Source organism: Curtobacterium sp. MCBD17_035 (assembly GCF_003234815.2).
In the GTDB taxonomy this organism is placed as follows: domain Bacteria; phylum Actinomycetota; class Actinomycetes; order Actinomycetales; family Microbacteriaceae; genus Curtobacterium.
Genome location: NZ_CP126279.1, coordinates 1,193,987 through 1,424,672 on the forward strand (window position 1 = coordinate 1,193,987; position 230,686 = coordinate 1,424,672).

General features: G+C 72.6%; 208 protein-coding genes, 3 tRNA genes and 1 riboswitch (2 of these 212 cut by a window edge). Of the genes, 138 read left to right on the plus strand and 73 right to left on the minus strand.

The genetic code is table 11. The features are described from left to right. The 5 genes from DEI93_RS05700 to DEI93_RS05720 form a co-directional block, all read right to left on the minus strand. Positions 1-169: the 5' portion of a hypothetical protein gene (locus DEI93_RS05700; protein WP_111008555.1), read on the minus strand. The gene continues 86 nt to the left of window position 1, outside the view; 169 of the gene's 255 nt are visible here — the first part of the coding sequence; it begins with the start codon at positions 167-169; its stop codon lies beyond the left edge, outside the window. 19 nt (positions 170-188) lie between these two features. Next, the gene (locus DEI93_RS05705) at positions 189-1,157 is read right to left on the minus strand and encodes an NAD-dependent epimerase/dehydratase family protein (protein ID WP_111119447.1); all 969 of its coding nucleotides are present in this window, start codon (positions 1,155-1,157) and stop codon (positions 189-191) included. Further along, positions 1,154-4,108 (minus strand): alpha/beta fold hydrolase, encoded by a 2,955-nt coding sequence (locus DEI93_RS05710; RefSeq protein ID WP_111119446.1) that lies wholly within the window; start codon positions 4,106-4,108, stop codon positions 1,154-1,156. Before DEI93_RS05710 ends, DEI93_RS05705 begins: the two co-directional genes overlap by 4 nt. Further along, positions 4,102-5,091: a 3-oxoacyl-ACP synthase III gene (locus DEI93_RS05715; protein WP_258372209.1), complete on the minus strand. Its 990-nt coding sequence runs from the start codon at positions 5,089-5,091 to the stop codon at positions 4,102-4,104. The genes DEI93_RS05710 and DEI93_RS05715 overlap by 7 nt, the downstream gene beginning before the upstream one ends. A gap of 149 nt (positions 5,092-5,240) precedes the next feature. Next, a complete protein-coding gene (locus DEI93_RS05720; protein ID WP_111026830.1) occupies positions 5,241-6,209 on the minus strand; it encodes a TIGR03557 family F420-dependent LLM class oxidoreductase in 969 nt (322 codons plus the stop codon). Between the two features lie 178 nt (positions 6,210-6,387). Here DEI93_RS05720 and DEI93_RS05725 point away from each other — a divergent pair, with 178 nt between their 5' ends. From DEI93_RS05725 to DEI93_RS05735, 3 genes are all read left to right on the plus strand, one after another. Then, positions 6,388-8,925 carry a carboxylate--amine ligase/circularly permuted type 2 ATP-grasp protein gene (locus tag DEI93_RS05725; protein WP_111008558.1) on the plus strand — a complete coding sequence of 846 codons (2,538 nt, stop codon included), beginning with the start codon at positions 6,388-6,390 and terminating at the stop codon, positions 8,923-8,925. A gap of 1 nt (position 8,926) precedes the next feature. Further along, positions 8,927-9,115, plus strand: coding sequence for a hypothetical protein (locus DEI93_RS05730; protein ID WP_111008559.1), 189 nt, complete (start codon positions 8,927-8,929; stop codon positions 9,113-9,115). Between the two features lie 112 nt (positions 9,116-9,227). Further along, entirely contained in the window at positions 9,228-10,211 is a 984-nt protein-coding gene (locus DEI93_RS05735; protein ID WP_258368386.1) for an XdhC family protein, read from the plus strand. Positions 10,212-10,222: 11 nt separating this feature from the next. Here the strand turns inward: DEI93_RS05735 and DEI93_RS05740 are convergent, their stop codons facing one another. From DEI93_RS05740 to DEI93_RS05750, 3 genes are read right to left on the minus strand one after another with little or no spacing between them, the layout of a single operon-like run. Then, the gene (locus DEI93_RS05740) at positions 10,223-12,316 is read right to left on the minus strand and encodes a xanthine dehydrogenase family protein molybdopterin-binding subunit (protein WP_111008560.1); all 2,094 of its coding nucleotides are present in this window, start codon (positions 12,314-12,316) and stop codon (positions 10,223-10,225) included. Next, entirely contained in the window at positions 12,313-13,353 is a 1,041-nt protein-coding gene (locus DEI93_RS05745; RefSeq protein ID WP_111008561.1) for an FAD binding domain-containing protein, read from the minus strand. Before DEI93_RS05745 ends, DEI93_RS05740 begins: the two co-directional genes overlap by 4 nt. Then, the gene (locus DEI93_RS05750) at positions 13,350-13,964 is read right to left on the minus strand and encodes a 2Fe-2S iron-sulfur cluster-binding protein (RefSeq protein WP_111119445.1); all 615 of its coding nucleotides are present in this window, start codon (positions 13,962-13,964) and stop codon (positions 13,350-13,352) included. The genes DEI93_RS05745 and DEI93_RS05750 overlap by 4 nt, the downstream gene beginning before the upstream one ends. Positions 13,965-14,056: 92 nt before the next feature. Between DEI93_RS05750 and DEI93_RS05755 the strand changes: the two genes are divergently transcribed. From DEI93_RS05755 to DEI93_RS05765, 3 genes are all read left to right on the plus strand, one after another. Beyond that, positions 14,057-15,193, plus strand: a complete 1,137-nt coding sequence (locus tag DEI93_RS05755) for an acyl-CoA dehydrogenase family protein (protein ID WP_111119444.1) — start codon at positions 14,057-14,059, stop codon at positions 15,191-15,193. 143 nt (positions 15,194-15,336) lie between these two features. Further along, on the plus strand, positions 15,337-15,765 hold the full coding sequence (locus DEI93_RS05760) for a hypothetical protein (protein ID WP_111012686.1): 429 nt from the start codon (positions 15,337-15,339) through the stop codon (positions 15,763-15,765). Between the two features lie 128 nt (positions 15,766-15,893). Further along, positions 15,894-16,406, plus strand: coding sequence for a DUF427 domain-containing protein (locus DEI93_RS05765; protein ID WP_181436002.1), 513 nt, complete (start codon positions 15,894-15,896; stop codon positions 16,404-16,406). Between the two features lie 10 nt (positions 16,407-16,416). Here the strand turns inward: DEI93_RS05765 and DEI93_RS05770 are convergent, their stop codons facing one another. Then, on the minus strand, positions 16,417-17,025 hold the full coding sequence (locus DEI93_RS05770) for a hypothetical protein (protein WP_146244367.1): 609 nt from the start codon (positions 17,023-17,025) through the stop codon (positions 16,417-16,419). A gap of 388 nt (positions 17,026-17,413) precedes the next feature. Here DEI93_RS05770 and DEI93_RS05775 point away from each other — a divergent pair, with 388 nt between their 5' ends. The 4 genes from DEI93_RS05775 to DEI93_RS05790 all read left to right on the plus strand — a co-directional run bounded on the left by DEI93_RS05775 (position 17,414) and on the right by DEI93_RS05790 (position 22,596). Beyond that, positions 17,414-18,352: an ADP-ribosylglycohydrolase family protein gene (locus DEI93_RS05775; RefSeq protein WP_111119442.1), complete on the plus strand. Its 939-nt coding sequence runs from the start codon at positions 17,414-17,416 to the stop codon at positions 18,350-18,352. A 293-nt stretch (positions 18,353-18,645) separates the two neighbouring features. Further along, positions 18,646-21,456, plus strand: coding sequence for an AMP-binding protein (locus DEI93_RS05780; protein WP_181436001.1), 2,811 nt, complete (start codon positions 18,646-18,648; stop codon positions 21,454-21,456). A 42-nt stretch (positions 21,457-21,498) separates the two neighbouring features. Beyond that, a complete protein-coding gene (locus DEI93_RS05785) occupies positions 21,499-21,918 on the plus strand; it encodes a DUF6892 domain-containing protein (RefSeq protein ID WP_111008569.1) in 420 nt (139 codons plus the stop codon). A 36-nt stretch (positions 21,919-21,954) separates the two neighbouring features. Further along, complete coding sequence (locus tag DEI93_RS05790; protein WP_111119440.1) at positions 21,955-22,596, plus strand: hypothetical protein; 642 nt, start codon at positions 21,955-21,957, stop codon at positions 22,594-22,596. Positions 22,597-22,607: 11 nt separating this feature from the next. Here the strand turns inward: DEI93_RS05790 and DEI93_RS05795 are convergent, their stop codons facing one another. After that, complete coding sequence (locus DEI93_RS05795; RefSeq protein WP_111119439.1) at positions 22,608-23,246, minus strand: uracil-DNA glycosylase; 639 nt, start codon at positions 23,244-23,246, stop codon at positions 22,608-22,610. Positions 23,247-23,396: 150 nt separating this feature from the next. Here DEI93_RS05795 and DEI93_RS05800 point away from each other — a divergent pair, with 150 nt between their 5' ends. Continuing rightward, entirely contained in the window at positions 23,397-23,888 is a 492-nt protein-coding gene (locus DEI93_RS05800) for an SRPBCC domain-containing protein (RefSeq protein ID WP_111119438.1), read from the plus strand. Between the two features lie 16 nt (positions 23,889-23,904). On the opposite strand, the gene DEI93_RS05805 is transcribed toward DEI93_RS05800, so the two are convergent. The 4 genes from DEI93_RS05805 to DEI93_RS05820 form a co-directional block, all read right to left on the minus strand. After that, complete coding sequence (locus DEI93_RS05805) at positions 23,905-24,945, minus strand: GmrSD restriction endonuclease domain-containing protein (protein WP_258372197.1); 1,041 nt, start codon at positions 24,943-24,945, stop codon at positions 23,905-23,907. Further along, on the minus strand, positions 24,942-26,183 hold the full coding sequence (locus DEI93_RS05810) for a glycosyltransferase (RefSeq protein WP_258372196.1): 1,242 nt from the start codon (positions 26,181-26,183) through the stop codon (positions 24,942-24,944). The genes DEI93_RS05805 and DEI93_RS05810 overlap by 4 nt, the downstream gene beginning before the upstream one ends. 244 nt (positions 26,184-26,427) lie before the next feature. Continuing rightward, on the minus strand, positions 26,428-27,132 hold the full coding sequence (locus DEI93_RS05815) for a hypothetical protein (RefSeq protein ID WP_111119436.1): 705 nt from the start codon (positions 27,130-27,132) through the stop codon (positions 26,428-26,430). After that, on the minus strand, positions 27,129-27,308 hold the full coding sequence (locus DEI93_RS05820; RefSeq protein ID WP_111008575.1) for a ribbon-helix-helix domain-containing protein: 180 nt from the start codon (positions 27,306-27,308) through the stop codon (positions 27,129-27,131). The genes DEI93_RS05815 and DEI93_RS05820 overlap by 4 nt, the downstream gene beginning before the upstream one ends. A 194-nt stretch (positions 27,309-27,502) precedes the next feature. Between DEI93_RS05820 and ligD the strand changes: the two genes are divergently transcribed. Next, positions 27,503-28,528, plus strand: a complete 1,026-nt coding sequence (ligD, locus tag DEI93_RS05825) for a non-homologous end-joining DNA ligase (RefSeq protein WP_111008576.1) — start codon at positions 27,503-27,505, stop codon at positions 28,526-28,528. A 119-nt stretch (positions 28,529-28,647) separates the two neighbouring features. Here the strand turns inward: ligD and DEI93_RS05830 are convergent, their stop codons facing one another. From DEI93_RS05830 to DEI93_RS05855, 6 genes are all read right to left on the minus strand, one after another. Beyond that, positions 28,648-28,797, minus strand: coding sequence for a hypothetical protein (locus DEI93_RS05830; protein ID WP_181435283.1), 150 nt, complete (start codon positions 28,795-28,797; stop codon positions 28,648-28,650). Further along, entirely contained in the window at positions 28,794-29,060 is a 267-nt protein-coding gene (locus DEI93_RS05835; protein ID WP_111008577.1) for a hypothetical protein, read from the minus strand. The genes DEI93_RS05830 and DEI93_RS05835 overlap by 4 nt, the downstream gene beginning before the upstream one ends. Next, positions 29,057-29,224, minus strand: a complete 168-nt coding sequence (locus tag DEI93_RS05840; RefSeq protein ID WP_181434666.1) for a hypothetical protein — start codon at positions 29,222-29,224, stop codon at positions 29,057-29,059. Before DEI93_RS05840 ends, DEI93_RS05835 begins: the two co-directional genes overlap by 4 nt. A 275-nt stretch (positions 29,225-29,499) precedes the next feature. After that, a complete protein-coding gene (locus tag DEI93_RS05845; protein WP_111119435.1) occupies positions 29,500-30,738 on the minus strand; it encodes a putative hexosyltransferase in 1,239 nt (412 codons plus the stop codon). A gap of 4 nt (positions 30,739-30,742) precedes the next feature. Next, entirely contained in the window at positions 30,743-31,798 is a 1,056-nt protein-coding gene (locus DEI93_RS05850; protein WP_111012673.1) for an ATP-dependent DNA ligase, read from the minus strand. 101 nt (positions 31,799-31,899) lie between these two features. Further along, positions 31,900-33,585, minus strand: coding sequence for an AMP-binding protein (locus tag DEI93_RS05855; RefSeq protein ID WP_111119434.1), 1,686 nt, complete (start codon positions 33,583-33,585; stop codon positions 31,900-31,902). Between the two features lie 153 nt (positions 33,586-33,738). Then, positions 33,739-33,836: riboswitch (TPP riboswitch) on the plus strand. Here DEI93_RS05855 and thiM point away from each other — a divergent pair. The 4 genes from thiM to DEI93_RS05875 all read left to right on the plus strand — a co-directional run bounded on the left by thiM (position 33,828) and on the right by DEI93_RS05875 (position 36,734). Then, positions 33,828-34,637: a hydroxyethylthiazole kinase gene (gene thiM / locus DEI93_RS05860; RefSeq protein WP_111119433.1), complete on the plus strand. Its 810-nt coding sequence runs from the start codon at positions 33,828-33,830 to the stop codon at positions 34,635-34,637. It overlaps the preceding riboswitch by 9 nt. Further along, on the plus strand, positions 34,634-35,284 hold the full coding sequence (gene thiE, locus DEI93_RS05865; protein ID WP_111119432.1) for a thiamine phosphate synthase: 651 nt from the start codon (positions 34,634-34,636) through the stop codon (positions 35,282-35,284). Before thiM ends, thiE begins: the two co-directional genes overlap by 4 nt. Then, positions 35,281-36,090 (plus strand): bifunctional hydroxymethylpyrimidine kinase/phosphomethylpyrimidine kinase, encoded by an 810-nt coding sequence (gene thiD / locus DEI93_RS05870; protein WP_111119431.1) that lies wholly within the window; start codon positions 35,281-35,283, stop codon positions 36,088-36,090. The genes thiE and thiD overlap by 4 nt, the downstream gene beginning before the upstream one ends. Beyond that, positions 36,087-36,734: a TenA family protein gene (locus DEI93_RS05875; RefSeq protein WP_111119430.1), complete on the plus strand. Its 648-nt coding sequence runs from the start codon at positions 36,087-36,089 to the stop codon at positions 36,732-36,734. The genes thiD and DEI93_RS05875 overlap by 4 nt, the downstream gene beginning before the upstream one ends. A 78-nt stretch (positions 36,735-36,812) precedes the next feature. On the opposite strand, the gene DEI93_RS05880 is transcribed toward DEI93_RS05875, so the two are convergent. From DEI93_RS05880 to DEI93_RS05895, 4 genes are read right to left on the minus strand one after another with little or no spacing between them, the layout of a single operon-like run. Then, positions 36,813-37,883, minus strand: coding sequence for a phosphotransferase family protein (locus tag DEI93_RS05880; protein WP_111119429.1), 1,071 nt, complete (start codon positions 37,881-37,883; stop codon positions 36,813-36,815). Beyond that, entirely contained in the window at positions 37,880-38,827 is a 948-nt protein-coding gene (locus DEI93_RS05885; RefSeq protein WP_111119428.1) for a DUF7064 domain-containing protein, read from the minus strand. The genes DEI93_RS05880 and DEI93_RS05885 overlap by 4 nt, the downstream gene beginning before the upstream one ends. Continuing rightward, positions 38,824-39,684 (minus strand): enoyl-CoA hydratase/isomerase family protein, encoded by an 861-nt coding sequence (locus DEI93_RS05890; protein WP_111119427.1) that lies wholly within the window; start codon positions 39,682-39,684, stop codon positions 38,824-38,826. The genes DEI93_RS05885 and DEI93_RS05890 overlap by 4 nt, the downstream gene beginning before the upstream one ends. Then, positions 39,681-40,487, minus strand: a complete 807-nt coding sequence (locus tag DEI93_RS05895) for an enoyl-CoA hydratase/isomerase family protein (protein WP_111119426.1) — start codon at positions 40,485-40,487, stop codon at positions 39,681-39,683. The genes DEI93_RS05890 and DEI93_RS05895 overlap by 4 nt, the downstream gene beginning before the upstream one ends. 77 nt (positions 40,488-40,564) lie before the next feature. Here DEI93_RS05895 and DEI93_RS05900 point away from each other — a divergent pair, with 77 nt between their 5' ends. After that, the gene (locus tag DEI93_RS05900; protein WP_111119425.1) at positions 40,565-41,227 is read left to right on the plus strand and encodes a hypothetical protein; all 663 of its coding nucleotides are present in this window, start codon (positions 40,565-40,567) and stop codon (positions 41,225-41,227) included. Between the two features lie 42 nt (positions 41,228-41,269). Here DEI93_RS05900 and DEI93_RS05905 read toward each other — a convergent pair whose 3' ends face one another. The 3 genes from DEI93_RS05905 to DEI93_RS05915 are packed head-to-tail and all read right to left on the minus strand — an operon-like array spanning position 41,270 to position 43,648. Beyond that, positions 41,270-42,292, minus strand: coding sequence for an MBL fold metallo-hydrolase (locus DEI93_RS05905; protein ID WP_111119424.1), 1,023 nt, complete (start codon positions 42,290-42,292; stop codon positions 41,270-41,272). A gap of 41 nt (positions 42,293-42,333) precedes the next feature. Beyond that, a complete protein-coding gene (locus DEI93_RS05910) occupies positions 42,334-42,975 on the minus strand; it encodes an FMN-dependent NADH-azoreductase (RefSeq protein ID WP_111119515.1) in 642 nt (213 codons plus the stop codon). 10 nt (positions 42,976-42,985) lie between these two features. After that, a complete protein-coding gene (locus DEI93_RS05915; protein WP_181436013.1) occupies positions 42,986-43,648 on the minus strand; it encodes a QsdR family transcriptional regulator in 663 nt (220 codons plus the stop codon). Positions 43,649-43,711: 63 nt separating this feature from the next. On the opposite strand from DEI93_RS05915, the gene DEI93_RS05920 reads away from it, so the two are divergent. Further along, positions 43,712-44,941, plus strand: coding sequence for an acyl-CoA dehydrogenase family protein (locus tag DEI93_RS05920; RefSeq protein WP_111071764.1), 1,230 nt, complete (start codon positions 43,712-43,714; stop codon positions 44,939-44,941). A 19-nt stretch (positions 44,942-44,960) separates the two neighbouring features. On the opposite strand, the gene DEI93_RS05925 is transcribed toward DEI93_RS05920, so the two are convergent. Together DEI93_RS05925 and DEI93_RS05930 are read right to left on the minus strand one after the other, a co-directional pair. After that, complete coding sequence (locus DEI93_RS05925; RefSeq protein ID WP_111119423.1) at positions 44,961-47,090, minus strand: S9 family peptidase; 2,130 nt, start codon at positions 47,088-47,090, stop codon at positions 44,961-44,963. A gap of 75 nt (positions 47,091-47,165) precedes the next feature. Then, positions 47,166-48,047, minus strand: a complete 882-nt coding sequence (locus tag DEI93_RS05930) for a patatin-like phospholipase family protein (protein ID WP_258372195.1) — start codon at positions 48,045-48,047, stop codon at positions 47,166-47,168. Between the two features lie 130 nt (positions 48,048-48,177). Between DEI93_RS05930 and DEI93_RS05935 the strand changes: the two genes are divergently transcribed. Further along, on the plus strand, positions 48,178-48,768 hold the full coding sequence (locus DEI93_RS05935; protein WP_111119422.1) for a DoxX family protein: 591 nt from the start codon (positions 48,178-48,180) through the stop codon (positions 48,766-48,768). Positions 48,769-48,780: 12 nt separating this feature from the next. Here the strand turns inward: DEI93_RS05935 and DEI93_RS05940 are convergent, their stop codons facing one another. From DEI93_RS05940 to DEI93_RS05950, 3 genes are all read right to left on the minus strand, one after another. Continuing rightward, positions 48,781-49,809, minus strand: a complete 1,029-nt coding sequence (locus tag DEI93_RS05940) for an NADPH:quinone reductase (RefSeq protein WP_111119421.1) — start codon at positions 49,807-49,809, stop codon at positions 48,781-48,783. A 56-nt stretch (positions 49,810-49,865) separates the two neighbouring features. Next, positions 49,866-50,246, minus strand: a complete 381-nt coding sequence (locus tag DEI93_RS05945; protein ID WP_111008594.1) for a winged helix-turn-helix transcriptional regulator — start codon at positions 50,244-50,246, stop codon at positions 49,866-49,868. Between the two features lie 142 nt (positions 50,247-50,388). Then, positions 50,389-51,720: an MFS transporter gene (locus DEI93_RS05950; RefSeq protein ID WP_111008595.1), complete on the minus strand. Its 1,332-nt coding sequence runs from the start codon at positions 51,718-51,720 to the stop codon at positions 50,389-50,391. A 138-nt stretch (positions 51,721-51,858) separates the two neighbouring features. On the opposite strand from DEI93_RS05950, the gene DEI93_RS05955 reads away from it, so the two are divergent. Beyond that, positions 51,859-52,716 carry a LysR family transcriptional regulator gene (locus tag DEI93_RS05955; protein WP_111008596.1) on the plus strand — a complete coding sequence of 286 codons (858 nt, stop codon included), beginning with the start codon at positions 51,859-51,861 and terminating at the stop codon, positions 52,714-52,716. A 36-nt stretch (positions 52,717-52,752) separates the two neighbouring features. Here the strand turns inward: DEI93_RS05955 and DEI93_RS05960 are convergent, their stop codons facing one another. After that, positions 52,753-54,630, minus strand: coding sequence for a hypothetical protein (locus DEI93_RS05960; RefSeq protein ID WP_146244366.1), 1,878 nt, complete (start codon positions 54,628-54,630; stop codon positions 52,753-52,755). A gap of 166 nt (positions 54,631-54,796) precedes the next feature. Between DEI93_RS05960 and DEI93_RS05965 the strand changes: the two genes are divergently transcribed. Together DEI93_RS05965 and DEI93_RS05970 are read left to right on the plus strand one after the other, a co-directional pair. Further along, positions 54,797-55,768, plus strand: coding sequence for an aldo/keto reductase (locus tag DEI93_RS05965; protein WP_111026858.1), 972 nt, complete (start codon positions 54,797-54,799; stop codon positions 55,766-55,768). A 61-nt stretch (positions 55,769-55,829) separates the two neighbouring features. Then, positions 55,830-56,402 (plus strand): hypothetical protein, encoded by a 573-nt coding sequence (locus DEI93_RS05970; RefSeq protein ID WP_111008599.1) that lies wholly within the window; start codon positions 55,830-55,832, stop codon positions 56,400-56,402. Positions 56,403-56,579: 177 nt separating this feature from the next. On the opposite strand, the gene DEI93_RS05975 is transcribed toward DEI93_RS05970, so the two are convergent. Beyond that, on the minus strand, positions 56,580-57,227 hold the full coding sequence (locus tag DEI93_RS05975) for an NADPH-dependent F420 reductase (RefSeq protein ID WP_111008600.1): 648 nt from the start codon (positions 57,225-57,227) through the stop codon (positions 56,580-56,582). Between the two features lie 81 nt (positions 57,228-57,308). On the opposite strand from DEI93_RS05975, the gene DEI93_RS05980 reads away from it, so the two are divergent. After that, a complete protein-coding gene (locus DEI93_RS05980) occupies positions 57,309-57,593 on the plus strand; it encodes a GNAT family N-acetyltransferase (RefSeq protein ID WP_111119419.1) in 285 nt (94 codons plus the stop codon). 97 nt (positions 57,594-57,690) lie between these two features. Then, positions 57,691-58,185 (plus strand): VOC family protein, encoded by a 495-nt coding sequence (locus tag DEI93_RS05985; protein ID WP_111008602.1) that lies wholly within the window; start codon positions 57,691-57,693, stop codon positions 58,183-58,185. Positions 58,186-58,208: 23 nt separating this feature from the next. Here the strand turns inward: DEI93_RS05985 and DEI93_RS05990 are convergent, their stop codons facing one another. Beyond that, entirely contained in the window at positions 58,209-59,354 is a 1,146-nt protein-coding gene (locus DEI93_RS05990; protein ID WP_146244365.1) for an ABC-2 transporter permease, read from the minus strand. 127 nt (positions 59,355-59,481) lie between these two features. Here DEI93_RS05990 and DEI93_RS05995 point away from each other — a divergent pair, with 127 nt between their 5' ends. From DEI93_RS05995 to DEI93_RS06005, 3 genes are read left to right on the plus strand one after another with little or no spacing between them, the layout of a single operon-like run. Next, complete coding sequence (locus DEI93_RS05995; RefSeq protein WP_111119417.1) at positions 59,482-59,988, plus strand: MarR family winged helix-turn-helix transcriptional regulator; 507 nt, start codon at positions 59,482-59,484, stop codon at positions 59,986-59,988. Positions 59,989-59,990: 2 nt separating this feature from the next. Next, positions 59,991-60,509, plus strand: a complete 519-nt coding sequence (locus tag DEI93_RS06000; protein ID WP_111026136.1) for a metallophosphoesterase family protein — start codon at positions 59,991-59,993, stop codon at positions 60,507-60,509. 55 nt (positions 60,510-60,564) lie between these two features. Then, a complete protein-coding gene (locus DEI93_RS06005) occupies positions 60,565-61,503 on the plus strand; it encodes an NUDIX hydrolase (protein ID WP_111119416.1) in 939 nt (312 codons plus the stop codon). Here DEI93_RS06005 and pcp read toward each other — a convergent pair. Genes pcp through DEI93_RS06020 form a run of 3 tightly spaced genes read right to left on the minus strand, consistent with a single transcriptional unit; the run spans position 61,496 to position 64,084 of the window. Further along, positions 61,496-62,137 (minus strand): pyroglutamyl-peptidase I, encoded by a 642-nt coding sequence (pcp, locus tag DEI93_RS06010; RefSeq protein ID WP_111119415.1) that lies wholly within the window; start codon positions 62,135-62,137, stop codon positions 61,496-61,498. The two genes, DEI93_RS06005 and pcp, sit on opposite strands and share 8 nt — an antisense overlap. A gap of 10 nt (positions 62,138-62,147) precedes the next feature. After that, positions 62,148-63,461 carry an MFS transporter gene (locus DEI93_RS06015; protein WP_220037857.1) on the minus strand — a complete coding sequence of 438 codons (1,314 nt, stop codon included), beginning with the start codon at positions 63,459-63,461 and terminating at the stop codon, positions 62,148-62,150. A gap of 2 nt (positions 63,462-63,463) precedes the next feature. Beyond that, positions 63,464-64,084: a GntR family transcriptional regulator gene (locus tag DEI93_RS06020; protein ID WP_181436000.1), complete on the minus strand. Its 621-nt coding sequence runs from the start codon at positions 64,082-64,084 to the stop codon at positions 63,464-63,466. A 147-nt stretch (positions 64,085-64,231) separates the two neighbouring features. Here DEI93_RS06020 and DEI93_RS06025 point away from each other — a divergent pair, with 147 nt between their 5' ends. After that, complete coding sequence (locus DEI93_RS06025; protein WP_111119412.1) at positions 64,232-64,966, plus strand: phosphotransferase; 735 nt, start codon at positions 64,232-64,234, stop codon at positions 64,964-64,966. 119 nt (positions 64,967-65,085) lie between these two features. After that, positions 65,086-66,030, plus strand: coding sequence for a J domain-containing protein (locus DEI93_RS06030; protein ID WP_111119411.1), 945 nt, complete (start codon positions 65,086-65,088; stop codon positions 66,028-66,030). 51 nt (positions 66,031-66,081) lie between these two features. On the opposite strand, the gene DEI93_RS06035 is transcribed toward DEI93_RS06030, so the two are convergent. Further along, positions 66,082-66,444 (minus strand): RNA-binding S4 domain-containing protein, encoded by a 363-nt coding sequence (locus DEI93_RS06035; protein WP_111008612.1) that lies wholly within the window; start codon positions 66,442-66,444, stop codon positions 66,082-66,084. Positions 66,445-66,488: 44 nt separating this feature from the next. Here DEI93_RS06035 and DEI93_RS06040 point away from each other — a divergent pair, with 44 nt between their 5' ends. After that, positions 66,489-66,809 (plus strand): hypothetical protein, encoded by a 321-nt coding sequence (locus tag DEI93_RS06040; protein WP_258370079.1) that lies wholly within the window; start codon positions 66,489-66,491, stop codon positions 66,807-66,809. 57 nt (positions 66,810-66,866) lie between these two features. Next, the gene (locus DEI93_RS06045; protein ID WP_146244364.1) at positions 66,867-68,297 is read left to right on the plus strand and encodes a hypothetical protein; all 1,431 of its coding nucleotides are present in this window, start codon (positions 66,867-66,869) and stop codon (positions 68,295-68,297) included. Positions 68,298-68,322: 25 nt separating this feature from the next. Here the strand turns inward: DEI93_RS06045 and DEI93_RS06050 are convergent, their stop codons facing one another. Beyond that, positions 68,323-69,777 (minus strand): S1C family serine protease, encoded by a 1,455-nt coding sequence (locus DEI93_RS06050; RefSeq protein WP_258372194.1) that lies wholly within the window; start codon positions 69,775-69,777, stop codon positions 68,323-68,325. Positions 69,778-69,967: 190 nt separating this feature from the next. Here DEI93_RS06050 and DEI93_RS06055 point away from each other — a divergent pair, with 190 nt between their 5' ends. The 5 genes from DEI93_RS06055 (at position 69,968) to DEI93_RS06075 (ending at position 74,140) form a co-directional block, all read left to right on the plus strand. Beyond that, positions 69,968-70,987 carry a FecCD family ABC transporter permease gene (locus DEI93_RS06055; protein WP_111008614.1) on the plus strand — a complete coding sequence of 340 codons (1,020 nt, stop codon included), beginning with the start codon at positions 69,968-69,970 and terminating at the stop codon, positions 70,985-70,987. Beyond that, positions 70,984-72,006: a FecCD family ABC transporter permease gene (locus DEI93_RS06060; protein ID WP_258372193.1), complete on the plus strand. Its 1,023-nt coding sequence runs from the start codon at positions 70,984-70,986 to the stop codon at positions 72,004-72,006. The genes DEI93_RS06055 and DEI93_RS06060 overlap by 4 nt, the downstream gene beginning before the upstream one ends. Positions 72,007-72,172: 166 nt before the next feature. Then, positions 72,173-72,655, plus strand: a complete 483-nt coding sequence (locus tag DEI93_RS06065) for an FHA domain-containing protein (RefSeq protein WP_111008615.1) — start codon at positions 72,173-72,175, stop codon at positions 72,653-72,655. Beyond that, positions 72,655-73,362: a transcriptional regulator FtsR gene (gene ftsR / locus DEI93_RS06070; protein ID WP_111008616.1), complete on the plus strand. Its 708-nt coding sequence runs from the start codon at positions 72,655-72,657 to the stop codon at positions 73,360-73,362. The genes DEI93_RS06065 and ftsR overlap by 1 nt, the downstream gene beginning before the upstream one ends. Positions 73,363-73,654: 292 nt before the next feature. Further along, a complete protein-coding gene (locus tag DEI93_RS06075) occupies positions 73,655-74,140 on the plus strand; it encodes a MerR family transcriptional regulator (RefSeq protein WP_258368453.1) in 486 nt (161 codons plus the stop codon). Positions 74,141-74,264: 124 nt separating this feature from the next. On the opposite strand, the gene DEI93_RS06080 is transcribed toward DEI93_RS06075, so the two are convergent. After that, positions 74,265-75,080 (minus strand): ParA family protein, encoded by an 816-nt coding sequence (locus tag DEI93_RS06080; protein ID WP_111008618.1) that lies wholly within the window; start codon positions 75,078-75,080, stop codon positions 74,265-74,267. A gap of 121 nt (positions 75,081-75,201) precedes the next feature. On the opposite strand from DEI93_RS06080, the gene DEI93_RS06085 reads away from it, so the two are divergent. The 3 genes from DEI93_RS06085 to DEI93_RS06095 all read left to right on the plus strand — a co-directional run bounded on the left by DEI93_RS06085 (position 75,202) and on the right by DEI93_RS06095 (position 81,119). Then, a complete protein-coding gene (locus DEI93_RS06085) occupies positions 75,202-78,609 on the plus strand; it encodes a pyruvate carboxylase (protein WP_111119409.1) in 3,408 nt (1,135 codons plus the stop codon). Continuing rightward, on the plus strand, positions 78,609-79,100 hold the full coding sequence (locus tag DEI93_RS06090) for a peptide deformylase (protein WP_111008620.1): 492 nt from the start codon (positions 78,609-78,611) through the stop codon (positions 79,098-79,100). The genes DEI93_RS06085 and DEI93_RS06090 overlap by 1 nt, the downstream gene beginning before the upstream one ends. A gap of 123 nt (positions 79,101-79,223) precedes the next feature. Then, a complete protein-coding gene (locus DEI93_RS06095; protein ID WP_146243977.1) occupies positions 79,224-81,119 on the plus strand; it encodes a hypothetical protein in 1,896 nt (631 codons plus the stop codon). 61 nt (positions 81,120-81,180) lie between these two features. Here the strand turns inward: DEI93_RS06095 and DEI93_RS06100 are convergent, their stop codons facing one another. Beyond that, a complete protein-coding gene (locus DEI93_RS06100) occupies positions 81,181-83,040 on the minus strand; it encodes an AMP-dependent synthetase/ligase (protein ID WP_111119408.1) in 1,860 nt (619 codons plus the stop codon). A 118-nt stretch (positions 83,041-83,158) separates the two neighbouring features. Between DEI93_RS06100 and DEI93_RS06105 the strand changes: the two genes are divergently transcribed. From DEI93_RS06105 to DEI93_RS06115, 3 genes are all read left to right on the plus strand, one after another. Next, entirely contained in the window at positions 83,159-84,112 is a 954-nt protein-coding gene (locus DEI93_RS06105; RefSeq protein ID WP_111008926.1) for an ROK family glucokinase, read from the plus strand. A gap of 27 nt (positions 84,113-84,139) precedes the next feature. Continuing rightward, positions 84,140-84,886: a lysophospholipid acyltransferase family protein gene (locus tag DEI93_RS06110; protein WP_111008623.1), complete on the plus strand. Its 747-nt coding sequence runs from the start codon at positions 84,140-84,142 to the stop codon at positions 84,884-84,886. 124 nt (positions 84,887-85,010) lie between these two features. Next, on the plus strand, positions 85,011-86,348 hold the full coding sequence (locus tag DEI93_RS06115; RefSeq protein WP_111008927.1) for a class II 3-deoxy-7-phosphoheptulonate synthase: 1,338 nt from the start codon (positions 85,011-85,013) through the stop codon (positions 86,346-86,348). A gap of 103 nt (positions 86,349-86,451) precedes the next feature. Here the strand turns inward: DEI93_RS06115 and pknB are convergent, their stop codons facing one another. Together pknB and DEI93_RS06125 are read right to left on the minus strand one after the other, a co-directional pair. Beyond that, entirely contained in the window at positions 86,452-88,464 is a 2,013-nt protein-coding gene (gene pknB / locus DEI93_RS06120; protein ID WP_220037860.1) for a Stk1 family PASTA domain-containing Ser/Thr kinase, read from the minus strand. A gap of 139 nt (positions 88,465-88,603) precedes the next feature. Next, entirely contained in the window at positions 88,604-89,830 is a 1,227-nt protein-coding gene (locus DEI93_RS06125) for a LysM peptidoglycan-binding domain-containing protein (protein ID WP_146244363.1), read from the minus strand. 212 nt (positions 89,831-90,042) lie between these two features. Between DEI93_RS06125 and DEI93_RS06130 the strand changes: the two genes are divergently transcribed. Further along, positions 90,043-90,396 carry an Rv2175c family DNA-binding protein gene (locus tag DEI93_RS06130; RefSeq protein ID WP_258368399.1) on the plus strand — a complete coding sequence of 118 codons (354 nt, stop codon included), beginning with the start codon at positions 90,043-90,045 and terminating at the stop codon, positions 90,394-90,396. A gap of 110 nt (positions 90,397-90,506) precedes the next feature. Here the strand turns inward: DEI93_RS06130 and DEI93_RS06135 are convergent, their stop codons facing one another. Then, entirely contained in the window at positions 90,507-91,625 is a 1,119-nt protein-coding gene (locus DEI93_RS06135; protein WP_111119406.1) for a polyprenyl synthetase family protein, read from the minus strand. Between the two features lie 79 nt (positions 91,626-91,704). On the opposite strand from DEI93_RS06135, the gene DEI93_RS06140 reads away from it, so the two are divergent. The 24 genes from DEI93_RS06140 to DEI93_RS06255 all read left to right on the plus strand — a co-directional run bounded on the left by DEI93_RS06140 (position 91,705) and on the right by DEI93_RS06255 (position 119,250). Continuing rightward, positions 91,705-92,073, plus strand: a complete 369-nt coding sequence (locus DEI93_RS06140) for an SCO2097 family morphological protein (RefSeq protein WP_111008626.1) — start codon at positions 91,705-91,707, stop codon at positions 92,071-92,073. A gap of 357 nt (positions 92,074-92,430) precedes the next feature. Then, positions 92,431-92,862, plus strand: coding sequence for a division/cell wall cluster transcriptional repressor MraZ (gene mraZ, locus DEI93_RS06145; RefSeq protein WP_111008627.1), 432 nt, complete (start codon positions 92,431-92,433; stop codon positions 92,860-92,862). 103 nt (positions 92,863-92,965) lie between these two features. Further along, a complete protein-coding gene (gene rsmH, locus DEI93_RS06150) occupies positions 92,966-93,925 on the plus strand; it encodes a 16S rRNA (cytosine(1402)-N(4))-methyltransferase RsmH (protein ID WP_111119185.1) in 960 nt (319 codons plus the stop codon). A 1-nt stretch (position 93,926) separates the two neighbouring features. Beyond that, entirely contained in the window at positions 93,927-94,595 is a 669-nt protein-coding gene (ftsL, locus tag DEI93_RS06155; protein WP_111026129.1) for a cell division protein FtsL, read from the plus strand. 29 nt (positions 94,596-94,624) lie between these two features. After that, positions 94,625-96,406, plus strand: coding sequence for a peptidoglycan D,D-transpeptidase FtsI family protein (locus DEI93_RS06160; protein ID WP_258372167.1), 1,782 nt, complete (start codon positions 94,625-94,627; stop codon positions 96,404-96,406). 14 nt (positions 96,407-96,420) lie between these two features. Further along, the gene (locus DEI93_RS06165) at positions 96,421-98,001 is read left to right on the plus strand and encodes a Mur ligase family protein (protein WP_111008931.1); all 1,581 of its coding nucleotides are present in this window, start codon (positions 96,421-96,423) and stop codon (positions 97,999-98,001) included. Continuing rightward, positions 97,998-99,464, plus strand: a complete 1,467-nt coding sequence (locus DEI93_RS06170; protein WP_111119184.1) for a UDP-N-acetylmuramoyl-tripeptide--D-alanyl-D-alanine ligase — start codon at positions 97,998-98,000, stop codon at positions 99,462-99,464. Before DEI93_RS06165 ends, DEI93_RS06170 begins: the two co-directional genes overlap by 4 nt. Beyond that, a complete protein-coding gene (mraY, locus tag DEI93_RS06175; RefSeq protein ID WP_111008631.1) occupies positions 99,461-100,567 on the plus strand; it encodes a phospho-N-acetylmuramoyl-pentapeptide-transferase in 1,107 nt (368 codons plus the stop codon). Before DEI93_RS06170 ends, mraY begins: the two co-directional genes overlap by 4 nt. After that, positions 100,564-102,126 carry a UDP-N-acetylmuramoyl-L-alanine--D-glutamate ligase gene (gene murD, locus DEI93_RS06180; RefSeq protein ID WP_111119183.1) on the plus strand — a complete coding sequence of 521 codons (1,563 nt, stop codon included), beginning with the start codon at positions 100,564-100,566 and terminating at the stop codon, positions 102,124-102,126. The genes mraY and murD overlap by 4 nt, the downstream gene beginning before the upstream one ends. Continuing rightward, positions 102,071-103,402: a putative lipid II flippase FtsW gene (ftsW, locus tag DEI93_RS06185; RefSeq protein WP_111119182.1), complete on the plus strand. Its 1,332-nt coding sequence runs from the start codon at positions 102,071-102,073 to the stop codon at positions 103,400-103,402. The genes murD and ftsW overlap by 56 nt, the downstream gene beginning before the upstream one ends. After that, on the plus strand, positions 103,399-104,499 hold the full coding sequence (locus DEI93_RS06190) for a UDP-N-acetylglucosamine--N-acetylmuramyl-(pentapeptide) pyrophosphoryl-undecaprenol N-acetylglucosamine transferase (protein WP_111071705.1): 1,101 nt from the start codon (positions 103,399-103,401) through the stop codon (positions 104,497-104,499). Before ftsW ends, DEI93_RS06190 begins: the two co-directional genes overlap by 4 nt. Then, positions 104,496-105,929: a UDP-N-acetylmuramate--L-alanine ligase gene (gene murC, locus DEI93_RS06195; RefSeq protein ID WP_111119181.1), complete on the plus strand. Its 1,434-nt coding sequence runs from the start codon at positions 104,496-104,498 to the stop codon at positions 105,927-105,929. The genes DEI93_RS06190 and murC overlap by 4 nt, the downstream gene beginning before the upstream one ends. Continuing rightward, positions 105,926-107,104: a cell division protein FtsQ/DivIB gene (locus DEI93_RS06200; RefSeq protein ID WP_111119180.1), complete on the plus strand. Its 1,179-nt coding sequence runs from the start codon at positions 105,926-105,928 to the stop codon at positions 107,102-107,104. Before murC ends, DEI93_RS06200 begins: the two co-directional genes overlap by 4 nt. Positions 107,105-107,276: 172 nt before the next feature. After that, on the plus strand, positions 107,277-108,431 hold the full coding sequence (gene ftsZ, locus DEI93_RS06205; protein ID WP_111008637.1) for a cell division protein FtsZ: 1,155 nt from the start codon (positions 107,277-107,279) through the stop codon (positions 108,429-108,431). Beyond that, entirely contained in the window at positions 108,428-109,156 is a 729-nt protein-coding gene (locus DEI93_RS06210) for a YggS family pyridoxal phosphate-dependent enzyme (RefSeq protein WP_258377961.1), read from the plus strand. The genes ftsZ and DEI93_RS06210 overlap by 4 nt, the downstream gene beginning before the upstream one ends. A gap of 43 nt (positions 109,157-109,199) precedes the next feature. Then, positions 109,200-109,733: a cell division protein SepF gene (locus DEI93_RS06215; protein ID WP_111008639.1), complete on the plus strand. Its 534-nt coding sequence runs from the start codon at positions 109,200-109,202 to the stop codon at positions 109,731-109,733. A 79-nt stretch (positions 109,734-109,812) separates the two neighbouring features. Further along, complete coding sequence (locus DEI93_RS06220; RefSeq protein WP_111008640.1) at positions 109,813-110,109, plus strand: YggT family protein; 297 nt, start codon at positions 109,813-109,815, stop codon at positions 110,107-110,109. Between the two features lie 177 nt (positions 110,110-110,286). After that, positions 110,287-110,979, plus strand: a complete 693-nt coding sequence (locus tag DEI93_RS06225; RefSeq protein ID WP_111008641.1) for a DivIVA domain-containing protein — start codon at positions 110,287-110,289, stop codon at positions 110,977-110,979. A 2-nt stretch (positions 110,980-110,981) separates the two neighbouring features. Next, complete coding sequence (gene lspA / locus DEI93_RS06230) at positions 110,982-111,743, plus strand: signal peptidase II (protein WP_258372166.1); 762 nt, start codon at positions 110,982-110,984, stop codon at positions 111,741-111,743. Next, complete coding sequence (locus DEI93_RS06235) at positions 111,740-112,663, plus strand: RluA family pseudouridine synthase (protein WP_111119179.1); 924 nt, start codon at positions 111,740-111,742, stop codon at positions 112,661-112,663. The genes lspA and DEI93_RS06235 overlap by 4 nt, the downstream gene beginning before the upstream one ends. Positions 112,664-112,797: 134 nt before the next feature. Beyond that, on the plus strand, positions 112,798-116,271 hold the full coding sequence (gene dnaE, locus DEI93_RS06240) for a DNA polymerase III subunit alpha (RefSeq protein ID WP_375342161.1): 3,474 nt from the start codon (positions 112,798-112,800) through the stop codon (positions 116,269-116,271). Positions 116,272-116,317: 46 nt separating this feature from the next. Then, the gene (gene hisD, locus DEI93_RS06245; RefSeq protein ID WP_111119178.1) at positions 116,318-117,628 is read left to right on the plus strand and encodes a histidinol dehydrogenase; all 1,311 of its coding nucleotides are present in this window, start codon (positions 116,318-116,320) and stop codon (positions 117,626-117,628) included. 24 nt (positions 117,629-117,652) lie between these two features. Further along, positions 117,653-118,153, plus strand: coding sequence for a transcriptional regulator NrdR (gene nrdR, locus DEI93_RS06250; RefSeq protein WP_111119177.1), 501 nt, complete (start codon positions 117,653-117,655; stop codon positions 118,151-118,153). Next, positions 118,150-119,250 carry a quinone-dependent dihydroorotate dehydrogenase gene (locus DEI93_RS06255; protein ID WP_111119176.1) on the plus strand — a complete coding sequence of 367 codons (1,101 nt, stop codon included), beginning with the start codon at positions 118,150-118,152 and terminating at the stop codon, positions 119,248-119,250. Before nrdR ends, DEI93_RS06255 begins: the two co-directional genes overlap by 4 nt. Before the next feature lie 64 nt (positions 119,251-119,314). Here the strand turns inward: DEI93_RS06255 and DEI93_RS06260 are convergent, their stop codons facing one another. Continuing rightward, a complete protein-coding gene (locus tag DEI93_RS06260) occupies positions 119,315-119,932 on the minus strand; it encodes a DUF3043 domain-containing protein (RefSeq protein WP_258368406.1) in 618 nt (205 codons plus the stop codon). 10 nt (positions 119,933-119,942) lie between these two features. Between DEI93_RS06260 and DEI93_RS06265 the strand changes: the two genes are divergently transcribed. The 6 genes from DEI93_RS06265 to DEI93_RS06290 all read left to right on the plus strand — a co-directional run bounded on the left by DEI93_RS06265 (position 119,943) and on the right by DEI93_RS06290 (position 126,774). Then, complete coding sequence (locus DEI93_RS06265; protein WP_111071714.1) at positions 119,943-121,406, plus strand: dipeptidase; 1,464 nt, start codon at positions 119,943-119,945, stop codon at positions 121,404-121,406. Positions 121,407-121,535: 129 nt separating this feature from the next. Continuing rightward, positions 121,536-121,907: a HesB/IscA family protein gene (locus DEI93_RS06270; protein WP_111008933.1), complete on the plus strand. Its 372-nt coding sequence runs from the start codon at positions 121,536-121,538 to the stop codon at positions 121,905-121,907. 264 nt (positions 121,908-122,171) lie between these two features. Then, positions 122,172-123,074, plus strand: coding sequence for an aa3-type cytochrome oxidase subunit II (gene ctaC, locus DEI93_RS06275; protein WP_111008649.1), 903 nt, complete (start codon positions 122,172-122,174; stop codon positions 123,072-123,074). Between the two features lie 10 nt (positions 123,075-123,084). Beyond that, the gene (ctaD, locus tag DEI93_RS06280) at positions 123,085-124,851 is read left to right on the plus strand and encodes an aa3-type cytochrome oxidase subunit I (protein ID WP_111008650.1); all 1,767 of its coding nucleotides are present in this window, start codon (positions 123,085-123,087) and stop codon (positions 124,849-124,851) included. Positions 124,852-124,857: 6 nt separating this feature from the next. Continuing rightward, the gene (locus tag DEI93_RS06285; RefSeq protein WP_111008651.1) at positions 124,858-125,274 is read left to right on the plus strand and encodes a cytochrome c oxidase subunit 4; all 417 of its coding nucleotides are present in this window, start codon (positions 124,858-124,860) and stop codon (positions 125,272-125,274) included. Between the two features lie 123 nt (positions 125,275-125,397). Further along, the gene (locus DEI93_RS06290) at positions 125,398-126,774 is read left to right on the plus strand and encodes a glucose-6-phosphate dehydrogenase (RefSeq protein WP_111012859.1); all 1,377 of its coding nucleotides are present in this window, start codon (positions 125,398-125,400) and stop codon (positions 126,772-126,774) included. A gap of 87 nt (positions 126,775-126,861) precedes the next feature. Here DEI93_RS06290 and DEI93_RS06295 read toward each other — a convergent pair whose 3' ends face one another. Both DEI93_RS06295 and DEI93_RS06300 read right to left on the minus strand, forming a co-directional pair. Then, a complete protein-coding gene (locus DEI93_RS06295; RefSeq protein ID WP_111119175.1) occupies positions 126,862-128,736 on the minus strand; it encodes a glycoside hydrolase family 15 protein in 1,875 nt (624 codons plus the stop codon). A gap of 108 nt (positions 128,737-128,844) precedes the next feature. Then, positions 128,845-129,891: an App1 family protein phosphatidate phosphatase gene (locus tag DEI93_RS06300; protein WP_111119174.1), complete on the minus strand. Its 1,047-nt coding sequence runs from the start codon at positions 129,889-129,891 to the stop codon at positions 128,845-128,847. A gap of 379 nt (positions 129,892-130,270) precedes the next feature. Here DEI93_RS06300 and DEI93_RS06305 point away from each other — a divergent pair, with 379 nt between their 5' ends. From DEI93_RS06305 to holA, 9 genes are all read left to right on the plus strand, one after another. Beyond that, complete coding sequence (locus DEI93_RS06305) at positions 130,271-130,915, plus strand: TetR/AcrR family transcriptional regulator (protein ID WP_181434655.1); 645 nt, start codon at positions 130,271-130,273, stop codon at positions 130,913-130,915. A gap of 330 nt (positions 130,916-131,245) precedes the next feature. Beyond that, a complete protein-coding gene (locus DEI93_RS06310; RefSeq protein WP_111119173.1) occupies positions 131,246-132,130 on the plus strand; it encodes an ABC transporter ATP-binding protein in 885 nt (294 codons plus the stop codon). Then, a complete protein-coding gene (locus DEI93_RS06315; RefSeq protein WP_111119172.1) occupies positions 132,127-132,864 on the plus strand; it encodes an ABC transporter permease in 738 nt (245 codons plus the stop codon). Before DEI93_RS06310 ends, DEI93_RS06315 begins: the two co-directional genes overlap by 4 nt. Next, positions 132,861-133,589 (plus strand): ABC transporter permease, encoded by a 729-nt coding sequence (locus tag DEI93_RS06320; protein ID WP_111008935.1) that lies wholly within the window; start codon positions 132,861-132,863, stop codon positions 133,587-133,589. The genes DEI93_RS06315 and DEI93_RS06320 overlap by 4 nt, the downstream gene beginning before the upstream one ends. After that, the gene (locus DEI93_RS06325; RefSeq protein WP_111008657.1) at positions 133,586-134,512 is read left to right on the plus strand and encodes an ABC transporter substrate-binding protein; all 927 of its coding nucleotides are present in this window, start codon (positions 133,586-133,588) and stop codon (positions 134,510-134,512) included. Before DEI93_RS06320 ends, DEI93_RS06325 begins: the two co-directional genes overlap by 4 nt. 159 nt (positions 134,513-134,671) lie before the next feature. Beyond that, positions 134,672-137,227: a leucine--tRNA ligase gene (gene leuS / locus DEI93_RS06330; protein WP_111119171.1), complete on the plus strand. Its 2,556-nt coding sequence runs from the start codon at positions 134,672-134,674 to the stop codon at positions 137,225-137,227. Positions 137,228-137,331: 104 nt separating this feature from the next. Continuing rightward, complete coding sequence (locus tag DEI93_RS06335; protein WP_111119170.1) at positions 137,332-138,006, plus strand: ComEA family DNA-binding protein; 675 nt, start codon at positions 137,332-137,334, stop codon at positions 138,004-138,006. Beyond that, the gene (locus DEI93_RS06340) at positions 138,003-140,618 is read left to right on the plus strand and encodes a ComEC/Rec2 family competence protein (protein WP_111119169.1); all 2,616 of its coding nucleotides are present in this window, start codon (positions 138,003-138,005) and stop codon (positions 140,616-140,618) included. Before DEI93_RS06335 ends, DEI93_RS06340 begins: the two co-directional genes overlap by 4 nt. Next, complete coding sequence (holA, locus tag DEI93_RS06345; RefSeq protein WP_111119168.1) at positions 140,531-141,550, plus strand: DNA polymerase III subunit delta; 1,020 nt, start codon at positions 140,531-140,533, stop codon at positions 141,548-141,550. The genes DEI93_RS06340 and holA overlap by 88 nt, the downstream gene beginning before the upstream one ends. A 241-nt stretch (positions 141,551-141,791) precedes the next feature. Here the strand turns inward: holA and rpsT are convergent, their stop codons facing one another. Next, the gene (gene rpsT, locus DEI93_RS06350) at positions 141,792-142,052 is read right to left on the minus strand and encodes a 30S ribosomal protein S20 (RefSeq protein WP_111026110.1); all 261 of its coding nucleotides are present in this window, start codon (positions 142,050-142,052) and stop codon (positions 141,792-141,794) included. A gap of 169 nt (positions 142,053-142,221) precedes the next feature. On the opposite strand from rpsT, the gene DEI93_RS06355 reads away from it, so the two are divergent. The 4 genes from DEI93_RS06355 to DEI93_RS06370 all read left to right on the plus strand — a co-directional run bounded on the left by DEI93_RS06355 (position 142,222) and on the right by DEI93_RS06370 (position 146,726). Continuing rightward, positions 142,222-143,364, plus strand: coding sequence for a pyridoxal phosphate-dependent aminotransferase (locus tag DEI93_RS06355; protein WP_111012608.1), 1,143 nt, complete (start codon positions 142,222-142,224; stop codon positions 143,362-143,364). 118 nt (positions 143,365-143,482) lie between these two features. Next, positions 143,483-145,339 (plus strand): translation elongation factor 4, encoded by a 1,857-nt coding sequence (gene lepA / locus DEI93_RS06360; RefSeq protein ID WP_111026109.1) that lies wholly within the window; start codon positions 143,483-143,485, stop codon positions 145,337-145,339. Beyond that, positions 145,336-146,076 carry a DUF1990 domain-containing protein gene (locus DEI93_RS06365; protein ID WP_181435973.1) on the plus strand — a complete coding sequence of 247 codons (741 nt, stop codon included), beginning with the start codon at positions 145,336-145,338 and terminating at the stop codon, positions 146,074-146,076. The genes lepA and DEI93_RS06365 overlap by 4 nt, the downstream gene beginning before the upstream one ends. Continuing rightward, a complete protein-coding gene (locus DEI93_RS06370) occupies positions 146,073-146,726 on the plus strand; it encodes a DUF1990 domain-containing protein (RefSeq protein ID WP_111036758.1) in 654 nt (217 codons plus the stop codon). The genes DEI93_RS06365 and DEI93_RS06370 overlap by 4 nt, the downstream gene beginning before the upstream one ends. 19 nt (positions 146,727-146,745) lie before the next feature. Here the strand turns inward: DEI93_RS06370 and DEI93_RS06375 are convergent, their stop codons facing one another. Then, complete coding sequence (locus DEI93_RS06375) at positions 146,746-147,480, minus strand: HAD family hydrolase (RefSeq protein ID WP_111048615.1); 735 nt, start codon at positions 147,478-147,480, stop codon at positions 146,746-146,748. Between the two features lie 82 nt (positions 147,481-147,562). On the opposite strand from DEI93_RS06375, the gene hemW reads away from it, so the two are divergent. Next, complete coding sequence (gene hemW / locus DEI93_RS06380; protein WP_181435972.1) at positions 147,563-148,780, plus strand: radical SAM family heme chaperone HemW; 1,218 nt, start codon at positions 147,563-147,565, stop codon at positions 148,778-148,780. A gap of 75 nt (positions 148,781-148,855) precedes the next feature. On the opposite strand, the gene DEI93_RS06385 is transcribed toward hemW, so the two are convergent. Then, on the minus strand, positions 148,856-149,263 hold the full coding sequence (locus DEI93_RS06385) for a DUF4870 domain-containing protein (protein ID WP_111026105.1): 408 nt from the start codon (positions 149,261-149,263) through the stop codon (positions 148,856-148,858). Positions 149,264-149,438: 175 nt separating this feature from the next. Between DEI93_RS06385 and hrcA the strand changes: the two genes are divergently transcribed. The 15 genes from hrcA to DEI93_RS06460 all read left to right on the plus strand — a co-directional run bounded on the left by hrcA (position 149,439) and on the right by DEI93_RS06460 (position 164,635). Beyond that, positions 149,439-150,476: a heat-inducible transcriptional repressor HrcA gene (hrcA, locus tag DEI93_RS06390; protein WP_111119166.1), complete on the plus strand. Its 1,038-nt coding sequence runs from the start codon at positions 149,439-149,441 to the stop codon at positions 150,474-150,476. Between the two features lie 80 nt (positions 150,477-150,556). Beyond that, entirely contained in the window at positions 150,557-151,672 is a 1,116-nt protein-coding gene (gene dnaJ / locus DEI93_RS06395; protein ID WP_111026104.1) for a molecular chaperone DnaJ, read from the plus strand. Positions 151,673-151,675: 3 nt separating this feature from the next. Next, positions 151,676-152,419, plus strand: a complete 744-nt coding sequence (locus DEI93_RS06400) for a 16S rRNA (uracil(1498)-N(3))-methyltransferase (protein ID WP_111008672.1) — start codon at positions 151,676-151,678, stop codon at positions 152,417-152,419. 88 nt (positions 152,420-152,507) lie between these two features. Continuing rightward, entirely contained in the window at positions 152,508-152,858 is a 351-nt protein-coding gene (locus DEI93_RS06405; RefSeq protein ID WP_111008673.1) for a histidine triad nucleotide-binding protein, read from the plus strand. Between the two features lie 73 nt (positions 152,859-152,931). Beyond that, positions 152,932-153,990 (plus strand): PhoH family protein, encoded by a 1,059-nt coding sequence (locus DEI93_RS06410; RefSeq protein WP_111119211.1) that lies wholly within the window; start codon positions 152,932-152,934, stop codon positions 153,988-153,990. Beyond that, on the plus strand, positions 153,987-154,448 hold the full coding sequence (gene ybeY, locus DEI93_RS06415; RefSeq protein ID WP_111008674.1) for an rRNA maturation RNase YbeY: 462 nt from the start codon (positions 153,987-153,989) through the stop codon (positions 154,446-154,448). Before DEI93_RS06410 ends, ybeY begins: the two co-directional genes overlap by 4 nt. Further along, complete coding sequence (locus tag DEI93_RS06420; protein WP_258372164.1) at positions 154,445-155,773, plus strand: hemolysin family protein; 1,329 nt, start codon at positions 154,445-154,447, stop codon at positions 155,771-155,773. Before ybeY ends, DEI93_RS06420 begins: the two co-directional genes overlap by 4 nt. After that, positions 155,770-156,699, plus strand: coding sequence for a GTPase Era (gene era / locus DEI93_RS06425; protein ID WP_111119165.1), 930 nt, complete (start codon positions 155,770-155,772; stop codon positions 156,697-156,699). The genes DEI93_RS06420 and era overlap by 4 nt, the downstream gene beginning before the upstream one ends. A 104-nt stretch (positions 156,700-156,803) precedes the next feature. Next, positions 156,804-158,039, plus strand: a complete 1,236-nt coding sequence (locus DEI93_RS06430; RefSeq protein ID WP_220035605.1) for a sensor histidine kinase — start codon at positions 156,804-156,806, stop codon at positions 158,037-158,039. Further along, positions 158,036-158,725, plus strand: coding sequence for a response regulator (locus DEI93_RS06435; RefSeq protein WP_111008676.1), 690 nt, complete (start codon positions 158,036-158,038; stop codon positions 158,723-158,725). Before DEI93_RS06430 ends, DEI93_RS06435 begins: the two co-directional genes overlap by 4 nt. A 58-nt stretch (positions 158,726-158,783) precedes the next feature. Beyond that, the gene (locus DEI93_RS06440; RefSeq protein ID WP_111008677.1) at positions 158,784-159,527 is read left to right on the plus strand and encodes an ABC transporter ATP-binding protein; all 744 of its coding nucleotides are present in this window, start codon (positions 158,784-158,786) and stop codon (positions 159,525-159,527) included. Further along, entirely contained in the window at positions 159,524-161,017 is a 1,494-nt protein-coding gene (locus DEI93_RS06445) for an ABC transporter permease (RefSeq protein ID WP_111119164.1), read from the plus strand. Before DEI93_RS06440 ends, DEI93_RS06445 begins: the two co-directional genes overlap by 4 nt. 190 nt (positions 161,018-161,207) lie before the next feature. Continuing rightward, positions 161,208-162,977, plus strand: a complete 1,770-nt coding sequence (leuA, locus tag DEI93_RS06450) for a 2-isopropylmalate synthase (protein WP_111119209.1) — start codon at positions 161,208-161,210, stop codon at positions 162,975-162,977. 69 nt (positions 162,978-163,046) lie between these two features. Further along, positions 163,047-163,835, plus strand: a complete 789-nt coding sequence (recO, locus tag DEI93_RS06455; protein WP_111071725.1) for a DNA repair protein RecO — start codon at positions 163,047-163,049, stop codon at positions 163,833-163,835. Further along, on the plus strand, positions 163,832-164,635 hold the full coding sequence (locus tag DEI93_RS06460; protein ID WP_111026102.1) for an isoprenyl transferase: 804 nt from the start codon (positions 163,832-163,834) through the stop codon (positions 164,633-164,635). Before recO ends, DEI93_RS06460 begins: the two co-directional genes overlap by 4 nt. A 168-nt stretch (positions 164,636-164,803) precedes the next feature. On the opposite strand, the gene DEI93_RS06465 is transcribed toward DEI93_RS06460, so the two are convergent. Next, entirely contained in the window at positions 164,804-165,577 is a 774-nt protein-coding gene (locus DEI93_RS06465) for a hypothetical protein (protein WP_146244351.1), read from the minus strand. A gap of 214 nt (positions 165,578-165,791) precedes the next feature. On the opposite strand from DEI93_RS06465, the gene DEI93_RS06470 reads away from it, so the two are divergent. The 3 genes from DEI93_RS06470 (at position 165,792) to DEI93_RS06480 (ending at position 168,157) form a co-directional block, all read left to right on the plus strand. Continuing rightward, the gene (locus tag DEI93_RS06470) at positions 165,792-167,177 is read left to right on the plus strand and encodes a glycine--tRNA ligase (RefSeq protein ID WP_111119162.1); all 1,386 of its coding nucleotides are present in this window, start codon (positions 165,792-165,794) and stop codon (positions 167,175-167,177) included. 66 nt (positions 167,178-167,243) lie between these two features. After that, entirely contained in the window at positions 167,244-167,987 is a 744-nt protein-coding gene (locus tag DEI93_RS06475) for a DsbA family oxidoreductase (protein ID WP_111071726.1), read from the plus strand. Further along, positions 167,984-168,157, plus strand: coding sequence for a hypothetical protein (locus DEI93_RS06480; protein ID WP_181435971.1), 174 nt, complete (start codon positions 167,984-167,986; stop codon positions 168,155-168,157). The genes DEI93_RS06475 and DEI93_RS06480 overlap by 4 nt, the downstream gene beginning before the upstream one ends. A gap of 140 nt (positions 168,158-168,297) precedes the next feature. Here the strand turns inward: DEI93_RS06480 and DEI93_RS06485 are convergent, their stop codons facing one another. After that, entirely contained in the window at positions 168,298-168,789 is a 492-nt protein-coding gene (locus tag DEI93_RS06485; RefSeq protein WP_111119161.1) for an aminoacyl-tRNA deacylase, read from the minus strand. 68 nt (positions 168,790-168,857) lie between these two features. Here DEI93_RS06485 and dusB point away from each other — a divergent pair, with 68 nt between their 5' ends. From dusB to DEI93_RS06530, 9 genes are all read left to right on the plus strand, one after another. After that, on the plus strand, positions 168,858-170,012 hold the full coding sequence (dusB, locus tag DEI93_RS06490) for a tRNA dihydrouridine synthase DusB (protein WP_111026100.1): 1,155 nt from the start codon (positions 168,858-168,860) through the stop codon (positions 170,010-170,012). Beyond that, a complete protein-coding gene (locus tag DEI93_RS06495; protein WP_111026099.1) occupies positions 170,012-171,310 on the plus strand; it encodes a deoxyguanosinetriphosphate triphosphohydrolase in 1,299 nt (432 codons plus the stop codon). The genes dusB and DEI93_RS06495 overlap by 1 nt, the downstream gene beginning before the upstream one ends. An 83-nt stretch (positions 171,311-171,393) precedes the next feature. Beyond that, positions 171,394-173,406 (plus strand): DNA primase, encoded by a 2,013-nt coding sequence (dnaG, locus tag DEI93_RS06500; protein WP_111119160.1) that lies wholly within the window; start codon positions 171,394-171,396, stop codon positions 173,404-173,406. Between the two features lie 187 nt (positions 173,407-173,593). Continuing rightward, complete coding sequence (locus DEI93_RS06505; protein WP_111119159.1) at positions 173,594-175,207, plus strand: ABC transporter substrate-binding protein; 1,614 nt, start codon at positions 173,594-173,596, stop codon at positions 175,205-175,207. A 156-nt stretch (positions 175,208-175,363) separates the two neighbouring features. After that, a complete protein-coding gene (locus DEI93_RS06510) occupies positions 175,364-176,458 on the plus strand; it encodes an ABC transporter permease (protein ID WP_502868538.1) in 1,095 nt (364 codons plus the stop codon). 1 nt (position 176,459) lies between these two features. Beyond that, positions 176,460-177,461 carry an ABC transporter permease gene (locus DEI93_RS06515; RefSeq protein ID WP_111008689.1) on the plus strand — a complete coding sequence of 334 codons (1,002 nt, stop codon included), beginning with the start codon at positions 176,460-176,462 and terminating at the stop codon, positions 177,459-177,461. Next, complete coding sequence (locus tag DEI93_RS06520) at positions 177,458-179,170, plus strand: dipeptide ABC transporter ATP-binding protein (protein ID WP_111119158.1); 1,713 nt, start codon at positions 177,458-177,460, stop codon at positions 179,168-179,170. Before DEI93_RS06515 ends, DEI93_RS06520 begins: the two co-directional genes overlap by 4 nt. A 31-nt stretch (positions 179,171-179,201) precedes the next feature. Further along, positions 179,202-180,113 carry an ATP-binding cassette domain-containing protein gene (locus DEI93_RS06525; RefSeq protein WP_111012588.1) on the plus strand — a complete coding sequence of 304 codons (912 nt, stop codon included), beginning with the start codon at positions 179,202-179,204 and terminating at the stop codon, positions 180,111-180,113. Next, on the plus strand, positions 180,110-181,126 hold the full coding sequence (locus DEI93_RS06530; RefSeq protein WP_258372163.1) for a D-isomer specific 2-hydroxyacid dehydrogenase family protein: 1,017 nt from the start codon (positions 180,110-180,112) through the stop codon (positions 181,124-181,126). The genes DEI93_RS06525 and DEI93_RS06530 overlap by 4 nt, the downstream gene beginning before the upstream one ends. 106 nt (positions 181,127-181,232) lie before the next feature. On the opposite strand, the gene DEI93_RS06535 is transcribed toward DEI93_RS06530, so the two are convergent. Together DEI93_RS06535 and DEI93_RS06540 are read right to left on the minus strand one after the other, a co-directional pair. Further along, positions 181,233-181,305: transfer RNA gene (locus tag DEI93_RS06535), tRNA-Asn, on the minus strand. A 146-nt stretch (positions 181,306-181,451) separates the two neighbouring features. Next, entirely contained in the window at positions 181,452-181,865 is a 414-nt protein-coding gene (locus DEI93_RS06540) for an RAD23 family protein (protein ID WP_146244350.1), read from the minus strand. A gap of 22 nt (positions 181,866-181,887) precedes the next feature. On the opposite strand from DEI93_RS06540, the gene DEI93_RS06545 reads away from it, so the two are divergent. Further along, on the plus strand, positions 181,888-182,106 hold the full coding sequence (locus DEI93_RS06545) for a hypothetical protein (RefSeq protein WP_146244349.1): 219 nt from the start codon (positions 181,888-181,890) through the stop codon (positions 182,104-182,106). A gap of 4 nt (positions 182,107-182,110) precedes the next feature. Here DEI93_RS06545 and def read toward each other — a convergent pair whose 3' ends face one another. Next, complete coding sequence (gene def / locus DEI93_RS06550; RefSeq protein ID WP_111119155.1) at positions 182,111-182,686, minus strand: peptide deformylase; 576 nt, start codon at positions 182,684-182,686, stop codon at positions 182,111-182,113. Between the two features lie 41 nt (positions 182,687-182,727). Here def and DEI93_RS06555 point away from each other — a divergent pair, with 41 nt between their 5' ends. The 6 genes from DEI93_RS06555 to DEI93_RS06580 all read left to right on the plus strand — a co-directional run bounded on the left by DEI93_RS06555 (position 182,728) and on the right by DEI93_RS06580 (position 187,818). Next, complete coding sequence (locus DEI93_RS06555; protein ID WP_258372162.1) at positions 182,728-183,642, plus strand: DMT family protein; 915 nt, start codon at positions 182,728-182,730, stop codon at positions 183,640-183,642. 148 nt (positions 183,643-183,790) lie between these two features. Further along, positions 183,791-185,011: a glycosyltransferase gene (locus DEI93_RS06560; protein WP_111008696.1), complete on the plus strand. Its 1,221-nt coding sequence runs from the start codon at positions 183,791-183,793 to the stop codon at positions 185,009-185,011. Next, a tRNA-Ile gene (locus DEI93_RS06565) sits at positions 185,002-185,076 on the plus strand. Before DEI93_RS06560 ends, DEI93_RS06565 begins: the two co-directional genes overlap by 10 nt. A gap of 103 nt (positions 185,077-185,179) precedes the next feature. Beyond that, positions 185,180-186,304: an AI-2E family transporter gene (locus tag DEI93_RS06570; protein ID WP_111008697.1), complete on the plus strand. Its 1,125-nt coding sequence runs from the start codon at positions 185,180-185,182 to the stop codon at positions 186,302-186,304. Further along, positions 186,301-187,116, plus strand: coding sequence for a DUF1684 domain-containing protein (locus DEI93_RS06575; protein ID WP_111026085.1), 816 nt, complete (start codon positions 186,301-186,303; stop codon positions 187,114-187,116). Before DEI93_RS06570 ends, DEI93_RS06575 begins: the two co-directional genes overlap by 4 nt. A 162-nt stretch (positions 187,117-187,278) precedes the next feature. Further along, positions 187,279-187,818: a DUF3145 domain-containing protein gene (locus tag DEI93_RS06580; RefSeq protein WP_258368416.1), complete on the plus strand. Its 540-nt coding sequence runs from the start codon at positions 187,279-187,281 to the stop codon at positions 187,816-187,818. An 80-nt stretch (positions 187,819-187,898) separates the two neighbouring features. Here the strand turns inward: DEI93_RS06580 and DEI93_RS06585 are convergent, their stop codons facing one another. From DEI93_RS06585 to aceE, 6 genes are all read right to left on the minus strand, one after another. After that, on the minus strand, positions 187,899-189,146 hold the full coding sequence (locus tag DEI93_RS06585) for a beta-ketoacyl-[acyl-carrier-protein] synthase family protein (RefSeq protein WP_111119154.1): 1,248 nt from the start codon (positions 189,144-189,146) through the stop codon (positions 187,899-187,901). A gap of 111 nt (positions 189,147-189,257) precedes the next feature. After that, complete coding sequence (locus tag DEI93_RS06590; RefSeq protein ID WP_111008700.1) at positions 189,258-189,506, minus strand: acyl carrier protein; 249 nt, start codon at positions 189,504-189,506, stop codon at positions 189,258-189,260. Positions 189,507-189,607: 101 nt separating this feature from the next. Next, the gene (locus tag DEI93_RS06595) at positions 189,608-190,597 is read right to left on the minus strand and encodes a beta-ketoacyl-ACP synthase III (protein ID WP_111119205.1); all 990 of its coding nucleotides are present in this window, start codon (positions 190,595-190,597) and stop codon (positions 189,608-189,610) included. Between the two features lie 41 nt (positions 190,598-190,638). After that, the gene (locus DEI93_RS06600) at positions 190,639-191,568 is read right to left on the minus strand and encodes an ACP S-malonyltransferase (RefSeq protein ID WP_111119153.1); all 930 of its coding nucleotides are present in this window, start codon (positions 191,566-191,568) and stop codon (positions 190,639-190,641) included. 117 nt (positions 191,569-191,685) lie between these two features. Next, positions 191,686-192,903: a PucR family transcriptional regulator gene (locus tag DEI93_RS06605; RefSeq protein WP_181434699.1), complete on the minus strand. Its 1,218-nt coding sequence runs from the start codon at positions 192,901-192,903 to the stop codon at positions 191,686-191,688. A 16-nt stretch (positions 192,904-192,919) separates the two neighbouring features. Further along, on the minus strand, positions 192,920-195,682 hold the full coding sequence (gene aceE / locus DEI93_RS06610) for a pyruvate dehydrogenase (acetyl-transferring), homodimeric type (RefSeq protein ID WP_502868539.1): 2,763 nt from the start codon (positions 195,680-195,682) through the stop codon (positions 192,920-192,922). 267 nt (positions 195,683-195,949) lie between these two features. Between aceE and DEI93_RS06615 the strand changes: the two genes are divergently transcribed. After that, positions 195,950-196,429, plus strand: a complete 480-nt coding sequence (locus DEI93_RS06615) for a peroxiredoxin (protein ID WP_111119152.1) — start codon at positions 195,950-195,952, stop codon at positions 196,427-196,429. Positions 196,430-196,550: 121 nt separating this feature from the next. Here the strand turns inward: DEI93_RS06615 and DEI93_RS06620 are convergent, their stop codons facing one another. From DEI93_RS06620 to DEI93_RS06655, 8 genes are all read right to left on the minus strand, one after another. Then, positions 196,551-198,221 carry an alpha/beta fold hydrolase gene (locus tag DEI93_RS06620; protein WP_111119151.1) on the minus strand — a complete coding sequence of 557 codons (1,671 nt, stop codon included), beginning with the start codon at positions 198,219-198,221 and terminating at the stop codon, positions 196,551-196,553. Further along, positions 198,221-199,165: an amino acid--[acyl-carrier-protein] ligase gene (locus tag DEI93_RS06625; RefSeq protein ID WP_111119150.1), complete on the minus strand. Its 945-nt coding sequence runs from the start codon at positions 199,163-199,165 to the stop codon at positions 198,221-198,223. The genes DEI93_RS06620 and DEI93_RS06625 overlap by 1 nt, the downstream gene beginning before the upstream one ends. Further along, positions 199,162-200,346: an acyl-CoA dehydrogenase family protein gene (locus DEI93_RS06630; RefSeq protein ID WP_220037846.1), complete on the minus strand. Its 1,185-nt coding sequence runs from the start codon at positions 200,344-200,346 to the stop codon at positions 199,162-199,164. The genes DEI93_RS06625 and DEI93_RS06630 overlap by 4 nt, the downstream gene beginning before the upstream one ends. Next, positions 200,343-200,978 (minus strand): acyl carrier protein, encoded by a 636-nt coding sequence (locus DEI93_RS06635; RefSeq protein ID WP_111008706.1) that lies wholly within the window; start codon positions 200,976-200,978, stop codon positions 200,343-200,345. Before DEI93_RS06635 ends, DEI93_RS06630 begins: the two co-directional genes overlap by 4 nt. Next, positions 200,975-202,114, minus strand: a complete 1,140-nt coding sequence (locus tag DEI93_RS06640) for a glycosyltransferase (RefSeq protein WP_181435287.1) — start codon at positions 202,112-202,114, stop codon at positions 200,975-200,977. The genes DEI93_RS06635 and DEI93_RS06640 overlap by 4 nt, the downstream gene beginning before the upstream one ends. Positions 202,115-202,125: 11 nt before the next feature. Beyond that, a complete protein-coding gene (locus DEI93_RS06645; protein ID WP_111119149.1) occupies positions 202,126-204,531 on the minus strand; it encodes a glycosyltransferase in 2,406 nt (801 codons plus the stop codon). Between the two features lie 16 nt (positions 204,532-204,547). Next, on the minus strand, positions 204,548-206,017 hold the full coding sequence (locus DEI93_RS06650; protein WP_111008709.1) for a sugar transferase: 1,470 nt from the start codon (positions 206,015-206,017) through the stop codon (positions 204,548-204,550). Between the two features lie 279 nt (positions 206,018-206,296). After that, the gene (locus DEI93_RS06655) at positions 206,297-207,271 is read right to left on the minus strand and encodes a glycosyltransferase (protein ID WP_111012565.1); all 975 of its coding nucleotides are present in this window, start codon (positions 207,269-207,271) and stop codon (positions 206,297-206,299) included. A 271-nt stretch (positions 207,272-207,542) separates the two neighbouring features. On the opposite strand from DEI93_RS06655, the gene DEI93_RS06660 reads away from it, so the two are divergent. From DEI93_RS06660 to DEI93_RS06690, 7 genes are all read left to right on the plus strand, one after another. Further along, positions 207,543-208,793, plus strand: coding sequence for a transferase family protein (locus DEI93_RS06660; protein ID WP_111008711.1), 1,251 nt, complete (start codon positions 207,543-207,545; stop codon positions 208,791-208,793). Continuing rightward, complete coding sequence (locus DEI93_RS06665) at positions 208,790-210,193, plus strand: Wzz/FepE/Etk N-terminal domain-containing protein (protein WP_111008712.1); 1,404 nt, start codon at positions 208,790-208,792, stop codon at positions 210,191-210,193. The genes DEI93_RS06660 and DEI93_RS06665 overlap by 4 nt, the downstream gene beginning before the upstream one ends. Continuing rightward, positions 210,190-211,545 carry an O-antigen ligase family protein gene (locus tag DEI93_RS06670; RefSeq protein ID WP_111119148.1) on the plus strand — a complete coding sequence of 452 codons (1,356 nt, stop codon included), beginning with the start codon at positions 210,190-210,192 and terminating at the stop codon, positions 211,543-211,545. The genes DEI93_RS06665 and DEI93_RS06670 overlap by 4 nt, the downstream gene beginning before the upstream one ends. Beyond that, entirely contained in the window at positions 211,542-212,930 is a 1,389-nt protein-coding gene (locus tag DEI93_RS06675; RefSeq protein WP_111008714.1) for a hypothetical protein, read from the plus strand. The genes DEI93_RS06670 and DEI93_RS06675 overlap by 4 nt, the downstream gene beginning before the upstream one ends. Then, positions 212,930-214,183: a hypothetical protein gene (locus tag DEI93_RS06680; protein WP_111119147.1), complete on the plus strand. Its 1,254-nt coding sequence runs from the start codon at positions 212,930-212,932 to the stop codon at positions 214,181-214,183. The genes DEI93_RS06675 and DEI93_RS06680 overlap by 1 nt, the downstream gene beginning before the upstream one ends. 83 nt (positions 214,184-214,266) lie before the next feature. After that, a tRNA-Val gene (locus tag DEI93_RS06685) sits at positions 214,267-214,339 on the plus strand. A gap of 92 nt (positions 214,340-214,431) precedes the next feature. Further along, a complete protein-coding gene (locus DEI93_RS06690) occupies positions 214,432-215,430 on the plus strand; it encodes a lipid II:glycine glycyltransferase FemX (RefSeq protein ID WP_181435970.1) in 999 nt (332 codons plus the stop codon). A gap of 15 nt (positions 215,431-215,445) precedes the next feature. Here the strand turns inward: DEI93_RS06690 and DEI93_RS06695 are convergent, their stop codons facing one another. After that, positions 215,446-216,423 (minus strand): AraC family transcriptional regulator, encoded by a 978-nt coding sequence (locus DEI93_RS06695; protein WP_111119145.1) that lies wholly within the window; start codon positions 216,421-216,423, stop codon positions 215,446-215,448. Between the two features lie 74 nt (positions 216,424-216,497). Here DEI93_RS06695 and DEI93_RS06700 point away from each other — a divergent pair, with 74 nt between their 5' ends. Further along, entirely contained in the window at positions 216,498-217,475 is a 978-nt protein-coding gene (locus DEI93_RS06700) for an SDR family NAD(P)-dependent oxidoreductase (protein WP_111119144.1), read from the plus strand. 86 nt (positions 217,476-217,561) lie between these two features. Here the strand turns inward: DEI93_RS06700 and DEI93_RS06705 are convergent, their stop codons facing one another. After that, the gene (locus tag DEI93_RS06705) at positions 217,562-218,557 is read right to left on the minus strand and encodes a hypothetical protein (protein WP_146244347.1); all 996 of its coding nucleotides are present in this window, start codon (positions 218,555-218,557) and stop codon (positions 217,562-217,564) included. Between the two features lie 1,032 nt (positions 218,558-219,589). On the opposite strand from DEI93_RS06705, the gene DEI93_RS06710 reads away from it, so the two are divergent. The 4 genes from DEI93_RS06710 (at position 219,590) to DEI93_RS06725 (ending at position 224,114) form a co-directional block, all read left to right on the plus strand. Further along, the gene (locus tag DEI93_RS06710; protein ID WP_111119142.1) at positions 219,590-222,115 is read left to right on the plus strand and encodes a hypothetical protein; all 2,526 of its coding nucleotides are present in this window, start codon (positions 219,590-219,592) and stop codon (positions 222,113-222,115) included. Between the two features lie 78 nt (positions 222,116-222,193). After that, complete coding sequence (locus DEI93_RS06715; protein WP_284158688.1) at positions 222,194-222,724, plus strand: heme-degrading domain-containing protein; 531 nt, start codon at positions 222,194-222,196, stop codon at positions 222,722-222,724. After that, entirely contained in the window at positions 222,721-223,365 is a 645-nt protein-coding gene (locus DEI93_RS06720) for a class I SAM-dependent DNA methyltransferase (RefSeq protein ID WP_111119141.1), read from the plus strand. The genes DEI93_RS06715 and DEI93_RS06720 overlap by 4 nt, the downstream gene beginning before the upstream one ends. Positions 223,366-223,571: 206 nt before the next feature. Next, on the plus strand, positions 223,572-224,114 hold the full coding sequence (locus DEI93_RS06725; protein WP_111012556.1) for a hypothetical protein: 543 nt from the start codon (positions 223,572-223,574) through the stop codon (positions 224,112-224,114). Between the two features lie 91 nt (positions 224,115-224,205). Here the strand turns inward: DEI93_RS06725 and DEI93_RS06730 are convergent, their stop codons facing one another. Then, positions 224,206-228,066 carry an ABC transporter ATP-binding protein gene (locus DEI93_RS06730; protein WP_220037845.1) on the minus strand — a complete coding sequence of 1,287 codons (3,861 nt, stop codon included), beginning with the start codon at positions 228,064-228,066 and terminating at the stop codon, positions 224,206-224,208. Between the two features lie 85 nt (positions 228,067-228,151). Here DEI93_RS06730 and DEI93_RS06735 point away from each other — a divergent pair, with 85 nt between their 5' ends. The 4 genes from DEI93_RS06735 to DEI93_RS06750 form a co-directional block, all read left to right on the plus strand. Further along, positions 228,152-228,463 carry a hypothetical protein gene (locus DEI93_RS06735; protein ID WP_111119201.1) on the plus strand — a complete coding sequence of 104 codons (312 nt, stop codon included), beginning with the start codon at positions 228,152-228,154 and terminating at the stop codon, positions 228,461-228,463. A 113-nt stretch (positions 228,464-228,576) separates the two neighbouring features. Beyond that, the gene (locus DEI93_RS06740) at positions 228,577-228,933 is read left to right on the plus strand and encodes a VOC family protein (protein ID WP_111008724.1); all 357 of its coding nucleotides are present in this window, start codon (positions 228,577-228,579) and stop codon (positions 228,931-228,933) included. A gap of 141 nt (positions 228,934-229,074) precedes the next feature. Further along, positions 229,075-229,896 carry an aldo/keto reductase gene (locus DEI93_RS06745; RefSeq protein WP_111119140.1) on the plus strand — a complete coding sequence of 274 codons (822 nt, stop codon included), beginning with the start codon at positions 229,075-229,077 and terminating at the stop codon, positions 229,894-229,896. A 59-nt stretch (positions 229,897-229,955) separates the two neighbouring features. After that, a protein-coding gene (locus tag DEI93_RS06750) for a M20/M25/M40 family metallo-hydrolase (RefSeq protein ID WP_111119139.1) crosses the window boundary here: on the plus strand, positions 229,956-230,686 show its 5' portion. It continues 724 nt past the right edge of the window; only the first 731 of its 1,455 coding nucleotides appear in the window; its start codon is at positions 229,956-229,958; its stop codon lies off the right edge, out of view.

The window sequence follows — 230,686 nt, forward strand, 5'->3', positions numbered from 1 at the left end:
CGTTGTCGACCTGGACCGCATCGACGAGGGGCGGGCGGCTGGTGTACCGGACGGCACCGCCCTCGCGCGACGCATGGACGCGCAGGACGAGGACCGCGGTGCCCGCGAGGACCAGGAGCACCGCCGCCGCCGCGAGGAGACGGGCCAGCGGGCGTCGACGTCGGGACACCCGACGAGTCAACCAGAGGTCAACGCCCGGGCACGGCCGCGAGCCGCCGGAACCCCTCGTCGAGCGACACCGCGGGCGTCCACCCGAGGTCGGCCCGGGTCCGCCGCTGGTCGAACCAGTGCGAGGTCGACAGCTGCTCGGCCAGGAACCGCGTCATCGGCGGCTCGTCGCGCCCGGGCCGGACGCGCCACAGCGCCTCGACGGCGGACCCCGCGACCCGGGCGAGCCCCGCCGGCACGTGCAGCGTCGGCGCCGGCACGCCCGACGCTCGACAGATCCCCGCCAGGAGTTCCGCCACCGGGCGTGGCTCGCCGTTCGTGACGACGTACGCGTTGCCGTGGACGTCCTCGGCCCGGTCGAGTGCGGCCACCATGGCGCTCGCCGCGTTGTCGACGTACGTCGTGTCGATCAGGGCCGCCCCGGCATCGAGCAGCGGCAGCCGCCCCGTCCGGGCGCGCTCGACGATCCGGCCGACGAGCTGGGTGTCGCCCGGACCCCACACCAGGTGCGGGCGGACCGCGACGACGGCGAACCCGGGAGCGTCGGCCGCCAGCGCAGCGAGCTCGGCCTGCGCCTTCGTGCGGGCGTAGTCCCCACGTGCGCGGAACGGATCGGCGGGCGCGGCGTCGTCGCCGACGATCGAGGCGCCGGCGTGCGCCACCGAGGGCGAGGACACGAACACGAACCGGGACGCCCCCGCCGAGCGGGCCGCGGCGAGCAACGTCCGCGTCCCCTCGACGTTGACGCGCGCGAAGTCCGCGGGGTCGCCCGCGAGCGACACCTTCGCGGCGAGGTGCACGACCGCGTCGGTGTCGGCGACGGCCGCCTCGACGTCGGCGGCCGACGTCAGGGAGCCGAGCCGGTCCTCCAGGCCGAGGACGCCGGACGGGCGCCGCTGGAAGGTGTGCACCTTGTGACCGGCGTCGCGGACCGCGGCGGCCACGGCGCGGCCGAGGAACCCGCTCGCGCCCGTCACGAGCACCCTCACGGTCGCACCATCCGGCCCCCCGCGAGCACGCCGGCGGCCCAGCGCGCCACGCGCGTGCGGTCGATCTTCGAGTTGTGTCGGATGTCGGTCGGGAGGCGCGGCACGACCAGCACCGCCGCCACCGGCACGCCGACGGTCGCCCGGACCCGCTCCGCGAGCGCGGGGTCGGCCAGGTGCGGCCGTCGCGCCGCCGGGGTGGTCTCGACGACGGCCACGACCTGCTGCGTCCCGGCGGGGCCGACGCCGACGACGGCCGCGCGGTCGACCTCCGGCACGGACTCGATGCGCTGCTCCGGTCCGACAGGGGTGACGACGCCCGACGCGGTGGGGACGACGTGGGGGAGCCGCCCCTCGACCCAGAGGCGTCCGTCGGCGTCGAGGTGTCCGACGTCGCCGGTGCGGTGCCAGCGACGGTCGGTGCTCACCTGTCGCCGCGCCGCGAGGTCGGTCAGCCACAGCCGGTCGTAGTGGTCCTTGCCGTGCGGCGCAGCGAGGACGATCTCGCCGGTGACCTCCGGTGTCGTGCCGAGGGGACCCGTCGCCGCGCCGAGGTCGTCGAGGGGTGCGATGCGCACGGCGACACCCGCGGCGGGCCTCCCGACGCACACGCCCCCGCCGGTCCCGGCCCCGGCCCCGGTCCCCCTTCCGCGAGATCGCAGTCCTTGCCGTTCTGACCCCTGCGACACCGGCGACAACTGCGATCTCGCCGGGGTGTGGGCGGGGCCCACCGCGGCGGCTCGAATGCCCGCGAGGTCGATGTCCGTCATGAGCAGCCCCTCGGTCATGCCGTACGGCGTGTGGGCGCTCGCGGCGGGCATGAGTCGAGCGGCCTCGGCGAGGAGCGGTTCGGGCACGGGAGCGCCCGCGGACAGGAACAGGCGGACGCGTCCGAGCGCGGCGTGGTCCTCGGCGGTCAGCGCACCGGCCGTGGCGACGACGTTCGCCAGCGCGGCGGGCGACAGGAACACGACGACGCCCTCGCCGCTGGGCTCGGTCCGGCCGGTCCCTTCGGTCCCCCCGGTTCCTTCCGCCGAGATCGCAGTCGTTGCCGTTCCCGACCCGGTCTGAGCGGCAACGACTGCGATCTCGCGGAGGGGAGAGCCGGCGGCGGCGGCGGCGGCCGCAGCGGCGACCGCGCGAGCCGTCAGGGTCCGGGGCGCCGTGACGTCCATGTCGGGCGTCACCGACCGGGCGCCGAGCGCGGGTCCGAGCAGGGCGAACGGCGCGAACCCCGCCACGAGCCCGGTGCCGACGCCGACGCCGTACTGCGTCGCGAGGGCGTCCCGGACGGCGGCGAGCTGCGCGTGCGTGTAGACGACGCCCTTCGCGGGTCCGGTCGATCCCGAGGTGAACAGCACCGCGGCCGTGTCCGTCGGCACGGGTGCCGCGGGCAGCGCGACCCCGGCACGGAGTCGCGCCGCGCCGCGCCTGGCGAGCTCCCCCAGCGTGTGCTCCACGCCGAGGGCGACACGGGCCGCCGGGGGGACCGAGGGCGTGGCGATGCGTCGGCCCGGCCAGCCGAGCGCGCGGGCGGCCGTCAGCCCGGGGAGCGCGCCGACGAGCCAGTCGGGTCGGGCGCCACGCACGGCCCGCGTGAGCCCGCGGACTCCGAGGCCGGCGTCGGCGACGACGACGACCGCCCCGATGCGGACGCAGGCGTAGAGCACGGCGGTCAGGTCGGCGCCCGGCGTCACGAGGAGCGAGACGCGGTCGCCGCGCTGCACCCCGGCGTCGGCCAGACCGGCGGCGATCTCGCGGACGCGACGGCTCAGGAGCCGCCAGCTGACGGAGCGGGGGGGACGGCCGCCGCCGGGCGCCATCTCGACGAGGGCGACGTCGTCGGCGTCGGCGAGTTCGTCGAGGGCCGCCCACACCGGTCGGCTCGCGTCGGCGTCGGCGTCGGCGTCGGGCGGGAGGCCCGCAGTCCCCGCGGCGGGCTCCTGCCCGTCCGGCAGACGGTCGCCGAGCCACGCGAGGACGGCTCCGGCGACGTCGACGTCCTCCGGCAGCAGGTGTCCGGCGCCCTCGAAGCGGTGCACGTCGGCGCGCGGCATCCGCGTCGCCAGGTCGTCGAGGTAGCGCTCGAGGAACACCGGGTCGCGCGGGCCCCACAGCACGAGGGCGGGGACGCCGAGCGCGCGGACGCCCTCGGCGATCCGGTCGAGTTCGACGGCGCTCGGGTGGCGGTCGTCGACGGGGATGTCCGCCACGAACCCGCCGATGCCGCCCCGTCGGTCGGCTCCGCGGTACGGCGAACGGTAGGCGTCGCGCACGGGAGCGGGGAGCGGCGGGTGGGCGATCGCGAGCGTCGTCTCGAGGAACCCGGGTGTCAGGACCGTCGCGCGCCCGAGCACGGACGGCCGCAGGGCGAGCCGGAGCGGCGCGGGGATCGGGGCGTCGGCGGGCTGGTGCACGGCGGTGTTGCACACGACGACGCCGGCGAGCAGCTCCGGGTGGTCCACGGCCCAGCCGAGGGACACGACGCCGCCCCAGTCGTGTCCGAGGGTGACGACGGGACCGGTGAGGCCGAGTTCGTCGGTGAGGGCGCCGAGGTCCGCGACGCGCTGCGCGAGTCCGCGGGGCACACCGCTCCGCTCCGAGTACCCCATGTCGAGCTGGTCGACGGCGACCACGCGCCAGGCCGGACCGCCGGCCCGGGCGGTCTCGGTCGCGGCGGTGAGGACGCTGCGCCAGAGGTACGACCAGGTCGGGTTCCCGTGGACGCAGAGGACGGTGCCGACGGGCTCGACCCCGAGCTCGGCGAGCTGTCCCGCGTTGTCGAGCAGGTGCCAGGTGCGCGTGGCGGGCGACGGGCCTCCTGGCGCGTGCTCGGGCGCGACCGCGGGGGTCACGACGAGGCGCGACCAGGCGGGGTCGAGTCCGGGGAGGTGCGGGGGGAGCGCGGCGGGCGCGGTCGCCGCGGCGGCGCGCGGCAGGCCGGACCTCACCATCCGATCTCCATCATGGCGGTGTTGAGGCCGGAGCCGACGCCGCCGAGCAGGACGCGGTCGCCGCGCCGCACGTTGCCGGCCTGGACCTCTTCGGCCAGGGTGATCGGGATCGACGCCGGACCGACGTTGCCGTACCGCGAGTAGGTCACGGGGACGCGGTCGCGGTCGATGTCGATCGCCTCGACGATCGCCTTCATGTGGATGTCCGACACCTGGTGGAAGATGTAGCGGTCCATGCCGCCCCAACTCCAGTCGCGCTTGGCCTCGTTCCAGGCGGACACGACGAGCTCGACGCCGCCGCGGAGCAGGGCCTTGGCGTCGGTGAACATGCCGTCCACGCTGCCGACGCAGAGGTCGTACCACTGGGTCGCGGCTCGGGTGACGCCGCCGTGGATGCGGTGCCCCTCCGGGTGGACGTCCATCGGGCCGAGCACGGCGGCCGCGGCGCCGGATCCGAGGGTGAGGCTCGCGAACTCGCTCATGAAGTCCTTGCGGTTCCGACCGCCCTCGCTCAGGCGCGCGATCGTGTTGAGCTGGACCTGGTCGGCGTCCTCGCCGTCGATGACGACCGCGTACTGGATCTGACCCGAGTCGATCATGCCCGCGGCGACGCTCATCGCGTTGACGAACCCGAGGCATGCGTTCGCGATGTCGAAGTTGATCGCGGACGTCGGCAGCCCGAGCCCGTGGTGCAGGCGGACCGCCACGCTCGGCTCGAGGTGCGGGCGGGTCACCGACGTGTTGATGAGCAGCCCGACCTGGTCCGGACGGACGCCGGCCTCGGCGAGCGCCCGGCGGGCGGCGTCGATCGCGGCCTCGTCGAAGCTCTGCTCGGGGCCCCAGTTCCGACGCTCCTTGACGCCCGCGACCCGCTCGAGCAGGCCCTTCGGGAGGCGGAGGCGTCGGAGCACGGGGTGGAGGCGCTCCTCGATGTCCGCGGACGTCGTGACGCGATCGGCGATCGTGGTCGCGACGGCGAGCAGACCGACGTTCTCGTGACGGGTGGTGGCGTTGCCGGGGGCGGGGAGGTCGGCCCGGCGCGTCTCTGGGGTGGCTGCGGGGCGGTCTGTGACGGTTGACACCTCATCAATGATGCACCCCTCCCGCTGGGCGGTGTGCGCGTCGACGGTCGTCACAGCGCGCGGAGCTTCTCCAGGAGGGGACCGGCGGCCTCGTCGAGGAACCGGTCCTGACCCTCGTCGCCGACCTGGACGATCGCGATGTCGGTGAAACCGGCGTCGAGGAACGGCCGCACGCTCTCGGCGAGTCGGTCGAGGTCGGGGCCGCACGCGATCGACTCCGCGACGTCCTCGGGACGCACGAACTGGCTGGCGCTGTCGAACGACGCGGGGGTGGGCAGGTCCGCGTTGACGTGCCAGCCGCCGGCGAACCAGCGGAACAGGTCGTGTGCCCGCGCGACCGCGGCGTCCTCGTCGGGGTCCCAGCAGATCGGGATCTGGCCGATCTTGCGTGACGGGGCGCCCTGGTGGTGCTCGTCCCACCCCTGCACGAGCTCGGGCACGGGATCGGTGGTGATCATGTGGTCGCCGAGGGGTGCGAACCGCTCGATGCCCTTCGCGCCGGACACCGCGACGCCGATCGGGACCCCGCCGTCCGGGACGTCCCAGAGCTTCGCCTGGTCGACGCGGAAGTGCGTGCCCTCCCACGTCACGACGTCACCGGACTCGAGCGCGCGGATGATGTGGATGGCCTCCTCGAGCATGTCCTGTCGTTCGCCGACCGCGGGCCAGCGTTCCCCGACGATGTGCTCGTTGAGGTTCTCGCCGGCACCGAGCCCGAGCGTGAACCGGCCCTCGGACAGGATCTGGAGCGTCGCGGCCTTCTGTGCGACCACGGCCGGGTGGTACCGGATCGTCGGGCAGGTCACGTAGGTCATGAGCTCGACCGTGCTCGTCACCTGCGCCACGGCGCCGAGGACGGTCCAGGCATAGGGGGCGTGCCCCATGCTCTCGAGCCAGGGGAAGGCGTGGTCGCTCGACACCTCGAAGTCGTATCCGACGTCCTCGGCCTTCTGCGCGTACCGGACGAGCTCGCGGGGGCCGCTCTGCTCGGTCATCAGGGTGTAGCCGAAGTTCGTCATCAGGGTGCTCCTCGTCAACGGTGTCCGGATTCCTCGTCTACGCCTCGACGGCCACGAGCGCGCATCCTGCCGCCGCGGATCGGGTGCCACGGGTGCTCCGCGGCGGCCCGGGATCGGGGAAACACCGCCGACACGGCCCGGACACCCCGCCGACACGCCGCCCGCGTAGCGTGCAGGGATGAGTGCAGAGCTGACGCTGGGCGCCGAGGAAGAGCTCCACCTCATCGACCTGCGGACAGGGCGGTTGTCCGCCAAGGCCCCCCAGCTCCTCCCGGGCCTGCCGCCCGACCGGTACGGCGCCGAGCTGCAGCGGACGACGATCGAGACGAACGTGCCGGTGGTGCGGGACCTCGCGGACCTCCGGACCGAGATCGTCCGGCTCCGGACGGACCTGACGGCGGCGATCGCCCCGCACGGGCTCGCGATCGGGAGCGTCGGGACGGCGCCGCGCTCGGAGTTCGCCGACTTCGAGCTGACGTCGACCGGCCGGTACGGGCGCATGCAGGAGCAGTACCGGATGCTCGTCGACGAGCAGCTCATCTGCGGGCTGCAGATCCACGTCGGCGTGAGCGACCGCGACCTGGCGGTGCAGATCGCCCAGCGGGTCGCCCCCGCGCTGCCGGTGCTGCTCGCCCTGAGCGCGAGCAGCCCGTACTGGAACGGCCAGGACACCGGGTACGCGAGCATCCGCAGCATCATCTGGCAGCGCTGGCCCACCGCGGGTTCGTTCGGCCGGATGACGAGCGCGGCCGAGTACGACCGGATGCTGCAGGACCTCATCGCGAGCGGGGTGATCGCCGACTCCAAGATGGCGTACTTCGACGTCCGGCCGTCCTCGCACGCCCCGACGCTCGAGCTGCGGGTGTGCGACGCGACGCCGATCGTCGACGATGCCGTGCTCATCGCGGGCCTGTTCCGCGCCGCGGTCCGCCGCGCGGAGCAGGACATCGAGCGCGGTGACGAGTGGCGCCCCCGCCGGGAGCCCCTGCACCGGGCGGCGATGTGGCAGGCGGCCCGTGGCGGCCTCTCGGGCGAGCTCGTCGGGCTCGGCGAACACCCCGAGCGGCTCCCGGCCCACGTGGCGGTGCGGCAGCTCGTCGACCGCCTCCGTCCGCAGCTCGAGGAGCTCGGGGACTGGGGCATGGTCGGGGCGCTCGTCGAGGAGACGCTGGCCCGCGGCAACTCGGCGGACCGGCAGCGCACGGCGTACGCCGAGCGGGGGGAGCTCGACGACGTCGTCGACCTGGTGGTCCGCGAGTCCCGGAGCGATCCCGACGTCGGCGCCGACGAGCGCGCGGTCGCCATCCCCGGGTACCACGTGCGCGCGGGCGACGAGGCGGTCGGGCCGGGTGCCTCCCCGCGCCCGGTCTTCCGTGACCTCGCCGGGTACCTCCGTGGGTGGGACGGCGACGAGGCGCTCGCCCGGTGCGCCGCCCGCGACGCGTGGACGGAGCGGGAGCAGCTCGGGTTCGTCATCGGTGGTGCCCGTCAGCCGTTCCACTGCGACCTCGTCCCGCGCATCGTCAACCCGTACGAGTGGGGCCAGCTGCAGCGCGGGCTGACGCAACGGGCACGCGCGATCGAGGCGTTCCTCCAGGACGCGTACGGCGATCGGCGGATCGTCGCCGACGGTGTGCTGCGTGAGTCCGACGTCGTCGGCGCGGCCGGGTGGCGCGATGAGGCCACGCGGCTGCCGGCGGGCACGGTCCGGGCCGCGGTGCAGGGGTTCGACGTCGTCCGCAACGAGTTCGGCGGATGGCGGGTCCTCGAGGACAACGTCCGCTCACCGAGCGGCGTGGCGTACGCGCTCGCGGTGCGGCGGCTCATCGACGACGTCCTGCCGGACGCGCCTCGCCCGACGGGGCTCCGGGACCCGCGGAGCGTCCTGCCGCTGTTGCGCGCGACCCTGGCCGCCCCGGCACGCGCCCGCGGCGTCGCGGAGCCGACGCTCGCGGTGCTGACGAGCGGTCCGTCGAGCGAGGCCTGGTACGAGCACCACACCTTGGCGGACGAGGCGGGCATGCTGCTGCTCACCCCCGACGACGTCGCCGTCCGGGAGGCCCGGGTCGTCGAGCGATCGACCGGTCGCGTCGTCGACGCCCTTCTGATCCGCATCGACGGCGAGGTGGTCGACATGGCGAACGACGCCGACCCGGACCTCGGCGAGCACGTCCTCGCGGTCGCCGCCGCGGGGGACGTGTTCCTCGCGAACGGCCCGGGCAACGGTCTGGCCGACGACAAGTCGATGTACGTCTCGGTGCAGGACCTCATCTGGTACTACCTCGACGAGCGACCGTTGCTCGAGTCCGTGCCGACGTACCGGACGCGGGACGAGTCGGAGCGTCTCACCGTCCTCGAGCGCGTCGGCGAGCTCGTGACGAAGCCCGTCGACGGCGAGGGCGGCCGCGGTGTGCTCATCGGACCGAGCGCCACCGCGGAGGAGGTCGCCGACCGGCGGACCGCCATCGCCGCCGCTCCCGAGGCGTGGGTGGCGCAGGAGGTCGTCCAGCTGTCCTCGCACCCGACGCTCACGCCCGCCGGGCTCGAACCCCGGCACGTCGACCTCCGCGCGTTCGTGTACCTCACGGGGACCGGAGCGGACGAGGCGCGACTCGCCGACGTCGCGCTGACCCGGGTCGCGCCCGAGGGCAGCATGGTCGTCAACTCGTCCCGGGGCGGCGGAGCGAAGGACACGTGGATCGTGGGAGGGGACTGACATGTGCGGACTCGCGGGGGAGCTCCGCTCCGACGGCCGTCCCGCCGAGGTCGGCGTGCCGATGCGTGTCACTCACGCGGGACCGCATCCGGTTCGCGTCCACGCTGCCGGCGCGGACACCGACACGTCGCGACGGACGCTCGTGGCGACGATGGTCCGGTTCCTGGCCGACGTGCTCGGCGCCGGCTGACGCTGTGGCCGACCGCCGCCACCGGTGGTTGGCTGTGAGGGTCGGGTCGGGAGGCCCGGACCGCCGCACCCGGAGCGGGTGCGGCCGACACGACGACCGGGAGGACCAGCACGTGTTCGAGATCGCCGACCGGATCCTCGCCCGACTCGACGCAGGCGAGGCCGTCGCCGTCGCGACGGCCGTGGGCGTGGACGGGAGCGCGCCCCGCGGCGCCGGGACCTCGATGGCCGTCACCGTCGACGGCACCGTGATCGGGAGCATCTCCGGGGGCTGTGTCGAGGGCGCCGTCTACGAGATGTGCGAGCGGGTCCTCGCGTCCGGCGTCGCGGAACTCGAGTCCTTCGGCCACGACGACCACCCGTTCGCGGTCGGCCTGGCCTGCGGTGGACGGGTCGAGGTCCTCGCGACCCGCCTCACGCGCGACGACCTGGTCGCCGTCGACGCCCTGCGCCGAGCCGCGGCCGGGCGTCCTGCCCGCGTGACGCGGGTCCTCGAGGGTCCCCGGCTCGGAGCGATCGTGGCCCGGCCGGACGAGTGCTCGGACGTCCGGAGCGCCACCGAGCGCAACGAGCCGGCACCGCGCATGGTCGTCGTCGGCGCGGTCGAGTTCGCGGTCGCACTCACCAACGCGGCGTCGACCCTCGGCTACCGGGTGACGGTCTGCGACCCCCGCCCGGTGTTCGCGACCCCGGAACGGTTCCCCGCCGCGGCCGAGGTGGTGGTCGCCTGGCCGCCGACGTGGCTCGCGTGCGCCGGGCTGGACGCCGACACCGCGGTCGTGGTCGTGAGCCACGACGACCGGTTCGACGCCGAGGTCGTCGCGCTCGCCCTCGAGCGGGGCGCCGGGTACGTCGGGGCCATGGGATCGCGGCGCACGCACGAGCGGCGGATGCAGGAACTCGCCGGGCTGGGTGTGACGGACGTCGCACGACTGCGGTCGCCGATCGGCCTGGACCTCGGTGCGGAGACCCCGGAGGAGGTCGCCGTGTCGATCCTCGCCGAGGTGCTCGCAACGAGGAACGCCACCAGTGCGCGGCCGCTCCGGGAGCGCTCAGGGAACATCCACCCGGCGCGGGCGGCGTCCACCGCGTCCTGACCCGGTCGGCGTCAGGCCCGCGAGGGCAGCGCCCCGACGAGCTTGTCCGGCTGCACGGGCAGCGAGCGGATGCGGACACCGGTCGCGTGCCACACGGCGTTGGTGACGGCGGCTGCGGCCCCGACGATCCCGATCTCGCCGATCCCCTTGCCGCCCATCGGCGCGAGGTGGTCGTCGCGTTCGTCGAGCCACTCGACGTGCAGGTCCTCGACGTCGGCGTTCGCCGCCACGTGGTAGGTCGCCAGGTCGTGGTTGCCGTAGTCCCCGAGCACGGGATCGAGCAGGCCGTGCTCGTGCAGGGCCATCGACAGGCCCATGGTCATGCCGCCGACGAACTGCGATCGAGCGGTGCGGGGGTTCATGATCCGTCCCGCCGCGAACACCCCGACCATGCGGGGGACCACGACCTCACCCGAGTCCAGGTCGACCCGCGCCTCGACGAACTGCGCGCCGAACGCCTGACGGACGTACGGGCCCATGGCGGCGACGTCCTCGGTGGTGTCGACCACCACCTCCAGGCCCTCGGGCGGCACCGGCTGACCCTCGTCGAGCAGCGCGGTGAGGTGGCGGCACGCCTTCGTGACGGCCCACCCCCAGGACGCCGTGCCGGACGAGCCGCCCGCGACGGACGCGACGGGCAGGTCGCTGTCCGCGATGCTGATGTCGATCGCCTCGACGGGGACGTCCAGCGCGTCGGCGGCGATCTGCGCCATCACCGTGCGCGCGCCGGTGCCGATGTCCGTCGCGTTGACACCGATCGCGTAGCGTCCGCCGGGCAGCGCCGTCGCCCGGGCACCGCTCTGCTGGGCCATCGCGGGGTACGACGACGCAGCCACACCGGTGCCGACGAGCCATCGGCCTTCGCGTCGAACGCCGGGCCGTGGGTCGCGGCCGTCCCACCCGAACAGCTCGGCGCCCCGGCGCAGGCAGGCGACGAGGTTCCGGCTGCTGAAGGGCTGCCCGGACTCCGGGTCGACCTCCGGGTCGTTGCGCACGCGGAGCTCGACGGGGTCGATCCCCGCGGCGATCGCGAGTTCGTCCATCGCGGACTCGAGTGCGTACATGCCGGGGCACTCGCCCGGGGCCCGCATCCACCGCGGCGTCGGGACGTCGAGGCCTGCGAGGCGGTGCGTGACGAGCATGTTCGGAGCCCCGTACATGTGCCGGGTGACCTCGCCGGTCTGCTCCGCGAACTCCTGGATGCTCGACGTGTGCGAGTACGCCTGGTGCGACACCGCCGTCAGGTGGCCGTCGGTGTCGAGCCCGAGCCGCATGCGCGAGATCGTCGGCGTGCGGTAGCCCGCGATCGCGAACATCATCTGCCGCGTGTAGGCGATCTTGACGGGTCGACCCGTGGCCATCGTCGCCATCACGGCGAGCGGGACGTTCGGCCGTGGGGATCCCTTCGACCCGAACCCGCCGCCGACGTGTTCGGCCCGGACGCGTACGGACGAGGGGTCGAGCCCGAACAGCGAGACGATCGTCGACTGGTCGGGGCTCGTGCCCTGCGACGCGTCGACCACGTCCAACCGGCCGTCGTGCCAGTGCGCGGTGGTCGCGTGGGGTTCCATCGGGTTGTTGAAGAGCGCGGGCGTCCGGTACGTCGCGTCGATGCTCGTGGCCGCCGTGGCGAGGGCGGCGTCGACGTCCCCCTCGCTCGAGTCGGTGGCGAACCCCGCGTTCACCTGCTCGGGCGCGTAGAGCTTCGGGTGGTCCTCGGTGAGGACGACGTCCATGCCCTCCTCGGCGTACTCGGGCACGAACCGGGCTGCCGCCTCGCGGGCGGTCTCGAGGGTCTCGGCCACGACGAGGGCGACCACCTGGCCCCGGTACGCGATCCGGTCGGACTGCAGCACGAGCAACTCGGCGTCGTCCGACTCCTGCAGGCGCGGCGCGTCCTCGTGGGTGAGCACCGTGACCACGCCGGGCATGGCGCGGACCTCGTCGGCGTTCGTGGCGACGATCCGACCCGTCACGACGGAGGCCTGCACCGGCCAGGCGTAGAGGACGTCGTCCTCCGGCCCCTGCTCGAAGGCGTACCGCGCGATGCCGGTGGTCTTCTCCCGCCCCTCGAGGCGGGCGAGGGGAGCCCCGATCGCGGTCACGCCGCGGCCGCGCCGGTGTCCGCGGCGCGACCATTCGTCGGGCCGGCGGCGTCGTCGACGCCCGTGAGTTCGGCGAGGACGCCGACGACGAGCCGCCGCAGCAGCGGGACCTTGAACGCGTTCTGGTCGGTCGGGGTCGCGGCGGCCAGCTCGGCGTCGGCAGCCGCGGCGAACGCCGACAGGGTCACGGGGCCGCCCCGCAACGCGTCCTCGGCGGCGGAGGCGCGCCACGGCTTGTGCGACGCGGCACCGAACGCGATCCGGACGTCGCGGACGACGTCGCCGTCGACGTCGATCGCGGCCGCGACGGAGGCGAGTGCGAAGGCGTAGGACCGGCGGTCGCGGGCCTTGCGGTACGTCGAGTGGGCGGCGAACGGCAGCGCGGGGATCGTCACGGCGGTGATGACCGCGCCGACCGGCAGGTTCGTGTCACGCTCCGGCTCGTCGCCGGGGAGCCGGTAGAAGTCGCCGATCCGGAGCGAGGACGGCCCCTCCGTGGTCGTGAAGTGCACGGTCGCGTCGAGTGCGGTGAGCGCCACGGCCATGTCGCCGGGGTGCGTCGCGATGCACGAGTGGGACGTGCCGAGCACGGCGAGTTCGCGCGACAGGCCCTCGATCGCCGGACAGCCGGTCCCGGGCTCCCGCTTGTTGCACGGCTTGCTCACGTCGTTGAAGTACACGCACCGGGTCCGCTGGAGGAGGTTGCCGGCGGTGGTCGCCCGGTTCCGGAGCTGTCCGGACGCCCCGGCGAGGAGTGCGCGGCTCAACACCGGGAAGCGCGTACGGACGGCCGGATGCGCGGCGAGGTCGGCGTTGAGCACGCCCGCGCCGATGGTGAGCGAGCCGTCGGGCTCCTCCACGACGTCCGTCAGACCGAGGTGGGACACGTCGACCAGGCGATCGGGCCGCTCGACGCCGAGCTTCATGAGGTCGACCAGGTTCGTGCCGCCGGCGAGGGGCTTGGCCGTCGGCTCCGCCGCGAGTCGCCGGACCGCGTCGTCGACGTCCGTCGCGCGCTCGTACTCGAACGTCTTCATCGTGCAGCCCCTGTCGTCTCGTCACGCCGCTGCGTGCCGTCGGTGTCGTCGGTCTCGGTGTGCACGTGGACCGCGTCGGCGGCGTCGGCGTCGTGGACCGCGGCCACGATGTTGACGTACGCACCGCAGCGGCAGATGTTGCCGCTCATCCGTTCCCTGATCTCGGCGTCATCGAGGACGATCTCGTCGGCCGCGAGGTCGGTGGTGACGTGGCTCGGCATCCCCGCACGAGCCTCGCGGAGCGCGCCGATGGTCGAGCAGATCTGGCCCGGCGTGCAGTACCCGCACTGGTACGCGTCGCGCTCGAGGAAGGCCACCTGCACCGGATGGAGATCGTCACCGTCCGCGAGTCCCTCGATCGTCGTCACGGCGCTGCCCTCCGCCGCGACCGCGAGCACGAGACAGCTGTTCACCCGGCGGCCGTCGAGGAGCACCGTGCACGCGCCGCACTGGCCGTGGTCGCAGCCCTTCTTCGAGCCGATGAGGTCGAGCCGCTCGCGGAGCACGTCGAGCAACGACGTGCGGTTGTCCACCACCAGCGGGTGGTCCTCGCCGTTGATCCGCAGCGTCACCGCCGTCGTGGGTACTGCATCCCGCACCGAAGCGTCCATGGGTGGAACGTACCCATGGTCGGCTGGTGTGTCCGGAGGCAGGAGCGTTCCTGTGGACGGAGTACCGTCGGCTCGTCCCTGAGGAGGAGTCCATGCGCCTGACCGAGCAGCAGCGGTCGTACCTCGACGCCGTGCGTGCCGCGTGCGCCGAGCTCGTCCCGGACGAGGAGGCCCGCCGCCGCCTGTCCCGCGACGACACCGCGCTCAACGCACCCGAGGCCTTCGCGCTGTTCGCCGACCGGGGTCTGCTCGGGGTGTCGCTGCCCGTGGCCGACGGTGGCGGCGGACGGACGTTCACCGAGGAGTGCCTGCTCCTGGAGGAGACGGCGCGCGCGGGCGTGCCGCTCACGGCCTACTCGACGGCGTTGACCGCCGCGCAGAGCTACCTCAAGTGGGGCGACGCCGACCAGCGCCGGACCATCGTGACCTCGATCGTCTCCGGGCATGCCGAGTCGGTCACGTTCACCGAGCCCGAGGCGGGGTCGGACCTGGCCGCGGCGACGACCCGCGCCTCCCGGGACGGCGACGACTGGGTGCTCGACGGCCGCAAGACGTGGATCTCGTTCGCGCACCTGGCGCGCCACCTGCTCGTGCTCGCCCGGACGGACGACAGCGGTGTCCGGCACGACGGGCTGACGCTGTTCATGGTCCCCGCCGACGCCCCGGGTGTGACGGTGCGCCCGATCGAGACGATGGGCGCCCACATGGTGAACGACGTGTTCCTGTCGGGCGTGCGCGTGCCGTCGTCCGCGGTGGTGGGGACACGCGGTGAGGCGTGGCGACACATCGGCCGCGGCCTGGCGGTCGAGCGCGTCATCATCGCCGCCATGAGCGTCGGGGCGGCCCAGCGGGCGCTCGACCAGCTCATCGCGCACGTCACGACGCGCGAGCAGTTCGGGGCGCCGCTGTCGCGGAAGCAGGCGGTGCGGCACCGCATCGCCGACCTCGCGTCCGACGTCGCGGTGTGTCGCGCGTACGTGTACGAGATCGCCGACCGTGTCGACGCGGGCGAGGAGGACCGGCTCAACACCGAGGCGTCGATGGCGAAGCTGCGCGCCACCGAGACGTACAAGCACACGACGCTCGAGGCCGTGCAGCTCATGGGTGGATCCGGGTACGGCTCGGCCGCGGGCATGGAGCAGCAGCTGCGGACCGCGGTCGCCACGACGATCTACGGCGGCGCGAACGAGGTGCAGCGCGAGATCATCGGGCGCGGGCTGGGACTCTGACCCGCGTCTCCGCGGCCGGCACGGGCCGTCGACCCGGGATCGGCGCTCGTCCTCGCCGTCCACAGGGCGGGCGTCGGTCGCGCGGTCCACAGGCCCGACCGGGAGGCCCGGAGCGGCTCCGCCACAGGGCCAGGCTCGGTCCCATGACCGATCAGAACGCACTCGAAACGCTCCGTGACCGCCCCGTCCACACCGACGCGGACGTGCTCGCCCTCGTCCGGGCGTTGCTCCTGCCCGTCGTCCGCCGACAGTGCTGGCTGTTGTTCCTGGGCGAGGACGCCGTGCCGGTGCAGGTGCTCGTGCCCATCGACGACCTCCCCGCCGCTCCCGAGCCCGACGGCGTGGCGCAGTTCGCGCAGGCCATGGGCGAGATCGTGCCCGACGTCGGCGCCACCCAGGTGATCGTGGCGTGGGAACGGCCTGGCTCGTCCGCACCCCGCGATCGCGACCGGGCGTGGGCCGAGGCTGTCACGGTCGCCTTCGCTCGAGCCGCGGTGCCGCTGCGCGCGCAGGTGCTCGTGTCCGACGACGGCGTGGCGCTCCTCCCGGCACTCGGCGCGGTCGCGGCATGACACCCCCGGTGGCGGAAGGCTCCCTGCGGCTGGAGGTTCCCTGCGGCTGGAGGATCCCTGCGGCTGCAGGCTGCAGGCTGCCGGGTGGCGGGAGGCGCCTCCCGGGCGGCGCGAGTAGACGGGGGCACATGGCCAGCACCCGCCCGAAGGGCCTGGTCCCGGTGGTCCCGGGACCCGGTCAGGAGTCCGTCTGGGACTACCCGCGCCCACCGCGGGTCGAGTCGACCGCCGAACACGTCGTGGTCCGGCTCGGCGGCGTCGTCGTCGCCGACACGCGGGATGCCGTCCGCGTGCTCGAGACGAGCCATCCACCCGTGTACTACCTCCCGCTGTCCGGGTTCGCCCCCGGCGCCCTCACCCCGGCGGAGGGCGTGAGCATGTGTGAGTTCAAGGGCCGGGCCGGATACCTCGACCTGCACGGGGGCGGCCGGACGGCGCCACGCGCGGCCTGGCGCTACCCGAGTCCCTGGGCCGGGTACGAGGTCCTCGCCGACCGGGTCGCCGTCTACCCGGGGGCCGTGGACGACTGCGAGGTCGACGGGGAACGGGTGGAGCCACAGCCGGGCGACTTCTACGGCGGCTGGGTGACGTCCCGCGTGGTGGGCCCGTTCAAGGGGGCCCCGGGCACGCTCGGGTGGTGACCGCCGTGGGCTACTGCGGTGCGACCTCGGGGACGTCCTCGCCGGTCAGGCGTTCGACGATCTGCACGGCGCCGGGCCAGTACCGGGCGTAGTGGTCCGGGTCGGCGTTCACCTGCACGGCATGTGCGGCCTGGGTCGGGGTCATCGTCTTCCACCCCGGGATGCTCACGAGCTTCCGGAAGAACATCGTCGCTGCCGTGTACGGGTCCATGCGCTGGGCGTACGTCCCCCACGCGCCGTTGTCCCGCTGCTGGAACAGGCCCCTGCTGTCCGGACCGGCCGCGTCCCCGTGGTCGAGGTCCACGAGCCCGGACTCGCCCATTGCCGTCATCACCCCGACGGCCTGGGTGTGCGGGCCGATGCCGAGCGACTGGGCGGCCTCGATGACGTACGCGGCGTTGACGAGGCGGTCCTGACAGTAGCCCGCGACCGGACCCCGGGGGACCACCATGCCGCCGACGGTCTTCGCGGGCACCGCGGGGCACGTGATCGCCGTCGCCGTGGTCCCGGCACCGACGAGCCCGTGCAGGGAGTTCACCGCGATGACGACGAGCACCACGATCCCGATAGCCGCCGCGACGACGCCGGCGCCGAAGACCGAGACGACCCCGACGGCCACGCGACGTCCGAACCGGCCCGGGGCATCGCTGGTGCGCCGCGGTCGTCGGCGCGCCCGGGTCGAGCGGCCCGTGGTCCGGCGACCACCGGTCGCGCCGGCGCGAGCCGTGCTGCCCTGTCCCGTGCTGCGCTGTCCCGTGCTGCGCTGGCCCGTGCTGCGCTGGCCTGTGCGGTCGAGCACGGCGTCGCGGACGGGGCTGGGCGCGGTCGGGATCACGGGGCGGGCGGACCTTCCGGGAGCGGACGCGACGGGGTTCGGTCGCGGGCGGACGGGCATGACAGTAAGTGATCCTCCCGTGCGTCACCCGAAGCGACATGCCCCCGTCCGGGGCGACGTCACGATCGACGGCGGGGCCCACGCGCCCGGTAGCGTTGCCCCGGGAGGCTCGATGGACGACGACGTGCGTGATCGCGCGCTGGGGTCGGTGCTCGCCGCCGCATGCGGTGACGCCCTCGGCGCCGGCTACGAGTTCGGACCGCCGCTCGCCCAGGACGCGCCCGTGCGCATGCGGGGTGGCGGACCCACGGGTACCGCGCCGGGGGAATGGACCGACGACACCGCGATGGGGATCCCCGTGCTCGAGGCCCTCGCGCGCGGCGATCGCCTCGACGACGCCCGGACGCTCGGACGCATCGTGGCGGAGTGGGCCGACTGGGCGCAGGACGCCCCCGACGCCGGTGTCCAGACCCGCGCGGTGTTCGCCGAGCTCGACGCCAACACCGAGGCCGCTGCCCGCGCCGCCGCACTCGCGGTGCACCAGGCGAACGGCCGGTCCGCTGGCAACGGGTCGCTCATGCGGACCGGGCCCGTCGCGCTCGCGTACCTCGGAGACGGCACGAAGCGGGGACTCGCCGCGGCGGCCCGACGGGTCTCGGAACTGACGCACCACGAGGACGACGCCGGTGACGCCTGCGTGCTCTGGACGGCCGCGATCCGCCGCGCGGTCCGGAAGGGCCACGTCGACGTCCGGACGGGGATCCCGCTCCTGCCGCGGGCACGCCGCGCCCGGTGGCTCGCGCTCCTCGATGAGGCCGAGCAGTCGAACCCGGCGGACTTCGCCGACCGGAACGGCTGGGTCGTGGCGGCGCTCCAGAGGGCCGTCTCCGCCGTCACCCGCGGCAGCGACCTCGTCGACGTCCTCGAGCGCGCGGTCCGGGGCGGGAACGACACCGACACCGTCGCGGCGATCGCGGGCAGCCTCGCCGGCGCCCGGTACGGGGCGGGCGCCCTGCCCGATGAGTGGCTCGCGGTGGTGCACGGCTGGCCCGGCAAGCGCATCGACTGGCTCCGGACCCTGACCGCGCGGGCGCTCGCGACCACGCACTGACCGGCTCCCGGGGGACTCGGTGGACCGGTTCCGGTCGTCGTCCGGTGCCCGCTGCCGGGCCCTGCGACGGTGCCGGCGCGCGGGGTACGGGTCTCGTCCGCCGATCGTCCGACCACTGCCGGAACCCCACGCGCTATGGACGAGCTGTGAGCGGCAGGGTAGGGTCGCACCACCCGAACACGACCCCCGACCCGAAACGGGAGGTTCTGCCCATGCACGACGCCCACCCAGGCGCCGCGATGGTTCCGGACCGCGCTGCCCCGACGCGCACCGGAACCGACGAGGACACCACCATGTCCGAGCGCAGAGCGACCACGCTGTCCTCGACGACCGCCGGCGGCGCGCCTCGATCGTCCGTCGGTGCCGCGCCCGACGACCGACACCCCGCCGTCGCGATCGCGCCGCCGGCCGAGTCCTCGCGGCAGGGCGAGCTCATGCCCGAGCATTCCCTGCTCGAACGCTGGGCCCGCACCGCAGCCAGGTGGCCGGACGAGATCGCGCTGTCCGACGAGCACACGACGGTGACCTACCGGCAGGCCGACGAGATCAGCCGCGCCCTCGGCGCACTCCTCGACGAGCGCCTCCGGCCGGACGACCACAGCGCGGCCGGCGTCGGCCCCGTGCCCGGTGACGGGCCGGTGCCGGTCGGGATCATGGCCAGCCAGACGAGCGGCGGCGTGCTCGGCGTCCTCGGTCTCGCGTTCGCCGGCCGGCTGCTCGTCGTCCTCGACGCCCATCTGCCAGAGGCACGGATCCGGCACGTCATCGCGCTCGCGGGCATCACCGAGATCGTCGCGGACGAGGCGCACCGCGCGCTCGCGGCGACGCTCGTGGCGGGCCCGACCGCGGTCCTCCCGCTCGACCCGATGCTCGACGAGGCCCAGTCGATCGCCGCAGCGGGCGGGCCGATCCGGGTCGTGCCCGCCGCCCTCGAGCGCGGCGGCACGGACGGCTTCAACATCGTGTTCACGTCCGGCTCGACGGGCGCGCCGAAGGGCGTCGTGACGAGCCACCGAGCCATGCTCGCGGACGTCACCGGCTACCGCGAGCGCCTCGGGCTCGCTCCCGGCGAGCGCTCCGCCGTCGTGCTGCCCGTCGGGTTCGCCGCGGGGTTCGCCATGGCGTTCGGCACGATCCACTCGGGTGCCGAGGCGCACCTGCTCGACGCGCGTGACGCCGGGGTGCTCGGACTCGTCGACCGCATCGCGGAGCGCGGCATCACCGTGTTGCAGAGCACCCCGCACCTCGCCCGGACGATCGCCGACGCGCTCGGACCCGACGACGACCGGCTCCGCGGGCTCCGGGTGTTCGCCACCGTCGGTGAGGCCGTGACGGGGACCGACGTCGCGGCGGTACGACCGCTGTTCGGCCCGACGACGTCGTTCTTCAACTTCACCGGGTCGAGCGAGACCGCGTCGCTCGCCTTCAACGAGATCGCGCCGGGCGATCCGGTGCCCGAGGGGAGCATCCCGGCGGGCGAGCCGGCGTTCGACAAGGAGATCCGGATCCTCCGCGAGGACGGCACCACCGCGGCGGTCGGCGAGACCGGCCAGTTGCTGTGCGTGTCCGACGCGGTGACCCCGGGGTACTGGGGCGCGTACGAGCAGACGGCACTCCATGCCGGGATCGCCGAGGACGGCCGGGCCACCTGGAAGCAGGGCGACCTCGCGCGGATCGACGAGGACGGCAAACTCACGCTCCTCGGTCGGGCCGACGACGCGGTCAAGGTCCGCGGGTACCTCGTCGAGCCGAGCGAGATCGAGGCCGCCATCCGCCGCATCGACACGGTCCAGGAGGCCGTGGTCACCGCGATCGTGCAACCCGGGGCATCCACGCGCCTCGTCGCCTACGTCGTCGGTCGAGCCGGGCGGCGCACGGCGTCGCCCGCTGCGATCCGACGTGCCCTGCGCGCCGAACTCCCCGCCTACATGGTGCCCGGGACGATCGTGCCGATGGTGGCGCTGCCGCGGAACGAGCGCGGCAAGGTCGACCGCGCCGAGCTCCCGCCGCCCCCGGCCGCCGGGACCGGAGACGACGCCGGTGGGGGCGACGGCGCGGTCGCCACGATGGACGAGACCACCCACGACCAGTGGGAACTCGCCGTCGGGCAGATCTGGGCCGAGGTCCTCGGGCTGCCCGCCGTCGCGCCGGAGGACGACTTCGCGTCGCTCGGCGGGGACTCCCTGGCCGCGGAGGAGATGCTCGCCGCCGTGTCCGACCGGATCGGAGTCGAGGTGCGGTCCGCCGAGATCCTCGAGCATCCGACCCTGGCGGACTTCGCGCGGCGGGTCCGTGCCGGGACCAGAGCCGTGCCGAGCCACCCCGACGTCGTCAAGCTGACGAGTGGCGGCGGCGCGCCCGTGTTCTGCTTCCCCGGTGCCGGCGCCCTCGGCCTGACGTTCGTGCCCCTGGCCCGGCACCTGGCCGACCACGACGTGTACGTGTTCCAGCAGCACGGCCTCGAACGGCGCAGCCTGCCGGACTGGAGCGTCCCCGCGGCGGCGCGTCGGTTCATCGAACTCATGCGCGTGGTCCAGCCGCACGGCCCGTACCGGCTCATCGGGCACTCGCTCGGCGGCCTGATCGCCCTCGAGATCGCGACGACCCTCGCCGAGAACGGGGAGACCGTCGAGCACGTCGTGCTCCTGGACACCTACCTGCCGCGGAGCACGGCGGAGCAGGGCGCGCTCGAGTTCGCCCGACTGCCGGAGCGCGAGCACGGGTCGCGGGTGCTCAACGCGGTGCGCCGCGGCGCGGAACAACAGCTCCGCAGGGTCCTGCCGGGTGGACTCCCGCAGGTCAAGCGGGTGTCCCGCCGGCTCCGCGCCTACACGGCGGGGGTCGTCCGGTACCAGGGGCAGGACCACTTCGACGCGTTCTTCGACCAGGCCTCGGTGATGGTCCGCCGGCACCGGGTGCGCCCGTACGACGGCAGGGTCACGTTCGTGTTCGCCGACGGCAACCCGGACGGGCCGGACTCGTGGCGCCCCTACCTGCGCGGCGAGATGCGGTTCCCCCGGCTCGCGAGCGAACACAGTTCCCTGCTCCGCGAACCCCACGTGACCGAACTCGCGGCGATGCTCCACGACGTCACGGGGATCTGACCGCACGGCCACGGCACCGGCGGCGGGGATACGATCCCGGGCATGGAAACGCCCGAGGAGCCGTACGACTTCGCCGACCAGAACGCCAAGCTCATCGTCCTCGAGGCGCTGTGCTACGACCTCGACGTCCTCGAGCCGTACGCGGGTGCGGCCCACGAGGACGCCGAGGACGAGGACGAGGTCGTCGAGGGCTCCGGGCAGCTCGCCCGCGAGTACTACGAGGACCTCGAGGTCCTGCCCTCGCAGCTCGCGCTGGTGACGCAGCTGACCGTCGACGGGGACCTCCAGATCTACGGCGACGTCGATCCCGACTGGAGCGGGGACGACGACCGCCACGACCCGCTGACGTGGAGCGACATCGTGGAGTTGCCGGCGCTCGAAACCGTGTGGACGTCCGCGCCGTTGCCCGCGCACGTCGACGCCGAGCTCCGGGCCAAGGGCGTGACGATCGAGACCACGTAGGTCGGCGGTGTCGGGGGTGTCCGGCAGGGTGTCGGCATGAGCGGCATCGACACGTGGATCCAGGTCGTCGGGACCGTCGTCGCGCTGCTCGGCGTGGTCGTGTCGTGGGTGTACACCGCGCGGCAGCAGCAGCGTGACGCCCGGACCGCCGAGCGCGCCCGTCGAGCTGCGGAGCAGGACCGGCTCGCCGCCGCCGCGAGCGCCGAACGGGCCGAGCGCACCTCGGCGCTGTCCATCGACACCCTCGAGCGCATCGCCGGCGCGCTCGAACGCCTGGCACGACCAGGCGGGGGTCCGCCGTCCACGCCCGCTCCGTCGGACGCCGGCCGGGAGGCCCGTGCCGCGTCGGTCCCTCCGGCTCCGTCCGTCTCGTGGCGGATCGCGTCGGCGCCGGACGGCGGTGCCGTCCTCCGGAACACCGGCACGGCGAGCGCGTTCGACGTGCGTCTGACGGCGGACCCGACCATGCCGGTCGTCGTGTCCGAGCCGCCGGCGGACCTCGCCGCGGGGGAGTCCCTCGCGTTCCGGGCCGTCCCCGACGCCGCGACGCGGGACCGGACCCTGACGGTGACGTGGCGGGCGACACCGGACGGGCCGACGTCCCGATGGCGGTACCCGTTCCTCCCGGCCGACGGTGCGAGCGGAGGCGACGTGTCCGCGAGCCGTCCCGCGCCCTGATCCGCGCCGGCTCAGCGGACGGCCGCGGAGAACGCGGCGAGCTGGTCCGTGAACTGTCGTGCGCCGCCCTGGGCGGGGTGGCGGACGGCGACCGCGTCGATGCCGGCGGTGGCGAGCGCTCCCTGGGCCTTCCGCCCCACGGCGACGACGTGCTCGATGCGCAGCGCCTCGAGCAGCGCGAGCGTCGCGGGAGCGCCGGCTCGGACCTCGGCCGGTCGGGGCGTCCGGTTCGTGCGTCGGTCGGGCGCGGCGAACGGGTGGTGCGGGTACACCGGCCACGCGACGGGCAACGGCCCCGCCCAGTCCCGGAGCGCGGCCCAGACCACCCGCGAGGAGGCCTCCCACGGCGCGGTCGGCGCCGGCGGTCGCGCGAAGCCGTCACCCTCGGCGGCCCCGGTCACGATCCCCGGGCGCGCGTCGAGTTCCCGCACGCTGACGAACGGCAGGCCCGTGTTCGTCATGCCCCGCCAGCCGGGGGCCTCGGCGACGAGCAGCACGGTCGATCCGGCGTCGGCGAGCAGGCGCAGGTACCGGTCGAGGTTGCCGCGTCGGAGCGTGCCCTCCGCCGACGCGTCGTACAACGCCTCGGCGTCGTCGGGCACCGGGACCGCGTCGAGCGCCGACCAGAACGCGGCGAGGTCGAGGGGCATGTCCCCATCCTGCCGCTCGCACCATCGGCCGAGCACGACCGTCGCGGTCCTTGACGTCCGACCGCGAGCCCGAATACGGTGCTGCCGCGCGCTGACACGAGCACGACGAACCCGGCCGCACCGCCGCGGCCGAATCCGGAAGGACCCCCGATGCCTCAGGACGACCCCCGCGGCCCGGCCGAGACGGAGCACATCCGCGTCGGCGACCAGAGCGTTCGGCACCGTCGCGAGTTCGATGCATCCGCGAGCGCCGTGCAACGCGCCCACACCGATCCCGAGCGCTTCGTCCGGTGGATGGGGCCCCACGGCACCACCGTCCGGCTCGACCGGTTCGACGCGGTGACCGGCGGTGCGTTCCGCTACGTCGTCGAGGCGGCGAACGGCGACGGCTGGGCCTTCCGTGGCTCGTACCACGAGGTCGTGCCGGGTCGCATCGTCCACACGTGGGAGTACGAGGGCGAGAGCGGGGTGACGCTCGAGACCCTGCGGTTCGTGGACCTCGAGGGCGGGCGATCCGCGCTCGAGATCACCTCGACCCACGCCTCGAAGGAGGCCTGCGACGCCGTCCTCGCGAGCGGGATCGACGCCGGGATGGACGAGGACTTCGAGCGGATCGACGAGCTCCTCGCCGGTCAGGGGTAGCACCGGCCGTCCGCGGTCAGTCCTCGCAGGCCGTGCCGTCGCCGTCGCGGTCGAGCTGGCGCGAGTACCCCGGGTCGCCGACGTGGAGCGGTGCCGCACCGGCTGCCCGGACCGCCGCACAGTTCGCGAAGCTCGGTGCCGGCGTCGGACCGGCAGGTGTCGCAGCCGGCGCTCCGGGAGCCGCAGGAGTCGCCGGAGCGGGGGCGACGGCGGCGCCGCCCGACCCGCTTCCGGCGGCCGTGCCTCCCGGTCGGGCCGAGAACGCCGTGCGGACCGCGGGCTGCATCGGGCAGGTCGCCAGGATCCGGGCGATCGCGTCGTGTTCGGCTGGGGTGACCCAGAGTCCGTACGCGGCCTTCACCGCGACCTGCCGGGCCACGTAGGAGCACCGGAACGCGACGACGTGCGGCAGCCATGTGGCGGCATCACCGGACCCCTTCTGCTCGTTCGACGGCCCGTCGACCGCCAGGAGGTTGCCCGGGTCGTTCGCCAGGTCCTCCCGAGCCTCCTGGTCGAGCTGCTGCGCCCCCGTCTGCCAGGCGTCCTCGAGCGCCACGACGTGGTCGATCTGCACGGCGGCCGAGGTCGTCGCGCCGCGCGTGAACCGGATCGCCGCTCCCGTGTAGGGCGACACGAGGGTGCCGGACAGCACCCGGCAGCCTCCCGGGCGCTCGACGTCCGTGAGATCGCGCGCCAGGACGTCGTCGCGGGTGTCACATCCGTCGTGGTCGCGGTCGAGCCAGGCGGTGCCGAAGTCGCCGACGCGGTCGTACCCGGTCGCCGCGGCGCGGCCCTTGACGGGCAGCGTCGCCAGGAGGGCGACGGCGGTGCCTGTCGCCGTGGAGGGGGTGTCGGCGGCACCCGGGGCGGTCGCCGCGCTCGCGGCAGCGCTCACGCTCACCGCGCCGGGGCCGGCAGCAGCGGTGCCCGCCCCGCCGATGCCGCCGGTGCCGGAGCCGGGAGGCACGCTGCCGCTCACCGCCGAGCACCCGGTCAGCAGGCACAGGGTCCCGGCGACGAGCGCCGCCCGGACGACTCGCCGGAGCACGGCGCTCACGCGGACGCGGAGCGCCGGCGCTCCTCGACGCGCGCGATCACCGACCGGTAGGTCTCGACGAGCCCCTCGGCGGACCGCTCCCAGCTGAGCCGCTCCGCGCGCTCCCGCCCCGCCGCGGCGAGCTGGTCCGCGAGCGCCGGATCGGTCAGGACGGTCGCGATGACGCCCGCCCAGACCTCCGGGTCGCGCGACTCCACGACGACGCCGGTCTCACCGTCCACGACCGCCTCGCGCAGGCCACCCGCGGCGGCGGCGACCACCGGCACGCCGGACGCGGAGCCCTCGAGCGCGACGAGACCGTACGTCTCGGAGTGCGACGGCACGAGCACGAGTCCTGCGTTGCGGAACAGCATCGCCAGGTCCGGGCGCGACTGCGGACCGACGAACCGGACCCGGTCCCCGATGCCGAGTCGATCCGCGAGCGCGCGGAGCTCCTCGACGTATCCGGTCGCCTCGCTCGACGCATCGCCCGCGATCACCAGGTCCGGCCGAACGGCCTCGGGAACGGCGGCGACCGCGGCGATCGCCAGGTCGAGGCCCTTGAGGGGCTGCACGCGCGCGGCCGCGACGGCGTAGCGGGGGCGGTCGTGGGCGGCGGCGCGGGTCGCGGCGCTCGCCGGACGGAACACCGAGCCGTCGACGCCGGGTGGCACGATGACCACCCGATCCGCTGCGGCGCCGAGCCGGGAGCGGACGGTGTCGGCCTCGGCCTCGCTGATCGCGACGACGGCGTCCGACTCGCGCGCCAGGAACGCCTCGCCCTCCATCCGGCCCGCCGACTCGGGGCGCTCGCCCTCGGACAGCGGAGTCGCTGCGTCGGCGGCGATCGAGTGGAAGGACTGCACGTGGGGGACCCCGTGCTCCCGAGCCACCGGCAGCGCGGCCATGCCCGAGAACCAGTGGTGGGCGTGGAACACGTCGTACGGACCGAGCTCCGCCAGTCCCGCCCGGAACGGCTCGATGAAGGCGTCGTGTTCGCCCTTCGGGACCGGCTGTGCGGGCCCGGCCGACAGGAATCGGAGGCACACGCCCGCGACGATCTCGACGGAGTCCGGCTGCGTCGGTGACGACCGGCGGGTGACGATCTCGACCCGATGCCCGAGGTCCGCGAGCGCCTCGGCCTGGTGTCGCACGACGACGTTCATCCCACCGACCTCGCCGGAACCGGGCTCGTCCCCGGGGGAGGTGTGCAGCGACACGAGCGCGATCCGGAGCGGGGTGGCGGGGGTGTCGGTCACCGCGTCAGCCTACTGGCGAGCGGGTCGCGCCCCGCCCCGCTTCCCATCTCATCGAGATCGCAGTCGTTGCCGCTTCGATCCCCATTGAAGCGACACCGGCTGCGATCTCGTGACCCTCGTACGGGGGGTGGTTGCGGTCGTTGCCGCTTCGACCGGACCCGGAGCGACACCTTCTGCCATCTCGCGGGAGGACCGAGCGGACGCGGGGCAGGGCGAGCGGGCCGCGGTCGGCCTGGGGCTGGGCTCAGTCCTGACGCGAGTACCCGTGGAGGTCCTCCTGGGCTCCGTTGACCCACAGTCGCCAGCCGTCGGGCGTGGTCACGAGGACGGTCCGGTTGTATGCCTCGTCGACCACGTCCGCCTCGTACCCGCCGGCGCGGAGACGTGCGGCGAGTGCGTCGAGGTCGCCGTGGTGCTCGAACGACAGCTCGGTGCGGCCGTCCTCCCCGTGGTGCAGGGCCGCGAGGCCGCCGTCGTCCGCGGTGAAGGCCGCCCATCCGCCGCCGTCGGCCGCGATCCGGGGTCGGAGACCCACCGCACGGAACACGCGTGCGGCGTCCGCGACCGACGACGCGTACCGGATGGGCATGACGCCGGTCGCGCCGCCGGCGGCTGCACGGTCCGCGGTGGTGATGGTGACGGGAGCACCGGCGACGTCGACGGCGAGCAGCTCCCCGCCGTCGGCGAGCGTGGTGGTCCGGACCGCGACTCCGGTGCCCTCGAGCGAGCGCCGCACTGCCGGGAGGTCCGCCACCAGCACCTGCAGATCGACCCGTCCGTCGTCGACCGCTCCGGCATCGACGCCGCGGATGGCGAGGACCCCGTCGCCGTCGAACTCCGTCCAGTCGTCGTCGGCAGGGGCATCGTGCCGTCGGAGCCCGAGCGCCGTCGCGAGGTCGTGCCACGCGGCGGGGTGGGCGGTGTCCAGGATGCTGCGGATGGTGGTCATGGCCGTTCCCCCTCCGTCGGGGCGGCCTCAGCACCCGACAGGTACGTGGACATCACGTGTTCGACGAGCGACGAGAGCGAGACCCCCTCGTCGATGGCGCGGTGCTTGAGCTCGCGGACGAGTTCGGCCGGCAGGTACACGTTGAACTGCACCTTGCTGCCGTTACTGGCTACCATGCTAGCAATCTAGACCGAGACGACCCGGGTGTCCATGGTGGTGTCCATGGTGCCGGTCGGGCGACGGCGACCGAGGCCCGCCGGGCGCCGGCCCCCCCCGACTCGATGGAAGCGGTCTGGACGGGCGGGACCGGACCGACGCCGGTGTGCGGGGCGGTGCCGCGCCTCCCGGTCGGCCGGCGTAGGTTGCACGGATGGCGAGCAACGCGACGATGCTGACGGTGCCCGGACCGGACGGCGACCGCGAGGTCCGGATCTCGAGCCCCGACCGCGTGCTGTGGCCGCAGCTCGGGCTGACGAAGCTCGACCTCGCGCACTATCTCGTCGCCGTGGGGGACGCGTTCGTGCGCGCGAACGGGGACCGGCCGGTGTCGCTCCAGCGGTTCCCCGAGGGCGTCGACGGCGAGCAGTTCTTCTCGAAGAACCCGCCGAAGGGCGCGCCCGACTACGTGCGCGCCGTGACCGTGACCTACCCGAGCGCCCGCGCACACCCGCAGATGATCATCGACGAGCCCGCCGCGGCGGTGTGGGCGGCGCAGATGAACACCGTCGTGTTCCACCCCTGGGCGTCACGGGCCGAGCGGAGCGACCACCCGGACCAGCTGCGGATCGACCTCGACCCGCAACCGGGCACCGACTTCCACGACGCCGTCCCCGCCGCGCTCGAGCTGCGGAAGGTCCTCGACGAAGCGGGGTTGACCGCGTGGATCAAGACCTCGGGGAACCGCGGCCTGCACGTGTACGCGCCGATCGAGCCCGAATGGGAGTTCCTCGACGTGCGGCACGCGGTGATCGCCGCCGCCCGCGAACTCGAACGTCGGATGCCGGAGCAGGTGACGACCGCGTGGTGGAAGGAAGAGCGCGGCGAGCGGATCTTCGTCGACTTCAACCAGGCGAACCGGGATCGGACGATCGCCGGTGCCTACAGCCCCCGAGCACTCCCGCACGCGTCCGTCTCGACCCCGCTCCGATGGGAGGAACTGTCGGAGACCGACCCGCGGACACACACGGTGCGTACGATCCCGGAGCGACTCCGCGCCGTCGGTGACCCGTGGGAGGACATGCACGCGCAGCCCGCCCGCATCGACGCGTTGCTGGCATGGTGGGAGCGGGACCTCGCTGCCGGTCTGGGCGAGATGCCGTTCCCGCCCGACTACCCGAAGATGCCGGGGGAGCCGCCCCGCGTCCAGCCGTCGCGGGCGCGCAAGCAGCAGGCCTGACGCGCCCCGGCCGAGATCGCAGAACGCGCCGCGTCTCCGCGCCGAGAATGCAGAACGCGCCGCTGCACCCGGAGGTGAGCGGCGCGATGTGCGATCTGGGCTGCGGTGCCGATCGGTTCCTACAGGCCGAGCGTTGCCTCGTCGCGGGCGGTGCGCCCGTCCTCGGTGCGCTTGGTCTGCGTCGGGAGGCCCGCGCTCGCCGTGTGGAGGCGGGTCAAGCGCGACCACGTCCCGCGGTGCGCGTCGCTGATGCCGTCGATGCCGTTCATGCTGCCATTCCTTCCGTGCCGAAGAGCGTGGTCATGTGCTCGATGAGGTGCTGCTTCGCGAGGTCGAGCGTCGAGAAGTCCCCGACGTAGCGCCCGAAGGTGTCCATCGCGTAGTGGTGCGCGCCGTGCTGGTCGATGGTGCCGCCGAAGTACCCGGCGTGCGTCGCGACCCAGAGACCCTCGTCCGCGAGGGCCCAGGTGGTCGTCGGTGCCGGAGCGGCGGCGCGCTCGATGAGCGGCGTGACGATGGCGGGGGCGTTCACGCGCCGAGCCCGAGGGTGACGAGCGCGAGGCTCGCGACGGTGACGCTGACGATGCCGGTCACGGTCGCGCTGGCGACGAGTGCGCGCTGGTGCCGCGCCTCCCGGATCTCCGTGAACGGGCTGCGCTGCGCCGTGTGACGGACGGGGAGGAGATGCGTGCTCATGGTGGTCCTGTTCTCGAAGGGCAGTGCCCAGGAACTCGTTCGGTTCGGAGACTATCTCCGACCTGGAACAACTGTGGCACGGAGTTACTAGTTCGCCTAACTATGGAGGAGAACTGTGCGGAATTCGGACAGTCGGTTTGTTTCCCCGGCGCCGGGCGACACGGAAGGCACTGATCGGCGTCCTCGACCCGCTGATCGTCGCATCGCTGGGTGAACCGTGCCCCTCCTCGGGGGGACGGCCGCGTGAACGGGACAGTCCGATCGGGAACCGCGGGTCAGGGTGGCCAGGCGACCCAGAGCGCCCAGATCGCGATCGGCTGGAACGCGATGCCGACGACCAACGTCGCCGTCGCGCGACGCGGTGAGGCGGACAGCGCAGGGGTCCCGAGCACCGGGGACAGCGGCAGCAACATGCGGAAGGTGCTCTGCTGCGGCAGGAACACCGCGACGAGGTACGCGACGTACGCGACGACGAACGCCCCGATCCCGACGCCGAGTGCACGACTCCGGAACGCCAGACACCAGCCGACGGCGACGAGGAGCAGTGCGACGATCGGCACGCCCCAGCCGCCGACGAGCCGTTCCGCGAACAGGAACCACGGCGTCAGCGGGCGGAACACCGCGGCGGCGTCCCCGATGTAGTCCCGCCACCAGGCGGTCTCCGTGGCCACGTAGCCGTCGCCGCGGCCGGTGACGAGCGTCACGACGACCGGCCACGCGAGTCCTGCCGCCGCGGTCACGAGACCGGACGCGACCACCGCGAGGTGCGTCCGGAGCGGCAGCGGCCGTCGACGCACGAGTGACGCCACCCACACCGCCGCGAGGGCGACCGGCACCGCGAGGGCACCGGGGTGCGTGAACGCCGCGGCCACCCCGAACGGCATCGCCACGAGCGGCCGGCCCCGGAGCACCGCCAGGAGTGCGGCGAACACGAGCGCGAGGAACAGGGACTCGGCGTACGCGACCTGGAACAGGAACCCGAGCGGTCCGAACGCGAAGAACAGCGCGCCCCACATCGCCGGACGGCTGCCGAACCGCTCCGCGAGCAGCCGGTGCAGGACGACCGTGGCCGCGCCGCCCGCCACCACCGACACGGTCACCGCGGCCGGTGCGTATCCGAGCGAGGTCAGCGACATGAGCGCGCGTACCACGGCCGGGTACACCGGGAGGAACGCCCACACGCTCTTCTGCACAGCACCGCCCGTCACGGGCAGGTCCGACGGGTAGCCGTGCAGGGCGATCCGCCGGTACCAGGCGCCGTCCCAGGCCGTGAGGAACCCGCCGAACCCGCCTGGAGCCCGGAGGGTCGCGTGTGCGTCGTGGACGCCGCCGCTCACGATCCAGGCGGTGAGCAGCAGGCCGGTCGCGAGCACCCGCGACACCGCGTAGCCGCCGAGCACGACGAGGGTCGCCACGCCCGGACGCGGGATCGTGAGCCGTCCGGGCGCGCGGTCGGACCACAGGCCGTCGCGGCCACGCGGACGTCCCCGCTCGACGAGGTCCCAGGCACCCACGGGATCAGCGCAGCACGCTGCTGAGGTCGTAGGCGATCGGCTGCTCGAGCTGCTCGAAGGTGCAGGAGCGCGCGTTCCGGTCGGGCCGCCACCGGTCGAACTGCACCGTGTGGCGGAACCGGTCGCCCTCCATCTGGTCGTACCGCACCTCGACGACGCGCTCCGGCTCGAGCTCGACGAACGAGGTGTCGCGCCCCGAGGCGAACCGGCTGCGTTCGGTGGCGCCGGTGACGGGCCTCCCGTCCGCGTCCCGCCGGACCAGTGGGTCCAGTTCGGTGACGAGTTCCCGCCGTCGGGCGTCGGAGAAGGCGGAGACGCCGCCGACCATGCGCAGCTCGCCGTCCGCGTCGTACAGGCCGAGCAGCAGGGACCCCACGCCCTCGCCCGACTTGTGGACGCGGTAGCCGACCACGACGACGTCGGCGGTGCGGTGGTGCTTCGCCTTGAGCATCGTGCGCTTGTTCGGCGCGTACGGCCCGGCGAGGGGCTTCGCGACGACACCGTCGAGTCCCGCCCCCTCGAACTCGACCAGCCAGCGGCGGGCTTCCTCGACGTCGAGCGTGCGCTGGGACACGAACAGCGGGTCCTCGAACGCGCGACCGAGCTCCTCGAGTGCGACGCGGCGCTCGGCGAACGGCAGGTCCCGCAGGTCCCGGTCCTCGAACGCGAGCAGGTCGAACGCCACGAAGGCAGCGGGGGTCTCGACCGAGAGCTTCCGGATCCGGGATGCGGCGGGGTGGATCCGCTGCGTCAGGGCGTCCCAGTCCAGCCGCTCCGCGCCCGGTTCGCCGGTCCGCACGACGATCTCGCCGTCGAGCACGCACGGCCCCGGCAGCTGGTCGCGGAACACCGCCACGAGCTCCGGGAAGTACCGGGTGAGCGTCTTCGACCCGCGGCTGCCGATCTCGACGTCCGTGCCGTCGTGGTAGACGATCCCGCGGAAGCCGTCCCACTTCGGCTCGTAGCTGAGGCCCCCGGGCACGGCGTCCGCGGCGGGGACGTCCGGGACGGCCTTGGCGAGCATCGGGGCGACGGGGTCCGCGGCGGTGGGGAGGGCCATCGACCCATCCAACGCCCCGCGGCCGGGAGGCTGCCGTCAGCGTCGACGGGCGCCGGCGGCGCTGACGGCCGTCGACGGCGCTGACGGCCGCGGCGGCGCCGTCAGTCCTGGGAGGACGTCACACCGCGCTGCTCCTCGGCGAGCATCGACGCGATCCGGTCGCGCAGCACGTTCTTGCGGACCTTGCCGACCGGGGTCATCGGGAGCTCGTCGATCACCACGAGGCGCTCCGGCAGCTTCTGCACGGCGATCTGTTTGCTCCGGAGGAAGTCGGTCAGGTCGGACAACGAGGGCTCGTCGTGACCGGGGGCGACCACCACGAAGGCGCACGAGCGCTCGCCCAGCCGCGGGTCCGGCATCGCGACGACGGCGACGGTGCGGACCGCGGGGTGCTCGCCGAGCAGGTCCTCGACCTCGCGCGACGAGATGTTGATGCCGCCGCGGATGATGATGTCCTTGATGCGGCCGCTCACCCGCACGAAGCCGTCCGCGTCCATCACGCCCAGATCGCCCGAGCGCGAGAACCCGTCAGGCGTGAACAGCGCGGCGGTCTGCTCCGGATCGCGGTAGTACCCGAGCATGTGGGACGGGCCCTGGTACACGATGTCGCCGCTCGTGCCGGCGGGGACCTCGACGCCGTCCTCGTCGACCACCTTCACGACGGAGTCCGCGAGGGCGCGGCCGTCCGAGAGCACGGACTTCTCGGGGGCGTCCTCGGGTGCGCACAACGCGGTCGTCATGTTCTCGCTCCGCCCGTAGAGGCTGAGGATCTGGCACGACGGGAACATCGCGCGCGCGGACTGCACGACGGCACCCGGGATCGGCGCGCCGGCGCACACCCAGTACCGCATCGAGCTGAGGTCGTGGCGCTCCGGGTCGAACGCCTCCATCACGGTCGTCAGGAACGTCGTCGACGTCACGGTGATCGTGCAGCCGTACTCGCGGATGCGCTCGATGCCCTCGTCCGGCGCCCAGACGGGCATGAAGTGGGTGCCGCCCCCCACCATGAGCGGCATGAGGAGGCCCGTGATGAGCCCGGTCGAGTGGCTCACGGGCGACGGGTTGAACATCACGTCGCCCTCGTCGACGTGCAGGCGCTCGTTGAGCAGGCGTGCGGCCGCGTGGATGGTGTTGAAGGTGTGGAAGCAGCCCTTCGGGCGGCTCGTGGTGCCCGAGGTGTAGACGACGAGGCAGCCATCGTCGGGGCCCGCGGTGTCACCGAGCGACGCGTCGAGCTCGTCGAGGTCGCCCTCGGCCGCCAGCGACGCGAGGTCGATCGCGCCGTCGAGCGCGTCCGGGTACTCGGCCCGGGCGACGACGACGTGGTCGAGGGTCGGGATCCGGTCCTTGAGCGCGGTGAACATGGCGAGGTGGTCGAAGCGGTGGAACACGTGCGGGCCGATCACGACCTTCGCCTCGGAGTGCTCGAGGACGTAGCCGACCTCGTCGTGCCGGAAGATCGGCATCGTGGGGATGAGGATCGCGCCGAGCCGCGAGAGCGCGACGACGATCGTGGCGAACTCCGCCCAGTTCGGCATCTGCACGACGACGCGGTCGCCCCGTTCCACGCCGAGGCCGCGCAGGCCGACGGCGAGGCGGATGGCGTCCTCGCGGAGCTGCCCGTACGTCAGCGTGAGCGTGCCGTCGGTGACGAGCGTCCGCTCCGGGTGGGCGTCGGCACGGTCGCGGACGATGTCGATGAGGACCCCGTCCTGCCAGTCACCGTTCGCGTAGTACCGCTCGACCTGGTCTGCCGTGTAGTTCCCGAGGGCGCTGCTCGCTGACATCGTGCTCCTGTTCCAACGTGGTGCCGCTGCTGGTTCGGAGACGGGTCGGGTCCGGATCGGGTTCGCACGGGACGCTCGGTCGTGGTCCGGCTCATCTTCGGCCGCTCGTCAGGCTAACAGCAGGGTGCGCCAATGTCCGACGGCCCTAGACTCGCCTGCGACGCGGGGTGCCTCCATCGAGCGAGGCTGAGAACAGACCCGTCGAACCTGATCTGGTTAGTACTAGCGAAGGGACGTCATCCGTGGCATCTCCATCTGTCCCACTCGACCCGTCGGCGCTCGCAGCGGCGTTGGACGGTCTCCGCGACCGCCCACCACTCGTGCAGTGCCTGACGAACATCGTCGTCGCACAGTGGACGGCGAACGTGCTGCTCGCGGTCGGCGCCGCGCCCGCCATGGTCGACAACCCGCACGAGGCCGGGCCGTTCGCCGGGGCCGCGGGCGGCGTGCTCGTGAACCTCGGCACCCCGCAGGAGCCGACCGTCGAGGCGATGACGGCGGCGGTGCTCAGCGCCGCGGAGCACGGGACGCCGTGGGTCCTCGACCCGGTCGCCGCGGGCGGGCTGGGATGGCGCACGGGCGTCGCCATGGACCTGCTCGAGCACCGGCCCTCCATCGTGCGCGGGAACGCATCGGAGATCATGGCGCTCGCGGGCGGCGCGGGCGGCAAGGGCGTGGACGCGACCGACAGCCCGGAGGCGGCGCTCGGGTCGGCGGAGGAGGTCGCCCGCCGCTTCCAGACGGTCGTCGCGGTGAGCGGACCCACCGACCACCTCACGGACGGCGACCGGACCGTCCGACTCCGTAACGGGCACCCCTGGATGACGCAGGTCACCGGGGTCGGCTGCGCACTGGGGGCGCTGATGGCCGCGTTCGCGGCGACGGGATCCGAACCGCTGCTCGCCGCGTCCGCGGCGACGGCGGTGCTCACCGTGGCCGCGGAGCAGGCCGCCCCGCTCAGCCGCGGGCCGGGCACCTTCGCCGTGCAGTTGCTCGACCAGCTCGCCTCGATCACGTCGGCCGAGGTCGCGGACCGGGTCCGGCTCGTATGAGCGCCTCCCGGTCGTCCGACCTGTCCCTCTACCTCGTCACCGACACGCGGATGTGCGGGGCGAGGGGTGTCGCCGACACCGTCCAGGAGGCCGTGGGCGCCGGCGTCACGGCCGTGCAGCTCCGAGACCACGATGCATCCGACGACGAGTTCGTCGCGATGGGCCGCGCGGTCGTCGCCGCCGTCGGCGGGCGGGTCCCCGTGCTCGTCGACGACCGGGTCGCACTCGTGCGCGCCATCGGAGCCGACGGCGCGCACGTGGGGCAATCCGACCTGCACCCGGTGCTGGCACGACGTCTGCTCGGACCGAGCGCACTCATCGGGCTCTCCGCCCTGACCGTCGCCCACGTGCACGCCGCGGAGGCGATGGGGCCGGGCGTCATCGACTACCTCGGCGTCGGTCCGGTGTGGCCGCAGAGCACCAAGCCGGACGCCGCCGAGCCCTGCGGACTCGACGGATTGCGTGCCGTGGTCGATGCCAGCGCCTGGCCGTGCGTCGCCATCGGCGGTGTCGACGTCGCCCGTGCGCCGTCGGTCCGGGCCAGCGGTGCGGCGGGGATGGCCGTGGTCAGTGCGATCTGCGGCCGGCCCGACGTCGCGGCAGCCACGTCCGCGCTCAGAACTGCCTGGGGGAGTGGTGCCCGATGAGGCCACCGGTCGCCCTGAGCATCGCCGGCAGTGACCCGTCCGGCGGGGCGGGGATCCAGGCGGACCTGAAGACCTTCAGCGCGCTCGGCGCGTACGGAACGACCGTTCTGACCGCCTTGACCGCGCAGAGCACCACCGGCGTGTACGGCGTGCACGAGGTGCCCTCGTCCTTCGTCGCCGAGCAGCTGCGTGTGCTCACCGACGACGTCCGCGTCGACGCGGTGAAGATCGGCATGCTCGCCACCGCCGGGACCATCGACGTGGTCGCCGCGTTCCTCCGGGTGCCACTGTGCGACGTCGTCGTGCTCGACCCCGTGATGGTCGCCACGAGCGGTGACCTCCTGCTCCGTCCCGACGCGGTCCACGCCATGACGGAGCTCCTGCCGCTCGTCTCGCTCGTCACGCCGAACATCCCGGAGGCCGCGGCGCTGCTCGCGACGGCGCCCGCCATGTCCGTCGACGCGATGTGCGACCAGGCACGCGAACTCGTGCGCCGCGGTGCTCGTCGCGTGCTCCTCAAGGGCGGACACCTCGACACCGGAGACGAGGTCGTCGACGTCCTCGCCGATGCGTCGGGGGTCGAGTGCCTCCGGAGCCTGAGGATCCCGACGGAGAACACCCACGGCACGGGGTGCAGCCTGTCCTCGGCGGTCGCGGCACTGCGGCCGCGACGGGGTTCGTGGGCGGAGGCGGTCCGTGACGGCCGGTCCTGGCTGCAGGACGCGCTCGCGGGCGCCGACGTGCTCGACGTCGGACAGGGCCACGGCCCCGTCCACCACTTCGTGCACCTGTGGGACGAGCGATGAGCTTCACGGACGAGGTCTGGGAGACCGTGGCGCCGATCCGCGATGCGGTGGACGCGCTCCCGTTCCTCGTGGCGCTCGAGCGCGGTTCCCTCCCGAGGGCGACGTTCCTCCACTACCTCGAGCAGGACGCGGCGTACCTGGGGGCGTACGCGAGGGTCCTGGCCGCCGCGGCGACTCGAGCCGACGACGCCGCTGACCTCGCCTTCTGGAGCAACGCCGCCGCGAACGCGGTCGCCGTCGAGCGGCAGCTGCACGCCTCGCACGGTGTGGACGGCTCCTCGGTGGCCCCGTCACCGACCTGCGTCGCGTACACGTCGTACCTGCTGTCGCTCACGGCGTCGTCGTCGTACCCGGTGATCGTCGCGGGCGTGCTGCCGTGCTTCTGGCTCTACGACGACGTCGGACGCCGGTTGCGGCACCGCGTGGGCGACCTCGACGGCCATCCGTACGGGGACTGGATCGGGACCTACGGGGATCCGGGCTTCGCCGCGGTCACCGCCGAGGCCCGCGACGTGGTCGACCGTGCCGCGGATGCAGCCTCCGCCCACCAGGTCGAGCAGATGCGACAGGCGTTCACCACGGCGTCGCGCTACGAGTGGATGTTCTGGGACGCCGCGTGGCGGCACGAGGTGTGGCCGGTGTGACGGGCGTCGCGGCGGATGGCTGCAGCCGCCCGGCACCGACGGGGGCGACTCGGGCGGCGCGGCCGCTCGCGCGCCGCGTCAGGTCAACGGCTCGGTGCGCGCGGCGTCCGCGGCCCTCAGGAAGGCACTGACCTTGCCCGTACCCGCGTAGTACGGGTCGCCGTCCCCGCGCTCGTGGCGGCGGCGGCTGTACTCGTAGAGCACCGCGAGTTTCCAGTTCGCGAGCACGACGTACCACCGGAGGTGGTCGAGGGGAGCGCTGGTCGCATCGGCGTACCGCGCCACGAGCGTGCGAGCGTCGGGGAACCCGGGCGCACTGCTCGCCGCGCCGAGTTCCTGCACGGGCGTCGACGGGCCCCCGGGCCCGGACCAGGACGCGACGAGGTACCCGAGGTCCACGAGGGGATCACCGACGGCGGCGAGCTCCCAGTCGAGCACGGCCGCGACCCGCGGGGCGTCCGGCGCGAGCAGCAGGTTCCCGAGTCGGTAGTCGTTGTGCACCAACGCGGCCCCCGACTCGGCCGGCGCGTGCTCGACCAACCACGCGTCGACGTCGGCGAAGGCGTCGGGCGGGGAACCGTCGGGCTCGGCGACGAGTCGTGCGAGGCGGTCCCGCTGCCGGAGGTTCGCGCCGTCGGGTCGGCCGCGGAGTCCGAGCGTGTCCCACGGCAGGCGGTGCAGCGCGGCGAGCCGGTCCACGAGGTCGTCGGCGAGTGCGGCGCGGGCGGCGGGCGTCGACAGCCCCTCGGGCAGGTCCGTCGTGACCACCGGACCCGCCACGTACGACATGGCGAAGCACGGCACGTCGAGCACCGTGCCGGCGTCGGCCGTCGCGAGCACGCGTGGCACGGGTACCGATCCGCCGGCGTGGCTGCCCACCGCCGCGATCACGCGGGCCTCGCGGAGGACGTCGTTCGCGCCGGGGGGCGTCGGCGGTGGGGGTGGGCGTCGGACCACGACGCGCTGCCCGGCGTCGTCCTCGACGAGCCAGGTGACGTTGGCGTGGCCGTCGCCGATCGGCCGCACCGACACCCGGGAGTCGGTCAACCCGGCGTCGGCGAGCCACCGCCCGAGGGCCGCGGTCGTCGTCGCGTCGACGGCGGTCTCGGTTCCCGCGCCGGTGGTCCCGGCGGTCGCACCGTCGCTCACGCGTCGTCCCCGCGCAGGTGGGCGAAGTAGTCCGTCGGCCACTCGACCTCGAACTGCCCGGCGCCCCGCTCGCCGTCGATGCGCGCCACGCACCCACCCTCGAGCACGGTCGTCCCCGTCCGCTCGTCGGGCAGGTGCAGCACGCCGAAGACGTCGAGGTCGAGCGTCGTCGTGCCGCCCTCGACGTCGTGCAGGACCGCGTGGAGTCGGCGTTGCTCGTACCCGGCGCCGTAGCTCGTGTCGTCCTCGATGCGCGAGACGGGCACCGGCCGGCCGTCCCGCAGGACGTACCCGGCGAACCCCCACCGCCCGGCGGCGATCCACGTCCACCCGTTCACCGCGCGCCCGGAGGGCGTGTACGCCACGAGCCACTTCCAGTGCTGGGGCGCACGCCAGTCCCGCAGACCCCACGAGTGGTCGCGGTGCCCGATCGGCCCGAGCTCGAACGCGTGGTCGTCCGCGCGCACGTGGCCACGGACGGCACCGGTCTGCTCGATGCGGTCCTCCGCGAACCAGGACGGCAGGCCGTCGGGGGCGTCGCGGAAGCTGAAGGCCTCGTGCAGGGCCGTGAACGTCAGGTCGAGCTCGATGCGGTCCGTCCGCACGACGACGTCGGCCGTGCACAGCGGATCCCGGTGCCGGACCGTGAGACCGCCGACGGTGAAGTCGTCGAGGTCCATCGCCTCGGCCACGCGCCCGCCGCCGAACTCGCGCACGGTCGGCGCGGCGTCGCCCCACACCACCACGTTGTAACCCGCCGCCCCCGTGCCCGTGACGAACAGGTACACCTGCACCGCCAGTCGTTCCTCGGGCAGCACCGTCTGGTAGAAGACGCTGTCCCGCATGCGCGCCCCGGGTGCCGGTCGGTGCCGCAGGTCATCCGTCGGCAGCAACGCTCGGGAGGCCCGGAGCACGTCCGCCCCGTCGCTCGCCGCAGCGCTCACGCCCGGTCCCCGAACGCCTGCCGGACCGCGACCTCGTACGACGGGGTCTCCCCGGCCCTCCCGAGCGATCGCTTGCCGATGCGCGTGCCACGGCGGTCGGGGCCCGCGTACGCCGTGGCGAGCGCGACGGCCTCGGCCTGCAACGCGGCCACGGCGTCGTCGGCGGTCGTGTCGACGATCCGGTCGAGCAGCCCGATCGCCAGGGCTTCGTCCGAACGGACGACCCGACCGGTGAACGCCAGCTCGGCGGCCATGCCGGGGCCGACGACGCGGGGGAGCATCCACGACGTCCCGAGCTCGCCGATCGAGAAGCCGACCTTGACGAACGCCGCGTTGAAGGAGGCACGCCGCACACCGAGCCGCACGTCGGCCGCGAGCGCCAGGGACAGGCCACCGCCGGAGGCAGCGCCGTTCACCGCGGCGACGACCGGGAACGGCAGGTCGTGGAGCGCCTGGACGGCCTCGCTCGCGGTGTCCTCGATGTCGAGGAACGCCGGGACCGTCGTCGCGCGCAGGGCCGGGAGCGCGGCGAGGTCGTACCCGGCGCAGAACGCGCGGTCGCCGGCGCCCGTGAGCACGAGCGCGCGCGTGCCGTCGCGCCGCAGGTGCCGCGCGGCCTCCCCGATCTCGCGGAAGACGTCGGCGTCCACGGCGTTCATCCGCGTGGGGTTGTCGATGACCAGGCGGCTGACACCGGCGTCGAGGTGCTCGAGACGGATGCCCTGCCAGGGGTGCGCGTGTCCGGAGCCGGTCGCGCCGCTGCCGGGCGTGCCGTTTCCGTCCGGGACCGTCGGCAGGCCCGTGCTGTCACCAGCGACGGTGCTGCCGGTCGTGCGTTCGGTGGAGTTCGGCGTCATCGGTTCGAGAACGACGCCTGGCGCTTCTCGAGGAACGCCTCGAGCGCTTCCGCCATGTCGGAGGTCCGGGTGAGCAGGGTCTGGCCGCGGTTCTCGAGCTCGAGCGCCGCGTCGTACGACGGGACCTCGAGGTTGGCCTGCATCGCGCGCTTCGACAGTCGGACGCCCACGGGGGAGTTCGCGGCGATCGTCCGCGCCAGCTCGAGCGCGGCGGCGTCGACGTCCGGCACGACCCGGTTCACGAGACGCAGGGCGGCGGCCTCGTCGGCGTCGACCGCGCGGGCGGTGAACGCGAGGTCCGCCGCGACCGCGGGGCCCACCAGTCGGGGGAGCAGCCACGACACGCCGTACTCGCCGGCGGAGGTGCCGAGTGCGGTGAACGACGCCTGGAACACCGCATCGGGCCCGGCGAGCCGGATGTCGGCGACGAGCGCGAGTGCCAGGCCCGTCCCGGCGGCCGGTCCGCCCACGGCGGCGACCACGGGCACGCGGAGGGCGCGGATCGCCGCGAGTGCGTCGGCGGTGCGCTCCTGTCGGTCGAGGTCGTCCGGGACGGTCGCGTCCGTGCGGTCCGCGGACTCGGCGACGTCGTAGCCCAGGCTGAACGCGGATCCCGAGGCGCCGATCACCAGGACCCGGACGTCGACGTCGGCACGGACCGCGTCCGCCAGGTCCTCGAGCGCCTGGACCATCGCGACGTCCAGCGCGTTGCCGGCGTCGGGTCGGTCGAGTGTGGCGACGACGACGCCCGGCGCGGGGCGCTCGACGCGGACGGGCGCGGGATCGGATCCAGGGCTGCTCACGGGTCGAGACTAGCCCGGCCACGGGAGGCCCGAACGGGGGCGCGGCGCCCCTGTGGACGGCGGCCTAGGGTGTCCACATGCGCAGACGTCGGGGTGGCATCGTCGGGATCGTGCTCGTGGTGGCGTACGCGGCGCTCCGCTTCGGGTTCCTCGCGTACCGGGAGCACGAGGACGGCATGTCGACCGTCGGGATCGTCGAGAGCCTCCTCGTCATCGCGCTCGGGGTGTTCGTCCTCATCGAGGTGGTCCTCGCCGTGCAGCACGCCCGCACCCGCGCCCGTGAGCGGGTGCTCGCCGAGCGGCACCCCGGTGCGTTCACGGCCTCCGTCCTCGTCAAGCGCGGCACCGCGGCCGAGGTCGACCGCGCCGCGGGCCTCCTCGGCGTGCGACCCGAGCGGCGGGCGCCGCGGAGCGCGGCGGGGACGCTCGTCGCCGACCAGCACGGGATCGGCCTGTACGTCGGTGGCGGGACGCCGACGCTCCTCCTCGGGGTCCCGCGCGCCGCGGTCGGTCAGGTGGGCACGGGGACCACGTCCTCCGCCAACCGCTACGGCGTCGGCACGGTCGAGGCGCTCCGGGTCGTGGTCGACAGCGGCGGACGCTGGACGACCGTGGACCTCCCGGTGTACCGGCGCGTGGTCGGGTTCTCGGTGGCGCTCCACGATGACGCACTGCGCGAGGTCGTCCGCTCGGTCGCCGCGGCGGCGCAGGTGCCGCTCGACGCCCAGGTGCGCGGCTGACCCGTCCTCGAGCCCTGCGTCGAGGCCCGTGTCACGGCGGCGTCAGGCCGGTCGGATCTCGTCCGACCGCCCGAGCAACCGTGCGTGGAACGCGGTCTGGGCGAGCGCGGACGCGAGCAGGTACCCGGTCATCGACGCGATGCCCCCACGGAACGGCACGTGCGCCGCGACCTCGAACAGCGTGGGGCGGTCGAGCGTGTCGAGTGCCGCGGCGACGTGCTCGCCCCGTTCCCGCCGGTGGTCGGCGAGCGTCGCGGCCCGGGCGCGCACGTCGCGGAACCGGTACTCGTGTCCGGGACACACCTCGAGCTCCGCGAGGTCGGCGAGTCGGTCGAGCGACGCCAGGTAGTCCTCGAGCGGGTTCGTGTCCGTCCGACCCCCGAGCCCCAGCCCGGAGTTGATCCGCGGGAGCACGTGGTCGCCGGTGAACAGGAGTCCGTCCGGCGCGTCGACGAAGCACAGGTGTCCGGTCGTGTGGCCCGGCGTCCACAGGGCCCGGAGTTCGCGCCCCGCGACCGGCAGGACGTCCCCGTCCTCCACGAGCAGGTCCGCCTCGACGTCCGGGAGGCGCCGCCCCGTTCCCCAGGCCCGCACCAGGCCGGCGCGCAGCGGCTCCGGCACGCCCCAGCGTGCGATGTCCTCGTCGTCCCGCCGACGGTCCTCGTCCTGGTGGCGGATCGCTCGCGCCTCCGCCGGGTGCATCGCGACCCGCGCGCCGGAGGCGTTCCGGACGGCCGCCGCCGCGCCGAGGTGGTCGACGTGCAGGTGCGTCACGGCGACGAGTCCGACGTCGTCGAGGGTCCGACCGATCGTGGCGAGGCCGTCCCGGAGCACCGCGAGCGTCGGTTCGGTGCCCCAGCCCGGGTCCACGACGACGAGCGACCCGTCGGCGGCCTCGAGCACGTACGTGAGCGTGGAGTCGGGGACGCCCGCGGCGAACGGGATCGCGAGGGTCCAGACGCCGTCCCGGACCTGCTCGACGGGCGGCAGGGTGCCCGCGGCGAACGCCTCGGCCTGCAGGGTGCTGACGGGGGTGGGCGGACTGGTCGGCGCCGGGGTCGTCACGACGGCAGCCTAACGGCGCGTCCTCGGCGCGACCGCGGGTCTCAGCCCAGCGAGCCCCCGAGCCGCGCCAGTTCGCGCTCGGCCTCGGCGAACTCCGCTCGGGCACGCTCCCGGTACGGCGCGAGCGCGGGGACGGTCTCGGCGAGGGTCGTGCTCGCGGTCACGGTGTGGACGTCCATGCCGAGTGCGGTCCCGAGGATCAGCTCGAGCACGGGCGTTCCGTGGTCCCAGCCCTCGGTCGGGGTCCCCGCGTCGTAGGCGCCACCGCGGGTGACGACCACCACCGCGGGACGCCCGGCGAGCGGGCCGGTCGACCCGGCGTCCGGCACGAGCACCCCGGGCAGGTGCACCCGGTCGATCCAGGTCTTCAGGGTCGACGGCAGCGAGTAGTTGTAGAGCGGCGCCCCGACGAGCAGGACGTCCGCGGCGAGCAGCTCGTCGACGACGGACTGCAGGAGCTCCTGCGATCCGGCGGGGACGTCCGCGCCGGGCCGGCGTTCCGCGGCCGGCCAGTGCAACGCCGATGCCTCGAGGTGGGGGAGCGGGTGCACGTGCAGGTCCCGGTACGTGACGGTGTGGTCGGCACCACGAGCCCGCCAGGCGTCCGCGAACACCGCGGTGAGGGCACGGGACCGCGACGCGGCGAGGTCGGCGGACGAGTCGAGGTGCAGGAGCGTGGGCATGGTCGCCACGCTATCCGGCGGCCGGGTCGGACGGGCGCGGGGTGGTCGGCGCGGACGGACGGAGGACGTACTCGAAGGCGGCGCGAGCGCGGTCGGCGTCCGGCGGCTCGCCCGAGATGAGGTCGGCGTACGAGAACGACTCCGAGATCCGGACGAGCAACGATGCCACCTCGCGTGCCGACAGTGGCGCGGGATCGAAGCGCGCCGCGGACGATTCCTCGTCGATCAGGGTGGCGACGACCGCGACGAGCCGGCGCTGCACGTCGCTGTCCGTGGTCGTGAGCAGTCGCAGCGCGCGCGAGGGCTCCCGCGTCAGGAACACGCGGAAGTACGGCGCCTCGATGAGGTCGGCCGTGAACCGGGTCAGCACGCCGACGATCCGGGCGGCACCGGTGGTGGTCACGGCGCGGTCGGCCGCGTCGAGCGTCGGCACGGCCAGGGACCACAGCACCTCGGACAGCAGCTGGTCCCGGTTGCCGACCCAGCGGAACAGGCTCGTGCGGTCGACGCCGAGCTCGGCGGCCAGGCGGCCCATGTCGATCCGCTCGCCGTCCACGAACCGGTGTCGCGCGGAACGGAACGCGCGGAGGGCGTCGGGATGGGCCTCCAGACGGGCGGAGAGGGTGCTCGGGACGAGCGCCGTGCCGTGCTGGCCGAGCCGCGCCTCCCGCATACCGTCCACCACCGGAGCCTACGCGTGTTGCAACGTTCCTCAGAACGATGCACGATGGGGGTCATGTCAACGACGACCCCCGCCGCCGCTGCACCGCTCGACACGACCGAGCGCGTGCAGCGGGCCCACCTCGAGGCCGACTTCTACCGCTTCCAGGACGACCTCACGGACGTCGAGCGCGAACGCGTCCTGGCGCTCCGCGCATTCATGGAGGACCGGGTCGCCCCGATCGCCGACCGCACGTGGGCGGACGCGGAGTTCCCGACGCACCTCATCCGGCCGCTCGCCGAGACCGGGGTACTCGGATCCGGGATCCCGCTCGTCGCCCGGTTCGAGAACTCGGCGGTGTACCGGGGGTGGGCGGCCCTCGAGATGGGCCGCGTCGACGCGGGCATGGCGACCTTCGTCGGCGTGCAGTCCGGCCTCGCCATGAACGCCATCGCCGTCGCGGGCAGCGAGGACCAGCAGCGCGCATGGCTGCCGCGCATGGCCACCGGCGAACTCGTCGGTGCGTTCGGCCTGACGGAACCGCGCTCGGGGTCGGACTCGGCCCGCGGTCTCCGCACCACGGCCCGACGCGAGGGCGACACCTGGGTCCTCGACGGCGAGAAGCGCTGGATCGGCAACGCGACCTTCGCCGACGTCGTCGTGATCTGGGCGAAGGACGTGGCCGACGGGCAGGTCAAGGGATTCCTCGTGACCACGGACTCGCCGGGGTTCACCGCCACGAAGATCGAGGACAAGATCTCGCTCCGGACGGTGCAGAACGCCGACATCGTGCTCCGCGACGTGCGTGTCCCCGAGGAGCGGCGGCTGCAGCGTGCCCGGTCGTTCCGCGACACCGCGGCGGTGCTCCGGCTCACCCGGTGCGAGGTCGCGTGGCAGGCGATCGGCATCGCCGTCGGTGCGTACGAGGCCGCCCTCCGGTACGCGCGGGAGCGCGAGCAGTTCGGCAAGCCGATCGCGCGGCACCAGCTGGTGCAGGACCTCCTGGTCCGCTCGGTCGGCAACATCACCGCCTCGATCGCGCTGTGCACCCAGGCGTCGGCGCTGCAGGACCGCGGCGATCACCGCGACGAGTTCTCCGCGCTGGCCAAGGCGTTCGCGACGGCGCGGATGCGCGAGACCGTCGGCTGGTGTCGCGAGGTCCTCGGCGGCAACGGCATCGTCCTGGGCGCGGGCGTCGCGCGGTCCTTCGCCGACGCCGAGGCGATCTACTCGTACGAGGGCACCCGCGAGATGAACACGCTCATCGTGGGACGTGCGATCACGGGGCACGCCGCGTTCGTGTGACCGCTGCCGCCCGGCGTCCTCACCCGAGCAGTTCCGGCCGCTCCCAGGCCTCGCCGAGCACGTGCTGGGCGAGGAACGCGAACACCGTCTCGTACCAGACCTTCGCGTGCTGCGGCGTGAGGATCCAGTGGTTCTCGTTCGGGAAGTACAGGAACCGGTGCGGCATGGTGCCGTCGGGCTCGGCGTGGTGCTCGGCCAGCTCCGACCAGAGCCGCAGCCCCTCGCCGATCGGCACGCGGTAGTCCTTGTCGCCGTGGATCACGAGCATCGGTGTCGTGATCGCTTCCACGGACCGGTGCGGGTCGTTCTCGGCCATGCCCTCGGCCGTGAAGATGGACTGCCAGTAGTACGACGCGTCGGTGGTGCCGGCGAACTGGTCGAGCGCCCAGAGGCTCGCGTGCGTGACGATCGCGTCGAAGCGGTCGGTGTGCCCGGCGACCCAGTTCGCCATGTAGCCGCCGAAGGAGCCACCCATGGCCGCGGTGCGGGTCTCGTCGACGTCGGGCCGCGCCACGACGGCGTCGGTGATGGCGAGGAGGTCGGTGTAGGGCGCCTGCCCCCAGGCGTTCCAGCCGCGCGCGATGAACTCGAGGCCGTACCCCGTGGACAGCGCCGGGTCCGGCAGCAGGACCGCGTAGCCCCGCGCCGCGGCGACCATGGCACTCCACCGCCAGCTCCAGGCGTTCCAGCTGCTGAGCGGTCCACCGTGGATCCACAGCAGGAACGGCGCGGGCGCGTCGGCCGACGCGCCCGGCGGCAGGACGAGCCAGCCGCGCACGCGCGTGCCGTCCGCGGTCGTCGTCTCGACCTCCTCGACGCGGCCCGGCACCGCGGGCAGCGGCGCGGGGGTCGGCAGGGCGGTCACGGTGCCGTCGGGGTCGATCCGGACCGGGTGCAGCGGCGCCGCCCAGGAGGACCGGAGCGCGACGACGACGCCGGTCGCCCGGTCGACCGCCACCCCGGTGTACGCGTGCTCGTCCGTGGTGCGCTGTTCGACGGCGCTCCCGTCGAGCGGGATCCGGAACACCGGCGCGCGGCCGTCTTGGTCCGCGGTGGCGATGAGGGCGCGGTCGTCGGCGTCGAACACGAACTCGTTCGCCCAGCGGTCCCACTCCGTCGCGATGCGTCGGGCGTGGCCGCCGTCGAGGTCGGCCACCCAGATCTCACGGTCGGCGGGCCCGGCCGGGGTGTCCCGCGGGGCGCGCACCCAAGCGATCGTCGTGCCGTCGTGGCTGACGGCCGGCATCTCGTGGAACACGTCCGGCTCGTCGAACAGCGTGGTGCGCTCGCCGGTCTCGGTGTCGATCGCGACGAGCACGGCCCGGACACCGCGCTGCTCGTGCACCGTGAGGGCCGCCACGAGCGTGCGGCCGTCCGGTGTCAGCGCCTGCCCGGCCGTGTCGGCGGAGCGCCCGGGGAACGGCGTGAGGTCGCGCGGGCGCGGGAGGTCCGCGGGGTACTCGGCGGTGACGGCGACCGGTGCGTCGGCCACCGCGACCTCGTCCGGGGCTGCGGTGCCCGGTGCGACGGGAGCGTCGAGGGTCTCGTGCAGGTCGCCGAGGTCGAGCGCCAACAGGTGCGGCTCGTCGGGTCCGAGGTCGTGGTCCCAGAAGCGGACCGGGTGGGTCTCGTGCAGGATCGCCGCGACGGCGTGCTCCTTCCGGGCCGCGCGGAGTTCGGCGTCGCGTTCGAGCAGGCGCCCCTCGGCGTCGTTCGCACCCGGGAGCAGCCCCGCGCTGATGACCACGGTGTCGGCCTCCCGCGCGGTCGCCGCGATGCCCGCACCACCGGCGAGTCGCGTGACCGCCCGGGCCTCGCCGCCGGCGGCGGGCAGGAGCCACACCTGACCGGCCTCGGTGTCCTTCGCGGCGTCGGCGTCCGGACGGGCGGAGACGAACAGGACGTCGCCGTTCCGGGTGAACGCGACGCCGCTCTCGCCCTTCGCCGAGCGGGTGAGCCGCACCGGCACGCCCTCGCCCGACGTCGGCACGGACCAGATCGAGCGGGTGTACCCGGTCCGGTCGTGGTCGAGCGTGCTCACCGTGAGCGCCACGCGCGTGCCGTCCGGCGACAGCGCGATGCCGTCGACACGGGGGAGCGCCACGAAGGCGTCGAGGTCGGAGAACGGTGTGGCGTCGTCGTTCGGCATCCACCCACGCTATCGGAGGGCGGCGACACGGCCTCGGAGTCGGCCGATCCGACCGAGCGCCAGCGGACCGATCGCTCAGCCGACCCAGAAGTCGCGGACGCGCGCGGCCACGGCGGCCGCCTGCGCCCGACCGGCGTGCGCGGCGGGGGCCCGGGTCGACAGCGCCAGGACGTTCGTGCCGTAGGCGGCCTGGCTCGTGGCGTCCGCGACGACCACCTCGACGGCCGAACCGTCGTGCCGCAGACCGGCCACCGCGCGGTCGAGCCACGGACCGGTCGGGCTCGGGTCCTCCGCCCTGCAGGCGATGACGAGCACGCGCTCGTACCCCGCCGCGGCGTCCGCGTTCGTCCCCGAGCGGGCGCCGCCGTCGACGTACGGGCGGCCGTCGACGGTCACCGGGGACCACACGAGGGGCACGGAGCAGCTCGCCGCGATCGCGCGGGTCAACGGGACGCCGTCGGCGGCGGTGAGCACCCGGAACGACCCGTCGGTCGCGTCGACGGTGGTGATGCCGAGGGGCGCGTCCGGCCACGTGTCGGCGGGGAACGTCGCGCGGAACGAGGCGATGCGTTCCTCCTGGCTCTGTCCCGACGTCACGGTGCGCGCGAGGCGACCGATGCGGGCGCGAGCGTCCTGGTCGCCCGTGGCGCCCTGGAGCGCGGCCACGAACTGCGCGCCGATCGCGGCCCAGTCGGGCGAGGCCGGTTCCTCGTAGTCCCACGGCACGTCATCGACCTGCTGACCGTAGGCGTCCGCGACGCCACCCGTCCGGAGCAGGGTGCCCACGACGCTGCCGGCGCTCGTCCCGACCACGAGATCGGCGTCGGCGAGCGGGATCCCGGCCTCGAGCAGCCCGCTCAGGAGCCCGAGCTCCCACGCGATGCCGGCGACGCCACCTCCGCCCAGGACGATCGCGGTGTGCTGTGGGCGGTCGGTCAGGTCCGGCAGGTCGGTCACCCCTCTTGCCTACCGCATCGTCCTCGGGGAGTCCGGAGCGTCGACCGGCGGGCGCGTGCCGGAGAGCGTGAGTACGTTCGGCGACACCGGCCCGCGTGGTGCGGGCCCGTCGACACCAGGGAGGAACTCCATGCGTCATCCGGGAACCACGGCGGCGACCACCGCAACGACCCTGCTCCGCGTCGCCCTCGGGGCGGTGCTCGTCGCGCACGGTTCGCAGAAGCTCTTCGGGGCGTTCGGCGGTGGTGGCATCGAGGGCACCGCGCAGGGCATGCACGCGATGGGCTTCCGGCCGGCGAGACCGCACGCCGTGCTCGCGGGGCTCGGTGAGGCGGGGTCGGGAGCGGCGCTCGTGCTGGGGCTCGGGACCCCCGTGGCCGGTGCCGGCGCGGCGACGACCATGGGCACGGCGGCGAGCATCCACGTGCCGAACGGGTTCTTCAACGCCGACGGCGGGTTCGAGTTCCCCGCGTTCCTGGGATTCGCCGCGTCGATGTTCGCGCTCGGTGGGCCGGGAGCGGTCTCCCTCGACCACGCGACCGGGCACGTGTTCGACCGCCCGTGGATGCGCGGCCTGGCCCTGGCGGCCGTCCCGGTCGCGATCGCCGTGCAGGTCACGCGCCGGAAGCGGGCGCTCGCGGCGGACCAGACCGAGCCTCCGGCGGAGAGCACGGCCGAGACGCCGGAGGCGGCGGGGTCCTCGGACCCCGAGGAGGGCTGACCGCGCCCCGCCTCACTCGGGCTGGACGTCGATGAGCACCTTGCCGACCGCGTCGTGCTCGACGGCGTCGTGCGCGTCGGCCGTCCGCTCGAGCGGGAACCGCGTGATCGGGAGGCCGTGCTCCTCGCCGACGGGCAGCGCCCCGTCGCGCAGGGCCGCGGTGACGTCCTCGACCGCCGCGCGGAGCGCCACCTCGCCCATCGTGTAGAGCAGGACGAACTGGTACCGCGCGTTCAGGGCCATGTTCGGCCGGACCTGCAGCGTGGCCTCGTCGCCCCCGTTGTTCGCGTACATCGCGATGACACCGCGGGTGGCGAGCACCTGCGCGTCGAGGTCGGCGTTCTGCGGGATGGCCACCTCCACCACGATGTCGACGCCGTCCGGCGCGAACGCCCGGACCTGGTCCGCGGCGTCGTCGTCGTGGTAGTTGACGGTCGCGTGGGCGCCGGCCGCGGTCGCGAGTGCTGCTTTCGCGGGGCTGCTGATCGTCGAGGCGACACGGGCACCGGACCAGGCGGCGAGCTGGATGGCGGCGTGCCCGACGGCACCCGCGCCACCGGCGACGAGCACGGTCCGTCCCGCGAGCGCCCCGGGACCGAGACGTGTCGGCCCGTCCTCGTGCACGGTGAGCGCGCGGTGCGCGGTCAGTGCGGGGACCCCGAGCGACGCGGCCACGTCCCAGTCGACGCCGTCGGGCAACGCCGCGACACGCTCCCGTGGCAGGACGGTGTACTCCTGCGCGGTGCCCGTCGGACGCTGCTGCGCGGAGAGGAAGGTCCAGACACGGTCACCGACCACCAGGCCGTCGACACCGTCGCCGAGGGCGTCGACCACGCCTGCGCCGTCCTGGTTGGGGGTGACCTCGGGGAACGGCAACCGAGACCCGTCCGTGCCGCCGCGCCGCGACTTCCAGTCGGTCGGGTTCACGCCGGAACGGACCACCCGGACGCGGACCTCGCCCGGACCGGGCTCGGGGACGTCCCGCTCGACGAGCTCGAGGACGGAGGGGTCACCGGTGTGGGTGTAGACGATCGATCGCATACCGGCAGGCAACCACGCGGACGCGCCCGGTGTTCCGGTGGACCCCGGGTCGACCGTCAGCGTTCGTCGTACGCCGCGCGGGCCGCGAGGACGTCGTCCATGTGGCCGGTCGCCCAGTCCTCGAGCCCGGCGAGCACGGTCCGGAGCGACCACCCGGCATCGGTCAGGGCGTACTCGACGTGCGGCGGGATCTCCGGGAACACCGTGCGCGTGACGAGGCCGTCCCGCTCGAGCGCCCGCAGCGTCTGCGTCAGCATCTTCTGTGACACGCCGTCGACCCGCCCCGCGATCGCGGAGTACCGCCGTGGCCCGTCGACGAGCGCCCCGAGCGTGAGGACGGTCCACCGGTCACCGATGCGGTCGAGCAGTTGCCGGGTGGGGCAGTCCCGCGCGTACGGGCTGTACGCCTCGTGCCGTGGTGCGTCCGTCGTGGTCATCGTCCCCGCTCCTCGCCGTGCACCCGCGAGGTGCCCGCTTCCCCGAAGAGAGTAACGCCCTGATGGTGCGGTTCCAGACGGGGTGCACGACGGACGGGAGGGACGGGGCGGCTCCGCCCCGTCCCTCCCGTCCGTCGGCCCCCTAGTGCTGGCCGACGATGGCCGGGAGCGGCAGGTGGTGCCGCAGGCGGACCTCCAGGTGCAGGCCGCCCCGTCGAGCGAGCACGACCGCGATGACCGCGGCGGCGATCGCGGGCACCCCGCCCGCGACGACCATGCCGACGTGTGCACCGAAGCGGTCGACGATCTGCCCCATGACCGGCCCGCCGATCGCCTGGCCGCCGAGCAGGACGAGCACGTACAGCGACATCACACGGCCGCGGATCCCGATGTTCGACGACATCTGGACGAGTGAGTTCGACGCGGTCTGGAACAGCAGCTGCGCCATCCCGACCGCGACGAGGATGAGCGCGAACGGCGCGATCATCGGCGCGGCGCCGGCGAGGACGAGGAGCAGCCCCGTGATGCCGACGCCGCCGACGATGGTCCGCAGTCGTACCACCGCACGCCGCGTCGACAGGAGCGCGCCGGTCAGCGCGCCGATCGCGACCATCGAGTTGAACACGCCGTAGCCGCCGGCCCCGACGTGGTAGACGTCCGAGGCGAACGCGGACAGGAGGACCGGCATGGTCAGCGCGAACACCGAGAAGAACGCGACGAGCACCACGGGCACGATGATCGTCGGCTTCCGGATGGCGTAGCGGAGGCCCTCCTGCAGCTGCCCCTTCGACGGCGGCACGGCCGGCATCCGGTGGAGTTCGGAAACGCGGAGGAACCCCAGGGTCACCACGACCGCCGCGCAGGCGATGCCGTTGATGCCGAACGACCAGCCGGCCCCGACCGCGACGAGCAGGATGCCGGAGAGCGCCGGGCCGATCATGCCGCCGAGCTGGAACACCGACGAGTTGACGCTGATCGCGTTCCGGAGGTGCTCCTGTCCGACGATCTCGGTGACGAACACCTGCCGGGCCGGATTGTCGATCACGGTGACGAGCCCGACGACGAACGCGATCACCCAGATGTGCCAGGCCTGCACGACCCCCGCGAGCGTCAGCGCCGCCAGCACGCCGCTGAGCAGCGCGAACGACGCCTGCGTGAGCATCATCAGCGCGCGCTTCGAGTAGCGGTCCACGATGACGCCGCCGAACAGCCCGAACAGGAGCATCGGGGCGAACTGCATCGCGACGGTGATCCCGACGTCCGCCACGGAGTGCGTGAGCTGGAGCACGAGCCAGTCCTGCGCGACGCGCTGCATCCACCCGGCGGTCATCGCGACCAGGTTCGTCGCCGTGAAGAGCCGGAAGTTCGGTACCGACAGGGCGATGAGGGTGTGTCGCCACGGCGGGCGGGTCGCCAGGACGGGGAGCGGCTCGGTCGGCGGGTAGAGGGTGGACGAGGACGAGGGGGCGCTCACGGTTCTGGGGCTCCGGCGATCGGTGGCGAATGCTGTTCATCTTCGAAACTAATCGCCGGCACCCATTGCCGAGGGCTATCGTCCCTATCAATCCATTGCGTTCCGTGATGACCATCGCCGCGACCACCGGGGGAACTCTTGCTCGATCCGATCCTGCTCCGCACGTTCCTGACGGTCGCGGAGACCCTGAGCTTCACGCAGGCCGCGGGCCGACTCGGCATCAGCCAACCCACGGTCAGCCAGCACGTCCGGAAGCTCGAGACCGCGGTGTCCCGGACCCTCCTCGTCCGGGACACGCGAGGCGTGGCGCTCACGGACAACGGCGACGCCATGGCCGGTTTCGCGCGCACGATCCTCGCCGCACACGGGCAGGCCGACGCGTACTTCTCGGGCCAGGCGAACCGCGGGCGTCTGCGCTTCGGGGCGGCCGACGACCTCGCGATCACCCAGCTGCCCCGCATCCTCCGCGACTTCCGGCGGCTCCACCCGCACATCAACCTCGAGCTCACGGTCAACCAGTCGGGTCCGCTGCTCCGGCGGCTCAAGGCCGGTCAGCTCGACCTCGTGTTCATCAAGCAGACCGCCGGGCAGCCCGCCGAGGGCACGCGCGTCGCGAGCGACCAGATGGTGTGGATGGCCCAGGACGGCATCGCGCTCGAGCCGAACGAACCCGTGCCGCTCATCGCCTACCAGGCGCCGAGCATCAGTCGCCAGATGGCCATCGACGCGCTCGAGGCCGTCGGCCGCACGTGGCGGATCACGTGCAACACGCGCGACGTCAACGGCGTGCTCGCGGCGGTCCGAGCGGGCATCGGGGTGGCGGTGTTCCCGCACTCCCTCATCCCGGCCGACCTCGTCAAGGTGTCCCAGCGGCTGGTGTTGCCGGACCTCCCGGCCGTCGACTACGTCCTCATGGCGAACCCGGCCGCCGGTCGCGGGCCGGTCGACGCGTTGACGAACGCGATCCTCAGCCGCGGCGTGATCCGCGCGGTCTGACCCGCGCGATCCGGTCGTCCGGTCGGGTCCGCGGCGTCACCAGGTGACGGACGTCGCGCTGCCGGTCCCGGTCGTCGTGCCGAGGTCCGGCAGGTGCAGCCCGAGGGTCGGCGCGAGCGCGCTCACGAGGCCGACGAGCAGCACGGCGCTGCCAGCGATGCCGAACACGAGTCCGACGAGCGAGAGCAGACGGGTCCACGACGCAGCTGCCCGTGCCCGCAGCACCATCACGGCCAGACCGATCGCGAGGCCGCCGAGCACGAGGGCCACGACGTGCACCTGACCCGCGGCGAGCAGGAACCATGCACCGACCGCGAGCGTCGCGAGGCCGGCGACCACCGCGAGCGCGGCGGCGGTGCCGAGGCTGACGGCCGGGCGTCCGTCCGGCCCGTCGGTCCGGGAGGCCCGTGCCGCGTCGGTCCGGGAGACCCGCCGCGGGTCGTCGGTCCGGGCCCCGGCCCGGCGGGCCACGCCGGCGTCGGATCCGTGCGGTTCTCGGCTCCCGACGGGGGCTGCGCGGTGGAGGCCGTGCGCTCGCTCGGTCCGGGCGCCGCGGCGACCGGATCGACCACGTCGACCGGCGAGGGACACGGCCGAGGCGGCGGAGCGAGCGAACACGACCGGCTCGTCGTTGCCCTCGCTGCCCCGGTGGTCCGGCGTCTGCGCGGCCGTCGCCGCGGGCTGCTCGGCGGCGCCGACGGCCGGAGCAGGCTGCTCCGGGGCGGTGCGTGCGGCGGCCGTCTGCTTCTGGGCGGCGCGCTCTGCCGTCGCGGTCTGCTTCTGGGCGGCGCGCTCTGCGGCGGCGGTCTGCTTCTGGGCGGCGCGCTCTGCGGCGGCGGTCTGCTTCTGGGCGGCGCGCTCTGCGGCGGCGGTCTGCTTCTGCGCTGCCCGTTCCGCTGCCGCGGCCTGCTTCTCGGCAGCGGCGGCACGACGCCGGTCCCGCGCGGTCGGGGCCGGGGGTGCCGGAACCGGGAACGGCGACGCCGGAGCGGCGGGGTCGACGGTGTCCGGCGTCACGAGGCTCGTCGTCTCGGGCGGGATCGGTGCGGCCTGCGGTGCGGGAGCGCCCGTCGGAGTCGCCCACGCCGGTGCGACCGGCGTCCCCGGGACGGGCCTGGGGGCCCCGACGGGTCGGGGCAGGTCCTCGTCGACGGGGCCTCCGACCACGAGGTACTCGAGCCCGGGCACCGAGAACCGCGGCTGACCCGGCCGGGGTTCGACGGGCCCTTCGGCGGCGTCGGTCGTCCGTCGTTCCGTCGGCTGCGGCGTGACGGGGCGCGGTCCACCCGGGGTCGCCACGATCGGCGACCCGGACGTGGCGGGGCGGACGGCACCCGCGACGCCGACGCCGGGCCTCCCGGGATCCGGGACCGGGACCGGGACCTGGCCCGGGCCGCGACCCGATGCGGTCCGGCCGGTGGGACCGGCGTGCTGCTCGCCGGTGGGGAGCGGGGACGTGACGTGAGCGTCCGCCTCCGACGCGGTCGCGGAGCCGTGCCCGGCAACGGTCGCGGTGAGGGATGCCGCGAGGTCGGGTACGGGCGGCGCGGTCGGGTCCGAGGTGCCCGGACGGACGGTCGCCGCGATCCGCGACGCCGTGCCGGACGCCGCGTGACGGCGGGCCGCCTCGATCGCGCCGGTGTCGACCGTGGGGGAGAGCGGCGCGGGGGGCAGGGGGGCTCGCGCGGTCCGCGGACGACGAAGCGGATCAGCAGGAACCGTGCGTGCGGCGGGAACGGGCGTCGTCGCACCCTCCGTCACGGGGCGTCCGGTCGCCACGGCGGGGTGATCAGCCGCGGCGACGGGCCGTGTGACGCCCGGTTCGGCGAGCGCGGCGGTCTGCGGAGACGGGACGGGTGCCACCGGCGTCGGTGGTGCGGTCACCCACGCGGGGAGGCCGCGGGTCCCGGTCACTGGCGGAGGGGTCGGCACGTCCGGCGTCGACGCCTGGTCCGGCGTCGCGCCCGGCATGCGGTGCTGGCCCACGCGTGCTCCCTCTCGATGGTCCGTCCTACTGTTCTAGTGCGCGGCGCCCGTTCCCGGACGCCCCAGTGCGGGTGACGCCGGTAGCGTCTGCGGCATGGCAGACATCGAACACCGTCCTCTCGGTCCCTCCGGCCTGGTCGTCTCGACCGTCGGGCTCGGCTGCAACAACTTCGGCAGACCAGGCACCGCCACCGAGACGCAGGAGGGCACGGACGCCGTCGTCCACGCTGCGCTCGACGCCGGAGTCACCCTGTTCGACACCGCGGACATCTACGGCGGCGAGCCCGGCCGGAGCGAGTCGATGATGGGCAGGTCCCTCGCCGGTCGCCGCGACGAGGTCGTGCTCGCGACGAAGTTCGGCAGCGACATGCGCGGTGCGAACGGGCCCGACTGGGGTGTCCGTGGCTCCCGTCGGTACGTCCGGCTCGCCGTCGAGGGGTCGCTGCGTCGACTCGGCACGGACTGGATCGACCTGTACCAGATGCACGTCCCCGACCCGATCACGCCGATCGAGGAGACCCTGTCCGTGCTCGACGACCTCGTGCGCGAGGGCAAGATCCGCTACATCGGGCACTCGAACTTCGCCGGGTGGCAGATCGCCGAGGCCGAGCTCACCGCCTCCATCGCCGGCACCACGTCGTTCGTGTCGGCCCAGAACGAGTACAGCCCGCTCGCTCGTGGTGCCGAGGCCGAGGTCCTGCCGGCGGTGCGGGCGTACGCGCTCGGGTTCCTGCCGTACTTCCCGCTCGCCAACGGCCTGCTCACCGGCAAGTACACCCGACGCGGCGGCGGCCCGGCGGACGCCCGGATCACGAACATCAAGCCGCAGCTGCTCGACGACGCCCCGTGGGACGTCATCGAGGAGTACCAGCGCTTCTGCGAGGCCAGGGGCGTGACCATGCTCCAGGCGACGTTCGCGTGGCTGCTGGCCCAGCCCGGACTCACGAGCGTCATCGCGGGTGCGACCAAGCCGGAGCAGATCGCCCAGAACGTCGACGCCGGTTCGGCCTGGACCCCGTCCGAGGACGACCTCGCCGAGATGACGCTGGTGTTCGAGGGGGTCTGACCCGAGCGTCGGCGTACGGCGGCTGGGCGTTCCTGCGCCGTCCGCGCGTAGCGTCCGGGACATGGCAGGCAACCTCCCCGGACGATCCATCCACGACCTGACCGCGGCCGCGTGGTTCGGCGGCTCCCTCATGGGTGCCATCGGGCTCAACGGCGCCGCGGCCCGCGCCAAGGACCCGGAGGAACGGACCCGTCTCACCACCATCGGGTGGCGGCGCTGGGGGCCGATCCAGACGGGCGCCGTCGTGCTGCACCTGCTCGCCGACCTCGACGTGACCGCGCACAACGCGCCGCGGAGCGCGGTCCAGCACGGCATGCACCGCATCAACACCTACAAGGCCGTCGTGACCCTGGTCGGCGCGGGTGTGACGCTGTGGACGGCCGTCGTCGGCAACCGCTACGGCAAGCTCGTCGAGGCGGACGCGCGCAAGGGGCAGCCGGCGGCCGGGGCCACGGAGCCGGCGCCTGGCACGTCACCCGAGCTCGCGCGCGTGCAGCGGAAGCTCCAGCGCCTGCAGTGGCTCCAGGCGATCTTCGGCGGTTGGATCATCGTGGTCGGTGCCAAGGAGGGCGAGATGCAGCGCCCCCACAACGTCGCGAAGGGCGTGGTGCGCAAGGCGCTCCGCCGCCGCTGACCCGCCCGGCCCGGCCCGGCAGGCCGGGCCGCCCGGCCCGGCCGACCCCCGGCCCCTTCGCCGGGATCGCAGAAGATGCCGCTCCGACCCAGGTCAGAGCGGCATCTTCTGCGATCTCGGCGGGTGTGCCGGGGGTGGCGGCCGCGACCGCCAGCGGCCGCGGCCGCCGGCCCGGACTCACATGTCGCGGTAACGCTTCGCGTCCGCGACCGCCAGCTCGAGGTCGATCGCGGCGTACGGCTTGACGTACCCGGGGGTGTCGCGCTGGATGCGCCAGCCCTCGCTCAGACGTCCGATGTCCACGGCGTCGAACCCGAACTCGTCGATCAGGTCGCCCACGGCCTGCTTCGCCTCGTCGTCGTCACCGGCCACGACGAGGGCACGGCGCCCCTCGGTACCGCGCGGGGTCCCCGCGGTGGTCAGGTCGGCCGCGGCGATGTGGTTGAAGGCCTTGACGACGTGCGACTGCGGCAGGTGGTCCTGGAGCAGTTCCGACACCGTGGTCGTCTCCTCGTCGAGGGCCGCGATCTGCCCGTCACGCTGCGGGTAGTAGTTGTTCGTGTCGATCACGACCTTGCCGACGAGGGGCTCGACGGGGATGGTCTCGATCGCGGCGAGCGGCGTGGTCACGACGACGACGTCGCCCTTGGTCGCTGCGTCCTCCGGGGTCCCGGCGGTCGCGTGCGGTCCGAGTTCGTCGACGAGGTCCGACAGGGTCTCGGGGCCGCGCGAGTTGCTCATCACGACGTCGTAGCCGTTCTGCACGGCGAGCCGGGCGAGCTGCGAACCGATGTTCCCTGATCCGATGAATCCGATGGTGGTCATGGATCGAGTGTGCTCCGGTCGGACGCGCGATGGTCAGCGCACGTCCGGGCAGCGCGCGGGGGTGGCGGGCAGGATGGCACGATGGCGCACGAGTTCCGCAACGAGACCGACCGCGACCGCTACGCGCTCTACGTGGACGGGACCCTGGTCAGCGTGCTCGACTACCGGATGAACGGCGACTCGATCGCGTTCCCGCACACGTACACGGTGCCCGCGCATCGGGGTCACGGCTACGCGGGTGAGCTCGTCGAGCAGGCCGTCGCCGACGTCGAGGCCACGAGTACCCGCCGGATCGTCCCGATGTGCTGGTTCGTCGGTCAGTGGTTCGAGGACCACCCGGACAAGGCCGACCTGCTCTCCCGATGACCCCACGATGCGGACCGCCTGGTGATCCCGGCGCCTCGGCAGTAGTGTCCCGCCGAGGCGGTCGTCCGACGTCGTGACCGCCGGAGAGGACACTCCCGTGCAGCGAATCGTCCCGTTCCTCTGGTTCGACGACCAGGCCGAGGAGGCCGTCACCTTCTACACGGGCCTGTTCCCCGACGCCCGCATCGACTCCATCGGCCGATGGCCGGACGGCACGCCCGACGCGGGCAAGGCGCTCGTGGTCGAGTTCACGCTCTTCGGGCAGCGATGGCGAGCGATGAACGGCGGACCGGGGCACCCGCACTCCGATGCGATCTCGTTCCAGGTCGACTGCGACACGCAGGACGAGGTCGACCGGCTCTGGGACGCTTTCACGAGCGACGGCGGCCACGAGGTGGCGTGCGGGTGGTGCACGGACCGGTGGGGCGTCGCGTGGCAGGTCACGCCCGTCCGACTCGCCGAGCTCCTCGCGGACCCCGTTCCCGAACGGCGGACCCGCGCCATGCTCGCCATGCAGGACATGGTGAAGCTCGACATCGCCGCGCTCGAAGCAGCCGCCGACGGACGCGGAGGCGCGGGGACCGCGGGCTGAACCTCGCTCCGAACCGGGGGTGCTCAGGCAGCGACGACCTGCTCCTCCTCCAGTCGGGAGACCTCGCGTTCGCGGGCGATCCGGGTCCGTCGGGCGACGAGTCCGTGCACGACGAGCACCAGGAGCACGGCGGTGGCCAGCCAGAGCGCCAACACGAGAGCGCTGCGGCCGAGGGACGCCGCGGGGAAGTACTGCAGGTCCTGCGCCGCTTGCAGCCAGGCCGCGCCGCTCCAGAAGGTGTGGAGTCCCGCGAACAGCCCGGGCTGGAACGCCGGCTGGAAGATCCCGCCCGACGACGTGAAGTTGAGCATCACGAACAGCATCGTGAGGATCGGCGTGGTCCACCGGCCGAGCATCGGGTGGAGTCCGACACCGAGCGCGATGATGACCAGGTCGTACATCCAGGCGAACAGGAAGATCGGCCACGCATGGTGCGTGATCACGCCGTAGACGGGACCGGCGATGACGACGCCGATCCCCGCGACGACCCCGGCGGTCGCGACGCCGATGACCGCCGTCCAGAGCAGGCGGAGCCGCCCGGAGAACGCGGCGACCGCGATCGCGCTCGAGTACCCGCCGACGCTGAGTGCGACCAGCAGGAAGAAGAGTCCCTGGCCCGTCGCGTCCTCGTCGTGCACGGCGACGACGTCGACCACGTGGAACGGCAGGTGCTGCTGGTAGGCGATGGGCACGAAGATCCGCTCGGCAGCGGTCGCGGTGGTGTCCGACGCGGCGGTGGACACGTAGAGGGTGGCGCTCGTCGACCCCGGCGCGTACACGGCCGCCAGATCACGGTCGCGGATCGCCGCACGCGCATGGGCGGGGTCCTCCACCACGTGGGCGACGAGCGCGCCGTCGGACCGGTCGGTGACGGTCTGTGCGAACACCTGGGTCGCGGCTCCCGTGCCGACGACCCCGACGGGCAGGTCCTTCGGGGCCGGGGCGTGGAATGCGCCGAGGTAGGCCAGGCCCATCCCCGCGGCGAGGAACAGTGGGACGAGGATGTGGGAGGCGAACGACAGCAGGAGCCGACCGAGCCCGGCGGGACGGAGCATGGACGGCTCGTGCGCGGGCGCGCTGCCGGCGTGGCGGTCGGCGGCGTGACCGGGCGTCGGCCGCTCGGTCAGGCGACGGACGGGTAGCAAGTTGTTCTTTGCAACATCGGACACGTGTTGCACTGTACAACTTCGATTCCCGGTCCGCTAGCGTGTCGCGTACACGACGCGGTGCACCGCGCACGCTGGCACGTTCGCGGAGCGGGTCGCGGCGGACGCGACGACAGGGAGGGACTCGTCGATGGAGCAGGGAACCGATCGGCTTCGTGCCGCCGAGATCACCCGGGCCTACCGGGAACTCGCGCGGATCACCCGGCGCGCCGCGGTCCGCGCACGAGGTCCCGAAGCCGCGCTCAGCATCGTCGACCACTCGCTGGTCGACTTCGTCGCCCAGCACTACGGGTGCATGGCGATCGACATCGCCCGGTACCTGCGGCTCAACCGGTCGACGATCTCACGCCAGTTGTCGGGCCTCCTGGCCGCCGGCCTGATCGAGCAGGTCGACGGGGGCACCGGGAACGCGAAGCCGCTCGCGGTGACGGCGGCCGGCGAGGCGGCGCTGGAACGCTCCGTCCGCGTGCACCGCGAGAGCCTGGAGGAACGGCTGGCGTCGTGGTCCGACGACGACGTCGCGCTCCTCGCCGGTCTGCTCGAGCGCCTCAACGACGCGGAGACCGAGGATCCCGTGCCGGTTCCCGACATCGACGACGACGACCTGCCGGGCGCCGCGGCCCCGATGGAGGCCTGACCGTGCCCACCCGCCTCGTGTTCCTGTCCGACACCCACCTGCCCCGGCGCGCGAAGGACCTCCCGCCGGCGCTCTGGGCGGCGATCGAGGACGCCGACCTCGTGGTGCACGCGGGGGACTGGGTGGACCTGGCGACCGTCGACCGGATCGCAGCCCGGGCTCGACGGCTCGTCGCGGTGCGCGGCAACAACGACGTCGAACCGGGGTTCGCGGACCGGCTGCCGCTCGTCGCGCACGAGCAGGTCGAGGGCCTGCGGTTCGCGGTCGTGCACGAGACCGGGGCCGCGGCGGGACGCGACGCCCGGATGGCGCAGCGGTTCCCCGACGTCGACGTCCTCGTGTTCGGGCACTCGCACATCCCCTGGGACTCCACCGCGTCGAGCGGGCTCCGACTGCTCAACCCCGGATCGCCGACGGACCGGCGACGACAGCCCGACCACACGTGGATGACCGCGGTGGTCGACGGTCGCGACCTCGCGGTCGAACTCGTGCGCCTCCCACCGGTCCCGCGGGAGCGCTGAGGCCGCGGCGCGACCCGACTGGCCGTGCGGTGTGCCGACGTGGGACGCTGGGGCGATGACGGACGACCGGCACGACGAGCGCGCGGTGCCCGCGGAGGCCGCGCCGTCCCTCCCGCCGGGTCCGCCGCCCGGCCCCCGGGACCCGGGCGACGCGTGGGCGTACGGGCCGGACGGTCAGAAGGCGTGGGGCCTGTTCGGCGCCGCGGGGCTGCTCGTCGACGACGGTGCGGGCCGCGTCCTGCTGCAGCACCGTGTCGAGTGGAGCCACCACGGCGGGACCTGGGGCATCCCGGGTGGTGCGCGACACCAGGGTGAGGACGCGGTCACCGGAGCGCTCCGCGAGTCCGCGGAAGAAGCCGGTGTCCCCGCCGCCGCGCTCCGGATCCGCCACACCTCCGTGCTCGACCTCGGGTTCTGGACGTACACGACGGTGGTCGCACGCGCCGTCCACCCGTTCCGGGCCGAGGTCGGCGACCGCGAGAGCCTCGCCCTCGACTGGGTGCCGGTCGACGACGTCGAGGGGCTGCCCCTGCACCCGGGGTTCGGCGCGAGCTGGCCGGCCCTCCGCGGTGTGCTCGTGACCGAGCCCGTGGTCGTCGTCGACGCCGCGAACGTCGTCGGCAGCGTGCCGGACGGCTGGTGGCGGGACCGCGCCGGCGCCGCCGAGCGACTCGTGGACGCGATCGGCGCGCTCGCCGCGTCGGGACTGGCCGCTGCGGAACTCGGACTGGGTGCTGGTCGGTGGTGGCCGCGGTGGTCGGTCGTCCTCAAGGGAGATGCGCGAGCCGCCCGGACCGACGGCCCCGAGGTCGAGGTCGTCCGCGCGACCGGCGCGGGTGACGACGCGATCGTCGAGTCCGTGCACCGGGCGATCGCAAGAGCGGCCGGTCCGGTCGTCGTCGTGACGGCCGACCGCGGGCTGCGAGCGCGCGTCGAGGCCCTCGGAGCGTCGGTGACGGGGCCGTCCTGGCTCCGAGCGCTGACCGCTAGCTGATCGCACCGCCCGCGACGGCCAGGTCGGGTGCCGGGTCCACCGCGGCGCGGACCGCTGCGGCGAGTCCGGTGACGAGCACGTCGAGCGACACCGTCGGGACGGCGTCGTCCGCCTCGCGCAGGGTCTCGGGTGTCGCGGGGACGTGGACGAACCCGGAGCGCACCCCGGCCCCGGCCAGCGCCTGCAGCGCGTAGAACACGTGGTTGCACACGTACGCGCCGGCCGTGGCGGACAGCGCGGCCGGTGCGCCCGCCGCGCGTGCGGCGGCGACCATGCGCTTGACCGGGAGCGTCGTGAAGTACGCGGCCGGGCCTCCCGGCAGGACGGGCACGTCCACGGGCTGCGCGCCGTCGGCGTCCGGGATCCGGGCGTCGTCGAGGTTGACGGCGACCCGCTCGGGCGTGATCGCGGTGCGCCCCTCGGCGAGCCCGACCGCGACCACGACGTCCGGCGTCACCCGCTCGACGACGTCACGGAGCGCGTCGACCGAGCGTCCGAACGCGACGGGCAGCAGGGCGGCCTCGACGCGTTCCGGACCCGTCCAGGTCGCGGCGACGCGCTCGACGGCGTCCCAGGACGGGTTGCGGGGCGCGTCCGCGAACGGCTCGAACCCGGTCAGGAGGATCGTGGTCACGCCCGCGACCCTAACCCAGGTGCGCCGTGGGGTCGTCTGGTCCGACGCCCGCGGCCGCGGCGGGCAGGTGGCGGCGCGACGAGACGCCCACGAGCACCCACGCCACGAGACCGAGGCCGACGACCACGAGCAGGATCGCCGTCACGGGCGCGACGGCGGCCACCGCGGCGATCACGGCCGGGGCGAGGAACCCCGCGTACGCGACCGCGTAGAACACGCCGGTGAGGCCTGCGAGGTCCCGACTCGACGCGATCCGCTGCACCTCGAGCAGGCTCGACACCAGGGCGATGCCCATGCCGGCACCGACGACCGCGTTCGCCACGAGCCCGATCCAGACCGAATCGGCCGCGATCGCGAGCGCGACGACCGCGATGCCGACGGTCATCACGAGCACGGCGACGACGAGCCCGCGCGCGCTCGACACGGAGTGCACCCGTCCGGCGATCGGTTGGACCGCACTCGACACCCCGAGCGCGACGACCGTCGCGGCGGTCGCGAAGACGAGCCCCCAGCGTCCGGTCGCGTCGTGCAACTGGGTGGGCAGGTAGCCGTACGCGATCGCGGCGGACGCGAACACGAGCGGGGCCGACACCATGACCACGCGGACGAAGCGCCGGTGTCCGGCCGACGGCACGCGGAGCTGCCGCCACCAGGGCCCGGTGACGCCGCCGGACGTGTGGGTCTCGGGTGCGCGCAGCACGACGACGAGGAACGGGACCGCGACGGCGATGTGCACGAGGAACGGCAGCACCTCGGGGACCGGGCCCCACTGGGCCATGCAGCCGGCGACGAGTGCGCCGCTGCCGGATCCGAGGGTGAACGCGAGCGATGCCCGTCGTGCGCCCGATCCGGCGTCGGCCACCGGGTCGTACCGGCCCTGGGACAGTTCCTTCACCCAGCTGTTCCCGACGGCCATGGCGATGCCCACGGTGATCCCGGAGCAGAGTCGCCCGGCCGCGAGGTACCCCGCGCCGAACGGACCGAGGGCCAGGAGGCCGCTGCCGACGAGCGCCGCCGTGACCCCGACGAGCATGAGGGGGCGGCGTCCGTGCCGGTCGGAGAGCGACCCGGCGACGAGCAGTGCCGGTGCGAGACCGAGGACGTACACGCCGAGGAACGCGTTGACGAGGAGCGTCGAGTAGTGCGCACGCTCCTGGTACATGAGCAGCAGCGGGCTGAACTGGTTGCCGCCCCACGAGCAGACGAAGACGGCGCCCCACACCGCGAGCCACGGCCGCACCCGTGCTGCCCGCCGGCTCGTCACACCGGGCCGGCCGGGAGGCCCGGTCCGCTGCAACGGGACCGCTCCCGTCGACGTGTCCACGCTCACAGCGCGCCCCGGTGCCCGGCGACGTGGTCGCGGAGCACCTCGGCGTAGCGGGCGGCGTCGCCGGCGGCGACGGCCCGGGCCAGTGCGCGGTGCTGGTCGAGCGCCGGGTGGAGCTGTTCGGGACGGACCCGGATGAGCTGGTGCCGGAGGCGTTGCTGGCGGTCGTGGAGGAGGCGGGTGAAGTGCACCGCGACGGGGTTCTCCGCGGCCGCGACGACCGCGGTGTGGAACGCGTCGTCGGCGTCGACGAACCGGTCCACGTCGTGTTCCGCGATCGCGTCGGCCTGGTCGCGCAGGAGGTCGTCGAGCACGGGCACGAGGTCCGGACGCGGGCCACCGCGGAGTGCTCGGGTCGCCGCGGACGCCTCGACCGCTTCCCGCATCTCGAGGACGTCGGCGGACTCGCTCGGGGACATGCGGCGGACGACGGCGCCCTTCCGGGACTCGAGCGTGAGCAGTTGCTCCGCGGCGAGCCGGAGGAACGCCTCGTGCACCGGGGTCCGGCTGATGCCGAGCTCCTGGCAGACGACCCCCTCGCTGAGGAGGGTACCGCCAGGGAGTTCACCGCGGATGATCTGGTGCTTCGTGTGCTCGTAGGCGCGCTCCGCGGACGACATGTGTCGATCGTACGTCTTGCATGCAAGTGTCCGTGCAGCTTGTCCGAGGAGCATGTGAACATCGCGTTTCCGGCCCGGACTCCCGAGGTCCCACCGCGTAGATTGACGGGACGGCGTCGACGGCGACGTCCGACTGGAGGGACCGCCATGGAGAGGATCACGCGAGCCGAGGACCGTGTCCACCGCCCCGCTGGGCCCTGGACACCGACCGTCCACCGGCTGCTCGCACACCTCCACGAGCGCGGGTTCGTGGAGGCGCCGGAGCCGATCGCGCTCGGTGAGGTGCTCGAGACCGTGTCGTTCATCCCCGGTCTCGCGGGTGAGTACCCCTGGACCGACGACGTCGCGTCCGAGGCCGCGCTCGTCACCGCGGCCCGGCTGCTGCGCAACTACCACGACGCCGCTGCCACCTACGCGGTGGCGGCGGACGACGTGTGGTCCCAAGCCGACCGCGCTCCTGTCGAGACGATCTGCCACGGCGACTTCGCCCCGTACAACTGCGTGTTCGACGGCCGGGCCGCGGTCGGGATCATCGACTTCGACACGGCCCACCCCGGGCCGCGGGTGTGGGACGTCGCGTCGGCGGTCTACCGGTTCGCGCCGCTGACGACCGGGGACACCCCGGTGACGCGTCTCGACGACCAGCTCGCCCGTGCGGCCGAGTTCTGCCGCGCCTACGACCTCGACGCGCCCAGCCGAGCCGGGCTCGTCGAGGCCGTGGTCGCGGGCCTCGTCGCCCTCGTGACGACCATCGAGTCCGAGGCCGCCGCCGGGGACCCGAAGTTCGCCCGGGACCTGGCGGCGGGCCACGCCGAGCTCTACCGCGCCGACGTCGCCTACATCGAGCACCACGCCGACGCCATCCGGGCCGCCGTGGCCTGAGCAGGGCTCCACGCGGGCGGCACCGCACCGGCACGCAGCCCGCGCCCAGCGGGAGCACGGCGAGCCCACGGCGAACACGGGGCGTCCTCCGCGCGGCGAGCCGGTAGTGTTCCACCGCCATGAGCGACAGCCCTGCCGACGCCACCCCGTACGAGGTGCTCGGCGTCCCCGCCTCCGCCGACGACGACACCCTCCGGCGCGCCTACCGCCGGGCTGCCCGCGAGACCCATCCGGACCTCGGTGGGGACGCGCGCTCGTTCCGCCTGTTGCAAGAGGCGTGGGAACGCGTCGGCACCCCCGAGGCGCGCCGGGCGTACGACGCCGGAGCCTCCCGTTCGGCGGTCGCCGCGCACGGACCCGCCGGCGACCCCACGGGGCGTCCGGCCTCGGGCCGTGACGCCTACGCGCCGCCCGCCGCGCGCCGCGACTCCCGCCCACGTGCCCGGTCCTTCGGGCACCCCGGCGGACTGTCGCGCGAGGTCTTCCTCGCCGCCGAGCGCGAGTGGGTCGGCCTCGGCGACCCGATCGAGGACCCGTACGACCCGGCACTCGTCCGCTCCGCCCCGCGCCACATCCGCCGTCTCCTGGCCGAGGCGCTCGCCGAGGAGGCGACCGCGGCGATCGTCGCCGACCTCGGGATCGGTGTGACCGTGTGGCACGACCTCGACGCCGGGCCCGAGGGCAAGCTGGACCACGTCGTCCTCACGACGAGCGGACTCTGGGCGCTCGAGTCCATCGACTGGGGTGCTCCCGTCCGCATCGAGCACGGCGAGGTCGTCGGCGCGACCCTCGCGCCGGGGGAGCGCCCGGTGCGCGAACTCGTCCGGGCTGCGCGCACCGTCCAGAAGGCGACCCGCGTCCGGTTCACGGGCCGGCTCCTGGTCGTCCCGGACTCCGCGGTCGACGACGACGTCCGGCTCGTGGGGCCGGCACGCAGACCGACCGCGTTCGTCGTGCGGCGGAGCGCCCTGGCCGGCGTGTTGCTCGGCCCCGGTGCCGAGACGGGATCGGTCGACGTGTTCGAGCTCCGCGCGCGGCTCCAGGAGACGGTCCGCTTCGTCTGACCGTGCTCGTCGTCGGACCGCGAGCGCCGAGCGCCGACCCGAGACGCGGCTTCAGTACCCGCGCAGCTTCTCGAGGTCGCGGCGCTCCCGCCCGGTCGGTCGACCCGCTCCGCGGTCCCGCACCGGCAACCAGGCCGTCTCCTCGCGCGGCGGCGGTGGGGGCGTCCGGTCCTCCAGACACGTGGCGGCCACCGGTGCCCCGACGCGCTTGACGACGATCCCGCGCACGACGACGATCCGTTCGACCCCGTTGGTCCGCAACCGCACCTCGTCGCCGATCCCGACCGACTGCGCTGCCTTGACGCGCTCGCCGTTCACCCGGACGTGCCCGGCACGGCAGGCAGCGGTGGCGGCGGAGCGGGTCTTCGTCAGCCGCACCGCCCACAACCAGCTGTCGACGCGGGCGCGGTCCATGCGCGACAGCCTATGCGGAACGCCCCGGTCCTACCATGAGTGCCGTGGACGACGACCCCGACGGCCAGGCCGACCCTGCCGACCACGCGGGCTCCGCTGCGCGTGACGACGTCCGCCGCGCGGACGCCCACCGCCGCCGGGCGCTCGCCCTCCTCGCCACCGCCCCGATCGGCACGCGCCTGGTGGTGCGCGCCCACCACGGCGACGGTGCGCGGGACGCCCTCGGCACCCTGGTCGCACGCACCGACACGATCTGCACGGTGCGCACCCGCCGCGAGGACGTCGACATCGCCCTCGCCGCCGTCGTCGCCGCCCGTCCGGTGCCACCTCCGCCGCCGCCCCGCGAGCGCCGACGCGCGTCCTGAGCGCGCCGCCCGCGCGCCTCGTCGAGCGGGGGACCCGACGCCCGTACCGTGAACGGCATGGTCCCCGCACCACAGGCACCGAACCCGGCACCGGCCCCGTCATCGGTGGGCCCGTCGTCGGTGGCCCCGTCGTCGCCGGACGTGAGCTCGTCGGCCGGGGTGCCGGCGCCGTCGCCCGGCCGGTCGACGCCGGGTCGCCGCGAGCACGCCGACACCGTGACCGACCGCACCGCCCGCGTCAGCATCGCGCGCCCCGCGTCCTGGGCGACCGTGCACGCCGCAGACGCGGACCTCCGGACCACGGGTGACGGCGTCACCGTGACCGTGCGCTCCCGCCCCAGCGACAACGGCATCGCGGACGAGACCGCCGCGCTGGTCGCTCGGCTGCCCGGCTCGGTCGACGGCGTGCTCGTCGTCGGGTGCGACCCGTGGGGGAGCGCCGGGGCGCCGGCCCGCCTCGTCGAGTACCACCGCCCCGCTCCGCCGCTGGAGGCCGCCGCCGCGACGGACCGTCCCGCGGTCGGCGAGTCGGACGGCACCGAGCACGGACACGAACCGCACCGGCCCGTTCCCGCCGTCGGCCACCGCGCCCCCGACCGCACGGGCGTCTTCGTGTCGCACCTGCTCGTCACCACCGGTCGCCACCGCATCGACGTCGTCGCCGAGCGCCCGCTCGCGGTCCTCGACGCCACCGACGACGTCGTCGCCCGCGTGCTCGAGTCCGTCCGCGTCGTCGGCCCCGCGCCGGCCGCAGCCCAGCCGCCACGCGTGCTCGAGGACGTCCCGGTCCCCGTGCGCCCGACGCTCGCCCCGTTCGGTGTGCCGGTGGATGCCGAGGCGCTCGCCGCGCTGCAGGGCATGGCGGGCCGCCGTTGGAACCCCGCGGTCCTCCGGTCGCCCGGCGGTCGCGCGCTCATCGACCAGGGGCTCGTCGGCCGCTTCGGCACCGTCCCGTCACTGACGAGCGCGGTGCTCGCGCCCTGGGAAGCCGGCGTCGACCCCGTCACGCTCGAGCAGCAGCGGGAGGACGGGCACGCCACCCGGCTCCGCTGGTGGCGTGGCGACGCCGCCGTGACCGTGCTGGACGGGACCGAGGAGGCCGGCTTCCGCATCGGCAGCGTCGACGACGCCACGCTCCTGGCGCTCGCGGCCGGGAGGGTCGGGGTGACCCCGTCGTGGACCTTCGCCTTCGCGACGCCGCGGCTCCCGGCCGCGGTCCTGGACCGCCGGGTCGAGGACCCGACGGCCCGCCCCGACCTGCCCGTGGCGGTCCGCACGGCCGATCCGGTGCTCGCGCGGTTCTGGGACGCCCCGTGGACCGTGTCGCACCTCCGGGTGCCGACGCGGCCGCGTCCCGTCACGGTGGTCCACGCCGCGGGCGTCGGCTTCGCGCGCATCGGACGGGCGACGGCCGAGGGGACCGCGATCCGGGTCGAGGCGTCCGCGAACGTCCACCGTCTGCTCGTCCGCACGGTCCTGGCGGGCTGACCCCGGTCCTCCCGGACGTCCCGCGTCAGGCGGCCGGACCGGCGACGAGCGTCGCGGTGACCGTTCCCGCCGTGCCGTCGGCGGCGGTGTACCCGACGGTGACCGAGTCCCCCACGGCGTGTGCCTGGATGAGCTCGGTGAGCTGATCGGCACCGGTCACGGCGGTGCCGTCGATGCTCGTGATCGTGTCGCCCGCGGCGAGCCCGGCGTTCTCGGCCGGGGACCCGGACACGACGCCCTGCAGCGTGACACCCGAGCCGGTGGTCGGAGTCGTCGACGAGACCTCCGCGCCGAGGAAGGCCGGGGTCCCGATGACGATCGTCGAGGTCGCGGTGCCGGACAGGATCCGTTCGGCGATGCTCTTGGCCGTCGCGATCGGGATCGCGTACCCGGTGACGTCGCTCGTGCCCGACGACGCGGCGGTGGTCATCCCGACCACCTCGCCCTCGGAGTCGAGCAGCGGACCGCCCGAGTCGCCGGACACGACGTCGGCCGCGACCTCGATGAGACCGGTGAGCGACTCCGTGCCGGTGCCGGACTCGCTCTGCACGGTGATGTCCTGGTCGAGCGCGGTCACGGAGCCCGTCGCGGCGACGAGTTCGCCCTGGCCCTCCGCGTTCCCGACGTCGGTCACGGTGTCGCCGACGGCCAGGTCGTCGTCGTCGTCGAGCGTCGCGGTGGTGAGGTCCGACGCCCCGCGCAGCTCGAGCACGGCGACGTCGTCGGTCTTGTCGGTGCCGACGACGTCCGCCGTGTAGGTCTTGCCGGTGGACTCGACGGTCACCTCGATGCTCGTGGCGTCCTCGACGACGTGGTTGTTCGTCAGGATCTCGCCGTCGGAGGAGATGATCATCCCGGTGCCGGCGGCCTGCGACGAGGAGTCGTAGTCGAGCGTCGTGTCGATCGTCACGATCCCGGCCTTCTGCGAGTCGGTGGCCGCGGTCCGGGCGCTGTCGGTGGATCCACTCGACCCCGTCCCGCTCGTCCCGGAACCGCTCGATCCGCTCGACGAGCCGTCGCCCGGGACGGACCAGCCGCCACCGATGCCGCCGCTGTCCGACGATCCGTTGCTCGAGGACCCGCTCGACTGGCTCGAGGTCGTGGTCCCCGTGTCCCGGGAGGCCAGGCCGAAGGCGGTGCCGCCCGCGGCGCTGACGATCGCGAGGGTGGCGACACCCGCCCCGACCATGAGGCCGACGCGGCGGCGCTTCGGCTTCGCTCCCGCGGTCGCGTCGGTGGCGCCCGCCGTGGCCCCGACGAGGTAGGGGCCGTGGCCGTCGTGCGTGTACGTGTAGGGGCCGGAGCCGTCCGGCGCGTAGAGGTAGGGGCCCGATCCGTCGAACGCGTAGGCGGACCGTAGCGTGCTCGGGTCGACGTGCGGTGCCGCTGCGGGAACCGGCGTGCCGATGGGCTGCGTGGTGTCGCGCGGGGCGTCCTCGTCGCGCTCGTCGTCGGCGGGGGTGGTGGGGTGCTCGGTCATTGGTCTCTCCGGTGGCTCGTCCGACAGCCGGTGGGGCGTCGATGCGTCCAGTACAGGACCCGATCCGATGAGTGACCTATGAGCGGCGTGGACAGCGGCTCCGCACTCCCTCGGGAACGGCTGCGGCGCCGTCCCCGTCGCCACCGCGCCCGCCGTTCGACCGCGGGGGAGCCGGACTAGGCTTGCGCCGATGTCCCCGACCGCTCGTCCGCGCCGAGCGCGCCTCGTCGGGACGACCGCCGTGTCCCTGGTGGTGCTCGTCGCGGCGTGCGTGCTCAGCGTCATGGTCGGCGCGCGTCCGATCGATCCGCTGACGGTCGTCACGGTGCTCCTGCACCCCGGCCGGACGGACGAGATCACGCTCATCGTCGTCGGCGAGCGGGTGCCCCGGACGGCGCTCGGACTCGTCGCCGGAGCCGCGCTCGGGGTGGCGGGCGCGGTGATGCAGGGCGTCACCCGCAACCCGCTCGCGGATCCGGGCATCCTCGGCATCAACGCCGGCGCCGCACTCGCGGTGGTCGTCGGGACGACGGTGTTCGGGATCGCGGGCACGGCGGCGACGCTGCCGTTCGCCTTCGTCGGCGCCGCCGTCGCGGCCGTCGTGGTGTACGGGATCGCATCGGCCGGGAGGCGCGGGCCGACCCCGGTGGGCCTCGCTCTGTCGGGTGCCGTGGTCGCCGCCGCACTCGGGTCGGTCACGACCGCGGTCCTCCTGACGCACCAGTCGGCACTCGACCGCATCCGCTTCTGGCAGGTGGGTTCGCTGGCGACGGGGGACCTGCACGTCGTCGCTGTCGTCGCCGTGCCGGTCGTCGTCGGCCTGGCCATCGCCATGACCCTCGGCCGGTCACTCGACACGCTCGCCCTCGGGGACGAGCTCGCGGCGTCCCTCGGGCAGCGGGTCGTCGTGGCGCGGGCACTCGGCGCGCTCGCCACGGTCCTCCTCGCGGGCGCGGCGACGGCGGCGATCGGACCCGTCGGGTTCGTCGGGCTCGCGGTGCCGCACGCCGTCCGCCGTGTCACCGGTCCGGCGAACCGGTGGACCCTGCCGTTGTCCGCGATCGTGGCCCCGGCCCTCCTGCTCGTCGCCGACGTCATCGGTCGTGTCGTCGCCTTCCCGGGCGAGGTCCAGGTCGGCATCGTGACGGCGGTGATCGGCGCTCCCGTGTTCATCGCGCTCGTCCGGAGCAGGGCGGTGCGGGACCTGTGAGCGTGTCGACCCGGACCCCTCGGCGACCACGGGGCACCGATGCCGGACTGCGGCGCGAGCTCCTCGTGCTCGCGGGGGCCCTCGTGCTCGTCGTGGTGCTCGCCGTCGCCGCGCTCGGCCTCGGCGAGATCGCGATCTCCCCGGGTGAGGTCCTGGCCGCGCTCGTGGGACGCGCGGACCGCGTGACGGACTTCGTCATCACCGAGCTCCGCGGGCCCCGGCTGCTGGCGGCGGTCCTCGTCGGCGCGAGCCTCGGCACCGCCGGCGGCATCGTGCAGAGCGTCGTGCGGAACCCGATCGCGAGCCCCGACGTCATCGGGATCACCTCGGGAGCGAGCGCGTCGGGCATCACGGCCATCGCGCTGTTCGCCGCCTCGGGGCTCACCCTGTTCTCGGTCGTCGTCGTCGGTGCCGTCCTCGTGACGGTCGTCATCGCCGCGCTGAGCTGGCGCGGCGGGATCGGGGACAACCGGCTCGTCCTCGTCGGCGTCGGCGTCGCGGCGATCGCCGTGAGCGTCACGGGGTGGATGCTCACGCGCGGGAACGTGCAGGACGCCGCCGTCGCGCTCGTGTGGCTCACGGGCAGCCTCAACGCGGTCGACCCCACGGTGCTCGCGGTGCTCGCGGTGGCGTTCGTCGTGCTGTTCGTCCTCGCCCTCCTCCAGTCGCCGCGGCTCGGGGTGCTCACCCTCGGGGACGACGTCGCGGCGTCGTTGGGGCTGCCGCCGGACCGGGCCAAGGTGCTGCTCGTCCTCACCGCGGTCGGCCTGAGCGCCTCGGCGGTGGCGGCTGCGGGCCCGGTGTCGTTCGTCGCGCTCATGGCCGCGCCGATCGCCCGTCGTCTCGTCGGTCGTGGTCGCGTCGCCCTCGCTCCCGCCGCGGCGGTGGGGGCCGTCATCGTGCAGGCGAGCGACCTCGTGGCGCAGTTCGCGATCCCCGGGGTGGCGGTGCCCGTCGGCGTCGTCACGGGCATCGTCGGCGCGCCGTACCTGCTCTGGCTGATCGCGCGCGGGCGCTGACCGCGCCCGCCCGTTCCACGCTGCTCCACGCCGACCGAGCAGGACCTCCCGGCGGTCCCGCCGTGTGCGGGACGTGTGTGGACCGTGCGGTCGCTCCACAGGAGTGAAAGGGCGTTCGCGGTGCCGCGCGTTTCCGATACGCTGGTCCGCCAGAAGGAGGTCCACGATGGCAGGTCCAACGGGTCCGCGCGACGGCGCCGCACGATCCGATGCGCCCGAGCGGCGCGTCGACACCACCCTGACCTTCAGCATGGACATGGGGGCGGCGCTCACGCCGGAGAACGGTGTCTCGACCGAGGAGATCGACGCGATCGGCGCGCTGCCGTCCGGGTCGGCGCTGCTCGTCGTCCGCCGCGGGCCGAACGCCGGGGCTCGGTTCCTGCTCGACTCCGACGTCACGACGGCCGGCCGACACCCCGACGCCGACATCTTCCTCGACGACGTCACGGTGTCGCGCAAGCACGCCGAGTTCCTCCGGCACGGTACGAGCTTCAGCGTCAAGGACCTCGGATCGCTCAACGGCACCTACTTCGACGGCGTCCGCATCGACGAGGCCCTGCTCGCCGACGGCGCCGAGGTGCAGGTCGGCAAGTTCCGCCTCACCTTCTACGCGTCCCGCGTCGACATCGCGCGCCTGGCGACCGCGTAGTGCCGGCGCGGAGCGCTGCGGCCCGGTCGACGGCCGCGGGTCCCGACCTGCTCACGATCGGGCAGGTGCTCGCGCGGTTGAAGCCCGAGTTCCCGGACCTGTCGAACTCCAAACTCCGGTTCCTCGAGGAACGCGAGCTCGTGACGCCGATCCGGACCGAGAGCGGATACCGCAAGTTCTCGCCCGCCGACGTCCAGCGGCTCCGGATCGTCCTGGGCCTGCAGCGAGACCACTATCTGCCGCTCAAGGTCATCAAGGAGTACCTGGCCGACCTCGACGCCGGGCGCGACCCCGTCCTGCCGGGTGGTGCCGACGGCCCGCGGCCCTCGATCCTCGGCACCGAGCGGCGGTACACGCGCGACGAGCTCGTCCGCGCGGCCGGCGCGACCCCGATGCTCGTGTCGGACGCCGTGTCCGCGTCGCTGCTGCCGGCCGTCGAGCACTACGGCGAGGACGCCGTCACCGTCGTCAAGGCGCTCGTGGAGTTGCAGCGCACCGGCATCGAGCCACGGCATCTCCGCACGTTCCGGGCGTCGGCGGAGCGCGAACTCGGTCTCATCGAGTCGGCGCTCATGCCCGTCCGGCGCCGGTCCGACGCCACCTCACGCGCCAAGGCGGCGGAGCTCGCCCGCGAGATCGCAGGGCAACTCGAGGTCGTCCGGTCGAGCCTCATCCGGGCTGCGATCGGGCGGTTCGACGCCTCGTGAGCACGGGGCCCGAACGTGGACAGCCGGTGTCGGTCGGGCTTATCCTCGACACGCCGAACTCCCCGGTGCGGATGTCCCGGGACGACCGGGTCCGACTCGCTAGCGTGGACCTCGGCACAACTCTCAACCGATCGTTGAACGTTCGGTTGCGGGCCGGAACGTCGTGGAAGGCAGTCTGATGAGTGGGAACGAAACGCCCCGGACCCCCGGGGACGCACCGTCCGACGCAGCCGTGGACACGCCCGACGGCGAGCTGACCCGCTACGACCTCGGCCTGCTGTTCACCGACGGCATGCCCGAGCGCGACGAGTCCAACGGCTACCGCGGCACCGTCGCCGCCCGGGCCGCGGGCATCAGCTACCGCCAGCTCGACTACTGGGCGCGGACGGGCCTCGTCGAGCCGACCATCCGTGGCGCTGCGGGGTCCGGTTCGCAGCGGCTCTACGGCTTCCGCGACATCCTCGTGCTCAAACTCGTCAAGCGCCTGCTCGACACCGGCATCTCGCTGCAGCAGATCCGCACCGCGGTGAACCAGCTCCGCGAGTCGGGGGTGAACGACCTGGCACAGACGACCCTGATGTCCGATGGGGCGTCCGTGTACCTCTGCACCTCGAACGACGAGGTCATCGACCTGGTCTCCCGAGGGCAGGGTGTCTTCGGCATCGCGGTCGGCAAGGTCCTGCGCGAGGTCGAGACGAGTCTCGTGGAACTCGACTCGACGCCGGCGGCCGACCCGAGCGACGAACTCGCGGCGCGCCGGGCCTCCCGGGCCTCCTGACCGGCGCGGTCTCCCGGGCCTCCTGACCCGCGCGGTCTCCCAGGCCTCCTGACCCGCGCGTCCGACGCGTCACACGGCGCAGCGCACACGGCAGGCGGCACGGGGACGCCGCGCCTCGGCCGGCTCAGGCCTGCGCGACCCCCTCGGCGTACTCGCCGATCTTGCCCGTCCGCATGATCCGCTCGAGCAGCAGGTCGAAGTTCCGTGCCATCTCCTGCGCGGACTCGCCCGGCCACACGTGCAGCGGCTTCGCGGCACCCTGGGCCTGCTGCAGTGACGTCCGTTCGGGCAGCTGGGGCGACAGCACGAGCGGGCCGAACATGTCGCGGAGCTCCTTGATGCGGAACTGGTGCTCGAGCGACTGCACGCGGGCACGGTTGACGATGATGCCGAGCGGCTGGAGGCGCGGGGAGAGTCCGCGGCGGATCTCCTCGATGGCGCGCAGTGCACGGTCGGCCGCCGCGACGGAGAACAGCCCCGGCTCGGTGACGACGGACACGCGGTCCGAGGCGGCCCACGCCGTGCGGGTCAGGGCGTTGAGCGAGGGAGCGCAGTCGATGAGCACGAGGTCGTAGTCGGCCTCGACGTTGGCGAGGGCCTCCTCGAGCTTCCAGATGTCCCGGATCGAGGGGTGCGGACCGTCGAAGTTGATGGCCGAGGGAGAGCCGACCATGACGTCGATCTTGCCCTGGCGTCCCTTGGTCCACCCGGACGGGGCGATCGCCTGACGGACGATCTTCTCCTTCGGGTTCTCGAGCACGTCGGCGACGTTGAGGTGGCCGGCGAGCGAGATGTCGAGCCCCGTGGAGACGTCCGACTGGGGGTCGAGGTCGACCACGAGGGTGCGGAGTCCCTTGGCGAACGCGGCGGACGTCAGGCCGAGGGTCACGGTCGTCTTGCCGACGCCTCCTTTGAGGGAGCTGACGCTGAGTACATGCACGTCGAGACACGATAGCCCCACTAGGGTTGAACCACCTCAAGATCCGCCGTGCTCGACGGCCGATCGCGCCGTCCGCCCGGGCACCACGACGACGCCCGGGTGCATGCCGAAAGGGCAGCCCGTGTTCCGCAAGATCCTGGTCGCGAACCGAGGCGAGATCGCCATCCGGGCGTTCCGCGCCGCGTACGAGCTCGGTGCCCGGACGGTCGCCGTCTACCCCTACGAGGACCGGAACTCCGAGCACCGGCTCAAGGCGGACGAGGCGTACCAGATCGGCGAGCCCGGTCACCCGGTCCGCGCCTACCTCGACGTCGCCGAGATCGTCCGCGTCGCCCGTGAGTGCGGCGCGGACGCGATCTACCCCGGGTACGGCTTCCTGTCCGAGAACCCGGAGCTGGCGGCCGCTGCGGCAGCGGCCGGCATCACGTTCATCGGCCCGGGCGAACGCGTGCTCGAGATGGCCGGCAACAAGGTCACGGCGAAGGAACACGCCGTCGCGGCGGGGGTGCCCGTCCTCGCCAGCACGCCGGCCTCCCGCGACGTCGACGAGCTCGTGCGCGGCGCCGAGGCCATCGGGTTCCCGGTGTTCGCCAAGGCCGTCGCCGGTGGCGGTGGCCGGGGGATGCGCCGTGTCGCCCGGCCCGAGGCCCTCCGTCCCGCCCTCGAGGAGGCCATGCGCGAGGCCGACAGTGCGTTCGGCGACCCGACGATGTTCCTCGAGCAGGCCGTGCTCCGGCCCCGGCACATCGAGGTCCAGATCCTCGCGGACGCCACCGGCGACGAGGCCGGGACCATCCACCTGTTCGAGCGCGACTGCTCGGTGCAGCGCCGGAACCAGAAGGTCATCGAGATCGCGCCGGCGCCGGACCTCGACCCCGCGGTGGCGGCAGCGCTGCACCGGGACGCCGTCGCCTTCGCCCGGTCGATCGACTACGTGAACGCGGGCACGGTCGAGTTCCTGCTCGACACCGTCGGCGAGCGCGCCGGGCAGCACGTCTTCATCGAGATGAACCCCCGCATCCAGGTCGAGCACACCGTGACCGAGGAGGTCACCGACGTCGACCTCGTCCAGGCGCAGATGCGGATCGCGGCGGGCGAGACGCTGGCGGACCTGGGGCTGTCGCAGGAGGACGTGGCGGTGCACGGCGCTGCCCTGCAGTGCCGCATCACGACCGAGGACCCGTCGCAGGGCTTCCGCCCGGACACCGGCCGGATCACGACCTACCGGAGCCCGGGTGGCGCGGGGGTCCGCCTCGACGGCGGCACGGTGTCGACCGGCGCGCAGATCAGCCCGCACTTCGACTCGATGCTCGCCAAGATGACGTGCCGCGGGCGGTCGTTCCCCGCCGCGGTCGCCCGGGCCCGTCGTGCCCTCGCCGAGTTCCGCATCCGCGGCGTGAGCACGAACATCCCGTTCCTCCAGGCCGTCCTGGAGGACCCGGACTTCGCTCGCGGTGACATCAGCACGTCGTTCATCGAGGAGCGCCCGCAGCTGCTCGGCGGCCACGTCTCGCGGGACCGTGGCACCAAGGTGCTGGCGTGGCTCGCGGACGTCACCGTCAACCAGCCGAACGGGCCGGGCACGGGTGCACTCGACCCGGCGGTGAAGCTCCCGCATGTGGACCTGGGACAGGAGCCGCCGGCCGGGCAGCGGCAGCGCCTCCTCGCCCTCGGTCCGGCGCGCTGGGCGGAGGCCCTGCGCGCGCAGACGGCCCTGGCCGTCACCGAGACGACCATGCGCGACGCCCACCAGTCCCTGCTCGCGACCCGCGTCCGCAGCACGGACCTCGTCGCGGTCGCCCCGTACGTCGCGCGGCTCACCCCGGAACTGCTCAGCATCGAGGCCTGGGGCGGCGCGACGTACGACGTCGCCCTGCGGTTCCTCGGCGAGGACCCGTGGGAACGACTCGCGGCCCTCCGTGCGGCGATGCCGAACATCCCGATCCAGATGCTCCTCCGCGGCCGCAACACGGTCGGCTACACGCCGTACCCGACCGAGGTCACCGCGGGTTTCGTCGCCGAGGCCGCGGCGACGGGCGTCGACGTCTTCCGCGTGTTCGACGCCCTCAACGACGTCGCGCAGATGCGACCCGCCCTGGAGGCCGTGCTCGCGACCGGCACGGCCGTCGCCGAGGCCGCGCTCTGCTACACGGCCGACCTGCTCGACCCGGCGGAGGACCTCTACACGCTCGACTACTACCTGCGCCTGGCGGAGCAGATGGTGGCGGCGGGTGCGCACGTGATCGGGATCAAGGACATGGCGGGCCTCCTCCGTGCCGGTGCTGCCGAGCGCCTCGTGGCGGCCCTGCGGGAGCGGTTCGACCAGCCGGTCCACGTGCACACGCACGACACCGCCGGCGGGCAGCTGGCGACCCTCCTGGCGGCGAGCCGCGCCGGAGCGGACGCCGTCGACGTCGCGGCCGCGCCCATGGCGGGCACCACGAGCCAGCCGAGCATGTCGGCGCTCGTGGCGGCGCTGGCGCACACGGAGCGCGACACCGGGCTCGCACTGCGGGCGGTGAGCGACCTCGAGCCCTACTGGGAGGCCGTCCGCCGCGTCTACCGGCCGTTCGAGTCGGGCCTCCCGGGTCCCACCGGTCGGGTGTACGTGCACGAGATCCCGGGCGGGCAGCTGTCGAACCTCCGGCAGCAGGCGATCGCGCTCGGCCTCGGCGACCGGTTCGAGGAGGTCGAGGACCAGTACGCCGCGGCCAACCGGATCCTGGGACGCCCGACCAAGGTGACCCCGTCCTCCAAGGTGGTGGGCGACCTCGCACTCCAGCTCGCGGCGGTCGGCGCCGACCCCGCCGACTTCGAGCAGCACCCCGAGCGGTACGACGTGCCGGACTCGGTCGTGGGGTTCATGGCGGGCGAGCTCGGGGACCTGCCCGGCGGCTGGCCGGAGCCGTTCCGCAGCAAGGTGCTCGCCGGGCGCGAGGTCCACCTCACGACGACGCCGATCTCGGACGAGGACGCCGCGGTGCTCGCCGAGCCGGGCCGGGCGCGGCAGGCGGCCCTGAACCGGCTCCTGTTCCCGGGTCCGACCGACGAGTTCCACCGTGTCCGGGACCAGTACGGCGACCTCTCGGGCGTGGGGACCGCCGACTACCTGTACGGGCTCAAGCAGGGGCGGGAGCACGTCGTGTCCATCGCCCGGGGCGTCACGCTCCACGTCGGCCTCGAGGCCATCGGCGACGCCGACGAGCGCGGCATGCGCACGGTCATGACCACCCTGAACGGGCAGCTTCGCCCCGTGTATGTCCGTGACCGGTCGGTCGCGGTGGAGTCGAAGGCCGCCGAGAAGGCCGATCGCGACGACCCGGGTCAGGTCGCGGCACCGTTCTCCGGTGTCGTGACGCTCAAGGTGCAGCCCGGCGACCACGTCGAGGCGGGTCAGGCCGTGGCGAGCATCGAGGCGATGAAGATGGAGGCGGCGATCACGACGCCCCGTGCGGGAACGGTGACGCGGCTGGCCGTCCCGGTGACCCAACAGGTCGACGCCGGGGACCTCCTGGTGGTGGTCGCCTGATGACGGTCCGTCCCATCCGGTTGTTCGGCGACCCCGTGCTGCGGTCACCGGCCGACCCGGTCCGGATCGGCGCGGACGGCGTCGCGGACCTCGTGCAGGACCTCCTCGACACGGTGCGGGTGCCGGGCCGTGCCGGCGTGGCCGCGCCGCAGATCGGCGTCGGACTGCGCGCCTTCAGCGTCAACGTCGACGGTTTCGTCGGCTACGTGCTCAACCCGGAGCTCGTCGAGACCCGTGGCGAGCCCGAGCTCATGGACGAGGGATGCCTCTCGGTGCCCGGCCTGGCGTACCCGACCCGACGGTTCCCGTACGCGCGGGTGCGGGGCCTCGACGTCGACGGCGCCGAGGTCGTGCTCGAGGGCGAGGGGCTCATGGCGGAGGCGCTGCAGCACGAGACGGACCACCTCGACGGCACCGTCTACGTCATGACGCTCGATCCGGAGACACGACGACGTGCGCTCCGCGACATCCGCGGGCAGGATTGGTTCTGACCGGGGCGCACATCGCTCCCGACGCGGTCACCCCCGTTCACGGGGTGGACGCGGATCAGGTTCCCTGGTCACCGTGGACCCGGACGCAGAGAGGGCGTCCGCCGACAGGATCAGGGGACAGCGATGTCATCATCAGGAACACGTCTCGTCCGTGCGCGATCGCGCCGCGGACGACTGACCGCCCTCGGGGTGGTCCTCACGGTCGTCGCCGCGCCGCTCGCGGTGGTGACGGTCAGTGGTGCGGCACCGGCCCACGCCGCGACCGAGCCGGTGGTGGGGGAGTCCCCGGACTACGCGTCCGAGACCTTCCAGGACCCGTGGGACTTCAGCGACGCGGCCGACTACAACACCGACCTCAGCGGGCCCGGCACCTACAAGGTGGCCAACGGGCAGCTGTCGATGAACTACGGCACCGGGGGCTTCATCTCGCTCGTCGACACGGTGAGCGGCAGCTTGGCCTACGGGCGGGACGGTGCCGCGGCGCCGATCAACACGTCGCGCTACCAGCGCCTGTCGTTCGAGATGAACACGTCGTCGGCCGGTTCGGGCAAGGGCATCGTCTACTGGTACACCTGCCGCGAGAAGACGAGCAGCTGCCTCGGCGGGACCACCTTCAACGTCACGGCGGGCGACCACGTGTACGACATCCCGCTCAACGGGACGTCGAACCAGGGCAGCAAGATCCCGTGGACGAGCGCGAAGGTGGTCGCACTCCGCGTCCAGCCCATCGTCACGAACGCGGCACACCCCACGGTGTCGGCGACCCTGAACTGGGTGCGCCTGCACGGCGGCACGACGACGCAGGCCGCGATGCCGCCCGGCGACCACGGCACCTACCGGGTCGAGCCGATGCCCGAGCCGGTGGTGGACAGCCCCAGCCCGGCGGACGGCAAGGACCTCGCGACGGTCCAGCGGGGCAAGCCGTGGGAGTTCACCTCGTCGGCGAACGCGTCGGGCGTCACGCTGCAGAACGCGCGGCTCATCCACTACGGCAGCGACGGTCTGACGGCGCAGAACCAGGGGCCGAACCAGGGCGACCCGCAGGTCCACCTGCCCGTCCAGAAGTTCAGCGCGAACCAGTACCACTACCTCACCTTCGACCTGACCTACGACGGCGGGTTCTCACTGGCGAGCGCTGCGGGCGGCGGCAAGATGGCGCGCGTCATCTGGTACGGCGCGAGCACGTCGACGCCGCAGATCGGCAACGACATCCTGACGTTCTCCGGGGCGAACGCCCGTGAGGTCGCGATCGACATGACCGCGGTGAACCCCCTCGACGAGACCGCCCTCAACCCGAAGGTCGGGTGGGCCGGCCAGGTCATCACCGGGTTCCGGTTCGACCCGAACGAGGACAAGGGTGCCGCGGTCTGGCACCTCAAGTCGATCCACCTGCGGAACACGCCGGCCGCGACCGGCAGCACGACGGTCAAGTTCCACGACGCGGCCTGGGTCGCCGGCACGACGGCCGACGTCAAGGTCGGTACGAGCGCGAACGGTTCCGGCTTCACGACGATCGCGTCCGGCGTCCCGGTGCAGCAGGGTACGAACGCCACGACCTTCTCGCTCGGCTCGATGGCCGCGGGGACCTACCACGTCGAGGTCGTGCTCCACCACCCGAACAGCGGGAACGCACTGGCGTTCTCGTCCGCGCCGGTCATCATGTCCAAGGCCGCCGCGTCGGGCTCGACCGCCTCGGCCACCCCGAAGGGCAGCTTCGACACCCTCACGGCGACGAGCGGCGGGGCCACGGCACGCGGGTGGGCATGGGACCCGGACCAGACCTCGAGCACGGAGGTCCGGCTGTACGACCAAACCTCCGGGTCGAAGTACCTGGGAAGCGTGACGACCTCCATCGCCCGGTCCGACGTGGCGCGTGCGGTGGCGGGAGCCCCGGCGAACACCGGGTGGAGCACGACGGTCTCGCTGGCGAAGGGCACCCACAAGGTGTGCGCGTACGCGATCAACCAGGGCGGTGGGTCGAACCCGACGCTCGGATGCAAGTCCGTGACGGTCGGCTGAACCGCGGCCACACACGAACGCCCCGCCGGTGCTCCGGCGGGGCGTTCGTCGTCGGGTCGGGTCAGTACCCGCGGTGCCGGTGCTCGACGACCGGCACCGCGGTGGTCTGCACCTCGGAGCCCGAGTAGATGTGCTCGACGTCGGCGGCGTGGTCGAAGAGCACCCGGTCCCGCTTGACGGTGAGCTTCGGCGTGAGGTGCCCGGACGCCTCCGTGAACTCGGCGTCCAGGATCGTGAACGAGCGGATCGACTCGGCGCGGGACACGCGCTGGTTCGCGGCGTCGATCGCGTGCTGCACGGCCGTGTGGACGCGTGCGTCGTGGGCGGCGCTCCGGGGGGTGAGCGCGGGGACGATCCCGTTGGCCGCGCACCAGCCGGCCAGCATCTCGGAGTCCAGGGTGACGAGCGCCGCGACGAACGGCTTGCCCTCGCCGACGACGACGACCTGCGCGACGAGCGGGTGCTCGCGCACGGCGTCCTCGAGCGGGGCGGGTGCGACGTTCTTGCCGCTCGCGGTGACGATGAGCTCCTTCGCGCGCCCGGTGACGGTCAGGACGCCGTGCTCGTCGAGCGTCCCGAGGTCACCGGTGCGGAACCAGCCGTCGACGAACGCCTGCTCGGTGGCGTCGGGGCGGTTCCAGTACCGGTCGAACACGTCGACGCCACGGACGAGGATCTCGCCGTCGTCGGCGATCCGCACCTCGACGCCGGGGAGGGCGCGGCCGACGGACCCGATGCGGATCTCCGCCGCCCGGTTGACGGTCGCGGGTGCGGTCGTCTCGGTCAGGCCGTAGCCCTCGAGCACGAGCACCCCGACGGACCGGAAGAAATGGGCCAGGCGGGGCGACAGCGGCGCCGACCCACTGATCGCGTACCGCACCCGACCGCCGAGCGCTTCGCGGAGCTTCGCGTAGACGAGCCGGTCGAACAGCCGGAACCGCAGGCGGAGGCCGAGCGGGACCGTCCCGGTGGCGAGCGCCTCGGAGTGCTCGACCGCGGTGTCGGCCGCCAGCCGGAACACCCGGCCGCGTCCGCCGACGGCCGCCTTCTGCTCGGCCGCGTTGTAGATCTTCTCGAACACGCGCGGGACAGCGAGCAGGAACGTCGGCCGGAACGTGGCGACCGCGTGCATGAGGTCCTTGGTGTCCGGCTCGTGACCGACGAGCACACCGGTCCCGATCGACATGACGGCGATGAACCGCGCGAACACGTGCGCCATGGGGATGAACAGCAGTGTCGACGCGCCGTCCTCGACGACGTCCGCCATCGCCTCCGCCGCACCCTCGACGAGCGTCGTGAAGTTGTCGTGACGGAGGACGCAGCCCTTCGGCCGACCCGTCGTGCCGGAGGTGTAGATGATGGTCGCGTCGTCGTGCGCGGACGCCGCGTCGAGGCGGGCGTCCAGCTCGGCGTCGGTCACCGGTTCGCCGAGTCGCGCCAGGTCGTCGAGCCCGCCGCCGTCGATGGTCCAGTGCTGCGCGAGACGCGGGAGGTCCGGCGCGACGCCCGCCACACGGCGTGCGTGCTCCTCGCTCTCGACGACGATCGCGACGGACTCGGAGTCCTGGAGGATGTACCGGACCTGGTCGGGCGAGCTCGTCTCGTAGACGGGCACCGACACCAGACCCGCGTGCCAGATCGCGAAGTCGACGATGGTCCACTCCGACCGCGTGCGGGACAGCACGGCGATGTGGGCGCCCGGCTCGAGTCCCGCGGCGACGAGCCCCTTGGCGACGGCGCGGACGCGGGCGAGGACGCTCGCAGCGCTCATCGGCACCCACCGTTCCCCGTGCCGCTGGGCGAGGAGTCCGCGATCGGGCGTCGCCGCGGCCCGTTCGACGAGGATCCGGGCGGCGGAACCGTGCCCGGCGTCCGCGTGGGTCTGGTCGGTCCCCTCCGGTGAGGTTCGGTGATCGTGCACGGCAACTCCCTCGTCGACCGTCGATGCTGATCCGCCTCGTCGTCGAGCCGGACGCGCTCAGCATAGGACCCACGCCCCCGCGCGAGTCCAGTGTCCACACCGGGTAGGGTCGATGTTCGTGCATGCCATCGGAATCGACATCGGGGGCACGAAGATCGCGGGCGCGGTCGTCTCCGAACTCGGCGAGATCGTCGCGGAGGACCGGGTCCCCACCAACGCCGCGGACCCCACCGCCATGCTCGACGACGTCGTCTCGATGGTCGAACGCCTCCGCGCGGAGCACGCGATCGAGGCCGTCGGTGTCGCGGCTCCCGGGTTCATCGACGCCTCGCAGTCGATCGTCTACTACACGCCGAACATCCGGTGGCGGAACGAGCCGCTGCGGCAGCGGCTGCAGGAACGCCTCGGCGACGTGCACATCACCGTCGACAACGACGCCAACGCCGCGGGCTGGGCGGAGTTCCGCTTCGGTGCCGGCCGCCTCGTCAGCGACATGACGATGCTCACGATCGGCACCGGTGTCGGCGGGGCGATCGTCACCGAGGACCGCTTGTTCCGCGGCGGCTTCGGCACCGGTGGCGAGATCGGCCACCTCCGCATCGTCCCGAACGGCCTCCCGTGCGGCTGTGGCGCGCGCGGGTGCATCGAGCAGTACGGCTCGGGTCGGGCGCTGCAGCGGATGGCGAACGACGTCGCGGACGCCGGTGGGATCGGTGTCGCCCTCGCCGAGGCCCGCGACGCCAACGGCGGCACGCTGGACGGGCAGATCGTCGGCGACCTCATCCTCGCCGACGACCCGGGGGCCCTCGCGGCGCTCCGTCGACTCGGACGACACCTGGGCGAGGCGTGCGCGTCGCTGTCGGCCGTGCTCGACCCGCAGCTGTTCGTGTTCGGGGGTGGGGTCGCGAGCGCGGGGGACCGCCTGCTCGAACCGATCCGTCAGGCGTACCTGAACAACCTGCCCGCGCGGGGTTACCATCCGGAGCCGGACTTCGTCATCGCGGAGCTCGTGAACGACGCGGGTGTCGTCGGTGCCGCGGACCTGGCGCGGATCCACGCGCGGACCGCCTGACCGCTCGACCGGACCGAGGACGCGACGATGCTCTACTGGGTGCTCAAGAACCTGCTCATCGGACCACTGCTCACGGCGGTGTTCCGCCCGTGGGTCGTCGGGCGTGAGCACGTTCCGGCGACGGGTCCCGTCATCTTCGCCAGCAACCACGTGTCGTTCATCGACTCCGTGATCCTGCCGGTCGTGCTCGACCGCCGGATCTCGTTCCTCGCCAAGAGCGACTACTTCACCGGTCGTGGGATCAAGGGCTGGGCCACGAAGACCGCCTTCGGCGCGCTCGGCCAGCTGCCCATCGATCGATCGGGCGGCAAGGCGAGCGAGGCCTCCCTGCGGACGGGCCTCGGCGTGCTGGCGCGCGGGGAGCAGCTCGGCATCTACCCGGAGGGCACGCGCAGCCCGGACGGGCGCCTCTACCGCGGCCGCACGGGCGTCGCCCGCATGGTGCTCGAGGGGCGCGTCCCGGTCGTCCCGGTCGCCATGGTCGGCACGCGCGAGGTCATGGCGATCGGTCAGCACGTGCCGAAGATCAAGCGCGTCGGGGTCGTCTTCGGCGAGCCCCTCGACTTCTCCCGCTTCACGGGCCTGGAGTCGGACCGCTTCATCCTCCGCAGCGTGACCGACGAGATCATGCACGAGCTCCGACGCCTGAGTCACCAGGAGTACGCCGACGTGTATGCGTCGAGCGTGAAGGAGCGCGGCGCAGCGGCCCTCCGGTCCACGGGGCAGCGCGTCGGTTCCACCGCTGGGGAACAGGGCGCCACGCTTCCACGTTAGGCTCAGTCAGTCCGCACGCCCCGACCGGTGTGGACAGCCCTGCCCGACGTGGCATCGAGCCACCAACCACGAGGGAATCGAAGTGTTCGAGTCGACCGACATCGTCGCCCTGCAGGATCCGGACGTGATCGAGGGGCTCGACTATTGGCGGACGCTCCCGATCAAGCAGCAGCCGGCGTGGCCCGACCCGGTCGCGGCTGAGGCCGCATCGGCCGAGATCGCGACCTTCCCGCCGCTCGTGTTCGCTGGCGAGGTCGACGTGCTGCGCGACCGGCTCGCGGCGGCGGCTCGGGGTCAGGCCTTCCTCCTCCAGGGCGGTGACTGCGCCGAGACGTTCGCCGGTGCGACCGCCGACGCCATCCGCAACCGGGTGAAGACGATCCTGCAGATGGCCGTCGTCCTGACGTACGGCGCCTCCACGCCCGTCATCAAGATGGGACGCATGGCGGGGCAGTTCGCCAAGCCGCGGTCGAGCGACTTCGAGACCCGCGGTGACGTCACCCTGCCCGCCTACCGCGGCGACATCATCAACGGCTACGACTTCACGCCGGAGTCCCGGCAGGCGGATCCCCAGCGTCTCGTGCGGGGGTACCACACCGCGGCGTCGACCCTGAACCTCATCCGCGCCTTCACGCAGGGCGGGTTCGCCGACCTCCGACAGGTGCACAGCTGGAACAAGGGCTTCGCCGAGAACCCGGCGAACGCGCGGTACGAGCACCTGGCCCGCGAGATCGACCGCGCCATCCGGTTCATGGAGGCCGCGGGCGCGGACTTCGACGAACTCAAGCACGTCGAGTTCTACGCGTCCCACGAGGGCCTCCTCATGGACTACGAGCGCCCGATGACGCGTATCGACTCCCGGTCCGGTCTGCCGTACGACACCTCCGGCCACTTCGTGTGGATCGGGGAGCGCACGCGCGACATCGACGGCGCGCACGTCGACTTCCTGTCGCGGGTTCGGAACCCGATCGGCGTGAAGCTCGGGCCGTCGACCTCGGCCTCCGACATGGAGGCGCTCATCGACAAGCTCGACCCCGAGCGCGAGCCGGGCCGCCTGACGTTCATCACGCGCATGGGGGCGGGCCTCGTCCGCGAGAAGCTCCCGCCCCTGCTCGAGGCGATCAAGGGCATGGACGCCAACCCGCTCTGGGTCTCCGACCCGATGCACGGCAACGGCCTGACGACGCCGACCGGCTACAAGACGCGGCGTTTCGACGACGTCGTGGACGAGGTCCGCGGCTTCTTCGAGGCCCACCGCGCGGTCGGGACCTACCCGGGCGGCATCCACGTCGAACTCACGGGCGACGACGTCACCGAGTGCCTCGGTGGGTCCGAGCACATCGACGAGGAGACCCTCGCCACCCGGTACGAGTCGCTCTGTGACCCGCGCCTCAACCACATGCAGTCGCTCGAGCTCGCGTTCCTCGTGGCCGAGGAGCTGAGCGCGGCACCGCGGTCCTGACGGTCCCCGGGACGGACGGGAGGCACGGCACCGGACCGGTGTCGTGCCTCCCGTCCGTCCGGCCCCCGGTCGCGTCAGCCGAGGGCGGGACGGCGCGCACCGGTCACTGCTCGTAGTCGAGCGTGATCGTGTCGCCCTTGTGCACGGTGGAGCCGGGGGCCGGGTCGGTCGCGGACACCGGCAGCGACGACTTCCAGTCGTAGAACGAGCACAGCACGTTCGTGCAGTCCGGGTAGGACACGTGCAGGCCGAGGGCCTGGAGGGTCGACGCGGCCTGGTCGATCGGCTTCTTCCGGACGTCGGGGAGCGTGATCGGGACGGGGCCCTTCGACACCACGAGCTGCACCGTGGAACCCTTGACCACGGGGTCGGCCGGGAGGATCGCCTTGATGACGTCGCCGGTTGGGACGTCGTCGCTGTACTGGCCGGGCGCCTGGCCGGCGTCGAGCCCCACCGCCTCGAGCGCGGCGGTGGCCGCGTCGCTCGACTTGCCGACGACGTCCGGCACGGCGCCGAGCGACACCGTGAGGCGGACGGGCATCCGCTCGCCGTACTGGTGCACGGTGGTCAGGTCGACGTCGTCGCCGGCCTCGGTCGTGCCGGTCGCGGTGAGGACGGTGCCCGCGGCAGCGGATCCGTCGAACCGGTAGCGCAGCTGCTCGAGTGTGAAGTGCGGGGCGAGTTCGCTCCGCACGGTCGCGACCGGCTGTCCGACGATCGCGGGGAGCACGATGGGACGGGGCCCGGACGAGACGAGGATCCGGATCGTCGTCCCGCGGGTCACGATGCGCCGGGCGTCCGGCGCGGTCGCCGAGACGGCGCCCGCGTGGACGACCGCGTCGGGGCGCGCACCGGTGCTCGACGCGGCGTGCAGTCCCCGCTCCTCGATCAGGCGGCGTGCCTGGGAGACGCTCTTGCCGGCGACCTCCGGCACGCGCACGTTGCCGCCGGGCCCGGGTCCGAACCACCACGCGACGACCCCGACGACGAGTGCCACCACGACCACGACGGCGAGGAGGACCCACCCGCGGCGACGGCGCCGGGCGGTCGTGTGCGCGAGGCGTCCCGCGGCGGGAGCGAGAGCGGTCTCGAGCGAGTCGCTCGCCGTCGGTGGGAACCGGGGCGCCGACGTCGTCGAGCGCTGCGGACCGATCGGGCTCCGGGGCGGAGCGAGCGGACCACGCGGACCGAGCATCGTGGTGTCCGCGGGCGCGGCGTCGAGCGGCAGGACGGTGGTGGTGCCGGCGGGGTGGAGCACGGACGTCGCGCGAGGACCGCTCATCCGCTCGTCGATGCCCGCGAGGCCGTCGAGCATCGCGCGGGCGTCGCGCGGCCGCTCATCGGGGTCGCGGGCGGTGGCCCAGCGGACGACGTCGTCGAGTTCGGGCGGCACCGCCGGGTTGCTCGCGCTCGGCGCCGGGACCGTGTCGTTCGCGTGCTGGTACGCGATCTGCATCGGCTGGTCGCCCTTGTACGGCTGCTCGCCCGTGAGCATCTCGTACAGCATGATGCCGACGGCGTAGATGTCGCTCCGGGTGTCCGCCACTCCGCGCGTGACGAGTTCGGGGGAGAGGTACGCGATGGTCCCGAGCAGGGCAGCGCCGGTGGCGGTGTTCGCCGTCGCGGCGCGCGCGAGGCCGAAGTCGCCGAGCTTGATCCGGCCGTCGTCCGCGAGGAGGACGTTCTCGGGCTTGAGGTCACGGTGCACGATGCCCGCCCGGTGCGCGGACGCGAGCCCGGCGAGGACGGCGCGGAGGATGTCGAGCGCCTGGTCGCTCGTGAGTGCCCGGTGCTCCTGCAGGAGGTCACGGAGCGTGATGCCCGGGATGTACTCCATGACGATGTAGGTGCAGTCGGTCTCCTGCCCCTGGTCGAACACCCCCACGACGTTCGGGTGGGACAGACGGGCGGCGGACCGGGCCTCCTGGATGAAGCGTCCGCGGAACGCGGCGTCGTCCGCCAGGTGACCGTGCATGATCTTGATCGCGACGCGGCGCTCCAGACGGACGTCCGTGGCGAGGTACACGGTGGCCATGCCACCGCGGGCAATGCGCGACCGGACGCGGTACCGCTGGTCGATCATCCGACCGATCATCGGATCCGTCGCGGCGTTCATGGTCACGGTCGGCATTCTACGAATCGGGCGTCGGACCACCGCCGCTGACGCACCGACCGTGATGCAATCTCGATCTGGAGGAGGAGGCGGTGCTCACGGACGACCGGTCCCGCCTCCGACCTGGCGGCCGGATCCGGCGTCAGAGGGTGGCGAGCCACGCGGTCGCGGGCTTCTCCCACTGGCCGTACGCCTTCGGGTACGCCGAGTTCTGCACGGCCTGGGCCGCGTCCGTGACCGACATCGACTGCCAGCCGGGGACGTCGAGGAGACCGGCCGTCGTGCCGGCGTTCGGGTTGTGCGGGCCGCCGAAGAACAGCCTCGCCGCGTACGTCGGGTCCATGAGCTCGGACGCGGATCCCCAGCCCTGGCTCGGCCGCTGCTGGAACAGTCCGATCGAATCGCGGTCCCCGTGGTCGAGGTCGCGGAGCCCGGACTCCTGCATCGCGGCCGCGAGCGCGACGACGAGGCCCCGCTCGGGAACCCCCAGGGCGCGGCCGACGCGGACGATGGTCTCGGCGTTGGCCCGCATCTCGTTCGTCAGGCCGACACCGCTCGACGCCGGGACGACGAGGGTGCTCCCGGCGTAGATCGTGCTCGTGTAGGTCAGGCCGTTCGCGGCGAGCAGGTCGGCGACCGAGACGGCGTGCGCCGACGCGATCGTGGCCAGGGTGTCGCCGGCGAGGATGTGCACGGTCGTCGCGCTGCTGACCGCCGGAGCCGCGGTGCTGGTCCCGGCGTTCGTCGTCACCGCGACCGTCGAGGTGGTCGTCGCCGACGGCACCCGGAGCGTCTGCCCCGGGTAGATGACACTCGTGGCCGACAACTGGTTGGCGGCGAGCAGCGCGTTCGTGGAGACACCGAGCCGCGCCGCGATGCCGGTCGCCGTGTCGCCCGACACCACGTGGTAGGTCGAGGTCCCACCGGTCCGGCCGGTCGCGGTCGACCCCGACCGCAGCGTCAGGGTCTGCCCCGGGTGGATGATCGCGTTCCAGCTCAGGCCGTTCGCGCTGAGGACGTCGCGCGGCGAGAGCCCGTACCGGGCCGCGATCGCGCTGACCGTGTCGCCCTGGACCACGGTGTACGAGGCCGGCGCCTCGGTGATGGCGGCGACGGTCGTGACCGTCGGGGTCGAGGTGGCGACCGCGGTGCCGAACACCGGGTGGTCGGTCTCGACGCGGTCGGGCGCGGCTCGTCGCGTGTGGTCGCCCTCGTGCTTCTCCTCGGGGCGGTGGCGCTGGTCCAGGTGTCCGGCGGCCACCGGTCCGGTCAGGCCGGCGGCGACGGCGATCGTGCCGGCGAGGACGATCGGCATCGTCGCGAATCGGGCTGCGCGCGGGCGCCGTGCGGCGGCGTCGTCGGTGTCCACGGTGATCACTCTCCTCGGGGGCCGCGGCGGGGGTGCCGTGCTGCTTCGGCCGGGTGCCGCGCCGCGGGTGCTCCGTCGCGCCGCGGCAAGGTCCGCACCACCGTGGCACGGATCGTCACGTGAGTCAATCAACGAGACGGATGTGACTGGTGTGACTCAAGTGCCCCTCGCCCCCGTTCGAGGACCGCGGGGGATTCTGGCACCATGGCAGCGTGACTGACGCACTGACGGACGACGCCCTGTCCGAGCGCTGGCTGACCGTGCCCGACCTCGTGGAGCTGCTCGGTGTGAGCCCGGGCCGGGTCCACCGGCTGTTCGAGCAGCGCACCCTGCTCCCCGCGCGGGTCGACGGTGTGCTCCGTGTCCCGGTCGAGTTCCTCGACGGTGCGGAGCCGTTGCCGGAGCTCCGCGGCACGCTCATCGTGCTCGGCGACAACGGCTTCAGCGACGACGAGGCCGTGCGCTGGATGCTCACGACCGAGGAGTCGATCGGCGTCCCGCCCATCGCAGCGCTCCGGGCCGGACGCAAGGCCGAGGTGCGCCGGGTCGCGCAGTCCCTGCTCTGACCGGCCGCGACGGTCGGCGAGGCGCGGCGAGGCGGGTCGTCGCGGCGCAGCGGGTCGTCGAGGCGTAGCGGGTCGTCGAGCCGCGACCGGTCGCCGAGTCGGGGTGGTCCTCAGGCGACGCGCTGGGCGACCGTGTCCGCCAGGGCGACGAGCTGCTCCCGCGCCGACGGCGTGAGCGGCGCCGCCGCGAGCGCGGCCTTCGCCCGGGCGACGTGCCGCTCGATCGACCGCTCGACGGCGGCGACGGCGCCGGACTCGGTGAGGGTCGCCCGGAGCATCGTGATCTGGTCCTCGTCGAGCTCGGGATCGCCGAGCAACTCGTCGACGAGCTGCCGGGCGCCCGTGGGCAGGGCCTTCCGTGCGGTCGCGATGAGCACCGTCCGCTTGCCCTCGCGCAGGTCGTCACCGGCGGGCTTGCCCGTGACCTCGGGGTCGCCGAACACGCCGAGCAGGTCGTCGCGCAGCTGGTACGCGACGCCCAGGGGGAGGCCGAAGGCCCGCAACCCCTCGAGCTGGCGGTCGTCCGCGCCGGCGATGAGTCCGCCGATGGCGAGCGGCGCCTCGACCGAGTACTTCGCCGACTTGAACACGATGACCCGCTGGGCGCGGACGAGCAGGTCGGCCTCGTCGACGGTCGGCCACGCGGTCTCCTCGTGGATGTCGAGGTACTGCCCCGCGGTGACGTCGAGTCGCATCGCGTGGAACTCCTGACGGACCAGGCGCGCACGGCCGGGCTCGAGCAGGGCCAGGGCTTCGTCGAACACGCTGTCGGACAGCGAGAGCAGGAGGTCGCCCATGAGCAGCGCGCTGTTCGTGCCGTACGCGGCGCTGTCGCCGATCCATCCGTGCTCTGCGTGCAGGCGCTCGAAGCGACGGTGGGCTGCGGGGCGGCCGCGCCGCGTGTCCGAGCGGTCCATGATGTCGTCGTGCACGAGGGCCGCCACGTGGAACACCTCGAGGGCCGCGGCCGCGGTGACGACGGCCTCCGCGGTGGTCTGACGGGATCCCGCGGCGAGCGGGTCGAACGAGCCCGACCGGCCGGCGACGGACTGCCAGCCCCAGTAGCAGAAGAGGGCACGGAACCGCTTGCCGCCGGCGAGCAGATCGCGCGAGAAGTCGCTGAACGGCGCGAGGTCGGGACTGATCGCCGCGAGCCGCGTGCGCTGCCCCGTGAGCGCGCGTTCGATGCGATCCGAGACGAGATCCACTAACCGCGTACTCTCAGCCACCCTCCTTACCTTAGTGGGTGGCCGAGGCATAGAATCGGCCCACTGAACCAGCGTCGATCCCAGGGATGAGGGACTTGAGATGCCACTCTCGGAGCAAGAGCAGCGACTCCTCGAGGAGATGGAGCGCAGCCTCTACCAGAACGACTCCGACTTCGTGGCCCGCGTCACCAAGCGGCAGGGGCGGCCGACCTACACCTCGATCACGCTCGGTGTCCTCGGGGCACTCGTCGGGGTCGGCGTCGTCGTGCTGGGCCTCGCGCTCCGGCAGCCCGTGATCGGCGTGGTCGGCTTCGTGCTCATGCTCGCGGGCGTCCTCTTCGCACTGCGTCCCGGTGTCGGCTCGCGTGCCGGCCGGCCGGCCGCTCGTCCGACCGCCAAGGGCGGCGCCGGCGGCTCGTTCATGGACCGCATGAACGAGCGCTGGGACAAGCGCAACCAGGAGCAGTAGCCGCTCCCGTCCACCTGCACCACCACAGCGGGGTCGACCTTCGGGTCGGCCCCGCTGTCGCGTTCCCGGGCGACAGCCCTCGATGCTCCGACGACACACCGCGGCCCTCCACCCCCTCCTCCACTCCGCTCCACACGATCCCCCCACTTCCCTCCACCCCCACTCCGACCGGGAGGAACGGCGCCGGATCCGCATGCGCGCGGGCGTTCGGCAGCGCTCCAGCCCGCCGCGACGCCGCCCACTCGCCCCCAGAACGGGGGCTCGGGGGCCTTCCCGGGGCGCCGTTCCGTTGCTCGGTGGTGGGCGGTGGAGTAAAGTGGAGGAACGAGGTGGTCGTTGGAGCAGAGGGGGTCGGCCGTGCTGCTCGGTACGTACGCTCCGAAGCTCGACGAGAAAGGGCGCGTCATCCTCCCCGCCAAGTTCCGTGACGAGCTGTCCGACGGGATCGTCATGACGCGCGGACAAGAACGGTGCGTCGTGGTCTTCAGCCAGCAGGAGTTCGCCGCGCTGCACGACCGCATCCGGCAGGCACCGATGACGAACAAGCGCACTCGCGACTACATGCGCCTGTTCCTCTCCGGGGCGAGCGCGGAACAGCCCGACAAGCAGAACCGCGTGACCATCCCCCAGAACCTCCGCGAGTACGCGGGCCTCGAGCGCGACCTGACCGTGATCGGCGCGGGTGACCGAGCCGAGATCTGGTCCACCCCCGCGTGGGAGGCCTACTACGCCGCGAGCGAGGCCGACTTCGCCGAGAACGACGAGGAGGTGATCCCGGGCGTCTTCTGACCCGCGGACCCGGACTCCCAGCCATGCGCCCTGACACACCTTCCCCGGTGTCAGGTCGGGATGGATGGGGATCCGGATCCACGGTCCAGGAAGCGGGGGCGACATGACAGCATCCGACGGCGGGACCTTCCCGCACACACCGGTCCTCCTCGAGCGCATCGTCGAGCTCTTCACGCCGACGCTCGAGGGGTCCGGCAAGGTCCTCGTGGACGCCACGCTCGGCATGGGCGGTCACTCGGCCGCACTGCTCGCGCGCTTCCCGGAGCTCACCCTCGTCGGCCTCGACCGCGACACGGACGCCCTCGGGATCGCGGGGGAGCGCCTCGCGCCCTTCGGTGACCGTATCCACCTCGTGCACACCGTGTACGACGAGCTGCCCGCGGCCGTCGCGTCCGTCGGGATCGACGCCGTCGACGGCGTGCTGTTCGACCTCGGCGTCTCGTCCCTGCAGCTCGACCGCGCCGAGCGCGGCTTCGCCTACAGCAAGGACGCGCCGCTCGACATGCGCATGGACCGCACCGCCGGCCCCACCGCCGCCGACGTCCTGGCCGAGTACGACGAGCGCGCGCTCCGCCGGATCTTCACGGTGTACGGCGAGGAGAAACTGGCGGCGCGGTACGCCCGGGCCATCGTCGCGCGCCGGACCGAGCGCCCGTTCGAGCGGTCGGCGGACCTGGTCGAGGTGCTCACCGCCGCCACCCCGGTCGCGGTGCAGCGGCAGGGCCACCCCGCGAAACGGGTGTTCCAGGCCCTCCGGATCGAGGTCAACCAGGAACTCGCGGTGCTCGAGCGCGCGATCCCCGCCGCGCTCGACGCCCTGCGCGTCGGCGGTCGGATCGTCGTCGAGGCCTACCAGTCGCTCGAGGACCGCATCGTCAAGCGCGCGCTCGCCGAGCGGACGCGGTCGAGCGCACCCGCGGGCCTCCCGGTCGAGCTGCCCGAGCACCGCCCGACCTTCACCGCCGTCGTCAAGGGCGCCGAGCTGGCCGACGAGGCCGAACGCGCCGCCAACCCCCGAGCCACCCCCGTGCGACTCCGCGCGGCCGAGCGAATCCGGAAGTGACATGACCACGAACCTCGCCCTCGCGGCCGGCATCGCGGCCGAGCCCCGCCCCGACCACCGCCGTGCCCGCCCGGAACTCGTCGAGGTCACGGCGACCAGCGCGCAGCGTCGGGCACGACCGCGGATCGTCGCCGCCTTCGTGGCGGTCGCCGCACTCGCGGCGCTCCTGCTCGCGCAGCTCGGCATCAGCATGGTCCTGAGCAAGGGCGCCTACCAGCTCGACGCGTTGCAGTCGACGCAGACGGACCTGAGCCGGTCGCAGCAGCAGCTCGACGAGCAGCTGTCCGTCCTCCGTTCGCCGCAGAACCTCGCTCGGAACGCCCAGGCGCTCGGGATGATCGCGAACTCGTCGCCCGTGTACCTCGACCCGAAGACGGGCGTGGTGTACGGCACGCCGACGCCGGCAGCGGCGACCGACTCGACCGCGGCCACCACGACGAACCAGGTGCCGAACGCGTTGCTCGACGGCACCGCGGTCGTCGCGAAGCACGGGGACACGGCCACGAGCGCGGAGCAGCCGACGACCCACACCACCACGACCGGCTCGGCGACCGGCGCGTCGGGCTCCGATGCTGGGAAGAGCAGCGGCGCCAGCGCGTCGGGCCAGGGTTCCTCGGACTCGTCCGTATCGTCGGACGCGGCCGAGCTCCAGGCGCCCCAGACGCGCTGACCGTCGCCCTCGGTCCGGAAGGACGCAGTGTGAGGAAGACCCTCCAGAACCGACGCATCCGCTACAGCGTCGCGATGGTGGCGATCATGGCACTCGTCGCGGTGTTCGTCGTCCGCCTCGTCGACATCCAGGTCGTGCAGGCGGCCGAGCTCGACAAGGCCTCCGTCGCCAAGCGGAGCATCCCGGTGACGCTGTACGGCACCCGCGGGTCGATCGTCGACCGCGACGGCACGCCCCTGGCGGACAGCGTCACGCGCTACAACATCACGACGGCGCCCCGCATCGTCGACGCGTTCCAGGGCAAGCTCGGCGGGACCCGGATCAAGCACGTCTCGATCGCGCAGGCGCTCCAGGCGCTCGCGACGGCGTCCGGTGGCGACGTCCCCACCATGAAGCGCGCCATCGCGGCCGCCCCGAACTCCGACTTCGCCTACCTCGTCAAGGGGTTGGACGTCGGGCACTACCGCGCGGTCGAAGCGCTCGGGATCCCCTGGGTCTACCCGGAGAAGCAAGCATCGCGGACCTACCCGAACGGGGCCGCCGCCGGCAACCTCACGGGGTTCATGGGCACGGACGGGGCGCAGGCGGGGCTCGAGCTGGCGTACGACAAGTGCCTCGCGGCGACGAACGGGTCCGAGACCTACGAGCGCGGCGAGGACGGCGTCCAGTTGCCGGGCAGCACGGTCACGACGAAGCAGGCGAAGAACGGCGGGACCGTCGAGACGACCATCGACGAGGACCTGCAGTACATGGCGCAGCAGGACATCGCCCAGCAGGCGCAGGCCCTCGGAGCGCAGTCGGCCACCGCGACGGTCGTCCAGGTCGGGACCGGGGAGATCCGCGCGATCGCGGACTGGCCGAGCGTCGACCCGAACGACGTGGACGCGACGAAGGACACCGGGTCGTTCGGCTCGCGGGCGCTCACCGCGACCTACGAGCCGGGGTCGACGATCAAGGCGGCGATCGCGGCGGCCCTCCTCGACACCGGCAAGGCGACGCCGCTCACCCCGGAGTCGGTCCCGTACTCGCGGACCTTCCCGTGGGGCGGCAGGATCTCGGACGCCGAGTACCACGGCACCGAGAACCTGACCCTGACCGGGATCCTCGCCCAGTCGTCGAACGTCGGCATCACGGAGGCGGGGCAGGTGCTCAGCGCCCAGCAGCGGTACGACTACATGCGCAAGTTCGGCCTGTTCGAGTCGCAGTCCGGGATCGCCTTCCCGGGGCAGCCGACCTGGCCCGACGCCGCGTCGCCCTCGTGGGACCCGCAGACGAACATGAACTCGATGTTCGGCCAGGGGATCTCAACCACCGCGCTGCAGGTCGCGAGCATCTACCAGACGCTCGCGAACGGCGGGGAGCGGATCCCGCTGCACTTCGTCTCGGGGTGCGAGCAGGCCGACGGCACCGTCACCGACAAGCCCGACGTCACGCCGACGCGCGTGGTGTCCACGTCCGCGGCCGACCAGATCGTGCAGATGCTGCAGAGCACCCTGACCGACCACGCGGGCACGCTCGCCGGCATGCAGCCCATCTCGGGCTACAACGTGGCCGCCAAGACCGGGACCGCCGAGGTCGCCGTGGCGAACGGTGGCGGGTACGGCAGCGACCGCATCATCTCGGTGGCCGGAATGGCACCTGCCGAGGACCCCCAGTATGTTGTCACGGTGACGTTCACGAAGCCGGGGCCGGGACATCGGTTCTCCAGCTCCGCCGCTCCGGCGTTCCACACCCTCATGTCCCAGGTGCTCGAGAAGTACCGCGTCACCCCCTCCACGACGGCGGAGAAGACCTACCCGTCCACGTGGTGAGGAAGAAGGAGCACGTGTCCGCTCGGATCCCTCCGGTCCTCCGTCCCGAACACCCGGCCGCACGCCCGCTCGCCGAACTCGTCAACGCGTTCGGCCTGCGCGTCGTCGGTTCGTCGGACGGCATCGAGGTCACCGGCGTGACCCTCAGCGCCGCCGAGGTGCAGCCGGGGGACGTCTTCGTCGGCGTCCACGGAGCGCACCGTCACGGGGCCGAGTTCGCGGCTGACGCTGCCGAGCGTGGTGCCGTCGCGGTGATGACGGACGACGCCGGGGTGGCCCTGGCGGCACCGAGCGGTCTCCCCGTGATCGTCGTCGAGGACCCGCGCGCGGCGCTCGGAGACGTGTCCGCGTGGGTGTACCGCACGACCCAGGACGCCGAGGACCTGCCGCAGCTCTTCGCCGTGACCGGCACGAACGGCAAGACGAGCACCGCCTACCTGCTCGAGGCGGTCCTCGGGCAGCTCGGGCTCGTCACGGGACTCAGCTCGACCGCGGAGCGGCACATCGGGCAGCTCAGCGTGACGAGCCGCCTCACGACGCCGGAGGCGAGCGAGATGCACGCGCTCCTCGCCCGGATGCGTGAGAGCGAGGTGCGCGCGGTCGCCGTCGAGGTGAGCGCCCAGGCCCTCAGCCGACACCGGGTCGACGGCATCGTGTTCGACGTCGTCGCGTTCACGAACCTCAGCCACGACCACCTCGACGACTACGCCGACATGGAGGAGTACTTCCAGGCGAAGCTGCCCCTGTTCCAACCCGAACACGGGCGTCGGGGCGTCGTCTCGCTCGACTCGGAGTGGGGGGCGCGCGTGGTCGCCGAGTCCCGGATCCCGGTCACGACGATCACGGTCCGACCCGAGGTCGAGGCCGAGTGGCGCGTGGAGATCACCGAGGCCGCTGCCGCGTACACCGAGTTCCGGCTCACCGGCCCCGAGGGCCGGTCGTTGACCACCCGCGTCCCGCTCATCGGGTGGCACATGGCCGCGAACGCAGCACTCGCGATCGTCATGCTGGTCGAAGGCGGGTTCGAGCTCGGCGCCATCGAGCAGGCCCTCCGCCACGAGGACGGCACGAGCGGTATCGACGCGTACCTCCCCGGCCGCACCGAGCGGGTCTCCGGCGACGAGGGACCCAGCGTCTACGTCGACTTCGGGCACAGCCCCGACGCCTTCCTCAACACCCTCGCCGCGGTCCGGCAGTTCACGCCCGGCAAGGTGATCATGCTCTTCGGCGCGGACGGCGACCGGGACACGACGAAGCGGGCGGACATGGCCCGTGTGGCCGCGGCGGGCAGCGACGTGCTCGTCGTCACCGACCACCACCCGCGATTCGAGGACCCGGCGTCGATCCGCAAGACGCTCGTCGACGCCGCACGCGAGGCCTACCCGGACCACGAGCTGTACGAGGTCACGCCGCCCGAGGCCGCCATCCGGCACGCCGTGTCGCTCGCCGGCGAGGGCGACTCGATCCTCTGGGCGGGACCGGGACACCAGGACTACCGCGACATCCGCGGGGTCCGGACGGAGTACTCCGCCCGTGACGAAGCACGCGCCGCCCTCCGTGAGGCCGGCTGGACCCCGGGGGAGGCCCGCCGGTGATCGCGCTCACCCTCGCCGAGGTCGCCGCGGCGGTGGACGGCGAACTCGTCGCCGGCGCGCCCGAGCGGGTCATCGAGGGCTCCGTCGAGACGGACTCCCGGCTCGTCGGGCCCGGGTCGGTGTTCTTCGCCCTCGCCGGCGAGACGACCGACGGCCACCTGTTCGTCCCCGCAGCGGTGTCGGCGGGGGCGGCGCTCGTGATCACCGAGCGCGTCACGGCGACCGAGGTGGCGGGCCGGCCGGACGCCGACGTCGCCCAGATCGTCGTCGCGGACGGCTACGCCGCGTTGGCCGCGCTCGCGCACGAGGTCGTCGCCCGGGTCCGCGCCGGCGGCCGCCTGCGGGTGGTGGGCATCACCGGCTCGAACGGCAAGACGAGCACCAAGAACATGCTGCGCACGATCCTGTCCCGGCACGGCGAGACCGTCGCACCCGAGGGCTCGTTCAACAACCACGTCGGCGCGCCGATCTCGATGCTGCGACTCACGCACGACACGCGGTTCCTCGTCGTCGAGATGGGCGCGAGCGGTGTCGGGCACATCGCGAAGCTCGTCCGCATCGCCGAGCCGGACGTCGGGGTCGTCCTCAAGGTCGGACTCGCGCACGCGGGCGAGTTCGGCGGGATCGAGGCGACCCAGCGCGCGAAGTCCGAGATGGTGACCGACCTGCCGTCGACCGCGACCGCCGTGCTCAACATCGACGACGACCGCGTTGCTTCGATGCGCGCGCTGACAGCCGCACGGGTCGTCGGCTTCGGCACCTCCCCGGACGCCGCGTACCGCATCGGGGACCTGACGAGCGACCGGCACGGCACCGCGTTCACGCTGACCTGTCGGAGCACGGACGCGTCGGCGGTGCCGGGAGGCCCGACCCAGGCCGAGGAGACCGTCACCGTCCGCCTCGCCATCCTCGGCGAGCACCACGCCATGAACGCCACGGCCGCGCTCGCGGTCGCCGCCGAGTGGGGTGTCCCGCTCGCCGACGGTGCCGAGGCGCTCGCCACGATGACGCGCGCCGAGCGGTGGCGGATGGAGCTCCTCCACGGCGGCCCGGAGGGCGTCACGGTCGTGAACGACGCGTACAACGCCTCGCCGGACTCGATGGCCGCCGCGCTCCGGACGCTCGCGCAGATCGCCCGTCCGGGCGAGCGCACCGTCGCGGTGCTCGGCGAGATGGCCGAGCTCGGCGAGTACTCCGTCGAGGAGCACGACCGCGTCGGACGGCTCGTCGTCCGCCTCGGCATCGGGCAGCTCCTGGTCGTCGGGCCCGGAGCGCTCCCCATCCACCAGGCCGCCTCCCTCGAGGGATCGTGGGACGGCGAGTCGGTCTACGTCGAGGACGCCGAGGACGCCGTCCGTACCCTGCAGGACATGCTCCGCCCCGGCGACGTCGTCCTGGTCAAGTCCTCGAAGTCCGCCGGTCTCCGACACCTCGGTGACCGCATCGGAGGTGTTCCGGCATGATCGCACTGCTCATCGCCGCGGCGGTGTCGCTCGTGTTCACGTTGCTGCTCACCCCGCTGTTCATCAAGCTCTTCCACCGACTCGGGTGGGGGCAGTTCATCCGCGACGACGGTCCGCAGTCCCACCACACCAAGCGCGGGACGGCCACCATGGGCGGGATCGTCCTGATCCTCGGGTCCGTCATCGGGTACTTCGTGGGGCACCTCGCCGGCCGCGACACCGTGACCCTGTCCGGGATGCTCGTGCTGTTCCTCATGGTGGGGCTCGGCGTGGTCGGGTTCGTGGACGACTTCCTCAAGGTGCGTCGGCAGCGGAGCCTCGGGCTCGGCGGCTGGGCGAAGGTGCTGGGGCAGGTCATCGTGGGCGTGATCTTCGCGACGGTCGCCCTCGTCGTGCCGAACGCGCACGGGCAGTACCCGGCGTCCAAGATGATCTCGGCCGTACGGGACATCCCGTGGCTCGACTTCATGGCCCTCGGCACCGTCATCGGGACCGTGCTCTACCTCGCGTGGATCGTGTTCCTCACGGTGTCCACGTCCAACGGTGTCAACGTCGCCGACGGGCTGGACGGGCTGGCGACCGGGTCGAGCATCCTCGCGATCGCGTCCTACATCTTCATCGGCTTCTGGCAGTACAACCAGGAGTGCGGCGGAGCGCGACTCGACGACAGCGTCGTGCATGCGTGTTACCGGGTGACGAACCCGCTCGACCTGGCGGTCGTGGCCGCGTCGATCTGCGGCGGGCTCATCGGGTTCCTCTGGTACAACACGTCGCCGGCGCAGATCTTCCTCGGTGACACCGGCTCGCTCGGCCTCGGGGGCGCCCTCGCCGCGCTCGCGATCCTCAGCCGGACGGAGCTGCTGCTCGTCCTCATCGGCGGCCTGTTCTTCATCGTCACCGGCTCGGTCATCCTGCAGCGGGCCTACTTCAAGATCACCCACGGCAAGCGCATCTTCCTGATGAGTCCGCTGCACCACCACTTCGAGCTCAAGGGCTGGGCCGAGGTCACGGTCGTGGTGCGGTTCTGGATCATCGCCGGACTCTGTGTCGCCGCCGGCGTCGGGCTGTTCTACCTCGAGTGGATCACGAGAGCCAACGCATGACACGACCCACCCGGGCCTCCCGGCTCGACGGTCTGACCAGCTGGCACGCCACCGGATGGCGTGGGCTCCGCGTGGCGGTGCTCGGGCTCGGCGCCACCGGGTTCTCGGTCGCCGACACCCTCGTCGAACTCGGCAGCGAGGTCACCGTGTGGTCCGAGGACGCCCCGGAGGACCGCGTCGAGCTCCTCGGCGTGATCGGCGCGCGGTTCGTGCGGACCTCCCTGGCGACCGTGCCGGACGAGCTCGTCGTCGCCGCCCCGGACCTCGTCGTCGCGTCACCCGGGTTGCCGCCGTCCAACCCGACGCTCGCCTGGGCCGTCGAGCACAGCACGGTCTGGGGCGACATCGAACTCGCCTGGCGCGTCCGCGACAAGGTGGTGCGTCCGAGCGGACCCGCGCCGTGGGTGCTCATCACCGGGACGAACGGCAAGACGACCACGACGCAGCTCACCCAGGCGATGTACGCGGCCGGCGGCTGGCGTGCCGCGGCCTGCGGCAACATCGGCGTCCCCGTGCTCGACGTCGTCCGCGACCCGGACGGGTACGACGTGCTCGTCGTCGAGCTCTCGAGCCACCAGCTGCACAGCATGCCGACGACCGGACCGGGCGCCGTCGTGCCCCTCGCGTCCACGTGCCTCAACCTCGCCGACGACCACCTCGAGTGGCACGGATCCGCCGCGGCCTACCGGGACGCCAAGGCGAAGGTCTACGCGAACACCGTCGTCGCGTGCGTCTACAACGTCGTCGACGAGGCCACGCGGCGCATGGTCGAGGACGCCGACGTCGTCGAGGGGTGCCGTGCCGTCGGGTTCACCCCGGGCGTCCCGGCGCCGGGCGACGTCGGGGTGGTCGAGGACGTGCTGTGCGACCGTGCGTTCCTCGACGACCGGCGGAACGCCGCGCTCGAACTGGCCGCGCAGGCGGACCTCGAGCTCGCCGGCCTCGCGTCGCCGCACATGACGATGAACGTGCTCGCGGCGGCGGCGCTCGCCCGCGCCGGTGATGTGACGCCCGCCGACATCCGTCAGGCGGTCCGGGGGTTCCGTCCCGACCACCACCGCACGGAGCTCGTGGCGGTCGCCGACGGCGTGCGCTGGGTCGACGACTCCAAGGCGACGAACCCCCACGCTGCAACGGCGTCCCTCGCGGCCTTCGAGGACGTGGTGTGGATCGTCGGCGGCCTGTTCAAGGGCGTCGACGTCGACGACCTCGTGGCCCGGTTCGGACCCGAGGTGCGTGCGGCCGTCGTGATCGGGACGGACCGCGCACCGGTGCTCGCGGCATTCGCACGACACGCGCCCGATGTGCCCCTCGTCGAGGTCCTCGCATCGGACACTGAGCAGGTCATGCCCGAGGCGGTCCGGCATGCCGCCGCGGTCGCACGACCCGGCGACACGGTCCTCCTCGCCCCGGCTGCCGCGTCGTTCGACCAGTTCGGCTCCTACGCGGACCGGGGGCGCCGGTTCGCGGCGGCCGTCCACGAGCACCTGGGAGGAGACGCCGATGGCGAACCCGCCGACGACCGTCCGCACGGGGACGACCCGGACCGGGGGCGGTGACCGGTCTGCCGGTGCGGCCGCTCGACGCGCGAACGGGGCCGTGGTCGCGGTCCGCCAGCTGTTTGTCGCCGAGACGGGCGCGTTCTACACGATCCTCGGGGTGACCCTGTTCCTCGTCGTGTTCGGCGTGGTCATGGTCCTGTCCTCGTCGAGCGTCGAGCAGTACGCGGCCACGAAGGACTTCTTCGGGGCCTTCACGCGACAGGGCATGTACGCCGTGATCGGCGTCCCGCTCATGCTCGTCGCATCGCGGCTGTCGGTGCGCTTCTGGCGGAAGTGGGCGATGCGGATCGTCGTCGCGGGCCTGGTCGTGCAGGCGCTCGTCGTGCTCACACCGCTCGGGTACTCGATCCAGGGCAACCGGAACTGGATCCGGATCGGCTCCTTCACCGCGCAGCCGTCCGAGATCCTCAAGCTCGCCCTCGCGCTCGGCATCGGTGCGATCATCTACGCCAAGCGGGACAAGCTCGACGACTGGCGCGAGGTCTTCATCCCCGTGGGGCTCGCGGCGCTCGGCTCGATCGGGCTCGTCCTCGTCGGCAAGGACCTCGGGACCGCGATCATCATGATGCTGCTCGTGTTCGGTGCGCTGTTCATCGGCGGCGCCCGCCTGCGGCACCTCGGGGTGGGCGTGCTCGCGATCGCGGTGGTCGTCCCGTTCCTCACGATGTCGTCGAGTTCGCGGTCGTCCCGGATCAGCGCCTGGTTGTCGGGCTGCACGAACTCGAACCAGTACCAGGACCTCTGCTGGCAGCCCGTGCACGGCATGTGGGCGCTCGCGTCCGGCGGGGTGTTCGGTGTCGGCCTCGGCAACTCGAAGCTCAAGTGGTCGTGGCTGCCCGAGGCGGACAACGACTTCATCTTCGCGATCATCGGCGAGGAGCTCGGGCTCATCGGCGCGATCGTCGTGCTCGTCCTCTTCGTGGTCCTCGCGATCGGGTTCGTCAAGGTGATCCGGACCTCCCGCGACCCGTTCGTGCGGACGGTGACCGGCGCGGTGATGGTGTGGATCGTCGGGCAGGCACTCGTCAACATCGCCGTGGTGCTCGGCCTCCTACCCGTGCTCGGCGTGCCGTTGCCGTTGATATCCGCGGGTGGCTCGGCGCTCATCATGACGCTCGTCGCGATCGGCGTCGTCCTGTCCTTCGCCCGCGTCGCTCCGGACGCCGACACCGCAGTACCCGTGGACGGGCACCTCGTCGCGGCGCAGCGATCCGCGGCGGCCGCGGCGGCGCGTGCCGGCCGGGCCGCGAACCCCGGACGGGGTGCTCGGTGAGCCGCTTCCTCTTCGCGGGCGGAGGCACGGCGGGGCACGTCAACCCGCTCCTCGCCGTCGCCGACCGGCTGCGCGAGCGTCGTCCGGACGACGACGTGCTCGTGCTCGGCACAGCCGAGGGCCTGGAGGCGCGGCTCGTCCCCCTGCGCGGCTACGAGTTGGCGACCATCCCGCGCCTGCCGTTCCCGCGCCGTCCGAACGCGGCGGCTGTCCGGTTCCCCGGCGCCTTCCGGCGCACCGTGGCCCACACCGAGGCCCTGATCCGGGATCGCGGCATCGACGTCGTGTTCGGCGTCGGCGGGTACGCGGCCGCGCCGGCCTACATCGCCGCACGGCGGACGGGCGTCCCGCTCGTGGTGCACGAGGCGAACGCCCGTGCGGGGCTCGCCAACCGCCTCGCCGCGCGCTTCACCGACCACGTCGGCACCACGTTCTCGAACACGCGCCTCCCGCACGCCCGCCTCGTCGGCATGCCACTCCGGCGCGAGATCGAGACGCTCGACCGACGCGCCGCCCGCGCCGAGGGGCTGGCCGCGTTCGGTCTCGACCCCGCGCGCCCGGTGCTGCTCGTGACCGGAGGCTCTTCCGGCGCGCGACGGATCAACGAGACCGTCCACCGCGCCGCGGCCGCCGTGCTCGGGGTGGGGTGGCAGATCCTGCACATCGTGGGCGCGAAGTCCGACATCGGCCCCTCGTCGCTCGAGGGGTACCACGTCCTGCCGTACTGCGACCGCATGGACCTCGCCATGGCCGCCGCGGACTTCGTGGTCTCCCGATCGGGCGCGGGGATGGTCTGCGAGCTCACCGCCGTCGGCCTGCCGAGCGTGCTCGTGCCGTATCCTGTCGGCAACGGCGAGCAGCGGCTGAACGCCCGCGACGTCGTCGAGGCCGGCGGCGCGGTCCTGGTGGCGGACGAGGCGTTCCTGCCCGAGTGGGTGACGTTCGACCTGCTCGGGATCCTCCAGGACCGGGCGCGGATCGCGGACATGGCGGTGCGCGCGGGCAGCGTCGGACACCGCGACGGCGCCGATCGCATGACGGACCTCGTGATCGACGCGCTCCGCGGGCGCGACGCGGGACGGACGGAGGAACCATGACCATCAAGCCCGACCTGTCGCAACCGATCCCCGACGACTTCGGCACCGTGCACTTCATCGGCATCGGCGGTTCCGGCATGAGCGGCATCGCACGGATGTTCCTCGCCGCCGGGCACCGGGTCACCGGGTCGGACTCCCGGGAGTCCGCGACGACGGGACGCATGCGCGAACTCGGTGCCGACGTCCGCATCGGCCACGACGCCGCGAACGTCGGTGACGCCGACACGGTCGTCGTCACGAGTGCGTTGTGGCCCGACAACCCGGAACTCCTGGAGGCCCGGCGTCGCGGTCTGCCGGTCATGCACCGCTCGCAGGCCCTCGCAGCGCTCATCGCGGGCCGGCGGCTCGTCGCGGTCGCGGGCGCGCACGGCAAGACGACGTCGACCGGCATGATCGTCACGGCCCTGGTGGAGCTCGGCCTCGACCCGAACTTCGTCAACGGCGGCGTCATCCAGTCCCTCGGTGTCAGCTCGGGCAGCGGTGCGAGTGACACCTTCGTCGTCGAGGCGGACGAGTCCGACGGCTCGTTCCTGCTCTACGACACCGCGATCGCCCTCGTCACCAACGTCGACGCCGACCACCTCGACCACTATGGCAGTGAGGACGCGTTCATCGACGCGTTCGTGACGTTCGCCTCGCGCGCGTCCGAGCGGGTGGTGATCTCGAGCGACGACGCCGGAGCGCGACGCGTCACGGCTGGTGTCCGGGCGACCGCGCACGCACCGTCCATCGTCACGTTCGGTGAGGCCGACGACGCCGACGTCCGCGTGACCGATGTCGTCGAGACCGCGGGCGTGCAGGCCGTGGTCCACGTCGCGGGCGTCGCACACCCCCTGGTGCTGCGGGTACCCGGGCGGCACAACGCGATCAACGCGGCGGGGGCCGTGGCCGTGCTCGTCGGCCTCGGGGTCGACGCGGCCGACGCCGTCCGTGGCGTCGAGGCCTTCGGGGGGACGGAGCGGCGGTTCGAACTGCACGGCACCGAGCGCGGCGTCCGCGTCTACGACGACTACGCGCACCACCCGACCGAGGTGGCGGTGGCACTGCGCGCCGCGAGGAGCGTCGTCGGCGAGGGCCGCGTCATCGCGATCCACCAGCCGCACCTGTACTCCCGCACCCGGCTCATGGCCGGGGACTTCGCCCGCGTCTACGAGGAGCTCGCGGACCACACGGTCGTGCTCGACGTGTACGGCGCCCGTGAGGACCCGGAGCCCGGGGTGACCGGAGCGCTCGTGCAGGAGCGGTTCACCGACCAGTCGCGCGTCGACTACCTGCCGGACTGGTCCGAGGCGGCAGCCCGTGCCGCCGACCTCGCCGAGGACGGCGACATCGTCATGACGCTGAGCTGTGGCGACGTCTACCGGATCATCCCGCAGGTGCTCGCCGACCTGCACGGCGGCCGAGTCGCGGCGGAGGCCCCGGCACGGTGAAGCGTCCCGAGGGGTTCGACCCGGGCTCGCTGCCCGTCCCGGAGCGTCCGGCGCCGCCGCGTGAGGACCGTGCCGCGTCGGACACGGACGCGAGCGCTCGCGGTGGTGCGACACCGGGTGGTGCGACGTCGGGTGGTGCGACGCCGGGTGGTGCGACGCCGGGCCGTGCGCCGTCGGATGGTGCGCGGAGCCTCCTGACCGGTGCGACGGGTCAGCGGCTCGGCGCGGGCATCACCGCACTGGCCGGCCGGTTCCGTGCTCTGAGCCCGGACGAGGACTTCGTCGACCCCGTGGCGCAGGAGCGCGCCGCCGCGCGTGCCGCACGGGCCGCCGAGGCCGCCGAGGATCCCGACGTCGACCACGAGCGGCCGCTGGGCGCGGGCGTCCGCGCCGCCGAGACCGCTCACGAGGCCCGCGCGGCCCGCCGCCGTCGTCGTCTGGTGGAGCGCCAGGAGGTCCGTCGGTTCACGCGGCGGAGCCGCCACCGGCGTGCAGCGTGGCTCACATCCGGCGCGGTGCTGCTCGTGCTCGTGCTGTCGGTCGTCGTGGCCGTGTACTCGCCGCTCATGGCGCTCCGGACGATCGAGGTGCGGGGCACCGACCGGGTCGACCGGCAGCAGGTGCTCCACGCGGTGGACGGCCAGCTCGGCACGCCGCTCGCCCGGATCGACTTCGGTGCCATCAAGCGGCAGCTCGCCGGGTTCCCGCTCATCGCGAGCTACGTGACCGAGGAGGCTCCGCCGCACACGCTCGTCATCACGGTGACCGAACGCGAGCCGATCGTGGCGGTGAAGACCGGGTCCGGGTACGACCTCGTCGACCCCGCGGGCATCGTCGTCGAGTCCGACCCGAAACAGCCCGCCGGGATGCCGCTCGCGGCGGTGCAGCCGTCCCAGCTCGGCAGCACGGCCTTCCGGTCGATGACCGAGGTCGTGCTGGCGCTGCCCACCTCGGTGCGCTCGACGGTGACGCAGGTGACCGCGAGCACCTCGGACGACGTGACGCTCACCCTGCACTCCGGTGCGAAGGTCGTCTGGGGGAGTCCCGACGACTCCGCCGCGAAGGCGCGGCTCCTCGCGGCGTTGATGACGTCGCAGGCGCCCTCGGGCAAGGTTGAGTACGACGTCTCGGCGCCCGACAACGGGATCGTGCGGCAGCAGCGATCCGCGGGATGATGGGCGCACACGCCGATTCGCGGGTCGCTCCTGCGACACGCGGCGTGGCGTCGTCCCTCGTTCGGAGGGGCACCCCTAGCGTCGTCAGCAGTACCCATACCAGCAAAATCCCTGAACTTCAACCAGAGGTTGAGGCTTGCTCTCGGAGAGCACTACCGGAGGCCGGACCAACGTGACCACGAACCACAACTACCTCGCCGTCATCAAGGTGGTCGGCGTCGGCGGCGGCGGCGTGAACGCCGTCAACCGCATGATCGAACTGGGTCTCCGCGGTGTCGAGTTCATCGCGATCAACACGGACGCCCAGGCGCTCCTGCTCAGCGACGCCGACGTCAAGCTCGACGTCGGCCGCGAGATCACCCGTGGGCTCGGTGCTGGTGCCGACCCGGAGGTCGGCCGTCGTGCCGCCGAGGACCACGCGGAGGAGATCGAGGAGGCCCTCGCCGGCGCCGACATGGTGTTCGTCACCGCGGGTGAGGGCGGTGGCACCGGGACGGGCGGCGCGCCGGTCGTCGCGCGCATCGCGAAGTCGATCGGTGCGCTCACCATCGGTGTCGTCACGAAGCCGTTCGGGTTCGAGGGCAAGCGCCGTCAGGCGCAGGCCGAGAACGGCGTCGCCACGCTCAAGGACGAGGTCGACACGCTCATCGTCGTGCCGAACGACCGCCTGCTCGAGATCAGCGACCGCGGTATCAGCATGGTCGAGGCGTTCGCGACCGCCGACCAGGTGCTCCTGGCCGGTGTCCAGGGCATCACCGACCTCATCACGACCCCGGGGCTCATCAACCTCGACTTCGCCGACGTCAAGAGCGTCATGCAGGGGGCCGGGTCGGCACTCATGGGCATCGGTTCCTCACGCGGCGCGGACCGTGCGATCAAGGCCGCCGAGCTCGCGGTCGCGTCGCCCCTCCTCGAGGCCTCGATCGACGGCGCGCACGGCGTGCTGCTCTCGATCCAGGGTGGGTCGAACCTCGGCATCTTCGAGATCAACGACGCCGCCCGCCTGGTGCAGGAGGCCGTCCATCCCGAGGCGAACATCATCTTCGGTGCGGTCATCGACGACACCCTCGGCGACGAGGTCCGGGTCACGGTCATCGCCGCGGGCTTCGATGGCGGCGAGCCGTCCGGACAGCAGCAGAAGGACCGCCGGTCGAGCTACGTCGACCCGGACACGACCGCCCCGGTCGCGGCGAGCCACGCGCACGACGAGACCGCTCCGGTCGCCTCCTGGGCGACGCAGGAGCACGAGCCGCCCGTGCAGCGCGCAGCCGACCCGGCGTTCGACGATGACGACGACGAGCTCGACGTCCCCGACTTCCTGAAGTGAGTCGGGTGGACGGGGCCGAGCCGCCCCTCCCGTCCGGGGAACCCGGTCTGGAGGAACGGCTCGGCTCCGTCCGCAGCGGCATCGCCGACGCCGCGCGAGCCGCGGGGCGCGGCGTCGACGAGCTGACGCTCGTCGTCGTCACGAAGTACCACCCGGCTGCACTCGTCCGGTCCCTGGCCGCACTCGGCGTCACCGACGTGGGGGAGAACCGGCACCAGGAGGCGCAGGCCAAGGCGGCCGAGCTCGCCGACCTGTCGCTGCGCTGGCACTTCGTGGGCCAGCTCCAGAGCAAGAAGGCGCGGCAGGTCCGTCGCTACGCGGACGTCGTGCAGTCGCTCGACCGGGCCAGTGTCGTCGACGCGCTCGCACCGACGGAGGGTGAGCCGCACCCGCGGGTGATCGACGGCTTCGTCCAGGTGAACCTGACGACCGATCCCGCACGCGGTGGCGCTCAGCCGTCCGAGGTCGACGCACTCGTCGAGCAGGTGCTGGCATCCGGCGGCGTCCGCCTGCGCGGCGTCATGGCCGTCGCTCCGCTCGACGAGGAGCCCCGTCGGGCGTTCGCCCGGCTCCGCGCGATCTCCGAGCGCGTGCGTGCGGTGGCGCCGTCGGCGACCGCGATCTCCGCCGGCATGAGCGGCGACTACCCCGACGCCGTGCTCGAGGGCGCGACACACCTTCGGATCGGGACGGCAATCACCGGAAACCGCCCGGCTCCTCGTTAATCTCGCACTGGACACGCACGAGCACCCACCACCCGGAGGAACCATGGCCCACCCGCTGCGCAAGACGATGGTGTACCTCGGCCTCGCCGACGAGGACGTCGAGTACGACGAGCCGGCCGCCCAGGCCGCGCCCTCCCAGCCGACCGCGGTCGCGACCCAGCCCGCCGTCCAGGCGGCTCCGCCCGCGCCCACCCAGTCACCCGTCGCGTCCGTCGCGACCCAGAACCAGCAGCGCGCGCAGGTGACCCCGCTCCGACGCGCCCACGCACAGAAGGCGACCCCGGTCCAGGAAATGAACGAGATCCTCACCGTCCACCCCCGCGAGTACAAGGACGCGCAGTCCATCGCCGAGAGCTTCCGCGACGGCATCCCCGTGATCATCAACCTCACCCAGATGACCGAGGGCGACGCGCGTCGCATGATCGACTTCGCGAGTGGCCTGTCGCTCGGCCTCTACGGCAAGATCGAGCGCGTCACGAGCAAGGTGTTCCTCCTGTCGCCGGCGCACGTCGCGGTGAGCGGCGAGCCCGCTGAGGTAGAGTCCGACATCGAGGCGTCCTTCTTCGCCCAGTCCTGAGGACCGCTCCCCGCGCGTCCTCCGCCGGGTCCACACCGGCCCCGGTGCCCGCCCCGACCGAACGAGTTGATCAGCCCCGATGGTGTCCCTCGTCGCGAGCATCCTGCATCTGCTGCTCCTGATCTACTTCTTCATGATGTGGGCGCGGTTCGTGCTCGACCTGCTCCGGACCTTCAACCGGTCCTGGCGGCCCCGGGGTGCCGTGCTCGTCATCGCCGAGGTCGTGTTCGGGGCCACCGACCCGCCGGTCCGCGCCGTCCGACGGGTGCTCCCGCCGATGCGCATGGGTGCGGTCGCGCTCGACTTCGGGTGGAGCATCGTGATGCTCCTCGTGATCATCCTGATGGGCGTCACGGAGCGCTTCGCCATCGCCTGACCGCGCGTCCGACCCCGCGCCACACCGGGCGACGCGGGGGGTGCGGCCGACCGGCGGTGTACGGTGGTCGGGACCCGATGCGCGTCACGCGCGCATCCGCACCGGAGGTCACGGCTGGTAGGTTCGGTCGTGACCGTTCGGTTCCACACGATCAGCAGTTCTATTGAGGTGACGGCAATGGCTTTGACGCCGGAAGACGTAGTCAACAAGCGGTTCCAGCCGACGAAGTTCCGCGAGGGCTACGACCAGGACGAGGTCGACGACTTCCTCGACGAGGTCGTCGTGGAACTGCGTCGTCTCGGGCAGGAGAACGAGGAGCTGCGCCAGCGCCTCAGCGCCGCCGAGGCCCGCGCCGCCGAGACGCCCGCGCCGGCCCCGCAGCCCGAGCCGACCCCGGAGCCGGCGCCCGTCGCCGCCGCACCGGAGCCGACCCCCGCTCCGGCGCCCGTCGCCGCCGCCGCCCCCACGACGACCACGACCGACGACGAGACCGAAGGCACCTCGAGCCTCCTGCAGCTCGCCCGTCGCCTGCACGAGGAGCACGTCCGCGAGGGCGTCGAGAAGCGTGACGCCCTCATCGCCGAGGGTCACGCCACCGCCGCGCGTCTCGTCTCCGAGGCCGAGGCGCAGCAGCGCCAGATCCTCGCCGACGCGGAGCAGCAGCAGCGGCAGCGTGTGTCGACCTACGAGCAGGAGCGCAAGCAGCTCGAGGGTCGCATCGAGGAGCTCCGCACGTTCGAGCGTGAGTACCGCGCGCAGCTCAAGAACTACATCCAGGGCCAGCTGCAGGAACTCGACAGCGCGAGCAACGAGCAGCCCAGCGGGTTCCAGCCCGCGCCGGCGTCGGCGCAGGGCTTCGGGTCCAACTGACGTTGCCCCAGCCCCACCCGGCTGCACCAGCCGAACGTCCGGCGAAGGTCAGTGTCCGCGCGATCGCGGCACTGGCCTTCGCCGCTGTCTGCGTCTACGCACTCGACCAGGTCGTCAAGGCCCTCGTCGTCGCCCACCTGACCTACGGCGCGACCGTGCCGGTGCTCGGCGGGCTCCTGCAGCTGCACTACGTCACGAACCCCGGCGCCGCGTTCTCGTTCGCCACGGGTCAGACCTGGATCTTCTCGATCGTCGCCGCCGCGGTGGTCGTCGCGATCGTGATCACGGCGCGGCGCATCCGCTCCCTCTGGTGGGCCGTGCTCTTCGGCATGTTGCTCGGCGGTGCCCTCGGGAACCTGACGGACCGCCTGACGCGGCCGCCGGGCTTCGGGCGCGGCCAGGTGGTCGACTTCATCTACACCCCGTGGATGATGCCGGCGATCTACAACATCGCCGATTCGTTCATCTGCATCAGCATGGCGATCTTCGTCGTGCTCACGCTGCTCGGCGTGAACCTCGACGGCACGCGGACGCCGTCCAAGCGGACCCAGGCCGCCCGCGCCGGCGCCGACGACCGTGCCGGCACGGACGACCGGGAGGCCCAGGGGCGCGTCCCCGGGGCGGCGCCGGCCACGGACGGGGGAGCCACCGCGGTCACGAGCGAGGCGACGTCCGCCGTGGGGGCCGCACCCGACGCGAGCGCGGGCGGACCGGCGGACGGGGACCGGGCCTCCAGGCCGTCGCTCGGGCACGACGCGACGTGAGCGAGTCGCGCAGCCTGTCCGTGCCCGACGGGCTCGCGGGCGAGCGTGTCGACGCGGCGATCGCCAAACTGCTGGGGTTCAGCCGGTCGTTCGCCGCGGACGTGGTCGCCGCCGGCGGCGTCCGGGTCGACGGGGTCGTCGTCGACAAGTCGGACCGCCTGCACGCCGACAGCTGGCTCGAGGTCGAGTGGTCGCCGAAGGAGTCGCCGCGGGTCGTCCCGATGGCGGTGCCCGGCATGACGATCGTGTACGACGACGAGGACATCGTGGTCGTGGACAAGCCGGTCGGTGTCGCGGCGCACCCGTCGCCGGGCTGGGACGGGCCGACGGTGCCCGGCGGCCTCGCGGCGGCGGGGTTCACGATCGCGACCTCGGGTGCGGCGGAACGCGCGGGCATCGTGCACCGGCTCGACGTCGGGACGAGCGGCCTCATGGTCGTGGCCAAGACGGAGCTGGCGTACACGGCGCTCAAGCGCGCGTTCAAGGAGCGGACGGTCGACAAGGTCTACCACGCGCTCGTGCAGGGGCATCCCGATCCCACCTCCGGCACCATCGACGCCCCCATCGGCCGCCACCCCTCGAGCGACTGGAAGTTCGCGGTCGTCGCGGACGGCAAGCCCAGCGTGACGCACTACGAGACCCTCGAGGCGTTCCGTGCGGCGACACTGCTCGAGGTCCACCTGGAGACCGGCCGGACCCACCAGATCCGCGTCCACATGGCGGCCACCCGGCACCCGTGCGTCGGGGACACGACGTACGGCGCCGATCCGGTGCTCAGCGCGGAACTCGGGCTGACGCGGCAGTGGCTCGACGCCGTCCGGCTCGGCTTCGAGCATCCCCGCACGGGCGTCTGGGTCGAGTTCGAGGCGGCGTACCCGGACGACCTGCGACACGCCCTGGAACTCGTCCGCGAGGGCTGAACCCGCGCGGCCCGACCACGCGATGTCGTCCGTGCCCGTTACGATTCCCGCACCAGGTCAGAGCATCGATCGCCGGAGGTTCCGTGGCGGACAGCGACTCCTTCGTCCACCTGCACGTGCACAGCGAGTACTCCATGCTCGACGGCGCGGCGCGGATCGGACAGCTCGTCGGCGAGACCGCCGCGCAGGGCATGCCGGCGGTCGCCGTGACCGACCACGGCAACATGTTCGGCGCGTTCGACTTCTGGAAGACGGCTCGTGGTGCCGGGGTCAAGCCCATCATCGGGACCGAGGCCTACATCACGCCCGGCACCCACCGGAGCGACAAGACCCGGATCCGATGGGGCGACGGCGGCGGCGACGACGTCTCCGGTGCCGGCGCGTACACGCACATGACGCTGCTCGCCGAGACCACCGAGGGCATGCACAACCTCTTCCGGTTGTCCTCCCGCGCCTCGATCGAGGGCTACTACTTCAAGCCGCGCATGGACCGCGAGCTCCTGTCGACGTACGCCAAGGGCCTCATCGCGACCACCGGGTGCCCCTCGGGCGAGGTCCAGACGCGGCTGCGCCTGGGGCAGTACGACGAGGCCGTCCGGGCCGCGGCCGACTACCGCGACATCTTCGGCGCCGACAACTACTTCTGCGAGATCATGGACCACGGGCTCGGCATCGAGCGTCGGATCATGACGGACCTGATCCGCCTCGCGAAGGACCTCGGCCTCCCGCTCGTCGCCACGAACGACCTGCACTACACGCACGCGGGCGACGCCACCTCGCACGCGGCGCTGCTCTGCGTGCAGTCCGGGTCGACGCTGAACGACCCGAACCGGTTCAAGTTCGACGCGGACGAGTTCTACCTCAAGACCCCGGCACAGATGCGGCACCTGTTCCGCGACCACCCGGACGCCTGCGACAACACCCTGGCGATCGCCGAGCGGTGCGACGTCGAGTTCGACACCTCGGCGAACTACATGCCGCGGTTCCCGACGCCCGAGGGCGAGAACGAGGAGTCCTGGTTCGTCAAGGAGGTCGAGAAGGGGCTGCACTACCGCTACCCGGACGGCATCCCGGACGCCGTGCGGAAGCGGGCGGACTACGAGGTCGGCATCATCACGCAGATGGGGTTCCCGGGGTACTTCCTCGTCGTCGCGGACTTCATCAACTGGTCGAAGGACAACGGCATCCGCGTCGGGCCGGGCCGCGGTTCCGGTGCCGGGTCCATGGCCGCCTACGCCATGCGCATCACCGACCTCGACCCACTGGCGCACGGTCTGATCTTCGAGCGGTTCCTCAACCCGGACCGCGTCTCGATGCCCGACTTCGACGTCGACTTCGACGACCGTCGCCGCGGTGAGGCGATCAAGTACGTCACCGAGAAGTACGGCGACGAACGCGTCGCGCAGATCGTCACGTACGGCACGATCAAGGCGAAGCAGGCCCTCAAGGACTCCTCGCGCGTCCTGGGGTTCCCGTTCGGCATGGGCGAGAAGCTCACGAAGGCGATGCCGCCGCCCGTGATGGGCAAGGACATCCCGCTCACGGGCATCTTCGACCGCGACCACCCGCGCTACAAGGAGGCCGCGGACGTCCGCGCCGTCGTCGAGTCGGACCCCGAGGCGCGGACGGTCTTCGACACCGCCCTTGGGCTCGAGGGCCTGAAGCGACAGTGGGGTGTGCACGCGGCCGGCGTGATCATGTCGAGCGATCCGCTCATCGACATCATCCCGATCATGAAGCGCGAGCAGGACGGCCAGATCGTCACGCAGTTCGACTACCCGGCCGCGGAGTCGCTCGGGCTGATCAAGATGGACTTCCTCGGGCTCCGCAACCTCACGATCATCAGCGACGCCATCGACAACATCAAGATGAACCGGGGGACCGACCTCGACCTCGAGTCGCTCACCCTCGACGACCCCGAGGCCTACGCGCTGCTGCAGCGGGGCGACACGCTCGGCGTGTTCCAGCTCGACGGCGGTCCGATGCGCGGGCTCCTCCGGCTCATGCGCCCCGACAACTTCGAGGACATCTCCGCGCTCATCGCGCTGTACCGGCCGGGGCCGATGGGTGCGAACTCGCACACGAACTACGCCCTGCGCAAGAACGGCGAGCAGGAGATCACGCCCATCCACCCGGAGCTCGCCGAACCGCTCGCCGACATCCTCGACACGACCTACGGCCTGATCATCTACCAGGAGCAGGTCATGGCCATCGCGCAGCGGGTGGCCGGGTTCTCGCTCGGTCAGGCCGACATCCTGCGGCGGGCGATGGGCAAGAAGAAGAAGTCCGAGCTCGACAAGCAGTACGCGGGCTTCGAGCAGGGCATGAAGGACAACGGCTACTCCGACGCGGCCATCAAGACGCTGTGGGACATCCTGTTGCCCTTCTCCGACTACGCGTTCAACAAGGCGCACTCGGCGGCGTACGGGGTGGTGTCCTACTGGACGGCGTACCTCAAGGCGCACTACCCGGCGGAGTACATGGCGGCGCTGCTGACCAGCGTCGGCGACGCCCGCGACAAGCTCGCGCTGTACCTCAACGAGTGTCGGCGCATGGGCATCAAGGTCATGCCGCCCGACGTCAACGAGTCGATCGGGTTCTTCGCCGCCGTCGGCGAGGACATCCGGTTCGGCATGGGCGCCGTGCGCAACGTCGGCTTCAACGTCGTCGACGCGATCGTGGAGGCCCGTGGGCAGAAGGGGCGCTTCGAGTCCTTCCACGACTTCCTCCGCAAGATCCCGATCACCGCCGCGAACAAGCGCACCGTGGAGTCCCTGATCAAGGCCGGTGCGTTCGACTCGCTCGGTGACACCCGGCGTGCGCTCGTCGAGATCCACGAGGGTGCGGTCGAGGCCGCGGTCAAGATCAAGCGCGACGAGGCGAACGGCAACGTCGGGTTCGACTTCGACAGCTTGTTCGCGGAGGTCGCCGAGACCGCCGCGCCCGTGTCACAGGTGCCCGAGCGGCCGGAGTGGTCGAAGCGTGACAAGCTCGCCTTCGAGCGCGACATGCTCGGTCTCTACGTGTCCGACCACCCGCTCGCCGGCCTCGAGGTCGAGCTGGCCAAGCACGCGTCGATGTCGATCGCCGACATCGTCGCGGCCGAGGACCACATCGACGGCGAGACCGTGACGGTCGCCGGGCTCCTGACGAGCGTGCAGCACCGGGTGTCGAAGAACTCGGGCAACCCGTACGGCATCGTCCAGATCGAGGACTTCGCCGGCGAGATCGGCGTCATGTTCCTCGGCAAGACCTACCAGGAGTTCGGCCCGATGCTCCAGGCGGACGCCATCGTCGTCCTGCGGGGTCGGGTGAGCGTGCGCGACGACGGCAAGAGCCTGCACGCGGTGAGCATGTTCGCGCCGAACGTCGGCGACGCCATGGGCTCGGGGCCGCTCACGCTGTCGTTGCCGGAACGGCGTGCGACGACCGAGACCGTCTCCGAGCTGGCGAAGGTGCTCGGCCGTCATCACGGGGACACCGAGGTGCGACTCCGGCTCCTCAAGGAGGACGCCGCGCGCACCTTCGAGATCCCGTTCCCGGTCGCGTTGACGCCGGATCTCTTCGGCGAGCTGAAGAGCCTGCTCGGACCGTCCTGTCTCGTGTGACCTGCGCCGTCGGTGACCGGGTCGGCCTCGGTAGGCTGGGCTGGCCATGATGCGACGAATCGACCTCCGCGGCGGTCTGCCGAACCGCGCCGAACTCCTCCGACTGATGCCGCGGGCCGCGGGTGACGTCGCGAGTGCGACGACCGCGGCGCGTGACCTGGTGGACGACGTCCGTGACCGCGGTGCCGCCGCGCTCCGCGAGCAGGCGGAGCGGTTCGACGGGGGCGCGCCCGGCGCCGTCCGCGTGGGAGCGGCAGCGATCGGCGCAGCAGTGGCCGGACTCGACCCGGTGGTCCGGAACGCGCTCGACGAGGCCATCCGGCGCGTCCGTGCGGCGAGCACCGCCCAGGTGCCCCAGGCCGCGATCACCACGCTCGCCGACGGAGCCGAGGTCCACCAGCGGTGGCGCCCCGTGCGTCGGGTCGGCCTCTACGTACCGGGCGGCAAGGCCGTGTACCCGTCGAGCGTGGTCATGAACGTCGTGCCGGCCCAGGTGGCCGGGGTGCGGTCGATCGCCCTCGTGTCCCCGCCCCAACGCGACCACGGACACGGCGTGCACCCGACGATCCTGGGGGCCGCGGGCCTCCTGGGCATCGACGAGGTCTACGCGATGGGCGGTGCGGGTGCGATCGGGGCACTGGCGCACGGTGTGCCGGAGATCGGGCTCGAGCCGGTCGACCTCGTGACCGGACCCGGCAACAACTACGTCGCGGCGGCGAAGCGGCTCGTCCGCGGCCTCGTCGGCATCGACGCCGAGGCCGGCGCGACCGAGATCCTCGTCATCGCCGACGCCTCCGCCGACGCCGAGTACGTCGCCGCCGACCTGGTGAGCCAGGCCGAGCACGACGAGCAGGCGGGCAGCGTCCTCGTGACGACGTCCGAGGCCCTGGGCGACGCGGTCGACGCCGCGATCCCGGCCCAGCTCGCCCGGCTGGCCACCGCGGATCGCGTGCGCGTGGCGCTCGGCGGCCCGCAGTCGGCCGTCGTGCTCGTCGGCTCGCTGACGGACGCCGCCACGGTCAGCAACGCGTACGGACCGGAACACCTCGAGATCCAGACGGAGGACGACGACGCCGTGCTCGCGGAGATCGACAGCGCCGGTGCGGTGTTCGTCGGGCCGTCCGCTCCGGTCAGTCTCGGCGACTACCTCGCGGGGTCGAACCACGTGCTCCCGACGGGCGGGCAGGCCCGGTTCGGCGCCGGCCTCTCGGCGGCGACGTTCCTGCGCCCGCAGCAGATCGTGCGCTACGACGCGGAGGCCCTCGCCGAGGTCGGTCCGCGCATCGTGGCGTTGGCCGAGGCGGAGCAGCTGCCGGCGCACGGGGCCGCCGTGGCCGCACGCCTCGCCCGCTCCTGACCACCCGGTACGATCGTCTGCGACATGTTCTGCCCCTTCTGCCGCCACCCGGACTCGCGCGTCGTCGACTCCCGGACCAGTGACGACGGCACGTCGATCCGTCGTCGTCGCCAGTGCCCGAACTGCGGGCGCCGGTTCTCGACCACCGAGACCGCGAGCCTCAACGTGGTCAAGCGCAACGGGGTGCTCGAGCCGTTCAGCCGCGAGAAGATCATCTCGGGCGTCCGCAAGGCGTGCCAAGGTCGCCCCGTCACCGACGCCGACCTCGCCGTGCTCGCCCAGCGCGTCGAGGAGATCGTCCGTTCGTCCGGTGCGAGCCAGATCGACGCGAACGACATCGGGCTCGCGATCCTCGATCCGCTCCGCGAGCTCGACGAGGTCGCGTACCTGCGCTTCGCCAGCGTCTACCAGGCGTTCGAGTCGCTCGACGACTTCGACGACGCCATCAAGCAACTGCGCATCGACCACCACGCCGACGCCGACGCCGACGCGGTGGCGGGCCGCAGCGCGACGAGCGCCGGATGAGCGGCGTCGCCGAAGTCCTCCTCCGGGCCGGGTACAAGGTCGTGTTCCGGGTGGTGTTCGCCCGGATGGACCCAGAACGCGCGCACCACCTGGCCTTCGGCGTGATCCGTGTCCTGCCCCGGCTCCCCGTGCTCGCCGGACTGGCCGAGCGCTACGGACGGCCCGGTGCCGCAGACGGCGTCACGACGATGGGCATCCACTTCCCGTCGCGCTTCGGGATGGCGGCGGGGTTCGACAAGGACGCCAAGGGCGTCATCGGGCTCGGGCTCCTGGGGTTCGGGCACGTCGAGGTCGGCACGCTCACCGCCCGACCGCAGCCCGGGAACGAACGGCCCCGGTTGTTCCGGCTCGTCGCCGACCGAGCGCTCGTGAACCGGATGGGGTTCAACAACGGCGGTGCCGCGCGGGCCGCCCGGCGCCTCGAACGCGCGCGTCGCTTCCCGGGCCGCCCCGTCATCGGTGTCAACATCGGCAAGAGCAGGGTCGTCCCGGTGGCCGAAGCCGTCGACGACTACCTCGAGTCGACCCGCATGCTCGCGCCGTTCGCCGACTACCTCGCCGTGAACGTCAGCTCGCCGAACACCCCGGGGCTCCGCGGTCTGCAGGAGATCGACCAGCTCCGGCCGCTGCTCGCGGCCGTGCACGGCGCTGCCCGGGGCGTGCCGACGCTCGTGAAGATCGCACCGGACCTGACTGACGAGCAGATCGACGCGATCGCGGCACTCGCGGTGGAGCTCGGGCTCGCGGGTGTCATCGCGACCAACACGACGGTCGAACGCACGGGGCTGCGCGCCGCCGAGGACGTCGTCGCCGCCCTCGGCGTGGGTGGTCTCTCCGGCGCGCCGCTCGCGGAGCGGTCCCTCGCGGTCCTGCGTCGTGTGCGCGCTGCGGTACCGGACGACTTCTGCGTGATCGCGGTCGGCGGGGTGACGACCGAGGCCGACGTCGAGGCCCGCATCGAGGCCGGCGCGACGCTCGTGCAGGGCTACACGGCGTTCCTCTACGAGGGACCGACGTGGGCCATGCGCATCAACCGACTGCGTCGGCGTCGCCACCGGCGTGCGGCGCGGCGCGCGGCTGCCGCGGCGCGCGCCTGATCGGCCGCAGGAACGACGGGAGGCCCGGTGCGAGCGTGCACCGGGCCTCCCGTCCGTCCGGTCGTCAGACGGGGTACTGACCGCGCTTGACCTGCGGCTTCGGCAGTCGGAGGAACCGCATCTGGAACTGTCGGGTCACCACGTAGAGGAACGTGCCACGCTGCAGCGACCCCGACCCCCACTTCGCGGTGATGCGACGGCGCAGCGCGAGGAACGTGACGACGGCGTCGAGCAGGAACAGCGCGACGAAGAGCCAGATGAGGACGAACGCGATGCCCTCGATCGCCGTCACGGCCAGCGAGACGATGAGGAACACCGCCATGAGGGGGAGCATCACCTCGCCGACGCTCCATCGGGCGTCGACGTAGTCGCGGACGTACCGGCGCTGCTCACCGCGGTCCTTGGCCGGGAGGTAGCGCTCCTCGCCGTTCGCCAGGCCGACGCGAGCACGCTCGCGGTCGTCCGTCAGGCGTGCCCGCGCGGCCTTGCGGTCCGCCGGGGTCGCGCCGACGATCGGGCGCCGGTTCGCGGCCTCACGCTCCCGACGGCTCGGGGTGGGTCGCCCCTTGCCCCGGGCGGGGGCGCCCGCCGCGAGGAGTTCCTCGTCGGACGGGTTGACCGTCGTGTTCGTCTTGGGTTGCGCCTTGGCCACGGTGTCCTCGATCGTTGCTCGGACTGACAAGATTACCCGCATGACCGACTCCGCACAGCACGCGCCCGAGACCGATCCGACCCTGCTCGCCGCGCTGCGCGACGCGGTCCAGGGCGGCCTGCCGACCACCATCGCCGACCTGTCGGCGCTCATCCGGATCCCCTCCGTGTCGTGGTCCGCGTTCGACCCGTCCGCGGTCCAGGCGAGTGCTGAGGCCGTCGCCGACCTCGCGCGCTCCACGGGCGTGTTCGAGGACGTCCGGGTCGTCCGCTCCGCGATCGCGGGCGCCGAGGGCGAGGGCGCCGACGCGACGGCCGGAACCGACGGGGGCGCGGCGCTCGGACAGCCGGCGGTGCTCGCGGTGCGGCGCGCGCGGAACGGCCGACCGACCGTGATGCTGTACGCGCACCACGACGTCCAGCCGCAGGGTGACGAGGCGCTGTGGGAGACGCCGCCGTTCGAGCCGACCCTCCGCGGGGAGCGTCTGCACGGGCGGGGCGCTTCGGACGACAAGGCCGGCGTGATGACGCACATCGCGTCGCTGCGCGCCCTGCGTGCGGTCGTCGACGACGCCGACCTCGACCTCGGCATCGTCCTCTTCGTCGAGGGCGAGGAGGAGTTCGGGTCGCGCTCGTTCACCACGTTCCTCCGCGAGCAGCGCGAGCACCTCGCGGCCGACGTGATCGTCGTCGCGGACAGTGACAACTGGTCCACCGACGTCCCGGCGATCACGGTGAGCCTGCGCGGCAACGTGACCTTCCGCTTGACGGTGACGACGCTCGAGCACGCGTCGCACAGCGGGATGTTCGGCGGTGCCGTGCCGGACGCGATGATGCCCATGGTGCGCCTCCTCGCGTCGCTCCACGACGACGCCGGCACCGTGGCGGTGCCCGGGCTCACGCGGTACGACGGTCCGGTGCCCGAGCGGAGCGAGGAGCAACTCGCGGCCGAGGCGGCGTTCGTCGACGGCGTCCGGCCCGTGGGGGAGGGCCCGCTGCTCGGCCGCATGTGGTCCGGGCCCTCGGTGACCGTCACGGGCATGGACGTGCCGAGCGTGGCGAACGCGTCGAACACGCTCCTGCCGACGGTCTCCGCGCGGGTCTCCATCCGGGTCGCCCCCGGGCAGTCGGCGACCGACGCCTTCGCGGCCGTGGAGGCGCACATCCGCGCCAACACCCCGTTCGGCGCGCGGGTCGACATCACCGACGTCGACACCGGCGACGGGTTCCTCGTCGACACGAGCGGCTGGGCCGTGCGCGAGGCCCGGACGGCCATGACCGAGGGGTGGGGTGCGCAGCCGGTCGAGCAGGGGATCGGCGGCTCGATCCCGTTCGTGTCGGACCTCGCCGCCGAGTTCCCCGCCGCGCAGATCCTCGTCACCGGCGTCGAGGACCCGGACACCCGCGCGCACAGCCCGAACGAGTCGCAGCACCTGGGCGTCCTGCACCGCGCCATCGCCGCCGAGACGATCCTGCTGGCCCGCCTCGGCACTCGCTCCGTCTGAGCGGCCCGCCGTCGGGCCTCCCGTCCGGTCCGCACGACCCGGGAGGCCCGACCCGGTGCACGGCGTCGGTGCGCGCGCCTACAATCGGAACGAGCCGCGGTGACCTGCACCGCGCGGAGGGAGACGGCGATGACCGACACCACCACGACGATCGAGAAGCCGGCCGCGGCACCGTCCCACGGCGTGCTGCTGTCCGACGCGGCTGCGGCGAAGGTCGCGAGCCTGCTCGAGCAAGAGGGCCGCGACGATCTCCGGCTCCGTCTGGCCGTCCAGCCGGGCGGCTGCTCGGGCCTCATCTACCAGCTGTACTTCGACGAGCGCCTGCTCGAGGGTGACGCCACCGCCGAGTTCGACGGGGTCGAGGTGGTGGTGGACCGGATGAGCGTGCCCTACCTCGACGGTGCGACCATCGACTTCGAGGACACCATCCAGAAGCAGGGTTTCACCATCGACAACCCGAACGCGCAGGGCAGCTGCGCGTGCGGCGACAGCTTCCACTGACCAGCACCGATCGCGGCGCACGCAGGGCACCGGCCCTGCCGCGGCACCGCAGCGAGCGAGGGACGACCGGGCGACCGGCGTCCCTCGTGCTGCGTTGGGCGACACCTGTGGGCTTCCGAAGCCGCCCGCGAGCGTGTCGCGTGTGCACGTCGGCACCCTGGCTGCGAGTAAGCTAGGAGTGTTCCACCCAGTCTGGGAACGAGCCCTGCGTCGAGCTGATTCGATGCGGTCACGTCCCGACAACCGTCTTCGCGAGAGGTAACAGTGCGTTCGAATCGCCGTATACGTTGGGCGGCCATCCCGGTGGCCGTCGGTCTGGTCATCGCACTGGCCGGTTGCACGCAGCAGCAGCTGAACGGCTGGCTGCCGGGCACCGAGCACACGCGGGACACGACCAACCACACGAGTGCGACGGTCGGCCTCTGGGTGACGAGCTGGATCGTCCTCCTCGCGGTCGGTCTCATCACCTGGGGCCTGATCATCTGGGCCGCGGTGGTCTACCGCCGCCGCAAGGGCCAGACCGGCCTCCCGGTGCAGCTCCGGTACAACATGCCGATCGAGATCTTCTACACGATCGTGCCGCTCATCCTGGTGCTCGGCTTCTTCGCCTTCACCGCCAAGGACCAGGCCGCGATCGAGAAGCCGTTCGCACACCCCGACGCCACCATCCACGTGTACGCCAAGCGCTGGGCGTGGGACTTCAACTACATCGACCAGAACGACGCCAAGAAGTCGGTCTACTACCAGGGCATCCAGGCCCAGGAAGAAGACAACGGCACCGGCGACATCAAGACCAACCAGCTGCCGACCCTCTACCTGCCCAAGGGCAAGAAGGTCGAGATCGAGCTGTCCTCGCGCGACGTGGACCACTCGTTCTGGGTCGTCGACTTCCTCTACAAGAAGGACACGATCCCCGGCCGGACCAACTACGAGTACTTCATCCCGGAGAAGACCGGCACCTACCAGGGCAAGTGTGCCGAGCTCTGCGGCGAGTACCACTCGCTCATGCTCTTCCAGGTGAAGGTCGTGTCGCCGGCGAAGTACCAGGCGTACCTCGCGTCCCTCCGCGACCAGGGCAAGGTCGGTCTGCTCGGCAACGAGTACAACACCGACTCGAACCAGCCGAACAACGTGGCGCCCGCGCAGGCCGCCGGTACCGAGAAGTAAGGCTCGCTCCATGACCACTTCCGCATTCGTCGGCCAGTCGGCCCCGACCTCGACGCCGGACTTCGCGGCCTCGCGGGTGGGCCGCAAGGGCAACATCATCGTCAACTGGATCACGTCGACGGACCACAAGACGATCGGGTACATGTACCTGATCGCCTCGTTCCTGTACTTCCTGCTGGCAGGAGTGATGGCGCTCGTGATCCGTGCGCAGCTCTTCGAGCCCGGCCTGCACGTCGTGGCGACGAAGGAGCAGTACAACCAGCTGTTCACGATGCACGGCACGATCATGCTGCTGCTGTTCGCGACGCCGCTGTTCTCCGGGTTCGCGAACGCGATCATGCCGCTGCAGATCGGCGCGCCCGACGTCGCCTTCCCGCGCCTCAACGGGTTCGCGTTCTGGCTGTACTTCTTCGGCGGCCTCATCGCGGTCGGCGGGTTCCTCACGCCGCAGGGTGCCGCCTCGTTCGGATGGTTCGCCTACGCGCCGTTGTCGGACACCACGTTCACACCAGGTCTCGGCGGGACGTTGTGGGTCTTCGGCCTGGGCCTGACCGGCTTCTCGACGATCCTCGGTGCCGTGAACTTCATCACGACGATCATCACGATGCGCGCGCCGGGCATGACCATGTTCCGCATGTCGATCTTCACCTGGAACACCCTCATCACCGCGCTGCTCGTGCTGATGGCGTTCCCGGTGCTCGCCGCGGCGCTGTTCGGACTCGGCCTCGACCGTGTGTTCGGTGCGCAGGTGTTCAACCCTGCCAACGGTGGTGCGCTGCTCTGGCAGCACCTGTTCTGGTTCTTCGGCCACCCCGAGGTCTACATCATCGCGCTGCCGTTCTTCGGCATCGTGTCCGAGGTCTTCCCGGTCTTCAGCCGGAAGCCGATCTTCGGCTACAAGACGCTCGTCTACGCCACGATCACCATCGCGGCCCTGTCGGTGACGGTGTGGGCGCACCACATGTACGTCACCGGCGGCGTGCTCCTGCCGTGGTTCTCGCTCATGACGATGCTCATCGCGGTCCCGACCGGCGTGAAGATCTTCAACTGGGTCGGCACGATGTGGCGCGGTTCGGTCACCTTCGAGACGCCCATCCTCTGGGCCATCGGGTTCCTCGTGACGTTCACCTTCGGTGGCCTCACGGGCGTGATCCTCGCCTCGCCGCCGCTCGACTTCCACGTGTCCGACTCGTACTTCGTCGTCGCGCACTTCCACTACGTGGTGTTCGGCACGGTCGTGTTCGCGATGTTCTCGGGCTTCTACTTCTGGTGGCCCAAGTGGACCGGCAAGATGCTCAACGAGCGCCTCGGCAAGATCCACTTCTGGCTGCTGTTCATCGGGTTCCACACGACGTTCCTCATCCAGCACTGGCTCGGCGTCGTCGGTATGCCCCGTCGCTACGCCACGTACCTGCCGCAGGACGGCTTCACCTGGATGAACCAGCTGTCGACCATCGGCGCGATGATCCTCGGCGTCTCGTTCCTGCCGTTCATCTACAACGTCTACGTCACCGCGCGGCACGCGCCCAGCGTCGCCGTGAACGACCCGTGGGGCTACGGCCGCTCGCTCGAGTGGGCGACCTCCTGCCCGCCGCCGCGGCACAACTTCACCTCGATCCCGCGCATCCGGTCGGAGTCGCCGGCGTTCGATCTGAACCACCCCGAGGCGGGGATCCCGATCGGTGTCGGTCCGGCGATGGACGCTCCGGACGCGCAGACGCACGACGCGGCGACAGGCAAGACCCGGAACCCGAACCAGACCGACCAGAAGTTCTGAGGAACCATGCGCGCTAGTACCAACCTGTTCTGGATCCTCGCGATCTTCTTCTTCGTGGCGGACGCGGCGTACACGATCTGGGGCATCCTCGCCACCAACCAGATCGAGTGGGTGGGCACGGTCTCGATCGGTCTCACCGGGATCCTGGGGGTGTTCATCGCCTTCTACCTGGGCCGGACGTTCGCAGCGCAGGACGGCGTACTGCCCGAGGACCGCACCGACGCGAACATCGAGGACGGTGACGCCGAACTCGGTCACTTCAGCCCCTGGTCCTACTGGCCGATCACGCTCGCGGCCGCGGCGGCGATCTGCTTCCTCGGCGTCGCAGCCGGGTGGTGGATCTTCGCCATCGGCGCCTCCATCGGGATCGTGGCGCTCGTCGGCTGGACCTACGAGTACTACCGCGGCAACTTCGGACACTGATCCGCACCTGACGCTCATCGGGCGGCACCCTCACCGGTGCCGCCCGACGTGCGTCCGGGCCGATCCCGACCGGTCCGATCGGACGCGGTCGACACCCGCACATCCATCCGAAAGGAGTCACCCCTGGTGACCGACAAGCGCACTCTCATCGTCTTCGGCGCAACCGGCGACCTCGCCGCCCGGCTGCTGCTCCCCGGTCTCGGGACGTTCCTCCAGAGCGCCCGTTCCGTCCCCGTCAAGCTCATCGGCACGGGCCGGAGCGCCCGCTCGGAGGAAGCCTGGACCAAGGTCGTCAAGGACGCCTTCGATTCGCAGCACGTCTCGGGGCCCGAGGTCGACGCGACGCTCGAGTCGACGGTCTTCATGCAGGGCGACCCGAAGGACCCGGCCCACCTCAAGGCCATGCTCGACGCCGCTGAGGGCGAGCCGGTGTTGTACTTCGCGCTGCCGCCGCAGATCGCGTCGGACATCTGCGACGCCCTCGCGGAGCTCGAACTCCCCGAGGGCACGACCCTGGCGTTCGAGAAGCCGTTCGGCACGGATGTCGAATCGGCTCGGGCGCTGAACGAGACCGTCCTCCAGCTCGTCCCCGAGGAGCGCGTGCACCGCACCGACCACTTCCTCGGCCGGTCGACCGTGCTCAACATCATCGGTCTGCGGTTCGCCAACCGGATGTTCGAGCCGATCTGGAACGCGGACAACATCGAGAAGGTCGAGATCCTCTACGACGAGACCCTCGGCCTCGAGGGCCGCGCGCAGTACTACGACGACGCCGGTGCGCTCGTCGACATGATCCAGAGCCACCTGCTCCAGATCCTCGCGCTCGTCACGATGGACGCGCCCGCTGCGGTTGACGCCGTCGAGCTGCGGTCGTCGCTCGCCCGGGTGCTGCGGTCGACCCACCTCGTCGACGACGACCCGCTCAAGGCGAGCCGGCGTGCGCGCTACGTCGCGGGCACGATCGACGGCAAGGAGCTGCCGTCGTACGCGGACGAGGACGGCGTCGACCCCGAGCGCCAGACCGAGACCCTCGCCGAGATCAACGTCGAGGTCGACACCGCCCGCTGGCAGGGCGTGCCCTTCACGCTTCGTTCGGGCAAGGCGCTCGGTGCGAGCCGTAAGGAGGTCCTCGTCACCTTCAAGCCGGTGCCGCGACTCCCGTCCGGCCTCGAGGGACAGCCGGTGTCGGACACGCTGCGCATCGTCCTCAACCCGGACGAGATCGAGCTGAGCCTGTCGGCGAACGGTGGGGGCAACCCGTTCGAGATGGGGCAGATCGTCCTGTCGTCGTCGTTCGACAGTGGCGAGCTCACGCCCTACGGTGAGGTCCTGAGCGGGATCTTCCACGACGACCCGCTGCTGTCGATCCGCGGCGACGTCGCGGTCCGCTGCTGGGAGATCGTCCAGCCCGTCGTGGACGCCTGGAAGCGTCGCGAGGTCCCGCTCGACGACTACCGTGCCGGCTCGCGTGGCCCCGCCGACTGGGAGTCCTCGTCCTGATCCCCTGACGTCGATCGTCGTCCGACGCGACCGCGGCCCCGTCACCTCGCCGGTGACGGGGCCGCGGTCGTGTCGGCGTGCGGCGCGTCAGTCGGGAGCGCCCGCGGCTTCGCCCACACCGGTGGTGCTGCGGGTGGTGCCGTCGTTCTGGGCCTCCCGGGTGCGGATGCCGGGCCCGGCCTCGCCGCGCGCCCGGCGGATCGCGTCGGCGGCGGTGACGAGGGTCAGGTGCGACAGCGCTTGGGGTGTGTTGCCGATCTGCCGGCCGTGCTCGACGTCGTACTCCTCCGAGAGCATCCCGACGTCGTTCGCGAACCCGACGAGCGTGTCCATGAGGCGTTCGGCGTCCTCGATCCGGCCCGACGCCGCGTACTGCTCGACGAGCCAGAACGAGCAGGCGAGGAACGGGTGCTCCGATCCAGACAGGCCGTCGAAGCCCGCGGTGGTGCGGTACCGGAGCAGCAGTCCGTCGGGTCCGGTGCGGAGGTCGTGCTCGATCGCGGCGACGGTGCCGAGCATGCGGGGGTCGTCGGGCTTGCAGAAACCGATCTGGGGGAGGACGAGCAGCGAGGCGTCCACCTCGTCGGTGTCGTAGTGCTGCCGGAAGGTGTTCCGCACCGGGTCGTAGCCCTGCGTCTCGATCTCCTCGCGGACCCGGTCACGGAACCCGCGCCAGCGCTCGACCGGCCCCTCGAGTCCGAACTCCTCGACGGCGGCGACACCGCGGTCGAACGCGGCCCAGATCATCGCGCGTGAGTGCGTGAAGTGGCGGCGCGGCCCACGCATCTCCCAGATGCCGTTGTCGGGGTCCTGCCAGTGCTCCTCGACGTAGGCCAGGAGTGCGCGCTGCAGCGACCAGCTGTCCGCGTTCTCCTCGACGCCGAGCTCGCGTGCGTCGTGCAGCGCCGCCAGGACCTCGCCGAAGACGTCGCCCTGGTACTGCGTGTAGGCGCCGTTGCCGACGCGGACCGGGCGGGAGTCCTCGTACCCCGCGAGGTGGTCGAGGGTGCGCTCCGGGAGTTCCCGCTCGCCGGCGAGGCCGTACATGATCTGGACGTCGGCGGGGTCACCGGCGATCGCGCGGAGCAACCAGTGCTTCCAGCCGTCCGCCTCGTCGCGGAACCCGTGCGCGAGGAGCGCCGCGAGCGTCAGCGACGCGTCGCGCAGCCACACGTACCGGTAGTCCCAGTTGCGTTCGCCGCCCGGGTCCTCCGGGAGGCTCGTGGTCGCTGCCGCGGCGATACCGCGGGTGTCCTCGTGCGTCAGCGCACGGAGCACGAGCAACGAGCGGTGCACGGCGTCGGCGTAGCGACCATCGGTGGCGTCGCCGGCGGCCCAGTGGCGCCACCAGCCGACGGTCTCGTCGAGGACGGCGTCGACCTGCGGGGGCGTCGGCGGCTCACGATGGGACGGGTACCAGGTCAGCGTGAGGTCGACCGTGCTGCCGGCCTCGACGGTGAACCGGCTCTCGTGACGGTGGCCCTCCGCATGGAGGCGCGGTCCACGGACGACGATCGAGTCCGGCCCCGCGGTGGCGAGCAGGACGTGCGCGTCGTCGTGGCCGATCTGCCGCACCCACGGCACCGTCGCTCCGTAGCCGTACCGGATCCGCAGTTCCTGCCGCATCGCCACCGATCCGCGCACCCCGCGGACCCGTCGCACGAGGTCGGCGCGCCGGTCCCCGGACGGCATGAACTCGGTCACCTCGACGACGCCGGTGGAGGTCGTCCAGGTCGTCACGAGGACGAACGTGTCGTCGAGGTAGCGGCGTGTGGCGGTCGCGGTGTCGTCGTCCGGTCGGAGCAGCCAGCGACCGTCGTCCTCGTCGCCGAGGAGCGCGGCGAACGCGGACGCGCTGTCGAACCGGGGCAGACACAGCCAGTCGATGCTGCCGTCCCGGCCGACGAGCGCGGCGGTGTGGCAGTCGCCGATGAGTGCGTAGTCCTCGATGTGGAGCGCCATCGGTCCAGCCTGTCACCCTGCGGGTCCCGCGTCCGGCGGGAGGGAGTCGGCTGTGCACTCCCGCAGGGGAGCGGTGTCCGGACGTCCGGATCGGCACGCCGACACGGGTCAGCGCCGGGTGATCCCGACGTCGGCGAGTGCCTCCCAGAGCCCGGCGCCGTCCGGGGCGTAGACCCACGGAGCGGCCGAATTGCGGCTGCGTTCCTGAGCCCGGGAGCGTCCGCCGGCGAGCACGGCCTCGCTCGTCGAGAGCTGGCGGATCGCGACCCCGGAGACCTTGCCCTCGTGCTCGGCGATGAACTCGCCGTACAGCTCCTCGTCGTGCTGGCCGTCGTCGCCGACGAGCAGCCAGCGGACGTCGGGGAAGTCGGCGGCGAGCCGTCGGAGGTTCTCCTGCTTGTGGAGCCGTCCGCTGCGGAAGAAGCGGTCGTGCGTCGGACCCCAGTCCGTGAGGAGCAGGGCGCCGGGCGGGTACATGTTGCGAGTGAGGAACCGGTTGAGCGTCGGCGCGACGTTCCAGGCGCCGGTCGACAGGTAGACCACCGGAGCGCCCGGGTGCTGACCCAGGATCCGCTCGTACAGCACGGACATCCCGGGGACGGGGCGGCGGGCGTGCTCCGTGAGGACGAACGAGTTCCATGCCGCCAGGAACGGGCGGGGGAGGCTCGTCACCATGATCGTGTCGTCGACGTCCGAGACGACGCCGAAGCGGGTCGACGGATCCACGACGAACACCGGCGCGTGGACGGGACGCGAACCGCCAGCGGCGAGCGTGACGGTCTGCCAGCCGGGCTCGAGGTCGAGCGGGACACGCGTGTCGACCACGCCGCCCCGGTCGGCCTGCACGCGGTGCGTGGCACCACCGGCGGTGACGGTGACCTCGACGTCGTCGACGGCCACGCTCGTGAAGCTGCGCCAACCGCGGACGCCCTCGTAGCTGGCGTCGGAGGCGAGGCCACGCCGCGTGAGCAGGACCCGACAGAGGACCCGGACCCATCCCGGCGCCCCGTACCCGGTGTACGGGACGACCGTCGGCACGAGACCGCGAGCACGTGCCCGCCGCTCCCGGAACTCCTGGACCGCGTCCTCGACGCGGGCGGCGCGGTGCAGGATCGGGTCGACCAGCGCGGCATCCGGCATCGTCCGATCGGGCATCGCACCATCATTCCACGCCCCGGTGGGCGCCGGTCGGTCGGCCGACCCTCTGCCGAGTCGCCGCCGCCATCGGCCGCGGTCGGGTGATGTCATGACGCCGCGCACGGGGACGCGGGTGATCCGTCGGTCGGTGCGTGCACCGTGCCGGTCGCGTCGCCCCTCCCGTCCTGCCCTGGCCGGACGGGCGTCCCACGACACGCGTTGCCTCCGAGGAGTCGAAACGCAGCGTCGACCCAGGCGCTCGGTGCGACCATTGTGACCGTCACATCAACACGTCGGCGGGTCCGTCGCCCGTCGCGGCGCGGACGCCCGTTCGTCCCGCCGCCATCGGCCGCTCGGGCCGTCGACCAGCATCGCGTTCGCGCGAGGAGGAGAACACGTGCTCGTCACCGAGGTATCGAACGCACTGCCGGGGGGATCATCACTGCTCAGGAACGAGCCGGTCCAAGCCCGCAGTTCGGCGCGCCTCGCCGGGCTCCTCGACGCTGCGGCCGCGGTGATCGACGAGATCGGGCTCGAGCGCCTGACGACCGCCATGGTCGCCGAGCGGGCCGGAGCCTCGATCGGGACGGTCTACCGGTACTTCCCGGATCGCATCGCGGTCGTGGAGGCGCTCGCGATCCGGTGCGCCCAACGGCTCGCCGAGCGGTTCGTCTCGTCGATCGACGCGAGCGGCGCGACGACGTGGGAGCAGGGCGCGGACGCGCTCATCGACATGACGGTCGAGATGTACCGTACGGAGCCGGGGTTCCGTGCGGTCCGCTTCGGTGACGTCACCGAGGGCGACGACGGCACCGAGGACCGGATGTCCCAACTGGGCGGCGCGGTCGCCGTCATCTTCCGCGAGCGCTTCGGGTTCCCGGACTCCGAGCGGATGAGTCGGGCGTGGACCGTCCTGACCGAGGCCGGGCACGCGGTCCTCGCCCGCGCACACCGGGTGCCCGGTGCCGGGGACGCCGCACTCGTCGAGGAGTTCCGGGCGATGTCCCGCGCGTACCTGCGATCGGTCCTCGCCGACGCCTGACCCGGGGCCACCGGACGACGCCCGCTCCCGCTCTCGGGGGCGGGCGTCGTCGTCCGCCACGTCACGATTCGTCATCGTCCCGACGCGAGCGTCGGCGGACCCGGGTACGCTCCTGACCGTCCGTACCCCTCCGGTGCGGTGCGCTCGTACCCCGCTCGATCGGTCGATCCGGCGGAGCAGGGCGTCGGATGTCCGCGTACGCAATCCGTGATTGCCCATCGCGCCGAAGCATGCTTCAGTACGTGGGCGGGACGACCTCCACCCACCGGCGGGAGATCGACGGGCACGCGTCCACCAGACGCACCCAGGAACCGGAAGGGCCAAGCATCCATGATCGAGTTCCGATCGGTGCGCAAGCAGTACCCGGACGGCACCACCGCAGTCGAGCACTTCGACCTGGTGATCCCGTCCCGGACCACGACGGTCTTCGTCGGGTCGAGCGGCTGCGGCAAGACCACCCTGCTCCGGATGATCAACCGCATGGTGGACCCGACCGCGGGCAGTGTCGAGATCGACGGCGAGGACGTCGCGGCGGTCCCGCCGGTCGGACTCCGCCGCCGCATCGGGTACGTGATGCAGAACAGCGGACTCCTGCCGCACCGGAAGGTCGTCGACAACATCGCGACCGTGCCGCTGCTGACCGGCGTCCCGAAGGCCCGCGCACGGGAGCGTGCGCTCGAGCTCATGGACACCGTCGGACTCGATCGCGGCCTCGCCGACCGGTACCCCTCGCAGCTCTCGGGGGGTCAGCAGCAGCGTGTCGGGGTCGCCCGTGGCCTCGCCGTCGACCCGAACGTCCTCCTCATGGACGAGCCGTTCGGCGCGGTCGACCCCCTCGTGCGGACGGATCTGCAGAACGAGCTCATCCGGCTCCAACGAGAACTCGGCAAGACCGTCGTGTTCGTGACCCACGACATCGACGAGGCCTTCCGCTTGGGCGACCAGGTCGTCATCCTCCGCAAGGGCGGGGTGATCGCGCAACAGGGAACGCCGGCCGAGATCATGTCGTCGCCCGCCGACGACTTCGTCGCCGACTTCGTCGGTGCCGGTCGCGGCCGCCGCGCCCTCCGCATCGAGCAGACACCCGGTGGCCCCGTGGTGGTCGACGCCGACGGTCGTGCCGCCGGTGTGCTCACCGGACCCGTCCCATCCGTCTCCGAGGCCGCCGCGCACCCCGCGGCGGGTGCTGCGGCGCAGGGTGGGAGCGCGTCGTGACCTGGGTGTGGTCGAACCTCGACATCATCTGGTCGGACACGCTGGCGCACCTGGCGACCGCATTGCCGGCGATCGTCGTCAGCTTCCTCCTGTCGATCCCCATCGGGTGGCTCGTCGTCAAACTGCGCGGCCCCTCGACGGACGGCGGGGCGCCCCGGAGGCTCGCCCGGGGGACCGGCGGCGGCATCGTCGCCGTCGCCAGCCTGCTCTACGCGATCCCGTCCCTCCCGTTGTTCATCGCGCTGCCGGCGGTGATCGGCACCGACCTGCAGGACCCCGTCAACATCGTCGTCGCGCTGACGCTGTACGGGCTCGCGCTCATGGTGCGGTCGACGGCCGACGCGCTGTCGTCCGTCGACCCGGCCACGCAGGCAGCCGCCGTCGCCATGGGGTACTCACCGGTGCAGCGGTTCTTCCGGGTCGACCTGCCGCTCGCGGGGCCGGTGCTGCTCGCCGGCCTCCGGGTCGTCTCGGTGTCGACGATCTCGCTGACGACGGTCGGCGCGGTGCTCGGGGTGCAGAGCCTCGGGTCGCTGTTCACGGACGGCATCCAGCGCACGATCCCCGAGGAGATCGGCTCCGGGATCGTCATGGTCCTGGTCCTGGCGTTCGTGCTCGACGGCCTGCTCGTGCTGCTCGGACGGTTGGTGCTCCCGTGGACCCGGTCCGTGTCCCGCGCCACACGACGGCGCGCCGCCAGATCCACCGCACCGGTCACGGAGGTGACCTCGTGATCATCGGCCAGGCGTTCGCGTGGGTGTTCGACCCCACCAACTACCCCGGACCCACCGGCATCCCGACGCGCCTCTGGGAACACGTGTGGATCACGCTCCTCGCGGTCGGGATCGCCGCGGTCATCGCGATCCCGATCGGGTTCGCGATCGGACACACCGGTCGCGCGCGGAGCGTGGCGATCGCCCTCTCCGGCGGCATCCGTGCGTTGCCGACGCTCGGCGTGCTGACGCTGCTCGGCATCGCGCTCGGCGTCGGACTGTCCGCCCCGCTCATCGCCCTGGTCGTGCTCGCGATCCCGTCGGTGCTCGCCGGCGCCTACGCGGGCATCGAGGCCGTCGACCCGGTGACCGTGGACGCGGCCCGTGCCATGGGCATGACCGAGTGGCAGATCCTCTGGAAGGTCGAGATCCCGCTCGGCCTGCCGTTGCTCATCGGGGGCATCCGGGCCGCGGTCCTCCAGGTCGTCGCGACGGCGACCCTCGCGGCGTACGTCGGGGCCGGCGGTCTCGGCGGCTACCTGTTCCTCGGCCTCAAGATCCAGGACTACGCGGAGATGCTCGGCTCGTCGATCCTCGTGATCGCACTCGCCATCGTCTTCGAGATCCTCTTCGCCGGGTTCCAGCGGGCGGTGGTGCCCGTGGGCGTCGCCGGCCGTTCGGGCTCGCGTTCCCGGGTGACGCACGCGTCCTCCCACAATCCCCTCCCGGAAGGAAACCCCTCGTGACCACAGCAACCAGACTCCGCCTCGGCATCGCGGCCGCACTGGCCGTCGGCGCCGTCGCGGCGCTCACCGGCTGCTCCTCGAGCAGCCCCATCGCGGGCAGCAGCGCGTCGTCCGCCGCCGGGTCCTCGACCATCGTCGTGGGCTCGCAGCAGTACTACTCGAACGAGATCATCGCCGAGCTGTACTCGCAGGTGCTCGAGCACGACGGCTACGACGTGAAGCGGAACTTCAACATCGGGCAACGTGAGGTCTACCTGCCGCAGATGCAGAAGGGCGCCATCGACGTCATGCCCGAGTACAGCGGCAACCTGCTCCAGTACTACGACAAGAAGTCCACGGCGTCGAGCCCCGCGGAGATCGCCGCGGGTCTCAAGTCCGCCCTGCCGAGCGGGATCCGTGCGCTCCCCGCAGCGGCGGCGACGGACCAGGACAGCTACACGGTCACCAAGCAGTTCTCGCAGCAGAACCACGTGACCAGCCTGGCCGACCTGAAGGACGTCTCGACGAAGCTGACCGTCGGGGGGAACTCCGAGTTCCAGACCCGCCCCTATGGGCCGAACGGCCTCAAGTCCACCTACGGTGCCACCGTCGGGTTCACCGCGATCGAGGACTCGGGCGGCGCGCTCACCGTCAAGGCGCTCAAGGACGGCACGGTGCAGCTCGCCGACATCTACAGCGCCGACCCGAGCATCAAGGCGAACGACTTCGTCACCCTCAAGGACCCGAAGCACCTGATCCTGCCGCAGAACGTGACGCCGGTCGTCTCGAAGAAGGTGACCGGCAAGGCCGCCACCGACATCGAGAAGGTCGACAAGGCCCTGACCACGTCCGCGCTGATCCAGCTCAACACCGAGAGCACCGTGGACAAGGAGAAGTCGGCGCAGATCGCCAAGAAGTTCCTCACCGACAAGGGACTGCTCTGAGCACCGCGGCGCACTGACCACCGACACGGGGACGGACGCCCGGCGAGTGCCCGGCATCCGTCCCCGTGCGGCGTGCGGCCCGGCTCGGTTCGGTACCCTTGATCGTCGGTCACCCGCTCGTGTGCGGTGACCCGTCCCTCCCGACCGAATGAGAGTTCCGTGACCATCGAGCAACACGTCGAGGACCCGCACGCCTACGACCCCCGGCGCATCCAGGACAAGTGGCAGCGCATCTGGTCGGACCTCGGGCTCTTCACGACGGACCCGGAGGACCGCCGCCCGCGCAAGTACATCCTCGAGATGTTCCCGTACCCGTCCGGAGACCTGCACATGGGTCACGCCGAGAACTGGGCACTCGGCGACTTCGTCGCCCGGTACTGGCGGCAGCAGGGCTTCAACGTGCTGCACCCGATCGGGTGGGACTCGTTCGGCCTGCCCGCCGAGAACGCGGCCATCAAGCGCGGGATCGACCCCCGCGCCTGGACGTACGCGAACATCGAACAACAGAAGGCCTCGTTCAAGCGCTACGCCCCGTCCTTCGACTGGACGCGCGAGCTGCACACGTCGGACCCCGAGTACTACAAGTGGAACCAGTGGCTGTTCCTCAAGATGTACGAGAAGGGCCTGGCGTACCGGAAGGACAGCTGGGTCAACTGGGACCCGGTGGACCAGACCGTCCTGGCGAACGAGCAGGTGTTGCCGGACGGCACGTCCGACCGCTCGGGCGCCGTGGTCGTCAAGAAGAAGTTGACGCAGTGGTACTTCCGGATCACGGACTACGCGGACCGGTTGCTCGACGACCTCAACCAGCTCGAGGGCACCTGGCCGGCGAAGGTCATCGCCATGCAGCGCAACTGGATCGGTCGATCCGTCGGCGCCGACGTCGACTACGTGATCGAGGGGCGGGACGAACCCGTCACCGTCTTCACGACGCGACCCGACACGGTCTTCGGCGTCACGTTCCTCGTCGTCGCCCCGGACAGTGACCTCGCCGCCGAACTCGTCGCGTCATCGGACGACGCGACCCGGGCGGCCTTCGCCGAGTACCTGACCGAGACCCAGGCGACGAGCGAGATCGACCGGCAGAACGCCGACCGGCCGAAGACCGGTGTCCCGCTCAACCGGTTCGCCCTGCATCCGGTCACGGGGGAGCGCCTGCCCATCTGGGCGGCCGACTACGTGCTCGCGGACTACGGCCACGGTGCGGTCATGGCGGTGCCGGCCCACGACCAACGCGACCTCGACTTCGCACGCGTGTTCGGCCTCCCGGTCAAGGTGGTCGTCGACACGAACGCGGCCGTCACCGGTGCCATCCCGGTGATCCCCGAGGGCGCGACCCTCGAGGACTTCGACCTGCCGCCGCTCGACCCGGCATCGACCGGTGTCGCGCTGACCGGACAGGGGCGGATGATCGCGTCCGGACCGCTCGACGGCATGAGCAAGCAGCACGCGATCCAGGCTGCGATCCGGCTGCTCTCGGAGAAGGGCACCGGTCGCGCCGCCAAGACGTACCGACTGCGCGACTGGCTCATCTCCCGCCAGCGGTACTGGGGCACGCCGATCCCGATCATCCACGGCGACGACGGCACCGAGTACCCGGTGCCCGAGGACCAGCTGCCCGTGCTGCTCCCGCCGAGCGAGGGACTCGACCTCAAGCCGAAGGGCACGAGCCCGCTCGGCGGCGCCGAGGACTGGGTGAACGTGCCGAACCCGGTGGACGGCACTCCCGCCAAGCGCGACGCCGACACGATGGACACCTTCGTGGACTCGTCCTGGTACTTCCTGCGGTTCCTGAGCCCGAACGACGACAGCCAGGCGTTCGACCCGGCCGAGGCGCGCAAGTGGGCGCCCGTCGACCAGTACATCGGCGGCGTCGAGCACGCGATCCTGCACCTGCTCTACGCGCGGTTCGTCACGAAGGTCCTGTTCGACCTCGGGTACATCGACTTCACGGAGCCCTTCAACGCGCTGCTCAACCAGGGTATGGTGCTGTCCGGCGGGTCGAAGATGTCGAAGTCGAAGGGCGGCGTCAGCCTCGGGGACGAGCTCGACGCGCACGGGGTCGACGCCATCCGTCTGGTGATGGGCTTCGCCGGTCCGCCGGAGGACGACATCAACTGGGAGGACGTCTCGCCCGCCGCGAGCGCGCGCTTCCTCGCTCGCGCCTACCGCCTGGCGGTGGACGTGACGTCGGCTCCGAACGCGGTGTGGGCCGAGGGCGACCGTGCGCTGCGCCGCGTCACCCACCGGTTCCTCGCCGACGCGCCCGGTCTCATGGAGTCCTTCAAGTTCAACGTCGTCATCGCGCGGCTCATGGACCTGGTCAACGTCACGCGCAAGGCCATCGACTCGGGTGTCGGGCCGGCAGACCCCGCGGTGCGCGAGGCCACCGAGACCGTCGCGCTCGGTCTGAGTGTCTTCGCGCCGTACACCGGCGAAGAGATGTGGGAGCGGCTCGGGTACGAGCCGTCGGTGGCGACACACGGTTGGCGGAAGGCCGATCCCACCCTGCTCGTGCAGGAGAGCGTCACGGCGGTCGTGCAGGTCAACGGCAAGGTGCGCGACACGTTCGAGGTGCCGCCGTCGATCGACGCGGACGCCCTGGAGGCGCTGGCCCGGTCCTCCGCATCGGTGCAGCGGTTCATCGGTGAGCGCGAGATCGTCAAGGTGATCGTCCGCGCGCCGAAGCTGGTCAACATCGCGATCCGGGGCTGACTGCCCTCCGCGCCCACTCCTCCACAACGGCCCCGCTGGGGCGTCCCGACACAGGACGCACCGGCGGGGCCGTTCGGCTTCGGGAGCGCCCCTAGCGTCGGAGCATGACGGGAGACGAGTTCGACGACACCGCATCGGTCCGCACGTGGATCCGGCCGCGCGCCCTCGTGGTCGCCGCCATCGCCGTGACGGTCGTGGCACTCGTGCTGTTGGCGGTGGGCGCACTGACCGACCACGCCACGACGGTCCAGCGCTCCGCCGATGCGGTCTCGGTGTCGGCGCCCGCCACGGCGTCCACGGGAGTGGTCCCCCCAGCGGCGACGCCCGCGACCGTCGTCGTCCACGTGCTCGGGGCCGTCGCCACGCCGGGCCTCGTCGAGCTCCCGGTCGGTGCCCGCGTCGACGACGCGGTCACCGAGGCCGGCGGGGCGGCCGACCACGCAGACCTGAGCCGGGTGAACCTCGCCCGGCCACTGGTGGACGGCGAGCAACTGTACGTGCCGCGTGACGGCGAGGACGACGTCCCCGAGGCCCCGGGACCCGTCGTGGGGGGCGGGAGTGCGTCCGTCGATGGTGGGGAGGGCCCGACCCTGGTGGACCTCAACACCGCCGATGCCACCGCCCTGGAGACCCTGCCCGGCATCGGACCGGCGCTCGCCGACCGGATCGTCGCGTGGCGGACCGAGCACGGTCGGTTCTCGAGCGTCGAGGACCTGCTCGACGTCAGCGGGATCGGTGACGCGACCTTCGCGGACCTCCGGGACCGGGTGCGGGTGTGACGTCGCTCGGTGCGCCACGTCCCGATCTCCGGCTCGTCGTGCCGGTGGCCGTGGCCTGGGTGGTCGCGGTGGTCCTGGTCGCCAGTCCCGGGCACGCGGTCCCGGTCGCCATGGCCGCGGGAGTCGCCGCGGCCACAGCGGTCCTGGTCGTCCTCCGGGTGGTCCGTCGCGGGCGGACGGGCCCACCCCGAGCGCACAGCGGACCGCTCGGCGTCGTCGGCCTCGTCGCGCCCACCCTGCTGCTCGTGGCCCTCGTCGCGGTCGCCGTCGACGTGCGTGACGCCGTGCGGCGTCCGGAAGCCATCCGAGCGATCGACGACGGGGCGGCCGTGGTCGCCGAGGTCGTGCTCGAGCGCGACGGCGAACCGGGCGAGCGAACGGTCCCCGGGCGCCTCGTCCGGATGGAGCACCGCGCGGGTGGCGAGACGATCACGACCACCGGCCTCCGCGTCCCTGCCCGCGTGGTCCTCGCGGAGCCGGGCTCGACGGAGCACGACCCCGGTGCCAGCGACGTCGCCGTCCCACTCGTCGCGGGTGCCACGGTGCGTGTGCACGCGGAGCTGGTCGCCGGGACGCCGGGTGCGACCGCGTCCGTCCTGCTCTTCATCCGGGGCGACCCCGAGGTCGTCCACGCTCCCGCGGCGCTGCTCCTCGCCAGCACGACCGCCCGGCGCGCGTTCGCCGAGGTCACCGGGAGACTGCCCGGCCCCGGAGCCGGCCTGCTGCGCGGGCTCGCGATCGGGGACCGGAGCGGTATCGACGACCGGACCGCGGATGCGATGGAGGTGACCGCACTGACGCACCTCACCGCCGTCTCCGGCTCGAACTGCGCGGTGCTCGTCGGACTCGTGATGCTCGTCGGCCGGGCCGCACGCGCCCCGCGGCTGGCGCGTGTCGTGGTTTCGGTCGTCGTGCTCGGCGCATTCGTCCTGCTCGTGCGACCGGATCCGAGCATCGTGCGCGCGACGATCATGGCGGTCGTCGTGCTCGTCGTGCACCTGCGTGGACGACCCGTGCAGGGCGCACCGCTCGTGGCGCTGGCGACCATCGGCATGCTCGTCGTCGACCCGTGGCTCGCCCGGTCCTTCGGGTTCGCGCTCTCCGTCCTGGCCACCGCGGGGGTCGTGGTGGTCGCCCCGGTCCTGGCGTCGCGTCTCGCCGGACGACTCGGACCCGTCGTCGCGGCGTCGCTCGCGGTACCGGTCGCGGCGCAGGCCGCGTGCTGGCCCGTCACCGTGGTGCTCGCACCGTCCATCCCGACGTACGCCGTGCTCACGAACCTGGTCACGGAGCCGTTGGCTCCCGTCGCGACCGTCCTCGGGCTGGCGGCGTGCGCGCTCGCGCCCATCTGGTCGACCGGTGCCTGGTTCCTCGCGGCCGCCGCGTGGGCACCCGCCGCGGTCATCGCCGTCGTCGCGCGGGCGGCCGCGGCACTCCCGTTCGCGGTCGTCCCCTGGCCGGCCGGCCCGTTCGGCGCCGCGACGGCCGCACTGGTGAGCGCGGCGGTCGTGGCGGCCGTGTTCGTGCGCCGTGCTGCACGGGCGGTCCCCGTGGCCGCGGCGGTGGTGGTCGGGGTGATCGGCGTCTCGGTCGTCGTCGTGCCCGACGCCGTCGTCCGGGGGAGCGTCCCCGCCGACTGGTCGCTCGCGGCCTGCGACGTCGGCCAGGGCGACGCGGTCCTGGTGCGGCGGGACGACGCGGTCGCGCTCGTCGACACGGGCGACGAGCCGGAGCGGCTCGAGCGCTGCCTCGACCTGCTGGGGATCGACCGGATCGACCTCTTCGTGGCCTCGCACTACGACCGCGACCACGTGGGTGCGGTCGGGGTGGTAGCCGACCGCGTCGGGACCGCCCTCGTCGGCCCGCTCGGCCGCGCGGCGGACGCCGACGTCGTCGCCACCCTGCGGCGCGCGGGTGCCGACGTGGTCACGGCGGGCGCAGGCACCGCCGGCACGCTCGGGGATCTGCCGTGGCGGGTGGTGTGGCCCCCTCCGTCGACCACCGAGGGCGGGAACGACGCGAGCGTCACGGTCCTGTTCGAGCCGTCCCGGCGTTGCTCCGACTGCCTGTCGTCGCTGTTCCTCGGCGACCTCGGCGAGGCGGCGCAGCGACGGCTGCTCGCCATGGTGACGGCAGCCGGAGGCTGGCCGCCCGTCGACGTCGTCAAGGTCGCGCACCACGGCTCCGCCGACCAGGACCCGGCGCTGTACCGAGCGGTGTCGGCTCGGGTGGGCATCGTGAGCGTGGGTGCCGACAACCCCTACGGGCATCCCACCGACCGCGCGCTCGCGATGTTGGAGGCAGCGGGCACGGCGGCGCTCCGCACCGATCAGAACGGCACGGTCGTGCTCTCGGCGTCGGGCGGCGACCTCCGCGTCTGGCGCGAGCGGCCCGACCGAGGCGATCCCACTGCGGGGGTGTCGCCCGTCGCCCGTACACTGCTGGAGGTCGGTCGGGTCGGAGCCCGGCGTGGACCGGGTCGGGCACGGTCGGGTCCACCAACGTCCCGAGCGGGAGGCACACCATGGCGGCGAAGAGACCAGCGCGCGCAGCCGCGGCGATCGACCAGGTCCCGTGGTCGGCGATCCGGCCGGCACCGGTCGTCCTCGTGACGGGACCCGAGACCTTCCTCGCCGAACGAGCGATCACCTCGCTGCGCGATCTCCTGCTCGCCGAGGACCCCGCACTCGAGGTCCACGATCTCGAGGCCGACCAGTACGCGCCTGGGCTGCTCGCGACCCTCGCCAGCCCCTCGCTGTTCGGCGAACCCCGCCTCCTGCGCGTCGTCCAGGTCGAGAAGTGCACGGACGCGTTCATCACCGAGACCCTCTCCTACCTCCAGGCCCCGGCCGACGACGTCACGCTCGTGCTCCGGCATGGCGGCGGCGTCCGCGGGAAGAAACTGCTCGACGCGATCCGTGGTGGCACTGGCGGCGGGATCGAGGTCCAGTGCGACGAACTGAAGAAGGAGACCGACCGGATCGACTTCGTCCAGGCCGAGTTCCGCGCCGCGCGCCGGAAGATCAGCCTGTCCGCGGTCCGCACCCTCGTCGCGGCGTTCGCGGACGACCTCGCCGAACTCGCTGCCGCCTGTCGTCAGCTGCTCGCCGACGACGACCAGGAGATCACGGACCGGACGGTGGACCGGTACTACGGCGGCCGGGTCGAGACGAACGCCTTCAAGGTGGCCGACATCGCGCTCGCCGGTCGATCGGGGCCGGCCGTCGTGCAGCTCCGGCACGCCCTGGCGACCGGCGAGGCCCCCGTGCCGATCGTCGCGGCGTTCGCGAGCAAGATCCGCACGATGGCGAAGGTCAGTTCCTTCCGCGGGTCGAGCGGGCAGGCGGCATCGGCGCTCGGGCTGGCACCGTGGCAGGTGCAGCGGGCGCAGCGAGACGTCCAGGGCTGGAGCGAGGCCGGCCTCGCGAACGCGATCCTCAGCATCGCGGCCGCCGACACGGCGGTGAAGGGCGGGTCCCGCGACGCCCACTACGCGCTCGAGGTGATGGTCCGCGTCATCGCCCGCCGCGGTGAGGGGACCTGACCGGGCCGGGCATGGTCCGCCGGGTGCTGATCCCGTAGGCCGGATCCGCCGGGTGCCGACCCCTGCGCAGTGCGGCCCCTGCGCAGTGTCGACCCCTGCGCAGTGCGGACCCCTGCGCAGTGCCGACCCCTGCGCCGTGCTGACCCCCAAGCCCGAGCTGCGCCGCGCCGGACACGCGGAACGCCCCCGGCACCGAGGTGTCGGGGGCGTTCTGCGAGGTGCGGCTCGGCCAGCGCTCAGATCAGAGCGCGGCGACCTTCTTCGAGATCGCGGACTTGCGGTTCGCGGCCTGGTTCTTGTGGATGACGCCCTTGCTCACGGCCTTGTCGAGCTTCTTCGTCGCGACGACGAGGGCGGCGGCGGCCTTGTCCTTGTCGCCGGCGGCGATGGCCTCGTTCGTGTGGCGGATGTACGTCTTGAGCTCGCTCTTGTAGGCCTTGTTGCGCTCCTGGGCCTTCAGGTTGGTCTTGATGCGCTTCATCTGCGACTTGATGTTCGCCATGCGGTTCTGCTTTCTGTGTGTCTCGGACGGGTGAACGCGATCACAGGGATAGAGGGTCCGATCGCGGATCGCGCTCCACCTGTGGGAGATGGAACACGCAAGCCAGCGAGCAATGTTACCAGGACCACGAGGAGCGATCAACGCGCCACCCCTCGACTAGCGTTGCGCCATGCCATCGCTCGCGCCGCACATCAGCACCGTGCCCGACTCCGGCATCCGGCGGATCTACGAGCAGGCTCTGCTCCTCGACGACGCCATCATGCTCGTGGTCGGCGAGCCCGACGTGCCCGTGGCCCGGCACATCGGCGACGCGGCGCGGCGCGCGTGGACCGAGGACCGGACCAACTACACGCCGAACGGCGGGATCGCGCCACTGCGGCGGGCCCTCCAGGAGAAGCTGTCCCGCGAGAACCGGATCGACGCCGAGATCGAGCAGGTCTGGGTGACCGTCGGGGCGACCCAGGCCCTGCACCAGGCGATGGCACTGCTGCTCGCACCGGGCGACGAGGTCCTCGTGCCGGACCCCGGCTACACGACCTTCACCATGAACGCCCACATGCTCGGTGCGGTCCCGGTGCCGTACGAGCTTGCACCGGCGCACGGGTTCGAGCCGGACCTCGACGCCCTCGAGGCGAGCGTGACCGACCGCACGCGCGTGCTCCTGCTCAACTCGCCGTCGAACCCGCTCGGGTCGGTGGTCGGCGCGGAGACCGTGCAGCGGCTGCTCGCCTTCGCCCGTCGGCACGACCTCTGGGTCATCAGTGACGAGGTCTACGAGTACTTCACGTTCGGCGCGCGCCACGTCAGTCCCGCGTCCCTCGACGAGGACGACCGGGTGTTCAGCGTGTTCTCCCTGAGCAAGACGTACGCGATGACCGGCGTGCGCGTCGGGTACCTCGTCACGCCGAGGGGCATGGCGGGGACCATGCGGACGGTCCAGGAGGCCACGGTGAGCTGTGTCGCCGAACCCGACCAGTTCGCGGCCCTCGCGGCCATCGTCGGGGACCACTCGGCCGTCCAGGAGGCCCGTGACCACTACCGCGCGAACCTCGAGGTGGCGCGACAGGTCCTCGACGCGAAGGGCATCACGTACAACGACCCCGAGGGCGCGTTCTACCTGTGGATCGACGTCGCGCACGCGACCGACGGGGACGTCGCGGCATGGGCGGAGCGGTTCCTGCTGACGGAGCGCGTCGCGGTGGCGCCGGGTAGCGCGTTCGGGAGGGCCGGTGAGGGGTGGATCCGCGTGTGCCTGGCCGCGGACCCCGCGGTGCTCCGCGAGGGTCTCCGTCGTCTCCCGGACCCGCGCTGACGACCCTGCCGGCAGGGTCGCTCCCGTCCTCGCCGCGGTCGCCGCGGCCGGGTCTGGCCGCATCGGTCGGCTGCGCGTGGAACAATCGACCGATCCACCGCTCGACCTCAGAGGAACCGTGAGCCCACAAGCATCCGCACCACTCGAACCCGCGTCGACGGCGGCCGGGGCGATCCGCAACTTCTGCATCATCGCCCACATCGACCACGGCAAGTCGACGCTGGCCGACCGCATGCTGCAGATCACCGGCGTCGTCGAGGAGCGTGCGATGCGGGCGCAGTACCTCGACCGGATGGACATCGAGCGCGAGCGCGGGATCACCATCAAGTCGCAGGCCGTGCGCATGCCGTGGGAGCGTGACGGCCAGACGTTCGCCCTGAACATGATCGACACTCCGGGCCACGTCGACTTCTCGTACGAGGTGTCGCGGTCGCTCGCCGCGTGCGAGGGCGCGATCCTGCTCGTCGACGCCGCCCAGGGGATCGAGGCGCAGACCCTGGCCAACCTGTACCTCGCGCTCGAGAACGACCTCGAGATCATCCCGGTCCTCAACAAGATCGACCTGCCCGCCGCGGAGCCGGACAAGTACGCCGCCGAGCTGGCGCAGCTCATCGGCGGCGACCCGGCCGACGTCCTGCGCGTGAGCGGCAAGACCGGCGTGGGCGTGGCGGAGCTGCTCGACCGGGTCGTCGAACGCATCCCGGCGCCGGTCGGTCGCCTGGACGCCGAGCCGCGGGCGATGATCTTCGACTCGGTCTACGACAGCTACCGCGGTGTCGTCACCTACGTGCGCATGGTCGACGGGCGGATCAGCCCCCGCGAGAAGATCCAGATGATGTCGACCCGCACCACCCACGAGATCCTCGAGATCGGGGTGTCGAGCCCGGAGCCGGTACCGACGAAGGGCCTGGCGGTCGGCGAGGTCGGGTACCTCATCACCGGCGTCAAGGACGTCCGGCAGTCCAAGGTCGGCGACACCGTCACGAGCGCCGCGAGGCCCGCCACCCAGGCGCTGGCCGGGTACACCGACCCGAAGCCGATGGTGTTCTCGGGGCTGTACCCGATCGACGGCAGCGATTACCCGGACCTGCGCGAGGCACTCGACAAACTGAAGCTGTCCGACGCCGCACTCGTCTACGAACCCGAGACCTCGGTCGCGCTCGGCTTCGGGTTCCGCTGCGGGTTCCTCGGGCTGTTGCACCTCGAGATCATCACGGAGCGGCTGTCCCGCGAGTTCGGACTCGACCTCATCACCACCGCGCCGAGTGTGGTCTACGAGGTCACGACCGAGGACAAGAAGACCGTCGAGGTCACGAACCCGTCGGAGTTCCCGTCGGGCAAGATCGCCAGCGTCAAGGAGCCCGTCGTCCGCGCGGCGATCCTGGCGCCGAAGGACTACGTGGGCGCGATCATGGACCTGTGCCAGTCGCGCCGCGGCACGATGCTCGGCATGGAGTACCTCGGCGAGGACCGCGTCGAGCTCCGGTACTCGATGCCGCTCGGTGAGATCGTGTTCGACTTCTTCGACCAGTTGAAGAGCCGCACGCAGGGGTACGCGAGCCTCGACTACGAGCCCATGGGGGACCAGGAGGCCGACCTCGTCAAGGTGGACATCCTGCTCCAGGGAGACCAGGTCGACGCCTTCAGCGCGATCGTCCACCGGGACAAGGCGTACGCGTACGGCGTGCTCATGACCGGTCGCCTGCGCGAACTCATCCCGCGGCAGCAGTTCGAGGTCCCGATCCAGGCCGCGATCGGTGCGCGCATCATCGCGCGCGAATCGATCCGTGCCATGCGCAAGGACGTCCTGGCGAAGTGCTACGGCGGTGACATCACCCGCAAGCGCAAGCTCCTCGAGAAGCAGAAGGAGGGCAAGAAGCGCATGAAGATGGTGGGTCGCGTCGAGGTCCCGCAAGAGGCGTTCATCGCTGCGCTCTCCGGTGACACCGAGGCCAAGGACGCCAAGAAGAAGTGACCGCCGACGGTCCGGGGAGCGCCCACGCCGCACGTGCCGGTGCTGACCGCGACGCCCTGACCTACGCGCCCGAGGGCGGATCGCTCGCCCCCGACCTGGTGACGGCCCCGTCAGCGGGGTACCGCGCGCGGCAGGACGCCGCGTGGATCGGGCGCGGTCGTGCCTGCCACGACCGCACGGTCGACGCCGTGCTCCGCTGGGAGATCCAGGAGCGCGTCGGGATCCGGGTGGAACCGGAGGTCCGGGAGACCCAGGACCACCGGGAGACCCAGGACCACCGGGAGACCCAGGACCACCGGGAGACCCAGGACCACCGGGAGGCCCGGGACCACCGGGAGGCCCGGGAGGACCCGGACGGTCCGCGCGACCCGTCCCGACCCGGGCGACCGCACCCGCGCCTCCGCGCCGGAGACCGTGCTGTCCTGCACATCCGCGCGTACGGCGTCACCACCCACGCGCCGGTCCGCGCCGTCCGCGTGGTCGACGAGGAGACCCGCGGCGGCTTCGCCTACGGCACCCGTCGCGGGCACCCCGAGTCGGGCGAGGTCGCGTTCCTCGTCGAGCACCGTCCCGATGACACGGTCTGGCTCGTCGTGCGGTCGTTCTCACGACCGGCGAACCGACTGTGGGCGCTGCTCTGGCCGTTCGTGCAGTGGAAGTCGCGGCGCACGACGGCGCGCTACCTGCGGGTCCTCGCCGGGGGGAACGATCCCACGCTCGGTACGATGGGCGGATGAGCACCCGCGGCAGCCACCGCCCCACCGCCCTGACCTACGGCGCCGTCGGGGCGACCCAGGCGCCGGACCTCATGACCTACCCGCCCGAGGGGTTCACGCCGAGCGAGTCCCGCACGCGCATCGGCCACGGCGACCAGCGGTTCGAGACGGCGTGGGTCCAGACCCTGACCTGGCAGATCCAAGAGCGCAGCGGCATCCGGGTCCGTGTGGAGGACGTCCCCGACGACGACGAGGTCGGCTACACCCCCGTCGAGTTCGACGACGAGGGTCGTCCGGTCACACCGGCCTCGATCGGCGGCGGGACGACCGAGCGGTTCGCGCCGGACGGTACGCCGTTGCTGACCGCGGGGACGACCGCGACGCTGACGATCCACGCGTACGGGCGGGTCGTGCACGCCCCGGTCCGCGTCGTCTCGGTGATCGACGAACCGGACCGCAAGGGCTTCGCGTACGGCACGCTCGAGGGGCACCCGGTGTCGGGCGAGGAGTCCTTCGTCGTCGAGCGCACCACGGACGGCTCGGTGTGGCTGCAGGTGCGGCAGTTCTCGCAGCCGTCGTCGCGCGGGTGGCGGTTCCTCGGCCCGTTCCTCCGACGCCAGCAGCGGCGACTCGCCCAGGCCTACCTGCAGGCATTGCTCGGTTCCGACTGACGATCGCGCGTCGGGCCGTTCAGACCAGGGGTCGGAGCGCGGCGACGGCGTCCAGCAGGGTGTCGGCACCCTCCGCGCAGTCCGCGACGACCGCGACCGCGCTCGTCCTGCCGAGCTCGTCGACGTCGTGCACGCCGGTGGCGACCGCGATGAACGGGATGCCCGCCGCGTCGGCGGCGGTGCCGTCGCGGGGCGTGTCCCCGATGACCACCACCCGGTTCCCGCGGAGGTCCGCGGCCGCCCGGCGCGTCAGCGCCTGCCGCTCGACGTCCTCGTCCCCGAAGTACGAGTGCGCCCAGTCGAACGCGTCCGGGTCGAACCCGGCGCTGGCGAGCTTGAGGCGAGCCCGACCCGCGGAGTTCCCGGTGAGCAGCGCGGAGCGCCAGCCACGATCGGTCATGCGTTGCAGCAGGGCCATCACACCCGGCGCGGGCGTCCGCCGCTCACCCGACCGGTAGCGCTCCTCGGACAGGCGTTGCAGGTGTCCGCGGACGGTCTCGGACAGCTCCGGGTCGAGCCCGTGGGCGCGGAGGGCCTCGAGGATGATCCCGGCGTCGGTCCGGCCGTGCTGGTGTCCGACGAGCTGCTCGAGGTCCCGGCCCACGGTGCGCTCGAGCGCGAGGTGGTACAGGCTCCCGGGGACGGCGGCGTTCTCGACGAGGGTCCCGTCGACGTCCCAGAGGACGATGGTGCCGACGACGCTGTCGGCGCTGGGTTCCGGGTCCGTGCTCCCGGAGGTGGTGCTGTCGTGCATGGGACCATCATGGCGACCCCGTTCCGGCCGCGCGACCGGTGGTGTGACCCGGGGACGGCGGCAGGGTGGGACAATGGAGTCCGTGCCCAGCGCCCTGCCGATCGCCGATCCCGCCCCCGCGGACGGCCTGATCGTCCCCTCGGCGGACGCGGGAGGCGTCCCGTTCGGCGTCTACGTGCACGTGCCGTTCTGCCGTGTCCGCTGCGGGTACTGCGACTTCAACACCTACACCGCGTCGGAGCTGCGGGGCGTCCGGCGCGACGACTACGCGGGTCACGCGGTCCAGGAGATCCGGTTCGCGGCGTCCGTCCTCGACCGGTCGGGCGTCGCGCGTCGGCCGGTGTCCACGGTGTTCTTCGGCGGTGGGACCCCGACGATGCTGCCGGCGGACGACCTCGTGATGATCCTCCGTGCGATCGACGACACCTGGGGGATCCTCCCGGGTGCCGAGGTCACGACCGAGGCGAACCCGGACTCGGTCGACGCGGAGTCCCTGGCGACGCTGCGCCGCGGCGGGTTCTCGCGCGTGAGCTTCGGCATGCAGTCCGCGGTGCCCCACGTGCTCGCCACGCTCGACCGGACGCACGACCCGGAGCGGGTCCCGCTCGTGGTGGACGCGGCGCGGGCGGAGGGGCTCGACGTCAGCCTCGACCTCATCTACTCGACGCCGGGGGAGTCACTCGACGACTGGCGCCGTTCGCTCGACGCGGCGATCGGGTACGGGCCGGACCACCTGTCGGCCTACGCGCTCATCGTCGAGGACGGCACGGCCATGGGGCGTGCCGTCGCAAAGGGGCTCCTGCCGGCGCCGGACGACGACCTGGCCGCCGACATGTACGAGGAGGCCGACGCGCGTCTCGGCGCCGCCGGGTACAGCTGGTACGAGGTCTCGAACTGGGCCCGCGGTGCCGAGCACGCGAGCCGCCACAACCTGTCCTACTGGAAGGGCCACGACTGGTGGGGGGTGGGTCCGGGCGCGCACTCGGCCGTCGCCGGCACCCGATGGTGGAACGTCAAGCACCCGGCCGCGTACGCCGCGCGCGTGCTCGGGGGCGACTCACCGGCGGCCGGCCGCGAGACGCTCGACGACGAGACCCGGTACGTCGAGCGCGTCCTGCTCGCTGCGCGCGTGCGCGGCGAGCTGGCCACCGCGGAGCTCCGTCCCGAGGCGCGTGGGCGCGTCGCCGGGCTCATCGCGCGCGGACTCGTCGACGGCCGCGCCGCCCTGTCCGGGAGGCTCGACCTCACGCTGCGCGGGCGCCTCCTGGCCGACGCCGTGGTGCGGGAGCTGTTGGACTGACGGAGCGCCGGGGGAGCGGCGGGCTGCTGGCGGGCCTCCCGGCCGTGTCCGCGGGCAGGTGACCGACGGTGGTCGTCAGGCGCGGACGAACTCGATGCTCAGCGGGTAGCGGTAGAACTGCCCGGCGTTGGCGCGCACGGCCGCGATGACGCCGAACACGACCTGGATCACGGCGACGGCGAACAGGACGAGGACGCCGATGCCGAGCCACGACGTGATGACGCCGACCGCGTACGCGATCGCCATCGTGATGTGGAAGTTCAACGCGACCCGCGTGTGCTCGCGGACGAACGGTCCCCGGTCGCGCAGCACGAGGTACCCGACCAGCGGGACGACGAACTGGAAGAAGATCCCGCCGACGTGCACGAGGGTCGCCCAGAGGCGCTGGTCCTCGGGGCGCATCGGCTGCGGTGGCTGGTAGTGCCCCCACTGCTGTCCCCACTGCGGGTCCGGCTGCTGTCCGTAGGGCGGCGTCGTGCTCATGCCGGAAGCGTAACGGCTCGCTGTGACCGGTTCGAGGCCCAGGCGCTCCGCGGTTCGGCGTAGGATCAGCAGTCGGACCCGGAGAGTGCCAGCCCCGTGGCACAGCGGACGGTGCGAGCACCGCTGGACCCTCCGGACGCACATCGCGCACGAGCGGCAGGAGGGAGGGCGCGTCATGGTGTCGGAACGCAGTCTCGAGGTGCTCAAGGCGATCGTGCGCGACTACGTCGCGTCCCGCGAGCCCGTCGGATCCCGCTCCATCGTCGAGCGGCACGCCTTCGGGGTGTCGTCGGCGACGATCCGGAACGACATGGCCGCCCTCGAGGAAGAACAGCTCATCGTCGCCCCGCACACGTCGTCGGGGCGGGTGCCGACCGACAAGGGCTACCGGGTGTTCGTCAACCACCTGACGGAGGCCCGTCCGCTGTCGAGCGCGCAACGGCACGCGATCGAGACCTTCCTCGGGCGGTCGAACGACCTCGACGAGGTCCTCGGTCGCACGGTGCGTCTGCTGAGCCAGCTCACGAACCAGGTCGCGCTCGTGCAGTACCCCTCGATGATCCGCGCGCGGGTCCGGCACGTCGAATTCGTCCGGCTCAGTGAGACCCGGTTCATGAGCGTGCTCATCACGGACACCGCACGCGTCGAGCAGCGCATCCTCGAGACCGATCTCCGCGTCGAGGACGACGCCCTCACCGAACTCCGCGCCGTGCTCGGCTCCGCGGCCGTCGGGCTGCTGCTGCAGGACGTCCCCCGGGTGCTGCTCGGCATCCCCGAACGCGTGCGCCCCGAGCTGCAGGGGCTCGCCGCCGTCGTGGTCGCGGCACTCGTCGAGCAGGTCCGCGCGAACCGCCAGGACCGGCTCGTCATGGCGGGTGCGGCGAACCTCGCGAAGAGCGAGGACGACTTCGCCGGCGGTCTGTTCCCCGTGCTCGAGGCGATCGAGGAACAGGTGACCCTGCTCCGGCTCTTCGGCGAGATGCAGCTCGACGCGGTCGCCGTCGCCGCGAGCATCGGCGAGGAGAACGCCGCGTACCTCGGCACCGCCGGGGGACTCGACGCGACGAGCATCGTGGCCGGTGGGTACACCGCGGCCGGGGGCGAGGTCGCCCGGCTCGGCGTGCTCGGCCCGACCCGCATGGACTACGGCACGAACATGGCCGCCGTCCGGGCGGTGGCCAGGTACCTCTCGGGGCTCCTGGCCGACAATTGACCATCCGTCCGGACCGCCGGTCGTCCCGGACCGGGACCACCGAGCGGCGGACGCCGACCACTCCGACAGACTGAGGTGCTGTGGCAGACCACTACGAGGTCCTCGGCGTCGCACGCGACGCCGCCGACGCGGACATCAAGAAGGCGTACCGACGCCTGGCCCGGGAACTCCACCCGGACGTCAACCCGAGCCCGGAGGCGGCAGAGCGGTTCAAGGACGTCACCCACGCCTACGACGTCCTCAGCGACCCGGAGCAGCGGCGCCGCTACGACGCCGGTCCGCAGGACGGCACCTTCGGCGGCGGAGCCGGTGGCTTCGGCGACATCTTCGACGCCTTCTTCGGTGGTGGCGGTGGCGGATTCGGTGCGCGCGGCACCGGGCCGCGGTCGCGCGCCGAGCGTGGCCAGGACGCCCTGCTGCGTGTCGAGGTCGACCTCGAGGAGGTCGTGTTCGGCACGCACAAGGACATCGAGGTCGACACGGCCGTGCTGTGCGAGACCTGCGGCGGCTCGTGCAGCGCGCCCGGGACCCACCCGGTGACCTGCGACATCTGCGGGGGCACCGGGCACGTGCAACGGACCGTCCGGTCGCTCCTCGGCAACGTGGTCACGAGCGCGCCCTGCGGCACCTGCCGCGGGTACGGGACCGTGATCCCGAACCCGTGCCCGACCTGCCAGGGCCAGGGCCGCGTTCGCGCCCGCCGGACGCTCCCCGTCGACATCCCCGCGGGCGTCGACTCCGGTCTGCGGCTGCAGATGCCCGGTCAGGGCGAGGTCGGGCCGGCGGGCGGACCCTCGGGCGACCTGTACCTCGAGGTCAAGGTGCGGCACCACGACGTGTACAGCCGCGACGGCGACGACCTCCTCGCGACACTCGAGGTGCAGATGACCGACGCGATCCTCGGCACGACGACGACCATCGACGGGCTCGACGGGCCGGTCGAGCTCGAGATCCGGCCGGGGGTGCAGAGCGCCGACATCCTGACGATCAAGGACCGCGGGGTGACGCGACTGCGCGGTGGGGGTCGGGGCGACCTGCGCGTCGGCGTCCAGGTCGTCACGCCGACGAAGCTCTCGCACAAGGAACGCGGTCTCGTCGAACAACTCGCCAAGTCCCGGAAGGCGCCGGCGCCGCAGCTCGCCCGGTTCCAGCAGGGGCTCTTCGGCAAGCTCCGTGACCGCTTCTTCACCTTCTGATCCGTGGCGTCCCTGTACCTGGTCGACGACCTCGCCGGCGTCCGGCCCGGCGACGTCGTGTCGCTCGACGGCGCCGAGGGTCGGCACGCCGTCACGGTCGCGCGGATCCGCCAGGGCGAGGCGCTGCGGATCGGGGACGGCCGGGGCACCGTCGTCAGCGGCGCGGTGGCGGAGGTCGGCCGCGACGCGCTGACGCTCGCGGTCCGGTCCGTGGACGTCGAACCGGAAGGCTCGCCACGGCTCGTGCTCGTCCAGGCACTCGCGAAGGGCGGCCGTGACGAGATGGCGGTCCAGGCGGCGACCGAGATCGGCGTCGACGGCGTGGTGCCCTGGTCGGCTGCACGGAGCGTGTCCCGCTGGGAGGGTCCGAAGACCGAGAAGGGCCGTGCCCGCTGGGGCGCGATCGTCCGCGAGGCCGCGAAACAGTCGCTCCGGGCCCGGGTCCCCGACGTCGGACCGCTCGTCACGACCGCGACCCTGGCCGACGGGGCGGGCCTCCCGCCCTCGACGACGGTCCTCGTGCTCGATCCGCTCGCGGAGCAGCCGCTCAGTTCGGTGGCCGTTCCCGAGGGCGCGGGGGCGATCGCACTCGTCGTCGGTCCCGAGGGCGGCATCGCGGACACCGAGTTCGACCGCCTCACCGACGCGGGCGCCACGCGGGTCCGGCTCGGTGCGTCGGTCCTCCGCACGAGCACCGCGGGGCCCGCGGCGCTCGCCGTGCTCCAGGCGCGGCTCGGCCGCTGGTGACGGCTGCCACCGTCGGGGCGCCCGGCGCAGCGCAAGCCCAGCGCGAACAGCTCGGAACGGTGTCGCCAGCACGCCCTACGATGGAGCGATGAGCACCTCGCCGAGCGTCTTCTCGCGGATCGTCGCGCGCGAGATCCCCGCCACCGTCGTCGCCGAGGACGACCGCCTCATCGCGATCGAGGACATCGCTCCGAAGGCGCCCGTCCACGTGCTCGTCGTCCCGAAGACCGAGCAGTACGCCACCGTGGCGGAGCTCGCGGCCGGCGACCCGTCGCTGCTCGCGGACCTCGTCGCGATGGCCCAGCGGGTCGCCGACGAGCGTGCGGGGGGCCAGTTCCGTCTCGTGTTCAACTCCGGTGCGTCCGCCGGACAGACCGTGTTCCACGTCCACGCCCACGTCCTCGCGGGCGACCTCCAGGAAGGCACCCTTGCCGGTTAGCAGCACCGCACACCCCGCATCCTCGTCCGACGAGCCCGAGGTCACCGTCGACCTCGCCGTGGACGGCATCGCCATGGTGCAACTCCTCGGGCCGCAGGACCGCCTGCTCCGCACGGTCGAGCGGCAGTACCCGACCGTCCGCGTGCTGGTCCGCGGCAACGAGGTCAGCCTCACCGGTCCGGAGCGCGACGTCGCACACGCCCGTGTCCTCGTCGACGAGCTCATCACCATGGTGCGTCGCGGCCAGGACATCGGACAGGCGGACGTCGCCACCTCCGCCCGCGTCATCGAGGACGACCGCCGGCCGACCGACCTGTTCGGCACCCCCATCGTGCAGAGCCGCGGCAAGTCCGTCCGGCCCAAGACGGACGGCCAGCGTGCCTACGTCGACGCGATCGACGAGAACACGATCACGTTCGGCATCGGACCGGCCGGCACGGGCAAGACCTACCTCGCCATGGCGAAGGCCGTGCAGGCGCTGCAGCGACGTGAGGTCAACCGGATCATCCTGACCCGCCCGGCGGTGGAGGCCGGTGAGAAGCTCGGGTTCCTGCCCGGCACGCTCACCGACAAGATCGACCCGTACCTCCGGCCGCTGTACGACGCCCTCAACGAGATGATGGACCCCGAGCTGGTCCCGAAGCTCCTGGCGTCCGGCACGGTCGAGGTCGCACCGCTCGCGTACATGCGTGGTCGCACGCTCAACGACTCGTTCGTGGTCCTCGACGAGGCGCAGAACACGACGCCCGAGCAGATGAAGATGTTCCTCACCCGGCTCGGCTTCGGCTCGAAGATGGTCGTCACCGGCGACATCACGCAGGTCGACCTGCCCGCGCAGGTGAGCGGTCTGCGGCTCGTGACCCAGATCCTCGACCAGGTCGACGACATCCACTTCGCGCGCCTGACGAGTGACGACGTCGTCCGTCACACGCTCGTCGGCCGCATCGTGGACGCCTACTCGCGCTACGACGAGGAGCGCCTCGCCGAGCAGGCGGGCGACCGACCGGGCGGTCGTGGCACTCCGTACCGGGGCAACCCCGACGGGACGAACCGCTCGGAGCGCCGTGGGCGATCGCCGCAGGACCGCCAGCAGAGCCCGTACCCGACCAGCGCCCGAGGAGGCAGCCGGTGAGCATCGAGCTGAACAACGAGTCCGGCGTCGAGGTCGACGAGGACGCCGTCCAACGTCTCGCGGCCTTCGCGCTCGACGCCATGCACGTCCACGCCGACGCCGAGCTCGCGATCGTGCTCGTGGACGAGGGCGCGATGGAACAGCTGCACGTCCAGTGGATGGACGAGCCCGGCCCGACCGACGTCCTGAGCTTCCCGATGGACGAACTCCGTCCGGGCACCGAGGACGACCCGACACCTCCCGGACTCCTCGGCGACATCGTGTTGTGTCCCCAGGTCGCGGCGGAGCAGGCGCGGACGGCCGGTCACTCGACGCTCGACGAACTCCTCCTCCTCACCTGCCACGGTGTGCTGCACCTGCTCGGCTTCGACCACGCCGAGCCGGACGAGAAGGCCGAGATGTTCGGGTTGCAGGGCGAGATCCTCAGCGCCTTCGCGGCGCAGCGTCGAGGCCGGTGACCCCGGTGCTCCTGGTCGCCGTGCTGCTCGCGGTGGCGGCCGCACTGGTCGTGCTCGGCGGTCTGCTCGCCGCCTCGGACGCCGCGTTGTCGGTGATGTCCCGAGCGGACCTCGACGAGATCGCCGAGCACAGCCGGTACCGCCGGGCCGTCGAGGCCGTCTCCGACGACCCGGGAGCGCACCTCAACGCCCTCAACTTCTTCCGCGTCCTCGCCGAGACGGCGGCGGCCGTGCTCGTCACGGTCGCGCTCGTGCGCGTCTTCGCGGTCTGGTGGGTCGCGCTGCTCGTCTCGGCGGCGGTCATGACGGCCGTCTCCTTCGTCCTCGTGGGGTCGAGTCCGCGGAGCGTCGGCCGTGCCCACGCCGGCCAGCTCATCGCGTGGACGGGCGGCCTCGTGCACGCGGTCCGCATCGTGCTCGGGCCGCTCGCGACCGTCCTCGTCGCGATCGGCGACCGCGTGACCCCGGGGCGGAGCGGAGGGTCGAGCGTCGCGACGGAGGAGCAGCTGCTCAGCATCGTCGACGAGGCGGCCGAGAGCAACGTGCTCGAGGCGGACGACCGCGAGCTCATCCACTCGGTGTTCGAGTTCAGCGACACGCTCGTCCGCGAGGTCATGGTCCCACGCACGGACATGACGACCGTCGACGTCGACGACACCCTCGCCACCGTGATGGAGCGGTCGCTGCGGTCGGGGGTGTCCCGCATGCCCGTCATCGGTCGTGACAGCGACGACGTCCTCGGGGTCGTCCACCTGCGCGACGTCGCCCGCGCCCTGTACGAGCGCGCGGGATCCGCCACCGCTGACGTCACGACCGTGTTGCGTCCCGCCGAGTTCGTGCCGGAGTCGAAACCGGCGGACGAGACCCTGCGGTTCATGCAGGCGGTGAAGAACCACCTGCTCCTCGTGGTGGACGAGTACGGCGGCGTCGCGGGACTCGTCACCATGGAGGACCTCATCGAGGAACTCGTGGGAGACATCTCGGACGAGTACGACCGCACCGTCGTGGACCGCACCGAGATCCGCCCGGGCGTCTGGCGCATCTCGGCACGGCTTCCGGTCGACGAGCTCGGCGACCTCTTCGGGATGGAGCTCGACGACGACGACGTCGACACGGCGGGTGGCCTGCTCGTCAAGGAGCTCGGCCAGCTGGCCACCGCGGGGGACACCGTCACGGTGTCCGGCGTCGAGCTCACCGCGGAACGGGTGGAAGGCCGACGTCGCGACCTGGTCACCCTGCTCGTCGAGCGGGCACCGACGCCGGACGACGCCCCGGCACTCGACGACGAACCGACCCCCACGACGACGGGACACCACACCGCATGACCACCACTGGATCCACCAGCGATACCGCCGGGACCCCCTTCCGGGCCGGGTTCGTCTCGTTCGTCGGCCGCCCGAACGTGGGCAAGTCGACCCTGACGAACGCCCTCGTCGGCGAGAAGGTCGCCATCACCTCCTCGAAGCCCCAGACCACCCGACGCGCGATCCGCGGCGTCGTGCACCGGCCCGACGGGCAGGTCGTCATCGTCGACACGCCCGGGGTCCACCGGCCCCGGACGCTGCTCGGGGAGCGCCTCAACGACCTCGTGCAGGCGACCCTCGGTGACGTCGACGTCATCGGGTTCTGCGTGCCCGCGAACGAGCCGATCGGTCCCGGCGACCGGTTCATCAACGCGCAGCTCGACGCCCACCCGCGCGCGCGCACGATCGCGATCGTCACGAAGACCGACCGCGCCTCACGTGAGCAGGTGGCGGCGCAACTGCTCGCGGTGTCCGAACTGCGCGACTGGGACGCGATCGTGCCGACGTCGGGGATCCGCGGCACCCAGCTCGACGAACTCCTGGACGAGGTCGTGCGGCTGCTGCCGGAGTCGCCCGCGCTCTACGACGCCGAGACCGTGACCGAGGAGACCGCGAGCGACCGCGTCGCCGAGCTCGTCCGCGAGGCCGCGCTCGAGGGCGTCCGCGACGAACTGCCGCACTCCCTCGCGGTGGTGATCGACGACATGGTCGAGCGGGACGACGAGGACGACGACACGCTCGACGTGTACGTGAACCTCTTCGTCGAGCGGGACAGTCAGAAGGCGATCGTCATCGGGCGCGGGGGTGAACGCCTGCGGGACGTCGGCTCCCGGGCGCGCGCGGAGATCGAGCGGCTCCTCGGGCGACACGTCTACTTGAACATCCGGGTGAAGGTCGCCAAGGAGTGGCAGCGCGACCCCAAGCAGCTCGGTCGTCTCGGGTTCTGATCGCCAGTCCGGCGTCATCCGATCGGATGACGCCGGGGCGCCTCGCGGGGGACTTCCCGGACGACGGCTGCGTGGGGCCGGTCAGCGGCCGTAGCGTTGTCGGCGTGTTCCGGACCATGCTGCGCAGCCAGATGGCGTTCGACGTCGTGCTGGCGCTCGTCGCGGCGGTCGTCGCGGTCCTGGGCGGCGACCGGTGGTCGGGTCTGACCTGGCTGCTCGGCGGGTTGTTCGGACTCGCCCTGGCGCTCCGACGACTCGCGCCCGGGCGTGGGCTCGCCATCGCGTGGGTGGGCGCACTCGTCCAGATGTACGTCAGCGCGAACGTCGCCGTCGCCGACCTCATGATCCCCGGCGTGCTCTACGGGACGGCCCTCTACGGCTCACCCCGGGTGCGTCGGTTCGGCCTCACGTCGGCGCTGGTGGGGTCCGTGGTCGGCGCGCTGTACCTGACGGTCAAGGAGTACCTCCAGCGATACGACCTCGTCGGTTCGCTCATCGAGCACCCCACGCAGCTCGTGCGCGAGGCGGCGCAGGGCGCGGGCTACTTCGTCGTCATCGTGGCGTTGCTCGTCCTGCCGTGGCTCGCGGGCGCGGTGGCCCGCGCCCGCGGCGTGGCGCGCGTCAGTCTCGAGGCCCAACTCCTCGCCGAGCGCGACGCGGCCCGTTCGGACCGAGCCGTGGCGGTCGAGCAGGAACGGGTGCGCATCGCCCGCGAGATGCACGACATCGTGGCGCACTCGCTCGCGGTCGTGATCGCGCAGGCCGACGGCGCCCGCTACGCGATGCGGTCCTCCCCGGAGAGCGCGGACGCCGCGCTGGCGACGATCGGCGCGACCGCCCGCCGTGCCCTCGGCGACGTCCGTGAGCTCCTCGGCGCACTGCGGCACGACGAGGCGCCGGGTCCGACGCCGGCCCTCGACGACATCGAGCAGCTCGTGCGGGACATGCGGCAGGTTGGCCTGGACGTCCAGGTCGAGCGCGCGGGCGAACCCGAGCACCTGCCCACCACATCGCAGCTCGCCGTCTACCGCGTCGTGCAAGAGGGCCTGACGAACGCGTTGAAGCACGGCGACCGGAGCGGACCCGTCCGACTCGCGCTGCGGTACGCTCCCGACCACGTCGAGGTCGCCGTGGCGAACCGGCTCCCGCCCGAGGGCCACGGCGGCCAGGGCGTCGGGCACGGTCTGGTCGGGATGCGGGAGCGCGCGGCGCTGTCCGGCGGGACGATGTCCGCGGGGCCGACCAACGGTGAGTTCCGGGTGGCCGTCCGGCTGCCCACCGCCGGGAGCACCGGGGCCGTCCCGCTGCCCCGACATGGCCGAGAGGAAGGCGCACGATGACCGCACCGATCCGGGTCGCTCTGGTCGACGACCAGGCGCTGTTCCGCACGGGCATCACGATGCTCGTCGAGTCGCAGCCCGACCTGCTGTTCGTCGGTGAGGCGGGCGACGGCGCCGCCGGGGTCGAGCTCGTCCGACGGACGCGGCCCGACGTCGTGCTCATGGACGTCCGGATGCCGGTCATGGACGGCATCACGGCGACCGCCCGCATCGTCGAGGCGCGTGCCGAGGGTGCCGGCCCGCAGGTGCTCGTGCTCACGACCTTCGACTTCGACGAGGCGGCGGCGCGGGCGATCCGTGCCGGTGCGAGCGGCTTCGTGCTCAAGGACGCCGACCCGGAGTTCCTGCTCGCGGCGATCCGGACCGTGCACGCAGGAACGACGGTGTTCGCGGCGGCGGCCACGCGCGACCTGTTGCGCCGGTTCCAGGAACGGTCCGCCCCGCCGGCACCTCCGGCTGCCTTCGCCGACCTGACCCCGCGGGAACGCGAGGTCTTCGACCTCGCCGCGCGTGGGTTGAGCAACGCGGAGATCGCCCGGCACGAGTTCGTCAGCGAGGCGACCGTGAAGACCCACGTCTCCCGTGTCCTCGGGAAGCTCGGGCTCCGCGACCGCGTGCGCCTCGTCGTGTTCGCGCACGAGCACGGCCTGGTCCCTCGAGAGCCGTCGGATCAGCCGCGAGGATGACGGGCGCGCGCCGCGGGACGGACGCGCGCCGGGCCTCCCGGCCGCCAGGCTCGGAGGCATGAACGAACCGATCATCCGTCTGGAACACGTCCGGAAGCAGTACGGCAGCGACGGCCGCGCGGTGGTCGCGCTCGACGACGTCAGCGTCACGATCGCCGCTGGTGCGTTCACGGCGGTGATGGGTCCCTCGGGCTCCGGCAAGTCGACGTTGATGCACGTCGCCGCGGGCCTCGACTCGGTCTCGAGTGGCCGGGTCGTGGTGGACGGCACCGACCTCACGACCCTCGACGACCGCGGACTCACCGACCTGCGCCGACGCCGCCTCGGGTTCGTGTTCCAGTCCTTCAACCTCGTCCCCACGCTCGACGTCCTCGAGAACATCGAGCTGCCGTTCCTGCTCGGAGGCCGCCGTCCGACCGCCGAGGAGCGGGACTTCATCGACCACCTCGTCGGTCGCCTCGGCCTGGCGGATCGACTCGACCACCGACCCCACGAGCTGTCGGGCGGCCAGCAGCAGCGCGTGGCGATCGCGCGCGCGCTCGCCACCCGTCCCGCCGTCGTCGTCGCGGACGAGCCGACCGGAGCCCTCGATTCCCGCACCGGGAGGGACGTCCTCGCGATCCTCCGCGGTGCCGTCGGCGAGTGGGGACAGAGCGTCGTCATGGTGACGCACGACGCCGTCGCGGCCGCCAACGCGGACCGCATCCTGTTCCTCGCCGACGGACGGGTGGTCGGGGACCGGCCGTCCATGACGCCGGCGGAGATCTCGACGACGATGCTCGGGATGGAGGCCGCGGCATGAGCTCGACCAGCGGTACGGACGCGGTCACCGCGTCCCGGACCCCACGGCCGCTCCGACGCGCGACCCGACGGCCGACGGCTCGAGGACTCGACACGCTGCGCGCCTTCCGCCCGACGCTGCTCGTCGCGGCGCTCGCCTCGATGTTCGGGACGGTGCTCGTCATCACGCCCGGTGTGGTCGCCGACGCACTGCGCGCCATCGGGCTCGAGGACGTCGGCTCGGTCCAGGCGGTGCTGTCGGTGGTCGGGTGGGTGTTCCTCGCGGTCGCCGTCTACGTCGGCTCGATCGTCACCGCGAACACCTGCAGCACGATCATCGCCGGGCAGACGCGGGTCCTCGCCCTGCAGCGGCTCGTCGGGGCGACCGGGGCGGCCCTCCGGCGCGGCATCGGTCGGTCGGGGGTCCTGGTCGGCGTGGTGGGAGCGCTCCTCGGCGGTGTCCTGGGCGTGGGGGTCGCCGCCGTCGTCGTCGCGATGCTGCGTGCCCGACACTTCCTGCCGGACACCACGTACGACCTCGTGCCCGCGGGCATCGTGCTCCCGGTCGGCGCGGTGGTCGTCGCGACCTGGGCGGCGTTCCGGGCGGGGAGCCGGCGCGTGCTCGCCGTGACGCCCCTGCAGGCGCTGTCGAACACGGTCGAACCCACCGCCGCCGACCTCCGCGCCGGTCGTGGTCGCCGCGCGGTCGCGATCACGCTGCTCGTCGTGGGCGCGGCGTCCATGCTCCTCGCCGTCGCGCTCGGCGGCGTCACCGTGCTCGCCGTGCTGCCGGGCACCTTCGGCGCGTTCGTCTCGTTCTCGGGCGTCGTCGTCGGAGCACCGCTCGTCATGCCGCCGGTCCTCGCGCTGGCCGGACGGATCGGATCCCGTGACCCGGTCGTGTTGCTCGCGGGGCGGAACGCGCTCCGCGCCCCGGGACGCACCGCACGTGCGGTGATCGGACTCGTGATCGGCGTGACGCTGCTCGTCACGTTCGCGGTCGCGCTCGGGATCCTCCAGCACGTCTCGGCGCTCTCGGTGCGGGAACTCGGTGGCGGCTCGGCGGCGTCCGCGGCGACCATCCGCTCCGAGGACCACTTCTTCGCCCAGCTCAACGCGGTCGTCAGCGCACTCGTCGGGTTCTCCGGCGTCCTCGCCGCGGTGGGTGTCGTCAACGCCCTGGCGCTCGGGGTCGTGCAGCGGCGCCGCGAGCTCGGCCTCCTCCGCGTGCTCGGCCTGACCGCGTCACAGGTCCGGCGCATGATCGTGACCGAGGCCGTCCAGATGGTCACTGCCGCCGTCGTCACCGGTCTGGTGCTCGGCGTCGTCTACGGCTGGCTGGCGGCGCGGACGCTGCTCGGAACGCTGCACTTCCCGCTGACGCCCGTCCTGCCACCGGTGACCGTGGCGGTGGTGGTGGGCGGCGCGCTCCTCCTCGCCGTCGTGGCGACCGTCGCTCCGGTGCGTCGGGCGATGCGGGTGACCCCGCGTGAGGCCCTCGCGGTCGACTGAGGGGTGCGGGCCTCCGCAGCGGCCACCTGGGCGTCATCGCCCACGGTGGCCGTTGCGGTGCTACCGTGGGTGCCGATGCACGCTGCACTCCTCCTCCTTCGCCGCCGCGACGAGGCCTGACCACCGGCCCCCCTCGTCGCGGAGTCCGTCGTCGGCCGACACGAGACCAGCAACGAAGCGAGTGACCACCATGCAGAACACGCAGCGCCCCTCCGGGATGCCGATCCACAAGTACGTCCCCTTCTCCGAGCAGATCACGGTCGACCTGCCGCACCGCACCTGGCCGACGAAGCAGATCACCGAGGCACCCCGCTGGTGCGCGGTCGACCTGCGTGACGGCAACCAGGCCCTCATCGACCCGATGGACGCCGACCGCAAGCGGGCGATGTTCGACCTGCTCGTGCGCATGGGCTACAAGGAGATCGAGGTCGGGTTCCCCAGCGCCTCGCAGACCGACTTCGACTTCGTCCGCAGTCTGATCGACGAAGGCGCGATCCCGGACGACGTGACGATCCAGGTCCTGACGCAGGCCCGCGAGCACCTCATCGCCCGCACGTACGAGGCGATCGACGGGGCGAAGCAGGCCATCGTCCACCTGTACAACTCGACGAGCGTCGTCCAGCGTGACGTCGTCTTCCGGACCGACGTGCAGGGGGTCGTCGACATCGCGCTCGAGGGCGCCCGGATGTGCAAGGCGGCCGAGGCCACGCTCCGTCACGGCACCACGGTGTACTACGAGTACTCGCCGGAGTCGTACACGGGCACCGAGCTCGAGGTCGCGCTGCGCATCTGCAACGAGGTGCTCGAGGTCCTCGAGCCGACACCGGAGCGCAAGGTCGTCATCAACCTGCCCGCCACCGTCGAGATGGCGACGCCGAACGTCTACGCCGACTCGATCGAGTGGATGTCGCGGCACCTGAACCACCGGCAGAACGTGATCCTGTCGCTCCACCCGCACAACGACCGCGGCACCGCCGTCGCCGCGGCCGAGCTCGGGTACATGGCCGGCGCCGACCGGATCGAGGGCTGCCTGTTCGGCAACGGGGAGCGGACGGGCAACGTGGACCTCGTCGCGCTCGGCATGAACCTGTTCACGCAGGGCATCGACCCGATGATCGACTTCTCGGACATCGACCAGGTCAAGCGCACGGTCGAGTACTGCAACCAGCTGCCCGTGCCCGAGCGACAGCCCTGGGCGGGCGACCTCGTGTACACCGCGTTCAGCGGGTCGCACCAGGACGCCATCAAGAAGGGGCTCGAGGCCATGACGGCCCGGGCCGAGGCAGCGGGCAGCAGCGTCGACGACATGGTCTGGGCGGTGCCGTACCTGCCCGTCGACCCGAAGGACATCGGCCGGAGCTACGAAGCGGTCATCCGCGTGAACTCCCAGTCCGGCAAGGGTGGTGTCGCGTACCTGCTCAAGCAGGACCACGCCCTGGACCTGCCGCGCAGGCTGCAGATCGAGTTCTCCGGCGTGGTGCAGCGGCGGACCGATGCCGAGGGCGGCGAGTTCACGTCCGAGGCGATCTGGGAGCTGTTCAGCGACGAGTACCTGCCGGCGCCCGCCGAGGACGACAAGTGGGGCCGCTACGAGCTCACGAAGACGGCGACGTCGAGCGACTTCGGTGGGACGACGCAGCTCACCGTGACGATGCGCGTCGACGACGGCGGGGTGGACGCCCAGGCGATCGGGACCGGCCCGATCGACGCGTTCATCCGGATCCTCGCCGACCAGGGCGTCGCGGTGACGCTGTACGACTACGTCGAGCACACCATGAGCGCCTCCGGTGACGCCAAGGCCGCCGCGTACGTCGAGCTCGACGTCGATGGCTCCCGCCTGTGGGGCGTCGGCATCGACGCCGACATCGCGACCGCCTCGCTCAAGGCGATCGTGTCGGCCGTCAACCGCGCGGTGCGCGCCGGTGCCGTCGCCGGGGAGGCCGTGCTCGCGTCCGCCTGAGGCCCTGCGTCGGCGCCGTCGGAGGCCCTGCGCCAGCGCGCGGTCGGAGGCCCGTGGGATCATGGTTCGGTGCCCCTGTACCGTGACGAGTGCGTCGTCCTCCGCACCCACAAGCTGGGTGAGGCGGACCGCATCGTCACGATGCTAAGCCGGCAGCACGGCAAGGTCCGCGCCGTGGCGAAGGGCGTCCGGCGCACCGCGAGCAAGTTCGGTGCGCGCCTCGAGCCGTTCATGGTCGTCGACGCGCAGTTCTACGAGGGCCGATCGCTCGACATCGTGACGCAGGCCGAGTCGATCGGGTCGTACGGGGCGCAGATCGTCGCCGACTACGGCAGCTACACGGCCGCGAGCGCCATGGTCGAGACCGCCGACCGGCTGAGCGACGCCGATGCGGGCCTGCAGCAGTACCTGCTCCTCGTCGGGGCGCTCCGGTCGCTGTCCCGGCAGGAGCACGCGTCGAGCCTGACCCTCGACTCGTACCTGCTCCGCGCGATGAGCATCGCGGGATGGGCCCCGAGCTTCCGGGACTGCGCCGTCACCGGCGATCCCGGCCCGCACTCGGCGTTCGTCGTGCAGCTCGGCGGGGTCGTCGCGGACCGCGCGGCGCCGCCGGGCTCCCCACGACTCGATCCGGTGACGCTCGGCCTGCTCGGTGCGCTGCTCGCCGGGGACTGGGCGACGGCCGACGCGGCGGACGAGCGGACGCGCTCCCGGGCCTCCGGCGTGGTCGCGGCGTACGCGCAGTGGCACCTGGAACGATCGTTGCGCTCCCTCCCGCACGTCGACCGGAGCGAGCACCCCGTTCCGGTGACCCCCGGACCGACCGCAGGACGAGCAGAAGGAACCCCGAGCGCATGAGCCCCCGCCGATCCGTGCCAGCGGAACCGTTCCGACCGCTGGACTGGACCGGTGAACAGCCGCCGTCCCTCCCGGCCGGCGCGGTCCCGGAACACGTCGCCGTCGTCATGGACGGCAACGGGCGATGGGCGAACGAGCGCGGCCTGACGCGCATCGAGGGGCACCGCGCAGGCGAGGCGTCGCTGCTCGACGTCGTCGCGGGTGCGGTCCAGATCGGCGTGAAGCACCTGTCGGCGTACGCGTTCTCGACCGAGAACTGGAAGCGCTCGCCGGACGAGGTGCGGTTCCTCATGGGGTTCAACCGCGAGGTCCTGCACCGCCGTCGAGACCAGCTGAACGAGTGGGGCGTCCGCGTGCGCTGGGCCGGACGCAAGCCGCGGCTGTGGCGGAGCGTCATCGACGAGCTGCAGTACGCCGAACAGATGACGGCCGGCAACGACACGCTCACGCTGACGATGTGCGTCAACTACGGCGGCCGCACCGAGATCGCCGACGCCGTCCGGAGCATCGCCGACGACGTGGCCGCGGGTCGGATGCGGCCCGCCCAGGTCACGGAGAAGGCGATCGCCCGACGGCTCTACACGCCGGAGATGCCCGACGTCGACCTGTTCGTCCGGAGCTCGGGGGAGCAGCGGACGAGCAACTTCCTGCTCTGGCAGTCGGCGTACGCCGAGATGGTGTTCCTCGACCGCCTGTGGCCCGACTTCCGCAGGCAGGACCTCTGGGACGCGATCCAGCTGTACGCCTCGCGGGACCGACGGTTCGGCGGGGCCGTGGACGCGCCGACGCCGCGCCCCTGAGCGTCGCAGGGATCGCGGGCGGCCCGCAGCCAGCCGGCCCGCAGCCAGCCTGTCCGCAGCCAGCCGGTCCGCAGCCAGCCGGTCCGCAGCCAGCCGGTCCGCGGCCGGCCCGCTGCCAGCCGGTCCCGTGGCGAGCCGCGGAACCGGCCGGCAGCAGCGGCGCGACCGTCAGACGACGGTCGAGCGGTACCCGGACGCGACGAGCTGTCCGCCGCGCAGGGTGAGGACGGCGCTCGAGTGCTCGCTGCCGTCGGCGTCGTCCTTGCCCGGCGCGGGTCCGGTCCACGCGACGTCGATCGTGGCGCCCGAGACGACCGTGCTGTGCAGGGACACGACGTTGTGGGAAAGCTGCTCGGGCGCGTAGACGGACACGAACTGCAGGCTGGTCCCGCTCGTCCACCGCCAGACGCCGACGACCTCGGGCCACGGGACCCCGCCTGCGTCGCAGTACAGACCCGCGACGACGTCGTGGCTGCCGGCGCCCTCGAGTGACCCGACGCTGGTGAGCGCCGCCTCGGAGCGCCCCTCGCCCACGAGGGAGGACAGGGCGACCGTCCCCGCGTGCGCGGGCTGGGCGGGCAGTCGACCGTGCACGAGCCGCCCCGCGGTGTGCCCGCAGAGCGCCGGCACCGGAGCGTCCTGCAGCATCGCGACGAGGGCATCGCTGCTCGGCATGCTCGCGGCCGGCGCCGCGCTCGGCGTGGTCGGTCTGCTGTTCGGTGTCGGCGAGCTCGTGGCGGTCGTTGCGGGTGTCGAGGCAGCGGTGGGCACGGCGCTCGCAGAGGACGTCGTCGTGGTGCGGTGCGCGACCGCGGTCCCGTCGGGTCGGGTGGTACCGGCGGTGCAGCCGGTGATCGCGAGGGCGGTGGTGACGCCGAGCGCGATCGTGGTCCCCCAAGCGAGCGCACGGCTGCTGCCGCCACGCACGCGGTGTGTTGTCATCGGATCTCGTCCTGTCGTTCGTGGTGTTTGTTGACTGATCGTCAGCTGGACACGACGGTACGCATTCCCCGACGACCTGGCGTACCGGTCCGGTCACGGTCCGCTCGGTGTCGGCTGTGGGCGCTGAGCGCCCGCACAGGCGGAGTGCCGCCGGTAGCATTGCCCGGTACGTCACCGCACCGGGCATCCAGCTCGGCGACCTCTGGAGCACCCTTTGGCACAGCCCTCCCGTCTCGACAACGTCATCGCCCTCGCGAAACGTCGTGGCTTCGTCTTCCAGTCCGGCGAGATCTACGGCGGATCGCGGTCGGCGTGGGACTACGGGCCCCTCGGCGTCGAGCTCAAGGAGAACATCAAGCGCCAGTGGTGGCAGCGGTTCGTCCGTGGCCGTGGGGACATGGTGGGCCTCGACTCCGCGGTGATCCTGCCCCGCAAGGTGTGGGAGGCCTCGGGTCACGTCGCGACCTTCACGGACCCGCTCGTCGAGTGCCTGCACTGCCACCACCGGTTCCGGCAGGACCACCTGGTGGAAGCGTTCGTCGCGAAGAAGGACCGGCAGCCCGAGGGCGGCATGGCCGAGATCGCCTGCCCGAACTGCGGCACGCGCGGCCAGTGGACCGAGCCGCAGAACTTCTCGGGGATGCTCAAGACCTACCTCGGGCCGGTCGACAACGAGGAGGGCCTGAACTTCCTCCGTCCGGAGACCGCGCAGGGCATCTTCGTCGACTTCGCGCAGGTCGTCACCACGAGCCGGATGAAGCCCCCGTTCGGCATCGGCCAGGTCGGCAAGGCGTTCCGCAACGAGATCACGCCCGGCAACTTCATCTTCCGCACGCGTGAGTTCGAGCAGATGGAGATCGAGTACTTCGTGCCCCCGGCCGAGGCCGCCGAGTGGTACGAGCGCTGGATCACGGACGCCGTCGCCTGGTACACCGACCTGGGCATCGACCCGGAGCACCTGCGTCGCTTCGACGTGCCGGACGGCGAGCGGGCGCACTACTCCGACGCCACCGCGGACATCGAGTACCGCTTCGGCTTCGTGTCGGGGGAGTGGGGCGAGCTCATGGGCGTCGCGAACCGCACCGACTTCGACCTGACGAACCACATCGACGCGTCGGGCCAGGACCTCCGGTACTTCGACCAGGCGTCCGGCGAGCGGTACACGCCGTACGTCATCGAACCGTCGTTCGGACTCACCCGCGCCCTCATGGCGTTCCTGCTCGACGCCTACCACGAGGACGAGGCCCCGAACGCCAAGGGCGGCGTCGACAAGCGCACGGTCCTGCGCCTGGACCCCCGTCTCGCCCCGGTCAAGGCCGCCGTGCTGCCGCTGTCGCGCAACGAGCAGCTGTCGCCCGTCGCGCGCGGCCTCGCCGACGACCTCCGACAGTTGTGGAACGTCGACTTCGACGACGCCGGTGCGATCGGCCGTCGGTACCGCCGGCACGACGAGATCGGCACCCCGTTCTGCATCACCGTCGACTTCGACACGCTCGAGGACCGCGCCGTCACCGTCCGCGAGCGCGACACGATGGGGCAGGAGCGCGTGGCGCTCGACCAGCTCCAGGGGTACCTCGGGTCACGCCTCGTCGGCGCGTAGTCGACCGGCCGCCCCGGCCCTCCCGACCGCGGGAATGCGGCCGGGAGGGCCGGGGTTGCGCCCGTCATGAGCGAAACCGTGAAGGTCGATGTCTGGTCCGACATCGCCTGCCCCTGGTGTTACATCGGCAAGCGCAGGTTCGAGGCGGGGGCGGCGGCCTTCACGGCCGGGTCCGCGGAGGCCACCGGGATCGAGATCGAGTACCACTCGTTCGAGCTCAGCCCGGACACCCCGGTCGACTTCGAGGGCAGCGAGGCGGAGTTCCTGGCGCGCCACAAGGGGCTGCCGGTCGCGCAGGCCCAGCAGATGATCGACACGGTGACGGGGATCGCGGCCGGGGTCGGCCTCGAGTACCACTACGACACGCTCCACCACACGAACACGGTGAAGGCGCACCAGGTGATCCACCTCGCCAAGACCAAGGGCCTGCAGCTGCCCATGGTCGAGCGCATGTTCGCCGCCTACTTCGTGGAGGGTCGCCACGTCGGGCACGACGACGACCTGGCGGACCTCGGTGCCGAGGTCGGTCTCGACCGTGACGAGGTCCTCGCCGTCCTCCGGGACGACGCGCAGCTCGACGCCGTGCGTGCCGACCAGGCGCAGGCGCAGGCGTTCGGCATCACGGGCGTCCCGTTCTTCGTCATCGACGGCAAGTACGGGGTGTCGGGTGCCCAGGACGCCGCGACGTTCACGCAGGTGCTCGAGCAGGTGGTCGCGATGCGGACCGCGGACGACGTCGCCGCGACGACGGCGCGAGCAGCTGACGACGCGGACGCCGACGCGGCGGTCGTCGCCGAGGGCGCACGATGAGCGCGCTGTCGGGTCTCGACGGACGGGAGGCGGTGCAGCGACCGGTCCCGCTCCTCCCGACTGGTGGCGGGCTGGTGGCGCTCGACCTGGCCGGAGGCGCGCCGGTCTGCGAGGGCGACGTCTGCTTCGTGCCGGGTGCCGAGGGCGCCTGGACCGAGGTCCCTGACTAGACCGCACACGCGCCATCACGGGCGCGAGATCGCAGTCGTTGCCGTTCTGGGCGCGGGACAGCGGCAACGACTGCGATCTCGGCGAACGGGGACGGCCGGCCGGGGCGGCCCGGGGCGGGCGGGGTCGGGGGCCGGGGCGGTCAGGAGCGCTGCGGTTCCTCGTCGGTGATGTCGGCGACGACGGCACCGTAGGCGGCGATGAGCGCGTCCGCGTCGACGAAGGCGCTCGCGCCGTGGCGACCGCTGCCCATCGCGATACGGCGGCCGGCGATCCGCTCGTCGGCGTACACGGGCCACGGCGTCGTGCTGCCGATCGGCGTGATCGTGCCGCGTTCGTAGCCGGTGGCCTCGAGCGCGGTACCCGCGTCGGGCATCGACAGCTTGTTGACACCGACGACCGCGCGGAGCTTCTTCCAGGCGATGCTGCGGCCGCCCGGCACGAGCGCGAACAGGTACCCGCCGTCGTGCCGCTTGACCACGAGCGACTTGACGATGTCACCGGGCTGGATGCCGAGCGCGGCCGCGGCCTCCCCGAGCGAGGCGGACGGGCCCCGCTCCACGATCTCGACCTCGAGCCCACGAGCGTCGGCGTCGGCGGCGAAGCGGTCGGGGCCGTCCATGGCGGTCGTCATGCTCGAGACGCTAACAGGGGGATCCGGCGCGGCGCTGCGACACCGAGCATCTGGGACAATGGAGGACGATGACGATCACGAGTGCACCAGCAGCGCCCCTGCGCATCGGCCCCATCGAGGTCGCGGCGCCGGTCGTGCTCGCCCCCATGGCGGGGATCACCAACATGGCGTACCGCCGCCTCTGCCGCGAGTACGGCGCCGGCCTCTACGTGTGCGAGATGATCACGTCGCGGGCGCTCGTCGAGCGGACACCGGTGTCGATGCAGCTCATCCAGCACCACGAGTCCGAGACCCCGCGGTCGATCCAGCTGTACGGCGTCGAGCCGAACACGGTGGCCGAGGCGGCGACCATGCTCGTCGCGGAGGACCGCGCCGACCACATCGACCTGAATTTCGGGTGCCCCGTGCCGAAGGTCACCCGCAAGGGCGGAGGGGCAGCACTGCCCTGGAAACTGGACCTGTTCCGCGAGCTCGTGACCAAGACGGTCCGCGCCGCTGGCGACGTGCCGGTCACGGTCAAGATGCGCAAGGGGATCGACGCGGACCACCTGACGTACCTCGACGCCGCGCGGATCGCGCGGGACGCCGGTGTCGCGGCGATCTCGCTCCACGCCCGGACGGCGAACGAGCACTACTCGGGCCAGGCGGACTGGTCGGCGATCGCGACCCTCAAGGAGACGATCACCGACCTGCCGGTACTCGGGAACGGTGACATCTGGTCGGCGGCGGACGCGCTGCGCATGGTCGACGAGACCGGGTGCGACGGCGTCGTCGTCGGTCGCGGGTGCCTCGGTCGCCCCTGGCTGTTCGGCGACCTGGCGGCGGCCTTCCGCGGCGAGGACGTCCGGGCGATGCCCTCGCTCGGCGAGGTCGCGGTCGCGTTCCGGCGGCACGCGGAACTCCTCGTCGAGTTCCTCGAGTCCGAGGAGCACGGTTGCCGCGACATCCGGAAGCACGTCGCCTGGTACTTCAAGGGCTACCCGATCGGGGGTGAGGTCCGATCCGCACTCGCGATGGCGTCGAGTCTGCAGGAGATCGACGACCTCCTCGGTCGACTCGACTGGTCCGCTCCCTACCCGGGTGCGGACGTCGAGGGCCCACGGGGTCGCGCGGGACACCCGAAGAAGACCGCGCTGCCGGACCGGTGGCTCGAGAGCCGCGACGTCGACGCGGAGTTCCGGCAGGTCCTCGCCGCGGCCGAGCTGCACCACTCGGGCGGCTGATGGACTCCCTGACGGGGCACGGCGGGTTGGCGAGCTACGGCCCCGCCGACGCCGAGCGGTGGCTGCCCGAGGAACACTCGAGCCGACGGAGCGACTTCGCCCGTGACCGCGCCCGCCTGCTGCACTCGAGCGCGCTCCGGCGGCTCGCAGCCAAGACGCAGGTGCTCAGCCCGACCACCGGCCTCGACTTCGCCCGCAACCGCCTGACGCACTCGCTCGAGGTCGCCCAGGTCGGACGGGAGCTCGCGGACAGCCTCGGGCTCGACCCGGACGTCGTGGACACCGCGTGCCTGGCCCACGACATCGGACACCCGCCGTTCGGCCACAACGGCGAGACCGCGATCAACGCCTGGGCGGCGGACATCGGCGGGTTCGAGGGCAACGCGCAGACGCTCCGGCTGCTCACGCGCATCGAGCCGAAGCTCTACGGCGAGGACGGCCGACCCTACGGACTGAACCTGACGCGGGCGAGCCTCGACGCGAGCTGTAAGTACCCGTGGCCAGCGGCGCAGGGCGTGCTCGAACCATCGTCGGGCCGGCGGAAGTTCGGGTTCTACGACGACGACGTCGACGCGTTCACGTGGCTCCGCTCGGGCGCACCACGGCGGCAGCGGTGCATCGAGGCCCAGGTCATGGACCTGTCCGACGACATCGCGTACTCGGTGCACGACTTCGAGGACGCCGTCGTGGCCGGGTTCATCGACGTGGCCGCCCTCGGGGACCGCGTCGGCGAGAACGACATCGTGTCCGCCATGCACGCCTGGGTCGGCGACACCCTGAGCCGGGACGAACTCCTCGAGGCGTTCGACCGGCTGCGGTCGCTGTCGTTGTGGATGACGTCGTACGACGGCTCCCGCGTCGCGCAGGCCCGGCTGAAGAACCTGACGAGCCAGTTCATCGGCCGGTTCGCCCGCACCGCGACCCAGGCGACGCGGGCCTCCTACGCCTCGGGCAGCCTGGTCCGGTTCGCGGCGAGCGTCGTCGTCCCGCCCGAGATCATCGGCGAGATCGCGGTGCTCAAGGGCATCGTCGCGGCCTTCGTCATGACGCAGGGCGACCGGCAGCCCGTGTACGAACGCCAGCGGGCGGTGCTCACCGAACTCCTCGACGCGCTCGTCGCGGCGGAGGACCGCGAGCTCGAGCCCGGGTTCGCCGCGGACTGGCGGGCGGCCACCGACGACGCCGGCCGGCGTCGAGCCGTCGTGGACCAGGTCGCGAGCCTGACCGACCAAGGCGCGCTCGCATGGCACAAGCGCCTCGTCGCGGGCGTGCGCGAGACCGTGCACATCGCGGTCTGAACCCGGTCCCGGGGCGCGGGGCCTGTCCACCCCCCGACGCCGGGTCCGCAGTCGGGGTCGGCGCCGCCGCGTAGGATCGTCGCGTGGCGGGACTCATCACGCGGGACGACATCGACGAGGTGCGCCAGCGTGTGAACATCGCCGACGTCGTGGGGGACTACGTGACGCTGAAGTCCGCCGGCGTCGGTTCCCTCAAGGGACTCTGCCCGTTCCACGACGAGCGGAGCCCCTCGTTCCACGTGCGGCCCCAGGTCGGTCGGTACCACTGCTTCGGGTGCGGCGAGGACGGCGACGTCTACAGCTTCCTCATGAAGATGGACCACACGACGTTCCAGGAGGCCGTCGAGCGGATGGCCGCCAAGATCGGCTTCACGCTCCACTACGAGGACGGCGACGGCCCCCGCACCGACCACAACACGCGTGCCCGCCTGCTCGCCGCGAACGAGGCCGCGGCCACCTGGTTCATCGAGCAGCTCACGACCCCGGGTGCCGAACCCGCCCGGCGGTTCCTCGGCGAACGCGGGTTCGACCCCGCCGCGGCGGCGCGGTTCGGCATCGGGTTCGCCCCGAAGTCGTACGACGCCCTCCGGGACCACCTGCGCGGACGGGGGTTCAGCCTCGAGGAGATCGTCACCGCCGGCCTCGTCAGCCAGGGCGATCGGTCCCCGTACGACCGCTTCCGCGGACGGCTCATCTGGCCCATCCGCGACGTCACGGGAGCCACCATCGGCTTCGGCGCGCGGCGGCTGCTCGACGACGACAAGGGGCCGAAGTACCTCAACACCCCCGAGACGCCCGTGTACCACAAGAGCCAGGTGCTCTACGGGCTCGACCTCGCTCGCCGGGACATCTCGAAGAGCAAGCAGGTCGTCATCGTCGAGGGCTACACCGACGTCATGGCGTGCCACCTCGCGGGTGTGACGACGGCCGTCGCGACCTGTGGCACGGCGTTCGGCGTCGACCACATCAAGGTCCTCCGCCCCATGCTCGGCGACGTGTCCGGGCGCGACCCGTCCGCCACGGGCGAGGTCGTGTTCACCTTCGACCCGGACGAGGCCGGTCAGCGCGCGGCCTCCCGGGCCTTCGCGGAGGAGCAACGGTTCGCCGCGCAGACGTTCGTCGCGGTCGCCCCGGGCGGACTCGACCCGTGCGACCTCCGCCTCGCTCGGGGTGACGACGCGATCCGCCGGCTCGTCGCCGGGCGACGCCCGATGTTCGAGTTCATGATCCGGCGGACGCTGGACGGCCACGACCTCGAGACGGTCGAGGGACGCGTGGCCGCGCTGCGGGCCGCGGCTCCCGTGCTCGCCGGCATCCGGGACCGCGCGATGACGCAGGGCTACGTCCGTGAACTCGCCGGCTGGCTCGGCCTGGACATCGGTGAGGTCCGCAGCGCCGTCGAGACCGCGCGGCGCCGGCAGGGCACCTCCGGTGACGCTGCCGGGCCGGGACGATCAGCCGCGGCGGGGTCCCGGTACGCCGATGGCACCGGGGGAGTCCGCGGTGCCGACGGCCGCGCGGGAGCAGCGTTCAGCGCGGCCGGGACCCGCGCGCTCGCGGCGGGTGGCACGGGCGGCACCGGTGGCCCGACCCCGGACGACGCCCCGACCGCGACGCTCCGCGCGCTCCCGAACGACCCGATCACGCGCATGGAGCGCGACGCCGTCATGGCGATGGTCCAGCAGCCCGAACGGGTCGGTGCCACGCTCGTCGGGCTCACGGCGGGTGCGGTGTTCACGGCCCCGGTGCTCGCGGTCGTGCGCGACGCCGTCGTGGCGAACGGGGACGCACTCGGTGGACCGGGGTGGCTCGACCGAGTGCTCGGCGACGTGCCCGGGCCGTTCGCCCCGTTCGTCCAGGAACTCGCCGTCGCGCCGCTGCCCGCCCGAACGGACGAGGACCTGGCGTTGTACTGCCGCAGCATCGTCGTGGCCCTCGTCGAACGGGACCTGCTCGCCCGGAAGGCGTCCCTGCTCGGACAGCTCCAGCGCACCGACCCGCACGAGCAGGCCGATCGCCGCGCCGAGCTCCAGCGGCAGCTCGTCGCGATCGACGCGCAGCGGATGCGGCTCAAAGCGGACGCCGAATCGGCTTGACGCCGCGCGCCGACGTGCGCCGGAGCACGCTTCCGTCCGGCCGGACGGTATTACGACGGTGTAAACAAACGTCCCCCGATTCGTCCTCCAGGTGGCGGGGGTGCCAATCTTGAGTGTCCTCGCGCGCCCAGCAGATCCACACGCGCGACCGAGGACCCCTGCATCCATGACAGAGAGGCATACGGACATGGCTTCCGTGACCAAGCTGGGCAAGCGCGCCGCCGTGCTCGCCGGAGGGGCCCTGGCGACGACGCTCGTGCTCACCGGCTGTGCGGGCGGCGGCTCGTCCTCGAACCTGAACGGCCTGATCGTCGGCACGAGCGACAGCATCGTCTCGCTGGACCCGGCCGGGTCGTACGACACCGGGTCCTTCGTGGTCCAGAACCAGGTGTTCCCGTTCCTCATGAACACGCCGTCGGGCAGCCCGGACGTCAAGCCGGACATCGCGACCAAGGGCACCTTCACGAACCCGACGACCTACACGGTCACCCTCAAGAAGGGCCTCGAGTTCGCGAACGGGCACAAGCTCACCTCGAGCGACGTCAAGTTCTCGTTCGACCGCGAGGTCAAGATCAACAACCCGAACGGTCCGCAGTCGCTGCTCGCCAACATGAAGAGCATCTCGACCCCGAACGCGACGACGGTCGTGTTCCACCTGAACCACGCCGACCAGACCTGGCCGCAGGTGCTGTCGAGCCCGGCCGGTCCGATCGTCGACGAGCAGGTGTTCTCGGCGACCAAGCTGACGCCGGCGTCGAAGATCGTCTCCGGCGACGCCTTCGCGGGCCAGTACAAGATCACGTCGTACAAGCAGAACGACCTCATCCAGTACGCCCGCAACGACAAGTACGACGGCGTGCTCGGCAAGGCGAAGACCGACCAGGTGACGGCCCAGTACTTCACCAAGGAGACCGACCTCAAGCTCGCGGTGCAGAAGGGCGACGTCGACGTGGCGTACCGCTCCTTCACGCCGACCGACGTCACGAACCTGGCGAAGAAGAAGGACCTCAAGGTCACCTACGGCCCGGGTGGCGAGCTCCGCTACGTCGTCTTCAACTTCAACACGCAGCCGTTCGGCGCGACGACGAGCGAGAAGGACCCGGCCAAGGCCCTCGCGGTCCGCAAGGCCGTCGCCGACGTCGTGGACCGCAGCGCCCTCGCCAAGCAGGTGTACGACAACACGTACACGCCCGCCTACTCGATGGTGCCGGACGGCCTGACCGGTGCGACCACGCCGTTCAAGACGCTCTATGGCGACGGCAACGGCGGCCCGGACGTCCAGAAGGCGAAGAAGACCCTCGCCGACGCGGGTGTGACCGGCAAGGTGACGCTCAACATCCAGTACGCGCCGGACCACTACGGCGAGGCGAGCGACGACGAGTACGCGCTCCTCAAGACCCAGCTCGACAACTCGGGCCTGTTCGACGTCAACATCCAGTCGACGCTGTACACGACCTACTCGGCCGAGCGCGTGAAGGACGCCTACCCGGAGTACCAGCTCGGCTGGTTCCCGGACTTCTCGGACGCGGACAACTACCTGTCGCCGTTCTTCACGAAGGACAACTTCGTGCAGAACCACTACGACGACCCGACGATCCAGAAGCTGATCGCGCAGGAGCAGGCGGAGTCCGACAAGACGAAGCGTGCGGACATCATCGGTCAGGCGCAGCAGCGTGAGGCCGAGCAGATCTCCACCCTGCCCCTCCTCCAGGGCAAGCAGGTCGCCGTCGCGAGCAAGGATGTCAAGGGCCTCGTGCTCGACCCCTCGTTCAAGTTCCGGTACGGGACGCTCACCAAGTAATCTCGGCACCACGTGCAGGGGGCGCTCCGACCGGGGCGCCCCCTCTCGTTGCCCGACCGGGAGGACCGGGGCGACCCCGGTACGGTCCGCACGCCGACGAGGCGGGCGCGAACCGTCCCTCCCGACCGGCACCGGACAGAAAGGCACACAGCACTCGTGACCGTGACCAACGCGGACCCCGTGGCGGCGGAGCCGACGAAGGCGACCGCCGCTCGTCGCTCGGCCGGCGGGGGAGGGCTCGGACGGTACGTCCTCGTCCGGTTCCTCCTCATCTTCCCGACCGTCTTCATCCTCGTGACGCTCGTGTTCTTCCTCATGCGCGTCATCGGGAACCCGATCGTCGCCTCGGTGGGTGGACGCCTGACGCCCGAGCAGCTGCAGGAACGGCTGCACGCCGCCGGGTACGACCGCCCGGTGATCGTGCAGTACCTGCAGTACCTCGGACAGATCGTCCGCGGCGACTTCGGCACGACGGTCACGGACCACCGGCCGATCAGCCAGATCATCCTCGAGTACGGCGGCGCCACGGTCGAGCTCGTGTTCTACGCGCTCATCATCGCGCTCGTGCTCGGCATCCCGCTCGGCATGCTCGCCGCGTACATGCGCGACAAGTGGCCGGACGTGCTCCTCCGGGGCCTGGCGATCCTGACGTACGCGACCCCCGTGTTCTTCGGCGGTCTGCTGCTCAAGCTCGTGTTCTCGATCTGGCTCGGGTGGCTGCCGCTCGGCGACCGCGCCTCGACCCGGGTGGAACTCGCGCTGAACAACGTCCCCGGCGCAACGGGCATCTACCTCGTCGACGCGCTCCGGACCGGGAACGGCGTCATCATCGGCGACGTCCTGCAGCACGCGGTGCTGCCGGCGTTCACGCTCGGTCTGCTGACGGCGGGCATCTTCCTGCGCCTCGTCCGCGCGAACATGATCGGCACCCTCGGGTCCGACTACGTCGACGCCGCCCGGTCGCGTGGCGTCCGCGAGTCCCGGCTCGTGCGCACGCACGCGTTCCGGCCCGCCCTCGTGCCGATCATCACCGTCATGGGGCTGCAGATCGCCATGCTCCTCGGCGGGTCCGTGCTCACCGAGACGACCTTCGGGTGGCGGGGACTCGGGTTCGAGCTCCAGCAGTACCTGTCCGCGCGCGACTTCGTCGCCGTGCAGGGGATCGTCGCGGTCCTCGCCGTCATCGTCGCCGTCACGAACTTCGTCGTCGACGTGGTCGCGGCGCTCATCGACCCGAGAGTGAGGTACTGAGATGTCCGACGTGGCCCTCCTCGACCGCCGCGAGGCCTGGTGGAAGCGCCTGCCGATCGTCGAACAGCTCCGGCGGAGCGTCGGCTGGCAGCGGGCGATGCTCGTCACCGGAGTCGTCATCTGCGCGCTGTTCCTGCTCGTCGCCCTCTTCGCGCCGCTCATCGCGCCGTACGGGTTCGCGCAGTTGCAGGACGGCGCGGGCCATCCGTTCCCACGCACCGGCGCCCCGAGCAGCACGCACGTCTGGGGCACGACCGTCGGTGGGTTCGACGTGTTCAGCCGGGTGGTGTTCGGCGCCCGCACCGCGGTCCTCGTGGTCGTCGTCGCGGTCGTGATCTCCATCGTCGTCGGCGTCCTGCTCGGCATGGTCTCCGGGTACATCGGCGGCTGGCTCGACCGGGTGCTCGTGGTCGTCGCCGACGCCGTGTACGCGTTCCCGTCCCTCCTGCTCGCGATCGTCGTGTCGATCGTGATCTCCGGCGGTCAGTCGAGCTACGCGGGCGGCATCGTCTCGGCAGGCATCTCGATCACGGTCGTGTACGTGCCGCAGTACTTCCGCGTCATCCGTGCCGAGGCCGTCCGGCTCAAGGGCGAGGCGTTCGTGGAGTCGGCCCGCGTCGTCGGCACGAACCCGTGGCGCATCATGACGCGCCACGTGCTCCGGAACGCGACGCGCAGCCTGCCGCTCATCCTGACGCTCAACGCGTCGGACGCGATCCTGACGCTCGCGAGCCTCGGGTTCCTCGGCTTCGGCATCGGCCCGACCGCGGGCTCGGAGTGGGGGTACGACCTCAACCGCGCCCTGTCCGACACCGCGAGCGGGATCTGGTGGACGGGTGTCTACCCGGGCATCGCGATCGTGCTGCTCGTGCTCGGGGTCACCTTCATCGGCGAGAGCCTCAACGACATCTCCGACCCCCGCCTCCGTGCGCGCCGCCGCGCGAAGCAGCGGGTCACCGAGCGGCCGGTCCCGGCCGCGGCCACGGAAGGAGCGGGCGCATGACGGACGCGACGAACGAGGCGGGCGCCGCGCCGCGCCTCCAGAACGGTCGGAGCACCGGGGAGGCGGTGGCGACCGTCGACGACCTGTCGGTCACCTTCGCCACGGACAACGGTGCGGTCGCCGCGGTCGACCACGTGTCGATCGACGTGCGGCCGGGTGAGGTCCTGGCCCTGGTCGGCGAGTCCGGGTCCGGCAAGTCGGTGACGGCCCGGAGCATGCTGCGGCTGCTTCCGGAGACCGCCACCGTGTCGGGTGCGGTCGTGCTCGGCGGCGACGACGTCGTGCGCGTCTCGTCGCAGCGGCTCCGGGAACTCCGCGGCACCGCGGGCGCGATGGTGTTCCAGGAGCCGTCGACCGCGCTGAACCCCGTGTTCACGGTCGGATGGCAGATCGCCGAGGGCATCCGTGCCCACGGTGGGGTCTCGAAGCACGAGGCCCGCAAGCGCGCCATCGAGTACCTGCGCCGCGTCGGGATCCCCGACCCCGAGCAGCGGGTCGACCACTACCCGCACCAGTTCTCCGGCGGTCAGAAGCAGCGCGTCGTCATCGCCATGGCCCTCGTCCTCGAGCCGAGCGTGATCATCGCGGACGAGCCGACGACGGCCCTCGACGTCACCGTGCAGGCGGAGATCCTCGACCTGCTCCGGCGCTGCCGCGACGAGTTCGGTGCCGCCATCGTCCTCATCACCCACAACATGGGCGTGGTGGCCGACCTCGCGGACCGGGTGGCCGTGATGTACCAGGGCGAGGTCGTCGAGGAGGCCGACGTACGGACGCTGTTCGCCGCGCCGACCGCCGACTACACGAAGCGCCTGCTCGCGGCCGTGCCGCGGCTGTCGGCCGCGACGACGAGCGACCGGCGGGCGCTGGTCGACGGGTCCGTCGCGCCGGTCGTGCGGGCTCGCGGTCTCGAGATCGAGTACCCGGGGCGGCTCGGATCGCCCGCGTTCCGCGCCGTCAAGGGCGTCGACCTGGCGATCCGCCCGGGCGAGGTCCTGGGACTCGTGGGCGAGTCGGGGTCCGGCAAGACGACCATCGGCCGGGCGATCGCGGGCCTCACGCGCGTGACCGGCGGGTCCCTCGAGGTGCTCTGCACCGAGATGCTCGGCTACCGCGAGCGCGACTTCAAGCCCCGTCGCAAGGAGATCGGGTTCGTGTTCCAGGACCCCGCGACGAGCTTCAACCCGCTGCTGACGATCGCGGAGGCCGTGGCCGAGCCGCTCGTCGTGCACGGTGAGGCCCGGTCCCCACGCGCCGCCCGCGCACGGGTCGACGAACTGCTCGAGGCCGTCCAGCTGCCCCGGGCGTACGGCGAGCGGTTCCCGCACGAGCTCTCGGGCGGTCAGCGGCAGCGCGCGTCGCTCGCGCGGTCGCTCGCGCTGCGGCCGAAGCTGCTCATCGCCGACGAACCGACGAGTGCGCTCGACGTGTCCGTGCAGGCCCGCGTGCTCGAACTGTTCCTCGAGCTCCAGCAGGACCTCGGGTTCGCGTCGTTGTTCATCAGCCACGACCTCGCCGTCGTCGGCGCGCTGTCCGACCGGATCGCCGTGCTGTACCGCGGCGACCTCGTCGAGGAGGGCACCGCGGCCGAGGTCCTCGGCGCGCCCCGGCATCCGTACACCCAGCGCCTCCTCGCGTCCCTGCCGGTCCCGGACCCGGCGGAGCAGGCGGAGCGACGGCGTACCCTGGAGCAGCTGGCGGCGCAGTGATCGACGGCTCCCGCGATCAGGAAGGGGACGCATGGTCGGGGTGAACGGTCCCGCGGTCATCGCGGACGACGTGTCGATCGAGTACCGCGGCACCGGCGCGGCCCGGCCGGTCCGTGCCGTCGACGGCGTCAGCCTCACGGTGCAGCAGGGCGAGATCCTCGCCGTGCTCGGTGGTTCCGGGTCGGGCAAGTCGACCCTCGCCGCGGCGATCGCCGGACAGGTGGGGGACCCGCGCGAGGGCGAGGCATCGGCCCGTCGGCACATCGTCGGCGGCGAGCTCACCGTGCTCGGACAGGGCCTGCGTCGGCTCGGCACGCACTCGCGGCGCCGCACCCGGCTGACCGGCACGATCGGCTACCTGAGTCAGGACGCGGCCGACCACCTGAGCCCGGACCTGACCGTCGGCGAGGCGATCGCCGAGCCGGTGTACGCGCGGGACCGACGGTTCGACCGCAAGGTCGCCGGCCTCATGGTCGCGCGCCTCGTCGACGCCGTGCACCTGCCGCTCGGGATCATGCGCTCGCACACGTGGGAGCTCTCGAGCGGGCAGCGGCAGCGCGTCGCCCTCGCCCGGGCGCTCGTGCTCGAGCCGCAGCTCCTCGTGGCCGACGAGCCCGCGCGGGGCGTCGACGTCCTCGTCCGCCAGTCCGTGCTCGAGGCCCTCGCGACCATCCAGCGCGCCCTCGGGTTCTCGGCGGTCGTCGTCTCGAGCGACGTCCGGGAGGCCCGTGCCCTGGCCGACCGCGTCGCCGTGCTCCGCGAGGGGCGGCTCGTCGGGCTCGGCACCTTCGACGAGGTGTTCGACGCGCCACTCGACCCCTACGTCAAGACCCTCGCCGCGACCGCCGCACGGCCCGTCAAGCGGGCCAAGCCGACCTCGCGTCGGATGGCACCCCCGATCGAGACGGCCGTCGCGGCCACGACCCCCGAAGGAACCCCGTGAGCACCAACGAACGGCAGCAAGCGACCCGCGGCCACCGCGCCGTCGTGACCGATGCCGGGCGGCCCCTCCCGGGACCGGTCCCGACCCCGGGCCCGGTCGCGATCCTCCCGGCCCCGGGGGACCTGCACGTCGCCGCGGTGGAGGCGGCGGGCGGCTCCGTCGCATCGGCCTCCGCGGACACGCGAGGCGTCGTCTGGCTCGACGCACGCGATGGGCAGGGCCTGGCGGACGCACTCGCGGCCTCACCCGGCGTGACGTGGGTCCAGCTGCCGTTCGCCGGTGTCGACGCCTTCGCCGACCTCATCGCCGACCACGGCGACCGCGTGCTGTTCACGAGCGCGAAGGGTGCCTACGCGGAGCCGGTGGCCGAGCACGCGCTCGCCCTGACGCTCGCGACGCTCCGCGTGCTGCCGAAGCGCGCCCGGGCGACGAGCTGGGCGACCGAGCCCGAGGGCGTGTCGCTGTACGGACGGAACGTCGTGGTCATCGGTGCGGGCGGGATCGCCCTCGAGTACATCCGGTTGCTCGCCCCGTTCGACACCGAGGTCACCGTCGTCCGACGGTCCGCGGAGCCCGTGCCCGGAGCGGCGCGCACCGTCACCGTCGACCACATCGACGAGGTCCTGCCGGATGCCGACGTCGTGATGATCGCCGCCGCGATGACGTCCGGCACCGCGCGACTGCTCGACGCCGACCGCCTGGCGCGCATGCGTCCCTCGGTCCGGATCGTGAACATCGCCCGTGGCGGACTCGTCGACACCGACGCGCTGCTCGCCGCGCTGCGGAGCGGGCAGATCGCCGGCGCGGGCCTCGACGTCACCGATCCCGAACCGCTGCCCGACGGCCATCCCCTGTGGGACGAGCCGGGCGTGGTCATCACGCCCCACCAGGCGGACACCCCGGACATGGTGGCGCCGCTGCTCGCCGAACGGATCCGCGTGAACACCGCGGCGTTCCTCAGCGGTGACGGCACCGGGTTCATCGGGGTCGTCGATCCGGCTGCCGGGTACTGATCGCAGGGGCCGGCGGCCCGGCGCCGGCCCGGCTCGCTGTTCCTCGTCGACTCGGCGGGAACGACAACGGCCCCCCGCAGATGCGGAGGGCCGTTGTCGTGGATCGCTCCCCGACTTGGACTCGAACCAAGAACCTGCCGGTTAACAGCCGGCTGCTCTGCCAATTGAGCTATCGAGGAATGCTGCTGAACAGCGGATACGAGCATACCAGCACTCCGGGCTCGCCACGACCACGGGGCCGCATCCCGGGCGCGTCACGCTTCGAGCTGACACCGGTGCGGTCACGTCGGATGCCCGTCCGCGCCAGGAGACCCTGTTAGCGTTCTCAGGTGCGGATCGTCCGGAGGAGCGCGGCGGCGGCGACGGCGCTCGGGCTGGCGCTCGCGTCGCTGCTGGCCCTGGGCGCGTGCACGACGAACGAGCCGGCCGCGCCGCCCACCGCGGGCGCGCTGCCGTCGACCGCGAGCCCGCAGGCACCCGGCCCGGCCTCGGGATCCTCGAGGACCGCAGCAGGCGCGGGTGCGTCAGCGGACACGGGGGCCTCGTCGGACACCGCTCCGGGCACGGGCGCGGGGGCGGGTACGGACAGCGTCGGCGCGAGCCCCGTCGTGTTCGCCTTCCGCTGCCGGACCACGACGAGCAGGAGCGCGACGGACGGCGTCCCCGACGACGACTCCGGCGACGTCACGCTCTTCACCACGTACGCCGCCGCATGGGAGGCCCGGAGTCGCTCCTGCACCGCCGTGCGGATCGCCGGGTCGGTGCCGTCCGACCAACAGCGCGCCGCCGTGGCGGCGGCGGGCGGGGCGCTCGGGCTCCGCGCGCTCGCGGGGCGGTGCGCAGAGGTCGGGACCGGTCCCTTCGACGGCAGGGTGGCCTCCCGACATGCGTTGCTCGAGGCCCGTGCCGTCGTCCTCTACTGCCCGGGGCACCCGCAGATCGCGCGCGTGCGCGCCGCCATCGCCGCGGTCGAGGACTGAGGGCTCAGCCTTCCGGGTGGTCGCGACCGGGGAGCCAGGACTTGCCCGGCACCCCCCAGCTCTGCTTGCGCACCGCCTTGAGTGCGGCCTTGCCGTACGGGTGGGACAACCGGTCGGCGTAGAGCACGCCGTCCAGGTGGTCGTACTCGTGCTGGAAGACGCGGGCGAGCCAGCCGTGCGCCTCGATCTCGTACGGGGTGCCGTCGACGTCCTGCGCGCGGAGGATGGCGCCCTCGGCCCGACGGAGCGGGAACCGCTCGCCAGGAATGGACAGGCAGCCCTCGGACTCCTCGTCCTCGTCGAGGTCTGCGTGGGTCTCCGGGACGAGGGGCGACGTCCACAGCACGGGGTTCACCGCCGTGCCCCGCCAGAGCTCGCCGTCGTCGTCCGTCCACGAGAACACGAACAGACGCTTGGCGACCCCGACCTGCGGCCCGGCCAGCCCGACGCCCGGAGCGAGGTCCATGGTGGCGTACATGTCGTCGACGAGCGCACGGAGTCCGTCGTCGAAGGTGGTGACCTCGGTCGCAGGAGCGTGGAGCACGGGATCGCCCGTGATGCGGATCGGGAGGACGGCCATTCGTCCAGGCTATCGGCCAGCCGAGCGGTAGCCTCGACCCCGTGGCGCCGGACCTCGTCGATCTCACCGATCGCATCAACATGACGCCGTTCCAGGCGCTCATGATCCCGGTGGCCCTCGTCGGCAGCGTCTTCCTGTCGCTCGGCGCGCACTTCCAGAGCGCCGGCGTGCACCGGGTCGAGGCGCGCATCGGCAGGCAGTCCGGCGGCCTGTCGGTCCGGCACGTGCTCGCGCTCCTCGGCAGTGGATCGTGGGTGCTCGGCACCCTCATGCTCGGGTGCGCCGTGGTCCTCCAACTCGTCAGCATCACCTTCGCGCCGCTCATCGTCGTGCAGCCACTCGGGGCCGTCGCCCTCGTCATCACGACGTGGTTCTCGACGCGCTCCTCGGGGGTCCCGCTCGACGCACCCTCGCGTCGGGCGGTGTGGACCTGCATCGTCGGCGTCGGGATCTTCGTGGGGATCGCCGCGCTCGTCGGACACGAGACGCCGATCACCCACAGCCAGCTCGTGACGGTGCTCGTCATCCTCGCCGTCGTGCTGGCGATCGTGCTGCTGTCCTTCCGGCTCGTCCGCAGGCGGCGCAACCCCCTGTACTTCATCGTCGGGGCCGGGATCCTCTACGGCTTCGTCGCCACGCTCGCCAAGGTGACGCTGAACCGTGTGGTGAACGGCACGTTCGACTGGGTGACCGCCGTCGCGATCGCGGGGGTGATCGTCGCCGCGGTACTCGGCGGCTACTTCGTCCAGAACGCCTACGCCAGCGGATCGCCGGACCTCGTGATCGCCGGCCTGACGGTCATCGACCCGATCGTCGCCGTGGGGATCGGCATCGTCGTCCTGCGCGAGGCCACCGGTGCGCCGTGGTTCGCCGTGGCCGGGTTCCTCCTCGCCGCGGCGATCGCGATCACGGGCGTGTTCCAGTTGGCGAAACACCAGCCCGAGGCGCGACGCTGAGCGTCGCCCGGCGCACCGGGCCGGGCGACGGTCTGTACCGATGCGCAGGACCGGGCCGACCCGCCGACGCCCGGTGGGGGCGTGCGCGGCGAGGCGTGCGGTAGCGTCGGAGGCCAGCCGAGCATGAGACGAGAGGACGACGCGCCCCGTGCCAGGACAGGACGAATCGACGACCACCCCCAGCGGGCGACCGGAGCGGCTCCGCATCCTCCTCGCCGCCGACACCTTCCCACCGGACGTCAACGGCGCCGCGGTGTTCTGCGAACGACTCGCGATCGGCCTCGCCGAGCGCGGGCACGAGGTGCAGGTCGTCGCGCCCGCCGCCAACCGCCACCACGGCACGCACGACGAGGAACACGGCGGCGTGACCTTCGTGGTGCACCGGCTCTTCTCGATGAAGTGGCCGCTCCACTCCTGGCTCCGGTTCGCGTGGCCCTGGACCGTGCGCCGGAACACCGCCCCGATCCTCGACGCGTTCAAGCCCGACGCGCTGCACATCCAGTCCCACATCGTGATCGGCCGTGGCATCGCGCGCGAGGCCAAGGCACGCGGCATCCGCGTCATCGCCACGAACCACTTCATGCCCGAGAACCTGCTCGAGTACGCACCGTTCGGACGGTGGACGCTGCCGATCGCCCTCAAGATCGCGTGGGCGGACGCGGCCAGGACGTACCGGCTCGCCGACGCGGTCACGACGCCCACCCGGAAGGCGGCGGCCTACCTGCAGGCCGCGATCAAGGCCCAGCAGGTGCTCGCGATCTCGTGCGGCATCGACGCATCCCGGTACACCTCGCGTGACCTCCGACCGCCGCGGAACGAGATCGTGTTCGTCGGCCGCGTGGCGCCCGAGAAGCAGCTCGACGTGCTGGTGCGTGCCCTGCCCCTCATCCCCGCCGAGCTCGAGGCGACGATCCGCATCGTCGGTGGCGGCGAGATGATCCCGCGGCTGTCCTCGCTCGCCGAGGAACTCGGGGTGGCGGACCGCGTCGTGTTCACCGGGTACCAGTCGGACGAGGACCTCCGGGCAGCGCTGACGAACGCCACCGTCTTCGCGATGCCCTCGACCGCCGAGTTGCAGAGCATCGCCTCGCTCGAGGCGATGGCCTCCGGACTCCCGGTCGTCGCAGCGGATGCGATGGCCCTGCCGCACCTCATCGACGGCAACGGGTACCTGTTCCGTCCGGGCGACCCGCAGGACCTGGCGGACAAGCTCACCGCCGTGCTCGCAGCGCCCGACGACGAGTACCTCCGCATGAAGCGGCAGAGCCTCGACATGATCGTCGACCACGACATCAACCGCACCCTGTCGACGTTCGAGGCGCTGTATCGTGGTGAGCCGGTGCCCGATGGCCCCGGCGCGGGGCGGTAGCCAAGCTGGTCAAGGCAGTCGGCTCATAACCGAACGATCCGCGGGTTCGAGTCCCGCCCGCCCCACCGCCGCGTTCGCCGCGGCGCGTCCGGTCGGTGGTCGTCCTCGGAGCCGGCCGCTCGCCCGCGCCGTCCCGCTCGCGTCGGTGCCGGTCGGTAGGGTCAGGGCATGAGGAAACGCGTCGCCGAGACGTCGCAGATGCACGCGCCGAGCCCTGACGTCACGTTCGAGCTGCACCGCGGTGCGACGGGCGTCCGGGTCAACGCGTTCCGTATCGGGTTCATGGGGGGCATCGGCGTCCTCGTCGCGCTGCTCGCCGCGATCCTCCTGCGCGAGCTCTCCACCGTGCTCGTCTACATCGGCGTCGCGGTGTTCGTCGCCCTCGGCCTCGATCCCGTCGTCAACTGGCTCGAACGCATCATCCCGCGGTGGCTCGCGGTCACCGTGGTCGTGCTCGGCGTCATCGGCGCCTTCGTCGGGATCCTGTTCGCGATCGTCCCCGTCATCGTCGACCAGGCCACGAACCTCGTGCAGTCGTTCCCGGACTTCGTGCAGGGGTTGTCGCAGCAGGACTGGGTCCAGGACCTGTCGCGGCAGCTGAACGGCTCGATCAACATCGACGACGCGCTCGGATCGGCGAGCAAGTACGTCGAGGACCCGGGCAACCTCCTCAGCGTCGGCGGCGGACTGCTCGCCGTCGGGACCGGCATCGTCTCGGGGCTGACCGGCGCGGTGATCGTGCTCATCCTCATGCTGTACTTCCTCGCGTCCATGCGGTCGATCAAGCGCATGACGTACCGCTTCGTGCCGGCGTCGCGTCGCGCGAACTTCGCCGACGTCACCGAGCAGATCACCCGGTCCGTCGGTCGCTACGTGGTCGGGCAGATCGCCGAGGCCGTCCTCAACGGCGTGCTGAGCCTCGTGTTCCTCCTGATCATCCGCGCGCCGCTCCCCGTGCTCCTGGCGACGTTCGCGTTCCTCGGCGCGCTGGTCCCGCTCGTGGGCACCCTCGGGGCCGCGATCGTGATCTGTCTGATCTGCCTCTTCGCATCACCCCTCACCGCGCTCGTCGCCGCGATCTACTACCTCGTGTACATGCAGGTGGAGGCCTACGTGATCGCCCCGCGGATCATGTCGCGGGCCGTGCAGGTCCCCGGTGCCCTCGTGGTCATCGCCGCGGTGGCGGGTGGCACGATCGGGGGTGTCCTCGGCGCGCTCGTGGCCGTGCCCGTCGCCGCGTCGGTGATCATCATCGTGCAAGAGGTCATCTACCCCCGGCAGGACCAGCTGTGACGACCGCGGACGGCGACCGGCGCGACGGCGGCGATCCGGCCCTCCAGGCGCTGCGTGCCGAGCGCGAGCGGTGGGTGCGGAGTCCACGGGGGCCGCTCGCCCTGGTCAACAGCCAGACCGTCACGGTGCCGCAGCCCGTGTGGCCGGTCCCCGGGACGTGGGCGCCCGCGATCGGCGGGCTCAGCGTCACCGCGACGGCCGATGCCGGGGTCGTCGTGGACGACGTGCTCGTCGACGGGACGGTGCACGTCGCCGGCGACGACGCCGTCGTGGCCTCGGCCGTCCGGTTCGCCGACGGCACCTCCGGCTCCGTCGCCGCGACCACCGCCGGCCACGCACTCCGGGTGTGGGATCCGGCCTCGCCGGCGATCGCCCGCTTCGGGCACATCGGTGTGTTCCCCGTGTCGACGGCGTGGGTGCGGACCGGCGTGTGGGAGCCCGGCGACCGGGAGGGCCGGGGCAGCGTCACCGACGCGGCCGGCGCCCCGCTCCCCGTCGCGGGGACCCTCCGGATCCGGATCGGCGTCGAGGACCGCGCGCTCGTCGTCGTCCGTGCGGGGGACCGGCTCCAGCTCGTGTTCCAGGACGCCACCTCGGGGGAGCGGTCCTACTCGATGGGCCGGTTCCTGTTCCTCGACGATCCCGGTGCGGCCGGTCCGATCACGGTGGACTTCAACCGTGCGGTGCTGCCGCCGTGCGCGTTCTCGTACCAGTACGCGTGCCCGGTCCCGCCGCCCGAGAACCGCCTGCCCGTGCCCGTCGAGGCCGGGGAGACCCACGGGTACGACGCCGACGGCGCCGTCCTGCACTGAGGGCCGCCGCCGACGCGCGCAGCACACTGGCGTTCCCAGCGGTGCCCGTGCATAATGAGCACGTCCCTCGGACGTCACAATCGCATATCGAATCGGTTCCGTCTGCGGAGGCAGGCGTGGTCGTGAGCCTCCGGGTCCAGGTCGATGGGGAAGTCGCACCTGATGATCGGAGGAATCGTGACCCCAGGAACCGTGACGGCCGGACGTCCGGCCACGAGGGGTGTGCTCTACGTGCACTCCTCACCTCGCGCGCTCTGCCCGCACGTCGAATGGGCGGCAGGTCGCGCCATGAGCCGTGCCGTGAACTTCTCGTGGCTCGACCAGCCCGTGCTCGAAGGCGCCCGGCGCACCGAGTACACCTGGACGGGTCCGGTGGGCACCGGTGCGGCGATCGCGTCCGCGCTCCGGGGTTGGGAGCACCTGCGGTACGAGGTCACCGAGGACGCGACCGAGCAGTCCGACGGCGGCCGGTGGATGCACACGCCGGACCTCGGCGTGTTCTACGCGCAGACGGACGCTGCCGGCAACGTGGTCGTTCCCGAGGACCGGGTGCGGTACGCCATGGAGCTGGCGGGCAGCAACGCGCTCGAGCTGCACCGCGAGTTACGCCTCGCGCTCGGGCAGGCGTGGGACGACGAGCTCGAGCCGTTCCGGTACGCCGGTGAGGACAACCCCGTCGTCTGGTTGCACCGCGTCGGCTGATCGGCCGCGGATCGTCAGGACACGACACAGGGCCGGGAGCAGACGCTCCCGGCCCTGTGACATGTCGCCCGGGCGCGCGGTCAGACGGTCCGGAACGCGACGACCGCGTTGTGGCCGCCGAACCCGAACGAGTTGCTGATCGCGAGCAGGTCGCCGTCGCCGAGCGTGCGTGGCTCGCGGACGACGTCCATGACGATCTCCGGGTCCTGCTCCGTCAGGTTGATGGTGGGCGGTGCGACGCGGTTCGCGAGCGCGAGGACCGTGAACATCGCCTCGATCGCACCCGCACCGCCGAGCAGGTGCCCGGTCGACGCCTTCGTGGCGGACACGGCGATGCCGTCGAGGTGCTCCCCGAACACGCGACGCATCGCGTGGTACTCGGCGACGTCGCCGACCGGGGTGCTCGTGGCGTGCGCGTTCACGTGGACGACGTCCTCTCGCGCGGCACCGGCGTGCTCGAGCGCCTGGATGACCGCCCGGGCGGCCGCGCTGCCCTCGGGGTCGGGGGCGGTGATGTGGAAGGCGTCGGAGGTGATGCCGCCACCGGCGACCTCGGCGTAGATCCGGGCGCCTCGGGCCTCGGCGTGCTCCTTGGTCTCGAGGATGAGCGCCGCTGCGCCGTCCCCGAGCACGAAGCCGTCGCGCGTGACGTCGTAGGGCCGGGAGGCCGTGGCCGGGTCGTCGTTGCGGCGGGACAGCGCCTGCATGGCCGCGAACGCCCCGAGGGGCATCGGGTGCAGCGCCGCCTCGGATCCACCGGCGATGACGATGTCGGCGTCACCGGTCGCGACGTGGCGGTAGGCCTCGACCAGGGACTCGGTGCTCGACGCGCAGGCCGAGATGTAGGTGCGGGCACCGCCGCGGGCGCCGAACGCCATCTCGATCGCGGCGGCCGGACCGTTCGCCATGAGCATCGGCACGGTCATGGGGAGCATCCGCCGGGGACCGCGCTCGCGCAGGGTGTCCCACGCGTCCAGCAGCGTGTTGACGCCGCCGATCCCCGTCGCCCAGTCGACGATGAGGCGCTCGGGGACGATGGCTTCGTCGTCGATGCCGGCGTCCGACCAGGCCTCGCGCGCGGCGATGAGCGCGAGCTGCGAACCCGGGTCGAGGCGCTTGACCTCTTGGCGGGTCAGCTGGTCGCCGATGAAGCGGCGGGCCTGCCCGGCGAAGTGGACGGGCAGGTCGTAGCGCTCGACCCAGTCCTCCTCGATGGCGGTGATCCCCGACTCGCCCGCGAGCAGGGCATCCCACGTGGCGGGGGCGGTCGCGGCGAGCGGCGAGATGGCGCCGATCCCCGTGACGACGACGGTGTGCTTGGTGGTCATGGACGACGGTCTTTCTGCAGGACGGACGGTGCGACGGGCGGCGCGACGGGCGCCAGGACACGTCGTGGCCCGGACCCGAGGGGATCCGGACCACGACGGGTCAGGCGGGTGTCAGCCCTGCGCCTTGACGATGTAGTTCACGGCGTCACCGACGGTCTTGAGGTTCTTGACCTCTTCGTCCGGGATCTTCACGTCGAACTTCTCCTCGGCGTTGACGACGATCGTCATCATCGAGATCGAGTCGATGTCGAGGTCGTCGGTGAACGACTTGTCCATCTGCACGGTGTCGGTCGCGATGCCGGTCTCGTCGTTGATGAGCTCGGCCAGGCCGGCCAGGACTTCTTCGGTGGACGCTGCCATTGTTCTTCTCCTTGAGGGGGTGTCGATGACCGTGGACAAGCCTAGGGCACGCCGGGTCTGGGGGTTCGGGAGCGCCGCAGGCGGCACGCCGGGTGGAACGGTCAGGGGAGCACGACGACCTGCGCGCCGAACACGAGTCCGGCGCCGAAGCCGATCTGCAGGGCGAGGCCGCCGTGGAGGTCCGGGTGTTCCTCGAGCAGGCGGTGGGTCGCGAGGGGGATGCTCGCGGCCGACGTGTTGCCGGTCGTCGTGATGTCGCGGCCGATCACCACGCGCTCCGGGAGCCCGAGCTGCTTGGCGAACTCGTCGATGATCCGCATGTTCGCCTGGTGCGGTACGAACGCGGCGAGGTCCGAGGCCTCCACGCCGGCGACCTCGAGCGCGCGCTTGGCGACCTTGACCATCTCCCACACCGCCCAGCGGAAGACCGTCTGGCCCTCCTGGCGGATGGTGGGTTGCTCGCCACCCGCGCGCCACTCGGAGAACGTGCTCGTCATGCGGATGGCGTCCCACTTGGAGCCGTCGGATCCCCAGACCGTCGGCGCGATGCCCGGGGTGTCGCTCGGCCCGACCACGGCCGCGCCGGCGCCGTCGCCGAGCAGGAACGAGATCGAGCGGTCCGTCGGGTCGACGATCTCGCTCAGCTTCTCGGCCCCGACGACGAGCACGTGGTCGGCGACGCCCGTCTTGACGAAGGAGTCGGCCTGGGCGATGCCGTACGCGTAGCCGGCGCACGCGGCGCTGATGTCGTACGCGGCGGCGGGCGCGGCACCGATGCGCTCGGCGAGGAGCGACGCCATCGACGGCGTCGCGACGGTGTTGGTGACGGTGGAGACGAGCACGACGCCGATCTGCTCCGCCGTGATCCCGGCGGCCGCGATCGCCTCGCGGGACGCCGCCTCGGCGAGGTCCACGGCCTGGACGTCGTCACCGGCCCGCGCACGGGTGACGATGCCGGTGCGCTGGCGGATCCACTCGTCCGACGAGTCGATCGGCCCGACGAGGTCGTCGTTCGGGACCGCGTGCTCGCCCCGGGCCGCCCCGATGCCGAGGATGCGGGTGAAGGCGTGACCGGTCCGCTGGGCGAGCATCGGGCGCGACGGCGCCGGGTCGAGGACGCCCTCGTCCGCGCTCACGCGGCCGCTCCCGCCGACTCGAGCAGGTCGATGGCCGCGGGGAGGTCCTCGGGCGACTTCACCGCCACGGTCGGCGTGCCGCGCATGGCCCGCTTGGCGAGCCCGACGAGCGCACCGGCCGGTGCGAGTTCGACGATGCCGGTGACCCCGGCGGCGACGAACGAGTCCATGACGGCGTCCCAATGCACCGGGTTCGCGATCTGCCGCACCATGAGGTCCACGAAGCGCCGGCCGTCCTCGACACGGGAGCCGTCCGCGTTGGTCCAGATCGGGAGGGTCGGGTCGGCCACCGAGGCCGCTGCGGCGAGCGGGGCCACGCGGTCGACCGCGGGGGCCATGAAGTCCGTGTGGAACGCACCGGCGACGCTGAGGGGGACGACCCGGGCCTTGGCGGGCGGCTCCGCGGCGAACGCGGCCAGCGCCTCCACGGGACCGGCGACGACGGTCTGACCGCCGCCGTTGTGGTTGGCGGCGCTGAGCCCGGCCGCCTCGATCGCGGCGGGGAGGGCCTCCTGGTCGCCGCCCAGGACGGCGCTCATGCCGGTCGGCGTGCGGGTGGCGGCGTCGGCCATGGCGCGTCCGCGTTCGGCGACGAGCGCGACGGCGTCCGAGGGTGCGAGCACACCCGCGATCGCGGCGGCGGTGAACTCGCCGACGGAGTGCCCGGCGACGCCGCCGACGAGGCTCCGGCGCCCGTCCGCGAGCAGCGCGTCCGCAGTCACGAGTCCCGCGGCGACGATGAGGGGCTGCGCGAGCGCGGTGTCGCGGATGGTGTCGGCGTCGCTCGTCGTTCCGTGCGCGACGAGGTCGACGCCGATCGCGTCCGACCACGCGGCGACCCGGTCACGGACGGCCGGGTCCTCCAGCCACGGGGCGAGGAATCCGGGGGTCTGCGAGCCCTGTCCGGGGGCGACGACGACGATCACCGGACAATCCTCCCCGGCGTGCAGGGGCAGGCATGTGTGCGGACCGTCACAGAAATCGGGTCCGACATTGTGGGACCCGAACGAAGGGACTCGCCCTGGCGGCCGGGACGGTGTCGGTCAGCGCCGTGGCGGTCGGCGTCGTCGCTGGCCCGTGGACTCCGACATCGCCCCGATGATGAGCGCCGACTGCACGATGAGCGCGTCGCGGGCGTGGGTGGCGTCCCATCCGATGACGTCGGCCACCCGGCGGAGCCGGTAGCGGACCGTGTTCGGGTGGACGAACAGCTCCCGCGCCGTTGCCTCGAGGCTGCGTCCCGTGTCGAGGTAGCACCAGAGGGTCTGCAGGAGTTCACCGGACTGGTCCTTGAGCGGCGTGTAGATCCGCTGGACGAGCGCCGTCCGCGCCAGGGGATCGCCCGCGAGGGCACGTTCGGGCAGCAGGTCGTCGGCCAGCACGGGTCGGGGCGCGCCCCGCCACGCCCGGGCCACCGCGAAGCCGGCGAGGGCGGCCTTGGCGCTCGTCGAGGCGTCGACGACACCCGGGACCTCGTTGCCGAGGACCAGGTGTCCGTCGCCGAAGGACGGTGCGAGGGCCTCGGCGATGGTCGTGAACGAGGTCGGGTCCTCGCCCTCGGGTGTGTCGTCCCGGGGCGTGGCCCGGCCGATCACGACGACGAGGCGCGCCCCCTGCACACCGATCAGGACGTCGGCGTCGAGGTGCCGGGCGGTCCGACGGATCGTGTCCACCTCGAGCTGCGGCGGCGCGGTGCCGACGAGCACCGCGACCTCGCCGTGCCCGTGCCAGCCGAGCGCGGCGATCCGGCTCGGCAGCTCGTCGTCGTACTCGCCCGACAGGATCGAGTCGACGACGAGGGCCTCGAGTCGGGCGTCCCACAGCCCGCGGGCCTCCGCGGCCCGGGCGTAGACGTCCGCCGCGGCGAACGCGATCTCGCGGGAGTACAGGAGGATGGCCTCCTGCAGGCCGTCGTCGCCGTCCTTCACGCGGTCCTCGACGACCTCGACCACGACGCGGATGAGTTGGAGCGTCTGCTGCAGGCTCACCGACCGGAGCAGTTCGCGCGGTGCCGCGCCGAAGACGTCGGCCGCGATCCACGGAGTGGCCGCGGGGTCCTCGAACCAGGCGATGAACGACGTGATGCCCGCCTGTGCGACCAGGCCGACGGCCGACCGGCGGCCGGGCGGCATCTCCCCGTACCAGGGGAGCGTGTCCTCGAGGCGCTTGATGGTCGCGCTCGCGAGTTCGCCCGACACCTGGCGGAGCCAGGCGAGCGTCCGTCCCCGGTCGCCCGCCCGGCCCAGGGCATCGGCGCGCAGTGCGCTCACGGGCGGGTCAGCTCTCGCCGCCCGCGCTGCCGGTCGTGCCGGCCGTGACGTCCCACAGGCGGTACTTGTCGATCGCCTGACGGACCACCGACGGATCCATCTCACCGCGACGCACGAGCTGCTGCAGGGTCCGCACGACCACCGACGGGCCGTCGATCAGGAAGACCCGACGCGCGGCGGCACGGGTGTCCGAGAACCCGAAGCCGTCGGCTCCGAGCGTCGCGTAGTCGCTCGGGACGAACTCGCGGATCTGGTCGGGAACCGCGTGCGACCAGTCGCTCACGGCGACGACGGGGCCGTGCGTGCCCTGGAGCTTCTCGGTGACGAAGGGCGTGCGCGGCTGCTCCTCGGGGTGGAGGAAGGCGTCCGATGCGGCGGCGAGGCCGTCACGACGGAGCTCGTTCCAGCTCGTGACGCTCCAGACGTCGGCGGAGACGCCCCAGTCCTGGGCCAGCAGCTGCTGGGCCTCGAGGATCCACGGCACGGCGACACCGGACGCGAGCAGCTGCGCCTTCGGGCCGTCGTGCTCGGCGGCCTTGAGCAGGTACATGCCGCGCACGATGCCGTCGATGTCGACGTGCTCCGGCTCTGCCGGCTGGACGAGCGGCTCGTTGTACACCGTGAGGTAGTACATGACGTTCGGGTCGGCGTGCTTCGGCGAGCCGTCCTCGTTCGTGCCGTACATGCGGTCGAGTCCGGACTGCACGATGTGTGCGATCTCGTACCCGTACGCGGGGTCGTACGCGACCACGGCCGGGTTCGTCGACGCCAGGAGCAGCGAGTGGCCGTCGGCGTGCTGCAGACCCTCACCCGTCAGCGTCGTGCGGCCCGCGGTGGCGCCGATGAGGAACCCGCGCGCCATCTGGTCGCCAGCGGCCCACAGGGCGTCGCCGGTGCGCTGGAACCCGAACATCGAGTAGAAGACGTAGACCGGGATGAGCGGCTCACCCTGCGTCGAGTAGGACGTGCCGACCGCGGTGAAGGCCGCGAGGGCTCCCGCTTCGTTGATCCCGACGTGGATGATCTGTCCCTGCGGGCTCTCCTTGTAGGCGAGGAGGAGCTCGCGGTCGACCGAGGTGTAGTGCTGGCCGTTCGGGTTGTAGATCTTCGCGGTCGGGAAGTACGCGTCCATGCCGAACGTGCGGGCCTCGTCCGGGATGATCGGCACGACGCGGTCGCCGAAGTCGGGGGAGCGGAGCAGGTCCTTGAGCAGGCGGGCGAACGCCATGGTCGTCGCGACCTCTTGCTTGCCCGAGCCCTTCTTGCCGATGGCGTAGCGGCCGTCGTCCGGCAGCGTCACCTGCGTGTACTTGGTCCGGCGCTCCGGGACGTACCCGCCGAGGGCACGCCGACGCTCGTGCATGTACTGCACGGCCTCGTCGTCGTGTCCGGGGTGGTAGTACGGCGGCAGGTAGGGGTTCTCGTCGAGCTGCGCGTCCGACACGGGGATCCGCATCTCGTCGCGGAACTGCTTGAGGTTGTCGAGCGTCAGCTTCTTCATCTGGTGGGTCGCGTTGCGGCCCTCGAAGCTCGGACCGAGTCCGTAGCCCTTGACCGTCTTGGCCAGGATGACCGTCGGCTGGCCCTTGTGCTCGGAGGCCGCCTTGAACGCCGCGTACACCTTGCGGTAGTCGTGGCCGCCGCGCTTGAGGTTCCAGATCTGGTCGTCCGTGTAGTCCTCGACGAGTGCGAGCGCCTTCGGGTCGCGTCCGAAGAAGTTCTCGCGGACGTACGCGCCGTTCTCGGCCTTGTACGTCTGGTAGTCACCGTCGGGGGTGCGGTTCATCAGGTTGAGGAGCGCGCCCTCGGTGTCGCGGGCGAGGAGGTCGTCCCACTCGCGACCCCAGACGACCTTGATGACGTTCCAGCCCGCACCGCGGAAGAACGCCTCGAGCTCCTGGATGATCTTGCCGTTGCCGCGCACCGGGCCGTCGAGGCGCTGGAGGTTGCAGTTGATGACGAAGTTCAGGTTGTCGAGGCCGTCGTTCGCCGCGACCTGCAGCTGGCCCCGGGACTCGACCTCGTCCATCTCGCCGTCGCCGAGGAACGCCCACACCTGCTGCTCCGAGGCGTCCTTGATGCCGCGGTTCGTCAGGTACTTGGCCTGCTGCGCCTGGTAGATCGCGTTGATCGGCCCGATGCCCATCGAGACCGTCGGGAACTGCCAGAACGAGGGCATGAGACGCGGGTGCGGGTACGACGACAGTCCGCCGCCCTGGTGCGAGTGCTCCTGCCGGAAGCCGTCGAGCTGGTCCTCGCTGAGACGGCCCTCCAGGTACGCCCGGGCGTACATGCCGGGGGAGGCGTGGCCCTGGAAGAAGACCTGGTCGCCGCCGGACGGGTGGTCCTGCGCGCGGAAGAAGTGGTTGTAGCCGACCTCGTACAGGGCGGCGCTCGACGCGTAGGTCGAGATGTGGCCGCCGACCGCGACACCGGGGCGCTGGGCGCGGTGCACCGTGATGGCGGCGTTCCAGCGGATCCAGCGGCGGTAGCGGCGCTCGAGGTCCTCGTCGCCCGGGAACTCCGGCTCGTTCTCGGGCGCGATGGTGTTGACGTAGTCGGTGGTCGGGACCATCGGCACGCCCAGGTGGAGCTCGCGCGAGCGTTGCAGCAGGCTGAGCATGACCTCGCGCCCCCGGCCGTGGCCGTTCGCGGCGACCAGGCCGTCGAGGGACTCACGCCACTCGGCGGTCTCCTCCGGGTCCTGGTCCTGGGTGTCGGCACCCGCGATCCATGGCTGACGCTGGGGGTCCTGGTCGTTCACCGTCACCGTTGACCTCGTTCGTTCGTGGTGGACATGTCGATGCATCCGTCGCCGGGTCACGACGCGTGGATGGGCGAGACCACTCTAGTTCCCGCGTCCGACGCGCTCGCGCGGCTCGGTGCCAGCGCACGCGGCAACAGGCACCGCGCTTGCGTTCGCGTGCCGTCGGCGTAGGATCTCACGTCGTGCGCGCGCCCGCCCGGGTATGCGCGTGATGCAGCCGGGACCCATGCCGTCCCGCGACCGGGGCAGACCCAGAGAGAAGCACGCCAGATGGCACTCGAGATCGGTTCCCTCGCTCCCGACTTCGAACTGCCGGACCAGCGCGGCGAGCACGTCCGCCTCAGCGACTTCCGCGGCGTGCGTCCGGTGGCGCTCGTGTTCTTCCCGCTCGCGTTCTCCTCGACCTGCACGAGCGAGCTCTGCGCGCTCCGCGACAACATCGCGATGTTCGCCGACCACCGCGTCGAGCTCATCGGCATCAGCGTCGACTCGAAGGCCACGCTCCGCTCGTTCGCCGACTCGAACGGGTACGACTTCACGCTGCTCGCGGACTTCTGGCCCCACGGTGCGGTCAGCAAGGAGTACGGGGTCTTCCTCGAGAAGAAGGGCTTCGCGAACCGCGCGACGTTCGTCATCGACACCGACGGTCGGATCCGCGCCTCGATCATCACCGAGCCGGGGCTCGCCCGCGACGTCAGCGAGTACCGAGCCGCGCTCGATCGCCTGACGCCCGCACCCGCCGCCGTCTGAGCCGTGCGGCGAGGGGCCGTGCGCCGAGGGGCCGTGCGCCGAGGGGCCGTGCGCCGAGGGGCCGTGCGCCGAGGGGCCGTGCGCCGAGGGGCCGTGCCGATCCGGCACGGCCCCTCGGTCGTCAGACGCCCACGGCCTGCCGGACGGATGGGTCCTGGACGAAGGCCGCGACGGCGGTGGCGAGCACGGCCTCCGTGGCCGCCTCGCGCGTCGCGGCACCGAACATCGCATGGTCGGCCTCCGGGAGCTCCACGACCCGGAGCGTCCCGGGCAGGTGCGCGAGCCGGTGGGCTGCCGTGGCGCCGCCTCGTGCCCGGAAGACGGCGCCGTCGCCCGGACCGAGCACGAGGGTCACGTCGGTGCCGGCCGCGAGCGGCGCGCGGATGACGGGTTCGACGAACTGCACGTGTCCACGCCGGGCCAGCGCCAACGCCACGCGGTACGGCAGGTGCCGCTTGACGGCGGCGACGAGCGCGTCACGGCGTGTGCGGACGTGGGGCCGTGCCTCCGCGTCCGCGGCCGCGACGGCACCCGGTGCTGCGGGGCGGGACCGGTAGTCCGCCTGGCTGAGGCCGACCACGAACCCGGCACGACCCGCGGCGACCTGGAGGCCCAACCACCCGCCGACCGAGAGTCCGACGATCCCGACCCGGTCGGCCGGGAGCGCGAGGTGGTCGAGGACGTGGCTGACGTCGTCGATCCACTCCTGGGTGAAGAGCAGGCTCGGCTCGTCGGCGACGACGGGTCCGGTCTCGCCCGTGCCCCGACGGTCGACACGGACGGACCGGATGCCGGCCGCGGCGAGTCGTCGAGCGAGGTCGACCTGCAGGCGCGTGACGCCGATGCGGTGTTCGGACGAACCGTTGAGCAGCACCACGGTCGGGGCGTCGTCGTCGCCGTGCCGCGGCCTGGTGTCGACGGCGAAGAGGTGGTCCGGTCCGATGCGGACGAGGTGTTCCTCGACGTCCTGGTCGACGACCGCCCGCTCGGTCGGGACGAGCTCCATCGGCGCCGGGACGGGCTCGGGCGGCACACGGCGGGTCACCCACTCGCCGACGGCGTCGACGCTCGCGGCGGGGATGCGCGCGGAGAGGCTCGACACGCCGAGGAGCGCCTCGTGCCCATCGACCCGCACGATGTCGATCCCGTCCCGGTCGTACCCGGCCGGGACACGGCGGTCCCCGTCGTTCCGCACCGCCACGAGCACGGGCATGCGGTCGGCCGGTCCGGTCGGATACCCGAGGGCCCCGATCGCCGCTGCCTGGTCGGCGGGGATGTCGGCACCCACCACGGTGACCGTGCCGTCGTGGGCGGTGGTGACCGCCGATCCGGGTCTGGTGTCGATCCCCGCCACCGAGACCGCGGCGAGTGCCCGTGCCGCGCGGAGCCAGGAGCGTCCGGACCGCGGCGGGTCCCAGAGCACGAGCCCCGCGGCGTCCGGGTCGTCGTCGGCGGCCGCGGCCGCGACGAGGGCCCCGGACGCGAGGCCGACGTACACGATTCGGGTGCAGCCGGCGGTGCGCAGCGCCTCCGCCGCGAGCCGTGCGCCGTCACGATGGGACGTCGCGGTCGCGGCGACGACGGAGTCCCCGCTGCCGGGGTGGTCGTAGCGGACGGAGGCGATGCCGTGGTCCGCGAGTCGCGCGGCGAGGAGGCGTTCGGTCCGGTAGGCGAGGACGTGCTCGTGCCCGAACGGTGGGCAGACGACGACCCCGGTGGAACCGGGCCGGGTGGGGCGTTCGACGGTCGCGAGCACGGCCCCACCGCCGAGCCACGTGTCGAGCGCCGGCATCAGCGCAGCGACAGCTGGTCGAGCGTCGAGACCGGCCAGTCGGCGAGCGAGGTCCCGAACGTGCGGAAGAGGGCGAGCGTGATCCGCTCCATGCCGAACGCGATGCACGACGTGTGGGCGACGCTGCCGTCCGCGGTCGTGATCCCGAAGGGCGCGCCGAAGTGGTCGGCCGCACTGTTCGCACTGGCGATCGCGGTGCCGTCGGAGAGCCCGGGGTAGATCGGGACGGTGACCTCGATCTTCAGCTCGTCGGTGAGCTGGTTCGCGGCGAGGAACTTGCCGGCACGGCCGAAGAAGGGGTCGTTCGCGGGGACGCGGGTGACGTCGAGCCCGAGGGCGGCGAGCATCGCGGCCTGGCGCTCGCTCCACGTGTTGCGGAAGGTCCTGGCGTCGTCCTCGCCGCCCACGTAGACGAACTCGTGCATGCGGAACGACTGGAGCCGCATCGGGTCGTCGGAGGGCTCGTGGCGGAACGTGTACCCGACGACGTCGAACACGCGACCGTCGACCTGCTGGCCCGCCAGGTGGTCGTAGAGCGGGTGGCACACGGCGGACACGAGCATGGTCTCGCCGGGGTGCAGGAACCGGTCCCAGTCCTCGCCCGCGGCACGCGCGGCGAGGAGCGCGGCGTGGTCGCGGTCGGAGCCCGTGAACGTGTGGATGGCACCCGTGAGCTGCGGGAACGAGGCCACGTAGTCGGTGCGCTCGAAGGCGGACCGGGCGATGACCGGGGCGAAGCGGATCCGCTCCGGGGCGAGCTCGGCGAACCCGAGCGTGATGTACCGGTCGACGGCGTCGACGACGTCGTCGAACGTGCCGTTGCGGCCGAAGAGGCCGGGCTCCCCGGCGGGGACGAGGAGGCCGGCGTCGACGAGCTCGTCGCGGAACGCGAGGCGGGCGGTGTCGAGGTCGGTGGTCTGCGGTGCTGTTGTCGTGTCGGTCACGGGTTCGACCTTCCGTTGCTGATGGTTGCGATCTTGGCGTTGTGGTGCAGGATGCGGTCGTTGCCGACCATGAGGGCGGTGCCGTGCGCGTCGCGCACGATCCGGCCCAGGCTCGACGGGTCTCCGAGCCGGTACCCCGCGATGCCCGTGATCACGAGCGCGCGGGAGACGATGTCGAGCACGGCTTCGCTCGCCGTGACCTTGAGGCCGTTGACCCAGCGGGCCGTCGCCACGGACTCGAGCACGGCGGGCTCGTTCGCCGCCGCCTCCCACCGTCGCGCGGACGCCTCGATCGTGTCGGCCAGGGACTGCACGCGCAGCTCGACCTCGGCGAGGCGGAGTGCTGCGGGCGGGGTGGTGCCGAGGGCCTTGCGGGCGGCGCGACGGACCGACGCGCGGGCGGTCTCGGTGGCGCTCCGGGCCATGCCGAGCCAGGCCGCGGCCCAGAGCACGTGCGACACCGGCGTCATGGTCTGCGCCGACATCTCGGCGAAGGGCTGGGCGAGCACGTGGTCCGCGTCGACGTCGGCGGTCAGCGAGAACCCCTCGCTCGCTGTGCCGCGGAGGCCGAGGGTGTCCCAGCCGCTCCGACGCACGAGCTCGGTGCGCTCGGCCGGGCAGACCACGAGCACCTGGTCGGACGGCGGGCTGTCCGCGTTCCGGCGCGCGGTGGCGAGCACCGCGCTGGCATGGAGACCGTAGGAGATGACCGGGGCCTCCTTGGCGAGACGCACGCCGCAGGTGGTGGCCTCGACCGAGCAGCCGCTCGATCCGGTGTCGCCGCCGGTCGTGATCTCGGTCGTGGCCGAGGCGATGAGGGCGCCCTCGTCGCGGACCCGGGCGAGGAGCCGGGCGGCGGCGACGCTCGTGCCGCCGTGGCGGACGAGCGTGGCGACCTGCCCGACGTGCATCGCGAACACCATGGCCGTGGAGGCGCAGGCGCCGCCGAGGACGGTCGCGACGTCGGCGAGTTCCGTGAGCGTGGCGCCCTCGCCGCCCAGATCGACCGGGAGGACCGCGGCGAGCAGTCCGAGTCGGCGCAGCGCCGCCACGGACTCGCTCGGGAACCGTCCTTCGGCGTCGATCCGGTCCGCCCACTCGGCGGCGACGCCCGCGGCCTCGACCGCGCGGTCGTGCAGGGAGACGACGTCCGTGGCGCGGACGTCGGGGAGGACCGTCACGCTGCCACCGCCTGAGCGCGGACGACCGCCTCGATCGACGCGATCGTGGCGAACGTGCTGCGGGTGAGCGCCTCGTCGGGGAACTCGATGTCGCACTCCTCCTCGACGGCGAGCATGACCGTGATGGTCGCGTGTGACGTCAGGCCGACCTGGTACAGGTCGTCGGTGTCGAGGACCTGGGCGACGGGGACGGAGAGGTGGCCGTGGCGCTCGAGGACCTCGCGGATGATCGTGGACATTGGCTGGTGTTCCTTCCCCCGGATGACGGAGACGGCGGTCGCGGCGGCGAATCCGCCCTCGTGGGTGAGCGAGACGCTCACGGACTGGAGCCGTTCGCGGACCGATCGGTCACGGGCGGCGTGGTGGAGCCGGACGACGGGTGCGCCGCTCGGCAGGCTGAGGATCTCGACGTCGTGCGGCAGCACCGGCTCGTCGGGAGCCGGGCGGAGCAGCTTGACCACGGCCTCCTTGCCGGCGAAGCGCGCGGCGACGCGGTGCGGCTCGTCGTGGCACTGGAGCCGCTCCCTGGGCGACAGGATGCGGTCGAGGTAGCGGTCGCCGAACCGGTCGATGCTCGCGGCGACCGTCTGCACGGCGATCATGTCCGTGCCGACCCGGATGCGGGGGCTCATGCGGACGCTCCGTAGTGCTCGAGGACCCGGTCGACGTGCCGGTCCATGTCGAGTTCCTCAGCGCGACGGGTCGCTCCCGCGCGGAGTGCGGCGCGGAGCGCGCGGTCGTCGACGAGTCGTTCGATCGCGCCCCGGAGCGCGGCGGCGGTGGGCGGCACGACGAGGCCGCTGTCGCCGTCCGCGACGAGCGGGGGTGACGCCGTGGTCGTGGTGAGGACGGGCACCCCGGCGAGCAGGGCCTCGGCCACGACGATCGGGAAGTTCTCGGCCCACCGGCTCGGCATCACGAGCAGGTCGGTCTCGGCGAGGGCGCGGGCCCGCCCGGCCTCGTCGAGCCAGCCGGCAGCGACCACCGCGTCGGCCGCCGACACGGCGTCGCGCAGGGGACCGTCACCGCCGACGGTGAGCGTGGCGCCCGGGACGCCGGCGCCCCACGCCTCGAGCAGCAGCGGGATCCCCTTGTGCTCGGCGAGCTTGCCGAGGAACAGGACGCGGAGCACGTCGGACTCGCTCCGCGGCGGGGCGTCCCGGGGCGCCGACCAACCGTGCGGCAGCACCGTGCTTCGGTGGGCGTCGAGTCGGAAACCGCGTTCCGCGTGCCGGTCGCGCGTGCGCTCGCTGGGGAAGATGAGCGTCGCGTCGCGCGGGATGGCAGCGGCGACGACGCGCGATCGGAGCCCCTGGACCCGACCGACGTGGTCGATCGGGGCGTCGCCGCGCGTCAGGGACGCCGACGTGTGGACGAGCGTGAAGTCGTGCGCGGTGTGCACCACCCGCGGACCGGCGAGCCGGAACGGTGCGGCCCCGAACCCGGAGAACCGGTGGACGTGCACGGCGTCGAACCCGCCGTCCTCGAGGAAACGGGTGATGGCCGTCGGACGGAGGGAGTCGCGCAGCTCGGCCGCGTGGAACCGGACCCGGGCGAGGCGGCCGGTGCCCTGGCGGTCCGGGGAGTAGGGACGGCGTCCGGGCACGACGACGAGCCGTGCGCCCGTCGCGGCCACGAGGGCGCGGGCCCCGTCGTCGACCCAACCGGTGACGACGGTGACGTCGTGCCCGCGACGGACCTGTGCTCCGGCGAGTGCGAGGCAGTACTGTTCGGCGCCGCCCAGCGGACTGAGCAGGGAGCTGGACACATGTGCGATCCTCATGCCGTGCCTCCCGCCCGGACCAGGCGCGTCACCGCGTCGTGGAGGAGCGTGGCGCTGCGGTCCCACGAGAACCGGTCGCGGATCGTCGCGGCCCGGCGGGCGCGCTCGTCGGCAGCGGTCGGCCCGGTGAGCGCGGCGGCGAGCCCGTCGCGGATCGCGTCGGTCGAGGTCGGGTCCACGTAGGTGGCGTCGTCACCGCACACCCAGCGCAGGGCCGGCACGTCCGAGACGAGGACGTCCGATCCGGCGGCGAACGCCTCGACGGCGGGGAGGCCGAAGCCCTCGTCGAGGCTCGGGAACGCCACCAGTGCGGCGTGGGCGTAGAGGCGGGCGAGTTCGGCGTCATCGACGTACCCGAGGCGGAGCGCCCCGCGGTCGTCCGCGTCGGTGCGCGCGTAGATCGCGCTCCCGCCCCCGACCATCACGAGGGGGTGCGTCGTCCGCAGGGCCTCCGGGAGCGCGGCGTGCGCGGCGACGAGCCGGGCGGTGTTCTTGCGCGGGTCGTCACTGCCCACGGCGAGCACGTACCGTCCGGCGGCCTCACGCGCACCGGCGGACTCGGGCACCGCGAGGCCGGGGCGGAACGGGTCGGCGGGCGCGTTCGGCACCGTGACGACCGGGGTGCCCGGGCCGAGCAGGGCCCGGACGCGCCCCGCGATGGGCTCGCTCACCGCGACCACGAGGGCGGCCGAGCGGAGCTGGGTCCGCAGCACCGGCGCGTGCGTCGCGACGTACCGCCGGCTGAACCACTCCGGGTGGTCGAGGACGAACAGGTCGTGCACGACGACGACGTGCCGGGCCGCGAGCGCGGGACCGCGGCTCGTCAGCGTGAGCAGGTACTCGTCGGCGGACCGGCCGACGCCGGCGGACTGAGCTCGGGCCCAGGCGGCGATCGGACGGTCCCCACCGGTGCCGGCCGCGGTCTCGCGGACGTCCGGGAGGCCCGACAGCCGATCCGCGATCTCGGTCGCGTACCGCTGCTGCCCCGTCACCCGCTGCGTGCGGAAGGCGCCGTTCACGACGATGCGGGCGCCGACGGGGGAGCGCCGACCGCGGCGGCCGGTACGCGGCCCGCGGCCGGGGACCGGCACCGCGAGGAGGGGCTCGTCGTCGAGGTCGTGCTCGGACCGCCGCGCACCGGGGCGGAGCGGGGCCGACGCCATGTCGGCCGGCTCGTCCCTCGCGACGGCGGTCACGCCGTGCCGGGTCACCGACCAGGCCGGGGCGGACGTCGCGGCCGCGGCGATCGGCACGCCGGAGCCCGCCGTGACGAGCGCCGCCGCCGTGCCACCGGCGAGGACCGGGAGCATCCAGTCCCGCACCTCGTCGGCGAACCGCTCGGCGCCGAAGTCCCGCGCCCGTCGGCGACAGGCGTCGGGGTCGACCGTGACGGCACGGTCGACGGCGGCCGCGAGTTCGTGCGCGCCGAGGCCGGACGCCACCGCGCCCGTGACGCCGTCGACGACCGACTCGGTCGCGCCGCCGGTCGGTCCGACGACGACCGGGACGCCGAGCGCCATCGCCTCGACCGGCATGATGCCGAAGTCCTCGACGGCCGGGAACACGTACACGGCCGCCTGCGCCATCACGGCCCGGAGCAGCCGGTCGGACGGGTCGAGCACGAACCGGACGGGCACACGCGCCGCCGCGGCGTGGGCCTCGAGCGCCGCCTGCTCCGGGCCGCCCCCGGCGAGTACGACGGGACGCCCGGCGGCCTCGCCGGCCGCGATCACGAGGTCGAGTCGCTTGTAGGGGATGAACCGGGAGGCACCGAGCACGTAACCGGCCGGTAAGGCGTCGAGGACGCGGCGTTCGTCGTCGTCGAGCAGGGCCCGCCAGTCGGACACGGCCTGGAGGTCGGCGACCTCGACCGGCGGGTGGATCACGCGGGAGTCCTTGCCCCAGGTGTCGCGGATGCGGCCCTGCACGAAGGCGCTGTTCGCCGCGATGTTCCGATGGGCCGCAGCGCGGCGCCGATCGGTCAGGCGGAGCGGCACGGCGGCGATCCGGCTCGCGAGCCCGTTCCCGCGGCCGTCGAACTCCGGGGTCCAGACGTACCGGGCGGGCGTGTGCACGTACGCGAAGTGCCGGTCGGCGGGCACGGCCGAGTGGGCGACGACCTGGTGCGAGAACGCGTGGGAGCTCGACAGCACCCAGTCGTACCCCTCGGCGCGGAGCCGACGCCACACGGCGGGCATCGCGGGGAGCGCCAGGGCCTTGCGACCGCGGAGCGGGGTGCGAGCGAGGAGGCTCTCGGTGACCCGTCCGGGTGCGAAGCGGTCGGGCGCCTCGTTCCAGAGGCAGAACACGTCCGCGTCCGGGTACATGCGGGCGAAGGCGTCGAGGACCTTCTCGGACCCGCCGGAACGGCCGATCCACTCGTGGACGATGAGTCCGGGCATGACTCGTCGTTCCTTCCTAGTAGGCGCCGTCGGAACCGACGACGGCACGAGCGGTGCGCCAGAGGATCCCGAGGTCGAGGGCGAGGGACCAGTTCTCGACGTAGTCGAGGTCGAGGCGGATGGCTTCCTGCCACGACAGGCGGGAGCGGCCGCTCACCTGCCAGAGGCCGGTCATGCCGGGGCGCACCTTGAGACGTCGGTGTGCGCTGGCGTCGTAGAGGGCGATCTCGGCGGGCCGCTGGGGGCGGGGCCCGACGAGGCTCATGTCGCCGCGGAGGACGTTGACGAGCTGGGGCAGCTCGTCGATGGAGTACCGGCGGATGAACGCCCCGATCCGGGTCAGCCGGGGGTCGTCCGCGATCTTGAACAGGGGCCGGTCGCTGGTGCCCTGCGCCGCCAGGAGCTTGTGCAGGTGGGCGTCGGCGTCGGTCACCATCGAGCGGAACTTGAGGATGTCGAATGCCTGGTGCCCGGCGCCGATCCGCTCCTGCCGGTAGAACACCGGGCCGGCGCTCGTGGTCCGGACCGCGATCGCGACGACGAGGAGGAGCGGCGAGAGCGCCGCGAGCAACAGGAGGGAGCCCACGACGTCCGTCGCCCGCTTCACCACGCGCTGCGGCCCGGTGTAGGTGGGCGCGGCGACGTGCAGCACGGACAGACCCGCGATGCGTTCGCTCCGGAGCCGCCCGGTCGCGACGTCGACGATGGTCGGGGCGACGACCAGTTCGCACGCGCGGTGTTCGAGGTCCCAGCTGAGCTTCCGGACCCGGTCCGCGGTCAGGGCGTCGGCCCCGGTCACGAGGACGAGGTCCGCCCCGGTCGCATCGAGCGCCTCGGCGACGCGCACGGGGAGGTCGACGTCGAGGGCGTCGGGCGCGGGCACGACCGATGCGACGACGTCCCACCCGGCGGCGACACGGCTGGTGAGGTGTGCGGTGGCCTCGGCGATGCCGGCGGGGGAGCCGACGAGGACGATCCGGCGGCGCAGGCGGCCCGCGAGTCGTTCGCGTCGGATCCACCGCACCCAGGACAGCCGGGCCACGAGGAGGAGGACGACCCCCGCGGCGACGGCCCAGGGGAGGCCGACGCCGCGGAGGTCGATCCCGGTGGACCACGATGCGAGGGCGAGGGTCGCGACGGACGCAGCCGTCGCGGTGAGGATCGCCCCCGCACCGTGGTTCCCGTTGCCGAGCCCGAGGAGGCCACGTCGCTCGAACACCGCGAGCCACACGATCCAGACCACGGCGACACCTGCGAGCAGGGCGATGCGGGAGATCGTGGAGCGGGAGAGGTCGGGTACGAGCATCGAGGCTCCGAGTGCCGCCACGACGAGCACGGCGTCCGTCAGACCCACCACGGCACGGAGCCGTTCGGCGGATCGGTCGGGCACCGCAACGGCGTGCGGGGCATCCGTCCAGATGGGGGATTCAGCGGTGGGCGCGTCCGGGTCGGGGTTGCCGGGCGCGTCGAACACTGCATTCGACATGGGTGAGCCTGCTCTTCGGGTCAACAGGTGACCGACGGCGATCCGTTCGGGGACGACGATCGCCGACGCACTCGTCGTCTTCGGGAACGACGGGTCCGCGGTCGTGTTCGGGGCACGACGCGGTTGAGCAGTCAGAGGGTCGATCCTGGCCGGGTAACCGAGGGTCGAGCGGATTCGGGTTCCGCGTGCTGGCCACGGTATTGCCCCGGCTCGCGAGCGTCAAGCAACCGCGACGGGATTCCTGATCCGGACGGGCGTCCAGCGGCGTGTCGGCGTCCGTCAGCCGACCGGCGTCGGGTGGAGGGCGCGGCGCAGTCGGTACCCCCGGATCGCCATGGCACGGCGGAGGAACCGGGCCAGGGCGTCCTGGAGGCGCCACGCTCGGAACACACCGGCGACTCGGTACGCGATCCGGATGATCGACTCGGATGTCCCGGGCGTGTCGCGGTCGCCGATGTGCTGCTGGATCCGCCCGAGGCGCCCGTGGGTGGCCGGCACGACGACGAGGTCACCGAGCTGGCCGGGGAGTTCCGGCCACAGGTCCTCGAGATCCGCGACGGCCTCGCCGCGCACGACGCACTCGGCGACGAACGCGTCGATGCCCCGGGTGTGCAGGTGCCGAGCCGCGGCACGCTCGTCGAAGCCGGCACCCGCGCCGATGGCCGCGAGCCGGAGCCCGAGGTCGAGGTCCTCGTTGTAGCCGAGCTCCACCGGCGGCCGGTACGCCTCGGCCTCGCGGTAGAGGTCGCGGGGGATGCTCGCATTGCCACCCCAGAAGGACGTCAGCAGCGTCATGGCGTCCCCGGTGCGCCAGACCGCGACCTGGTTCTCGTAGTCGCGGGCGTAGATGCGGGTCGCCGCCTCGTCGCGGCCCCGACGGGGTGTCAGACGCACGGGCATGTAGCCGAGCAGGGCGCTGCGGGGGTGCTCCGCGTGGAAGGCCCGGTGGCGTTCGACCAGCCCCTCGAGCGGCAGGACGTCGTCGTCGGCGACGAGCACGACGTCGCAGGTGGCGGCCTCGAGCCCGACCGAGCGCGCGATCGACCTCCCGCGGTTCTCGGGGAGCGTGATGAGGCGCATGCGGGGGTCCGCCGTCGCCCGGGCGAGCGCGGCCTCCGCCCCGTCGTGCGGGCCGTCGAGCACGACGACGAGCTCGTCGAGGTCCTGTCGGAGCCAGTGGTCGAGCATGTCGGACAGGCGGTCGAGGCGTCGGTAGGACGGGACGACGACGGAGATGGTCGGGAGGTGCGACATTCGGGTCTCGCGTTTCTCGGGTTCGGGTCAGGGTCGGCGCACGAGCCGGACGGGTACTGGACATCGGCGCTGAGCGTCGCTATTGTCGCAGCCACGACGAGCCAGTCAACCCGCTGACGCCGCCCCGAACCGGCGTCACGACCACGGTGCCCCGGACCCCGAACCCAGGGCACGACTCGCGGCGAGGACCCGAAACCCCGCAGCGTGACGTCGAGCGAACCGACGGTGGCGTACCCGAACGCCCGGCTCCATACCCGAACGGCGCCCACCCATGCCCATTCGTGAGCGGCTCCACGACCAACTCGACCTGGTCGTGGTCCTCGGTCCCGTCCGTGAGGACGTCATCGACGCCCTGCCCGACGCCCTCCACCGACACCTGATCAGCGACGACGGCAGCGAGCTCCGTCGCGCCTACCGTCCGGACCGGGCCTGGGGGCACGTCTCCCGCCGCGCGGCCGACTCGCTCGCGGACGACGTCCTCGACGTCGCCGTCGACGGCCTGGAACCTGCCGAGATGGCGACGCACCTCCTCGACGCCGGCTACGCGGTCCTCCCGATCCGGATGCTCGTGTCCGGCGGACTGATCGCGGTCCTCGTGCCGCACGACCTCTTCGACGGCGCCTCCAGCGGCCACCACATCCGGCGCGTGCTCGCGATCGCCGCGGGTGAGCCGGAGGGGCGCACCGTGCGCCCGCCGACCCGGCGGCCGTTGGCCGCCACCATGCGGGTCGCCGGGCTCGACCGTCCCGGCCCGCTCCGTCTCGCCCGGGCGGCCCGGCGGGACGCGGAGCGACAGGTGCCACCCGACCCCCAAGTACCGGGCGGGCTCGCCGTCGACCGTGCACGGCGCCTCCGCGGGTTCCGCACCGTCCAGCTCGACGAACAGGAACTGCGCACGCTCGACGCCCGTGCGGTCGACGGAGCCGGGCGCCGCACCACGCGCGGCATGAAGCTGTCGGCCGCCGTGCTCGACGCCATCGCCGACGCCGTCCCGCCGACGACCGACTTCACCATCCGGATGAACGTCGACCTCCGTCGCTGGGCGCCCCGCGGCGAGCGGGTCCAGGGCCCGTTCTCGACGTCGTACCCGATCGGTCGGCTCCGGACGATGCGACGCGACGCGGCATCGGTGCACGAGCAGGTCCGCCGGGCGATCGAGACGCGGGCACCGCTCGCGGCCCTCGTCGGCGACGTCGTCGGCCTGGTCCGCGACCGCGTGCGACACCCGTTCCCGATCCCGTCCGGCGACGTCATCCGCACGCAGTTCGACGTCGCCCTCTCCGTCTTCCCCTCACTCATCCCGGACGCCGTCTGGCGACCGGGTGCGACCCCGCTCCTGGGCACGATCCTCGTGCACCCGGGGCACGTCGCGAACCCGTACGTCCAGATGTCGCTGGTCGGGTCCGAGGCCTCGATCGCCCTCTGGGACGAGACCGGGATCATCGACCAGGACCGATTCGAACAGTCGCTCCGAGCCGCCGTCACCCCGGCCGCTCGGGTGCGAGAGGAGCACCACGCATGATGAGCGCACCCGACGCGGTCCGCACCGTCCTCCGGCACTGGGCACTCGTGCTCGTCGCCGTCGTCCTCGGCGTCGTGGGCGGTTCCGTCTACAGCGCCACCGCGAGCCCGACGTACAGTTCGTCGTCGCAGGTGCTCGTGACGATCCGCTCGAGCGGCAGCACGACGGACCGCCTGCAGGGCGCGTCGTACATCAGCCAGGTCCTGCCGACCTACACGTCGGCGATCACGAGCTCGTCGGTGCTGGAGCCCGTCATCCAACAGCTCCACCTGTCGACCGGGGTCGCCGCCCTCGCGAAGGACGTCTCGGCGACCGCGGGGACCGACACGGCGATCATCACCGTCACGGCGGACGCGGGCAGCCCGCGCGCCGCCCGTGCGCTCGCCGCCGCGGTCACGAACCGGTTCATCCAGGTCGCACCCGATCTGCTCTCACCCACGAGCGCGGCGGGTACCAGCACCGCCACGGCCGGGGCGTCCGGGGACACGACGCCCGCGGACCTCCGGCTCTCGACCGTCAGCGTGCCGACCACCCCGACCGGTCCGACCAGCCCCGGGCGACTCGTCGTGGTCCTCCTCGGGCTCGTGGCCGGGTTGATCGTCGGGATCGGCATCGCGCTCGCGCTCGGCGCGGCCGACCGTCGGGTCCGGAGCGCCGAGCAGGCCGCCGCGATCGCCGACGCACCGGTCATCGGACGGCTCCCGCGCCTCCCGGCCCGCGCCTGGCACGACCGGTCGTCGGTCCCCGCGTGGACGGAGGCCGTCCGTGACCTCCGCGAGTCGCTCCTCGCCCGGGCAGGCGACCGGCCCACCATCACGTTCCTCGGGAGCACGACGGGCGAGGGCGTGACGACCGTCGTCGCCGACGTGGCGACGGCGTTCGCCCGTGCCGGTGTCCCGACGACCGTGCTCGACATGGACCTCCGGTCGTCCGACCTCCAGGCCGGACTCGCGGTGCGCGGAGAGCGTGGCCTCGTGGACGTCGTGAACGGCCGTGCCGAGTTGTCGGACGTCCTGCTCCGCCCGGCGTCGCTCCCCGCGTTGAGCGTCGTCCCCGGCGGCCGCGGGTCCGATGCGGGCGACGTGTTCACCGCCCGGAACCTGCAGCCGGTCGTGGACCATCTGCACGGCAGCGCCGAGGTCGTCCTCGTCGACACGCCGCCGGCGAACGGCTTCAGTGAGGCGCTCGCGGCCGCCCGCATCGCCACCGCCGTGGTGCTCGTCGTCGGCATCGGCGAGGTCACCACGCCGACGTTGAGCGCCGTGGTGGAGCGGCTCTGGACGAGCGGGCAGGAGGTCCTCGGCGTCGTGGCGGTCCGGGTCCCCGCTCACGTCCGGGTCCCGTCCGCGCACGCGGCGGCCCGCCGGTCCATCGCGGCGACCGCACCGTCCGGGGCATGAGCACGAGCGAGGCCCTGCGCTCCCGTCGCCGCGGAGCAACCGTCGTGGGCGTCGGCAGCGTGGCCGCCGTCGGCCTCGGCGCCGCCGCCGTGGCGCAACCCGCCGCGATCGTGCTCCTCGTGGCGCTGCCGCTCGTCGCGCTCGTACCCGCGGTGGCGGTCTGCTTCGCCGCCGCGGCCGACGGGGTGACCCTGCCGCTGCTGCTCACGGTGCACAGCGCCACCGCGGTGAACATGGCCGTCCTCGGTGCGACGGTCCTCGCGGCACTGCTCGCCGTCCTCCGTGGGCGGATCGACCGACGCGTCGGGTGGCCGGTGCTCGGCATGGTGGCCCTCGTCCTGCCCGCGACCGTCCTCGCGGTGTTCGAGTTGCCGTCCGCGCAGTGGCTCAGCGGCCTGCGGTACGTGTTCATCCCCCTGCTCGTCGCCCTGTTGGCATCGACGATGAGGGCGCGCACGATCCGGACGGTGCTCCGGGTGCTCACCACGCTGCTCGCCGTGAACGCCGTCGTCTCGGGCATCGAGTCCGCGCTCGGGTCCGACCGGCTCCTGGCCCTGACCGGCCTGTCCTACGGCACGAACATCCGCAACATCGGCACCACGCTCCGCGCCATGGGGACGTTCGGCACGAACTACCAGCTCGGCGCGTTCGCCGGGGTGCTCGGCGCGGTCGCGCTGCTCTGGTGGGGGACCCTCGAGGACGCCCGACGCGACCGCGTGTGGCGGATCGTCGCGATCGCGTCCGGGGTCGCGTGCCTCGTGTTCAGCACCTACCGCACGGGCATCGTCGTGTTCGTGGTCGCGATCGCGGCCGCCGTGTTCCTGACCCGCGGCGTCGTCGCCGGGTGGGTCCGCGTCGCAGCGGCCGTCGGGGGTCTCCTCGCGGTGATCGGGTTCCTGGCCGTCGGCCTCGGGAACGCGGGGAGTCTCCTGGAGCGCTTCGCGGTCTGGGGACAGCTCCTCGCCGCGTCACCGCGGTTCTTCGGACGCGGACTGGGATTCGCCGGTGCCGCGTCGCAGGCGAAGGGCTCCGCGCTCCAGGTCTTCACCGACGACTACTACATCTCGATGTGGCTGCAGTTCGGCGTGGGCGGCGTGCTCGCCATCGTCCTGTTCCTGGCGGTCGCGGTCGCGCTGTACCGTGCCGGCCGCCGCGGCAACCGCCGCGCCGCGCTCGCCGTGACGATCTGGATCGGCGTCCTCGTCGGGTTCTTCTTCGTCGAGCTCTGGGAGTACACGTCAGCCATGTCGATCGTCATGCTCGTCCTCGGCGCATCGGGCTCCCACGCCCGCGCCGTCGACACCGGGCCCGTCACCGTTCCCGCACCCCGTCCATCCAGGAGGCCGTTGTGAACACCACCGAGACCGACGGACGCACCCGCCGGGAGGCCCGGGTCGACAGCGAGGGCGTCGGTCGCCGCATCCGCACCTTCGGCTGGTTCTTCGCGACCGTCGTGGTGTCCGGGGCGTCGAGCATCGTCACCATCCCCGTGATCGTCACCCTCACGAGCGCCCACTCCTGGGCCGCGGTCGCGCTGGGGCAGGCCGTCGGGTCGTCCCTCAGCGTCCTGACCATGTTCGGGTGGGGCATCACCGGGCCCGCCCGCATCGCGATGATGCCGCGGAGCGAGCACGCCGTCGCCTACTGGGACTCCATCGTCGCCCGCTTGATCGTGCTCGTCCCCGTCCTCGCCATCACGGTCGGCGTGACGTGGGTCATCGCGCCGACCGCGCACCTGGCCGCCGTCGTCGCCGGCGTGGCGATGGCGGCGGGCGGACTCTCCGGCACGTGGGCCCTCATCGGCCGACGCGAGCCCGTGGCGCTGTTCTGGGCCGACACCGTGCCGCGCGTGGTCGGGACGGTCCTCGGGGTCGGCGCGCTCGCCCTGGGCGGTGGGCTCATCGCCTTCTCGGCGCTGCAGCTCGCCGGCGCTCTCGCCGCGTTCGTCATCGTGTCCGTGCGACTCCTCGGCGGAGTGCGGCGGCCCGCGGGCGGGGTCCACGACGCGGCCGGCGCGTGGCGGGTCATCCGCGAACAGCGCCACGGCGTCGCCGTCGCCGTCGCCGTCGCCGCGTACTACCCGCTCGTGCTCGTGATCGTCGCGCGGTTCATCCCGGCGCAGCTCCCGCTGTACGCGCTCAACGAGAAGCTCCTGCGGTTCGCGACGATGGCGATGCAGCCGGTGCATCAGTACATGCAGGCCGCGGTCCCGTCCCAGCAGGGACGTGCCCTCGTCCGCGCCCTCCGGCGCTCGCTCGCCGCGATCCTCGTCATCTCGGTGCTGGCCTGGGTGGTCTACACCGTGCTGCTGCCCGTCGCGAGCGGGCTGCTCACCGCGGGCCAGGTCCAGGTGCCCGCGTTCGCGGGACTCATGCTCGGTGCGTTCATGGGCTTCAGCGTCCTCGGGAGCTACATGACGAGCGTCGCGCTCGTGGCCGTCGACCGCGTCGGCGTCATCAGCCGCGGTTCCCTCATCGGGTTCGGCGCCGGGCTCCTCGCCGTCCTGCTCACCGCGCTCATCGGCGCGGCGGACGCCCTCGCCGCGGGGTTCGTCGTGACGGGGATCGTCACCGTCCTGTACCAGACCACCGTGTTCGTGCGGGCGATGCCGCGGCACGCGGACGTCCAGTCCGACATCGTGCTGCTCGACGCCCCCGAGCCCACCGAGCCCGCCGCACCGGGCCTCCCGCCTGCCGGATCCGGGGCCGTCGCCCCGATCGTCGTGCCGGAGGTCTGATGGCGGCACACGCTCCCGGCGACGGGGCGCACCGCCCGACGAGGGCACGCCGCCGCCACCGATGGGCGTACCTCGTCGCGGGCGGGGTGGCCCTCGTCGTGCTCGTCGGCGTCGGCGCCGTGTGGGTGCACCGGACGTCCGGCGCGGCGTCGACCCTGTCGGCCTGCGGTGACCACGGCTCCGTCCCGGCGGACGACGAGGCCGCCCCGTCGGCGTCGTCCTCGGCGCCGAGCGCACAGGTGCGGTCCGGCACGGCCGTCGACAGCTCGACCCGCGCCTCCCGGGACGCCCTGCGGCGGATGGGGGGACTCGGGTTCACCCAGGGCGACCAGCCGATGACCCTCGGCTCGGCGCGGCTGACGACGCTGTTCCGCGGGATCGCCGCCACGGGCGCGACGATCGTCCGGCTCGACCTGAACTGGGCGGCGATCGAGCCGTCCGGCCCGGACTCGTACGACCTCACCCACACGCTCGCCGTCTACCGGGCGGCGACGGCGCGCGGCCTCACGGTGCTCCCGGTCCTCACCGGCGTGCCGGGGTGGGCGAGTTCGGCGCCCGGCGGATGCGGGCCGGCTTTCGCGGCCTTCATGGACCGTGCCTCGCCCCCGATGCTCGCAGCCGGGGTGCGTGCCGTCGAGATCGGCAACGAGGTGAACATCACCGGGATGTCACCGCAGGCGTACACGCACGACCTGCTCGTCCCGGGAGCACGCGCCTTCCGTGCCGCGGGGATCGCCGCGGGCGTCACGGTCGGCGTGATCTCCACCGGCCTCGCTCCCGCCCGGACCGGGGGCGGCACGTGGTCCCCACCTGACTTCCTGCGTGGCGTCTACGCGGCCGGCGGGGGTGCGTACCTCGACGCGGTCGGCATGCACCCGTACTCCTGGCCGGACGCACCGACCGCGGACGTCGCGTGGAACTGGCTCCGCGGCGCGACGGACGTCCGTGCCGTCATGGTCGCGAACGGCGATGCCGACAAGGCCATGTGGGCCACCGAGTTCGGGTTCCCGACGAACAGCGATCGCGGCGTCTCGGACGCGCAGCAGGCGAGGTACCTGGCGGTCGGGGCGCGGATCTGGGGCGCCCGTGCGTGGGCCGGCCCGATCGTCATCTACTCGTACCAGGACCTCGACACCGGCGCCCGCGACCCCGAGGACAACTTCGGGGTCCGCGACACCGACGGGACCGCGAAGCCCGCGTACGACGTGGTGCGGGACCTCGCCGCGGCTGCAGCTGCCCAGGGCGAGGGGTAGGGCGGGTGTCGACGGACGACCGGTCCGCGCAGCCTCACGGGACCCGAGCGCTCGGTACACTGGGCCTGCCGCTCCGGCGGCGGGGGCCTTTAGCTCAGTTGGTAGAGCGCCACGTTTACACCGTGGACGTCGTCGGTTCGAGCCCGGCAGGGCCCACCTCGACAGCCCGCGTCCGTGGGACCCGTCCGATCGGTCCGCACGCTGCGGACGAGCCCGCGCCGATGCGACGCGGGAGTCAGGAGTCATCCGTGGGAACGGACATCCAGTTCCGAGTCGGCCACGACGAGCGCGAGTGGGACGCCCTCGTCGCGGCGAGTCCGGGCGCCACCGCATTCCACGACTGGTCGTGGCTCCGGATGCAGACCGACCTCCACGGTTGGCGGTTCGAGCCCCTGGTCGTCGAGCACCGCGGCCGTGCGGTCGGCGTGTTCCCCGTCCTGCTGCGGTCGCCCCGCAGAGCGCGACCCGCGGATCCGCCGTTCCCCTTCGTCGGACCGCTCGTGCCCGAGGCGCTCCTGGCGAGCACGTTGCGCCAGTTCCGACGCTGGCAGCTCGTGCACCGGGTGCCGGTCGTCCGGTTCGACTTCGGGCCCGGCGTCGCGGCGGCCGGCGAAGCAGCACTGGTCGGCAACGGATCCGAGTGGAGCGCCGACCGCACGTTCGTCATCGACCTGGTCGGTTCCTCGCCCGAGTCCCTGGTGGCCGGCATGAAACGCGGCGCGCGCCAGGCCCTCCGCGCGGCCGGACGTCACGCGGTGGAGGTCAGACCCGCGCTGCCCGACGAGGTCACGACGTTGCTGCCGCGGGTCCTGAGCGAGTCCTACGAGAGCCGGGGCGTGCCCTCGCCCTATCCCTCGGAGATCGGCGAGCGCGTCGCACGCTGGGCAGCGGATCGGTCCGACGTCTACCTCTCCACCGCACTCGTCGCGGGGGAACCGGTCGGTGTGCTCGTCGCGCTGGGGAGCCACGACGTGGTGACGGGATGGGCGGGTGGAACGCTCCGAGCGCACCGCGCCGTCAACCCGAGCACCGTGCTGTACCACGACATGCTCCAGTGGTCCCTCGCCCGGGGCCACAGCGCGGTCGACCTCGTCGGCTACGTCGACCTGGGCGTGAGCAGGTTCAAGATGTCGCTCGGGGCCGTCGAGCGGCCGTACGTCAACGCCGTCTCGTCGCCGGTGCCGCGCTTCGTGCGATCCGCCGTCGCCCGGGTCCGGGACCGTGGCACGGCGGCCGGCCCGCGCTGACACCGCCTCGCCCAGTCAGCCGGCCGCGATCGCCGGTGCCGGTGCGTCACCGGTCTGCTCCGACGAGCGGCGACGCCAGTGGGCGGGGGAGACGCCCACCGCACGCTTGAACGCGGTGCTGAAGGCGCTCTCCGAGCCGTAGCCGAGCTCCGCGGCCAGGGCACCGACGCGGACGTCGGGGTTGCGGAGCGCCCGTTGCGCGAGCAGCATCCGCCACCGTGACAGGTACGCGAGGGGTGGGACGCCGGCGACCGTCCGGAACCGCTCGGCGAAGGTCGTGCGGGACATCCCGGCGGCACGTGCGAGCTCGGCGAGGCCCCAGGACCGGCCGGGGTGATCGTGCATGAGTCGGAGCGCGGGCGCGAGCGGTTCGTCGGCGAGCAGGCGGAACCACCCGACGGGCGGACGCTCCTGCTCCAGGTACGCGCGGAGGACCTCCAGGAGGATGAGTTGCGCGTTCTGACGGATGGCGAACGCGGACCCCAGGCGTCCACTCGATGCCTCGCGGAACAGTTGCGCCACCAGGGTGGCGAGTCGGGCGGCCGCGGGCGTCGAGGCGCGGACGTGCACGAGACCGGGCAGCGCGGTCCGGAACAGCGCCTGCCCGGCCGGGTTGACCTGGATCCACCCGCCGACGAGGACGTCGTCCGTGGACAGGTCGGCCGCGGCCAACGCCATGGAGTCGAAGCGCGTGTCGGGGACGAACTCCGCAGGCGGTCCGTCGCCGACGCCACCCCGGACCTCCATGTGCGTCCGGTGGTTCAGCACGACGACGTCGCCGGGGCCCAGTTCGACGGGCCCGATCGGTCCTCCGGGTCCGTCGACGACGATGCGAGCGGAACCGGCGACGAGCGCGACGAGCTTGAGCGGCCGCGTGATCGTCCCGTGGGACGTCCACGAACCGCGGACCGCGAAGCCACCGGTCATCAGGCCGCGGACCTCGACCTGGTCGAAGACGTCGGACAGGGCGTCGCTCTGCGCGGGATGGACCATGGTCCGTACTCTGCCGCATGAGAACAGGACGCGCGACGATTCCGCGTCCGATCCTGGACGATGAGACTGAGGGCATGACCTCGCAGCAGATCCCCCTCGGGACGCCGTTCACCGCAGCCTCCACCGCAACCGACGTCCTCCAGGGCGTCGACCTCACCGGGGAGGAGGCGATCGTCACCGGTGGCCACAGCAGGCTGGGCCGCGAGGTCTCCCGCGCCCTCGCGGCCGCCGGTGCGTCGGTCACGGTCGCCGCCCGCGACACCGCCCGCGCCGCCGAGGCGGTCGCCGGGATCGACGGCGTGCGCGTCGAGCAGCTCGACCTCACCGACCCGGACTCGATCGACGCCTTCGCCGCGCGGTGGAACGAGACCGGACGGCCGGTGCACATGCTCGTGAACAACGCCGCGGTGCTGTTCACCCCCGAGCTCCAGCTCGACGCGCGCGGGCACGAACTCGCCTTCTCGACGTCCCACCTCGGTCACTTCCAGCTCACGCGTGCCCTCCTCCCGGCCCTCCGGGCGGCGCACGGGGCACGCGTCGTCACCGTGACCTCCGGCGCGGCCCGCATCGGGGGCGTGCGGTGGGACGACCTCGACTTCCGGTCCGGCTACGACCCCGTCGCGGCGTACGCCCAGTCGAAGCGGGCGAACGTGTTGTTCACGGTCGAGCTCGACCGACGCACCGCGGGGCAGGACATCCGGGCCTTCGCGGTGCACCCCGGCGTCGTCATCGGACCCGGCCCGCACGCACCCGCGCGCATCGACTCCTACCGCGCGCAGGGTCTCGTCGACGAGCACGGTGCCACCGTCATCGACCCGGAGGTGGGCAAGAAGACGGTCGAGCAGGGCGCCGCCACCATCGTGTTCGGCGCGGCCAGCCCGTGGCTCGACGGGGTCGGTGGCGTCTACCTCAAGGACAACGACGTCGCCGTGCTCGACGACGTCGAGCGCCCGGTGACCGCCGACAGCATCCCGGCCGACGCGAACTCGGCGATGCGTGACCCCGCCGACGCACGGCGCCTGTGGGAGCTGAGCGAACAGCTGCTCGCCTGAGGACGCGCGGTCGATCCCGCCGCCGACCGTACCGCGTCGTCGTTCGGTCCTCCGTCACCGCCGCCGGGTCCGTCGGGGGCTGCTGGTCAGTAGCTGATGCCGGCGAACGTCGCGTACGACGGCTTCTTGACGTGCGCGGACGTGTACAGGCCGAAGTCACCGTCGATGCCGCCGTCCTGCCAGTCGTAGAGGAACACCGGACCGAGCTGCGGGTACTTCGCGGCGACCTGGAACAGCTGGGTGATCGTCTGCTGCTGCTGCGCGACGGTGTACGCGGGGTAGCCGCCGTCGGTGCCGGTGGGCATCCCGGCCTCGGTGATCCAGATCTTCTTCGCGCTGTCCCCGTTGCTCGACATGATCGCGAGCAGGTCCGGGAGCACGGAGAGGACGTTGTAGCCCCCGTCCGACGTCGCCGGCATCGCCGGGTACACGTACGGGTGCAGGTTCAGCGCGTCGAAGCTGCCGCGCGCCCCGTCCTCGTACATCTGGTCGATGAAGTCGAACGGGTGGTAGTTGCTGCCCTGCGCGCTCCGTGTCGGGGACTCCTTGCCGTAGGGCGCCATACCGGCCATCAGGACGGTCGCCTTCGGGTCCGCAGCGTGGATCATCGGGTACACGGTCTCGAGCAACGCCGTGTACGCGGCCGGGTCCGGGGTCCCGCCCCAGTTCGCCCCGAGGTTGACCTCGTTGCCGATCTCGAACGTGTGCACGCCGAGCGCGGCGAGCTGCGTCACGGAGGACGTCATCCACCCACCGGCCGCCTTGTACCCGGCGGACTCGGGCATCGGCGCGGTGCCGTCACCGAGGATGACGAGCACGTCCAGCCCGGCCGACCGCGCGGCCGTGATCGTCTGGGTCGTCGCGCCACCGTGGCGGGTGGTGTTCCCGGCGTAGTTGTAGTCGAGGCGGACCCACGTCGCACCCGTCGAACGCATGTCGGCGAACACGGCGGTCGCCGCCGACGCGCTCATCGTGTTGATCGTGTTCTCGTACAGACCACCGGGCGAGATGCCCTTCCCGCGCCCCGAGGAGGCGGGGGAGGGGCTGGCGCCCACCGGGACCCACGCGGGGGTCCCGATCATGGTGATCGGGGTCCGCGGGGGCACCACGGCGGTCGACGAGGCGGCGCTGGCGGCCGGCGACGGCGCAGCGCTGGGTGCCGCGGCGGGCGAGGAGCTGGTCGGCGCCGCGGCGGGCGAGGAGATGCTCGGTGCGGCCGGTGCCGGCGTCCGGACTCCGACGGCGAGCTGTGCGGCAGGGAGTGCGTCGGACAGCGCGCCGGTGTGCGGTGCTGTCCCGGTCGCGGGCCCACGGGTCGTCCGGGCTTCCACCGACGCTGCTGCGGCGGACGGCCCTCCGGCCCGAGGAGCCGACGACACCTGCGGGCGCTCGCTCGCGGCCGACCCGCCCCGGACCGTCCCGCTGACCGCACCGGGCGCCGCGGGTGCCGCCACTGCGGCGCCCGTCGGGGAGGCGGGTGCACCGAAGGCCACGTCGGCGTCGCCCGCGGCGCGGGCGCCAGACGCACCGGGCCCGCTGACGCACCCGGTCAGGGTGACGCCCGCGATCACGGCAACGGCGATCGCTGCCCAGGTCCTCCGTGTCCGAGGACGCCGGGAGGACCCGGTGGGTACAGCGAGGGAAGTGCTGACGCTTCCTGATCGCGTCCGCGGCCTGCCGGTCAGGTCGTGGTGGTTGGCCATGAGACAAGGAATGCGGCAGCGTGCGCTGCGGACAATTCCCGCGTTCTGGGGACCCTCCCAGAACGTGGGACAAACGGTGCGCGACGGTGGACCGCACCGCGGACCGTCCCGGCGAGCTCCGCGCAGCGCCGGGTGCGGTGCTCGACGTCCCAGTTCGAGGGTGAAACAGTCGGCACCACTACTGCCGAGTCGCCGCCCGAACGTATCGTGGGCGCCGGCCGTCGACCGAGCGAACAGGGGCTCGGGGCACCGTCGGCGGACACGGGTCAGTCGTGTCCGCAGACCTCGTCCACGTTCTGCCGCCCATCGGGGAGGGCACACGTCGGGGTCGCGCCGATCGACGAGCCGACGAGCGACATCGCACCCACGCCATCGAGTCCCACCGACGGCGTGACCGGACAGGGAGGCAGCATGACCGGCAACCGCGGCGACCACCGTTCCGCCCACACGACCGGGGCCGGATCCCGAGCGACGAAGGGCACCCTCGCCGGCATCGTCGTCGCCGCGCTCGCCGGGGCGACCGTCATCGGCATCGCCGCGCCCGCGTCCGCGTCGCGGCTCCAGCCCGTCGTACCGGAGCCGACGGTGCCGGCCTCCCACGCCTCCACCGGCTCCGCGTCCACCGGTGCGACACCGGCGGACACCCGGGTCGACCTCACCGTCGTGCTGACGCCGCGCGACCGCGCCGCGCTGCGTGACCTGCCCGCGAGGGCGCACGGCCTCTCCGCGCACCAGCGGGGGACCCGGATCGCCGGGACGAGCCCCACGACCTCGGGTCGCGCGCGGGTCGAGGCGGCACTCGTCGACGCCGGCTTCACCGTGTCCGACGCGGGGCCCTGGAACGTCAGTGCGAGCGGGACCGTGGCCGACGCGGAGGCCGTGTTCGGCGTCCGCGTCGTCGGCACCGGCACGCAGATGCACCCCGTCGGCCACCTGACCATGCCGGCGTCCTTCGGAGGCGCGGCAACCACCGTCCTCGGCCTCGATCGGCGGCTCGTCGCGGTGCCGGCAAGCGTGCCGGGGACGTCCGTCAGCGACTTCCGCACGGCCTACTCGGCCTCGGCGAACGCCGGCGCCGGCACCACGATCGCCACCGTGCAGTTCTCCGGCTGGAACGCCGGGGACCTCGCCGCCTACGCGAACGCGGCGGGGACCGCTGTCCCGTCGGTGACACAGATCCCGATCGACGGAGCGGACCCGACCACCCCGAGCGACACGAACGGCGGGGTCGAGGTCGCGCTCGACCAGGAGACCATCCTCGGGAACGCGCCCGCGGCCGCGCAGCGCATCTACTTCGTCAACCAGGACGCCCAGGGCGTGTACGACGCCTACAGCCGCATCGCGGACGACGTCGTGGCCCACGGCATCACCGCGGTCAGCGAGTCCTGGGGGTCCTGCGAGGCCGACATGGACCAGGCCACGCACGCAGCACTCGAGGACGCCATCGACCGCATCGTCGGAGCGGGCGCGACCATGTTCGCCGCGGTCGGCGACACGGGGGCGTCGTGCCAGGGCCTGTCCGGCTCGGCGACCAGCGTCCTCTACCCCGCAGCGAGCTCCGCGGTGGTCGCCGTGGGCGGCACCAGCCTCACCGAGAACGCCGACGGCTCGTTCTCCGAGAGCGTGTGGAACAACAGCAGTGGTTCCGGCGGTGGCGGGTACGCCAGCCTCGACTCCGCGTCGTACCAGGCGGGGACGAACGCCGACCCGTCCCGGGGACGAGCCGTCCCCGACATCGCGGCCGAGGCCGACCCCTACCAGGGCCCCGGCATCTACACCAGCAGCACGAACGGCTGGGTGCTCGGTGGTGGGACGAGCCTGTCCACGCCGATGATGGCGGCGCAGCTCGCCACCACCCTCGCGGACCGCGGCTGCACGAGCGGCATCGGCGACATCCACGCCGCGATCTACGCCCACCCTCGTGACTTCCAGGACGTCACGAGCGGGTCGAACGGCACGTACCCGGCGACGGCGGGCTACGACCTCGCGACCGGTCTCGGAAGCCCCAACTGGTCGAAGCTCCGCGGCGACCTGCCCGTGTCACCGGCGTGCTCGTCCGCCCCGCCGGTGTCGAGCACCCCGCCGGTGTCGAGCACCTCGCCCACGGGGGCCCCGAGCCCGACGCCGACCGGCTCGCCCACGGCGGCTCCGACCGCCGCGCCGACGCAGACGCCGGCGCCGACCCCGGCGCCCACCCAGACCCCGGCGCCGACCCCGTCGCCCACCCACACCCCGGCACCGCCGGTGACCGGGATCTCCGCCGACGGCACCAAGCTCCTCGGCGCCACCACCATGACGGCCGGCCAGAGCATCCACTCCCCGTCGCGTCAGTACCACCTCGACATGCAGGCGGACGGCAACCTCGTCGAGTACGGCAACGGCCGCGCGCTCTGGGCGACCGGCACGACCCGGTACCACGGCGCGCACCTCGCACTGCAGGCGGACGGCAACGCCGTGCTGTACGCCGTCACGGGCAAGGCGGTGTGGGCCACGGGCACATCGGGGAAGGGAGCTGGCGCCGTCCTGAGCATCGACGACCACGGGCGCCTGAGGCTCACCCGCAACAGCTCGACGTTGTGGAACAACAAGCGCCCCGGCGCGGACACCCTGACACCGGGCGCCGTGATCACCGCCGGTCAGTCCATCTGGGACTCCGCCGAGCGACGCCAGTTCGTCCTGCAGACGGACGGCAACGTCGTCGTCTACAAGGACGGGAAGGCGGTCTGGTCGACCCGTACGAGCGGCAGGGGCGGCGCGAAGCTGACCCTGCAGTCGGACGGGAACCTCGTGCTCTACACGAAGGCGGCCAAGGCCCTGTGGTCGAGCAAGACCAGTCGGTTCGGTGGCTCCGGGATGAAGCTCACGCAGCAGAGCGACGGGAACCTCGTCCTCTACAAGAACGGCAAGGCGGTGTGGGCCACCGGGACCAACCGGTGACCTGGAAGCGCCCCCGTCTGCATGAGGTGGGGCCGCGTCCGGCCCAGTGACGGGCCCCGCCCGGTACCGGTACGGTCGGTGTCGACCCGATCGGTCGAGGACGACGAGGAGTTGGCGATGGCGGCACTGCGCGACCTGCAGCCCGAGGAGAAGCTCGAGCGCCTGCTCGCCGAGGAGCGTGAACTCGAGCAGGAGCGCTTCGACCTCGACGACGCATGGGCGGTCGGCTCCTGGCTGCGGGCGACCGCGATCGAGCGCGGGCTCGGCGTCGGCGTCGCCGTCGCCTTCGGTGAGCAGCGGGTGTTCCACGTCGCGACGCCCGGATCCGGCGCGGTGAACGACGCGTGGCTGGATCGGAAGTTCCGGGTCGTTCGCCACTTCGGGCACTCGACGCTCGCGGTCCGGACGCAGTACGAGGCCGACGGCACGACGTTCGGGGCCTCCTCCGCGCTCGACCCGCTGCTGTACCAGGCGGCTGGGGGCGGATTCCCGCTCCGGGTCCGTGGCGCGCTCGTCGGGGTCCTCGGCGTCAGCGGACTCGAGATGCACGCCGATCACGAGTTGGTGGTGGAGGCACTCCGGGCGCACCGCTCGGCCTCCAGCGCGTGAGCGACCCGCTTCTCGAGCAGACCCGATCCGGGTACGACGCAGCGGCGGACACCTACGCGGAACACCTGCCGGACACGTCCTTCGAAGCGCCGATCGACATGGCGATGGTCGATCACTTCGCGCACATGCTCCCTCGTGCCGCGACCGTCCTCGACGCCGGATGCGGCACCGGCAGGATGCTCCGGCACCTGCAGGACCGTGACGGGACGATGCGGCTCACCGGCGTCGACATCTCGTCCGGGATGCTGGCCCACGCCGCCCGACGAGGGATCGCGGTGGACCTACGGCAGAGCGACCTCGCGGCCCTGCCGTTCGACGATGCCACGTTCGCGGGCGTGCTCGCGTGGTACTCGATCATCCACACGGCACCCGACGGACTGCGGGACGTCATCACCGAGGTGCGGCGGGTGCTCCGCCCGGATGGCGTGTTCCTGCTCGGGTTCCAGGCCGGTACCGGCACACGGACGATCGAGCGGCCGTACGGACAGGAGGCCCCCCTCACGGCGTTCCTGCACGAGCCGTCGTCGGTCACCGGGCTCCTGCGGTCACTCGGGTTCCGCGTCGACGCCGTCCTCGACCGCGCGCCCCGGCAGGTGGAGCGGCACCGGCAGGGGTTCGTGCTCGCGCGCACGGCGGGCTGACCAGCCGACCAGGCGTACCGACGTGCATGGGACGGTCCTGGGCCGCCCCGATCCTCCACCCGCGTAGCGTCCGCTCTGCCACGTCAGCCCGGGTCCGGACGCCATCGGCCACCACCCGCGTCGTCGCTGCGACGCTCGACGCGCCGGAGCCGCACCACCGCCGAGAAACACACCGCCGGCACCGCCGGAGCAGACCAGGGAGCACCATGTCCGAGAACAACACCGTCATCCGCAGCATGCACGACATCGGGCTCGCCGCCTGGTTCGGCGGGAACCTCATGGGGGCGACCGGCCTGAACGGCGCTGCGGCCGGAGCGAAGGACCCGGTCGAGCGGCTCACGCTGTCGGCGCTCGGGTGGAGCAAGTGGGCGCCGTTGCAGCTGGCGGCGCTCTCGGTCCACGCGATCGGTGGCGCTGGCCTGATCATCGCCAACCGGGACCGGCTCGGCGTGCAGCCGGAGGCCCGGACCAACACGGGCGTCAAGCTGACGCTCACGATCGTCGCTGCCGTGACGACCTTCTGGTCGGCATCGCTGGGCAAGAAGATGGCCGAGCACGCCTCCGAGGGCGCGGCCGGCACGACGGAGGCGTCGCCCGCCGCCTCCTCGACGCTCACGTCAGCGCAGCGTCAGCAGAAGATCCTGCAGTGGGTGACGCCGGTGCTCACGGGCATCCTGCTCGTGATGGGCGCCCAGCAGGGGGAGCAGCAGCGGTCCGCCGCCGGCGTCATGGACAAGCGGCGCCGCTGACCGCACCATCGACGGACGGGAGGGACGGCACGAGCTGGTGCCGTCCCTCCCGTCCGTCGGAGCGGGGTCGTCGCGAGCGGCGAGCGTGTCCTCATCGCGCGTCGACGGCCTCGTACGCCTGCCACATCGCCGCGTACCGGCCCCCGCGCGCGAGCAGCTCGTCGTGCGGGCCGAGTTCCGCGATCCGCCCTCCCGCGATCACGGCGATGCGGTGTGCCGCGCGTGCCGTCTGCAGCCGGTGGGCGATGACGATCGTGGTCCGACCGGACGCGACGGTCTGCATCGCCGCCGTCACGCGCGCCTCGGTGAGCAGATCGAGGTTCGAGGTGGCCTCGTCGAGCAACAGGACCGCGGGATCGACGAGTTCGGCACGGGCGAGGGCGATGAGCTGCCGGTGCCCCGCGGAGAGGGACCGCCCCCGTTCCGACAGCTGGTGGTGGTAGCCGCCGGGCAGCTCGGACACGAACTCGTGTGCGCCGACGGCGCGCGCCGCCGCCTCCACCTCGGCATCGGTGGCGTCCATCCTGCCGTACGCGATGTTGTCCCGGACGGTGCCGGTGAACAGGAACGCCTCCTGCGGCACGTACCCGAGCTGCCGGCGGTACGCCCGCAGGTCGAGCGTGCGGAGGTCCTGCCCGTCGACGAGGACGGCGCCGTCGTCCGGGTCGTAGAACCGCGCGATGAGCTTCATCACGGTCGACTTGCCGGCGCCCGTCTCGCCGACGAACGCGATCGTCTCGCCCGGGCGCACGGCGAGCGTGACGTCGTGCAGTGCCTCCGGCGGTCGGACCGCCCTCGCCGACGGGGCGGCGGACGCGGTGCGCGGGTCGGCCGGGCCGCGGCGTTCCGCTGGACGCACGGGCGTGCGCACCACGGGATAGGCGAACCGCACCGACCGCAGCTCCAGCGCGCCCGACAGGCGGGGCGGGACGACGGCGTCCGACGCGTCCGGGGTGAGGGTCTCGAGCGCCATGAGGTCGCTGATCCGCGACACCGACACCCGCGTCTGCTGCCACGCGTCGAACACCTGCGACAGCTGCTGGATGGGCGAGAAGAACATGTCGATGTAGAGCAGGAACGCGATGAGCGCCCCGGACGTCAGGTGTCCGGACCCGATGAGCGTCGCGCCGACGCCGAGCACGATGACGTCGGCGACCCCGGACAGGAACTGCACGAACGGGAAGTACGTCGCGACGAGACGCTGCGCTGCGATCCGCGAGTCGAGGTACCGCCGCCCCAGCGCGTGGAAGTGCCGCACCGTCGCGGCCTCGTGCACGAACGCCTGGGACTCGCGGACGCCGGACAGACTCTCCTGGAAGTCCGCGTTGACGACGGCGATGCGCTCACGCGCCTCGTCGTACAACCGGGAGGACCGGCTCCGGAACCACACGGTCGCCCCGGCGAGCGGGACCACGACCGACAACAGGGTCAGCAGACCGAGTTCGGGGTCGATGAGCACGAGCGCGACGCCGACCCCGACGAACGTCACGATCGACACGAGCGCCGAGAGCAGGCCGTTCTGGATGAGCGTCTCGAACTGGTCCACGTCCGTCGTCATCCGGGTCATCACCCGGCCCGCCATCTCACGCTCGTAGAAGTCCAGGGACAACCGCTGGAGCTGGGCGAAGATCCGGATCCGCAGACTCAGCATGATCCGCTGGGCCGCCTTGCCCGTCACGAAGGTCTCGGCCATGCCGTCGGCGAGGTCCGCGAGCGTCACCAGCAGGAACAGGGCCGCGGCGCCGAACAGCACGACCTCGGAACCCCGCTGCACGCCGTCGTCGATGCCGGTCTTGACGAGCACCGGCCCGAGCAGGCCGGCGACCGCGTCGACCACGACGAACAGGAGGGCCAGCAGCAGCGGACGTCGGAACTCCCGCAGCAGCGTGGCGAGTGAGAACCGTCGGTCCTGCACGGTCTCGCGGTCGAGGTCGACCGTCGGGACGTCCCGGATCGGTCCGAGCGCCGCCACCCGCGCGAGCAGTTCCGGGGTCGCCGCGAACATGCCGGCCATGCCCCGACCGCTGCCGCGTCCGCGACCGCCGAGCCCCATGCCGAGGCCACCACCGGGCCCCGACGTCGCGACCGGGGTCGCCGCAGCCGCTCCGGGCCTCCAGGCATCGTCCGTCACGCCGCCCGCCGCCTGCGCGAGCCGGCTCAGGGCGTCGATGTCACCCGCCGCGGCCGCCGCCGCGGTGTCGTCGGTCGCGTCGTCGTCGAGGCCGGTGACGAGCGCGCGGTACACCGCACTCGTGGCGACGAGGGACTCGTGCGTCCCCTCGTCGACGACGCACCCGTGGTCGAGGACCAGGATGCGGTCGGCGAGGTGCAGTGTCGACTCGCGGTGGGCGATGAGGATCACCGTCCGGTCCCGGAGTTCGCCGCGGAGCGCGTCGTGGATCGACTGCTCGGTCGAGGCGTCGATCGCGCTCGTCGCGTCGTCGAGCACGAGGATCCGCGGATCGGACAGGATCGCCCGGGCGAGGGCGATCCGCTGCCGCTGCCCGCCGGACAACGACAGGCCACGCTCACCGACGACGGTTTCCAGCCCCTTCGGCAGCGCATCGATGAACCCGATCGCATGAGCGACCTCGGCCGCGTGGCGGATCTCCGCCTCGGTCGCCGAGGGACGCCCGTAGGCGATGTTCGCCCCGACCGTGTCCGAGAACAGGAAGCTGTCCTCGAACACCATGCCGATGGCGCCACGGATCGAGTGCAGGCGGAGGTCGCGGAGGTCGTGTCCGTCGAGCAGGACCCGCCCGGACTCCGGGTCGTGGAACCGGGCGACGAGGGACGCGACCGTCGACTTGCCGCTCCCGCTCGGCCCGACGAGGGCGACGCGCTCGCCGGGCCGCACCTGCAGGTCGAGCCCGTCGAGCGCGGGGTGGATGTCGGCACTCCCGGTCCCGTAGGAGAAGGTCACACCCTCGAACACGACGTCGCCCCGGACGTGGTCCACCGCCACGGCGTCCGGCGCGTCCCGGATCGCGGGCTCCCGGTCGATGAGCTGGAAGATCCGCTCGATGCCGACCTGCGCTTGCTGTCCGATCGTCAGCACGCCCGCGAGCTGCCGAGCGGGCGCCATGAGCGCGGCGACGTAGCTCGTGAACGCGAGGAACGTGCCGATGGTGATCCGGCCCTCCAGGGCGAGCCACCCGCCCAACGCCAGGATCGCGACCTGCGCGAGGGTCGGGATCGACTCGAGCAGGGGCTGGAACCGCGCCTGGATCCGCACCGAACGCATCTGCGCGCCGTAGAGGCCGGTCGCGACGCGCGTCAGGTGCTCGACCTCGTGCCGCTCCCGGCCGAACGCCTTGACGACGCGGACCCCGTTGACGTCCTCGTCGACGATCTGCGCCACCTCGCCCTCGCGCTGCTGGGCGTCCCAGGTCGCGGGCATGATCCTGCGCCGCATCCGGTAGGCCGTCACGACGAGGACCGGCACCATCACGAGGCTGACCAGGGCGAGCAGGGGTGACAGCGTGAACATCACGACGATCGACAGGACCATCAGGATCACGTTGCCGCTCATGATCGGCAGCATGTTGAGCAGGCCCTGCACGAGCGCCGAGTCGGAGTTCGCCCGGCTGACGAGCTGCCCCGTCGGCATCTGGTCGAGGCTCGCGAAGTCCATGCGCTGCAGGTGGTCGTGCATGTCGTTGCGGAGGTCGTTCTGCACCTCGAGCGCCACCCGGCCGCCGCGGTACCGCCGCAGGTACGTGAAGCCGAACGTCGCGGCGGCGAGCGCCAGGAGCAGCGCCAGCCACGGTCCGAGCGGCGAGGTGTGCGCGACGATCACGCCGTCCACGATGCGACGGGCGACGAGCGGTACGACGACCTGGCAGAGGCTCCCGAGCAGCGCCGCGACCAGCGAGATGACGACGCTCCTGCGGTGGCGGAGCATGTAACGCCAGAGGCGGCGGATCCAGCCCTCGGTGCTCGGGTCGGTCACGCGCGCCACTCTACGCCGGATGGTTCCGGCTCCGAACCATCTGCGTGCGGCCGTCGTCGCCGGTGCCAGTGGGTACGCTTCGCGGGTGGATGCGACGCAGCCCTCCGGGACGACGAGACGACGGATCGAGCTGCGGCTCCGGAAGCCGGCGCTGGTGTGGTTCGCCCGACCGACCGTCGTGGTCGACGGACGCGGGCACCCGGCGCAGTGGGGGACCGGCACGTGGGCGGTGTCGGACGCGGGCGGCACCGAGATCGCCGTGTACCTCTACAACCGCGTGTGGCGCTTCGGCGCGGCCAGCACCACCGTCGGCGGGGGCGGAGCCGCCCCCGCGGTCCTCGAGTACCGCGTCGGTGTCCTGCCGACCGCGCGGGGGCGGCTCGTCTCGCTGCGCTGAGACGCGCATTCCCTGGGAAGCACCGGTGTCCTCGTCCCACGGCTCCGGCCACCCGACGCGTAGGAAGGGCTGCAGCGGCCGACGCCCTGTCGGTCCGAGACGAAGGAGACGACATGGCACAGGGAGTAGCGGCGGTCTGGGTGCCCGTCACGGACATGCAGCGCGCGGTCGCGTTCTACCGCGACACGCTCGGACTCGAGGTCACGCACGAGGGTGACGACTGGAGCGAGATCGACGGCGGTGGCCTGCGTATCGGCCTGAACGCCCGCGAGGACGCGAAGCCCGCGAGTGACGGCGGCGCCGTCATCACGTTCCAGCCGGACGGGAGCATCGAGGACGAGATCGCGACGCTCAAGGAGCGCGGCGCCGACATCGAGGGCTCCGTCAGCGAGCACCCGTGGGGTCGGATCATGCCGTTCAAGGACTCCGAGGGCAACGACCTGCAGTACTACACGCCGCCGCAGGGCTGACCGCGCCACGGGGCGGGCGGGAGGGACGTGCGGCGGCAGCCGCTGAGCGACTCGACCGCACGCACCGCCCCCGGCGGGGAGTAGCGTCCGCCTCGGCACCCGACGCCGCGGTCCGCGGCGCCCGACGAAGGAGGTCCCCCCATGCCCGCACTCATCGACACCTTCACCATGTCGAACGGCCTGCACATCCCGAAGATCGGCTTCGGCACCTGGCAGATCCCCGACGGGGCGGCCGCGTACGACGCGACCCGCGCCGCGCTCGACGCCGGGTACCGGCACATCGACACGGCACGCGCCTACGGCAACGAGGCGAGCGTCGGCCGTGCGATCAAGGACAGCGGCGTCCCGCGCGACGAGGTGTTCGTGACCACGAAGTGCCCGGCCGAGGTGAAGACCGCCGACGGCGCCCGTCACGCCTTCGCCGAGTCCGAGCGCCTGCTCGACGTCGGCCCGATCGACCTGTACCTCATCCACGCGCCCTGGCCCTGGAACGCGATCGGCTCGGACCACCGCGCCGGGAACATCGAGGTGTGGAAGGTGTTCGAGGAGCTCTACGACGCCGGGCGCACCCGTTCGATCGGCGTCTCCAACTTCGACGTGGACGACCTCGAGTCCCTCGCCGCGGACACCGACGTCGTCCCGCACGCCAACCAGATCCGCTGGTTCATCGGCAACACCCAGGACGAGACCACCGCCTACTGCCGCGAGCGGGACCTCCTCGTCGAGGGGTACTCGCCGCTCGCCACGGGCGGTCTGCTCGAGAACGAGGCGATCCGGGCGATCGGCGAGCGGTACGGCAAGTCCGTCGCCCAGGTCGCGATCCGCTACCTGCTCGAGAAGGACGTCCTGCCCCTGCCGAAGTCCACCACGCCGTCGCGCATCGCCGAGAACGCCGACGTCGACTTCGCGCTGTCGGCCGAGGACATCGCGACGCTCGACGCGCTCGAGGGCACCGACGCCTGACGCTCCGTGGAGGCGGTGGTCCGTACCGTCACGGCAATCGCCTCGAGGAACGGATCAGGATGAGCGCCACGAACGACACGACCGACACCGCGTCGAACGACATCGCGATCACGGACACCGACGCGACCGAGGTCGTCCGGTTCCTCGCCGAGCACCGGCAGCGTGTCGTCGACGAGTTGAGCGCGTGGGTGGCGATCCCGTCCGTCGGCGCGCTCCCGGAGCGGGCCATCGACGTCGAGCGGTCCGCGCACTGGCTCGCCGGCGAACTCCGGGCGATCGGGTTCACGACCGAGCTCCTGCGGGCCGGGCCGTCCGTGGCGGTGTACGCCGAGTGGCAGGTCGACCCCGCGCTGCCGACCGTGCTCGTGTACAGCCACCACGACGTGCGGGACGCGAAGCCCGAGGAGTGGAAGGAGACCGCGCCGTTCGCGCCCGTGCTCCGCGACGGCCGGCTCTACGGCCGCGGTGCATCGGACGCGAAGGGCCAGATGATCGCGCACCTGTGGGGACTGCGGGCGCACCTGGCGACCCGACCGGACGGGTTGCCGGCGGTCAACTTCCGGGTGATCGTCGAGGGCGAGGAGGAGCTCGGCTCGACGCACTTCGCGGACCTCATCGAGACCCACCGGGACCGGTTCGCCTGCGACGTCGTCGTGTTCTCCGACACGCTGCAGTGGAAGCAGGGCAACCCCGCCGTCGTCACCTCGATGCGCGGCATGACCGGGGCCACGCTGACCATCACCGGGCCGGAGCGCGACGTCCACAGCGGTGCGGCGTCCGGACCGACGCC

Excerpts from the sequence above, each read along its gene's own strand:
- DEI93_RS06480 (WP_181435971.1), top strand. The coding sequence starts at position 167,984 with ATGAGCGCGCTGTCGGGTCTCGACGGACGGGAGGCGGTGCAGCGACCG.
- leuA (WP_111119209.1), top strand. The coding sequence starts at position 161,208 with ATGCAGAACACGCAGCGCCCCTCCGGGATGCCGATCCACAAGTACGTC.
- DEI93_RS05820 (WP_111008575.1), bottom strand. The coding sequence starts at position 27,308 with ATGGTAGCCAGTAACGGCAGCAAGGTGCAGTTCAACGTGTACCTGCCG.
- DEI93_RS05970 (WP_111008599.1), top strand. The coding sequence starts at position 55,830 with ATGGCAGGCAACCTCCCCGGACGATCCATCCACGACCTGACCGCGGCC.
- DEI93_RS05745 (WP_111008561.1), bottom strand. The coding sequence starts at position 13,353 with ATGAAGACGTTCGAGTACGAGCGCGCGACGGACGTCGACGACGCGGTC.
- DEI93_RS06580 (WP_258368416.1), top strand. The coding sequence starts at position 187,279 with ATGATCGGAGGAATCGTGACCCCAGGAACCGTGACGGCCGGACGTCCG.
- DEI93_RS06020 (WP_181436000.1), bottom strand. The coding sequence starts at position 64,084 with ATGTCGTCCGCGGAGCGCGCCTACGAGCACACGAAGCACCAGATCATC.
- DEI93_RS06515 (WP_111008689.1), top strand. The coding sequence starts at position 176,460 with ATGTCCGACGTGGCCCTCCTCGACCGCCGCGAGGCCTGGTGGAAGCGC.
- DEI93_RS05800 (WP_111119438.1), top strand. The coding sequence starts at position 23,397 with ATGCCTCAGGACGACCCCCGCGGCCCGGCCGAGACGGAGCACATCCGC.
- dnaE (WP_375342161.1), top strand. The coding sequence starts at position 112,798 with ATGCTCGACGGCGCGGCGCGGATCGGACAGCTCGTCGGCGAGACCGCC.
- DEI93_RS06440 (WP_111008677.1), top strand. The coding sequence starts at position 158,784 with ATGAACGAACCGATCATCCGTCTGGAACACGTCCGGAAGCAGTACGGC.
- def (WP_111119155.1), bottom strand. The coding sequence starts at position 182,686 with ATGGCCGTCCTCCCGATCCGCATCACGGGCGATCCCGTGCTCCACGCT.
- DEI93_RS05875 (WP_111119430.1), top strand. The coding sequence starts at position 36,087 with ATGAGCTTCACGGACGAGGTCTGGGAGACCGTGGCGCCGATCCGCGAT.
- DEI93_RS06670 (WP_111119148.1), top strand. The coding sequence starts at position 210,190 with ATGAGCACGAGCGAGGCCCTGCGCTCCCGTCGCCGCGGAGCAACCGTC.
- DEI93_RS06680 (WP_111119147.1), top strand. The coding sequence starts at position 212,930 with ATGGCGGCACACGCTCCCGGCGACGGGGCGCACCGCCCGACGAGGGCA.
- thiE (WP_111119432.1), top strand. The coding sequence starts at position 34,634 with ATGAGCGCCTCCCGGTCGTCCGACCTGTCCCTCTACCTCGTCACCGAC.
- DEI93_RS06310 (WP_111119173.1), top strand. The coding sequence starts at position 131,246 with ATGATCGAGTTCCGATCGGTGCGCAAGCAGTACCCGGACGGCACCACC.
- DEI93_RS06495 (WP_111026099.1), top strand. The coding sequence starts at position 170,012 with ATGGACTCCCTGACGGGGCACGGCGGGTTGGCGAGCTACGGCCCCGCC.
- DEI93_RS05890 (WP_111119427.1), bottom strand. The coding sequence starts at position 39,684 with ATGACGCCGAACTCCACCGAACGCACGACCGGCAGCACCGTCGCTGGT.
- pknB (WP_220037860.1), bottom strand. The coding sequence starts at position 88,464 with ATGAACGCCGCGACGGATCCGATGATCGGTCGGATGATCGACCAGCGG.
- DEI93_RS05795 (WP_111119439.1), bottom strand. The coding sequence starts at position 23,246 with ATGCCCCTCGACCTCGCCGCGTTCTGGTCGGCGCTCGACGCGGTCCCG.
- DEI93_RS06270 (WP_111008933.1), top strand. The coding sequence starts at position 121,536 with ATGACCGACACCACCACGACGATCGAGAAGCCGGCCGCGGCACCGTCC.
- hrcA (WP_111119166.1), top strand. The coding sequence starts at position 149,439 with ATGGTGTCGGAACGCAGTCTCGAGGTGCTCAAGGCGATCGTGCGCGAC.
- DEI93_RS05925 (WP_111119423.1), bottom strand. The coding sequence starts at position 47,090 with ATGCCGAACGACGACGCCACACCGTTCTCCGACCTCGACGCCTTCGTG.
- DEI93_RS06705 (WP_146244347.1), bottom strand. The coding sequence starts at position 218,557 with ATGATCGGGACCCCCGCGTGGGTCCCGGTGGGCGCCAGCCCCTCCCCC.
- DEI93_RS05995 (WP_111119417.1), top strand. The coding sequence starts at position 59,482 with ATGGAGCAGGGAACCGATCGGCTTCGTGCCGCCGAGATCACCCGGGCC.
- DEI93_RS06405 (WP_111008673.1), top strand. The coding sequence starts at position 152,508 with ATGAGCACCTCGCCGAGCGTCTTCTCGCGGATCGTCGCGCGCGAGATC.
- era (WP_111119165.1), top strand. The coding sequence starts at position 155,770 with ATGACCACCACTGGATCCACCAGCGATACCGCCGGGACCCCCTTCCGG.
- DEI93_RS05750 (WP_111119445.1), bottom strand. The coding sequence starts at position 13,964 with ATGGACGCTTCGGTGCGGGATGCAGTACCCACGACGGCGGTGACGCTG.
- DEI93_RS05975 (WP_111008600.1), bottom strand. The coding sequence starts at position 57,227 with ATGACCACCATCGGATTCATCGGATCAGGGAACATCGGTTCGCAGCTC.
- rpsT (WP_111026110.1), bottom strand. The coding sequence starts at position 142,052 with ATGGCGAACATCAAGTCGCAGATGAAGCGCATCAAGACCAACCTGAAG.
- DEI93_RS06045 (WP_146244364.1), top strand. The coding sequence starts at position 66,867 with ATGGTCCCCGCACCACAGGCACCGAACCCGGCACCGGCCCCGTCATCG.
- DEI93_RS06665 (WP_111008712.1), top strand. The coding sequence starts at position 208,790 with ATGATGAGCGCACCCGACGCGGTCCGCACCGTCCTCCGGCACTGGGCA.
- DEI93_RS05900 (WP_111119425.1), top strand. The coding sequence starts at position 40,565 with ATGCGCAGACGTCGGGGTGGCATCGTCGGGATCGTGCTCGTGGTGGCG.
- DEI93_RS05980 (WP_111119419.1), top strand. The coding sequence starts at position 57,309 with ATGGCGCACGAGTTCCGCAACGAGACCGACCGCGACCGCTACGCGCTC.
- ctaD (WP_111008650.1), top strand. The coding sequence starts at position 123,085 with ATGACCACTTCCGCATTCGTCGGCCAGTCGGCCCCGACCTCGACGCCG.
- DEI93_RS05710 (WP_111119446.1), bottom strand. The coding sequence starts at position 4,108 with ATGGTGAGGTCCGGCCTGCCGCGCGCCGCCGCGGCGACCGCGCCCGCC.
- DEI93_RS06435 (WP_111008676.1), top strand. The coding sequence starts at position 158,036 with ATGACCGCACCGATCCGGGTCGCTCTGGTCGACGACCAGGCGCTGTTC.
- DEI93_RS06090 (WP_111008620.1), top strand. The coding sequence starts at position 78,609 with ATGACGGTCCGTCCCATCCGGTTGTTCGGCGACCCCGTGCTGCGGTCA.
- DEI93_RS06355 (WP_111012608.1), top strand. The coding sequence starts at position 142,222 with ATGCCATCGCTCGCGCCGCACATCAGCACCGTGCCCGACTCCGGCATC.
- DEI93_RS06595 (WP_111119205.1), bottom strand. The coding sequence starts at position 190,597 with ATGCTCGCCCAGCGGACCGGTCACGCCTTCACCCGCATCCTCGGCATC.
- DEI93_RS06375 (WP_111048615.1), bottom strand. The coding sequence starts at position 147,480 with ATGCACGACAGCACCACCTCCGGGAGCACGGACCCGGAACCCAGCGCC.
- DEI93_RS06335 (WP_111119170.1), top strand. The coding sequence starts at position 137,332 with ATGACGGGAGACGAGTTCGACGACACCGCATCGGTCCGCACGTGGATC.
- thiD (WP_111119431.1), top strand. The coding sequence starts at position 35,281 with ATGAGGCCACCGGTCGCCCTGAGCATCGCCGGCAGTGACCCGTCCGGC.
- DEI93_RS06590 (WP_111008700.1), bottom strand. The coding sequence starts at position 189,506 with ATGGCAGCGTCCACCGAAGAAGTCCTGGCCGGCCTGGCCGAGCTCATC.
- ftsW (WP_111119182.1), top strand. The coding sequence starts at position 102,071 with ATGGCGAACCCGCCGACGACCGTCCGCACGGGGACGACCCGGACCGGG.
- DEI93_RS05815 (WP_111119436.1), bottom strand. The coding sequence starts at position 27,132 with ATGACCACCATCCGCAGCATCCTGGACACCGCCCACCCCGCCGCGTGG.
- DEI93_RS06110 (WP_111008623.1), top strand. The coding sequence starts at position 84,140 with ATGCTCTACTGGGTGCTCAAGAACCTGCTCATCGGACCACTGCTCACG.
- DEI93_RS06445 (WP_111119164.1), top strand. The coding sequence starts at position 159,524 with ATGAGCTCGACCAGCGGTACGGACGCGGTCACCGCGTCCCGGACCCCA.
- DEI93_RS05920 (WP_111071764.1), top strand. The coding sequence starts at position 43,712 with ATGTCAACGACGACCCCCGCCGCCGCTGCACCGCTCGACACGACCGAG.
- DEI93_RS05755 (WP_111119444.1), top strand. The coding sequence starts at position 14,057 with ATGCGCCTGACCGAGCAGCAGCGGTCGTACCTCGACGCCGTGCGTGCC.
- DEI93_RS06645 (WP_111119149.1), bottom strand. The coding sequence starts at position 204,531 with ATGCCCGGACTCATCGTCCACGAGTGGATCGGCCGTTCCGGCGGGTCC.
- DEI93_RS06025 (WP_111119412.1), top strand. The coding sequence starts at position 64,232 with ATGGAGAGGATCACGCGAGCCGAGGACCGTGTCCACCGCCCCGCTGGG.
- ligD (WP_111008576.1), top strand. The coding sequence starts at position 27,503 with ATGGCGAGCAACGCGACGATGCTGACGGTGCCCGGACCGGACGGCGAC.
- DEI93_RS06615 (WP_111119152.1), top strand. The coding sequence starts at position 195,950 with ATGGCACTCGAGATCGGTTCCCTCGCTCCCGACTTCGAACTGCCGGAC.
- DEI93_RS06460 (WP_111026102.1), top strand. The coding sequence starts at position 163,832 with ATGAGCCCCCGCCGATCCGTGCCAGCGGAACCGTTCCGACCGCTGGAC.
- DEI93_RS06660 (WP_111008711.1), top strand. The coding sequence starts at position 207,543 with ATGCCCATTCGTGAGCGGCTCCACGACCAACTCGACCTGGTCGTGGTC.
- DEI93_RS06370 (WP_111036758.1), top strand. The coding sequence starts at position 146,073 with ATGAGCACCCGCGGCAGCCACCGCCCCACCGCCCTGACCTACGGCGCC.
- DEI93_RS05840 (WP_181434666.1), bottom strand. The coding sequence starts at position 29,224 with ATGAGCACGCATCTCCTCCCCGTCCGTCACACGGCGCAGCGCAGCCCG.
- DEI93_RS06700 (WP_111119144.1), top strand. The coding sequence starts at position 216,498 with ATGACCTCGCAGCAGATCCCCCTCGGGACGCCGTTCACCGCAGCCTCC.
- DEI93_RS05730 (WP_111008559.1), top strand. The coding sequence starts at position 8,927 with ATGTGCGGACTCGCGGGGGAGCTCCGCTCCGACGGCCGTCCCGCCGAG.
- DEI93_RS06635 (WP_111008706.1), bottom strand. The coding sequence starts at position 200,978 with ATGAGCCCCCGCATCCGGGTCGGCACGGACATGATCGCCGTGCAGACG.
- DEI93_RS06030 (WP_111119411.1), top strand. The coding sequence starts at position 65,086 with ATGAGCGACAGCCCTGCCGACGCCACCCCGTACGAGGTGCTCGGCGTC.
- DEI93_RS06505 (WP_111119159.1), top strand. The coding sequence starts at position 173,594 with ATGGCTTCCGTGACCAAGCTGGGCAAGCGCGCCGCCGTGCTCGCCGGA.
- DEI93_RS05765 (WP_181436002.1), top strand. The coding sequence starts at position 15,894 with ATGGCCAGCACCCGCCCGAAGGGCCTGGTCCCGGTGGTCCCGGGACCC.
- holA (WP_111119168.1), top strand. The coding sequence starts at position 140,531 with ATGGCGGCGAAGAGACCAGCGCGCGCAGCCGCGGCGATCGACCAGGTC.
- DEI93_RS06620 (WP_111119151.1), bottom strand. The coding sequence starts at position 198,221 with ATGCCGGCGCTCGACACGTGGCTCGGCGGTGGGGCCGTGCTCGCGACC.
- DEI93_RS06725 (WP_111012556.1), top strand. The coding sequence starts at position 223,572 with ATGTCCGAGAACAACACCGTCATCCGCAGCATGCACGACATCGGGCTC.
- DEI93_RS06300 (WP_111119174.1), bottom strand. The coding sequence starts at position 129,891 with ATGCCCGATCGGACGATGCCGGATGCCGCGCTGGTCGACCCGATCCTG.
- hisD (WP_111119178.1), top strand. The coding sequence starts at position 116,318 with ATGATGCGACGAATCGACCTCCGCGGCGGTCTGCCGAACCGCGCCGAA.
- dusB (WP_111026100.1), top strand. The coding sequence starts at position 168,858 with ATGACGATCACGAGTGCACCAGCAGCGCCCCTGCGCATCGGCCCCATC.
- DEI93_RS05850 (WP_111012673.1), bottom strand. The coding sequence starts at position 31,798 with ATGGCCCTCCCCACCGCCGCGGACCCCGTCGCCCCGATGCTCGCCAAG.
- DEI93_RS05725 (WP_111008558.1), top strand. The coding sequence starts at position 6,388 with ATGAGTGCAGAGCTGACGCTGGGCGCCGAGGAAGAGCTCCACCTCATC.
- DEI93_RS06695 (WP_111119145.1), bottom strand. The coding sequence starts at position 216,423 with ATGGTCCATCCCGCGCAGAGCGACGCCCTGTCCGACGTCTTCGACCAG.
- DEI93_RS06710 (WP_111119142.1), top strand. The coding sequence starts at position 219,590 with ATGACCGGCAACCGCGGCGACCACCGTTCCGCCCACACGACCGGGGCC.
- DEI93_RS05910 (WP_111119515.1), bottom strand. The coding sequence starts at position 42,975 with ATGCCCACGCTCCTGCACCTCGACTCGTCCGCCGACCTCGCCGCGTCG.
- DEI93_RS06050 (WP_258372194.1), bottom strand. The coding sequence starts at position 69,777 with ATGACCGAGCACCCCACCACCCCCGCCGACGACGAGCGCGACGAGGAC.
- DEI93_RS05945 (WP_111008594.1), bottom strand. The coding sequence starts at position 50,246 with ATGACCACGACGGACGCACCACGGCACGAGGCGTACAGCCCGTACGCG.
- DEI93_RS06650 (WP_111008709.1), bottom strand. The coding sequence starts at position 206,017 with ATGTCGAATGCAGTGTTCGACGCGCCCGGCAACCCCGACCCGGACGCG.
- DEI93_RS05790 (WP_111119440.1), top strand. The coding sequence starts at position 21,955 with ATGAGCGGCATCGACACGTGGATCCAGGTCGTCGGGACCGTCGTCGCG.
- DEI93_RS06485 (WP_111119161.1), bottom strand. The coding sequence starts at position 168,789 with ATGACGACCGCCATGGACGGCCCCGACCGCTTCGCCGCCGACGCCGAC.
- DEI93_RS05940 (WP_111119421.1), bottom strand. The coding sequence starts at position 49,809 with ATGCGATCGATCGTCTACACCCACACCGGTGACCCCTCCGTCCTCGAG.
- DEI93_RS06295 (WP_111119175.1), bottom strand. The coding sequence starts at position 128,736 with ATGGCGCTCCACATCGAGGACTACGCACTCATCGGCGACTGCCACACC.
- DEI93_RS06265 (WP_111071714.1), top strand. The coding sequence starts at position 119,943 with ATGACCGACTCCGCACAGCACGCGCCCGAGACCGATCCGACCCTGCTC.
- DEI93_RS06215 (WP_111008639.1), top strand. The coding sequence starts at position 109,200 with ATGGCCCACCCGCTGCGCAAGACGATGGTGTACCTCGGCCTCGCCGAC.
- DEI93_RS06520 (WP_111119158.1), top strand. The coding sequence starts at position 177,458 with ATGACGGACGCGACGAACGAGGCGGGCGCCGCGCCGCGCCTCCAGAAC.
- DEI93_RS06655 (WP_111012565.1), bottom strand. The coding sequence starts at position 207,271 with ATGTCGCACCTCCCGACCATCTCCGTCGTCGTCCCGTCCTACCGACGC.
- murC (WP_111119181.1), top strand. The coding sequence starts at position 104,496 with ATGACCATCAAGCCCGACCTGTCGCAACCGATCCCCGACGACTTCGGC.
- murD (WP_111119183.1), top strand. The coding sequence starts at position 100,564 with ATGACACGACCCACCCGGGCCTCCCGGCTCGACGGTCTGACCAGCTGG.
- DEI93_RS06740 (WP_111008724.1), top strand. The coding sequence starts at position 228,577 with ATGGCACAGGGAGTAGCGGCGGTCTGGGTGCCCGTCACGGACATGCAG.
- DEI93_RS05915 (WP_181436013.1), bottom strand. The coding sequence starts at position 43,648 with ATGCGGGAGGCGCGGCTCGGCCAGCACGGCACGGCGCTCGTCCCGAGC.
- DEI93_RS05965 (WP_111026858.1), top strand. The coding sequence starts at position 54,797 with ATGGCAGACATCGAACACCGTCCTCTCGGTCCCTCCGGCCTGGTCGTC.
- DEI93_RS06005 (WP_111119416.1), top strand. The coding sequence starts at position 60,565 with ATGACGGACGACCGGCACGACGAGCGCGCGGTGCCCGCGGAGGCCGCG.
- DEI93_RS05720 (WP_111026830.1), bottom strand. The coding sequence starts at position 6,209 with ATGACGAACTTCGGCTACACCCTGATGACCGAGCAGAGCGGCCCCCGC.
- DEI93_RS06220 (WP_111008640.1), top strand. The coding sequence starts at position 109,813 with ATGGTGTCCCTCGTCGCGAGCATCCTGCATCTGCTGCTCCTGATCTAC.
- DEI93_RS05855 (WP_111119434.1), bottom strand. The coding sequence starts at position 33,585 with ATGTCAGCGAGCAGCGCCCTCGGGAACTACACGGCAGACCAGGTCGAG.
- DEI93_RS05830 (WP_181435283.1), bottom strand. The coding sequence starts at position 28,797 with ATGAACGGCATCGACGGCATCAGCGACGCGCACCGCGGGACGTGGTCG.
- DEI93_RS05775 (WP_111119442.1), top strand. The coding sequence starts at position 17,414 with ATGGACGACGACGTGCGTGATCGCGCGCTGGGGTCGGTGCTCGCCGCC.
- rsmH (WP_111119185.1), top strand. The coding sequence starts at position 92,966 with ATGACAGCATCCGACGGCGGGACCTTCCCGCACACACCGGTCCTCCTC.
- DEI93_RS06095 (WP_146243977.1), top strand. The coding sequence starts at position 79,224 with ATGTCATCATCAGGAACACGTCTCGTCCGTGCGCGATCGCGCCGCGGA.
- ftsL (WP_111026129.1), top strand. The coding sequence starts at position 93,927 with ATGACCACGAACCTCGCCCTCGCGGCCGGCATCGCGGCCGAGCCCCGC.
- DEI93_RS05780 (WP_181436001.1), top strand. The coding sequence starts at position 18,646 with ATGTCCGAGCGCAGAGCGACCACGCTGTCCTCGACGACCGCCGGCGGC.
- DEI93_RS06465 (WP_146244351.1), bottom strand. The coding sequence starts at position 165,577 with ATGACAACACACCGCGTGCGTGGCGGCAGCAGCCGTGCGCTCGCTTGG.
- mraY (WP_111008631.1), top strand. The coding sequence starts at position 99,461 with ATGATCGCACTGCTCATCGCCGCGGCGGTGTCGCTCGTGTTCACGTTG.
- DEI93_RS06285 (WP_111008651.1), top strand. The coding sequence starts at position 124,858 with ATGCGCGCTAGTACCAACCTGTTCTGGATCCTCGCGATCTTCTTCTTC.
- DEI93_RS06255 (WP_111119176.1), top strand. The coding sequence starts at position 118,150 with ATGAGCGGCGTCGCCGAAGTCCTCCTCCGGGCCGGGTACAAGGTCGTG.
- DEI93_RS05760 (WP_111012686.1), top strand. The coding sequence starts at position 15,337 with ATGACCGATCAGAACGCACTCGAAACGCTCCGTGACCGCCCCGTCCAC.
- DEI93_RS06525 (WP_111012588.1), top strand. The coding sequence starts at position 179,202 with ATGGTCGGGGTGAACGGTCCCGCGGTCATCGCGGACGACGTGTCGATC.
- DEI93_RS05785 (WP_111008569.1), top strand. The coding sequence starts at position 21,499 with ATGGAAACGCCCGAGGAGCCGTACGACTTCGCCGACCAGAACGCCAAG.
- DEI93_RS06225 (WP_111008641.1), top strand. The coding sequence starts at position 110,287 with ATGGCTTTGACGCCGGAAGACGTAGTCAACAAGCGGTTCCAGCCGACG.
- DEI93_RS06385 (WP_111026105.1), bottom strand. The coding sequence starts at position 149,263 with ATGAGCACGACGCCGCCCTACGGACAGCAGCCGGACCCGCAGTGGGGA.
- DEI93_RS06065 (WP_111008615.1), top strand. The coding sequence starts at position 72,173 with ATGGCAGGTCCAACGGGTCCGCGCGACGGCGCCGCACGATCCGATGCG.
- DEI93_RS06475 (WP_111071726.1), top strand. The coding sequence starts at position 167,244 with ATGAGCGAAACCGTGAAGGTCGATGTCTGGTCCGACATCGCCTGCCCC.
- DEI93_RS06075 (WP_258368453.1), top strand. The coding sequence starts at position 73,655 with ATGCCCGAGCGCGACGAGTCCAACGGCTACCGCGGCACCGTCGCCGCC.
- nrdR (WP_111119177.1), top strand. The coding sequence starts at position 117,653 with ATGTTCTGCCCCTTCTGCCGCCACCCGGACTCGCGCGTCGTCGACTCC.
- DEI93_RS05935 (WP_111119422.1), top strand. The coding sequence starts at position 48,178 with ATGCGTCATCCGGGAACCACGGCGGCGACCACCGCAACGACCCTGCTC.
- DEI93_RS06570 (WP_111008697.1), top strand. The coding sequence starts at position 185,180 with ATGAGGAAACGCGTCGCCGAGACGTCGCAGATGCACGCGCCGAGCCCT.
- DEI93_RS06745 (WP_111119140.1), top strand. The coding sequence starts at position 229,075 with ATGCCCGCACTCATCGACACCTTCACCATGTCGAACGGCCTGCACATC.
- DEI93_RS06140 (WP_111008626.1), top strand. The coding sequence starts at position 91,705 with ATGCCACTCTCGGAGCAAGAGCAGCGACTCCTCGAGGAGATGGAGCGC.
- DEI93_RS06585 (WP_111119154.1), bottom strand. The coding sequence starts at position 189,146 with ATGACCACCAAGCACACCGTCGTCGTCACGGGGATCGGCGCCATCTCG.
- DEI93_RS06410 (WP_111119211.1), top strand. The coding sequence starts at position 152,932 with ATGGTGCAACTCCTCGGGCCGCAGGACCGCCTGCTCCGCACGGTCGAG.
- DEI93_RS06055 (WP_111008614.1), top strand. The coding sequence starts at position 69,968 with ATGTCCCCGACCGCTCGTCCGCGCCGAGCGCGCCTCGTCGGGACGACC.
- DEI93_RS06035 (WP_111008612.1), bottom strand. The coding sequence starts at position 66,444 with ATGGACCGCGCCCGCGTCGACAGCTGGTTGTGGGCGGTGCGGCTGACG.